Source organism: Chryseobacterium sp. OV279, assembly GCF_900128945.1.
Lineage (GTDB): Bacteria > Bacteroidota > Bacteroidia > Flavobacteriales > Weeksellaceae > Chryseobacterium.
The window spans coordinates 1-230,686 of the sequence record NZ_FQUD01000004.1 but is presented as its reverse complement, the minus strand read 5'-3'; the positions used below and the strand labels follow the sequence as shown (position 1 = coordinate 230,686).

Sequence of the window (230,686 nt, the reverse complement as noted above, 5' to 3'; positions counted from 1 at the left end):
AAAACTATTAAGAAAGGACCTGTCAACGATCCTTGGTGCAGGCATCAATGGTTGTCATATGAGCGGTGAATCTGCGTATTGCTGGACAGACTGTGACTGTTCTTTTGGAAGAGCCTGTGAAATGGATGATGATGGAAATCCGGGAAGATGTATTAATGTAGGAAATCCTGGCGGAGGTGGCGGAGGAGGATGTAATCCACCCTCAAATTGTGAAGAACAGCCTTTTTAACAAATACCATCGGAAGCAACATCTTCCGATTTTTTTTTGCTTTTTCCGCTAAAAACAGATCCTTGTCAAAGCATCCCTGCCGTTCATCAAATAAAGTTTTATCCCGCATTTCATAGCTGTTGCTTTGCATCAAATTATTAAAAGCAATTTATGAAACATCAGTTTTTAGCACTAAGCACATTTTTATTATGCATTATTGGTTTTATAGAGACCAAAGCCCAGCAAACACCGGCTTTTCATATCGGTATCAAAGGCGGAGCAAATTTTACAAAAACCTCTTCGGAGTCCTCCACCTTGGAAGGGAAATACGGATTCGGTTATCAGGGAGGCATCATGACCAGAATGGATATCGGAAGCCTTTATGTACAAGGAGAAGCCTTATTCAACAAAAGAAAAACCTCTTTCGACACTAAAGACGGGGCCTCAGCCAAATTAAGCTGGAACTCTGTTGATATCCCGGTAGTAGTCGGCTATAAATTCATCAATACGAAAGATTTTAATGTAAGAGCATTTGCCGGCGGGGTTTACAGTTATGCTTTTAAAAACAATCTGTCAACGTCCAAAGCATTGCAGGATGGATTTAAAAGCTTTGATAAATCGAATATCGGAATTACCGGAGGTATTGGTGTGGATTATAAAAATTTCACAGCGGATCTGAGATATGAAACCGGGCTTTCGAGCATCAGCAAAGAGTTTAAATCTAAGCCGCACAGCTTTACGCTAGGAATAGGATACTTCCTGTTCTAAAAACTTAAATTATCTTTACGTATTAGAAACTGCGCCCTGCAGTTTCTAATTTTTTATAAATCTACTTGATCCTCTTCCATGACAAAACCTTTTATTTTAAGAGAATATATTTTTGTTACGATGTTCTGGCTTGTCTTTGCGGCAGCTGTGTACATCAACTTTCAGGCTAATTCTGACAAACCATCCGCTGTATTCCAGACTATTGCTCTTGTCATCACTTCATTTTTTTTCACTCATTTTCTCACCACGCGACTTCTTCCCAGTGCTTTGCGGGCAAAAAGGATGAAATTATTTTTGGTTCAGGCTACCGCAGTTATCCTTTTTCTGAGTTTTATTTATTCTCTGATCTTCACGTATATCGAGGTCAACTCCAAGAATGAACTTCCTCCGAATTTCATCGATCATCTTCCCTTTTTATGGAAAGGATTCTATTTGGCTCTGCCTGCTTCTTTTTTGATTAACGGATCTGCATGCGGAATTAAATTTTATCAGGAACACGGAAGAATAGAACGGGATCATATCCTGCTTCAACAGGCTCATCTGGAGAACCAGCTGAAATTATTACAGGATCAGATCAATCCTCACGTGGTTTTCAATATTCTGAATCACATTCATATTCTGATGAAAACGGACACGAAACTTGCAGATTATCTGCTGCTTAAGTTTTCCGACATTTTACGCTATCAGCTTTACCACTGCAGCCAGAATCTGGTTCCCTTAGGTCAGGATATTGAGCATCTTCAAAATCTGGTGGAAGTGGAAAAACTAAGATGGGGTAATGAGCTGGAAGTAAATGCGGACTGGAGTATCGGAAATAAAAAATCATTCATTGCGCCTCTCCTGCTGGTTCCATTCATCGAAAATGCATTTAAATATGTCTGCAGACTTCCCGGACATAAAGGTTATGTAAAGATTTCCTGTATGGAGAAAGACGGTTTTCTTTTATTTTATGTTGAAAACTGCTATTCAGAGTTGGCAACCCATAAAAAGAAGGAGGGTTCCGGCGGAATCGGCCTTCAAAATGTACAAAAACGATTAAAACTACAATATCCGAATACCCACGAGCTTACCATTGTGGCAGCCGATAATATATACAAAGTAACTTTAACCTTACAATTATCTGAAAACAATGACCAGTAATATACCTAAAATGAAATGCCTGATTATCGACGATGAGCCTCTGGCTAGATTTCACCTTAAAGAACTGGCAGATCAGATTGATTTTTTGTCCGTGGAAGGCACCTGCGCCACCGCACTGGAAGCCGATGCCATCGTAAAGGAAAAAGAAATTGATCTTCTATTTCTGGATATCAATATGCCTTATTTAACAGGCCTGGAATTTCTGGAGCAGCTGGAAAACCCACCTCTATCTATTCTCACAACCGCTTATTCAGAATATGCGTTGGAAGGCTATCGCCTGCAGGTGGTGGATTATCTTCTGAAACCCATTGCATTCAACCGTTTTTATCAGGCTGTGAACAAAGCACAGCAGCAATTTATTGTCTCTGAAAAGATGAAGAAAAACTCTCCTTTTGATGATCCTTTTCTGTATGTAAGGCAATCCGACAGCTTTATCAAGGTATCCTGGGTGGATATTCTGTATATCGAAAGTATGCAGAATTATACCAAACTGCATTTTAAAGACAAATCGCTGGTGATCCACCAAACGATGAAGGCTATTGAAGAATCACTGCCTTCTGAGCATTTTTTCAGAATCCATAAATCATTCCTGATTAACATTACCCATATTGATATGATCTCCGGCGGACGTCTGTTCATCAACAAAACAGAGCTTCCTATTTCTCGTACAAGGAAAGAGGAGCTGCTGAATCAGGTGGTGTATAAGAAGCTTATTAGTAAGTAATTTAGAAGGGAAGATGGAGGCTGCGAGATGGAAGTTATTGTCGTTAAAGATTAAATGATTGTCTTTTTGTTTGAACTTATCCAATAAGGATGGAAGATGGGAGCGGGAAGAGGGAGGTTATTGAAGTTGCTAATAATAACTTTATGCCTTTTTTATTTAAATCTATGATATTTATAATCAATGGTCTACAAGCTAATAATTGTCGACTAGTAACTTCCATCTCCCCGCTTCCATCTTCCATCTTTGCCTTATGGCAAATTCCACCTCAGCGATACCGCTACATACAGTGAGCTGGCAAACTTCGGATCCATCATTTTTTTGTCTTTGAAAATATTTTTGATCTTTCTGTCGTTTTCACTGAAACTTCTCAGCAGAGCTGTTCCTCCTGTCAACCGAAGACTAAGATGGTCATTCAGCTTCAGTTCCGGTCTTATTCCTGCTGTAATTTGTTGGTAGCCCAGTAACATCGATTTTCCGTCTTTATTTCTTTCTACGGTCATTCCGCTGAGGTTAACAACCGCTTTTAAAGCAAATTTGTCTGAAAAAAGATAACCCGCTTCCATTCCTTCAGGGAAATTGATGTTGAATTTAATTTTTCCGTTAGTTTTCCAGTCGAAATAAATCCACGGTAAGATCATCGGAACCCCAAAAGCCGTAGTCAGTACAGGTCCTGCTCCAAGCGCAAGATTAGGATTGAAATGTCTGATAAACAGAATACCACCCTGTCCTAGAATGTCATCGGAACTCACCTGCTCAAGATCTGTATACACTCCTACGGCAGCTGTCATCATCATACTCCATTTCTTTCCTAAAGGTCTCATGTGCTGGATTCCGACCTGTGCATTCAGCATCTGATCAGGAAACAGCTGCTTTTCGTAGTCTTTATGCTTCATTTTGGCGTAAGATCCACTCAACAGAAGTGACCAAGCTTTTACTCTTCCACTGCTGTCTTTTTTCATGGACAATGGAATGCTCAGGTTAAGGTCTGCTCTTTTAAAATCACTTTTGGAATTGGTTTTCGCACTGTCTTCAGGACGAATGTAGTTGGAAAAAGGGATATATTCCGTTTTAAGTTCACCGGAAATTCCGGACTGAGCACTGGCCCAATAGCCCAACAGACAGCTAGCAGCGGCCAAAAGATTTCTCTTCATAATTTAAATTTTATGCAAAGAGATACTTTTGGAGGTCGGTTTCAAAAATTACTTGATTAAGTGCCCGAATGGTATGACCAAAAGGAAAAATGACGGGATGATGTAAAGATGGATGACATAAAAGAACGGTGACATAAAAATAGGACTTCATCCTATTTTTTGGCTAAATCGCCCCTTTGGGGCTCTCCAATTCCAGAGGAACTTTCTTGCTCTTAAATGAGCGGTAGGCAAACCAAACGGCGATTAATGCGATCGAGGCACGCATGAAAACCATCGGCATGATGGAATCTGCTTCTAGAAACCCGGCCAGTCCTGAGAGTAAAAAAGTAACCATCAGCTGCATAAATCCCATCACGGCGGCGGCTGTACCACGACCTTCTTTAAAGGGAGATAATGCATGAGCAGAAGTAATAGGAAAAAGAACGCCTATCGCCAGCAATGACAGATACAGCATCATAATTTCAAGGGCTACTGAAAGGTTTCCCGCTGCAATAAGGATATGAAGGCTGCAGACAATCAGCAGTAAAAGCGTTGCTGCCAATAAAAGTTTTGTATCGCTTATTCTCTTAATCAATTTAGGAGTAAGGTACGCCGCTGTTATTAAGGCTAATGAATTAAAACCAAATATAAAGCTGAAAACACCACTGGAGAATCCGTGAAGCTCCATAAATAAAAACGGGGCATTGGAAATATAAATGATCAAAGAGGCAAAAGCAATGCTTCCGATCATTGTACTGCTGATAAATTCTTTGTTCGAAAGTATGGTTTTCAGGTGATCTTTTAATCCTTTTTCGTCTTCTGCATTTTCAGGAAGTGTCATTTTCGAATTGGTTTCAGGAACGTATTTGTATACCATGAACAGGGTTATCAAACCAAGAATCGTTAAAAAAGCAAACGAACTGTTCCAACCCCAGAATTTAAGAAATACACTTCCCAGTAATGGAGCTACAATCGGAGCAATTCCGCTGATCTGGGATTGCTGTGAAAAGATGGATACAGATTTCTGCCTGTCATAAAGATCAATGACTATGGCACGTCCAATGACGATTCCGGCACTTCCTCCGAAAGCCTGTAAGAAACGCATCGCCCACAATACATAAATATTTTCTGTGAAAAATATCGCAGTGGCTCCTATAATAAAGAGCAAAAGTCCGCAATACAGCATCGGTTTACGACCTGTTTTGTCAGATAGAGGTCCCCAAAGCAGCTGTCCGAAGGCAAATCCTGCAAAAAACACAGAAATAGAAATCTGAATATGCCCGATATCAGTCTCGAAAATCTGAGCCATGCTTGGGAAAGCCGGCAGATAAAGGTCTATACTCAGTGATTCAAGGGTGTTGAGGAGTGCCAGAATAAACACTACGATACTTAAATTTCTCATAAAGGGTCAGTCAGTCATTAAAAGTTCCGCAAAAGGCGGTTTTTTCGTCCTGCAAAATTCCTCTAAAAAACAAAGCTTTACCATACAGGAACTGAAGGAAGACCAGCACAAACTGAGGATGCGGGGGACGAGTTTGAGAGTGGGAGGGTTTTAGGGTTTGAGAGTTTTGGAAAGTTATAAGTTATTAATTATGAGTGATGAGTTTTGGGATGCGGGGTTTGGGTTGTCTGAAATCTGATGTCTTGTGTCTGATATCTCCCCCACAAATTCACCATTCACTTGCGAAGCAAAATTGACCATTGACCATTCTCAGCCTCAACCTAGACATCTGATATCTTGTCTAATATCTACCTACTCTTTTCCGGCCTTAAATCCATCAGGATTCTGACCTGTATGCTTTTTGAAAAAGCGGGAGAAGTAAGAAGCGTCGCTGAACCCCAGTTTAAAAGCAATTTCTTTAACGGTTAAAGCCCCAAAACTGAGTTCTCTTTTGGCTTCGAGCACCAATCGCTGGGCGATCATCTTTTTCACTGTCGTTCCTCTTGAAAGGCGGACAATATCATTCAGATGATGGGCACTTACCTTGATCTGATCTGCATAAAATCCCGTGTCCTTCTCAACCGTATAATGTTCCTCGATCAGACTTACCAGCTTTTGGATTCGTTGTCTGTCGTTAATTGAGGGATCCTGCAGATTTATCTGTTCGGTGATAATGATACAGAATGCTCTCAGGTAGGTTTTTAATAAATCTATCCTTGATATTCCATTATATTCCTCTTCCATAAGCGAGATAATAGTACTGCAAGTTTCTGCACTTTGAGGATCCAAAGAAAAGGGGCACGTTCCACCTGTGAGGATTGTTTCTATGTCGCAGACTTCTTTAAATATCTCCCGACTTATGGCCAGCACATAGCCTTTTTCACCTTTCAGCTTCATATTGAAAACCTGTCCCGGTGCGATGATACAGATCTGGTTATTTTTGAGGGAATGATGTTCAAAATCCAAGTCTAAGCTGCTGTTTTCCTTCACCTGTCTGAACCAGATGATTTCAAAGAAATTATGCCGGTGAACATCATTAAAGTTCTCCGGATGTCCGCTATCCAGAGTCATCAGCTGAAACTGTTCGGAGGTCAGGTGATGCACGGGGATATTTTTTTCTGATGGATTCATCTATGCGCTTCTTTAATGTTATTTGGCTAAACAAAAACCACAGCAAAAAAAGTGCTGCGGTTTTCTACAATATTCAAAATTAAATATAATTTTATCCATTCTGCTGGTTACCCAGAAAAGCGTCCCAGCCTTGTGCCGTAAGCGGAACAAGCTGATTGGAGCCTCTTGCAACCATATGGTTACCTTCTTCATTCTCTACTGCATGACCAATGATTGTAAAATCAGGATGGTTTTTAATTTTATCAAAATCATTCGGAGAAATGGTGAACAGTAATTCATAATCTTCACCACCGCTTAATGCCGTCATGACAGGATTAAGGTTCATTTCATCCGCCGTAGAGATCGTCAGGCTGTCCATCGGGATCTTCTCTTCGTATAGTCTGAATCCTGTTTTGGACTGATCAGAAAGATGAAGGATTTCAGAAGCCAGACCGTCAGAAATATCAATCATTGAAGTCGGTTTGATATCCAGTTCTTCCAGGATGGTTTTCACATCGGTTCTCGCTTCAGGTTTAAGCTGTCTTTCCAGGATATAATCATATCCTTCCATTTCTGGCTGCATATTCGGGTCTGCAAGGAAAACGGCGTGTTCTCTTTCAAGAATCTGAAGTCCCATATAGGCACCGCCAAGATCTCCGCTTACCACCAGAAGGTCATTCGGTTTTGCACCGCTTCTTTTTACGATATTCTCATCATCCTCAATTCCTACAGCCGTGATGCTCATCACCAATCCGGAATTGGAGCTTGTCGTATCTCCACCGATAAGGTCTACTTTATATCTTGCACAAGCTGCCTGGATTCCGGAATAAATCTCTTCCAAAGCCTCCACCGGAAAACGGTTGGAAACGGCAAGAGAAACCAAAATTTGTGTAGGAACCGCATTCATGGCTGCAATATCACTAAGGTTCACGACAACCGCTTTGTATCCTAAATGCTTTAAAGGAACATAGCCTAAGTTAAAGTGAACGCCTTCTGCAAGCACATCCGTTGTCAAAACAACTTTTTTATTTCCCGGATTGATAACTGCCGCGTCATCTCCTACTCCAAGTTCCGAAGACTCGTTGGACAGTGGAAAATGTTCTGTCAAGTGCTTTATAAGACCGAATTCTCCTAATTTGGAAATGGGGGTCAGTTCCTCTGATTTATCTTCAAACATAATTTTTTCTTTTTTGTAAAATGTCCAATGTAAAATGTATTCATGACTTTGAACATTAACCTTGAGTATTATTTCGTGAATTCTGCCGGATCCACATTATCCGGACGGAAAGGAAGTTTTTTGAAATCGTCTCTGGTCATCACGATGGTTTCAGGGCTTTTGTATTTGTTCATGGCTTCTACCACATCATCCGGTGGCGTTGTCATTTTTCTCAGCATCATATCGATCCATACTCCTGTAGCTTCCGCAGTAGCACAGTGTACTCCGTCTGGTGTATAGAATTTATGAACAAATCTGTAGATTGATGAATCTTCTGAGCATCCATCTATCTCCAGGCTTACAATAACCGTCTGGTCTGCATAGATTTCTTTGAAGAAAGAATATCTTTCATGCATGATCACCGGCCCGATTCCCCATCGGCTTAACTGGGTAACTCCCATTTTTTCTTTGGTCATAAAGGCCATTCTGGACTGCGCACAGTACTGTACATATGATGAATTGGCTAAGTGCTTGTTGGCATCAAGATCACTCCAGCGTACTTCGAATTTATGGTAAAAAATCATGTAAAAGTTGTTTTTAGTATGATTAAATTATATTCTTCAAAATTACTCAAATAAGATGGTTTATAAAAATTGTACTTTTGAAAAATATAATCTTCAGCATAAGATTACACCTATACATGAAACAGATCATCATTATCGGAGGCGGTGCAGCAGGCTTTTTCTGTGCATCGAATCTTGACGAAAAAAAATATAGCATTACCATCCTGGAACAGAACTCGGATGTACTTCAGAAGGTAAAAATCTCAGGCGGCGGGCGTTGTAACGTCACCCATGCCTGTTTTGATCCCCGGGAACTGGTTCAGTTTTATCCACGGGGTAATAAAGAATTGTTAAGTGTTTTCACTAAATTTCAGCCAGGGGACACAATGGATTGGTTTGACCAGCGCCACGTTCCTTTGAAAATAGAAAATGACAACCGCGTGTTTCCGGAAAGCAATTCTTCGCAGACCATTATCAATACTTTTCTGACTGAAATTCAGAATAAAAAGGTTGAGGTTAAAACAAAATGTTCCGTTAAAGAAATTGAAAAACAGGGCGAAAAATATCTTGTCAAAACCAGTTTGGGAGATTTTCAGGCGGATTATGTCGTTTATACAACCGGAAGTTCTCCGAAATCATTGAAAATCATTGAAAATCTGGGTCATAAGATTGTGGATCTTGTTCCCTCCCTTTTTACATTTAATATTAAAGATGAATTGCTACAGGATATTCCCGGGACCAGCTTTGAAAATGCCGAGATTTCGATTCCTGCATTAAAAACAGAAGAAAGCGGACCATTATTGATTACCCATTGGGGCCTTTCCGGACCTGCTGTTCTGAAAATTTCAGCTTGGGAAGCCATAAGTCTTGCGAAAGCAAAGTATCATTTTGAAATTGAAGTGAATTTTATTTCAAAATCTATGGACGAAGCGGAAGAAAGTTTCCTGAATTTTAAGCAGTCCAATCCGAAAAAGACCATTGGGCAGGCGAAGATCTTTGAAGTCACCAACAGGTTCTGGCAAAAAGTACTGGATGTTTCAAAAGTTGATCTTAATAAACAGGTCTCCAATATCTCAGCAAAAGAAATGCAGCAGATCCTTGAAAACCTTTGCAGAAAAAAACTTAAGGTTACAGGAAAATCTACGTTTAAAGATGAATTCGTGACCGCCGGAGGAGTTGATTTAAAGGAAATTAACTTCAAAAACATGACTTCAAAAATTCTTCCCAATTTTCATATTGCCGGTGAAGTTCTGAACATTGATGCGGTGACGGGAGGTTTTAATTTCCAGGCGTGCTGGAGTGAAGGATGGCTTATTTCACAACATTTAAATCATTTAGAGATATGAAAAAAATAACAGTATTAGCTCTGATTTTCTTATCAGTGACTGCATTTTCACAGACACAGGAAACCGTGAAACCCTCTCAGACAGAACAGACAGGTAAACCTGCAGAATACCCTGGAGGGTTCGGAGAATTTAGAAAAACAGTTGGTCAAAAAATAAGAATAGACCGTATAAAAGGGGCAAAGGGAAGAATAGAGTCTAAAGCAGCATTTTCAATCAACCTTAAGGGTGAAATAGAAAACCTTATCGTAAACGGAGAAAACGAAGATTTTAACAAAGAAGTGGAAAGAGCCATACAATCTATAAAACCAAAATGGAAACCTTCAACACAGCAAGGAACTCCTGTGGTGGCAAAGTATACTATTCCCTTTGCTGTTACTTTTGAATAATAAAAATGCTTAGAATCCGAAATCTTTAGGAATGAAAAAAATAGTATTGTTTATCTTATTTTTAAGTTCAATAACAGCCTATACGCAAACACTGGACACTTTAAAAACTCCTCCTTTACAAGATGTTTCAGAGAAATCTAAAGGTGCTGAATATCCTGGAGGGATGATGGAACTTCGAAAAGATATCGCCAAGAAACTAAAAATAAACAAAATAAAAGGAATAGAAGGAAAAAAGGGAATCTTATTTTCTCAAGCAAAATTTATAATTAATATCAAGGGAAGAATAGAAGGCATTGTGGTAATCGGAGACGATGTCGATTTTAATGCAGAAGTAGAGAGAGCTATAAAATCTTTGAGAACCAGATGGAAACCGGCAGAACATAAAGGGGTTCTGGTCCGTTCTTATTATAGGGTTCCTTTCACCTTAACTATGAATAATTAAAATGTTTACGGCCAGAAAATATATCCCTTCTATCTTAAAAACCCTTTTGATTTTAGGGTTTGGATATTTCTTTTGGCTGATGCTAAAAATTACCCTTGAATATATTCCCTTCAATCCGAATGTGAGCTTTCTGATGATCAAACAGACAGAAGTTCAGGACAGACCGGAATATCTTTCATTTTTCTATACCCACGTGTATACCAGTATTTTTGTGCTGTTTTCCGGATTTCTGGCTATTCTCAGAAAGGATTTCGGGATCAAAAACTTTCACAGGAATATTGGAAAAGTCTACATTTTTTTAATTCTGATTCTGGCTGCTCCTTCTGGAATCTACATGGGATTTTTTGCCAACGGAGGCTACCTTTCCAAAATCTCTTTCGTTATTTTAGGGAGCCTTTGGTGGTTTTCTACGTACAAAGCCTATCAGTCTGCAAGACAAAAAAAATTTAGAGAACACAAGCAGTGGATGTGGCGAAGTTATGCCCTCAGTTTATCTGCTCTTACGTTACGGATCTGGAAAGTAATTATTGTATATTTATTCCACCCAAATCCGATGGATGTCTACCAGATTATCGCATGGCTGGGCTGGATCCCCAATATCCTTTTAATTGAATACCTAATAACAAAAAAACATATATGAAAATCTTAAATTACACCCTTGTTTCTTTGCTGGCAGTTTCCCTGCTGAGCTGTAAGAAAGACGGAAAAATAACCGAAACAGGAAAAGATTCTGTGATCGCTAAAAAGGATTCCGCTGTGGTTCCTGAAATTTATAAAGAATACTACGGAATTTATACCGGAGATTTTGCCGGAAAAGAAATGATTTCTTCTGAAGACGGCGAACAGTATGAGGATTTTGTGAATAAGAAAATTTCTCTGAAGATCAACAGGATCACTAAAGACAGTGTGTACGGACAAAGTATTGTCAATGGAAACCAACGTCCTTTCAGAGGTATTTTTAATGAAAGTATGAAATCTTTTGTCCTGGATGAACCCGGTAACGATAAAACCGATGGCAGATTTGAAATAAAATTGAGCGGCGACAGCATCACCGGAAAATGGAATGCTTTCAATAAAACGGCTGTAAAATCGCCTTTAAAAACCATTAAACTTTCCAAAAAAGAATTTGTCTACAATCCGAACTTTATGCTGGATCAGGATTCTGATCTGGTAGACTGGTCCAATCCTAAGGATTTTGTAGAAAAATATACCGATGAAGAAACCGGAAAAACAGAAAGTTATAAGACTTCCAAAAACAGAATGGCTTCTGAGGCTATTTTTAAACTGAATGCTTCCAAACAGAAACTGACGGAGAAGGAACTTAAAAACTTAAGAAAACTCGATCTTGAGATCATTAAAAACTCTGTTTTTGCGAGACACGGCTATTCTTTCAAAAAGGAGACCTACAGATATTTCTTTGAACAGACAGATTGGTATATTCCTGTGTCCAATAATGTAGATAAAGAACTTTCCCCAATGGAAAAGGACAACGTAGCGTTACTTAACCGTTTCATCAAGTATGCGGAAGATAAGTACGACAGTTTTGGAAGATAGGAAACGTGAATGGTGAATTTTTGAGAGAGATATCAGATATAAGACATCAGATTTCAGACAACTCAATAGCTTCCAACGAACATGAATCGATAAGAAATGAGTTTATTAAAGCACTTAAGATGATGAGAAATGGATCCCTGCTGAAGAAAACGGCACAAAAGTAAGGGCCAGAATGCAACAGTCTTTAATTTTCCTTCTTGAGTAGCGAGAAAAACAGTGTTTACAGGCTCAGTTCTTCTTCCTTTTTTAGATTTAATTTTACAAAAAGATACAGCAAAATACATCCAGCACCATAACACAGGATATCAATCCACGAGAAAGAATTTCCAATAACGGTATACATAAGGTCTCCAGGACGGAAGCCCAGTTTTTCTGCGACCGTAAAATATTGGGCAAACTCCACAAGGCATGAAAAAACAAAAATTCCAAGAATAAGTTTCTCACTGTTTATTTTCACAAAACTCTTTACGAAAGTGTAGAGAAGCATCACAACAATAACGTCTCCGAGGTAAGCTCTTACAAAGAAGATATCTGCCAGTTTTGTAGCGATCAGGACTTCTATCAGGAAAATGAAGATGGTGAGCAGAAGATATTTCAGACTGAATTTAAATTCCATGTGGTGTTTTAAGTTTTGGCTAAAGCCTTTATATGATTAATTTTTGTTTAGCGGGCTAAAAATTGAACAGCAAAATTACGTTTTTAAGCCATAAAAAATCGGTATTCAAAAGAACACCGATCTTATATTAAACTGCTAAAGCAAATATATTATTTCTTTACTTTGATTGTACATCCAATGGCCACTGTTTTATCCATTTTTACAGGCTCTCCCTTGATCAGGGCATTGACAGCATCCTGAACATAATATTCCGATACATCATTCGGGTTTTCGTAATTGTTATCGATTGCGCCAATATATTTTACGATATTCTTTCCGTTTTCTTTCTTCAGGACGAAAACGTGGGGTGTTTTTGTAGCTCCGTACAACGGATACACCTTCTGGCCTTCATCCACTAAATAAGGGAACGTAAAGCCTTTCTCTTTGGCTCTGTCGATCATCTGTTTGTAGCCGTCTTCAGGCTGTACATTCGGATCGTTGGGATTAACGGCTATAACCGGATACCCTTGATTTTTGAATTTTTTATCCAGCTCTACAATTCTGTCCTCATATTTTTTAGCATAAGGACAGTGGTTGCAGGTGAAAACAACTATAAATCCTTTTGCACTTTTAAAATCGCTTAAAGAAACCATTTTCCCGTCGATGTTTTTCAACTTAAAATCGGCCGCTGCATCTCCTACTTCATACCCTTTTGCAGATACAGAAGCATTTACTTTTTGAGCGCCTTCTTTTTCATGATCTGCAGCTGTAAAGCTTAGCAATCCAAGCCCGGCAATGAAGGCCGCCATTAAAATTTTCAGGTTTTTCATATTTATTTTATTGTAAGTTATCGTTAATTGTTTTTTCGAGGTCTTCTTTGCTCATTTCACCATCGTTGAAGTGTACTTTTTGACCGTTTTTATAAAAAATGGTTACGGGAATATTTCCGTCCCAGTTCTTTTCAAACCTTGGAATCCAGGTATTCATTCTTTTGATATCGTCCAGCAGGATCACTTCGGCGGTAAGGTTTTTATTTTTGATAAACTTAATCACTCTTTCCTTATCCACCAATCTGTCCAGGGAAACCAGGATCATTTTAAACTTCGGATTATCCTTTAGCTTATGGTTGATTTCCATAAAATCAGGCAGTTCTTTCACGCAGGGAGCGCAGGTCGTAGCCCAGAAATTGACCACCAAAAGCTTATCATTCTCCTTCTGAATGCGTTTTTCAAGGTCTTCATATTTCATGGAAGGGACTTCTGTCTGCTGGGCATTAAAAGCCGTAACACACAGAAATACAGTCAATAGGGTCAATAAATTCTTCATATTCAAAAATAGTCATTAATTATCATTTAAATCCAGGATGATCTTTATCTGCTTTGTGGTTGGATAAAAAGCTGGAGAAATAGTTAAATCCTTTTTTACATATTATCTGCAATTAAAATTCAGTATTTAAATAAAGCTGAGAATACTGTAAAGACCCCATTTATTGATTTTCCAATGATAATTTTAACAGAATTTTTTAATCACAACCTATTGAATTAAAAGAAATTAAATGTAAATTAGCGTACAATCAAAACAAAATTATTATGAAAAAATCAAATTTTCAGCCTAAAAAGCTGACCAAAAAAGAGCTTAAGAAAATTAGTGGTGGAGCAAGACCGATCTGTCCACTGGTGGTGAGCTGCTTTGATCCTGCAACGGGTGAAGAACAATACGGAGTTTATGGAATCCAGGATGGACCATGCTGCTAAATAGTGATCATCATTAATCCAAAATGTATGAAAAGTTCAAACATTCAAAGTAGAAAGCTCACGAAAAAAGAGCTAAAGGAAATCAACGGAGGCGCGGCATGTGCTGAAGGCCTTTGTAAACTCAGAGGAGTACCCAGCCATTTCATGATTATCGGGCCGAAAGGTAAAGACGGATACTGCTGTTAATCATCAAATTGGATCAATAAAAAATGATTGGATTACCCTCCAATCATTTTTTTTATCGAATTCAGCTTCATTAAAGCTTCAATAGGTGTTAATGTATTGATATCTATTTTCGTCAATTCTTCGCGGATATTTTCCAGAACAGGGTCATCCAGCTGGAAAAAAGAAAGCTGCATATTTTCTTCTGTAACTCTTTTGATGCTTTCAGAAGTACTGGTGGTTTGCGTACGGCTTGCTTCAAGGGTTTTCAGGATCTCATTGGCTCTGTTGACCACCTTTGCCGGCATTCCCGCCAGTTTAGCCACATGAATACCGAAACTGTGCTCACTGCCTCCCGGAACCAGCTTTCTTAGGAAGATGATATTTCCTTTGTTTTCCTGGATGGAAACGTGGAAGTTTTTCACCCTTTCAAAATTCACCGTCATTTCATTAAGTTCATGATAATGCGTTGCAAACAGTGTTTTTGCCTGCGTAGGATGCTGGTGAAGGTATTCTGCAATAGCCCATGCAATGGAAACCCCGTCATAGGTAGAAGTTCCACGTCCGATCTCATCTAAAAGAATCAGACTTCGCTCTGAAATATTGTTCAGAATATTCGCAGCTTCGTTCATTTCTACCATGAAAGTAGATTCGCCGGCTGAAATATTATCGGTAGCGCCTACCCTTGTAAAGATTTTATCTAAAACGCCAATTTCAGCATGTTTTGCAGGAACAAAACTTCCGATCTGGGCCAAAAGACACACAATCGCAGTCTGGCGCAGAATCGCGGATTTACCGGCCATGTTCGGACCTGTCACCATAATGATCTGCTGGGAATCTTTATCTAAAAAGATGTCATTCGGAATATATTTTTCCCCTAAAGGAAGTGCGTTTTCAATAATCGGATGCCTTGCTTCCTTTAAATCTATAGCATAGCCCTGATTAAGGACCGGTTTCGTATAACTTTCAGAAACAGCCAGTTCCGATAATCCTGCAGAAACATCAAGCTGCGCAATAATATGTGAATTCCCCTGAATCTGATCCATATAGACCATGGTTTCTGCACATACGTTTCTGTACAGCTCATTTTCCAGAACGCCTATTTTTTCTTCGGCGCCAAGGATCTGGCTTTCATATTCTTTGAGTTCTTCGGTGATGTAACGTTCTGCATTCACAAGCGTCTGCTTTCTTAACCATTCCGTAGGAACTTTATCTTTATGCGCATTTCTTACTTCTATATAATATCCGAAAACATTATTAAAATCAATTTTAAGACTTGAAATTCCTGTTCTTTCTATTTCTCTCTGGCACATTTCATCCAGGAAACCACGGCCTTTATTCTGAAGGTTTCGCAACCTGTCCAATTCTTCAGATACATTTCCTTTGATGACATTTCCTTTTGAAATATTCACTGGAAGCTCTTCATTCAGATGATTTTGTAAAAACTTGATCAGCTCTTCCATATCAAACAGCGGTTCCAGCCAGGCCAGAACATCTGCATGCGGATGAAGCAAAGCTTTTATCTGATGAATATTGATTAAGCTTTGACGCAGATAACCCAGTTCTTTTGGGGAAATTTTTTCTGCAGCCAGTTTTCCCATCAGTCGGTCAAGATCCGAAATGGATTTCAACAGCTGACAGATTTCGTATTTCAGATGATCTTTTTCGTTCAGGAAATCAATCAGAGAAAGCCTTCTCATGATCTCATCTACGGATTTTAGCGGAAGAATAATCCTTCTTCTCAGCAATCGCCCTCCCATGGGAGTAGATGTTTTATCGATAATATCCAGCAGTGATTTCCCCTGTGGATTACTCGGATATACTATTTCAAGGTTTCTTAACGTAAAATTGTCCATCATCAGATAATCTTCCTGCGGAATGACCTGAAGTTTTGTGATATGGGCAAGCAGATTGTGATGGGTATCTTCCACCAGGTAGGCGAAAATGGCTCCTGCAGCCGTGATGGCCAGCTGAAGATTTTCAATACCAAAACCTTTTAAGGACTTCGTTTTAAAGTGGGAAGTCAGTTTTTCGTAGGCAAAATTATACTGGAAAGCCCAGTCTTCGAGTTTAAAGGCACTTTTATTTTTAAGCTGTTCCGGCAATTGAACACTTCTCTGATAAACAATCTCGCTCGGATCAAAAGTGTTGATGATATGAAGAATCTTTTCTAAATTTCCTTCACTTACCAAAAATTCACCGGTAGAAACGTCTACCATGGCAATTCCGTACTTTTCTTTTTCTTTGTGAAGGGAAAGAAGGAAGTTGTTCTTTTTTGAATTTAAAACCTGATCATTGAACGTCACTCCGGGTGTCACAAGCTCTGTAACGCCTCTTTTAACAATGCCTTTGACGGTTTTCGGATCTTCCAGCTGATCGCAGATAGCGACTCTCATTCCGGCTCTTACCAGCTTCGGAAGATAGGAATCCACCGAGTGATGTGGAAATCCTGCCAGCTCTATATGACCGTCTCCATTCGCTCTTTTGGTAAGTACAATTCCGAGGATCTGAGAGGTTCTCACAGCATCCTGCCCGAAAGTTTCATAAAAGTCTCCTACTCTGAACAGCAGCAGTGCATCAGGGTATTTTGCCTTAATGGTATTGTACTGCGTCATGAGCGGAGTTTCCTTCTTCGTTTTTGCCATAATAAAAAATGAGCCCCAAATTTAATTAAAATTACCTGAGTTCGGGTTAAGAAAATTGAGATTGAGGGGTTCGAGATTATGGGATGCGGGTTTTTGGGTTTCGGGATGCAGGTTTTGGGTTGTCTGAAATCTGATGTCTTGTGTCTGATATCTCCTCCAAAAATTTACCTTTCACTTGCAAAGCAAAATTCACCATTCACACTTCTCAACTTTAGCTCAGATAACTTATGTATTTCAGAACAAAATATTTGTCGTATTTTTCAAATAAAATAAGTGATATGATCTATCCGGTTTTAGAAACTGAAAGACTCCTTTTAAGACAGCTCGCTCCCCATGATGCGGAAGACCTCTTCGAGTATTTTTCCCTGGATGAAGTGATGGAATATTATGATCTGGCCCCCTTCAAAACTCTTGAGGATGCTCAAAACATCATCACCTATTTTAATAATGAATTCGAGAAAGGGAAAGGTTTCCGATGGGCTCTGGAATTGAAGTCAGAAAAGAAAGTGATTGGAACATGCGGCTATCACAACTGGTATCCTGAACATTTCCGTGCTGAGATCGGCTACGAGCTGAATCCTAAATTCTGGAAAAAATCTTATATGAAAGAGGCCATTCTTCCTATCCTTATCTATGGATTCGAAAGCATGAGACTTCACCGTATCGATGCCTTTACAGATCCTGCGAATATTGCTTCGGAGAAACTTTTACATTCTTTAAACTTTAAAGATGAAGGAATTCTGCGTGATTACTTTTTTGAAAAAGGGAAATTTGTGGATGCTAAGATTTTCGGACTTATTAATGAATAAGATGGAAGATGGGAGTTCAGTCCTGAAAACGGAAACCGTTGAAATTCAATCGAACTATCCTTGTCAAGGTTTAAAACCTTGACAAGGATCCCAACATTAGCTATTTCCTTTTCTTTTCAAACGCCTCCGTCCCTTTCTCATACGCCCACTTCTGCTTGTAATTCACCCACTTAGCCTTAAATAGCTTGCGCAAAAGCTTGTCTGTATACCTCATGATAAAAACATGGTACATCATATTAGCGAAAACACCCGGTTTATTCGGAAGCGCTCTGAGTGACATTGAAAACCCTGGCTCCAGATACCGGTTGAAGTGCCAGAATGCACCTGGAATAAAGAGGGCATCACCGTGCTCCATGAAAATCTCGTAACCTTTGGCATATTGCAAAGCCGGAAACCTCTCATAATCAGGGTTTTCATAATCAATATCATACACGGTATGAACGGATAGTGGCACTTTATATAAGAAAGCAGATTGTTTCTGGTCGAATAACAGGATTCTCTTTTTTCCTTCGAAATGAATATGCAGGAAATCCCCTAGATCCACATCGTAATGCATTAAAACATGCGCTTCACTTCCACCGAAGAAAAGAGTGGGCAACCGCTTAAAAAACTTGATTCCCAAATCAGGGTAAGTAAAGTTTTTCAACAGTTCCGGAAGCCGGTCTGTGATGATATAGAAAAAGATCCGCAGATCTGAAGGTCCGCTTTTAATTTTGTCGATATAATCTTTCATCTTCATATTCGTCACCGGCGCATCTGAGCTTTTGGACGCATCAGCCGGTTTATTATCATAGAGCGGAACATCCTGGTCACCTGCTTTTTCACGGATGTACGCAAGATTCCATTGGTCAAAGGCATCCCATCTGGCCGCAAAATTTTTGATCAAAAGAGGCTTATGCTTTTTGAAATAATTCTTCTGAAAATCTTCTTTACTGATATCGTGGACTACATCTACGTTTTCGAGGATCATCTTATTTTGTTATTTAATGCGAAATAAAAATAGTGTTTTTTTGAAATCTGTGAAAATTAAAAAATAGTATTGGGGCTTCGGGAGCCTGCTCATATTTGTATTGAGGATTTTTATAAACATTAAGAAGTTTAGAATTTTATGAAGCCGGACGCTTAAAAATATCGTAAGATATTTCTTAACCCTTCTTTAAACTTAACAATCTAAATGTCTTAATGTTAAAAACATAACAGATTCAAACATATGATCACCCTTCCCGGAAACTTTAATTGAAAACACGATGGGGGCTGAAACTCCCGAAGTAATCTCTTTCCCACTCATTTTTAAACTTATTTTAAGGCTCCCGATAAAGCAGAGCTGAAATGAAAAAATTATATTTGTAAGACTAAGTGAATTTATGAGAGCCTACAACACCAAGCATTTCCTGAAAATCCTTTTCAGCATGCATAAAAGCGATACCATGAAGATCCTTTTTCCGACGATGATCCTTGTGGGACTGTATTCGTGGGGCATTCAGTATCTGGAAGTGGAATATCTGCACCTGACCACAAAATCCGGGGTGAGCAATGTAGGAATGATTCATTCTTTATTGGGCTTTGTGCTCTCTTTGTTATTGGTTTTCAGAACAAATACCGCTTACGACCGATGGTGGGAAGGCAGAAAGCTTTGGGGAAAACTGGTGAACGATACAAGAAATTTTGCAGTGAAGATCAATGCTATTTTAGAGAATGACCGTCAGGATGCAGAGCAGATCTCAAGATATTTAAAATATTTCCCGCATTTCCTCGCCAAACATTTGTCTAAGGAGTCTACAAGACTGGCTTTGGATGAAGATTATTCCGAAATTGAAAAATCTCTGAAGCATCACGGTCCCAGTGAAATTATCATTCTTTTGACCCATAAACTGAACCAGCTGAAAAAAGAAGGGAAAATCTCGGATATTGAAATGCTGTATCTCGACACCCAGCTTTCCGGTTTTCTGGATGTATGCGGTGGTTGTGAAAGAATTAAAAACACCCCTATTCCCTACTCTTATTCTTCGTTTGTCAAGAAATTTATCATCTTATATGTACTGGCTCTGCCGGTTGCCTATGTCATTACAATTGGCCTTCTGATGATTCCGCTGACGGTTTTTGTGTATTATGTACTGATGAGTCTTGAACTGATCGCAGAAGAAATTGAGGATCCTTTCAATAATGATGAAAATGATATTCCGATGGAAGCATTAGCCCAGAATATCGAGAAGAGCGTTCACCAGATCATGGGGCTGAAAAAGTAAAAAATCAACCTTAAAGGTTGATTTCTTTGAGTTCTCCGTCTTCTTTTATTTCTACAAATTTGCTTTCTCTGTTGGCTGCAGAATAGCCGTAGAAGAATGTTTGGTATATCGGTGAAGAATACAGATATCCTCCATATGCATTGTAAGCATCCGATCTTCCGGTCTGCTGCTGATAGCTCCCTGTTGCGGTAAAGTTGACGATGGTTTCCAGATAGTATTTTCCGGGTTTTAATTTTTCAAACTTAAATCTTCCGTAATCATCTGTCAGAGCTTCCAGTTTATATTTAAAAGCATCTTCGGACATATATACGGTGGTCTTTTTGTTTTCATACTTTCTTCTCATGCTGTAAAACTCATCAAAATAAGGCGTTACAGGAAAAAGCATTACCACAGTTCCTTTGGGTGCATAATGTTTTCCACCAAGAAGAGGTTTGATTCCCCAGTTATTTTTCTGTTTTGTGGAAGCCACTCCTTCAATGGTTGAATTTCCGAAGCTTAGCATCTCCCTGGCCATCTTTTTATCGAAAAAAGCCTGCGGATAATAGGTATTCTGTGCCTGTACCGATAGAAAAGCGAATACCAACAGCAGTAAAGCGGATATTTTTTTCATGTTAATATTTTAAATCAAATATAAGTATTTTGCTATTTTTGAAATAAAAAAATCTATGAAATACTTTTTTCTGCTATTAATGACTGCAACATCGTGGGCAATAGCACAAAAGCCATGCGGATTTAAAGACGGACTTCAGGAAGGATCCTGCAAAGATTTCTACGAAAACGGACAGGTAAAACAGGTCGTGGAATGGAAAAAGGGAAAAATAGAAGGAGAAGCGGTCTATTATTATGATAATGGAAAGGTACAGGCCAAAGGGGAAAATAAAAAAGGCCATAAAGCAAAAGAATGGTCTTATTATGACAAAAATGGAGTTCTTACCTCCAAAGAAACCTTCAGAAATGGAGAGAAAAATGTATATGACGACAGTTCACTGGCTACTTTTTACTCTCCTGCAGGAAAAATAACCGAAATTTCCAATTACAGAATGGGTAAGCTGCATGGGGAAACCAAACTGTTTCATGAAGACGGAAAATCTGTAAAACAGATCGGGCAATATGACAACGGACAGGCTGTCGGAAAATGGAAAGCACTGTATCCATCAGGAAAAGTGCAGCGCGAAACAGAATTCGCCAACGATAAATGGAATGGCAACAGGGTTCACTACCGTGAAGACGGAAGCGTTGAAAAGACGGAGGTCTACAGAGACGGAAAATTAATCTCAACAAAATAAAACAATTGGTACAGAAACTAAAACTGGAAGAACTGAACAGAATAGATGTAGAAACATTTAAGAAGGTCGAGAAGATTCCATTGGTCATTATTTTAGACAATCTCAGAAGCATGCACAATGTAGGGGCATCATTCAGAACGGCAGATGCTTTTCTGATCGAAAAAATTATTCTTTGCGGCATTACGCCACAACCGCCTCACCGTGAGATCCATAAGGCTGCACTGGGAGCTACAGAAAGTGTGGACTGGGGTCATGAAAGTGATATTAATACAGCCATCAGTGATTATAAAAGCCGTGGCTATGAGATCATTGGAATCGAGCAAACTACAGATAGCGTGATGATTACGGATTTCACCATAGACAAATCAAAGAAATATGCATTGATCTTAGGAAATGAAGTGGAAGGAATAAGCGATGAAGCGCTCCCGAATATTGACACATTCCTGGAAATTCCTCAGCTGGGAACCAAGCACTCTCTGAATGTAAGTGTATGCGGTGGAATTGTGATGTGGGAATTTGCAAAAGCCCTAAAATAAAAAAACTGCATATGTCCTTAAAAGACAGTGCAGTTTGAAATAAATCTAATAAAAAGTAAAAATGAAAGGCGACAAAGGTACCTTTTTTTTCTTTACAAACAAATTTTGACATCACTTTTTTCTTTTTTCCTGAAAAAAAGTGGTATTTTGAGAAAAAGTTTCATTTAATTTTTTATAAATTAGCACAATGTTTATCAAGGATTATATCTCAAAAGACTTTCCGTGTTTTAGCCTAACTGACTCAATAGAATCAGCGAGGAACACATTAGAGGATTTCGGATATTCCCACATTTTCATCAAAAAATCTCATCACTTCTACGGAGCTATCGCAGAAGACTTTCTTTATGAAGGTGAAGGAACCCTGAAAGATCTTGAACACCAGATTGAGCGTTTTGCCATTCTGGAGGACAATAATATTATGGACAGCATCCGTCTGTTCTATACTTTCAGTGCCAACGTGATCCCGGTGATTAATAAGAATGAAAAGTATCTCGGGTACATCACCTGTGAAGATATTTTTCAGAATCTTTCCCGCTATCCCCTGTTTTCAGAGACCGGAGCTATCCTTACGATAGAAACGCCGGCCAGAAAATATTCGATGACGGAGATCGCCAATATTATAGAAAGCAATAACTCGAAGTTTTACGGTGGATTTATCACTTTTATGTCCGATGAAGTGATTCATGTGACGATAAAGATCAGCAATGAAAATCTCTCCTCGATAGACGCTACTTTTGACAGGTACGATTACAGAATTGTTGAAAAATACTATTCTGACGAAAAATCTGATCTGTTTAAAGACCGGTTCGGATTTTTCCAAAAATTCATAGAAATATAACATGAAGGCAGCCATATATTCTCAGAAAAAAGACCTCGATACTTTTTTATATTTAAGCAAGTTTATTTCAGAACTTGAAACCAGAGGCGTAAAATCTGTTCTGTACGATGAAATGGCTGAAGCACTTCAGTTCTCAAAGATATTTGAAACATTCAACAACAAACAGGACCTTCTGGATAAGGAGGTAGACCTTTTCTTTACTTTCGGAGGAGACGGAACCATCGTGAATTCCCTGACTTTTATTGAAGACCTGGAGATCCCGATCGTGGGTGTCAATACCGGAAGACTAGGATTTCTGGCGAGTTTTACCAAAGAAGAAGCATTCAAAGAATTGGATGCCATCTTAAAAGGTGATGTGAAAACCAGCCGCCGCGCTGTGATTGAAGTAGTTTCTCCGAGATCTGACGATTTTTTTCCGTATGCATTAAATGATGTTACCGTTTCAAGAAAGGAAACGACTTCTATGATTACGGTAGATTCTTATATCAACGATGAATTTTTGAATGTTTTCTGGGGTGACGGGGTTATCGTTTCAACGCCCACAGGATCTACAGCTTATTCATTAAGCTGTGGCGGACCGATCATTTCTCCGAACAACGAAAATTTTGTCATTACTCCCATCGCTCCCCACAATCTGAATGTAAGACCTTTGGTGGTGAATGACAGGGTGGAAATCAAGTTTAGAGTGGAAAGCAGAGTGCCGCAGTATTCTCTGTCGCTGGACTCAAGGCTGGTACATATAGAAACCGATAAAGAAATTATCATCAAAAAGGCAGATTTCCAGATCCTTCTGGTGCAACCCAACCATTTGAGTTTCTACGAAACAATCCGTCAGAAGCTGCTTTGGGGCAGGGACAAAAGAAATTAGTAATTCCTCAAAAATGATTACCTTTACAGGAATTTTAAAAACGCCTAATAATTTAAAATAAAAAGTAAAACATGAGCAGAATTTTTCCGGCAGGAGTTGCCACAGGTCAATTAGTTACTGATATTTTTCAGTACGCTAAAGAAAACAAATTTGCACTGCCTGCAGTAAACGTAATTGGTTCAAGCAATGTAAACGCTGTTATGGAAACCGCAGCGAAATTAAACTCTCCTGTAATTATCCAGTTTTCAAACGGTGGAGCAGCTTTCAACGCAGGAAAAGGGCTCAACAACGATGGTCAGAAAGCAGCTATTTTAGGATCTATCGCCGGAGCAAAACATATTCATACTCTAGCAGAAGCTTACGGAGCAACTGTGATTTTACATACAGACCACTGTGCTAAGAAATTATTACCTTGGATCGACGGATTATTAGATGCAAGTGAAGAGTATTACAAGCAGACCGGAAAATCTCTTTATTCTTCTCACATGCTGGATCTTTCTGAAGAATCTCTGGAAGAAAATCTTGAAATTTCAGCTCAGTATTTCGAAAGAATGGCTAAAATGCAGATGACTTTAGAAGTTGAGATCGGTGTTACAGGTGGAGAAGAAGACGGTGTAGACAATTCTGATGTAGACAACTCTAAACTATATACTCAACCGGAAGATATCGCGTATACTTACGAAAAATTAAAAGCGATTTCTGACAACTTTACCATTGCTGCTGCTTTCGGTAACGTACACGGAGTTTATAAACCAGGAAACGTGGTTCTTACCCCAAAAATCCTTGACAACTCTCAGAAATATGTTCAGGAGAAATTCGGAACAGCTGACAAGCCGATTAACTTTGTATTCCACGGAGGTTCAGGATCTACTTTAGAAGAGATCAGAGAAGCTATCGACTATGGAGTAATCAAAATGAATATTGACACTGACCTTCAGTTCGCTTACACGGAAGGGGTTAGAGATTATATGGTTAACAATATTGATTATTTAAGAGCTCAGATCGGAAACCCTGAAGGAGAAGAAAAACCTAACAAGAAATTCTACGACCCAAGAGTTTGGGTAAGAAAAGGTGAGGAAACTTTCTCTACAAGACTGGTTCAGGCGTTTGAAGACTTAAACAACGTAAATACTTTAAAATAAGAACTGTACATTTGTATTAATGTAAAAAGTATTCATAACGGATACAGTTTACATTAATACATTTTACATTTATACCCTAATACAATCAAAATGGCATTCGACTGGTTTAAAAGAAAAGCAAAAAACATTACCACCTCTACTGATGAAAAAAAGGATGTTCCCAAAGGCCTTTGGCATCAGACTCCATCAGGAAAAATAGTGGAGCATGATGAATTGAGAAGAAACAGCTACGTTTCTCCTGAAGACGGATTTCACGTAAGAATAGGAAGTGCAGAATTTTTTGAGATCCTTTTTGACGAAGGTAAGTTCACTGAACTGGATGCCAATGTTGAAAGTATTGATATCTTAAACTTCAAGGATACAAAACCTTACAAAGACCGTCTGAAAGAAGTAAGAGCAAAAACAAAACTTACAGACTCCATCAGAAATGCAGTAGGAACCGTAAAAGGAACCGAAATGGTAGTTTCATGTATGGATTTCGCCTTTATCGGTGGATCTTTGGGTTCTGTAATGGGTGAAAAAATCAGAAGAGCGGTAGATTACTGTATCGCCAACAAACTTCCGTACATGATCATCTGTCAGTCCGGAGGAGCGAGAATGCAGGAAGCCACTTACTCTCTGATGCAGCTTGCTAAAGTACAGGCTAAGCTTGCTCAGCTTTCTGAAGCAGGACTTTTATACATCGCTTACCTTTGTGACCCTACTTTTGGAGGTATCACGGCTTCTTTCGCTATGACAGCAGATATTATCATGGCTGAGCCGGGAGCGCTGATCGGGTTTGCAGGTCCGAGAGTAATCCGTGAGACAATCGGAAGAGACCTTCCGGAAGGTTTCCAGACCTCTGAATTCCTACAGGAAAAAGGATTTGTAGATTTCATCGTAAAAAGAACTGAAATTAAAGATACGGTAGCTAAAACAGTTAATTTATTAGCTGCAAAAGCATAAGATCTGTAACAAACACTATACAATCTCTCTCTAATTAGGGAGAGATTTTTATTTATGAGGACTTTTAAGATTTTTTTTAATACCATCCGAAGCATGAGCCTGAAAAAGATCATGCGTCTTTTATCGCTTCTTCTTCCCCATCCTCTTTTTGCATTATTAAGTTTTCATGCAACGGTACAGGCTTTCGCCATTGCCCAGAAAAAGTTTCCGAAAACGGCATCTAACAACGGAATTGGAAATGCTTTCAGACACGCGCTTTGGTGCTGTTTCATCATGATGTACTGCTGCAAGGTATCTTCACCGGAAAAAGCACTGAGTTTCTGCAAAAGAATAACCGATATGCATGAAGAACTCTTTCCCAATCAGCCTTTGGAAACGAAAATGGATCTTCACAACAACAAAATCGGCATGGATTATTTCATGGAACTGCTTCCGGGAATTCACCGCCAGTTTTTTGAGAAGAATTTTTTCATCGACAGTCTTGCTAAGAAAATGGATGATGCCAAGGTTTTGAAAAGCTTAGATGATGACTTTGAGGGATATCTGGTTTATCTTGATGAGAAATAATAAATAAATTTTTCAAGGTTTACTAAAGAGAATTTCTGCCTTTATAATGTTTATATCAAAAAAACATTTACATTTAGCACTAGTTCACAACTCCATGAAAAATACGCTACTATTAATCATTCTATTTTGTGTTTCATTTTGTAAATCTCAAAATATAAGACATGACAAAGAAGTAAATGTTCTTTTTATTGGAAATAGTTTAACCTATTTTCATGACATGCCGAAAATGCTTCAGTCGATGTTGAACGAAAACGATCAAAATTTTAAAATCTATCAAAGTACTTTTCCTGGTATGTCTTTGTCTGATCATCTTGATGAAATCATTGTCGCCCAGACTGAAAACATGGTAAATACCCGAAAAAAGACCGACTCCGAAACTACGGAGACAGAGAAAATGATTGCCGAAAGAAATTGGGATGTAATCATTATGCAGACCGGAACAGTGAGTGTTTTAATTCCTGAATACAGAGATCAGGATATTGATCATTCTATAAAGACCATAAAGAAATTGGTTTCTAATCCGGACTGTAAATTCATATTATTCACTACATGGGCAGGAAAGGAGAATTACCCACAAAAATACTGCTATCCCTCTAAAATAATCTTTGACCCAAAAATCTGTTCTCCAGTGATTAAGGATCTTGTGCAACATCAAGAATTAATTTCTGAAGGCCATAGTTTATTGGCATCCAAAAATGATTTAATTCAATCTAAAAACAGTGAAAAGTTTTATGAAGTCATGACAAAACACCCAGATATTGAACTGTTAGAAGATGAAATTCATCCCAATAAAACGGGTTCATTTTTCAATGCATGCATTTTCTATAGTCTTCTCACCAATAAAGATGCATCACAGCTAAAATATTTAGGAGAAATTAAATCGGAAACAGCCAATACATTAAAGAGAATGGCAAAGTAAAATGTATCGCTATAGGATGGCAAAATTGGTGAGGAAATCTTAATTAAAAATCTTGCCTTTTCGGCAATACTGCTTTTTCAATTTCTCTTTTTAGTAATTTTCACTACATTTAAAATCCAAAATAAAATTAAATGGTCCTCAGCAGAATTTGGTCGGCTTTCATTATCATTGCCATTGGCATTGCCAGTATTAAATACATCTCGTCTGGCCACTACAAAACCATCTTCAATGATATGGTGGTGGGAAAAGGCGGTGATACAGTTCAGATCGCTTCACAGCCGATGAATGCGCTTACCCCGGTTGTCAGAGACAGCCTGATGAAAAAGAATGATTTTGCGGACAGCAGGATCCATTATAAAACAGATTCTCTTAAACAGAATGTAAAGGTTTACAGAGTTCAGGAAGCAGACGGCGTGATCGGAACCTCCGAAACGGCAGTTAAGATCTGTATTGGCCTGATCGGAATCATGACCCTGTTCATGGGATTCATGAGTATTGCTGAAAAAGCAGGAGGAATTAATCTGTTGAGCCGTCTCATTCAGCCTTTTTTCTCAAAATTATTCCCTGACATTCCTAAAAACCATCCGGCTTTCGGACATATGCTGATGAATTTCAGCGCGAATCTTCTGGGGCTGGACAATGCCGCTACTCCATTTGGTTTAAAAGCGATGGAAAGTCTGCAGACGTTAAATCCCAATAAAGACACTGCCAGCAATTCTCAGATTATGTTTCTGTGTCTTCATGCAGGCGGAATGACCTTGATTCCAGTCTCTATTATTGCCATCCGGGCTTCGATGGGTTCAAAAACACCAACCGATATATTTCTTCCCTGTATGATCGCAACATTTGCAGCCACTTTAGCCGCCATGATTGTTGTTTCATTATACCAAAAAATAAATCTTTTAAAACCTGTAGTTCTGGCTTACGTAGGAGGAATTTCAGCCCTTATTGCCTTATTGGTTTTATATCTGGTTCAATTGAGTAAAGATGAATTGGATGATTTCAGTAAAGTTTTAAGTAACGGATTGATTCTTTTCATCTTTTTAGCTATTGTTCTGGGTGCGGTCTATAAGAAAATCAATGTCTTTGATGCTTTTATTGAAGGCGCAAAAGAAGGTTTTACGACCTGTGTGAAGATTATTCCCTATTTAGTTGGAATGTTGATTGCTATTTCCCTGCTAAGAACTTCCGGCGTTTTTGACGTTATTATTGACGGGATGAAGTGGGTGGCTTATAACGCCCATCTGGATGCAAGATTTGTAGACGGACTTCCAACCGCTTTAATCAAGCCGTTATCTGGTTCAGGAGCTCGTGGAATGATGGTGGATACGATGGCGACTTTCGGAGCAGACAGTTTCCAGGGGAAATTAGCCGCTGTTCTTCAGGGAAGCTCAGATACGACGTTTTACGTGATTGCGGTTTACTTTGGAGCCGTAGCCGTAAAGAACACGAGATACACGGTAATTGCTATGCTTCTGGCGGACCTGGTGGGGATTATTACTTCGATTGTGCTAGCGTATTTGTTTTTTGCTTAATTTGTTGTCAGTTGCTGGTTGCTGGTTTTCTAGTTGCCAACTAACTGCATCTATGAATTATTAAAAAAACACTTATGAGCTATCTAAAACTTGATATTTATACTATTGCTTTTGACCTGTTTATTGAGACTCATCAGCTTTCATTAAAATTACCAAAATACGAATTATATGAGTTGGGAAGCCAACTAAGGAGATCTGCAGATTCTGTAGTGACCAATATCGCTGAAGGTTATGGTAGGAAAAGTTATAAAGGAGATTTTATCAGATTTCTTATTTATTCACAGGCAAGTTGTGACGAAACAGTAAGCCATTTATCCAAAATAATAAGACTTTATCCAGACCTGATCCCAGATTTAAAGGTTAAAACAGAACAATATCAACTCCTAGGAGGAAAAATAAATAATTTTATAAAATACGTCCAGTTAAGCTGGCGAACATAAACCACACAACTAGCAACTAGCAACTAGCAACTAGCAACTAGCAACTAGCAAAGCAACTAAATAAACTCAATTATGATCACAGATAAAGAATTCACATTAAGATTAATACGTCAGTTAACGCAAGCACTGGAAAAACTGATTTTAGACAAGCCTGAAGAAAGTTTAATGCAGAAAGAATTGGACTTTGAGTCTTTGATGAGAGATATTTTCAAATTTGATTTTACGACCCTTGCCTCAAAAACAAAAGAAGAAATTATAGAAATCGTCAACGAAAGACAGGAAAGAGACCACAAAGATTATTATGAAATGCTGGGCAACCTGTTCTACTTTACAGGCAGAGGAGAAAAAAACAATGAGTTTCTAGACAAGGCAAAAACGTTCTATGAATTGTATCTTCAGACCAGCGGCATTTTTGCACTACCGGTGATCAACAGGATTAATGAAATAAAAAAAGCACTTGAATAAAGTGCTTTTGTATTTTTAGAATGTGATTTTATAAGATCCGGTTGAGGATGTACTCGCTTTTTCGGCTTTAACATACTTCTTAACCCAGGATACTCCCGTAGAAGATATACAGGGATCTGATGTTCCTCCCGATCTTCTTGCAGAAACTACATTTCCGGCTTTATCTACTGTATAGGCAATGGTAATAGTTCCACTTGCTGTACAGCTGTTACTAGGCTGTGCGCCTCCTCTTCCCATCGTTCCGGGAATATAGCCGATCAATTTTCGGTCAATTCCTACTTTGCTGTCTCCGTTTCCGTCTCCTCCTAAAGGATCTCCTGCGTTACCGATACCTTCACCAGTTCCCTGGCTCCCAGCTTTTGTCCCTCTTCCTCTGATCAGGTTTCCGATGGCTGCCGTCCCTTTTCCGTCACCGTTTCCGGTTTTGGAATTGGCGGTTGTAGCTCCGGATTTCTTTGTATTTTTTGAAGCACTTGCGCTGGTGGCGGTCTTCTTATCTTCTTTTTTGGATTCTTCTTTCTTCGGAACGCTTACCTTCGAATTATTTCCTGTAATCACTTTTTCCTTCACTTCCGTTTTCTTGGGTTCCGGCGCAGGTTCAGGTTTTATTACTGTTTTCGTTTCAGGTACTGCCGTTTCAACAGGTTCCGGAGTTACTTCTTCAGTGGCTGCGGCAAGGCTTCCCGGCTGATCTGCAGGTTCTTCAATCCCTTTTCCATTTCTGTTGTCACCGAAATTAACGAGCATTGTTGTAACCACTTCATCAGACTGTTTATCAAGCTCCGGCTTCAGTTTATAAAGAAAAACAAAAAGCAGGATCCCAGACCAGATCAGGATAGAAAGTACTGCACTTTTTATCCGGTCTCTGTTTTGCTCGTTTTTGTTTACTGTGTAACTTTTCATTTTAAATGATTCTTTCCGAATGTTCCGGAGTCATTATTTATCTTTAACGGTTGCAATTGCAATGTTAAATTTATTCTTTTCAGCGATTTCCATGACGAAGACAACATCTTTATGCATGGTATTTTCATCTGCACGGATGGTGAAAGATTTATTCGCCTGGCCTGTCAATTTACTGACAATGACAGCTTCCAGCTGGTCTCTTGTCACAGGATTATCATCTACAAAATACGTTCCGTCCGGTTTAATACTTACCGTCAAAGGATTAGGAATATTATCTTCAACAGCTCCCGCTTTTGGCAACTTTACATCAATCGCACTTTGATTGGCGGCTGATGAAGTGATCATAAAGAATATCAGCATCAGCAAGATAACATCGGTCATCGCTGCCAAACTGAATTCGGGATTCGCTTTATTTCTTCTCTGAATTTTCATCTGTTTACTTTTACTTTTTTAATGGTCAGATGGAATCGCTATTATTTGAAAACATGATGGCTAGCGATTTCATAAGAAAGATTTATAAAGGTTTGTTGATAAGGTCTAAAAATTCTCCGGACATATTCTGAGCTTTCAATACAAATCTGTCAATTCTCGTTAAAAGAATATTGTAGAAAAAGTTAGCAGGAATAGCTACAGCCAAACCTACCGCCGTTTGCCCCAATGCCGTATAAATACCTTCAGACAATGTTTTTGGTGAGAAAGATCCCGTTGCATGAGAAAGGTTGAAGAATGCGATAATCATCCCGATAACCGTTCCCAAAAGTCCTAACATCGGCGCGATACTTGGTACCACAGCCAGAAGGTTCAGATTCTTTTCCATATTCGCTACTTCTATCTGCGCCTGGGATTCCATGGCACTTACAATGTCAGAAACAGGACGTCCCAGTCTTGAAATTCCTTTTTCCAGTATTCTTCCTTCGGGAGAGTTCTGTTTTTTTGCATAATCTGCAGCCGATTCTATCTTTCCTTCCTTGATAAAATCTTCAATATTCTCCATGAAATTGGCATCTGTTTTTGAAGTCAGCCTTTTAATAAAGAAGAAACGTTCAAAAAACAGGTATAGCGAAAACACACCTAAAGCCAGAACGACAAACATCACTATCTTAGCGAAAGCCCCTCCGTGGAACATGATCTTCCAAAATGAAAATTCTAAATCGTCTGTTGCAACTGCAGGAGCAGTAATCTGTGCAAATAAAATCTGAGTAAGTTCCGTTAACAGCATTAATGTGAATTTTTATAAAATTTTAACGACAAATGTAGTGGAATATTATGAATTGCTCTCTTAAAAATTGCTTAAAAACAACTTAAAATTTGTTATGATTTGGATACAGCAAATTCCTTTCCAAAAGAAACTTTGAAAAGAAATTTGATATAAAAAGGATGAAAAAGCGGCTATTCTTCGCCTACATCAATGTCATCCTGCGTAAATTCGCATTTTAATCGGAATGGGATCGGCGTATCTGATCCCGTATAGAAATCGTCGATAGTACCCTTCCATATGACCTGAAGTTCACCTTCTTCATTTTTCTCAAACTGGAGCTCATTATCGTAGATAAAGGCATCGTCGTCGTCGAATAAATCAACTTCGGTATAGGTTTCTTCTTCAGAATCATTAATCCTGATCACTTTTCCTTCAATTTCCTTCGATTCGATAGGAAAATCGAAAATTTCAAGTGAAAGCTGCGGAAAGTTGTACTGTAATGAATCATCATCTACATGATCCAAACTGTCATCCGTTATAATTTCAACCTCTAATAAATGTTGTTGGTTGCTGTAGACCGCCTTACAATAAGTGTTTCTAATATTGTATTTTAGGGTCTCCTCCGGATGGTAAATTTTTAAAATCCCTTTCATTATTTCTTAAAAAAGAGCTGTAATAATATGATTGTTAAACGTTTTAGACAAAGATAAAAAATTGATTCAAAGTTGAAAATATTTTGAAAATTATTTTTTTAAATCATTATGATTGATTATTCCGTATAGGCCAATAATACTTACTTTTGCTGCATAAAGATTCTGAAAATGAAAAACATTTTATCAAAAGGTATTTTAGGGCTCGGACTGGTGATCAGCCTTGCTTCCTGCAAAAAATCTGATTCTCCGCTGACGAAGGTGACCCCTACGAACATGGATTCTATTGCATCCAGTTATTATGAGCAGTATCTGAAATTATATCCTTTAGAAGCTACTTCCCAGGGAGATACGAGATACAATGACCAGCTTCCGATCAATATTGACAAAGACTTTATCTCCGGAGAGGTTGCTTTTTATAATTCCGTACAGAAGCAGCTGGAAAGCGTTGATTACAAAGGTCTTTCCGATGAAGAAAAGGTAGTTTATGATGTCCTGGATTATACTTTAAAAGATAAAATCGAGGCCTATGCCTATCACCCGGAATATATTCCTTTTACACAGTTCGGAGGACTTCCCCTGAACTTTCCGCTGTATGGAAGCGGCGAAGGAAGCCAGCCTTTTAAAACAGAAAAAGACTACAGCGACTGGCTGAAAAGAATGGAGAAATTCCCGGAATGGATGAATGCCGCCACCGACAATTTCCGTGAAGGCATCACCAATAAAGTGGTTCTTCCTAAAAAACTGGTCGTTAAAATGATCCCTCAGATGAGAGCAGAAGAGATCACAACGGCTGATATGGATAAAAACATTTTCTACGGCCCCATAAAAAACTTCCCGAAAAGCTTTACGCAGGCTCAGAAAGATAAATTTTCCGCTCTTTATGCAGAAGCGATAACGAAAAAAATCATTCCGGCTTATGCCAAAATGGGTACATTCCTGGAGAAAGAATATCTGCCGAAAGCAAGAGATACGGATGGCTACAATAGCCTTCCGAACGGAAACGAGATTTACAGATATTACGCTAAAAGCTGGACAACAACGAAGAAATCACCTGAGGAAATCAATAAAATCGGAATTCAGCAGGTCGCTATGCTTCGTGCTGAAATGGAAAAGGTGAAACAGCAGGTTGGTTTTTCAGGAACACTGGAAGAGTTTATCAATTTTGTAAAAACAGATCCTAAAGCAATGCCGTATAAGACGTCTAAAGAGGTTTTAAATGGATTTAACGGTATTCTGGCGAAGATCACTCCTAAACTGAAAACAATGTTCAGCGTAACGCCAAAAACGAAGTTTGAGATCAGACAGACGGAAAAATTCAGAGAAGCAAGTGCCAGCGCAGAGTATATCCAGGGAACTCCGGATGGAAAAAGACCGGGAATATTTTATATGCCGATTCCTGATCCTACCAAATTCAACGTGACTTCCGGGATGGAATCTCTTTTCCTTCATGAAGCAATACCGGGACATCACTATCAGGTTTCTCTTCAGCAGGAAAATACCAAGCTTCCTAAATTCATGAGATTCGGATGGTTTGGAGCGTATGGAGAAGGCTGGGCGCACTATTGTGAGACTCTGGGACCTGAGTTTGGTCTTTATACAGATCCTTACCAGAAAATGGGTTACCTGAGCGATCAGATGCTGAGAGCGGTAAGACTGGTTGTAGATACCGGACTTCATACCGGAACCATGACAAGAGAGGAAGCCATTAAATATTTCCTGAGCAATATTTCTTATGATGAAGCCAGCGCTACGGCAGAGGTGGAAAGATATATGGCAATGCCGGGACAGGCTTTAGGCTACAAAATAGGATCGTTGAGAATCCGTGAGCTTAGAGAAAAGTATCAGAAAGAGCTTGGCAAGAAGTTTAATTTAGCCAGCTTCCATGATGAGATTTTAAGCCAGGGATGTCTTCCATTGGATGTTTTAAACAGGAAGATGGATCTTTGGGCTAAAAAGCAACAATAGATTTATATAAAAAAATAAAAATAATAGAGATGGGATGATTAATTTTAATGTCCCATCTTTTTTTATCTAATTTAATCCAATTAATATGATCATAGAAAGCCTGAGATCTCTCTACAGCAGAGATTTGAACAAACTAAAAACCGAAATCGAAGCATACCGGAATGAAGATGCGATCTGGAAAACAGATCAAAACATCGCCAATTCTGCAGGAAATCTATGTCTGCATTTGGTTGGAAACCTTAACCTCTTCATTGGTGCAGAACTGGGAAAAACCGGCTATATCAGAAACAGGGAGCTGGAGTTTTCACTGAAAGATATTCCTCAGACAGAACTTTTAGCCATGGCAGAAGCCACCACAGCCATGGTTGATCAAGTCCTCAGTCAGTTGACTCCGCAAGACCTTGAAAAAGAATATCCTCTTGTTGTTTTTGAAGATAAAATGACCACAGGATACTTTCTGATTCATTTGATCACGCATCTGGACTATCATCTGGGTCAGATCAATTATCACAGAAGGCTTCTTGATCTATAAAATATGAAAAAGGAATTTACCCCTGTCATTAATACCTCCAGCTTTGAAGAATTGATTTTAAAAAGCAAGGAAACGAAGGAAACAGCACCCTGGTTATCAATACTATTGATGAGAAAATTACGAATACTGATATTTATTCCGGTTTCACTAATCTTTGCCGGGAATTCAATATTGAAGTTCAAAATTTTATGCAGGACGATTTCTGCCATGTTGTTATTTCAATAAACGGCTCCGGATCTCTTTCTATGGTGTATGAAGACCCGCTTGGATCTGGCTTCTATACTCTACAGAGAACTCTCCATACAAATCAGAAACCGGGATTTTATACAAAAAAGCTTATAGAAGCAATCCTTTTCTACTTTTCAAACATCATTTTCGTAAGAAAGTCCTTCTCCCCTTTTCCTCTGGCGGGTGAATACTCTCTTCCGTAGAAAATAATCTGCAGGTGAAGCTTGTTCCACGTTTCTTCCGGAAATATGGCTTTGGCGTCTTTCTCCGTTTCTACAACGTTTTTTCCTGAAGTAAGCTTCCATAGCGTCATCAGCCTGTGAATGTGTGTGTCCACCGGAAAGGCAGGAAATCCGAAGGCCTGGCTCATCACCACAGAAGCGGTTTTATGCCCAACTCCTGGAAGTGCTTCCAGTTCTTCGTAGGTCTGGGGAACGATACCATCATGTCTTTCCAGTAAAAGTTCAGCCATTCTTTTCAGATTCTTTGCTTTTGTATTGGACAGTCCTATTTCTTTGATCAGTTCTTTAATTTCAAATTCTTCCAGTCTGGCCATCCTTTGCGGCGTTCCGGCCACCTCGAAAAGATGGGGAGTCACCTGATTCACTTTTTTGTCGGTGGTCTGTGCAGAAAGTGCTACAGCAACCATTAAGGTGTAAGGATCGGTGTGATCTAAAGGAACAGGTGTGGTAGGATATAATTTCTCCAGTTCGTTCTGAACGAGCTGAGCTCTTTGCTTTTTTGTCATTTAACCATTAAATTTGAACAAAATTAATTCATTATGCTGAAAGTTGGAGATAAATTACCTGAATTTGAAGGAACAAATCAGGATGGTGAAACCATCACCTCATCAAAACTCATCGGAAAGAAATTAGTCGTTTTCTTTTATCCTCAGGCCAGCACGCCAACGTGTACCGTGGAAGCCTGCAACCTGAGCGACAATTACTCAAAGCTTAAAAAAGCCGGATTTCAACTGTTGGGAATAAGCGGAGACAGTGTAAAGAAGCAGAAAAACTTCCACAGTAAGTTTGCTTTTCCATATGATCTTCTTGCCGACGAGAATCACGATGCTATTGAAAAATTCGGGGTTTGGCAGGAGAAGAAAACATTCGGAAAAACGTATATGGGGATCGTACGAACCACTTTTATCTTTGATGAAAACGGAATCTGTACAAGAGTGATAGAGAAGGTAACCTCTAAAACTGCGGCTGACCAGATTCTGGAAGGATAGTTTAATGGGGCTGGAAACTGGAACCGGGAATTGCTAATTTAACCATGTCAAGGTTTTGAACCTTGACATGGTTAACCGGATCGTCAGAATTTAAGCAGCATCGTGCTTCCTGACATTAAAACTTAATTGGTTTCGAAGTACATCAACTCTTCATCGTCATTGGGAAGGGTCACATAGTTTTTGAATTCAAGTCCCAGTTTTTTGATGAGGCTTTGTGATGAAAAATTATCTTTTGAGGTGATGGCGGAGATTTTCAGTAAGCCATAGATATCCATCCCGATAGATTTTACCTTCTCAGCCGCTTCGTAGGCATATCCTTTCCCTTCAAATTCTTCCAACAGGGAAAAACCTATATCCACGACATCAAGGCCTTCTCTTTCGAAAATTCCTACTGCGCCTATTTTTTCGCCTTTATCTTTTGTTACCACCACATAATTTCCGAAACCGGATTTTTCAAACTGGGGAAGAAACCTGTTTATAATATAGTTTTCAGCATCAGCAATACTGTTTACCCCACGATTTCCGATGTATTTAATAAACTTCGGTCTGTTGTAAAGTTCAAAAATAAATTCTCTGTCATCCACCGATACAGGCTGGATGATCAGTCTTTCTGTTTCGTAAACGCTATTTTCGTCTAGTAGATTTCTTTGGGTCATCTTTGGGTTCTTCTTTTTTCTGAATTTTTAAAAGCCTTGGATTATTCGCGCACTTTTTATTGTAAAGTTCAATGTAGGTTCCGTTGTCTTTCACTTTGGAAACAGCTCCTGAGGACTTACTGACAGTCAGTGTATAATGCGTTTTCTGATAAGGACATTCCTTTGAGGTAAGTTTTCCGAGATCCAGATAATAATTGGCAGCATCTTCATAATAATTGCCGGCAACATCTTTAAATTCCTCGTCTACCATATATCCTTCAGCCGTCAGAACGATAGCGGCTTCTTCTGCATTGTCAATTTTCCCGACGAACTTTCTCAAACCTTCAAGATCTGTGATGTAATTCATCTTTCCGCCTGCAGCATAAGCGATATAATAAAAGCTGTCTTCTGTGGGGAATAAATTAAAGCCGGAAAATTGTGGCGTGTAGTCTTTCTTTCCGCCTGAAGTCCTGATCTCCTGATTTTTACCGTAGCTGTTGTACACTAAAGCCCAGGAATCGACTCTGTCATTGGGAATAATTTGCTGTAAAATATTCGGGATACTGGAAAAATTTTTCTTGTTCTGAGAAAATCCCAGAAATCCAAAAAGCAGAAACAAAAAAATGGTTGATCGTGTTGCGGTTTTTATCATAATTCAAAAATCAGCAGAAAGTTAGCCATTATTTTTACATGAACTTGTCTCCTTTCTTGAAACTTTTCAGGTCAAGAACATAGTCTTTAATCAGTTGATCATTGTCTCTCGGGCAGATCAGCAAGGCTTTATCTGTATCTACGACAATAAAATCCTCAAGGCCGTCGATGATGACAGCTTTGTTATTGTTCTTTAGTCTGATGATATTCCCCTTGGAATTATAATTGAGAAAATGCTTCAGTTTTACAGCGTTTCCGTCTCTATCTTTTTCAGTATTTTCGTATACGGAAGTCCAGGTTCCAAGGTCACTCCAACCCAGATCCGATGGAATTACGTATACATTTTTGGCCTTTTCCAGAATTCCGTTATCGATCGAAATTTTCTGTACTTTCGGGTAAATGGTTTCAATGCAACTGTCTTCCTTTTCAGAATTGTATTCGCAGGCCATAAAGTGCTGCATCATTTCAGGAAGATAGAGTTCAAATGCATGGTGAATGCTTTTCACATTCCAGATAAATATCCCTGCATTCCATAGAAAGTCTCCGCTTTCAAGGAAGCTTTGAGCAATTTCAAGAATAGGTTTTTCCGTAAACGTTTTTACTTTGAAATAATCTGAACTTTTCTTTTCTACAAACTGAATATATCCGTATCCGGTATCCGGTCTGGTAGGCGTAATACCCAACGTTACCAGATAGTCATGCTTGGCAGCAAGGTCAAAAGCAAGTTCTACTTTCTCCAGGAATACTTCTTCTTTTAAGATCAAATGATCCGCCGGAAGTACAATCATCGTGGCATCCGGATTAATTTCAGCAATCTTGTTCGCCATGTACAGATTACATGCCGCTGTATTTTTCATCAGAGGTTCGCCCACAATATTTTCTTCAGGAATTTCCGGAAGCTGCTGATGGGAAAGCGCAACGTATTCTTTATTCGTGATCACGAATATCTGTTCTTTAGGAATGATCCGGCTGATTCTGTCATACGTCTGCTGAATCATAGTACGCCCGATTCCTAAAATATCCTGAAACTGTTTTGGAAATTTCTGTGTACTCATAGGCCAGAACCGGCTGCCGATTCCTCCCGCCATGATGACACAGTATCTATCTGATTTTAACATTCTTGCCTACATTTTTCAACCCTTGCCAGAGGCTTGAAAGAATACTTCCTTCCCGTAGCCAGGTTCTTACAAAGATAGTTTTTTTTAATCAGACCTTCTAATAAATACTTCTCGTTCCGGTAGATAAAAAATTCTCCTTTTTCAAGCTCTTCTATAAAGTGCAGCCTATCATCCTGTTTTTCAGTATGAAAATATCTTACAAGATCCGGGCTGGCCATAAAATTAGCCTTCGGAGATTTTGAAAATCTAATAATGATCGGCTTCAGATCTTCATCATAGACTTCAAGGCTTTCAAGAAGCATATTTCGGAAGGTCTCTTTCCATTCAATGCCGTGTGGCGAAATTCTGCGCCCATATTTCTCAAAAGCGATGAGATGGGCCAGTTCATGGGTAAGCACAAAGAAAAAAAGCGGTGGAGTCAATGTTGAATTCACCGTTATTTCATGGGAGTTATCAGGAAGTTTTCTGTAATCTCCCAGTTTGGAATTCCGGCTGCGGGTAACTTTTATGTGAATAAAGTAATCTGCAAACCAAACCCTTAAGTATTTTAGTGTATTTTGAGGTAAATATTTTTCTAATGACTGGATAGACATTTTACAAAGTTAATGGAATTCCTGCATAGAAATTCAGCAATTTAAGACTGAAAAGGTAATTGTATTTCGCCTGAGCCACAGATCCCTGTGCGTTTGCATAGTTGTTTCTGGCTACATTCACATCGTAAATCGTTGTTCTTCCTGCGGTATAACTTTTATCCGCAAATTCCAGAGCAAGTTTTGTGCTTTTCTCTGTTTCCACTGCCGAAAGGAAGGTTTCATAGTTCGCATCTACATCAAACTGTGCCTTCTGTACATTCTGTCTTACCGTCTGCTTCTGCTGTTCAAGAGTAATCTTAGCAACGCTTTCGTTTATCTTAGACTGCTCTACCTGCAGCTTGGTAATTCCTTTATTAAAAATAGGAACATTCAATGAAATACTGGCATTCTGTCCAAAGTTATCTTTATACTGACCGAATAAATTTCTTTCCATTACAAGATTCCCTGTCGCATCAACACCCGTGGTATTAGTGGTTAAAAGGTTGTTGTAAAAACTTCCTATTCCCACACTTCCTGTAAGCGTTGGCCAGAAAGCCGTTTTACTTACTTCTGTTTGCGCTACGGCAGAATTGATTCTGCTTTGTGCCGCTTTTACCTGCGGTTGATTTTCAAAAGCCGTCGTAAGAACTTCATCCACTGATTTTAAGGGTTGCTCCAGCTGGTCAGGAACTGCTACATATTCAACGTCAAAATCTTTATAATCCGGAAGTTGTAACAGCTGTGCCATAGCAAAAAGACTTCTGCCGACATTAATTTCAGCCGTCTTACGGTTTTGCTTTTCTCTTGCCAATGCTGCTTCTGCTTCCGCCAGAATAGTTTGAGCGGTAGTTCCAACCTGTGTTGTTATTTTGGCTCTGTCGTATTGCTTTTGAGCATTTTCAACAGCGCTCTCCGAGATTTTTACGATTTCTTTATTGAGAAGGGTTGTCAGATATTGTTGGGCAATCTGAAGGGAAATATCATTTTTAATCGTTTCCACATCATATTGGCTGGCTTCTACATCAAACTGGGTTTTTCTGATTGCTTTCTCCAGTCTCCCATTGTTATACAGTAAAATATCCGCTCCCAGATTAGCACTGTTGCTGAACCTGTCATTCCTCAAACTTCCTGTTCCAAATGAAGTCTGCCCGAAACTCACGTTATTAGACATACTTCCGGATACTGATGGCAAATATTGATTTTTTGCTATTTTAAGGTTAGAATCCTGGATTTGTTTAGAATATTGATTTTGGATAACCTGAAGATTATGCTCTACGGCATAGTCTACGCATTCTCTTAAGGACCATTTCTTCTGAGCACTCAGTCCCAGACAGCTTAATCCAAAAACGATAATCCAAACTTTTTTCATATTAATAATTTTCAATATTAGACGAGCCAAATATAAAAAAGTTACAGTTTTAATAATTAATATTTTATTTTAAAAAAACTTTTGTGAATTTTGCATCATGACAAACGGACAATATCAGGAAGCTGTAGACTGGCTTTTCGTACAGGCTCCCAACTATCAGATCGACGGGCTGAAGGCCTATAAACCTGGGTTAGACAATATTACAAAGTTGTGTGATTTCTTTGGCAATCCTCAGGAAAAGATAAAATGCATCCACATCGGAGGGACCAACGGTAAGGGATCTTCGAGCAATATGCTGGCTTCTGTGCTGCAGGATGCCGGTTATAAAGTAGGTTTATACAATTCTCCTCACCTTATCGACTTCACGGAACGCATCAAGGTCAACGGAAAAAACTGTGATAAAGAATTTGTCTTTGGATTTATTCAAAAGCTGAAAACGCTTCCCGAGGATATCCTTCCCTCTTTTTTTGAATTTACCACCATCATGGCTTTTGAATATTTTTATCAGCAGGGTGTAGATTTTGCCATTATTGAAGTCGGGCTTGGCGGAAGACTGGATTCTACGAATATTATTCAACCTCTTGTCGCTGCTATTACCAATGTACAATTGGATCATCAGAATATTTTAGGAGACACTATTGAGGAGATTGCAGTAGAAAAAGCAGGAATTATCAAGCCTCATATCCCCATTATTTCAGGAGACGAAACAGATACGGTAAAAAATGTCATCAGACAGAAGGCTGAACTTGAAAATGCTCCGTTTATTGACGCTACAACGATTCATACAGAACTTGTTTCTGATCTTAAAGGAAATTACCAGAAGAAAAACATCCGCGTTGTTCTTGCATTGGTTGAGGAATTAAAAAAGCTGACTATCAGTATTTCTGATGAAAATATAGAGAACGGATTGCTTCATGTGCATCAAAACACAGGGTTTATCGGTCGCTGGTTTGAGTTTTCTCAGGACCCGCTTACCATTTGTGATACGGGACACAATCAGGCCGGGCTGGAGTATGTTTTTTCTCAGCTTAACTCTATAGATCGTCACAAGCACGTCATTTTGGGCTTTGTCAATGACAAAAATATAGATGAAGTGATGGCTCTCCTTCCTGAGAATTCTGAGTTTTATTTTGCAAAACCATCCATCAACAGGGGAAGACACGCCGAAGACTATGAAAATCTTCTGCAGGAGGCAAAAATTTTTTATAAAATTTTCGATTCTGTACAGGAAGCGTATCTTTCTGCAAAAGAGCGATGTACAAAAGAAGAAATGATTTTCATCGGCGGAAGTAACTTTGTAGTTGGAGAATTTTTAGAAAAAAATTTGGAGATTTCCGAATAAGTCGTATATTTGCACCACTCTAAACGAGGAAACAAGTATAGGGGCTCTTAGCTCAGTTGGTTCAGAGCATCTGGTTTACACCCAGAGGGTCGGGGGTTCGAATCCCTCAGGGCCCACACAAAGGTAACTGAAGCCTTTCAAAAAAAGTTCAGGGCTCTTAGCTCAGTTGGTTCAGAGCATCTGGTTTACACCCAGAGGGTCGGGGGTTCGAATCCCTCAGGGCCCACAAAATCTCTCAGTTTTCTGGGAGATTTTTTTTGTTTATCACCATTCATAGATATTATATTCTTTACCTTTGCGGTCTTAGTCACAAGTACACTGTTTTTGAAGGAACTTCATCTTATATCGTTCAATTACCCCTATCCTCCCTCTTACGGAGGCATTATCGATGTTTACTATAAGATCAAAGCATTGTCGGACACAGGCATTAAGATCCATCTGCACTGTTTTGTAGATAAGATTCCGGAGACCATTGACCAAGAGATTAAAAGCATTACAAAAAACGTTTTCTTTTACAGGAAAAAGAAAAACCCGCTTCAGTATTTTTCTGCAGTTCCTTTTGCAGCTTCTATAAGAACTTCTGATGCTCTATTTCAAAATCTGATGAGCATAAAAGCTCCCATATTGTTTGAAGGACTTCAGACGACCCGCATTATGCGTCAATTAAAGGACAAAAACTACAGCCTTTATCTTCGGTTTCACAATAATGAAACGGAGTATTATAAAGGCCTCTCTTCTTCAGAAAAAAATGTTTTCAAGAAGCTTATTTATAAGATCGAATCTTTAAAGTATGCAGACTACCAGAAAAGAACTTTAAAGGAATTTAAAGGGGTTTTCTGCCTTTCTGAGAAGGAATTCAATGAAGTGGATGTATATTCGAAAAATGCACACCTCATCCATATCTTTCATGGCAACGGATCTGTAAAACATCTGGACAAAAAAGGAGATTATTTTCTTTTTCATGGTGACCTCAGCATATCGGATAACAGAAAAGCATTAGAGGAAACCATCGGTATGTTTAAAAATCTTCCTCAACATCAGCTTGTTGTTGCCTCTGACCGTGCCGGTGAGGATTTAAAAAAGAAAATCAGCGACATCGGAAACATCAGTCTTGTTCCCATTGAAACGACTGAAAATTTATACCGCCTTTTTGAAAATGCACATGCCAATATTCTCCTCTCCTACCAGAATTCCGGCACAAAAGTAAAACTGTTTAACGCATTGTATAACAGCAGATTTGTTATTATTAATGAAAATATAACAGATGACAGCACCTTAATGGATTTATGCCATTTCGGCTCCGGCTCGAACGAAATTCGGCAGCACATTATTGAAATAGCCGCAAAAGACTATAATGAAAATGACACGAGAAGAAAAGCTCTGGAAAAGAACTATTCTGACGATGCTAAAGCCGAAGAAATGGTTAAAATTATTTTTAAAGACTGACCGCCTTTACTATTTTCTGGACACTCAGCTCTTCAAGACAGGCCCAATCTCCACGATAACATTCTTTATCCCCAAAAACAGAGCAAGGTCTGCAGGTAAGATCAGTCACCTGAACTACATCATTTTCACTCTGTCCAAAGCCTAAAAACCCCGCATATGGATGCGTAGAGCCCCATATAGAAACACATCTGGTTCCCATAAGACTGGCAAGGTGCATATTGGCCGAATCCATGGAGATCATCAGCTCAAGTTCTGATATTTTCTGAAGTTCTTGCGAGAGATTTAATTTTCCGGAAAGACTTTTTGTATTAGGGATTTCGTTTTCCCATTTCTCAAGGGTTTCCGTTTCTTTTTTACCACCACCAAAGAAATAGATGGTGTGTTTTTGAGCCAGAATCTTCACCAGCTCATATGATTTTTCTAAAGGAAGCATCTTTCCCCTGTGCTGTGCAAAGGGTGCAAAACCTATCCCCGATTTTTGTCCCGGTGCAGGTCTCAGCTGATGAGAAAGTTCCACTTTAAAACCAATCGCACGGAAAACATCTGCATAGCGCTCAACCGTCTTTTTTAACTGTACTTTATTCAGGTTCCAGACATCGGTGAGTTCTTCCTTTTCTTCTTTTCCCTTATTGATTTTAAAGACTTTAAGTCCTTTTCTTCTGTAGATCTTATCCAGAATTTTGGTTCGGATCACATCATGAAGATTCGCTATAAAATCAGGATTAAATTCTTTGATCAGTTCATTGGCAAGTCTCCTCAGTCCAAAGAATCCTTTATACTCATCAAGGTTAATTCCTTTGAATATAACGTTCGGAATATCAGCAAATAAGCTTTCAAAATTTTTTCTGGAAACCATGATAATTTCCACATCCGGATTCTGCTCCAGAAACTCCCTGAAGACAGGTGCTGTCATAGCGACATCACCGAAAGCGGAAAAACGATATGCTAGAATTCTGGTCAAGTCTAAGATTTTAACTGATAAGCAACTGCGTAAAATTTAATCTGCTTGGTCATCGCCATTAATCCGTTGGCTCTGGAAGGCGAAAGAAACTCCTGAAGTCCGATCTCTGCAATGAATGCAAAGTCAGAATCTAAGATTTCCTGGGTAGAATGACCGCTGTAAATACTTACCAAAAGAGAAACAATTCCCTTCGGAAGAATACCGTCTGAATCAGCATCGAAAAAAAGCTTACCATCTTTGAATTCAGCATCGATCCACACCTTACTCTGACAGCCTTTGATGAGATTATCATCTGTTTTTCTGTCTTCAGGCAGACCTTTTAATTCTTTTCCAAGGTCAATAATATACTCGTATTTCTGTTCCCAGTCATCAAGAAACGCGAATTCGTCAATTATTTCCTGCTGTTTTTCTTTAATGGTCATGTTTTAACAATTATCTTTTGCAAAGATAACCAATTTTATAAAGATAATTTAACAGATGCTTTTTCGAAAAGCTGTAAAATTTTCATTTCTTCATTTTCCCAGCAAAAAACGTCCGCAGCTTTATCAAGTTCGTTTGCGTAATCCTTCCTTCCTCTCTTCAACACCCTGTTAATTGCTTTCTCGATCGTTTCAGGCTGATGATCAGTAACAATTTCTCCTATGTCAAACTGGTTTTTAATCCGTAGCATTTCAGGAAAGTTGATCATAACCAGCGGCACCCTGGACTGAATATAGTCACAGACTTTATTGGGAAGAGAGTAAAAATAACTTACTCCATTATTTTCTTCAAGACTGAATCCTACATCTGCTGTTTTGGTGACTTCTCTAAGGTTTTCCGGCTTCAGTTTACCCAGAAAAAAAACTTTATCCTGCAGTTTTTCCTGAATGACAAGATCCTCATACGTTTTCTTTAAAGGACCGTCTCCTGCGATTTTTAAAACAGCATCCTGAATGGAATGCATTGCCAGAATCACTTTATCAATTCCTCTGGATTGGTTTACGGCACCCTGATACAGTATTATCTTAGGATCATTATTTGGAATTTCGGGTATAGAAAGGATTTTTCTTGGAATATTTCTTACCACCACAGCATCTACTTTATACTTTTCATGGAACCATTCGGCATAACTCTGACTTTCCGTCATCATGAACTGTATTTTAGGAACGATATTTCCTTCCAGCAGTCTCCAGAATTTCTGTGAAAACCTGTTTTGTACCGCCGGCATTTCCGTGAAAATCTCGTGACTGTCGAAAACCAGAGGAATATTAAGTTTTTTTGCAATCAGGTAATTGGGAAGAAGGGCATCAATATCGTTGGCGAGAAGGATGGTATTCTGATCTGCTTTTTTCTTTAGCTGCTTATATAATTTCCAGTTGAATTCAAAATAAGCTGTTTTTAAACTTGTGGATTTTAATTCTATTCTTGAAAAAGGATAAGGACGTTCCATCTTTTCATTCCCACCCCAGTCATTTCCGATAAGCTCTACAGGATATCCGTTGTCAAAAAGGGTTTTACAGACTTTCTCAATTCTCTGATCCGTATAGAGGCTGCTAAAGGCAGAAACCAATATTTTCTTCTTCATTATTTTTTTCCTCCAAATATTAAATAATAGATCTGAATAAGGCAAATCAGCCCGTTCGGGATGATAACCGGCCAAAGTAAACCATTAAAAATACCATAAATGACAAAACAGATACAGCCTATCATATTGACAATTCTAATTTTTCTTACATCTTTCAGTATGAAACTCAATACAATGAAAACTGATGCAGAATATCCGATATAAGTAGTAATTTCGGGATTCATGAGGAAATTTTAAAGGAGAACAAACTTAATCATTTTCAATAAGATAATAAAATTTTTTCTGCCATAAAGTCATTAATTGATTTTTGGTAAAATATTTGTAATTTAGATAATGAATAATTGGCACTGTTGCTATTATTCTAATGAGATATATTATGGATTATAAGTTTTCACAAGGTTTGAGCCAGGTGTTCAAACAAAGCAAAAGCGAAGCTAAACGGCTGAAAAGTGAATTTCTTAATACAGAACATCTACTTTTAGGTATTATAAAAACGGAAAACTCTGCAAAAGAAATCCTTCAAAACCTTAATGCGGATTTAACACAAATCAGAAGAAAAATTGAAACTTTAAATACAGCAAGTCTTAATCCTATTTCTGAGGAGGTTACTAATATTTCTTTCACCAAGATGGCAGATCATGCGATCAAACGTGCAGAGTTAGAATGCAGACAGTATAAGAGCAATGAAATTAATACCGTTCATCTGCTTTTAGGCATTCTTTACAAATATGAGGACCCTACTTCAAACATTTTAGGAGCTTATGACATCGACTATGAAGGAGTTTCAAAAGAATACCAGACGATGCTTAAAAATTCCGGACAGGCACCACAGATGAGTGCGTATGACGATGATGATGACCGCGAGGAATTTGAGCAGATGAGGAAGCCTTCAGGAAATTTAGGTTCTGCAAAAAGTAAAACCCCTACACTGGATAACTTTGGTAGAGACCTTACTTCTTTGGCAAGAGACGGAAAATTGGACCCTGTAATTGGTCGTGAAAAAGAAATTGAGCGTGTTTCTCAGATCTTATCGAGAAGAAAGAAGAACAACCCTCTTCTTATTGGTGAACCGGGAGTTGGTAAATCTGCCATCGCAGAAGGACTGGCTTTAAGAATTCAGCAGAAGAAAGTATCGAGAGTTCTTTACGGAAAACGCGTTATTACTTTGGATCTGGCGAGTTTAGTAGCCGGAACCAAATACCGTGGTCAGTTTGAAGAAAGAATGAAAGCGATCATGACTGAGCTGGAAAAGAACAGAGACGTCATCCTGTTTATCGATGAGCTTCACACTATTGTAGGTGCAGGAAGTTCTACGGGAAGTCTGGATGCATCCAATATGTTCAAACCGGCTTTGGCAAGGGGCGAAATTCAATGCATCGGGGCAACCACGCTGGATGAGTACCGTCAGTATATTGAGAAAGATGGTGCTTTGGAGAGAAGATTCCAGAAAGTAATGGTGGAACCTACCAACATTGAGGAAACCATTCAGATTCTGAATCAGATTAAAGACAAGTACGAAGAACATCATAATGTAGTGTATACTCCTGAAGCCATTCTGGCGTGTGTCAATTTGACAGCGAGATATATTACAGACCGTTTCTTACCGGATAAGGCTATTGATGCACTGGATGAAGCTGGTTCACGTGTTTATATTAAAAACATGAAAGTTCCGACTGAAATCATTGATTTTGAAAAGAAAATCGAGGATATCAAAGAAATGAAGCAAAAAGCGGTTAAAGCTCAGGATTATCTTGAAGCAAGAAAGCTTAAAGATGAGGAGGAACGTCTGCAGATGGAACTGAATTCAGCTCAGGATAAGTGGGACAAAGATGTAAAAGAGAAAAAAGAAACCGTAACAGAAGAAAATGTAGCGGAAGTGGTTTCTATGATGAGTGGAGTTCCGGTAACGAAAGTCGGTAAAAATGAGCTTGACAAGTTAGCTCAGATGGATGACAAACTGAACGGAAAAGTGATTGGTCAGGAAGAAGCTGTGAAAAAAGTTGTTAAGGCCATTCAAAGAAACAGAGCTGGTCTTAAAGATCCGAACCGACCTATCGGTACGTTTATCTTCCTTGGAACAACAGGTGTTGGTAAAACCGAGCTTGCTAAAGTAATGGCAAGAGAACTTTTCGAATCTGATGAATCTCTGATCCGAATTGACATGAGTGAATACATGGAAAAATTTGCGGTTTCAAGATTAGTTGGTGCGCCTCCAGGATACGTAGGATACGAAGAAGGTGGACAATTGACTGAAGCGGTAAGAAGAAAACCTTATGCTGTGATTCTTCTGGATGAGATTGAAAAAGCTCACCCTGATGTATTCAACATTCTTCTGCAAATTTTAGATGAAGGTCACGTTACGGACAGTTTGGGTAGAAAAATTGATTTTAGAAATACAATCATTATCCTTACTTCAAACATTGGAACAAGAGATCTTAAAGATTTCGGAGACGGTGTAGGATTCGGAACTTCAGCTAAAAAAACAGGTTCAGATACAAGAGCGAGAAGCACGATTGAAAATGCTCTTAAAAAAGCATTTGCTCCAGAATTCTTAAACAGAATTGATGACATTGTGATCTTCAACTCTCTGGTACAGGACGATATCAAGAAAATTATAGATATCGAACTGAACAAACTATATGGCAGACTTGAAAAATTAGGCTATAAAGTAGAGTTAACGGAAGATGCGAAAAACTTTATTTCTGAAAAAGGATGGGATAAAGATTTCGGAGCAAGACCGTTGAAACGGGCTATCCAGAAATATATTGAAGACTTATTGGCAGAAATGCTGGTGAACAAGCAATTAAACGAGGGAGAAACTGTAGTTCTTGACGTGAATGAAGCTAAAGACGGTCTGACCGGAAAAACTTCAAAACCGAAAAAGACGACTGAAAAGTCTTCTCAACCGTAAACAAATAATATCATCATAATGAAAAGCACCGGAATGTTCCGGTGCTTTTTTGTTTTCTTAGGTTTTGGCCAAAACCCGTTCCCATGTTTATTTTTTTTATTTTAACCACGGATTTCACAGATTAACACAGATGATTATGGCTAACGAGCTATATTTCTCATAGAGATTTTTAATGTAAAATAATTAAAACAAATGTTCACATCAATAACACGCAAACATCTGTCCCTATCTGTAAAATCCGTGGTTAGAAAAATTCAAGATGTTTATGTTTTAATTTCTATCAAAAAGAAAAAATATGCGCAATTATCTGTACGAATCCGTGAGATCAGTGGGAAATAAAAAATTAAAGTCCTACCACAAAGCCTATATTCGGGACAAGGCCGCTTGAGAATATACTTGAATTTTCTTTCCAAAGTACATTATACATTAATCCCAACTGCATAAAAGAGTTCCCTCCTATCCTCTGCATATAGCCGCCTCCGAGATATAGAGCCGTTTCCTGTTCATTGGATTTATAATCATACAGTTTGTCTTTATAATTGATAAAATACTGCTGAAGGTTCGCGCCTACGTAAAAGGATCTTGCGAAATAGTAATTGGCAAAAGGCCCAACTCCAAACATCGTGGATTTATAAGAATTGGAAGTCTGCCAGGAAACACTTCCTATCACTCCCGCCTCAAGATCATCGGTCAGCCTGTATCCCACTCTGGGAGAAGCCTGCAGGTAAAATGCACTGTTGCTTCCAAACCCTAACCCGATTCCTCCTCCGAAGGTCCATTTATTATTGTCCTGTGAATCCGTGCCTACCGAAACCTGCGAAAACACTGATCCGGAAATTATTATAAATAAAGGAATAATGAGTTTTTTCATATTAATATTGTTTTTATCGATGTTTAAAATTATGGTTTTTTTGCGAATCTTTTTAATTGTATTTTTGCCGGGTCAAACTAAGAACTCCCGTTAAGAGTTTCGTAAAATTGAAATACAATGAAAGTAGTAGTAGGATTATCTGGAGGAGTAGATTCCAGTGTCACCGCGTATTTATTACAACAGCAAGGTCATGAAGTCGTGGCTTTGTTTATGAGAAACTGGAATGATGCTTCCGTTACGCTGGAGGATGAATGTCCATGGATTGAAGACAGTAATGATGCCCTGATGGTGGCTCAGAAATTAGGAATCCCTTTTCAGGTGATTGATATGAGTGAGCTTTACAAAGAGCGTATCGTAGATTATATGTTCGATGAATACCAGAAAGGAAGAACTCCGAATCCGGATGTTTTGTGTAACAGAGAAGTAAAATTTGATGTTTTTATGAAGACGGCGATGTCTTTAGGCGCTGATAAAGTGGCTACAGGACATTATGCTCAGGTGAATTCCACTTTTGATGAAAACGGAAAGGAAATCTTCCATCTTTTAGCCGGAAAGGATAACAATAAAGATCAGTCTTATTTTCTGTGTCAGCTGAGCCAGGATCAGTTATCAAAAGCATTGTTCCCAATCGGAGAACTGACGAAACCGGAAGTAAGAGAAATCGCTAAAGAAATTGGGCTTGTTACTGCTGATAAAAAAGATTCTCAGGGACTGTGTTTTATCGGAAAAGTAAGTCTTCCTCAGTTTTTACAGCAGCAGCTGGTTCCTAAAGAAGGAGAAATTGTGGAAATATTCAAAGATTCACCATTATTCTCGGTAGAAAAACCTGAATTTTCTTCAAAAGAAGAAGAGCTGGCGTTTTTAGCGCAGAAAATCAATTATAAAAAAGCTGACGGTAAAGTAATCGGAAAGCACCAGGGTGCTCAGTTTTTCACGATCGGACAAAGTAAAGGGCTTGGTATCGGCGGCCATAAAGAAAGCTGTTTTATCATCTCCAGAGACATGGAAAACAACATTATTTTTGTGGGCGAAGGTCACAGTTCTCCGGGACTGCACAAAAAAGCATTGAAAATTGATAATTCAGAGCTGCATTGGGTTCGTGAGGATATGAAGCTGGAGAATGGAGCCTCAATGGAAGTCATGGCAAGGTTCAGATACAGACAGGCATTGCAGAAAGCGGTACTTTATCAGTTTGAAAATGCATTGTATGTTGAATTTGAAGAGCCACAGTCAGCAATTGCGGAAGGACAATTTGCAGCGTGGTATATTGATGAAGAGCTTATTGGAAGCGGTGTTATTGCCTAAAGAAAAAGTTTTTGAAAATTTTCTGTAACGAATTTTGAGTTGTTAGACTTACTCAGTAAATAACAATAAAAAATATCACTATGAAAACGACTTCAAAAAACCAGTATTCTTTTGTCAACCTTTTTTTAATTCCCGTTGTAAGTGCCGTTTTTGGGTATAATCTTTATCAGATGATTGTACACACGGAAGCTTCAAATATAGCTTCCACCCTTATTCTGGCAGTGATCACTTCTGTTATGGTTCGCAAATACGGTTATAAACCGACCAAGGAAAAACAAGACTATTAAATTATCTTAATAATACTTATAAACCCCGAAGCATTTTTGTTTTGGGGTTGTTTTTTATCTTTCCGGACTTGAAAAGCCAAATACAACTCTATCTAAAGCAGATAATCTTCAACAAAATAATAGGTTATTTTACTTTTCACATCGTTCATTATAAAATTGATTTCTTTTTCAAAAGGATCTCCGTAGAAATTGATAAAAAGAGGTTCTTTTGTTTTTAAACTGGAGATTACCTTATATTTTGTTTTGAAAAAAACATCGTAAGAATAGATAAGCTGGCTGGAATCCAGTTTCATATCGGTAGAAAAATTATTTAATCTTAGATATATCATTCCTGAAAAAGGTTTCGTTTCAAGGATACGCTGGATTTTCATAAACGGAATATTGATGTTTTCAGAATCTTTAACTCTGTATTTTTCAATTGCTTTGAGAAAATCACCTTTTAAAGAAGATTCTACAGCTATTTTCAGATCGATTTTTATTTCTGTTTTCCCGCCTCCGGTATTGAAAATCCGGATGATAAAATCTTCGGATCCTTTTCCCTGAATAATCTTAGTGTCTGCCACATCAAATGATTTTTCTACTGCATATTTCCCATACTTCGGATACAAAATCATATTTTTCACGAGCGTAAATAAAACGGCAACGCCTATGAAAGACCCTGCACCGATAGGAATAAACGCGGCCATAAAATAAAGAAAAGAGCCCAAAGTCTCTTTTTCATCATCAAAAAACGGGTTAAAATCAAACAGAATTGTCTTAATTCCAAACATAAACAGGAGTACGGTCAGGATAATAAACAAAACCGGTTCCCAGCCCAAGGCATTACCCTGCTTCTGCAAAGGCATATTTTTGTATAGAATGTTTTTCTCAACTTCCGTGAATTTCCTGGTCATGATATTGGTCTTAAATAGGTTTGTGTTTTGGATTGGATTGTACACCTGGCTGACACAGGATGATCACTCCTTCAATAATCAATATCATAACAAGATATCCGACTGGTTTTCCTATGATTAAACCTTTTATTAGTTTTACAATGCCCAACAAAAGAATTAGGGTCATAAAGTAAAACATTGTTTTTGAGCTGTTTCCTTTAAAAGATTTCAGAATCATCACTGAAGCATAAAAACCAAGCACAAGAATCAAATAAAATTTCAGAAATTCAGGGCCTTTTAAGGAGATCGGGTTACAGGTCTGCTGTGTAAGAATAAGCCAGATCATGCTTATCAATACCGGGACTGAGTAGAACAGTATTTTTTTCATAGCTATTATTTTTTTAACTGCCGCATCCACCACAACCTCCTCCGCATCCACCGCCACAGCTGCCTCCACCTCCACAACTGGAGCCGCTGCTGCAGCCTGAACTTCCATCTGAATTGCTGCTGACATTTTTATCCTGTTCCTTATTGATATTTCCTCCGAAAATCCATGAAATAAACCCCATGAACATGAAGAAGCCAATGATGCATGAAATAGTGATGATCACGCCTCCAAAAACACCTCCGGAGCAGGAATACACCAGAAATAAGAGGCTGCCCAACGCAAGGAATTTAAGTCCCTTTTTCCAGAAAGTCTGCTGATCTTTTTTCTTTATCCGATCTGTCCAGATATCTTCCGGGGCCTCCTGCTGAAAGATTTCCTTATAATGATGCAAAGTGTCATGATGCCAGTCCTGATGTTTCTTTTTCTCAGAAACGCCTCCTTTTGAAGGGTGATGGTGGAGCTTTCTTTTTAAGATATTCGGGCAGAATTCCTCCCAGTAGTTCTGTGTGTAAATCAGGTGCATATGCCACACTTTATCTACCGTTTCGCTTGGAGAGGCTCCATTGGGAAGGATGCAGCACAGATAGACAAATTTTTTATACTCCTGAATGGCTTTTTGAGCAAAATCTAAGGTCCAGTGCTCTTCATTGGCCAGCTTTTTCGAAAAAGGAAAATCAGCATCCGAAGCATCGAGTGAAAAACTCTGTATCCTGCTCCAAAGGGTTTCGTCTTTTAATAAGATTGTAGTTTCCATTGTGTTACCATTTATTTTTCTACTCAAATATCAATGGATTAAACAATATAAAAGTCTTTCTAAAATCTTATTCGGATGTATAAAAATCTTATATTAGTCTTATAAAATTGAAAACAGATGAAAAAGGAAGACATTCAACATCTTGAGAAGTTAATGAATTTTCTGAGTCAGCATTTTCTGAAGAAAAACAGGTGGGAAGATGTCACCAAGACAGAATGGTCCTACATCAGCGCAGAACTGAACGAACTGATTACAAATGATCACTCAGAAAAAGAAATTAAGAAAGAGCCTGATCTTCTGGGCTCCAATTATCTTTATGAACATCTCATCATCAACAAATTAAAGAAATACCAACAGAATGAAAATGCTGTTTTAAGCAGACCTAATCTTGCTAAATTAAGCCAGATCGTCAAAGTTCTGGGCTATTCAAATTATATTGATTTTGTTAATTCAAATACAGAAGCATTTAATTTCAGTGATCTCAGGATCGATATGAATAATGTGAAGCAGAATACAGCCCTTTTAGACCGTTTGGTGGGCTGCTGGTATTCGTATAACAGAAATCTTCCCGAGAACCCTTTACAGGCAAGAGATGAGCGTATATGGCGTTCTGCCATGGAGATCTACAAATCCGAAACCACCGGTGAATATTTCATCGAGCGGAGCGGTGGCGATCATCATAAATATTTCGGAAAAGTGACGGCCTATTCCGATTACGTATTCATCATCATGAACAGCAATACGTTTATCCGTCAGCGACATTTTATCTCAAGGATAAAAGATATCAAGGAAAAGCTTAAAAATCCAGAATACAAGCTCCATGAGGTTCATTTTATAAGTACATGTATCAGTTTTAATCAGGAGCCTATCGCCCTGTTTGAAATATTTCAGAAAGCAGACCGGAAAACCTTTATTTCCGATTCTATCAGCTTCCCAATAGACAGTGATGAAATTCCTGCTTCTATTCTAAAACAGCTTGAAGACACTGAGTCTAACAGGATAGATTACAGGTAGGGCTTTGAGTTTGAGGGTTTGAGGGTTTTAGTGTGAGAGGGTTTGGGTTGCCTGATATCTGATGTCTCCTCCAAAAATTCACGATTCACTTGCGAAGCAAAATTCACCATTGACGTCTTCCTCTACCCCACCAGCCATTCCTTAAAATCCTTCACCCTGTCACGGCTTACGGTGATTTCTTCCTGTGGCTGAAATTCCATATCCACTTTGTAGTACGGGGAAGTGTGGATGTTTTTTATATAATCTGAATTGATGATAAACTGTCTGTTGACGCGGAAAAATTTCTTTTCTTCCAGAATATCTTCCAGTTCATCAAGGGTAAAATCCGAAGGATAAACACGCTCTTCCGTTTGGAGATAGACAATCTTATTTTCACTGAAAAAGCAGCTTATTTCCTGAGTCTGAACAATTTTCAGATTGTATCCGATCTTCACCAAAACCCTGGACAGTGTAGACTTTTCCTTTCGGATCAGCTGTTTGATGTCCTCAGAACCTGTTGTATTATTGGCCGGAATAAATGATTTGAACTTTTCCACCGCTCCGGAAAGATCTTCTTCCAGGATAGGTTTTAAAAGATAATCAATGCTGTTCAGCTTAAATGCTTTCAATGTATATTGGTCAAAAGCTGTCGTATAAATGATAAACCCTTTCGTGGGTACTTTTTCAAAAATATCGAAAGACAGGCCGTCTCCAAGAACAATATCCGAAAAGATCAGCTGCGGGTGTTCGTTTTCAGAGAACCAGGCAACTCCTTCCTCTACTGATTCTATTTTGCCAACTATTTCTATTTCAGGAAAATTACTCAGCATTCTTTCCAATTTCCTTGAAGCAGGTTTTTCGTCTTCGATAATGACAGTCTTGATCATTGAGTTACAGTTTTTAGTTTAAATCGGGAATAAAATTAGATAAAAAATAAACAGTTTAAAAATCTATGCTCTTTTTGTTTTTCTTCATCTCTTTTTCTATAATTCCTTTTTCCCATTCTGAATCCAGAAGAAATAATTTTACAGCTTTTATGATCAGGAAAATCCCCCAGATGACCAGAATAACAGATCCATCAAATAAAGAAAAATCAAAGGTTCCGTTTTCAAAAATATCATCAAAGAAGATAATTCCGGCTACTATTCCAAACCAAAGAAGGCTTTTGTAAAATTTTTTCAGTTGAGTCACTCTTTCGTATGCGCTATCGTAATCCATGATCGTAAAAGTTTTTATGGTTAATTATAATGTTTTTATGTTTCTTGTATCCTGATCCATCAGTTCCTTGATCTTTTTTTCCTCCCATTCTTTTCCGATTCCGAAAACGCTTACAGCATGTGCTACAATTCCGATTCCCCAACCAAGCATTGGCCAGTAAAACCATAAATGACCGGGAGAGGTAAGAAGATTCAGAGCCAGTAAAAAAGGAATAACAAGACAGTATGAAGTCAGGTTTCCGTAGAATCCTTTCAGTTCTTTTACTCTTCTTGCTGCTTTTTTGTAAGCCTGCGTTTCTTTTGTGTATCCTAATGTTTCCATAATTTTTATTTTAAAAAGGTGAGTTTGCTTTTTTTGTTGAATCAAAGGTAGGTCAGAAATGGCGCTTCAATCAACTTTATATGACTGAGTGGTAGATAATGCTTTCTGAATCGTAAAAAGATGGATGGGGGTTGGATAACACGAGGGCGAAAGGTTTCTATTTTATGACAATCAGGGACTCTGAACCTATGAAAATTCTGATTATCATTACTACTAACCATGTCAAGGTTTTGAACCTTGACATGGTTAAATCGCTCAGTTTTTTATCTCTGCCAGATCTTACCAATTGCGCAGAGGATTTTGTTTGAAAGATTGGTTTTTAAGAATGATGAATCAGTAAATAAAAGGAATCAGTTTTTTGGTCTTCTTACGATATTGTATATATTCTTCTCCGAACTGTTCTACAAGAGCCTGTTCTTCGATTTTGATCCGGTAAGCGAACGCGATAAATGGTGGCAGAAAAGCCAGAACTAGTGAAAGCCAGTTATTCAGATACAATCCTAATCCTAAGGAAGTTAACAGTGAAAATGCATACGAAGGATGTCTCAGGTATTTATAAAACCCTTCTTTTTTGATCTGATGATCTTCTCTTATCGTTACATCTACCGTAAAGTATTTCCCTAAAGATCTGATAATGACAAATCTGAATATAATTCCGATCAGAATTAATGCTTCTCCCAAATACAAAATCCAGACTCCTTCCGTGATTGGAAACCTTGTCATATACGAAGCAGCTACTGAAGTCGCTATGGAAAACGGAATGGCCATCCATAAGATGTTCAGTGTAGATTTATCTTTGTCTTTCTTGTCCTCTTTCCCTGATTTCAGCATGTTTTTATAGAGGAACTCCGTGATAAACCAGGCAGCCATTGAAACGGAAAATAAGATTTGTAGAGGATGCATATCTGTATTGTTAAGGTTAAGATTTAGATTAAGGCATATGTTTTAAAGTGAATTCAGGATGTTTAAGGCATCAATCTTAGCAACTTATAACATTCCGTGATACGGGTTTCCATGATTTTTTACATGCATATATTTAGACCAATTTCAAAACCTGTGGAGATCTGACAAGATTTTTTTTGACGCAAAGAAATTGATTATTCTATTCATAAAGGGTAGCAAAGGCAGAATCAATTTCATTGATTCGATGAAGCGGTTATATACAGATCGCTTCATCATCGACGCAGTCGAACTCTTTGCCTTCCTCAAAATCATGCGCCTCCTAAATAAATCTTTGCGTTGAAAAGCTTTATCTCTTCTCCAGTTCCACATCTCTTACCCTGAAACTCATAACTTAAAACTCATAACCCGACCTCAAGCTAAGGTTAAAATTCAGTTTGATTTTAGCTCAATCATTCGTCATGATTTACTTTTTCTTTTTCTCCATCAGTTTCCTGATCTGCTTTTCCTCCCAGTCTCTTATAAAGCCAATATTGGGCAGGTAAACCGCTATAGCATGAGCTGCCAGCCCTATTCCCCAGAAGGTCGCCGTAAAGAAGTTTTTGAACTGAAAATAACTCTCTCCCGGCTCTAAATGCTTAATATTATACACGACAATCATGGCATTCACCGCGATATAGGCGAATAAGTGCCCGTAAAATCCTCTTAATCGCTCGACCTGCCTTCTGGCCTGCTCGTAGCGGATGTTTTCTTCATCATAAGTTTCCATTATTTCTATTTTTTTGTTTATTCATGATTTCGCGGATTTTCTTTTCTTTCCATGATTCTCCGACTCCAAAAACCTGGAACGCATGAGAAACTACCCCCACTCCCCATCCTAACATGGGAAAGTAAAACCAAAGACTATTAGGAGAAGTGATAAGGTTGATGATCATCAGAAAAGGGATGATGGTACAGTAAGAAATAAGGTTTCCGTAGAAGCCTTTTAATTCCTTTACCCGCTTCTTTGCTTTCTCGTAAGATCCGTTATCATCTTCAGGTTTTACGCTGATGGTGTTGGGCTTATTGGAAAGTATCGGAACTTTCACTTTAAAATAATCCGTCGATTTTTCAATAAAAACATTCTTCTTCGTAAGCAGTGCATAACGCTGAACAATATTAGCAAGTCCTATTCCCGCGCTTTCCTTCATTTGTTCTCTTGCCTGTAGGTTGTTTTCAATGCAGAGCGTATCATTTTCCGAGAATATTTTAATGACTAAAGGCTTCGAAGACGTTGCAAAATTATGTTTGATACAGTTTTCCAGTAAAAGCTGAAGGGAAAGCGGCACTACATATCTCCGGTATTCCTCTTTTTTAACATCGAAAATAAAATCCACGCTGTCTTCAAACCTGGTTTTTAAAAGTTCACAGTAGGTTTTAGCAAATTCAATCTCATCTTCCACCGTCACCAGTTCTTTATCTTTCTGTTCAAGTACATACCGGTAAATCTTTGACATTGAAGCGGTAAACTTCTGCGCCTGATTTGGGTTTTCGTCAATCAGAGCGCTCAATACATTTAAAGAATTAAAGAGAAAATGCGGATCCAGCTGGTTTTTCAGACTTTCAAACTGTGCGTTGGCCGACTTGGCGATCAGCTTCTGTTCCACCACTTCTTTTCTGGAGGTCTTCTTCATTTCTTCCATAAAACTTTTGGCATGGAGAAAAGCTGAGATCAGAAGGGCGATGTTAATCATGAACCAGTTGGTCGTTGCATATTCTTTAGAGAAAAAGGCTTCTGTGGTGGCTACTTTCTGGATCTGTACGTAGTTGACATAATTACAGAAATACACCAGAATAAAATTCCCTATGATGATGGAGACCACACTTAATACGGTTCTTATCCCGGTAGTTTCAGACCATGGAAACTTCTTATTGAGAAAGTCGTTGATAAAAGCATTTCCAAACCCAAGAATAAAGGAATACATGGTAGAGATCAACAGGGTGATCAAAAAATTGTGAATGTTCTTCTCTTTCGTAAAAAACAAGAAGAAAAATAGCGCTGTTCCCAGCGAGACCCAAAATAATATGATAATTCCTTTACGTTTCATGAGCAGTTTTCCTGGTTCAAAATTAGTCTTTAATAAAGGTATCAAAAATTATTATTTACCGAAGGGCAGATTTTCCTATCCGAATGGAATAAAAAAACCTTCCGTGTCAGGAAGGTTTGAATTTCGTTGTTATTTTGCCGGCATACTCAGAAAATATTCCGCTTCTGTTTTGCCCCAGTTCGGATCTAAGCTTGTTTTCGGCTTGTAGGCATTAAATTTTGCCAGTGCCTCTTTGAACATTTCCAGACCTTTGGTTTTGCTTCCCCCATACTGCTCAGGCGTAAAATACACGTCTTCTGCTTTGATAAGTGCAACTCTCGGGTTTGAAGGATCAAGTTTTTCTGCAATCCCCATCTCTTCAGTGGCTTTCGCTCCGTCCGTCATATAACGCTGCGCAGGATTAACCATCATTCTTAAAGATGCGGCCATTTTTCTCAGTAAATGGATCTCAGCATTGTCTGCCCCTGCAAGGTTTTGTGCCATCGCCAGATATTTATCGGCCTCACCTGCTGTTTCATCCAGACTCTGCATATTTCCGTTTCTCATCATCAGTCTTCCCTTTTGAATCTGGGAAAATGCTGCATAATAAGGAGGAAGCCATTTTGAGCTTTCTTTGCTCCCGATTCTCTGGAAATCATTAGCCAATGTCTGAAACTCTTCCGGCGTTTTGCAGGTCTCTGTTTTCGCGATCTTTTCAGTCATTATTTTTTCGTAATCTGCCTGTGCAAAAGCTGTTAAACTCATAAAAGCTAAAGCAAAGCTTAATAGGTATTTTTTCATTTTATCAATTTTTTTAAGTGAGTTAATTGTCTATCCGAAGTTATGTATTTTGCAACGATTGTGATATCTGTCGCGGTTATTTTTTATAAATTATTGTTAATGGCATCCTGAGTTCTGTCTACTCCAAAACTGATGAAAGCACCTATAAATACAAAGGTATTGACCGGTGGAACGACTGATGAGCTTCTGGATCCGTCAAGGGAGAAATTATATCCATAGACGTTTTTAGATCCTAAAACATTCGAAACACTCAATACAAATACAGTAAATGCTTTGGCATCTTTCTTCCCTAAATTCGGAAGATAATTGAAGCTGATATTTAACGCGTTGTAGTCTTTCAGTTTTCCTTCGTTTCTGATGTAATTAACTACATTGCTGTTTTCTGTTTTCGTTGCAATATCATAATAAGGTCGCCCTTTCGCATAGGTATAGGATAAATTCACGCCTAGTTTCCATTCCGGGATAAATCTTTTGGCTACCGCAGAAAGCGTATGTGCAGAGGCAAAATTTGGCTTTAAACTCATCGGATAATTGATGAAATCTCTCTGAGAATCGAGGAAAGAGTAGCTCAGCCAGTAATCGATGTTCTTGAAAGTCTTTTTGTCTCTCCAAAAAAGCTCCAGTCCTTTTGCATAGCCGTATCCATTATTATTCAAAGCAGTCTGTACCTGTTGATTCTGCTCATTATTTGGGGTAATATTGAATGTTTTGATCAATTGGTCATACTTCTTATAAAACGCTTCAAAACGCAGGCTTCTCCCCTCTGATGCTCGCTGAACCTGGAAAATATAATGCTGTGATTGCTGAAAATCCAGATCTGAAGGTCCGTTGATGTATCTGCTTTCAGGATTCTGATAAAACAATCCGTAAGCAAAGGAAGTCGTCCAGTCTTTGGCCAGACGGTAAGCCAGTGCAAAACGGGGTGCAAAATTGGTTTTTCCCAAGAAGGAAGAATTTTCTGCCCTTACTCCTATTTTCGCTGATAATGCATTGCTGAACCCAAGATCCGTTTCCGCAAAAACGGCAGAGATCAGGTCTGTATAATGTTTCTGCACATAACCAAAATTAAGTTTTTCATCCGTATTATTTAATTCAAAACCGGCTCTTACCGCACTGATTTTATTTATTTTTCTTTCAACAACCGCTTTAAAATTAAGGTAGTTTCCATTGGTTAAAAGCTTTGATGGATCAGATTCCAAATTACTGGTTTCCGTAGAAAAATTAAGATCAGATCTGTTGTAGGAATAAGAAGTGGCAGCATTCAGGAGGTATTTTCCGAATTTCTGTTTAAAAGATAGATTGTGATAGGTATTATTTCCCTTCAGTCTTACGAGGGCAAAATCATATCCCGGTTCTAAACTCTCTGTTTTCACTCCCATTTTATTGGAATCATACATTCCGTAATACTTCAGAAAACCACCAGATTTTGTTTTGATTCTGAAATTAAAATCACCGTTTAATCCCTGCGGAGCATCAATAAAATCTGTATTAAAATTAAAAACATTCTGCATAAGACTCAGGAGTGAGTATCCCAAAGTTGCTCCAAAAGAATGGGTTTTATTTTCCCCAAGTTTCTGAAATCCTGCACTCAAAAATATGGGTGAAATTCCAAAATCCAACGAACTCTGGTCCGGAAGATCCACACTTTCCAGCATCAGTGCCCCGGAAAGTGCCTGTCCGTATAAGGCAGAATAACCACCGCTTGAAAAGATATTCCCTTTAAACAAAGAAGTATTAAAACGGTCTCTTCCTGCAATTCCCGGAACTGAGTTTGAGAAATAATTGTTGATCAAACTTCCATCCATAAAGATCTTGGATTCTGTTCCCGTTCCTCCTCTGATAAAAAGACCTTCCGACTCACCCACTTTCTGAACACCGGGAAGGTAGTTTAAAGCCGAAGAAATCTGTCCGTCTGCACCAGCTGTGGTATAGATGTCAATAGGTGTCAAAAGTGCCGTTGCTCTCTTTTTATCACTGGCCTCGATAGAACCTGCAGAAACCACCACCGCATCGATCTCACTGATCTCTTCCTTAAGCTCTGCATTGACAGAAATATCCTGATTCTCAATGACAACCGGTTTTTCTATATTCTGATACTTCGGATGGGTAAATGTCAGGATATGATTTCCTTTTTCTGAGGTTTCAAAGGAGAAATTACCTTGTGCATCTGTGGTCGCACCATCATAGGTGTCCTTTAAGGTGACATTGATTTCATTGACTCCTTTATTTTTATAAGTCACTTTTCCTGAGATCCTGACCTGTGCATATCCTGCGACAAAGGACAGAAAGGCGATCAGTAATAAAAGTTTTGTTCCCTGTGTTTTCATGGTTTTTATTTTCGGATCAAAAATAATACGGAATATGCCTTCCTTTAAAATAAATTTTACTGAAAGGCATACTTTGACTGCTGAATGGGAAATTAGTGAATCGGGATACAGAAATCCACAATCATTTTACCCTCCGGATGTTCTTTAAAGTTCGAATGATAGATCTCGAAAGGAAACGCTTTTCTCATGGAATAATGATGTTCATTCATCCACAAAAACAGTGATACCCAGCACTGTTCAAAGTCCTGAAGGGTCACTTCCCCGCTTCCTACGATAAATTTGCCCGCATCAATCGTTTCTGAAAAAACTAGTCCATTTTGTCCATCCCGCTTTTCATCCAGAAGCATACATGTATGAATTCGGACTTTATCCGGCGAAGTCACTTTGAAACTGTCATGATAAACGGAAATCATTTTAACATTTTCGCGGGGGAACAACTGCTTCTTTTTTGCCCATTCAATGAGGACATTATAGGAAGGTTCCACATTGGCAATTCCTAAGCTCATTACTGCAGCCAGATTCATTTCCGGCAGTTCTTTTACTTCAATTTTTAAATTCATTTTTGTCCATTTTAACAGGTTTTCTACATGGCAAATGTACTGGCTGAAAACGGCATCGGTTTGTCCGTTCTTGCTCTGTATTTGTAAAATCCTGTGAAAAGTTTCCGGAGCAGAATTTCTGAATATTGAAGGTGCTATTCCGTAATGTTTCTTAAATGTTTTGCTGAAAACGGAATGATTGGAGAATCCCAGATCAAGGTAAATCTCTTTGATCTCCATTTCTTTCTTTACAGCCAGGTAAAAGGCACTTTTTTCAATTTTCTTCCTGATGATATAGTTCTGGAGGGTTTCACCGGTAATGAGCTTAAATATCCTGTGAAAATGGAAGGGAGAATACATCGCTATTTCTGCAATATTTTCCAGAGAAAGATCTGCATCCAGATGATTATCAATATATCTGATGGCTTTTATGATTCTTTTTTTATGTTCTTCCATGGTTAATAAATGTGGATCGGTAAAGGTATCAAGATACGCTGTATTTCACTTGTCATATATTGCTGTTTTCGAAAAAAGGATTGAAATCATAAAGTCTTTCGGAAAATGTTTTATAAATTTAACGGTATAATCACTTTAAATCATTTAAAAATGAAAGTACAAACAATAGCATTACTGGCAGGGTGTGCATTTTTAGCAGCTTCATGCTGCACGACAAAAACGTACGCCGTTAACGCTAAGAGCGGAACACAGACTGGCGGAACGGCAAAGTTCACCCAGAAAGGAGGCGAGGTCGTTATGAAGCTTGAAGTAACGAATCTTACTCCCGGTATCCACGCAGTACATATTCACGAAAAAGGAGACTGTTCTGCAGCCGATGGAACTTCTACCGGCGGACACTGGAACCCGGCTAAAGACGATCACGGAAAATGGGGCGCCGAACATTTCCACATGGGAGATATCGGAAATCTAACCGCTGACCAAACCGGAAAAGCCGTTCTGACTTTCAAAACGACTAAATGGTGTCTGAGTTGTACAGATGAATCTAAAAACATCATGGGAAAAGGGCTTATCGTACATGCCGCTGCGGATGATTTCCATACTCAGCCTACAGGAAATGCAGGCGGAAGAGTGGGATGTGTAGAAATTAAGTAATTCTCTATTGCAATAAAAAAGGCGCTGATCTTCGATCAGCGCCATTTTTATTTGGGTCTTTATTAAATTAATTCTGCTTCTAAGTTCTTGCCTTCCAGCCTTACATTAAATTTCACATCAGCATCCAGGGCATCAAATACCTTTAATACAGTGGCTATTGTGGCATTTGTGATATTGTTCTCAATTTTAGAGATCTGGGCTTTTTGTACACCTACTAATTTCCCCAGCTCCAACTGTGTTAGATTTCTCTGTTTACGGGCAGCCTTAATAAGATGTCCCAATACATCCATTCTAAGCTCATACTCATATTGATGTCTTTCTTCACTTCCTTCTTTACCGATGTAACGATCTTTAACATCCGCAAGACTATACTTTTTTATTTCTTTCTTTGCCATAACTATTTGAAATAATTTTCTCTGATTTTTTCTGCTCTTTCTATTTCCTGTCTGGGAACTTTCTTATCTTTTTTGATAAATCCGTGGCCTGCAATTACGAGCGTATTGTCTTTGTCCCTTTTATCCCAAAATGCTAACAACCGATACTGTTTACCTGAATATCTTACTCTGAACTCCCATATCTCTCCGCTTAACTTCTTTAAGAGTCTTGGATCATTAGTCTGTTCAGCGAGGTCGATATTATAAATTATTTTCGCGGCTGATTTCTTATCCAGACTGGACAAAAAATCCACGGCTTCTTCTAAAAATACCGTTTCGAAATATCTCATTGTGTTTTTACTCAAAAATACAAATAAGTTTCCATATTTGGAAACTTATTTTAAATATATAATTATCTAAAAAGTTAAAAAAAGGCGCTGATCTTCGATCAGCGCCTTTTTTTGTTTTATGATTTAGTTCCCATATCGGAAACGATATTCATGGCTTCCTGCAGATATGGATCTTTCTTAAGATTTTTGATCCACATTTCAGATTTCTTTTTGAAAGCTTCGTCTTTTTTCTCTCTTTCAATTTCGTTTGGATACATCATGAACTTAAGACCGTTCTCAAACTTGCTTAAAGCTTTAAATTTCTCGATCTGAGTTTTTCTCTGCTTCATCAGTTCATTGAACTTATTGATATTAAGGGTGATGTTTTCTTCTTTATCCAGTTTTTCTCTCCACTGAGCGGATTCAAGCAATAGCTGATAGTTGTTGTTTTTAGCCATTCTGTCTGCACTTGCTTTTTCAAGAGCCTGAATGTTGAAATAATTCAGTTTCTGGAATTTCGTTCCAGGAATCTTATCCCAAGCCAAAGCATAATCATCATAACGCTCTCCTACTTCTGCATAGGTAAAGAAGTCTTTCATCTGAATATCAGAAACGATTCCTTTTCTCTGCGTAGATTCTCCTGTAATTCTGTAGAACTTCTGAATCGTCAGTTTTAAAGATCCGAAATCATCTTCCGTATTTAAGAATCTGTTCAGGTCTACAAAAGTCTGTACCGTTCCTTTTCCGAAAGACTGTGGAGAACCGATGATCATCGCTCTTCCGTAATCCTGCATTACACCGGCAAGGATCTCTGAGGCTGAAGCTGAAAGCTCATTCTGCATGATCACTAGTGGTCCGGTCCAAATCGGAGTTTCGTTTTTATTTTTTAAGGTCTGGATCTTTCCGTTTCCGTCTTTCACCTGAACATATGGTCCTGCTTCCATGAAAAGTCCCATGATATCTCCTACTTCAGTTAATGATCCTCCACCATTATTTCTAAGGTCAAGAACAATTCCTTCAATGTTCTGTTCTTTAAGCTTGATGATTTCATTTTTGATGTCATCAGAAGCGTTTCTTCCTTTAGCATTCTCAAAATCAGCATTAAAGCTTGGAAGGTTGATAAATCCGTATTTCTTTCCGTTTGGAGAATTCACTACGATACTTCTTGCAAAAGTATCTTCAATAGCTACTTCCTCACGGATCATCGTAACATCTTTAATGGTTCCGTCTTTTTTCTGAACCGTCAATGTTACCGGTGTTCCTTTTTCTCCTCTGATCAGTCTTACAGCTTCATCAGAAAGCATTCCTACCACATTTACGGCATCTTCTTTCGGCTTAGATTTCACTTTTAAGATCTTATCTCCTTCTGAAAGCTGTTTAGACTTCCACGCCGGCGCACCAATCGTTAAAGCTCCTAAGAACAGATTTCCTTTTTTCTCCTGGATAAGCGCTCCGATACCAATCACTTTTCCGGTGAACTGAGTATCAAAATCTTCCTTATCTTTTGGAGAATAATAGTTGGTATGCGGATCGAATACTTCGGTATATGCATTCATATACACGGTAAACCAATCCATTTTCTTCCTCTTCTTGAATCTTGTAAATGTATCTTTTACCAGGTCTTTCACTTCATCCGTTGCTTTTTTGATCTTCTGATCCTGGTTTAACGGCTGATATTTGATCGTATCTTTCAACTTATACTTCTGAACAGAATCTTTCTTCTCTTTCTGAGCTTCCTCTTTGCTGTTCATAGACTCAATCTCCTGAAGAATATTGTATTTAATATACTTTCTCCACTCATTATACTGTTCCTGCTTGTTAGCTGGTACTTTTTTAAGCTTCGGCTCCAGCGTCAGTGATTCATCTTCCTGAAGATTAATCGGCTTGCTGAAAATATCCTGAGTAATCTTATCGATTTCGTCTACTCTCTGGTACAATCTGTCGATCGTAAGTTTATAGAATATCAGATCACCCTGACTGATATAGTCATCAAGCTTTGTTTCATGCTTGTTGAATTCATCCATGTCAGACTGCAGGAAATATCTTTTTGCAGGATCTACCAGTTCGAAATAATGTTTATAAACGTCCTTGGAATAGGCATCATTGATGGGTTTCGGGCTGTAATGTAAATAAGAAAGTGTATTCTTTACGCTCACCATGATCGTCTGCATCTTTTCGTCGTCGTTCTTTGGCGAGTTGAAACAAAACATTAGACTTGTCAATGGAATTAGGAGTAAAAATTTATTCAGTTTGAAATTTTTCCACATAAACTGTCTTTATTTATTGATTTTTTTAAAAATATATACTACAATTAGTAGCAGCAATTAATTCGCTGTTACAAACTATCAAATTTAATACCTTATTTACAATTATCGGATAGTTTTAAATGTTTTTTACTAAAAGCATTATAGCCTATTTCTTACCTATTCTCTTATATTAAATTAAATCATTAATAATCAGAATATTAAAATGAATTTTTAAGATATTTATTCTATGCAGATCAAATTGTTTTTATCTGATATTTTTCCACCACTGTTTAAAGACCTGTTTGTTGTCGTTCAGGTTTACTAATTCACCAATCATTGGTGTCGCCAGTCTGTAATTCTTATTTTGAGAATATTTTGTGATCTCATTCAACGGCTCATTCCAGGGATGTTTTGCCAGTGTGAATTTCGAATGATGCACCGGAATCATGTTTTTCGCATTCAATTCAGAAGTTGCCTGTGCGACTTCCTGTGGCAGCTCATGAACCGACTGCCAGGCTTTATTATACTGACCACATTCCATAACAGCCCAATCAATCTGAGGATGTTTTTTAGCAATATCTTTAAAACGACTGCTGTACCCGCCATCACCACTGTAATAAATATTCATAGCAGGCGACTCTATAAAAAACGAAAGCCACAATGCCTGAGAACTTTTAAACCCTCTGCCGCCATCGTGATGGGTATTCTCGGCAAAAATGGCAAATCCGGGCTTCACATCTACACGGTCTCCCCAGTCTTTTTCTACAATCTGCTGTGCTGTGTAGCCCCATCTTTCATAATGTGCACCAGCTCCTAAACCACAGATTACATGCTTTACTTTTGGCTGCAATGTTTTGACCGTTTCATAATCCAGATGGTCATAATGGTCGTGAGAAAGCAACATATAATCGATCTCAGGCATATCGTTGGCGGAATAAATATCGCTTCCTTTATAAGCATCAGGTTTTCCGGGAAGTGGTGTCATTTTTCCACTGAAAACAGGATCCACCAGAATTTTAACGCCATCTACCTGCAGATAGAAAGATGAATGTCCAAACCAAACGATGACATTGCGGTCTGCGGGAATTGTTTTAAGATTTGTTTTTACAGAAGGTAATACATCGATGGGTTCAGTATGGGGATACTTTTTAGTGAGTGCTTTCCAGATTTCCCCGGTAAAGCTATATCCTTGCGACAGAGTGGGTTTTTCTACAAGATTTCTGAACTTACCGTCTTTATAATGGGGAGATTTTTTTATCATTTCCAGCCTTTTTCCTTCCGGCAGAGCTCCGAATTGTGGCTGCTTCATATAAAAATAGGTTGCAATGCCCAATACAACAATCAAACACAAAAGAAAGATCAGTGTACGTCTAAGTATTCTTAAAAATCTCTTCATTGGGTTAAAGTTTCACTGTTTTTTATGTCTAAAATTTTCATGTTCTAAAATTTGATTAAGCAAATTTCGGTGATGTAATATAATCATACTTTGCTGAAAAGTTCGATTTTGTTTGCTCAAAGGCTCAATATTGAGAATAATTGTGTTCAATTTTCAAGACCCTTTCCTGCCAAAGCTTTAATACCCTATTAAATTCCGTGGGAAACGACACAATCATCCGAATCATAGCGTTTTAATAGTTTAATTCTGTCTCCTGAGCCTAAACTTATATTTTTTGAATTGCATTTATCTTCAAAAGTTTTTAGCTAAATTTGAAGAGTGAGAACTTTTTTCTGATGTCTGAAATGACAAAAGAGGAGTTTTCAAACAGGCAATTAATGCCTTATACCTTCTTAAATTAAACTGATTTTATGGAAAGACCGCTTATTCTGGTTACTAATGATGATGGAATCACCGCACCTGGTATCAGAAACCTTATACAATTTATGAACGAAATCGGAGATGTTATTGTGGTAGCACCCAACTCTCCCCAAAGTGGAAAAGGCCACGCCATTACCATTAATTCTACCTTAAGCTTCGAAGAAGTAACACTTGACGGACCGCAGACTGATTTTTCATGCAGCGGAACACCCGTAGACTGCGTAAAAATGGCTCTTGACAAAATTCTGACAAGAAGACCGGATATCGTCGTTTCAGGGATTAATCATGGAGCCAATTCTTCAATCAATGTGATCTATTCCGGAACGATGTCTGCGGCTGTAGAAGCAGGTGTGGAAGGAATTCCTGCTATCGGATTTTCACTGATGGATTTCAGCTGGGAAGCTGATTTTACACAAGCCAAAGAATATATCCAGAATATCGTAAAAAGAACACTGGAAAACCCAATGCCTAAAGGAATTGTACTGAACGTCAATATTCCGAAACTGACCGCCGGAGAAATCAAAGGAGTAAAAGTTTGTAAGCAGGCTAATGCTAAATGGGAAGAAAGCTTTGACGAAAGGGTGAATCCTCACGGAAAGAAATATTACTGGCTAACCGGCTATTTCAACAATATGGACGAGTCTGAAGATGCTGATGAAACGGCATTGGCCAACGGATATATTTCAATCGTTCCTGTCAAGTTCGATCTTACAGCTTATGAATATATGAAGACGCTGGAGGAAGTAATGAATTTTGACTGATGTACGGAAAGCTAGACAATCCTGTTTACCATTCACTTAATGAATTCCATGAAAAGTTCTGCTTTAATTTTGGGGATACTAAATTTTATAATCCCGAAGTAGCCTCTTTTGGCGGTGCAGCAGAGCTCTCAAGAGAAAAAGACATCACAGAATACGCAAAGATCTGTGATGATTTTCTGATTTTCGGAACTAAACCTGATCTGGGGAATTTTAAAATAGAGCTGTCACGACTTGTCTGTGATCAGTATGTTCTGGAAAACCCTATTCAGCTTGATCTGACTGAGGAAATTATTGAGCTTAAAGAAGAAAATTATGAGGAGCTTCTTGCATTTGTGATCAAGTTCTATCCTTATTATTTTAAAACAAGGACGCCTGAACTCGGGCGCTATTTTGGTATTTTTAAGGATCATAAACTCGTTGCCCTTACAGGTGAAAGAATGCAGATGAACGATATGACAGAGGTAAGCGCAGTGATCACAGATACGGATTATCTGGGAAAAGGTTTGGCTAAACAATTAGTGACTTTTGTATCCGGGAAAATATTTGAAGACGGGAAAACACCTTTCCTGCATGTCGCGGAAAGCAATACAGGCGCGAAAAGGCTGTATGAAAAGCTCGGTTTTATGCATAGGGGAACTATAAATTTATGGGGCGTGAAAAGATGATTTTCCGCCCTTTTTTATTTTACTTTTGTTAAACCACTGATTGCATGGATTTTCACGGATGGTTGTGTTATTTGTGGAAAAGATTTGTGGTGTTTGTGTTTAAATATAAGGTTTGGCTAAAGCCGGATGAATACCGATTCTTATGTAAGCGGGCTAAAGCCCGCCCCTATTGATGCAGAAATCGTTTTATAAATTGCCGCAGATTTTCGCGGAGGTGTCTGGATTTTTTTTCTTTTGAACGTCTTCTAGTTTTTCATCTCCGATTTCATCTTATTAACCACAGATTACACGGATTTGCACAGATGACTGCGTTGATAATTTTAATTTATTTTCACGCAAAGTTCTGTGAAAAATGCTTTTGAGCTGGAAAAGGCAAAGAGTTCGACTCCGTCGCTGATGAAGCCAACGGATGTAGCGCCTGCTTCATCGAATCAATTTCATTGATTCTTTCTTAGTTTTCCTTTTACTGGGTAGTATTAAAATCAAACCTTTGCGTAAAAAAAGAAGCATGACCCTTTTCACAGGTAACCATAACGCACAAACTCAAAAACACTCTGACTCTCAAACTCGTTTCACAGGTTAAAAAATCTATAAAACCTTCTCTTTTCAATTTTCCCTTAAAAGTTTTCGCTACATTTATTCTTATTAATTTTTTCCAGATTATGAGAATAGAATATGATATAAAGCTTGGATTCAAGGATGTAATGTTCCGTCCCAAACGTTCTACATTAAAATCCCGTTCAGAAGTGAATCTTGAAAGAGAATTTACATTCAAGCATACTAAAAAGAAATGGAGAGGTGTTCCTCTGATCGCAGCCAATATGGATACGGTAGGAACTTTTGAAATGGCGGTAGAACTGGCCAAAGACAAGATTATTACAGCCGTTCATAAGCATTATACTCCCGAAGAATGGAGCCAGTTTCTGGACAGCCAGCCGGAAAGCATTCATCAATATATTGCCTTAAGCACCGGAACCGGAAAAGCAGATGAGGAAAAGCTCAGACTGATTCTCGAAAAGCACCCAAAAATCGAGTTTCTGTGCATTGATGTAGCGAATGGTTATTCTGAGCATTTCGTTGGATTTGTGAAGAAGGCAAGGGCTAATTTTCCTGATAAGATCATCATCGCAGGAAATGTAGTGACCGGAGAAATGGTGGAGGAACTTCTTCTTGTAGGAGCAGATATCATCAAAGTAGGTATCGGGCCTGGTTCGGTGTGCACAACGAGAGTGAAGACTGGTGTAGGTTATCCTCAGCTTTCTGCCATTATTGAATGCTCTGATGCAGCTCACGGCCTTGGAGGACATATTATTGCCGACGGAGGCTGTAAGGTTCCGGGAGATGTGGCTAAAGCTTTTGGTGGAGGCGCAGATTTCGTGATGCTGGGTGGCATGTTTGCCGGTCATGATGAGAGCGGCGGTGAAATCATTGAAGAGAACGGGAAAAAATACCGCCTGTTCTATGGGATGAGTTCCAAAACGGCTATGGATAAACATTCAGGAGGCGTTGCAGAATACCGTGCTTCGGAAGGAAAAACAGTAAAGGCTGTTTATAAAGGACCTGTTTCGGAGACTGTAAAAGATATTTTGGGTGGTGTACGTTCTACCTGTACCTACGTAGGAGCTTCCAAACTTAAAGAATTGTCTAAGAGAACAACCTTTATAAGGGTTCAGGAGCAGGAGAATCAGGTTTTTAAGGATTAAAAAATCTCACGCATTTAGCAGATCCGGCAGATTTTTAATCCAATTACATAATAAAACAGGCTGTACAAATAATGTACAGCCTGTTATTTTTTTATGATTAAGTCAGCATTCCGCCGTCTACGTTCAGGGTTTGTCCTGTGATATAAGAAGACATTTCGCTTCCTAAGAAGATACAGGCATTGGCAACGTCTTTTGTTTGCCCTGCTCTCTTCATCGGAATTCTGTCTCTCCATGCCTGAAGGGTTTTCTCATCCAGATCTGCAGTCATTTCTGTTTCAGTAAATCCTGGAGCCACTGCGTTACATCTGATACTTCTTGATCCTAATTCCAGTGCAATAGATTTGGTAAATCCTATTACTCCGGCTTTAGAAGCTGCATAGTTGGACTGTCCCGGATTTCCGCTGATCCCAACTACAGAAGTCATATTGATAATAGATCCTGATTTAGCCTTCATCATCGGCTTGATTACCGCTTTTGTAAGGTTAAATACTGAATCCAAATTGATTCTCATTACCTGATCCCAGTCGTCTTTAGACATTCTCAACAGCAGGTTATCTCTTGTGATTCCGGCATTGTTGATTAGAATATCGATCTTTCCGAACTCTTCCATTACATCATCGATTAACTTTTGAGCTGCATCATAATCTGATGCGTCAGACTGATATCCTTTGATCTTCGTTACAGAACTTAAAGCCGCCTCTAATGCTTGAGCTTTATCTACAGAGCCGGCATAGGTAAATGCTACCTGTGCGCCCTGTTCAGCATACATTTCAGCAATTTTCTTTCCGATTCCTCTTGTAGCTCCGGTGATTAGTGCTACTTTTCCTTCTAATAGTTTCATCATATCTCTTGATAATTATATTCTTAGTAAATACTTCCGTTTTTGATAAAACGGCAATATAGTATATTTAATTTTATACAAATTAAACAGTCCGCAAAGATATTATAAATTGTTATTCAATGCATTCCAAATCATCAAATTACTGAAAATTTTTCGCTGTTTTTTATCATATTCTAAAGACGGCTACCACTGTTTTTAAACCTTGTAAAATAAAGAATATCCGTTTTCTTATCTTTATCCAGCTTCAAAACTTCCTTCTGCCAATAATATTTATCATAAATAATATCCTTCAATGGCTCGTTCTGAAAGTTCACAACGCCGTATTTATCCTGCTTCTTCACGACAATTTCATTCTCAGAATTTTCAAATGCAATAATGTCATCGTAGATAAAAGGAATGATCTCCTTCCCCTTTCCATCAATGATTCCGTATAAATTGCTGCTGTTTCTGCAAACTACCGGTTTCGAATACAAATTAAAAATATTGAAAAAATCCGGTTCCTGTTCTTTGATGGCAACAATGTCCTTCAGCACAGAAGTTGATCTGTTAAGGACAGAAAATTGATAGTAACCATCTTGTTTTTTAATGATCAGCTGGTCGGGATAGAAAGCAATGACTTGAGTATTTTCATCCAGAATATTTTTCAGATCCTGATTCAGAAACTGTTCTTCCTGACCTTTTTTAAGGTAAATAAAATCTTTTCCGGAAATGCTGAAGCTTTGTATAAAATCATATTCCTGAGGAACAACGATCTCTCCATTAAGGTTCACCACTCCCGTTTTCTTTGATTTATCACTGTAAACACTGAACAGATCATTGAACAGTGGCGTTAAATACTTAAAGTTATTTGGATAAAGTTTCTTGTCTTTTTTATTGAAAACGGTTGCTTTTCCTTTTTTTCTGAGATAAACATACTCTTTCGCTCCAAAATATTCCGGTGAAGCATCATCATAGATTTCTTCAGCAAGGAGGTTTTCTTCCGCATCCACCAAACCATACTTCCCTGTCGTTCTGTTCTTTGTGATCAGATACGGATAAGAAGCCAAACTGTAAATCTGCGCCGAGAACTTATGAAGAGTCTGCCCGTTTTTTCCAATGATTTCGCTTTGATTATCTTCATTAATGATCAGTGCTTTACCATTTTCAAAATGATAATCCTCTTTGAATTCACGGGGACTGACCTGTTTTCCTTCCAAATCATATAAAAACCATACTTTATCTTTTTTCACGAAAAAACGGTCTTCCGCCACAAACAGGATTCTCTCAGAATAAGAAATAATTTCTTTTCCCTGATAGTCATAAACCGCTTCTTTTCCCTCTTTTGAAGAGATGATACGCTTTTTACTCAGCCAGGGTGTATTGAAGCTCTGATCGTCTAAAGGAAGCAATTCGTTTCCTTTTTCATCTATGATGGCAGATTTGGTTTTATAACCGGATTCTCCTGATGTAAGAATGAAACGGTTTTTAAAAATATGTGAAATACTGTGAGCAGATTCAAACGTAACATTTCCCAATGAATCTACAATGCTCTCTCTTTTATTTTTCGAATCGTAAACCGTTCCGTAGCCTTCTGAGTAGGAATGAACCTCCATCCCTATCTTTTTGGACAAAAGGATCTTGGTATACTGATTGGTCTGGGCCATACACACTGACGAGCACAGTGCGAAAACTAAGTTTTTCAATGAATTTAAATAGAATTGTTGACAATAAGAACGATCTCTCCTTTTAAAGTTTTGCTTTTGGAAAATTCAATTAATTCATTGATTGTTCCACGTTTGGTTTCTTCAAATTTTTTGGAAATTTCCCTGCTCAGACTGGCTTTTGTTTCTTCACCAAAGAATTCTTTGATCTGTTCCAGAGTGGTATTGATTTTATGCGGGCTTTCGTATAAAACAATTGTCTTTTTCTCTTCTGCCAGCTGCTTCAGTTTGGTTTGTCTCCCTTTTTTCTGAGGCAGAAACCCTGCAAACAGAAATTCGTTATTCGGAAGTCCGGACACCACAAGTGCCGGAATCAGAGCTGTTGCTCCGGGAAGACAAATCATTTCGATATTGTTATCTGCTCCTGCTTTTGCCAATAAATAGCCAGGGTCCGATATTCCGGGGGTTCCGGCATCGGTAATGATCGCGATATTCTGACCGCTTTTAAGATCGGCAACTACTTTTTCAGTAGCCTGATGCTCGTTGTGAAGGTGATAGGATTTTAAAGGTTTGGAGATTTCGTAATGCTTTAAAAGTATTCCTGATGTCCTTGTGTCTTCACATAAAATATAGTCAACTTCCTTGAGGACTTTTACAGCCCTGAAGGTCATATCTTCAAGGTTCCCGACGGGTGTGGGAACAAAATATAGGATTCCGCTCAAAATTATAAGAATTTATTTTCTACCAATATCCAGAGTCTCTGGGCATATTCATCTACTTTACTCCACTTTCTGTCGTAATAAAGGTCGCTGAGATATTCTTTTGCTTCTTCCAGGTTTCTGAAACTGTTTAACCGGGCTACCGTTTCGTTCAGATCCGTCTGGCTTCCGCCGAACAGCGTTTTTGAAAAGGCAATTCTGTCATTCAGATCCAGTCTGAATTCAGGTTTTACCTTATCAGCCTCCATAAATTGGGTAGGAATGTTGGTTTTCAGAATGCTTCCCTGCTCTTCTTTTACTTCAGGGGCAGGCTTTTCGTGCGGCACTTCCCTTTCCAGAGGATCGTCGTCAAAAAGTGTCTGTACAGCTTTCAGTCCTTTGATATTGGCCAGTTTTATTTTTTTCTCCTGCTGATAGGCATCGAGGTCTTCGAAGCTCTCATCAGAGGCGAGTTTTTGGTTTTCTGTTTCCGGGAACGGTTTATCTATATCGACAATTTTTCTTCTGTCATAGACTTCCGCCAGGATGGTTTCTTCCTTTTCTTCTAAAGGAAAATCATTTTTTATTTCGCTTAAGATACCTTCCACATTAGAAGTTTCCGTAAGCATTTCTCCCTGCTCGATGGTTACATTGGATGCAATGAACTGTTCTTCGTTTTCCTCGATCAGGATTTCGTCTTCCAGCATTTCAGTATCGAAAATACTTGGAATTCTTTCAGTCTGTTCTTTGGTTTTTTCAGGAGTATTCAGCTCTGGTTCTTCTGTTTCAGGGTTGTTTGAAGCATTTGTTTCATGTGAAACGTTGTCTTCATCTTCGTCCAGTTCATTCAGCTGATGATTGAAAACTACCTCCTCTTCCGTAGTTTCAGTGATGAATAAATCTTCATTGAGATCTTCATCATTATCCGGTTTCGCATCGGCAAGGATTCTTTCTTCATCCACAAAGCTTAAAACTTTTTCATTGGGATTGAAAGATTCATTTTCATCAATTTCGTTCAACTGATTATTGAAAACGGCTTCCTCTTCCGTAAGATCATGCTGAGAAACTTTTTCCTGAGCCTCTTCAGCAGGAGCCTGTCCGTAGTTTTCCTCTGCAAAACTGACGATATTCTCATGGAATTCATTTTCTACGATCTCATCGAGCTGATGATTAAATTTTTCCTCTTCATCCACTGATGCAGCTGAATAATTTTCACCTTCGTTTTCATCGATTTCATTGAACTCATTATTGAAGATCGCCTCCTCTTCCGTCACTTCATGATTAGACTCATGTCCGTCATCAGAAAGGGATGAAATGTACTGGTTCTCTGTGTTCTGCTGAGAATGATCGGTAATAAAGTACTCGATATTTTTTTCCAGCAACCTTAAAAAAGAGATCCTGTTCGCAAGCTCATCTACAAGATCCTGCTTGGAAAGTAATTCGTCTACGTTGTTTATTTTCTCCAAAATATCGATGATATTTTTGGATTCAAAAAAAATTTTTTCCTTTAAATCTTGGATGTTCTGCATAATAAGAATCTTATTAAAATTGCTTACTTTTGATCTTAAAAATATACGGCTAATTTAACAAATGTTTTTAGAAAATACAATTAATCATTCCAAACAAAGTGGTTGGATGGAAGTTATTTGTGGCTCTATGTTTTCGGGAAAAACCGAGGAGCTGATCCGAAGATTGCGAAGAGCAGAAATGGCGGGTCAGAACGTGGAAATTTTTAAACCGAGACTGGATACACGATATTCTGAAGAGGACGTTGTTTCTCACAATCAGAATAAAATCCGCAGTACAGCAGTAGATAATCCCAACGAAATTCTTCTGCTGGCCTCAGACTGCGATGTGGTGGGAATAGATGAAGCACAGTTTTTTGATGAAAGCATTGTAGATATTGCCAATCAGCTGGCCAACAGCGGCGTAAGAGTGGTTGTGGCAGGACTTGATATGGATTTCCTGGGCCGACCGTTCGGACCGATGCCTAATTTAATGGCGACCGCAGAATACGTCACAAAAGTGCATGCTATTTGCAAGAGAACAGGGAATCTGGCCAACTACTCTATGAGAATTTCCCAGGGAAATGATCTGGTGGAACTTGGCGAAACGGAAAGCTATGAAGCAGTAAGCCGACGCGTTTTTATTGACGAAATGCTTTTAAGAAATAAAAAATAATACCGCACAGCGGATGGAAAATCTCGAAGGCGCAAAGTTATTTCTGCATGTACAAAAGTATCTGTATTAATTATTTTGCGCCTTTGCAGTGGTCCAGAAAAAATAAATTAACTTGTAAAGGTAAATGGGCAAAGTTTCAGCTTCCCCCAAATTTACCGTCAGTGAGCTCAAAATAAAGCAGAAGGGGTACCAATGAACTATACAGTAAAACAAATTGCAGACATCACCAATGCACAGATCATTGGAGATCAGGATTTAGTGATCAGAAATATAGCGTTTGACAGCAGAATTATTTATTCAACGAAAAATACGGCATTTGTAGCGATCAATACGCATAAAAATTCCGGAGAAAAATTTATTGAATCTGCCATAGACCGCGGCATTGCTGTGATCATTTCTGAACATCAGTATCCGCAGTTTGACGATATTACATGGATCATTGTTGAAAATTCAGTGGATTTTCTTCAGCAACTGGCGAAGTACCATTTCGAAAATTCTCACCTTAAATCTATCGGAATTACAGGAAGCAACGGAAAAACTATTTTAAAAGAATGGCTTTACCAATGCCTCTGGAATGAATTTCCAACGGTAAAAAGTCCGAAAAGTTTTAATTCTCAGATCGGTCTTCCGCTTTCTCTTCTTCAAATCAACAGTTCGTACGAACTTGGAATTTTTGAGGTAGGAATTTCAAAGCCGCATGAGATGGAAAAGCTGGAACATATATTCCATCCGCAGATCGGGCTGCTTACGCATATCGGAAATGCCCACGCGGCCAATTTTCAATCAGAAGAACAACTCATTGATGAAAAGATCATGCTTTTTAGAGGTTCTGAAGTCATTATTTACAATGGTGACAATGCATTGGTTGACCAAAAAATAAAGGAATTATATTCTGATAAAAAATTAATTTCTTACGGATTTAAAAAGAACAACCAGGTTTTCATCAGAGAAGGTATTTCCAAGGATGAAAAAATTACGGTTGTTTATTTTGACGGAGAAATCTCCTTCCCTGTTCATCAGAGAGATGAAGCTACTTTGACGAATGCTCTGGCCTTGATCACCGTTTTAAAAGAACTGAATATTGATAATCAAAAGATCATCGAAAAGATCAATTCTTTAAAGGCTGTGGAAATGCGTCTGGAAGCCATTGAAGGCATTAAAAACAATATCGTCATCAACGATTCTTTTAATCTGGATCTGGATTCTCTAAAGACTGCACTTCAGTTTCTGAATGAATATAAGAAATCTAAAAAATCTTTGGTTTTAACGGACATTGTAGGGGTTAATTCCAATTCACAGGAACTTTATGAAGAAGTTTCCGAACTGGTGAATGATCAGAATTTCGATTCTGTATTCTTAATCGGGGATGAAATATCAAAGTTCAGTGAATTATTTAAAGCTAAAACTTCTACTTTCGTCAATACCAAAGAATTAATTGACAGTAAGCGTCTTACAGAGATTGAAAACCAGATCATTCTGCTGAAAGGTGCCAGAAAATTTGAAATCGAGAAGCTTAAAGATATTCTTGAACTCAGAAAGCATGACACCGTTCTGGAGATCAATCTGAATGCAATTCTTCATAATATTAACTATCACAAATCCCTCCTGAAGCCTGAAACGAAAATGATGGCCATGGTAAAAGCAAATGCTTACGGATTGGGCAGTTATGAAATTTCTGAATTCCTACAGCATCATCACATTGATTATCTGGGTGTTGCCTATGCTGACGAAGGTGTGGAACTGCGTAAAAAAGGAATCACCACTCCTATCGTGGTTATGAATCCTGAGCAGCACAGCTACGAAGCGATCATTGAATATAATTTAGAGCCCGAAATTTACAGTTTCAGAGTTTTGGAATTATTCTATGAAGCGGTTCAGAAATCCGGTTATGACAAAAAATATCCGATTCACATCAAGCTGGAGACCGGTATGCACCGTCTTGGTTTTAAAGATTTTGAATTGGATCAGCTCATCCAAACTTTAAGCAGTAAAAATGTAAAAGTGCAGAGCTTATTCAGTCATTTGTCTTCATCCGATATGCCTGAAGAAAAAGAATTTACATTCAGACAGTTTGAAGTTTTTGAAAAAAATTCCAGCTATCTGATTGAAAAACTGGGCTACGCTCCTATCCGACATATCTTAAATTCCTCAGGAATAACAAGTTATACAGAACAGCAGTATGACATGGTAAGAATAGGAATAGGAATGATCGGTGAATCACCATGTAGTGAAATACAGAAGCAGCTTCAGTCCGTGGTAAGCTTTAAAACCGTAATTTCGCAGATATCAACGGTAGATACCGGAGAATCTGTAGGTTACAGCAGAAAATACAAACCTGATCATGCGGCAAAGATCGCTACGATTCCTGTAGGCTATGCAGACGGAATTCCGAGACTGATCGGAAACCAGGTAGGCAATGTAGGCGTTAATAAGATTCTGGCCCCGATTGTCGGAAATATCTGTATGGATATGATGATGATCAACGTAGACAAGATCCCCAATGTTAAAGAAGGTGATACGGTCACCGTTTTTAATGCAAAACCAAGTTTAAAAGAATTCGCAGGCTACTGCAAAACAATCACTTATGAAGTGTTAACATCCATTTCGCCCCGGGTGAAACGGATATATATAAAAGACTAGTTATGAGAAAACTCCTGATCCTTCTCTTCGTATTCCAACTCCTGATGATCCATTCACAAGTGAAAAAGGATCTGGTCATACCCAAAAATCCCAGAATAGGACTTTCCCTTGCCGGTGGCGGTGCCAAAGGTTTTTCACATGTAGGAGTACTGAAAGTGTTAGACTCATTGGGAGTAAAAGTAGACTATATTTCCGGAACCAGCATGGGTGCCATTGTAGGTGGTCTCTACGCTTCGGGATATTCCGGAAAAGAAATAGAAAAGATCGTGATGGATACCGATTTCTATTCGCTCATCATGGATCCGAAATCCAGACAGGAATCTTCTTTCTTTAATAAATCTGTCGATAAATATCTTTTATCCATTCCTTTAAAAAACGGGAAAATATCACTTCCCTCCTCTATAAGTTCAGGACAGAGAAATGTATATCTGCTTAAAGAACTTTTCAAAAACGTTTCCAATATTGACGATTTCTCCAAACTTCCTATTCCTTTTATGTGCGTCGCCACCAATCTTGAAAGTGGCAATATGCAGATTTTTGAAAAGGGGGATCTGGTACAATCTATTATGGCCAGCTCGGCCTTCCCTTCTCTTATGGATCCGGTAAAAATCGGGGACAGTATTTATATTGATGGGGCGATGACGGTTAATTATCCTTCAAAGCCATTAAAGGACAAAGGAATCGATATCGTCATCGGTGTGGACCTTAATCAGGATTTATCGTCAAGAGAGGATTTAAGCAATATTATATCCATCCTTAATCAGGTTATTGATTTTGGAATTAAAAGAGATACCAGAAAACAGTACAAATACACGGATATCAATATCAAGCCGAATCTGAAAGGAATGACGGCTACCAGCTACGATGATAAGAAGAAAATTCTCGACAGTGGGTACGCAGAAGGCATGAAATATACCGCTGTGTTGGATCAGCTTCCAAAACGTTCGTTTGACCGCCTCAGGGAGCGCGTCAATCCAATATATTCCAATGTATATAAGATAGACAGCATTTCTTTGGATGGAGGCCGTATTTACGGTAAAAACTACGTTCTGGGGAAAATGGGACTGCGTCTCCCCTCTTTGCAGACTTATGGCAGTATCAATAAGAAAATTGATAAGCTTGTAGCCACCAATAACTACCGTTTTATCAATTATGATATCATTCCGGAAAATGATGCGAATTATCTTAAACTCTATGTTACGGAAGATGATGCCCGCCATTTTTTAAAAGTAGGACTGCATTATGACGAAGTTTTCAAAACAGGACTTCTTTTAAATTATTCAGGAAAACGTCTTTTATTTAAGAATTCAAATCTTTCACTGGATGTAGTGGTGGGAGATAAACCACGATATTATCTGAACTATTTTATTGATAATGGATACATTCCAGGTTTCGGTATCTACTCTTCCGGAATGAGCTTCGATCTTAAAAATGTAGACAATAATATTGTAGACAAATGGGAATGGTTCAGAAATGAGGCTTATATACAGTCCGTATGGAGGGATAAATTCGCTATTGGAGGTGGAATAAGCCATGACTACTTTGGTGCCGAAATAAACGGTGTACACGAGAGATACATGCGTTTCTTAAATCCGTATGTATTCTTAAAAAGTGATACCCAGGACGACAAAGACTTCCCTTCCAGAGGGATTTATATCAATGCTGAAGGTAAAGTAATCGATCTTCTGAAATCTGAAGTTGATAAAAGGATTATTCAGGTTAAAGCTGATATCAGACTTAATGTTCCTCTTTCCAAGCAATTCACCTATCGTCTGAATCTTTACGGAGGAATTACCATCGGAGACAATCTTCCGGAGTTTTACCAATACAGACTGGGTGGAATTTTTGAACAGAACCTTATTAACTTCAAGAGTTTTGGAGGCTTTTATTTTGCTCAGTTGAACACTAATAACGTTATATTGATCTCCAATGACCTTCAGTTTAAATTTAATAAAAGCTATTTTATCAGTGGAAACTTCAGCTTTGCCAATCTTTCAGATGACATCAAATTTGAAGATGCTGTTAAAGTAAATTATAGCTCAGTGGGACTTACGGCTGGATACAAATCTCCTTTCGGGCAGATTAAAGTCAACTTTAGCCATTCACTTAAGAACAATCAAAAAGGCATATTCAGTGTTATTTTAGGACACTGGTTTTAATACAATGATACAATTTTTTTACGAAAACTTACAGGAATCTGTCAGTACAGATTATCAAAAATGGCTGGAAGATATCATTCTTTCAGAAGGAAAAAAAACAGGCGAAATCAATTATATTTTCTGCGATGACGAATATCTGCTTAAGATCAATCAGGATTATCTGCAGCATGATTATTATACCGATATCATCACTTTCGATTATGTAAAAGGCAAAACAATAAGCGGAGAGATTTTCGTATCTTTGCAGCGAATTTCAGACAACGCTTCTACTCTATCCAGAGATTACGAAGAAGAATTAAAAAGGGTACTCGCCCATGGCATTCTTCACCTCGCAGGATACAAGGATAAGACAGAAGAAGAGGAGAAAGAGATGCGCAGAATGGAAGATTTTTATCTGGCTAAGTTCAGAGATTTAAATCCTGAATAAATTGAAGAATCACTTAAGAAGCAATTCGTAAAGTGCTTAAAGCTAGATAGAATTACAACTCACCTGGAGTGCATTCTCTAAAAATGTTTCACGTGAAACATTTATGGAAAATATTAAAATTAAAGGCTTTAAATAAGCAATATAAAAATGATTTCAGATACATATGACGTAATCGTAGTAGGTGCCGGACACGCAGGTTGTGAAGCTGCAGCAGCTGCCGCGAACCTGGGTTCAAAGACCCTACTTGTTACCATGAATATGCAGACCATCGGACAGATGAGCTGCAACCCGGCAATGGGAGGAATCGCAAAAGGACAGATCGTAAGAGAGATTGATGCTATGGGAGGATACTCCGGAATTATAGCAGATAAATCCGCGATTCAGTTCAAAATGCTGAACCTTTCCAAAGGCCCTGCGATGTGGTCTCCAAGAACTCAAAATGACAGAATGCTTTTTGCAGAAGAGTGGAGATTGGCATTAGAAAATACACCCAATCTTGATTTTTTTCAGGACATGGTGAAACAGCTTATTGTAGAAAATAATAAGGTGACCGGAGTTGTTACTTCTTTAGGAATTGAGATAAAAAGTAAATCAGTTGTTCTTACCAACGGAACATTTCTTAACGGATTGATTCACGTTGGAGATAAACAATTGGGTGGAGGAAGAATGGGCGAACCAAGAGCATTCGGAATTACCGAACAATTGGTAAGTTTAGGTTTCGAAGCCGGAAGAATGAAAACAGGAACTCCTCCCCGAGTAGACGGAAGAAGTCTTGATTATTCTAAAATGGAAGAACAGAAAGGAGATGAAAAACCTCAGAAGTTCAGCTACACGGATACTCCGAAATTAACAAAACAGTTAAGCTGTCATATCGTTTATACCAATGAAACTGTACATGATATTCTTCGCGAAGGTTTCGACAGAAGCCCAATGTTTAATGGTACGATTCAAAGTTTAGGTCCTAGATACTGTCCAAGTATTGAAGATAAAATCAACCGTTTTGCAGAAAGAACAAGACATCAGCTTTTCGTAGAACCGGAAGGATGGAGAACTGTAGAAATCTACGTCAACGGATTCAGCTCTTCTCTTCCTGAAGATGTACAGATCAAAGCTATGAAACATATCCCAGGTTTTGAAAATGTAAAAGTGTTCCGTCCGGGTTATGCTATTGAATATGACTACTTCCCTCCTACCCAGCTAAAACATACTTTAGAAACCAAACTGATCGACAATTTATATTTTGCCGGACAGATCAATGGAACTACAGGCTATGAAGAAGCTGCAGGACAGGGATTAATTGCCGGAATCAATGCCCATAATAAAGTACACGATAAAGAAGATTTCATCCTGAACAGAGATGAAGCCTATATCGGCGTACTGATTGATGATTTGATTACAAAAGGAACTGAAGAGCCCTATAGAATGTTCACTTCCCGTGCAGAATACAGACTTTTACTAAGACAGGATAACGCTGATATCAGACTGACTGAAAAAGCTTATCATCTAGGTCTTGCAAAAGAAGACAGATTAAGAAAAGTTGAAACGAAAGTAGCTAAGAGTCAGGAACTTGAGTCATTTTTAAGAGAAACTTCTTTAAAGCCAGGTGTCATCAATCCTATTCTGGAAACTATCGATAGTAACCCTGTAGATCAGGCTTACAGAGCAGCACAATTCCTTACCAGACCTAATATTACGCTGGATAAACTTGATGCCATCGATACTATTAAGGAGTTTTCTTCTCAATACGACGAGGAGATCAGAGAGCAGGCAGAGATCAATATCAAATACAAAGGGTATATTGAAAAAGAAAAGGAGAATGTAGCCAAGCTTAACCGTCTGGAAAATATAAAAATTCCGGAAGATTTTGATTATAAAAGCCTTTCAAGCCTTTCTTCAGAAGCAAAACAGAAAATGTCTAATGTAAGACCTAAGACCATTGCACAGGCAGGAAGAATCAGTGGCGTTTCTCCGGCCGATATAAACGTTTTACTGGTCTATTTAGGACGTTAAATCAAAAATGTTTCACGTGAAACATTTGTAAATTAAAAGCAAAAATTAAGGTATTTATATGCGTTAAATCGGATCTCTAAATACCTTAATTTTAAAATATCAAGATATCAATTCAATGAGAATAAAGGATCATTTTCTTTCACAGGAAATATTTGAAATAAAAGAAACAGAAACAAAAGGAGTTTTCAAGACCACCCCTATTCCATCCAATATTTCCAAATATTATGAAAGCGAAGATTATATTTCCCACCACCAGGATTCAGGAAGCTTTAAAGAAAAACTATACAAATTTCTGCAGTCCTTTAATCTGCAATACAAGAAAAATATTCTTGCCGACAGAATAAAAAAAGGAGCAAAAGTTTTGGATTATGGTTGCGGAGCCGGAGAATTTGTAAAGTATATAGAAGAAGATTTTGAAACTTTTGGTTTCGAACCTGACGCTGATGCAAGAAAAGCTGCTCTCAACAAAATAGCTAAAGCAAAGGTTATTGATAATATTCAAAAAATTCCTGATCATAGCTTAGATGCCATCACTTTATGGCATGTTTTTGAACATGTAGAGAATCAGGATGAAATGCTGAAAATATTTCACGGGAAATTAAAAGACAAAGGACTTTTAATAATTGCTGTTCCCAACCCCACTTCTTATGATGCCAAACATTACAAAGAATATTGGGCAGCGTACGATGTACCGCGACATATTTATCATTTCTCCAAAAATGGTATGGAAAATTTAATTTCTAAGAAACCGGACTGGAAAATGAGAAAAATCAAACCTTTGGTGTTGGACTCCTTTTACATCTCTATGTTGAGCGAAAAATACAAGAAATCACCACTTTTTTGGCTAAAAGCAGTCATCTACGGAACAATTTCTAACGTAAAGGCGCTTTTTTCGAACGAATTTTCAAGTTTGATATACATTATCGAAAAAAGATAGAAAATCGATTTTTGAGCCATTTCTGAAGGCCAATTTTCACCTATTTTGCCATAAAAAACAAAAACCCGGAGATTCTTCCGGGTTTTATTTTTGAGATTTAAGCCTAGATTAAAAAATTGAAGAAAGAAAAATAAAACTAAATATGAGACTTCTCTAATTTATAGACTTTTAAATATTTTCAGAGAGTTTAAATTTTTAAAATAAATTGGAAAAACTGTTAATTCACAAAAATGATAGAAATTTACAAAAGTTGGGCTACTCACCTTACTTTTTTAAAATTAAGGATACATTCAAAAAAAACTGTCACGTGGAAAAATGGAGACACAAAAAAAATTTTATATTTTCTTTTTTTGAACGAATTTTAACGATTTACAAAAAATAGCCGATATCCACATCTTCCTAACAAATTCGGAAATTGGATACTGATTTTCCGAAATCAATTATTTTAATCATAAAATTTAAAATTCCAAGAAAAAAGATCACTTTAAAAAATTTGTCAGAGATAAAATAAAAAGACCGTCAGCAATGACGGTCTCCTATATAATAAAAATTAAAATCTATTTGTTAATGGCAGCAACTCCGGGAAGTTCCAAACCTTCCAGACTTTCCAACATCGCTCCTCCACCGGTAGAAACATAACTCACTTTTTCTCCGTAACCGAACTGCTTCACAAAAGCAACACTGTCACCTCCCCCTACTAGAGAGAACGCACCCAATTTTGTAGCTTCAGCAATACTCTCTCCAAGAGCAATGGTTCCTCCTGCAAAGTTGGACATTTCAAAAACTCCGATCGGACCGTTCCAAAGAATGGTTCTGGAATTTAGAAGAACATCATTGAACTGATCTCTTGATTTGTGACCGGCGTCAAGTCCCATCCATCCTTCAGGAATTGCATAGATATCTGCTTCTTTTCTTTCCGCATCATTATTGAAACCTTCAGCAATGATAGCATCCGAAGGAAGATATACTTTTACCTGGTGCTCTTTTGCTTTTCCTAAGATCTCAAGAGCCAAAGGAAGTTTATCCTCTTCTACCAATGAGTTTCCAATTTTTCCGCCTAAAGCTTTAATAAAAGTAAACGCCATACCTCCTCCAATGATCAGATTATCTATGGCAGGAAGGATATTTTCTATAATGGTAATTTTAGTTGAAACTTTAGAACCTCCAAGTATCGCAGTTACAGGTCTTTCTCCTTTTCTTAAAACTTTATCAATAGCCTGAAGCTCTTTAGCCATCAGTAAACCGAAAAACTTAGTTGATTCGAAATATTGAGCAATCACAGCTGTGGAAGCATGCGCTCTGTGTGCAGTACCGAAAGCATCGTTTACAAAAGCATCACCCAACTTAGAAAGCTCCTCAGCAAATCCTTCATCCCCTTTCTCTTCCTCATTGTGGAAACGCAGGTTCTCCAGCAGCAGGATCTCTCCCGGCTGAAGCTCAGAAGCAGCCTTTTCAGCCCTTTCTCCGATACATTCATCCACAAACTTCACTTCCTTTCCAAGAACGCTGGAAACTTCATCTACGATATGCTTAAGAGAAAACTCATCCTTCACTTCACCTTTTGGTCTTCCCAGGTGTGTCATCAGGATCACAGAACCTCCATCATTAAGAATTTTTTCAACCGTCGGTTTTACAGCCGTGATTCTTGTATTGTCTGTCACTTTCAGCTGATCATCCTGCGGAACATTAAAGTCCACTCTTACCAGAGCCTTCTTGTCTTTAAAATTGAAATCATTGATTGTTTTCATAAGTATCGTTGAATTTTCGTTTCACAAATGTAAGCTTTTAAACTTTTTCAACAGATCTCCAAAAACAAAACTTTTGGAAAACTTTCCCCCAACCCAATCACCCACTAATCAACAATTTTTTTCTCTTTAAAGAAAAGAATAATGTAGTTGTTGTTGAGTGTTGTTAGTTTAGGGGATAAGTTTTACTAAAATAATTGGTAACAAATAATTTTTATTCAATTCATATTTAATTCACATTGTAATATCTTGTAAATGTGATTTTTCACACACTTATTAACAGATGTGAATAACTTTCCCACAAATCCATTATTAGTTATTTAATTATGGAAAAACTCGGGAGTAACTGAAGAAAAGAATTTGAAAGTTGTGGTTAAAATTTTGAAATAGATTTCCCATTACGAAATAAATTCATCTTTAAAAATAGAAAGTTGAGAAAAGTTTTCCACAGTTATTCACAGACCTTTTAACAAATTACCCCCGATTAACTAACAGACTTTGTTATTATTCTTACCTTTGTCTTGAAATAAAATCTAAAAAGACTTAATACAGGTATTATGAAAAGAAAAATAGCTATTGCTGCAGACCATGCAGGCTATGAATACAAGGAGATTGTTAAGAACTTTCTTTCAGAACGATTTGAAGTACAGGATTTTGGAACGTTCTCCACAGACAGTGTGGATTATCCGGACTTCGTACACCCTGCTGCAACCTCTGTGGAAAACGGAGAGAATGAACTGGGAATTTTGATCTGCGGAAGCGGAAACGGAGTACAGATTACAGCCAACAAACATCAGAAGATAAGATGCGCGCTTTGCTGGATGCCGGAGATCGCAGTGCTTGCCAGACAGCATAATGATGCGAATATGATCTCAATGCCTGCGAGATTTATCTCTAAGGAAGTGGCCATAGAAATTGCAGAGAAGTTTCTATCCACAGACTTTGAAGGTGGAAGACACCAAAACAGAGTTGACAAAATTGCTGTTTGCTAAAAATATAAAGGCCTGTAAATCAAATTACAGGCCTTATTTATTTTTTATTTTGTACATTTGCATCAGCTGATAGAAATTACCCCTCTATTATTTCCATACCGAACCTTATATATTTAAAAGATATTAATCAAAGGTTTTTCTCCCCTCTTCTCCATATTTGTAGTAATTTTATACAAACTAAAGTTTCCATTGAAAAAAATTGGAAAGAAAATTGATGCTGTAGGACTAATAAAGAAATTTCAAACTGAATGAAGATCAAAGCATCTGCTGTACTATTTTTTGTTATAAGTTGTTTCCATGCCCAGGAAATAACGGATAAAGATGCCTTTGAAAAATGCAGAAAGGAAAACAGCCGGAGAACCTGCCTGTCTGATAAAGATAACGATGGCGTTATGTTTTATCTTGATCAATGTCCCAACGTGCAGGGATTGGCAGAATTTAAAGGATGTCCGGATTCAGACGGTGATGGTATTCCTGATACAGATGATCATTGTTTTGAAGTGGCGGGACCTTTGGAAAATAAAGGTTGTCCGTGGCCGGATGCAGATGGTGACGGTACTATAGATAAAGATGATGTATGCCCCACAGTAAACGGACCCGTAGAAAATAATGGCTGCCCATGGACGGATATGGATGGTGATGGTATTTGGGACAAAGATGATGCATGCCCAACGGTAGCGGGAAAAGTTGAATTGAATGGATGCCTTCCATTAATAAGACATCTTTACTCAGCGGAAGAATTAAAAAAAGTAGAAGAAGATTTTTTAGCGCGAACGAAGAATTATAATTATCATGCGCTGGCAGATCAGATTTTTAAAAAGATAGAAAAGAAATATTATAAGCATAAAATACTGTACATCTCCGTTTTGAATGTTTTCTCAGCGGGGTGTGGAATGGATAGAACTGACTATTCAGCTGACAATTTAGTAAGCAGGTTAAAGTACAAAGCATTTTGGGATGACAGAAATTTCAAAAAGTTGGCGAATATTTTCCCGGAGAAAACTATTATTCCAGTACCGCGCAGTCCAGATTTTGCGTACAAGTATTTATCGGAACATATCAATTTTAAAGGTGTTCCAAAATCTAAACTAGATGACAGAACAGTTTTTAACGCTAAAGGTAATTTTGTAAAAACAGTAAAAAGCAAAGAAGTAGTGATCCTTGAAAGTGATTTAATTCAGATATCTCTTAATATGGAGGAAAAAAATAATAAAGCAGAAGTCCTGATGGGCGATCTCATCTATTATTTTGAATTCAAAAATGCTGAAGTGAAAGAAATTTCAAAATCGGATTATTACAATTAACAACAATTAAATAACATTAAAAATGCCAAAAAAAGGTAAATATATAAGCCATAAAAACGAACAGAAACTCATAGAGATCGGAAGACTGATCCTGCGTTTCATGAATACCAATTCCACGAAGATCTACAATTATAAGCAGATCGCAGAAGGAATAGATTATAAAAATCCACGTCAGAGAGAGCTGGTAATCCAGGCCCTTCACAAACTTCAGGGTTCTGAGAAGGTAAAAGAAGTGGAAAAAGGAAAGTATATCGTTAATCTGAAGATTGCGGGAACTTTGAGCGGAACGATCGATTTCAACCAGTCCGGAAACGCCTATGTGAGCGTAGAAGGAATGGAAGATGACGTCTTTATCCATTCTAAAAACGTAAAAGATGCGTTGCAGGGCGATAAAGTTCTGATTGTAACGTATCATTTTAAAGGTAAAAAACTGGAAGGTTCCGTACTGGAAGTTCTGGAAAGAACAAGAACTGAGTTTGTAGGAACATTCCAGGTGGTCGCTCACAAAGACTTCGGTTTTGTAGTGTGTGATAAAAAAACGATCAATACCGATATTTTTATTCCAAGAGCAAAATTCGGAGGCGCGGAAAACGGTGATAAAGTAGTAGTAAAAATGACAGAATGGAGACCGGGCGACAAAAATCCTCAGGGAGAAATCACTCAGGTATTGGGTGCTCCGGGCGAGCATGAAACCGAGATCCACTCTATCCTTGCAGAATACGGTCTTCCGTATGAATTCCCACAGGAAGTTGAGCTGGATGCTGATAAAATCGACAGAAGAATCACCGATGAAGAAGCTGCGAAGCGTTGGGATATGCGTGATATCTGTACCTTCACCATTGACCCTAAGGATGCAAAAGATTTTGATGATGCCCTTTCCATAAGAAAATTAGAAAACGGAAACTGGGAGATCGGGGTGCACATTGCAGACGTTTCCCATTATGTAGTTCCGGGTACAATGCTGGATGATGAAGCTTACAAGAGAGCGACTTCGGTATACCTTGTAGACCGTGTGGTTCCGATGCTTCCGGAAGTTTTGAGTAACGATGTGTGCTCACTTCGTCCGAATGAAGATAAATATACATTCTCTGCGGTTTTCCAGTTGAATGATAAAGCAGAAATCCAGAAACAATGGTTTGGAAGAACGGTGATTCATTCAGACAGAAGGTTTACCTATGAAGAAGCTCAGGAACGTATAGAAACGGGCCAGGGAGATCTTGCAGAAGAAATCAATACACTGGACAGACTTGCGAAAATCATGCGTGATGAACGTGTAAGAAACGGAGCGATTACATTTGACAGAAGTGAAGTACGATTCAATCTGGATGAAAATAATTCGCCTATCGGAGTATACTTTAAAATAAGCAAGGATTCGAATCACCTGATCGAAGAATTCATGCTTTTAGCCAATAAAAAAGTGTCCGAATTTGTATCACTGAACACTAAAGGAGGCGTAACCAATAATACCTTTATCTACAGAGTCCATGATGATCCGAATCCGGCAAAACTGGAAGCATTGAGAGATTTTGTCTCTACTTTCGGATATAAAATGAACCTAGACAATACCAAAAAGGTAGCAGAATCACTGAATAAACTTCTTTTCGATGTGAAAGGAAAAGGAGAAGAAAATATGATCGAAACGCTGGCCATGAGAAGTATGAGCAAAGCGGTCTATTCTACAGAACCTATCGGACACTACGGTTTAGGTTTTGAGTATTACAGCCACTTTACCTCTCCTATCCGTCGTTATCCAGACCTTTTGGCCCACCGTCTTTTACAGCATTATCTTGACGGAGGTAAATCGCCAAGCAAGCAGGAGCTGGAGGACAAAGCGAAACATTGCAGTTCTATGGAAAGACTGGCTGCCGATGCGGAAAGAGATTCTATCAAGTTCATGCAGGTGAAGTTTATGGAGAAACATCTTGGAGAAACATTTACAGGCGTTATTTCCGGTGTAGCGGAATTCGGTTTCTGGGTCGAAATCCCTGAAAACGGTGCGGAAGGGTTAATCAAATTGAGAGACCTTGTAGATGATTCCTATTCTTACGATGCGAAAACCCATGCTGTTTATGGAAACAGAACCGGTAAAAAACATCAGTTGGGAGACCAGGTTCAGATCAAAGTAGTAAAAGCAAACCTTATTCAAAAGCAGTTAGACTTTAAGATTGTTGATTAATTAAATCATAAAGTATAACTTTGTATTTAATGGGATGAAATTTTTTTTTCATTTAAAATACTATTGAATGTTTGAACTCGTACTTTCTGCCGTTGTCTTAGGATTTATGCTGAGCCTGGTTTTTATAGGACCTATTTTTTTCCTTTTAATTGAAACCAGCTTCTCCAGAGGACCGAGACACGCTCTGGCACTCGATCTCGGAGTTATTACGGCAGATATATTATGCATCGTTGCTGCTTATTATGCAAGTGCGGATATCGTCACATTAATAGATAAACATCCCGGTTTTTACAGGATTACTTCTATACTTATTTTTGTATACGGCATCGTGATGATGGTCACCAAGACCAAAATGCACATGCCCGGTGAAGAAAAAATCATTGGCCAAAACTATTTTAAAACGTTTTTCAATGGTTTTTTCTTTAATCTTTTAAATGTAGGAGTGATTCTCTTCTGGCTGGTTACGGTCATTTCCGTAAGAAATCAGTACCCTGATACCAGCAGTTTTATTCTCTACGTTGGTATCGTCATTGCCACTTATCTGTGCATTGACCTGGCCAAAATATTCTTAGCAAAACAATTTCACGATAAACTTACCCAGAAACTCGCCAACCAGATCAGAAGGATCGTGGGCGGGATTCTTATTGTTTTCAGTTTCTTTATCTTTCTGCAGAGCTTTAAGAAATTCAATCAGTTCGACAGACGTTTAGAAGAAGCTGAGAAAAAAGAAATCAAATACCAAAAAACAGGACAAAAGACAGAATGAAAAAAATAATCTTTCCAAAAGCCCTTAAAAAAGGGGCTAAAATAGCCGTGATCTCCCCTGCCGGAGCTGTAGATATTTCCCAACTTGAAAAGGGAATAGAAATGATAAAAAGCAGAGGTTTTGAACCTGTATTGGGTGAACATCTTTACACTAAATTTTCAAACGGATACAATTACGCAGGAACGGAAAAGGAAAGGTTAACAGATATCAACTGGGCTTTAAACGATAAAGAAATTTCAGCAATCTGGGCTTCAAGAGGCGGTTATGGATGTCAGCATCTTGTTCAGCAGTTAAAGCTTAAAAACTTTACAGACAACCCGAAGTGGTATATTGGCTATTCAGATAATACTGTTATTCAAAGCTATTTATTAAAGAAAGGTTTTGCTTCCATTCACGGACAGACCATTAAAACATCCAGTTTTGGAGTGACAGATGAAGGCTATGATCTGATCTTTGATATTTTAAAAGGGAAAAGCCCTAAATATGCTTTAAAAGCACATCAATTTAATAAACCTGGGAATATTGAAGGTGAATTGGTTGGAGGCAATTTAGCCCTGATTTACGCCCTTCTGGGAACCCCTTATTCTTTTGATTTCAAAGATAAAATTTTATTCATTGAAGATATTGGCGAAAACTTTTATGCCCTTGACCGAATGATCATGAGCCTGGAATTAGCCGGTGTTTTCAAAAAGATTAAGGGATTGATCATTGGAGGAATGACCAATATGGGCGATGAAAAAGAGAATAAAAGCTATGAAGAAAGCTTCGATGAATTTGCCTATCAACTGATTTCAGACAGAATTTCAAAGTATAAATTCCCTACCGCTTTCGGATTCCCGAATGGACATATTAAGGACAACAGACCTTTGATTATTGGTGGAAAAGTTACGATGAAGATTGGAGATAAGGTTAAGATTAAGTTTTAAGAAATACCAGTATCAATAACGCTTCTACCCTCAAACCCTCAAACTTGAAAGATGGCAACTCATAATGATTTCGGTAAAATAGCAGAAGATCTTGCAGCTGAATATCTGCAGAAGAACGGCTATAAAGTTCTTACGAGGAATTTCAGGTTTCAGAAAGCTGAGATCGATATCATTGCTGAGAAAGAGGATCTCATTATTATCATAGAAGTAAAAGCACGTTCTACAGATGCTTTTATGCTGCCTCAGGAAGCCGTTACCAAAACAAAAATTAAATCTATTGTTACTGCAGCCAATCATTATCTTGAAGAGTTTAAGAGAAACAATGAAGTGAGGTTTGATATTATTTCTGTCCTTCCGGACGAAAAAAAGAAACTTACAATTGAACATATAACCGATGCTTTTGAAGCATTTGATGCCAACTGAAATAATGTACCAATTTGATAATGTACCAGTGTAACAATATTGAAATACACGATCTGTTATTGTTACATTGGTAGACTGTTACATTGTTACATTAATAAAAAGATACATTGTTACATTAAATAAGAAATTATGAAAACAATACTCATCACCGGAGCTACTTCCGGAATAGGAAAATCTACTGCGGAGCTTCTTGCCAGACAGGGAAACAGAATCATTATCTGTGGAAGAAGACAGGAGGTCTTAGAATCTTTAAAAGCTGAACTTTCTCAATATACCGAAATATTTAGTTTAATATTTGATGTGAGAAATCTGGAAGAAGTTGAAAAAGCAATGAATTCTCTTCCCGACGAATGGAAAGATATTGACGTTTTAATCAATAACGCAGGGAATGCGCACGGTTTGGATCCTCTTTCTGCCGGAAAGACAGATGATTGGGATTCTATGATCGATGGGAATGTAAAGGGCCTTTTATACGTTTCCAAAACCATCATCCCTTCTATGAAAGACCGTAATTCAGGGCATATTGTAAACATTAGTTCAGTGGCGGCAAGACAAACTTATGCTAACGGAACCGTGTATTGTGCAACTAAAAAAGCAGTTGACGTAATTTCTGATGGAATGCGTCTGGAACTGACCGAATTTGGAATCAAGGTGACCAATATTCAGCCGGGTGCTGTGGAAACAGATTTCTCTCTGATAAGGTTCAAAGGAGACAGTGAAAAGGCGGCAACTGTATATGCAGGTTATGAAGCCTTGAAAGCGGAAGATATTGCTGATGCTATCGCTTATTGTGTCAATGCTCCTAAGCACGTTATGGTTTCTGATATGACCATTTATCCGAGTGCTCAAAGTGAGCCGAGAACGATTTACAGAAAATAAGGTGAAAAGTAGATTCTTTGTTATCCTGCTTTTTTCATTTGCTCTTTGGAGTGGTCAACATACAGGCACTTCTCAAAGAGATGAAAAGCTATTTGAAAGTATTAGACTTCTTGATAGCTATTTACAGAATAATGATGAGAAGATCGTTGATGTTTTGATGCCGGATGTATCTTTTGGTCATTCCAACGGCTGGATACAGAACTTTGAAGATTTCAAAAAAGATTTTTCATCAAAAAAAGTGATGTACAAAGAGATTCGGCAGACAGAACTTTCCGAGATCAAAAAGTATAAAAATACAGCAAGCATCAGAAGAAAAATTAGAGTTTCAGGAACCTATAAAAGCCAGAATTTTGAAATGAAACTGGCTCTGCTGGAGATCTGGATAAAAAAGAATGCTGCATGGAAACTATGGAGCCGGCAGAGTGTCGAAATAAAGCCATAAATTTGCACGAATTTGAAGCAATTTCGCTTTTTTTGTGATTTTGCTACCTAGCTTAAAATTAAAGAGATGAAAATTCTATATCTGGAAACCTCTTCCAAAAACTGTTCTGTAGCTATTTCAGACGATGAAAAACTCTTATGTCTGTGCGAAGAAGTTTCCGACAACTATAAACAGTCTGAAAGCCTTCACACGTATGTAGAATGGGCACTGGAAGGCGCAGGCCTCACCATAAAGGATATTGAGGCAGTATCATTGGGTAAAGGACCGGGTTCCTATACCGGATTAAGGATTGGGGCATCGTCTGCAAAAGGATTCTGCTATGGACTGAAAATACCACTTACCGCGGTGAATTCTTTAGAAAGCATGATAGAGCCTTTTTTAGGCGGGAACTATGATTATGTAGTGCCATTGATCGATGCAAGGAGAATGGAGGTTTATACAGCCGTTTATGACGGTGAAACGGGAAAAGAACTGTCTGCAACCGAAGCGAAGATTTTAGATGAAACTTCTTTTGAAGAATTTAAAGATAAAAAAGTCATTTTTGTAGGTGACGGTGCAGCGAAAGCCAAAGATATTCTGAATCTTCCCGATGCGGAATTCAGGGACGATATCTACCCTTCTGCACAATACCTGATAAAAAAGACCCTGGAGAAAATAGAGACCAAGGAATTTGAAGATATAGCCTACTTTGAACCTTTCTATCTCAAAGATTTCCACGGGGTAAAGAAAAAGAAAAGCGAAGATTAGATCTTCGCTTTTTTTATTGTAATAGTTTTTTTAGATGTCAGATTTTTAGGCTTAGGCTAAGATTGAGAATGGTCAATGGTCAATTTTGCTTCGCAAGTCAATGGTGAAAAGTTTTCAACTTCAAGATCCACATTACAGAACTCATAACTCATCATTTATAACTCATCACACCCCAAAACTCTCCGACCCTCAAACTTTCCGCCCTATTTAGGCATTGCCGGAATGTCATTCGGTACTTTTTCTTTCTGCTCCTTCTGATCTTTTTGTTTCTTCGGTTTCGTCTTTCCGGATTTCTCAGATTCAAGACCTTGTATAGACGGCTGCATCATTAAGGTGTTATCAGGATTCTGAGGAATATTCTGATTCTGGACTGGCTGTTGTGATGTACCCGGCTGCTGAGGAAGTGCATTTCCTTTGTTATCGGTGGCCTGGAATGACAGTTCACTTTTCAGATAGTTCAGCATTTCCTTGGCTTTTATCCCTTCCGGAGTTTTAGCATAATTGAGTGCAATCTGTTCCAACTGCAGAATCATGACCTCTTTTCCACTTGTTTTTCCTGAATTGAAAGCATTCAGAAGATGAAACTTTGGAATAAGGGCATCTTTTGGAAATTTCTGTATTGTCTGTTCTATGACATCTTTACTTTCTCCAAATTTCTCGGATTCATAAAGTGCATAGGCCTTTTTGTATTCATTTTCAACCTCTTCCGAAGATTTTACGAATGAAACATTTTTAGGGTTTCTGGCAAATTCTGCGTAAGATGTATAAGGATAATCATTCAAGAGAATCTGTTTTGCTCTTTCAGAAGCCTGCGGGTTCTTCAGATAATTCATAGAGAAGATCTCGTAAAGGGCCTGAAGCATTACTTTTTCTTCAGGTTTTACATCCACAAGATCATATAAAGTCTTTGTGGCTAAAGGCGTGTTGGTGAAATAATTCTGGTACATCACACCCAGGCCTAGAGAAGCAGTATCTCTGTCCTTCTTTAATTGACCCAATTTTTCCTGATCTGTAGGGATTTGCTCAATATAATAGGTGGTTTCAAAACGTCTCGGATTAGGTGCCGATGTTACCCCAAGCGCATCATTTTTCATGTCTTCAATAGAGGCCATTTTCTTAGAATAACGCCAGTTATCAGCCAGTGCTCTCTCTCCCCAAACCTGCTTAAATGAAGAGGTTCCTTTGCTTATTGTCCCGGTATTACTGAAATAAAATCCTTTAGTAGTTACTCCGAAATCCTCAAAAGAATTGGCATTGTTGGCAAATATCGAGTTGGCACTGTAGTCTCCGCCGTCAAAGCCTTTGCTTCTTTCAGCACGTCTTCTCTCCTGCTCTTCTTTTTCCTCTTTAGCTTTAAGTTTAGCAATATATTTGGTAAAAAAATCTGATTTTTGGGCATCGCTCATCTTTGCTAAAGAAAGAATACTGTCATTCTTCTTGATCAGATAATAGTTTTTGGAGATCTTCTTGATGTATTCGGATTGATCTTTTAAAAGGATTCGGGAAGGCTCATAAGTCATCACCGTAAGAGCTGAATCATAGTACGTTCCGGCTCCGATATAGTCATTCTTTTCAAGGTAACTTTTCCCTATTTCATAGTATGTAAGACCTCTTACCTGTGGATCGGAAACCTTTTCAAATAAAGATTTTTTGAAGAACTGCTGCGCTTCATCTTTTTTGCCCGCCTTGTTGGCCATTAAGCCTAAAGCATAGTAAAATTCATTCTTTCTGGAACCGTAAGTCCCTTTTTTGCTGATGCCTTCAAGATAGTTTTTAGCGCCGTTATAATCGCCTTTTCCATTGAAAGTCTTGGCGATAGCAATCTGGGATTTTACTTCAAATTCAAAATCGTTGGCATATTTATAAGCCTGAGTGAAGCTTTCACGTGCTTTGTCATTCTGCCCTAAATTTTCAGAAACCTGTCCTCTCAGATAGGCTATTCTGCTTTTTAATTTTCTGCTTGAGTTCAGTTCAAAAGCCCTGTCTAATTCAACAGCGGCTTCCTCTGTTTTTCCTGCATCCAGAAGAGCTTCAGAATAATAGATGCTCATCAGTTTGGCATAAGTTTTATTGATATCCTCCCCTTTCAGTTTGGCAAAAGTCTCGTTCGCTCTGTGATAATCTTTGATTTTTGCATACGCTACACCCTGGTAAATTCTCGCCAAAGGAAGCCTTTTATCATCCTTCATATGCGTGAAGACATAGTTTAGGGCATCCAGGGCCTGTACGGCTTTATTCTGGTAAATTCTTGATTGTACAAGAATCATATAAGCGTCAAAGATTTTTTTATTCTTTTCTTCCCCGCTTCTGATCACGGAGTATTTGTTGATGGCTTTTTGGGCCTTTGCTTCAGCAATTTCTAAAGTGGTAGCTCCCTTATTCTGAAGGTCATCGGGCTTACCGGGCGTGGTTGTCTGGGCTCCCGGCATTCCTGGTGGCATTCCCGGAAGTCCTCTGTCAGAAGAAGGTCTGTTCACTTCTGCCATTTTCATGGAGTTTTCAGCAAAGGCGGCAGACTGCCCCAAATCACTTCCCAAAGGTTGGTCTTCAAAGGTCAGGATGGGAATATAAGGCGCATAGAAATTGTCCTTGTGCCCCTTGTCTCTGCTCGTAAATTCGCTGTTCAATGCGTCTTTAGCATTAAAAAGGGTATTATAATATGTGTTAAATCCTTTCATGAATTTTGAACGCTGCTCCGGCTTTTTGGTCTTGGTAGCACAGGAAGCAACGATACACATGATCAAAAGGAATAAAATATTCTTTTTCATTATTCAATATAACTCTCTTATCTGCTTTTTATTATAAGCAGCTGGTGATTTTGTAAAAATAATAAAATTTTATAATGAATAATATTTATATTTCATTCAAAATTTTGTAAACCAAATGGGTAGGAAGTCCCATAATGGTATAAAAGCTTCCGTTCAGCCTCGTTATTTTTGCCATTCCCAGCCATTCCTGGATGCCATAACTGCCTGCTTTATCGAAAGGTTTATAATTCTGAACGTAATAATTGATCTCCTCATCTGTCATTTCATCAAGTTCTACATCAGCCACATCGGTTTCTGTAAATGTTTTGTCTACAGATTTTATGGTAATTCCCGTGTACACCTGGTGTGTTTTTCCGGAAAGCATACGAAGCATCTGTCTGGCATCATCTTCATCTTTCGGTTTTCCGAGAATCTGTCCTTCCGCGGCAACGACGGTATCAGCGGTCAGTAAAACTTCATCACCGGTTAAACTCCGGAATGCTTTTGCTTTTAATTCAGACAGATAGGCTGCTGCCTCTCCTATTTCAATATAGTCAGGAAGAATTTCTTCACAGTCTATTTTCACCACTTCGAAATCAAATCCAAGGCTTGAAAGCAGTTCTTTTCTTCTCGGTGACTGGGATGCTAAAAGTAATTTCATAGTGCGGGTTTAAACAGATTGGGTGTTATCGTCATGCCAGTTTCCCTGAACCTTCATTACCTGCTCTATTACGTCTCGTACAGCGCCACTTCCCCCCTTTTTCGTGGAAATATAGTCAGATATTCCTTTGACTTCGGGAACCGCATTTTCAGGACATGCAGCAATCGCAGAATTTTCCATGATGTGGATATCAGGAAGATCGTCTCCCATCGTAAGGATCTCTTCGTTTTTAAGATTGTATTTCTTTTTAAAATCTTCAAAATCAGCCATCTTGTTGTGCGATTTTGGATAGTAGTCGTCTATTCCGAGATAATTGATTCTGTGTTTTACCATATCATCATTTCCTCCTGTAATTACACCTATTAAATAATTGTTTTTTAATGCCTTAACGACTGCGTATCCGTCCAGAACATTCATTACCCTGCACATATTTCCACCAGGCATCAGATAGACGCTTCCGTCGGTAAAAACTCCGTCTACATCAAATACAAACGCCTTAATATCTTTTAATTTTTCTTTATAACTCATACATTTTCTGAATAGAATGATTCATTGTCTTATAAATTTCAAGACTCTCGCCTTTTAGTAACTGCTCATGTAATTCCAGTACTCTTACATCGTTTCGTACAGCGGGTCCGGTCTGGGCTGCTTTGGGATCAATTTCATGGATCTTTTTAACCGTCTCATCGATAAGCGGAAGAAAATAGTCAAAAGGAATATCCTGCGAATCCGAAACCTCTTTTGCTCTTGCGAAAAGATGATTCACAAAATTACAGGCTAAAACAGCGGTAAGATGAATGTATTTCCTCTTTTCATGACTGCTTTCCATTACATTTTCTGAAATCTGAGAAGCAAGGTCAAAAAGAATCTGCTTATCCTCTTCGTTTTCTGTTTCAATGAAAAAGGGAATCTTTTCATATTCCAGTTCTTTGGATTTTGAAAAAGTCTGCAAAGGATAAAAGCTTGATTTTCTGTACTCCCCTGCCAGTATTTCTTTAGGGAGAGATCCTGAAGTATGGGCGACCAAAGCGTCTTTTTTAGTGATGATCTTAGAAACATTCTCCACGGAATTGTCGCTCACGCAGATGATGTACAGATCTGCATTCTCCAGATGTTCCGTAGAATATGGGACATCCAGTTCTTCAGAGATTTTCTTCAGTTCTTCCCCATTCCTGCCAAAAATCTGCAGCAATGGAATTTTTTTCAGACTGAAAGCTTTTGCCATGTGGTAGGCCACATTTCCGGAACCTATGATTACAATTTGCATCTAACAAAGATAAGATTTTAAAGGAAGATGAATGCAGGGCATGGTAAGTTTATCATCAATCTCCTTATTCCCCGTTGCCTAATGCTCAGAACGTAACGATCTGATATTATTTTAAATATTTGGACTGAAAATTGAATAAGTAATTTAACTTTCGGCTATTTTTGTAATCCAAAACAGTGAAAGCATCTTATGAAGATTAAGGACGCGGAAATTATTTCGTTGATGCAGAATCCACGGACCCAGGAAAAAGGTGTCCGTGCCTTGATGGATGCTTATCAAAGCAGATTGTACTGGCATATCAGAAGGATTATTGTGGATGGTGACCTGGCTCAGGATACGCTGCAGGAGACTTTTATTAAAGCCTATCAGAATTTTCACCAGTTCAAAAATGACAGCCAGCTGTATACCTGGTTGTACAGGATTGCCACCAACGAGGCATTACAGCAGGTCAATAAAATGAAGAAAATGCAGAAAACGGATGAAGATCCGGAGTACTATATGCAGAATCTGGTGGCCGACAATACGGAAGGAGATGCCGAAGAAATACAGCTGCTCCTCCAGAACGCTATACAAAGCCTGCCCGAAAAGCAGAAGCTGGTATTTATGATGCGGTATTATGATGATTTGCCCTATGAAGAAATATCTAAAATTGTAGATATGTCTGTAGGGACGTTAAAAACGAATTATCATTATGCTAAACAGAAAATAGAAGAATTTATTAAAGAAAATTACGAGAGATAATTTTTTGACCCAAACCAAGATGAAAGAGTTCGACATAGAAAAACTAGAACGCAAGAATATTTACAAAGTTCCGGATGATTTGTTTCAAAATATCCAGAACAGTGTAATGAACGAAGTGAAAGCGAATAAGAAAGCACCGGTTTTTAAACTAAACTGGATGTATGCCGCAGCGGCATCACTGGCTTTGATATTCGGGGCAACGTATGTTTTTAATTCTGACAACGATCCGGCGAAAGATGTGTTGAAATCAAATGCATATGCAGTAAACAAACAGGCGCCTAAAACAGAAGGCGAGCGTGCTTATGAAACGCTGGAGGCAGATTTAACTTCTGTTGAAAATAATAATCAAACAGTTAGCAATCAGGGAACTCAAACGGTGTCTTATACAGCAAAAGAAGGAGCTGACAATGTAAGGACGGCTCAGCCTGTAAAAGCTACCGCTAAAAAAGAAGAAACTAAAATGAATGAATACCTGGATTCGTTTTCCAATTCTGAAATTTCAGAACTGGCAAGCAATTCTACACAGGACGTTTATTTAGATCTATATAATTAAGAAAGATGAAAAAGATATTATTTACACTTTTTATTATGTATGGTTTTGGTCTGAATGCACAAAATGCACAGACTACAGATTATGACTGGAAAAAGATGGATCCTAAGCAAAGAAAGGAGGTAATAAACAATCTTTCTCCGGAAGAAAGAAAAGAGCTGCTCAAGAGGTTTAGAAATAATATGGTGCTGGAAAATCTGGAGATTGATGCCAGCGATAAAACAGAATTTACTCAGCTGTATAATGAGTATCTTGAGAATCAGAAACAGATAAAAGGACAGTTTAATCCTAATTTCAATCCCGAAACTTTATCGGATGATGAAGCCAAAGCAAAACTTCAGCAGAGTTTTGAAGTGGGGCAGAAGTTACTGGATAACAGAAAAAGATATGCTGATAAAATGCAGCAGGTGATTCCTTGCCAAAAAGTATTGAAACTATTCCAGACTGAAGGGATGATGAGAGATAAAATGAATGAAAGAAAACCTCACAGCGGGCACGACAATACGGCAAGGCCCAAACAGAACCCATAATAGTTTATTTTTTTAATGTTGGACGGCTCTTACAGACAATTGTTTGTGAGAGCCGTTTAGTTTTAAAAGGAATTCTTAGTTTTGTGGCAAATTCAATTATGAAGAAAATACTATTGTTTTTAATGTTTTCAGTTGTGTTATCAGCTCAAAAAACTGAAATGATTAAGCTTGATAAAAATATCAAAGACAAAAACTCACGCACAAAATCTCTCAGCTTAATTGATACCAGAGCAGATAAAGATTTGGGAACCCTTGTCTATAAAGGAGAACAGGTTCAAATGAAATTCAGTAATGAAGATTTAAAAAATCATGTGGAAACCTGGTTTGCCGGTGATAATAAAGTAAAAGGAAATAATGATATCACCATGCTTTTAGAAGAAGTGAAGATCAGTAGCTTTCAAAATACCGGACTGGCAAAAGTAAAAATTAAAATCAGCAGTTTCATCAATAGAAGCGGTAAATATTTCTTTATCAACAGGTATGACAATACATTAAGTTTTAATTCGAAACTTACACCCAATATCCCCAGAGAAATTTCTTCATCTATTTCAGATATCCTGTCTTCTTTCATTAATGAATCCTATTCCCATACTGTTTTAAGTACACCTGTTCTGGAAGCTGAACTCAAGGATTATGAAACTATACTGGAGAAAAACATGAAATTTATTACGTCTCCTGAACTTGTGAATGGAGTGTATAAAGATTTCAAATCTTTTTCTGAGCAAAAACCCCAAAAAGAATATTACATAGGAAAGAATAAAAAAGGGAAAGTAATCGGGGTGAAAGATCAGAATGATCTTCTTGTTTTAACTGAAGAAATGTACGGATATGTTGAAGATGGGAAAGCATACCGGTCCACACCTGTTGGCTTTTTAGAAATAAATAAAGATGATAAGGGATATTATATTGTTTCTTCCAGACTTGAACTGTATCCGAAAAACAGCAATACAGGGGCTATGATTGGAGCTATGACAGGAGGAATCGTAGGCGGGCTAATTGGAGCAGCAATTGATTCCGGATCAAAAACGGATAGAAATGCGAACACGACTTTATCCCATGTTTATATAGACTCTTTAACAGGCGCTTACGTCTTTGAAAAATAAATTGTACCCTGAAAATTAAAGAGAGGAAATGTCTCTCTTTTTTTTATCTTTGCAAATTACAACGTTCTTAAATGAAAAACATACGAAATTTTTGCATAATCGCTCATATTGACCACGGTAAAAGTACTTTGGCAGACCGTCTTTTGGAGTATACCAATACAGTTACTCAGAGAGAACTGCAGTCTCAGACCCTGGATGATATGGATTTGGAGAAAGAACGTGGGATCACCATCAAGTCTCACGCGATCCAGATGGATTATGAGTATAAAGGAGAAAAATATATCTTAAACCTTATTGATACCCCGGGACACGTAGACTTTTCTTATGAAGTTTCCCGTTCTATCGCTGCCTGTGAAGGTGCATTGCTTATTGTAGATGCAGCACAGAGTATCCAGGCGCAGACCATCAGTAACCTTTATCTGGCATTAGAAAACGATTTGGAAATTATTCCGATTCTGAATAAAATAGATCTTCCATCTGCAAACCCTGAAGAAGTTACCGACGAAATTATGGGACTTTTAGGATGTAAATATGAAGATGTTCTTAGAGTTTCAGGAAAAACAGGTGAGGGAGTTCACGATTTGCTTGAGCAGATTGTCAACAGAATTCCTGCGCCGGTTGGAGACCCGAAAGCTCCGCTACAGGCATTGATCTTTGACTCTGTTTATAACCCTTTCAGAGGGATTGAAGCGTATTTCAAAGTCGTAAACGGTAGCATTTCTAAAAACGAGAAAATTAAATTTTTCGCTACAGGAAAAGAATATGGTGCCGATGAAGTAGGAACTTTGAAACTAAAGCAAGTACCGAAGAAAACTATTGAATGTGGTGATGTAGGCTATATTATTTCTGGGATTAAAGATGCAAGAGAAGTAAAAGTAGGAGATACCATTACCTCTTTTGTGAATCCTGCCGATGCTGCCATCGATGGGTTTGAAGAAGTAAAACCAATGGTTTTTGCCGGAATTTATCCTATTGAATCCGAAGATTTTGAAGAACTGAGATTCTCACTGGAAAAATTAAGACTGAATGACGCTTCTCTGGTTTTCGAACCGGAAAGTTCTGCAGCACTTGGTTTTGGTTTCCGTTGCGGATTCTTGGGAATGCTTCACATGGAAATCGTACAGGAACGTCTTGAAAGAGAATTTGATATGAACGTAATTACTACGGTTCCCAACGTTTCATACCATGGATACTCTAAAAAAGAACCTGAAGTTGCAATTTTGATCAACAACCCGTCAGAAATGATTGATCCCAATCTTTTGGATAGGGTTGAAGAACCTTATATAAAAGCTTCCATCATTACTAAATCTGACTTCGTAGGTGCTGTAATGACCCTTTGTATTGAAAAAAGAGGAGAGATTGTTAACCAGAGCTATTTAACGGCAGACAGAGTAGAATTGACATTCAATATGCCTTTGGCAGAAGTTGTTTTCGACTTTTATGACCGTCTGAAATCTATTTCTAAAGGATATGCGTCATTCGATTATTCTCCGATAGGAATGCGTTCTTCTAAATTGGTTAAAATGGATATCCTGATCAACGGAGATATGGTAGATGCCCTTTCTTCACTGATTCACGACAGTAATGCTTACTATATCGGTAAAAAGATGTGTGAGAAACTTCGTGAACTGATCCCGAGACAGCAGTTTGATATTGCAGTTCAGGCAGCGTTGGGAGCGAAAGTGATCGCCAGAGAAACCATCAAAGCCTTAAGAAAAGACGTTACCGCAAAATGTTACGGTGGAGATATCTCCAGAAAACGTAAACTTCTTGAAAAGCAGAAAGAAGGTAAAAAGAAAATGAAGCAGATTGGTAGAGTAGAAGTACCGCAATCAGCGTTCATGGCTGTATTAAAACTAAATGATTAATATAAAAAAGACCGGTAATTTTTACCGGTCTTTTATTTTTTAAAAAGTTCGTTGTTTCTCCGTGAGATTGGCTTGTATCACCAATGCACCGAGGCCAAGAATCACTTCGGCAATGCCTAATGTTCTGATAAGATTGATCCCGCATACGAGACATTCAGGTTCCGGGAAAGGCTTTTTCCCCACAACGATGATCAAAACTCCTCCTATGATAATAATGACCACGATAAAGGCTCTTAATAATGTTTTCATGATGGTATAAATTTTTATTTTCTATACCAAAGTTGAGCATATCTGCCTTAAAATTTACAAGGAAAATCACTGTTTCATAGAAGAGGTTTCTCCGGTTTTTATTTCTTTCTGGTGAATTTTATTTCCATGCTTTTGTGTTCTTTTCCTGTTTTAGAGTCAGGACCGTACATTTCCATGGTGTGGTTATTATCGTCAGTAAATATATATACTTCTCTGAAATCACATTCTTTTCCGGGTCTGGCAGGATCAGCCATTTTTCCTTTGAATTCAAGGGATTTTTTAGCAGCATCCCATTCACCCTCAGCATGCATAATTCCCGTTCCCATATTATCTATCCAGGTGCTTACAAACTTTTTCTTTGCATTGTCATAGCCCATCAGGCTCATTCCTTCAAATGGCATTCCCATAAAGCTTCCTTTGTAATTGCTTTGCTGATAACGTCCTCCAAAAATCATTTTGTTGGTACATTCAGCCTGGCTGGTAATGGGTTTTCCACCCGCTTCCATCCACATGGTTGATGCTCCTGTCCAGTTTCCGTCATATTTGGCCAGCATTTTGTGAAGTTCTCCTGGAGTGGCGTAGTCCATCCATGCTTTCATAGCGGTTACAGAATCTACAGGTTTCCATTCGGCAGAATCCGTTTTAGACGAACTTTTATCTGTCACGGGTTTCCCTTTCTCACAGGCGGTCAGAAGAAAAACGATTGAAAATAAGAACAATAGATTTTTCATAATTAGTTAATTTTAAATGGGTTAATGTTAAATAAAGTTAGCTAATTTTATTATGCAGTCAATTGTTTTTTTGATGTCATTTATAAATTGTACCTTTGTGTATTCATAACGCAAATTAACTATGCAGGCAATAAAAGTTGCGGTAGACGCCGTCATTTTCGGGTACTTTGATAAGCAGGATCTTCAGCTCCTTTTAATCAAAAGAAAGATAGAGCCCTTCAAAGGAGGCTGGGCGCTTCCCGGCGGTCTCGTTCTGGATGATGAAAACCTGGATGAGGCGGTTAAAAGAGAATTACACGAAGAAGCAGGCATAAAGCCCGATTTTTTGGAGCAACTCTATACTTTTGGCAACGTAGGCCGTGATCCAAGGAATAGGGTGGTTTCTGTGGCTTATTTGGGCCTTGTGAATCCTTCTTATCATGAGCTCTTTGCCGATTCTGATGCCGAAGATGCGCAGTGGTTCAGTGTAAATAAACTTCCCAAACTGGCTTTTGATCATCAAAGTATTATTGATATTGCGTTAAAAAGACTTCGTACCAAAATACAATACCAGCCGATCGGCTTTAATCTTCTCAATGAAGAATTTCCTTTTTCAGACCTTGAAAATTTGTACAGAACCATCGTCGGACGTGAAATAGACCGCAGAAATTTCCGTAAAAAAATCATGAGCTACGGCTTGCTTAATGAGACCAACAACGTTAAAAAAGAAGGCAGCGGCAGACCCGGAAAACTGTTCACATTCAATCAGGAGAAATATGAAGAACTGGAAAAAGAAGGCTTCTATTTCGAAATCAAATAATCTTTACTCCAGCCGAATCAAGTTTAGATTTACATCAAAAAACTCCCATTTTATCATTCAAAACAAATAAACTAAAACTTTAGTTTATTGTGTGTTCGTGCTATTTGTGAAAACATTAGTGTCATTAGTGTTTAAAAAAACAATCAAAACAATTAAATTTTAATATTGATAATCAATGTTTTAACTATTTAGTGTTAAAATAACGCAAATATATTTTGGCTGTAATATGATATTGTTTTACATTTGCGTAAGAATAACACAATCATGAAATACACCTTACCACATATTATTGAAAAATTTCAGAGAAAAGAGAGACTTGAATTTCTATTCTTCTGGGGACACACGGTAAAAAATGAGATCACCAAATCATGCTTCAGTCAATGGTTTCCCATTCAGTTTGAAGAAAACGGAACTTTTTATAAAACTGCCGAACATTATATGATGGCCGGAAAAGCAAAACTGTTTAATGATCAGGAAATCTTACAGAAAGTTTTAAAATCCGAAACGCCTAATGAAGCTAAAAGCTTAGGAAGGAAAGTGAAGAATTTTGACCCAAAACTCTGGGACGAACATAAATATGAAATCGTAAAGAGGGCCAATCTTTTGAAATTCTCACAAAATCTAAAATTTCAGAATTTTCTGTTGGCAACTGATGATAAGATTTTAGTAGAAGCCAGTCCTTATGACAAAATCTGGGGAATCGGAATGTTGGAAACAGATGCCAGAGCTAATGATCCAAAACTTTGGGATGGTGAAAATCTGCTTGGATTTGCTTTGATGGAAGTAAGAGACGAATTAAGAAGGTAAAAACACAGTCACTAAACACAAAATAGTATTATGGAAAAGATAGAACTACACCCACAGATATTTCTGATCGAAGATTTCCTGACTTCCGCTGCCTGTGATGACTATATTGCAATGGCTCAGGAAAAGGTATTTGAAGAAGCAAAGATTAATATGAATGGCCGCCAGATGATGAGCAAAGGGATTCGGAACAATGATCGACTGATGGTTTTTGATAACGAGTTAGCAGAAGATCTTTTCAAAAAAGCAGCAGAATTTCTTCCTCAGGAACATGAGAACTATAAGCTTCAGAATTTTAATGAAATGTTGAGGGTTTATAAATATTCTCCGGGACAGCGGTTCAAAATGCACAGGGACGGAAGCTATATCCGGAATGAAAATGAAAAAAGTTTCTATACATTCATGATCTATCTGAATGACGATTTTGAAGGCGGAGAAACTGAATTTCAAAACCTATTCACCGTAGCTCCGAAAAAAGGATCAGCATTGGTTTTTTATCATCCGGTAAGACATGAAGGGAAAACCCTGATAAGCGGAAATAAATACGTTTTGAGAACGGATGTGATGTATTCCAATAAGTAGTAATCTGTAAAAGGATAAGCATTACTATGTCTTTTTTAATTAGCGTAAAAACAACACAAAACAATAAAAAGATGGAAGACGAACTAAAACCGAGATTCATCGAGTCATTACAGAGAAACAATGACCAGATCAGAGAAGACCGTGCACGTACCATCGGAGCAGATTCCGAATTGATTTACAGGCGCAGGGTGGAAGACATTGAACTGAAAATAAAGCGGCTGGAGCGCGAGCAGGAAGGGCTCATCGATATCAGTCCTTTAGACAGGAACAGCTTGACATTTGCTGATTTTCAGCCGGAAGCATTTGTTCAGAAAGATTTAGAATATTCATTAACCATCAGAAATTTAAATATTCAATTAGAAGTCGCTGTTAAGAGATTTGAATATTTATTCGGTAAAACATTTTAATTATGGGAAGTACAAGATACGATATGGATGCTCGTTTTGACAGAGCAAGAAAGGCAGGTTACGGATCTAAATCCGCAGGTGAAATTTTCACTCAGAATGCAGAAAGAAGAGCTCATGAATCTATGAACCCTAAAGGAATTTCTTTCAGAGAGGCGAGAGATTCTTCCGTACACCCGAATTCAGTTCCTATCATTTTAGGATTGGATGTGACGGGAAGTATGGGACATATTCCGCACGAACTTATTAAAGAAGGACTTCCTAAATTAATGGGGGGAATTATCCAGGGAGGGGTTCCGGATCCGGCACTTTTATTTTTAGGAATCGGAGACCATGAATGTGACGCCTTTCCTTTGCAGGTCGGGCAGTTTGAATCAGGCGATGAGGAGCTGGATATGTGGCTGACGCGTACTTATATTGAATCCGGCGGTGGCGGAAATGCAGGAGAAAGTTATCTGTTGGCATGGTACTTTGCCGCTTTCCATACGAGAACCGATGCGTTTGAAAAGAGAAACCAGAAAGGGATTTTGTTTACGGTAGGAGACGAACCCTGTTTAAAAACACTTCCAGCGTCCGCGATCAGGGAAATTATGGGAGCGGGGCAGCATACTTACACACATTTTGAGTTACTGGAAGAAGCGAAAAAGCGATACGAAGTGTATCACATCAATGTTCTGCATTCTGATCAGGCGATGAGAGCAGATAGTGGCTGGAAGGAAATATTAGGACAAAACTGTTTATCAATAGCTGATCACAGAGACATTCCCAATGTTATAAAAGGAGTCATCTGCGACCGGTTTAAAAATGAAACGTTCAGACCAACAGAAGGAGAAGGGTTGGATCATATTCAAATGTTTTAAGTCATGAAAAAGGCACAAATAGTAATAGGCTTGGGTTTTGGTGATGAAGGAAAGGGAATCACTACAGATTTTCTCGCGCAACAAAACCCGGAGTCTGTTGTCATCAGGTTTTCAGGAGGGCAGCAGGCAGCGCATACGGTAATGATTGATGGTAAAAAGCACATTCATTCCAGTTTTGCGAGTGGAGCCCTGCGTGGGTTGCCGTCTTATTTTACGGAACACTGCACCATTCATCCTGTATTTTTATTCAATGAAAGAAAGGAATTAATGGAGAAAAACGGAAATACGGAACTGCATATTCATCCGTTAGCAAAAGTCACCACTCCGTTTGATGTCTGGCAAAACAGAACCAATGCGAAAAATCTGGAGCACGGAACCTGTGGAAAAGGAATAGGAGCGACGATGAAAAGACACGAAAGCCCGTATAAACTATTTGCTGCTGATTTAATTGCTCCAAGATCAATGCTGATCGAGAAATTGAAAGGAATAGCCTATTACTATGGTTTTATGGATGGAGATCAGCTGGAAGAAGCGATGCGTGACTTTTTGAATGCGGTAGATCAGATCGATTGGAAAATAGATGATTATACCTTTCTGAATTCATTTGAAAACCTCATTTTTGAAGGCAGTCAGGGAATTCTTCTGGATATGGATCACGGCGTATTTCCGAATGTGACCTACGCGAATACCACTTCAAAAAATGCTTTTGAGATCTGCAGGCTTTTGAAAATAGAGGCTATTGAAATGTATTATGTGACCAGAAATTACTCAACCCGTCACGGAAGTGGCTGGATGAGCAGTGAAAAGGAATTACTCCTGAAGAATAATGAAGAGGAAAGCTGTGTCTTTAATGATTATCAGAAAGAACTTCGTTTTGGAGAACTGGATTATGATCTGCTGAATTATGCCCTTCTTTTGGATGGCGCTTACGGTTCAGCCACACAAAAAAATCTGGTTGTTACGTGTCTTGATCAGACCGAAGAGCAATTTAAAATAGAAAGTTTAAAAACAAAATTTAATAAAGTCTACGGATCCTATTCTCCGTTTTCAAAAGACTTTAAACCAATTTTTTAAACCAAATAATGGTTTTATATTTAATGGCAGAAAGGAGCCGAATACCAATACGATGATGAAAGAATTTGAAATAAGAGCAGATTACAGCAGAGATACGATTGTGATATACCAGTCATACAATGAGCAGATTGCAAAATCTGCCGTGATGAATCAGAAGTTTTCTGCTCCTTTTTCATTCAACAGGATGACGTGGATCAAGCCTTCTTTTCTCTGGATGATGGAAAGGAGTAATTACGGACAAAAATCCGGACAGGAATGTACGCTGGCCATCCATATCAAACGAGAAGCATGGGAAAAAGCGCTCAGCAAAGCCATTTTAACTTCTCCCGAAAAAAGGGTGTATCCCGATCCCGGAACCTGGGAAAAAGACTTTGAAAAGGCTGAGGTGTATGTACAGTGGGATCCGGAAAGGAATATTAAAGGGAATAAACTGGAATACCGTTCCATTCAGGTAGGCATCAGCCGGTATCTGATTGAAGAATTTAATAATGAATGGATCGTTAAAATTGAAGATTATACGCCTTTGGTCAAAAAGATCTTAAATTTTACCAAATCAGGAGAATATGATAAAGCAAAAAAACTGTTACCCATTGAAAAATTGTATCCATTGCAGGCTGAACTGGCTCACAAAATAGGAGCGATTATTTAAAAAAACAAAAACTATGAAAACAATCCCTCTTGACTTAAAGCTACAGAACGAATGAAAGAGATACACTATTTAAAAGGAGATGCGACCAATCCTCAATCCGAAGGAAATAAGATCATCATTCATATCTGTAATAATATAGGAGGTTGGGGAAAAGGTTTTGTTATGGCGATTTCTAAAAGATGGAAGCAACCTGAGAAAGATTATCGGGAATGGTTTAAAAGTGGGGAGAGGTTTAATCTTGGAGAAATCCAGATGGTACAGGTTGAAAAGGATATTTGGGTTTGCAATATGATTGGGCAGCATAAAATTATAACCAACTCCAACGGAATCCCACCGATTAGATACGAAGCTGTAGAAAAATGTTTGGAAAAACTAGCTCTTGAAGCTTTAAAACTTAATGCAGAAGTACATATGCCGAGAATTGGCTGTGGCTTAGCAGGAGGAAAATGGGATGTGATGGAGCTCATTATTGAAAAAACATTAGTCAGAAATAGTATCCCGGTATATGTTTATGACTTTGAATAATATAAAAAAAATTTAAAAGAGTTGTGTTTGCCGTTTTTGCTAAAAATGAAAATTTGTTAAAATTACGTACAGAGATAAAATGAAAATTACAAGAGAAGAGATCACTATAGAAATTCTAGAATTATTATTACTGTTCCGATATGTTTTTACTGATGATCCTACAAAAATGTTACCGTCAACTCAACTCAAATTTAAGAGGATCTGTGCAGTTTTTGCCTCTATTGGAATTGAAATTAGAGGTAAAAAATGTTTCTGTGATCTTGAATTTATTAATGAATATAAAGACTATCAGTTTTCGGAAGGTATAATAGAAGCGGTACAATCTAGTATTGACGGTTTTTATACTGTAGAAGATATCAAAAATAGAGATCTTAGAGAGATTATTTCAAGGATTATTTATTTTAGAACAAGGTATATTGAATTGCTTGAGGATTTTTTTGGAGGAGTTTGGATGATGGGAAAAGTGCCCGTCGATGAAAGAGTTTCAAAAAGATTAGTTATTGATAGTATTAAGGATATAGATGTACTTGTGGAAAGATTAAATAAAGTGATTACCCAATTATTTTTCCCTCAGATGACTGATTTTGACTTAGAAATATTGATCAATAATTATGATTTTCCACGGGAGGATCATAAAGCAATTGAAAAACAGGAAAGAGATGATTTTTATGAAGAAAATGGATTCTAAAATTAAAAAATACTAGAAATGTGACTTGGGTAAAGCTTGGGTAAAATATATTTTATGGAGATTAAATTAACAAAAGGAGACATCACAAAAATACCCGCAGACGCTATCGTCAACGCTGCCAATTCATCACTGCTAGGCGGTGGTGGAGTAGATGGAGCTATTCATCGTGCTGGTGGAAAGCAGATCCTTGAAGAATGTATCCAGATCAGAAACAGACAAGGGAAATGTAAGACCGGAGAAGCTGTGGTTACATCAGCGGGAAATCTTTCTGCAAAATATGTGATTCACACCGTAGGACCTGTTTGGAACGGAGAAGAAGATAAAAGCTCAAAGCTTTTGGAAGACTGTTATAGAAATTCCTTACAACTGGCGGAAAGTTTGGGTGTTAAAACCATTGCTTTCCCGAATATCAGTACGGGAATTTATAAGTTTCCAAAAGAACTGGCTGGTAAAATAGCTGTAGAAACAGTACAGAATTTTCAGTCAGATAGCATTGAGAAAGTTATTTTTGTCTGCTTTGATGATGACAATGAAAAGATTTACAAAAAATTATTAGATTAAAACAATGAAAAAACTAACCATATTAAGCGGTGCAGGAATCAGCGCCGAAAGTGGAATAAAAACATTCAGAGACGGAGATGGTCTCTGGGAAAATCATAATATAACTGATGTAGCCAGTCCGGAAGGATGGAGAAAAGACAGGGAGCTTGTGCTGGAATTTTACAACCAGAGAAGAAGACAGCTTCATGAAGTTGAACCGAATGAAGCTCATCGATTGGTCGCGGAACTTGAAAAACATTTTGATGTTCAGATCATTACGCAAAATATAGATGACCTGCATGAAAGAGCGGGATCTACCAATATCCTTCATATTCACGGAGAGCTGTTCAAGTCTTGCTCGTGCAACAATAAAAACCTGATCTATGAGGAAAAAGGAGACATCAAGATCGGTGACAAAGCGGAAGATGGCGCTCAGTTAAGACCGTTTATCGTGTGGCTTGGAGAAGATGTTCCTTTATACAAAACGGCGCAGGAAAAGGTGAAAGAAGCGGACATTCTTGTGGTGATCGGAACTTCTCTGCAGGTATATCCCGCGGCAGGGCTGATCCATGAGATCAAAGACGACTGTCTGCTGGTAGTCATCAATCCCAACGAAACCGGATTCGGATACGGACAAAGAGCCGTAGTGATGAAAGAATCCGCAACCAAAGGAATGAAATTGCTGTTTGATAAACTTGTCAATTTAGCATAATGGAAAACGCAGTCAAAGCCGGAATTTTTGGAGTGTGTATCGGTGATGCGCTTGGAGTTCCTGTAGAATTTAAGAGAAGAGAAGATTTAAAGAGGTTTCCCGTTACCGGTTATCTGGCATATATGTCCTGGAACCAGCCGAAAGGAACATGGAGTGATGACAGTTCATTAACGCTTTGTATTGCTGATGTACTCACAAAAGGCTATGATCTGGAGAAGATCGGACAGAGTTTTGTAAAATGGAATAAATATGGACACTGGACGGCTCACGGAAAACTTTTTGACATCGGAGGAACAACAAGACATTCCATTGCGCGATTGATCAAAGGAGAAAGCGCAAGGTTTTCAGGAAATATTTTTGAAGAAGATAATGGGAATGGCTCTTTGATGAGAACTCTTCCCTTGGCTTTTTATCTTAAAGATGAAGAGGATATTGAGAAACTGTATCAAACGGTTAAGGAAGTTTCTGCCATAACCCACGGACATTTCCGTTCTGTTTTTGCATGCTTCATGTATGTGGTTTTCGCCATAGAACTTATTAAAGGGAAAAGTAAAAAAGAATCTTACACGCATATGCAGAAAGAAGCTTTGGAATACGCTGGTATTAAAGAATTTAACCCTAAAGAGATTGAACTTTTTCATCGCGTTTTAAAGAATGATATTTCAACCTATCCGGAAGAAGAGATTAAAAGTGGCGGCTACGTCCTCCACAGCTTAGAAGCTTCCATTTGGTGTTTTCTCAACTCTGAAACCTATGCTGAAGCAGTATTAAAGGCAGTGAATTTAGGAGAAGATACAGATACCACCGGAGCCATCACAGGAGGGCTTGCAGGGATCTATTATGGATTTGAAAACATTCCAGAAGAATGGGTTTCCGAACTGGTAAGAAAAGATGATATTGAAGTTTTATGTGAAAAGCTTCAGAAAAAATTAATGAATTAAAGACAAAAAAACATGAACGAAATAGAAAACAAAAGAATAAGCAAATTTCTAAGCCTTATTCTGAGACATCAACCGGAGACCATTCAGCTGACACTGGATGAAAACGGTTGGGCAGAGGTGAATGAACTGATTACAAAATCTGCAAAAGGCAGAATGAATTTCAGCTTCGAAGAGCTGGAAGAAGTGGTGGAAACCAATAATAAAAAACGCTTTGCTTTTAATGAAGACAAAACGAGGATCAGAGCCAGCCAGGGACATTCCATTGATATAGATCTGGCCCTGAAAGCTGCACAGCCACCTGATTTCCTGTATCACGGAACCGCAGAATCGAATATTTCTTCTATTTTGGGCGGCGGAATCGAAAAAAGAGCAAGACAGCATGTTCATCTGAGTGCAGACAAAGAAATAGCAACCAAAGTAGGAATTCGTCACGGAAAACCGGTTATTCTGACCATCAGAACCAAAGAAATGCACGAAGACGGAATTCTTTTCTATCTTTCGGCCAACAAAGTCTGGCTGACAGATTTTGTGGATGCAAAATACATTTCAAAATAAGATGGGGAGAACATTAGTAATCGGGGATATTCACGGAGGTTTTAAGGCCTTGCAGCAGGTTTTTGAACGAGCAGAAGTTACAGCAAAAGATCAGTTTATTTTTCTCGGAGATTATGTAGACGGCTGGAGCGAATCTTCAGAAGTCATACAATTTTTAATAGAACTTTCCGAAAAGCATGAATGTATTTTCATCAAAGGGAACCATGATACCTGGTGCGAAGACTGGCTGTCACTGGGAGAAGGTCCTGATGTATGGCTGTTCAATGGAGGAAAAAGCACGGTAGACAGTTACAATGACTATTCACTGGAAGATCTGGATCTGCATCTTGAATTTTTCCAACGGATGAAAAGCTACCACGTAGATGATGAAAACCGCCTGTTTATCCATGCCGGATATTCCTCTATGCATGGGCCTGAAAAAGAAGTCTATTCCAGCAATTACCGTTGGGACAGAACCCTTTGGGAAACCGCCGTTGCGATGGATACAAAATTGGAAAGAAACTCACAGCTCTATCCGAAAAGACTGCTTTTATACAACGAGATATTTATCGGGCATACGCCCACAATAGACATCGGAATTAAACATCCTGCCCATAAAGCCAACATCTGGAATATGGATACCGGAGCTGCTTTCACAGGTGCTTTATCTATGATGGATATCAATACCAAAGAATTCTGGCAGAGCGACCCGCTTCCGTCCCTGTATCCCGATGAAAAGGGCAGAAATAATGATATTATAGGAAATAAAACCTTATGAAAATAGATCTGAAATCATCAACATACCCCAACCTTATAGGTTTCCAAAACCTATAAGGTTTTAATCCATAAAAAACCCAACATAAATAGCTGTCCCCCATAGAATAAACACAATTCCCAAACAGCATATGATCCAATGAAAATTTTCGGTTTTCTAGTGCCTTAAAACATAATCAGGATCAAAAACCTTGCGCCCTTGCGATAATCCAACCTCACGAGACAGAGCCTAATAAATCCATAATTTCCCTTTCCCACCCAAATCATATTAAGTAATTTTGGAGTTCAAAAACTGCTTTAATGAAACTGAAATACCTCTTAATATTCCTAAGCACCTCCTTATTTTTAGCCCAAAACTCATTTCAGACCCCTTTTGAAAAAGGAAACGGAAACCAAACGGTGACCTACGATGAAATGAATGCCTATTATCAGGATTTGGCTCAGCATTTCAATACCATTCAATACCTTAAAAAAGGAGAAGATGATAATGGAAAACCCATTTACGTCGTGATGTACAATCCTTTCTCTGAAAAAGATCTCGATAAACTGAGAAAAGATAAAGCTGTTTTATTCGTAAATAACGGAATTCACCCGGGTGAGCCGGACGGAATAGATGCTACGATGATGCTCATGCGCGATCTGGCTACAGGAAAAATAAAAACGCCGCAAAACTTTATTGTGGCCGCTATTTCTGCCTATAATGTGAGTGGAATGCTGAACAGAGGTTCTTTCTCCAGAGCCAATCAAAACGGGCCGGAACAGTATGGTTTCAGAGGAAATGCCAGAAACTATGACCTGAACAGGGATTTCATTAAAGCAGATTCAAAGAATGCCAGAAGTTTTCAATCCATTTATCAGTGGCTGCAGCCAGATGTTTTTATAGACAATCATGTGAGCAACGGAGCTGATTATCAATATACTTTCACCTATATTTCTACCTTTAAAGAACGTCTTGGAAATACGTTGGGCACTTACTTTTACAATGATTATCAGGCCAAGAACCTTGAAGCAATGAAGAAGCTGGGCTACGAAAGCACACCTTATGTAAATATTCACGGTGATGTTCCTGATGAAGGGTTCGCGGCTTTTGAAGATTCTCCCAGATATTCTACAGGATATACCTCTCTGTTTAATTCTTTGGGAACGGTTCCTGAAACCCATATGCTGAAACCTTATGACAAAAGAGTGAATGCTACGTACAAATACATGCTGGTCAACCTTCAGAATTTAGACAGAGATTATAAAAAAGTAAAGCAGCTTCGTCTGGATAATTTAAAGCAGTACAAAGCCGGATTGCAGTACGGAATCCGTTGGAAAATAGATTCAACAAAGTTTTCTACCATGGATTTCAAAGGGTATGAAGGAAGTTATAAACCAAGTGATATTTCCGGAAAACCAAGACTGTATTACGACAGAAACAAACCTTTTACCAGGAAGATCAAACTCTTTATGACAGCCGTTCCTACAGGATACATCACGATTCCTAAATACTATGTGGTTCCACAGTCTCAGTATCGTATTATTGAAGAACTGAAAAGGAATAAAATCGGGATGACTGCTCTAAAAAAAGACAGCACAGCAATGGTTGAGTCTTATAAGATTAAAGATTTTAAAACCGTCAAAAACCCTTACGAAGGACATTATCTTCATTACGATACAAGTGTGGAAACAGCCAAAAAGAGCCAGACTTTCCTGACTGGAGATTATGTAATTCCAACGGATCAGCCAGGTGTAAAATATCTTGTTGAAACACTTGAACCTGAAGCATTAGACTCATTTTTTAACTGGAATTTCTTTGATGGAATTTTGGCTCAGAAAGAATATTATTCAGCCTATATTTTTGAAGATACCGCTGCAGAATTATTGAAGACTGATAAAAAATTAAAAGCCGCTTTTGACGCAAAAAAATCATCAGATAAAAAATTTGCTGAAGACGGAACAGCCCAGCTGGACTGGATCTACAGAAACTCTCCCTATTTCGAAGAAAAAACATTCAGACAGTATCCGGTTTACAGAATATTGTAAAATTTTTATGATGAAATTTGTTTAATTCAGCTTCATACTCCAAATGTCATATCATATTCTTTTGTCTTGAAATCGCAGATTCGACGTAGTCAAACAAAAGAATCAAAAATTCAAGACTTGGAAACTTCCACTAAAAATAAATGCTGTTCTCTAAAAATTCTAAAACTTGCGCGGAATTACTATTTCTGCTTCGTTTCAGGGACAGTCCCGCGCTTCGGACAGTAGAATTTTCTTAACGTTCACAGCATTTATTTTCTTAACGCTCCACTTTCCTATGTCAGATTATGACGGTTGTAAAACCAATTCTCCCAAAACTTTGTAATATATCAGCAGCTTTAAATTTTATCGCAGATAAAATCCTCGCGCCTTAACAACATATTGCATGAAAAATAATAGCGTCTTTGCGATTTTACAATAAAAAAAGATGATTTAAAATATTGATAATCAGCAGTTAATTTCCGGGTTTTTCACCTACGCAATAAAGGTGTTTTTCCTTATGACTTTAACATTGACTCTGCCGAAATTTGCTTTATAAAACCAATAAAAACTATAGTTATGGCCACTAAAAAGCAATTTTTCGTTTCACTGGAAGGCGTAGACCTTACCGATGAGCAGTTGAAAAACATCGACAGAGGAATTCAGAGCGTTGTTCTTTCCGAACTTTCAAAGATTGATAATACCCAGGCTTTCGGAGCTCACAGAGACTTCAAAGGACTGGTGAGACCCTTGAAAATTAAAGACTGGTTTCCTTGGGGAATCATTATTTTCAAACCGGGAATTGATATTCAGAGCCAGTTGAAAGACATTCAGGGTCAAATAAAAAGCTATGGAGGCTAATTCCAATACTTCAAAAAAGAGGTGTCCCAGTTATGTAGGAAAAGTTGGGGCACAGCTTTTTGGGGTGGTCAACAAAGATGGGAAGGTACAGTTCATAACACCGCTCACCGTCACAGAAGATTTCCTGGATCAGAATCAGGATAAAACCAGTCTTGAACAGAGATTCCGGTTTACAGGAAAATGCGTTGAAAAAGGCTGCGTGCAATGGAATGCAGAAGAATCCAAATGTTCTTTGTCTCAAAAGGTTCAGAATCTGGATATACACAAAGAAAAAGAGCTGTTCTTTTGCCCGATCCGGTCTCAGTGCAGATGGTTTTCCCAGGATGGAAAAGAAGCCTGTTTTTCGTGCAATGAGGTCACAAGAAATATGGAGGAACTTCTTCTTACTATTCAACAATAAAAAAGACGCTTCAAATTGAAACGTCTTTTGTTTTATTTTGGTAAGCCTCTTTTTAAGGCCAGTTCTGCGGTTTTAACAGCTGCTTTCTCTTTCCAGTCCATATAGGTGGTTTTAAAATTGGACTTCATAATGTCATCAAACTTACGCTGCACAGTCAGATTCCATATGGAGTGAGCTTTTACAGCCCACGATTTGTCCCAGGCTCTCAGAGAGATAGAGAAACTTCCGTCCAGATACTTCATCCAGTGCCACCATCCGGTAGGCATGAAAAGCGTATCACCGTGTTCCAGGAAACATTCAATTCCTTCTACACCATCTAAGGCTGGATATTTCTCAAAGTCAGGATTGTCAATATCATAATCTTCCAGTGCATAGGTTGCGTATGGAAGTCTGTACAGTCTTTCTTTCCATTTATGTTCAAACAGCTTCACGTGCTTTCTTCCATTAAAGTGCGTATGGAATATATGCGCCATATCAATATCAAAATGAAGGAAAGTCACAGAGCTTTTTCCACCAAAAAACATAGATGGATATTTATCAAGGAAACCGCCCATAAGTTCTTTAGGAGCAATAAAATCGTCCATTAATTTATTAGCGTGTTTTATCGGGTCAAAAAAGAAAATTCTAAGATCAGTAGGCTCTCTTTGGATAAGATCTATATAATCTGCGAACTTCATTTTTGTAGTAGGCGTATTAATGGGAGCAGCAGGATCGGCTTTTTTAGAATCGTAAAGAGGAACTTCTACATCACCTACCACTTCCTTTACATAATCCATGGTCCACTTCTGGTAAGCAGGCCATTTTCTTGCCATGTTTTTAATGACAACGGGCCTTCTGGGCTTTAGATATTTTTCCATAAACTCTTCCTGAGTAATATCATCTACAACATCTATAGGCTTTAAAATAATTCCCATTCTATAAATTTTATGTTACAAAATTATTAAATAAATATATATGAATCAGTGTTTAAGTTTTTTTTAATCTATGATTCAAATCACTTTTAACTATTTAGACTAAATAAAAATATAAAAAATTATTCTTTTATCGAAACTCTTTGCGTATTCCCTATCATAAGACAATATTTTCCCGAAAATAGTTACACCGAAGTAAAATAAAATGAATTGATTCGATATAAATTTAACGATAAGATTTTAAAGAATTGATATACCAAACGAATTTTAATAATAAAATTGACAGACTGCTATTCAAATCTCAATAATCTTGATTTTTAAGGTGATAACCTGCTCTTAAGGCGTAATTTTTTAAAACTTTTCATCAAAAGTTTAGATATATCAAAAATATAACTATGTTTGTAGTGATAAAGCATTTAACCTTTGTCCATAAAATACATCTTTATAAAAAGTGTAACAAAAAACACAAGCTACGAACTAATTAGGCAAATAATAAATTATGAAAAGAAAGATATCTCTATTTCTGATGCTTTTTTTTACGGTGCTCACCTTTGCACAGAAAACGGTATCAGGGAAAATTACCGATGAAGACGGATCACCTGTCCCAAGTGCCAGCGTTACCATAGAAGAGCCGGGTAAAGATGCTATTTTAGCGTACGGGATCACCAATTCTAAAGGAGAATACAAAGTTACATTTACTTCTCCGGAAGCTAATGTAGACCTGAAAGTAAAAGCTTTCAACCAAAAACCCCTGACTAAACAGATCAGCAACAGCGATCAGACACTTACCTTCAAAATGCAGTCTGAGGCTACAGAAATAAAAGAAGTACAGCTGAAAACAAAGATGATCACTGCCAGAGGCGACACCATTGCCTACGACTTGAAAGCCTTTGACAGCAAAAGTGACAGAACGCTTGCCGATGTAATGAGAAAAATTCCAGGTATAGAAGTCAATAAAGACGGAACGATTCTTTACCAGGGAAATGCCATCAACAAATTCTATGTGAATGGGAAAGACCTTATGGAAGGCGGCTACGGAACGATTAACAACTCGCTTCCCAAAGATGCCGTACAGAAAGTGGAGGTTCTTGAAAACCATCAGCCGGTGAAAATTTTGCAGGATAAAGTGCCTTCCGATCAGGCAGCCATCAACATCAAACTGAAAAACTCCGTTACCATGACCGGAAGAGGAGAAGTGGGAACCGGTTTTGGAGATCCATGGTTATGGAATGTTAAGCTGACCCCGATGTTTTTCGGACAGAAAAGCCAGTGGGTCGTGAATTACAAGACCAATAATATGGGAGAGCAGGTGGAAAATGAAGGGAATATCTTAGCATTTGGAAACAGATTCGAAGGAAGGAGAATTAACGCTTCTCAAAATGACTGGCTGAATGTAGAAAATGCAAGTACACCCAATCTTCCGGTAAAAAGATATTTAATGAACAACGTACATTATTTATCTGCCAACTATCTGACCAACATCGACAAAAAGAAAGAATGGGAACTTAAAGCTAATGCCAACTATACGAATAATGCAGTGGAAAGAGAGTCTTACAGCCAGACAGATTATTTCGGAGGAAGCTCTAACTACACCAATATTCTTAATAATTTTTACACAGATAAAGCAAAAGGAGAATTGATATTTACAAAGAATGCCAAGAAGGGATTCTTTAAAAATACAACAAGTTTCTCTCAATACTGGAATGCAGACCGGGGGATTGTTGACAGAACAGATGCGAAAGATGGCTCATACAGACATGCAGATGAGGCAGTAGAATCTCCTACCACATCATTTCAAAACTCATTGAGTACTATCGTTCCATGGAAAGAAAAGATGGTTAATGTATTATCTTTTGTGAGCTATCAGACAGACAAACAAAATCTGGAAGTTTCCCCATCATCATATTTAGGGATTCCGGGATTTACACCTTCAGCAAGTAGTGATTTTGTTCGTCAGAACCTAAGACTTAAAACTTTTGAAGCCAACCATTCTGCCAATATTAGTTTTTCATCAAAAGGATGGACATTTACTCCGGAAGTTGGATTTAATTTTAAAACAACAGATCTGGTTTCAGACCTGTCAAATATTACCACCACGGGAGTACTTCCATCACAATATAGTAATGATCTGAAATATACAACAGCAACACCTTACGGAAGCTTAGGGGTGAACTATAAAAGTGAATCATGGATGTTGTATGCCAATGTTCCTGTAAATTCCAATAACATTAAGGCGGAAGATCCGTTACGAAATGTTTCAAAAACAGTAAATAAAGTAACCTTTGAACCTAATGTCTTTGCACAGTACTCTTTTGCTTCTTTTTGGAAAGCTTCAGTGAGTGCTAATATCAATAATAATTTTGGAGAAATAAACACGGCCTATTCAGGATTCCTGATGACTTCACCAAGCGGGATTAACGCGATGGACATCAATAACCCAATACCTCAGAACAACAATAAATCTGCAGGAACAAGAATAGAGTACAGAAACCCATTGAATAATTTATTCTTTAATGTGAGTTACAGATTTTCTGATGCCAAAAGAAACCTGATCTCAAACCCAACGATCAATGGGCCGGGATACAGCATCATGAAATACATTGAGCAGGATAACCATATTTTAAATAATGGATACAGCGCAGAAGTAGGAAAATATTTCCCGAAATTTAAGACCAATGCTTCCCTTAGCTACAGCAACAATACGGCGAAGTCTGATGCTTTTTTAAATGATGAATCTTATACGAACAATAACAACGGCCAGTCTTACGGGATTAAATTCAACAACACCTATTTCAGCTGGATGAGTGTGGATTATAATGCAAGCATTTCCAGAACAAAACAGACCAGTACAGGAAAGATCAACTCAAGCGCTATCAGAACCGGATTTACACACAATCTTGGTGTGTTTTTCTATCCTGTTGAAAATCATACGGTTGGATTTAACTGGGATCAGGTAAATACCAATGCCGCTGATCAAAAATACCGTAATGGATTCTACGATGTTTCCTATCAGTTTACCTGGGCTAAAAAGAAAATTGATTTTGAGCTTAAATGGATGAATATTGCAAACAAAAAAGTATTCGAAACCTATGATATAAATACTACAAATATTACGTTTACAAGATATCAGCTACGTCCAAGCCAGGTGATGTTTACTGTAAAATTCAACTTTAAGTAACAATACAAGACGATAAATGAAAAAACCAATCTCAACTCGAGATTGGTTTTTTTGTTTGAGATATATTATGTTTTTCTAAAAGCTTTGCTGGTCCGCTGTAGGTCCGTAGCTTCCGGGAAGAGCAATGTCATTCAGTCGGTAGTAGACTCCTAATTGCGCACGATGGTGAGTAATTTGGTTCAAAGAATGACGGATAGAGCCGTATTTAGTCCATTTGGCGACTTCATGACCGTTATTTTTTAAAGCCCAGTATTCGTTGAGGTCTTCTTCTTTAGCGTTTTTCAGGGATTCCTGCGCAGAATTGAAGTTGTCATCAAGCGTTTGCAAAAGATCTTCTTTGGTCGAAAGATCTTTAGGCTGAAAATCTCCATTGGCAAAATCAACCTCCGAAGTTTTCAGTATCGTGTTCGGCCATCCGAAAATCTCAGAAATATGAGTGGCCAGAGGCATCAATTTCATGCTTTTCTCATGAGGAGCATAGTCGTTTTTTCCTTCAGGATAAGACTCTAAGAACTTTCTGGTCGTTTGATACTCGGTTTCAAACTCGTCTTTAAATTGTGATAAAGTGTCCATACTATTTTGTTTTTTAAGTACTTAAAGATAAGTCTTTTATGAAGGAAAATGTTTTAACGGAATCATAATTTTATTCTAAAGCAGTTCGTACGATGAAAATGATTCGGAGAATATTGAAAAAGAAACGGAATAATTAAAAGTCAATAGTATTTTGGTATTCAGTTGTTTACAGGATTGTAAATAATTTTTTGAAAAAAAACTGTAACATATTTCAACAATCAGTAACTAATTAATAAACATTATCAAAATGAAAAATCTATTTTCTGTATTCTTTATTGCTCTTTTTGCCCTCGCATCAGCACAGGATTCTAAAGAATCAAAAGAAACAGCGAACCGTTTCTTTTATGAACTTACTTTTAAGCCGAAGAAAGATTCTGCAAAGATGGACAATGTAGTGATGGCCCTTGATATTGTTAAGGGTAGATCTATTTACAGAGACTTTACCGCTGTTGGACAGGATTCAATTCTAAAAGTTCAAATTGAAGCAATGCAGAAGGCGGGTGTGTTTAAAGATATGTCAAAATCTTTCAAGATGCCGAAGTTTTCAGAAAAAATTGTGAAAACTTATCCAAGTATGGAAATTCAATATATTGAAAGAATTGCAAGCGGATTTACTCCAATGAGTATTGGATATAATGAAACGGCAAAATTCGATTGGAAAATTTCTGATGAAAAAACAAAAATAGGAACTTACAACGCCCAAAAAGCAACAACAGAATTTGGAGGAAAGAAGTGGACTGCATGGTTCAGTTCTGAACTTCCTTTCCAGGATGGGCCCTATAAATTTTCAGGACTTCCAGGCTTGATCGTAAAGATTGAAGATGAAGGCAAGAATTATTCCTGGGTTCTTAAAGGAAACAAAAAAGTTCCAAATTGGGATGAAGTAACTTACATGGAAAAAATTTCAAATGTTGGTTTAAAAGTAACAGAAATGCCAAGAGATAAGTTTGAGAAAACATTTAATGATTTTAAAAAAGATCCTTTTGCAACAGTAAGACCAATGATGACCCAGGAAATGATGTCCAAATCAATTCCGGGAATGGACGGAACCATCGGAGACATGATGAAAAAACAGGAAAAAGGCTACAAAGATTTCTTTAGTGCTAATGATAATCCAATAGAAACTTCATCACAAACTCCAGAGAAAAAGAAAAAATAGAACATTCATATCAACTAAATTATATTTTTGAATCAACCCAGATACAGCCATGTATTTGGGTTGATTTCTTTCATACCCATCGTTATTTAGATTAAATTTAAATAGCGTATATTTGCCCTTACTAAAAAGCAGGTTTTGAAAGAGAAGGACTTACATAAATTAAGCACATTCCCTAAAAACAAAATGGGGAAGATTTTGGGCTATGATAACGATCACCTGAAGATGCCTAACAAGATTATAGAAATGGGATTGCTGCCGGAAACAATTTTCAGAATATTGTATCAGGCACCATTCAATGGTCCTATGTATGTAGAATTTGGAGAGGAAAAAAGCCGAATCGCTCTACGTGAAGAAGAGGGAAATTATATCATTGTTGAAGAATTGAATTAATGCAGGAAAATAAGAAAAAACAGGTCCTTTTAGTCGGGAATCCCAATGTAGGAAAGTCTACGGTTTTCAATGCTCTGTGCAACAAAAAGCAGAAAACCGGAAATTATGCAGGAGTTACCGTAGCGAGCCATTCAGGAAAATACACCTATAAAAACGAGGAAGTTGAGGTGATCGACCTGCCGGGTTCGTACAGTGTCTATCCAAGCTCAGAAGATGAAGCTATTTTTTCCAAATTTCTTATTGACGAGCAAAAAAATTACGCCGGCGTTATCTATATTCTTGAAGCATTAAGTCTGAAAAGAGGATTGCTTCTGTTTCAGCAGATACAGGACCTTGGAATTCCGATGATTCTGGTAGTGAATCAGATCGACCAGGCGGAAAGAAGAGGAATCAGCATTGATATCCAGAAATTTTCTGATGCTTTGGGCATCAAAATCATTCAAACCAATGCTAAAGAGCAGCTGGGAATCGATGAGATCAGAGAAGCTGTCCTGAATAAAGGTTTTGTAAAAGCAGAAAAAAACTCTTTTGAAACACCAAACGAACACAAAGATTTTATTCAAAAATTAGCAGCCCACAAAGGCATCGACAACGAATATAAAGCGTGGATGAGCCTTTCATTAGGCACTGATCTTGGAAAGATTGGATCCATCAAAGACCAGATGAATGAACCTGATTCTAAAAGTCTGGTTCCCAAAAGACTTCAGGTACAGGAAACCGTAAGAAGATATCAGAATGTTGACAGAATTTTGTCAGATGTGATCTCTAAAAAAGCGCAGTTCAAAGAACTTCTGACTGAAAAACTGGACAAAGTACTGGTTCACAAATTCTGGGGCTATGTCGTGTTCCTGATGATCCTGCTGATTATTTTCCAAAGTGTATTCTTCCTGGCCGAGTATCCAATGAACTGGATCGAAAGTTTCTTTTCATGGCTGGCTGCCTTTACAGGTGAACATCTGCCGGAAGGACCTATTAACTCATTGATTTCAAACGGAATTGTTCCCGGAATCGGAGGCATTGTAGTCTTTGCCCCTCAGATCGGGATTTTATTATACTTCCTTTATTTGCTGGAAGACTCAGGATATATGGCGAGAGTGGTATTCCTGATGGACAGGCTTTTACGTCCGTTCGGATTGAATGGAAAAAGTATTGTTCCACTAGTGTCCGGGACGGCCTGTGCTATTCCTGCCGTGATCTCCACAAGAAATATTGAAAATGTAAGAGAAAGGCTGTTGACCATATTGGTGACCCCTTTCATGACCTGTTCCGCAAGGCTTCCGGTCTACAGTATCATTATCGGGCTGATCATTTCAGAAGGATCTTTCCTTGGAATCAAATATAAAGCGCTTGTGCTGATGGGCATGTACCTTTTAGGTTTCGTTGTGGCTTTACTTTCAGCAGCTATTCTTAAAGGATTTATCAAAAATGAAGGGAAGACCTATCTTGTCATGGATCTTCCAACCTATAAAAAACCTCTTTTCGGATACGATTTTAAAATGGTTTTGGGAAAAGTCTGGGAATTCATTACAGGAGCAGGAAAAATCATATTTATTGTAAGTATCATCATCTGGTTCCTGAGTTATTTCGGACCCAAACAGAAACCTGAACAGTTTGTAGCGACAAACGTTGAACTGGATCATTCTTATCTGGCGAAAATGGGAAAAGGAATTGAGCCTCTTATCGAACCCCTTGGCTACGACTGGAAAATGGGCGTAGGGATTCTGACAAGTTTTGTAGCGAGAGAAGTTTTCGTGGGAACCATGTCTACTTTATACAGCCTTGAAGATGATGCTCCCGAAGTAAAAGTGATTGATAAAATGAGAAGAGATGTAAATCCGGATGGCTCAAAAGTCTTCAGTTTTGCAACCGGAATTTCCGTACTTTTATTCTACGCATTTGCAATGCAGTGTGTTTCTACACTGGCAGTAGTCTACAGAGAAACCAAAAGCTGGAAATGGACCGGCTTTCAGGTAGCGATGATGACAGGTTTGGCATATTTTGTGTCGTTGATAGCATATCAGATTTTAAAATAATGGATACTTCATTACTATTCCAGTACGTTATTATCGTATTGATCGTTGCATTTGCCTGCTACTCTTTATTTAAAGTGCTCAGAAAGAATTTTGCACCCAAAAGATTCAGCTCCAAAAGAACCGGCTGCGATAAAGATTGCGGATGCTCATAGTCCTGTTCTAAGCTTATAATTGAAAAAATTGTAGTAATTTCATTTTCTGAAACTAAAACCTTTTCGATTTGAGCCCGAAATCAGCAGCAGTCCTTCTATTTTTCCTTGTAACGGTTATGGCAAAAGCCCAGATCGATACGGCCAAAATCAAATCTTATGCAGATCAGGTGATGGTCCGGATCAACCTTGATACCAATATTGAAAAATATGTTTACACGGAAGGTCCTGAAGATAAGGCTATAGAAACCAGTTATACCATCAACAACAAAACAAGGGCTTCTGTTTCTATTGATTACAGGATTATCAGTGCCACCGTATCATTTACCCCGAATTTTCTTCCGGGTAACAATGATGACGAACTTAAAGGAAGCAGTTCCTATGCGGACTTCAGATTCCGCTTTTTCCCGAAAAAATTTATCCAGACCGTTTACTACAAAAATGTAAAAGGGTTTTATATGGAGAATATGAAAGACTTCTTTCCGGAATGGAGAGAAGGAGTAGATCCATATCTTCAGTTTCCCGATCTGAGAATTCAGAGTTTTGGAGGATCTACAGCCTACGTCATGAAGAATGATTTTTCCCTGAAAAGCATTTATACCCAAGGTGAATGGCAGAAGGAGAGCCGCGGAAGCTGGGTTCCTTTTGTAGATTATGACCTTTCCATTTTTAGAGACATTTTAAACGGCCAGAAAAGTAAGGAGACTCAGTACAGTTTTGGAGCCAATATGGGCTACTTTTATAACTGGGTGCTTGGCGCTAAGAAAAGAGTCAATATCTCACCTAATGTCTCACTGGGGCTGGGCGGAATGTTTTCCAGCAGCTGGGACATCCGTGGTGACGGGGCAAAATTCAACAAAGAAAACACGCAGTACCTGACCATCAGGTTTGCTACAGGGCTTCATATAGGGTACAATACAGACAGAATTCTTTTCGGAGGAAAGTTCAATGTCAATGCCTCTGCCTACAATGAAAAAGGGGACCAGAGCGTGCAGAACAACAACCTGTATGGATTGCTGTACATCGGTTACCGTTTCCCACCTCCGAAAGTCGTGGAAAGAAATTATGATAAGATTCAGAAAAAGATTCCTGTTTTATAACGTAAGCGTCTTTTAAGTATCTTTGTCCGGAATAAAAAACAACTTAAAAAAATAAAAACAGAATGTCGTTAATAAAATCTATTTCAGGGATCCGGGGCACCATCGGCGGAAAAGTAAATGATAACCTGACTCCTCTGGACGTGGTGAAATTTGCCTCTGCATTCGGAACCTGGCTTCAGAATACACAGAATAAAAAGAATTTAACCCTTGTTATAGGAAGAGACGCCAGAATTTCCGGCGAAATGGTTTCTTCACTGGTAACCGCTACCCTTCAGGGATTAGGGATCAATGTAGTAGATTTAGGACTTTCCACAACACCAACCGTGGAAATTATGGTACCTGAACTGAATGCAGACGGAGGAATCATCCTTACTGCTTCTCACAATCCAAAACAGTGGAATGCTCTTAAGCTCTTAAATGGCAAAGGAGAATTCATCAGCGGAGACGATGGTGCCAAAGTACTTGCACTCGCTGAAAATGAAGATTTCAACTACGCTGAAGTAGACGATCTTGGGAAATATGAAACGAGAGAGGATGCTTTTGACATTCATATTCAGCAGATTTTAGATCTTCCGATGGTAGATGTTGAGGCTATTAAAGCGAAGAAATTCAAAATCGTTCTTGATGCGGTCAACTCTACGGGAGGAATCGCTATTCCAATGCTGTTGGATAAATTAGGCTGCGAGACCATAAAACTATACTGCGAACCGAACGGACAGTTTCCGCACAATCCTGAGCCTTTAAAAGAGCATTTGGGAGACATCTGCGAGCTGGTAAAGAAAGAAAAAGCAGATCTGGGAATCGTTGTAGATCCGGATGTAGACAGACTGGCATTAATTGATGAAAATGGAGAAATGTTCGGGGAAGAATATACTCTGGTTGCCGTAGCAGATTATTTATTGAAACATAAAAAAGGCGCTGCTATTTCAAACCTGTCTTCAAGCCGTGCTTTGAGAGATGTTGCCAGAAGCCACGATTCAGAATACTTTGCCAGTGCTGTAGGAGAGGTGAATGTAGTGAACTTAATGAAGGAGAAAAATGCAGTGATCGGAGGAGAAGGAAACGGTGGAATTATCTATCCAGATCTTCATTACGGAAGAGACTCTTTAGTAGGAGCTGCATTGTTTTTAACTCATTTGGCTAAAGAAGGAAAAACAGTTTCCGAATTAAGAGCAGGATATCCAAGCTACTTTATGGGGAAAAAGAAAATAGAACTGACTCCTGAGATCAACGTAGATGATATTTTAGCCAAAATGGAAAAGGAATATCAGAATGAAGAGGTTTCTACGGTAGACGGTGTGAAAATTGACTTTGAAAACAATTGGGTACACCTTAGAAAATCCAATACAGAACCGATTATCAGAATCTATACTGAAGCTTACACTCAGGAAGAAGCCGATAAACTTGGAGATGATATCATCGCTAAAATTAAAAGTTTAATCTAAAATAAATAAGGAACGGAACAGAAATGCTCCGTTCTTTTTTCTTGTTAAATGTTTGAGCATATACAAAACAGGTTTCTTTTCCCGAAAGGAAAATGGCGGAAATTTCTAAGCTGCTTTGAGCGCATGGAAATTCCTGCTAAAACTCTGCTTTTAAAAGAAAATGAGGTTTCAGACAGTGCTTATTATATTGAAAAAGGAGTTGTAAGGGCCTGGTACAACAATGACGGGAAAGACGTGACCTTCCAGTTCTTTATGGAAAACACCATGTTCTCGTCCCTTGAAAGTTTCAGAAAAGGTCTGCCAAGCATGGTCTCCTTCGAAACCATAGAGCCCTGCACTCTATGGAAGATCCGTAAAGCTGATGCAGATGCTGTTTTGGCCGAAGTGTATGAAGATCCCGAACTGAGAACCCAATTCATGGATTCTCTTTTTGAAAGGATCTTCGACTATATGAAACATTTTTTCTCATTTATAAAAGATACCCCGAAACAGCGTTATCTCAGCCTTACCAGAGAACGCCCCGAAATCATCAGAAGAATTCCACAGCATTATATTGCGTCCTACCTGGGCATTACCACGGTGCATCTGAGCCGTATCAAAAGTGCTATCTTAAAAGAGGATGCTTTAAAAAAATAGTCAAGAGGATAACTGATAACAAATGTTATTGCACGGCACACTGCTCTCCTCCTAATTTTGTATAAAAATATAATACAATGAAAGTAGCAGTCGTATTTGAAAAAGGAAGCATTCCTCAATATGCAGATTTTCCGGATCCGGAAACCCCTAAAGAAAATGAAACGCAGGTATCAGTCAAAGCAGCATCCATCAAAAATCTTGACAGGGCTATCGCGGGTGGAAGTCATTATTCCGTCAGCAGCGAAGCACATCAGCCAAGAATTATAGGAACAGATGGTGCCGGATATCTTGATAATGGTCAGAAAGTATATTTTTTCAGTAAAAAAGGAACCACAGCTGAGAAAGTCAATGCTGAAAAAGGATTTATTATTCCTGTACCGGAAGAACTGGATTTCGCTACTGCGGCTGCACTGCCTAATGCTGTAATGGGATCTGCGATGGGACTGAAGTTTAAAGCAGGGATGAAGCCCGGCGATACCGTTCTGATCAATGGAGCAACCGGCGTTACAGGGAAAATTGCAGTTCAGGTGGCTAAATTGTACGGAGCTAAAAAAATCATTGCCACAGGCAGAAATGAAGACTCTTTACAATCACTTCTGAGACTTGGAGCAGATGAGGTGGTCTCTTTAAAACAGCCGGACGAAGATTTTAAAACAAAAATTAAAGAAATTCACAATAAAACACCCATTGATATTATCTTAGATTATCTCTGGGGTCATTCTATAGAGATGATGCTGTACGCTCTTAAAGGAAACGGAACATTTTCTCACAAGACCAGATTGGTTTCTGTTGGAGGAATGAGCGGCGATACCATTCAGCTGTCATCACAAATTCTGAGGGGAACAGATATTCAGATTTCTGGTTCCGGATTGGGAAGCTGGACCAAAGAAGAGACTCATCTCCTGTTTACGGAAATTATTCCCGAAATGTTTCAGGCAGCCGTAGAGGGTAATATTAAAATAGATACAGAAAAAGCAGACATCAGGGATGTAGAAACGGTCTGGAACGCCGAAATTCCCGCCGGAAAAAGACTTGTTCTGACTATTTAACCACAATTTGCGTTTTTTATCCACAATCCTTTTATCTGTTTTCTTTTTTTACTATCTTTAAAATAGAAATTTATGAAAAATTAATTCAAAAAAAAGTTGCAACTTTGCATAAACATTTGAATTTCAGATTCAGAAGTTATTATTAATTAATAAAGTTTGCCGAGGTTTGTAAGCATATTCAGACATCGGGCTGACAAAGACGACACTATTGGAAGAGTATTTTGGAAATGAACTTGTAAAAAAGTTCGAGGAAATGATGGAAAATAATGATGAATTCTACTTCGATACCGAAGAGTTGGAAGATATCATTGTTTATTATTTGGAGCTGGGAGATTTTAACTACGCAGACAATGCTGTTAACTATGGCCTTAAGCTTCACCCGAATTCATTAGATATCAAGATCAAAAGACTTGAAATTCTCTTGGAATGGGAAGATTATAATACCGCAAAAGAACTCATCGACGAACTGAAAGGGGCATCGATGGAAAACACAGATTTTATGGTCTGCTATGCGAAGTATTATTCGAACCTGGGAAACCCTAGAAAAGCCATTGACATCTGCAAAAAAGCCTTAGAACTGCAGGAAGAAGAGAACTTTCTGCACAACTTTATTGCGGACGAATATGTAAACCTGGGAGATCCCTTTAACGCTCTTAAACACTACAGAAAAGCTCTGAAAGAAGATCCTACGGACGAGTATTCGCTTGAAAACTGTATGATCTGCTTCAGCGACCTGAATAAGAGCGAGGAGGCTATTGCCTTTCTTAATGAATACTTAGATGAATTTGCTTATTCCGAAACCGCATGGTTTGAATACGGACAGTTTTATTTCAACAGAAAGAATTTTGAAGAAGCTATTAAAGGGTATGACTACCTGTTGGCCATCAATTCAAGTTCTGTGGGAGTATATGCGAACAAAGCAGCCTGTTATGAAGCTTTAGGACAATATCAGAAAGCGGTGGCAGTATATGAGGAAATGCTTGAGCTTGAATATACCAAAGCATTTACTTTTTATAAAATAGGATTATGCTATAAAGCGCAGAAACAGTCGATTATGGCTCTTAATGCGTTCCAGAAATCACTGAGAGAAGACCCGCAGTTTTATCTTGCGATGATGGAGCAGTCTTATTTATATGAAGAAATGGGCGGTATGAAAGAAGCGCTGCATTTTGCACTCGAAGCCACTCACTTGAATGATACCAATCTTGACTATCAGAAAAGACTGGCGTTTCTGTTGATTGATTCCGGAAAATTTGAAGAAAGCCTTACCTGCCTGAAAAAGCTCGTAGATGCTGAACCTTCAAGATTTTATAACTGGTATGCGTATTCAGAAGTTTTAATGCTTCTTGGAGAATATGAAGAAGCGGTGACTATTCTGGACAGGGCGATTAAGGTACACGACAGGGCAGAGCTGTATTATCAGCTAAGCAACTGTTATTTCAACCTGAAAAGGCCTGAAAGTGGAACAGAAATCCTTCAGAAAGCATTAAGCAAAGATTCATCACTTGCTACGGATATGCAGAAAAAATATCCTTTCATTAAAGATGAGGTGAAGAAGGTCAAAGCAAAAGTGAAAAAGAAGAATTCTTAGGAACTTGGACGAGGGGAGTGATCTGTCTCATCCATACGTAAGATTCTTAAAGATTTTAAAACAATCCAAATAAATAAATCCTGCAGCAATGCGGGATTTTTGTTTTTAATTCTTTAAACAAGTTAGAGCACTTTAGTTTCAAAGCTTTATATTTTTTTATCTCTCGCAGATTTCTCAGATGATGCAGATTTTAATGCATGTTCTTTATAAAAATCTTTGATTTTTTCTAAACTTATGTGCTCTTTGTATCCGCAATACATTTTACTTAAAATAGCTAAAGTGTTTAAAACTTTTGTGACTTTTGTGGTTGATATTTTTTTGAAACATTAAGATCAATGAAGGCGGTAAGATGAGTTAAGAAAAAATCAAATGATTTTTTAATTTGTACGTCTTAAAGCGAAGCTAAAGCTTAACAGGATCTTAATGGTTTGAGTTTTTCCTCCCAGATTAGGAAAATAACGCAGATGATATTTTAATTGAGATCAATTTTAAAATCATTAAAAAGTATACTCAAACATCTGTGCCATCTGCATAATCTGCGAGAGATTTTTAAATCATTGCATATCCATTCCCTTCATCACAATCACATTTTACTGATTTACCCAGGCGGGCGTTTCATCGGTCAGCTTCATCATCGACGCAGTCGAAGTCTTTGCCTTCCTCAAAATCATGCGCTTCCTAAATAAATCTTTGCGTCAAAATGCATTAAAAGCAAGAATATTTTACAGTTCCGCATCACATAGAAAACGAACCTACTTTTTGACAACGCCGGATTTAGACCTTAAAAAGATCAGTCCGCCAATAATGACTCCTGCTCCTACAAACTGTAAGATACTCAGTTTTTCGCCATCCAAAAAGCCCCAGATAATAGCCACGATCGGCATCAGCAGCGTTACTGTTGAAGCAAAAAGGGGAGTGGAGACTTTCAGTAACCGGTAATTCAATGTCATGGCCAGTCCTGTTCCGAAGACGGATAAAAGACCTACAAACATCAGTCCCAGCATATTATCTTCACTAAAACTGAATGTCGAAAAGAATCCCGTGAATGTCAAAGCAATAAGAGAAGGGAAAAATAAGACAAAAGAAAAAACAAAAGCAGATAAAATCGTGGAAGAAACATCCATAAGTTTAGACTTCACGGTCGTTGTACTTAGAGCGTAGCATAATGTAGCCAGTAATAAAAGCAATATCGGGATCAGTTTAAACTTTCCGCCTTCACCATCACCACCAAACGCCAGTAAGCACACGCCTGCAAAACTGATCAGCGTTCCCACCATCTGTCTTTTAGTGGTTTCAAACTTCCAGACCAGCGCACCTACAATGATTACAAAGATCGGCATCATGGAATTGATGATTCCGGCAATACTGCTGCTCACTTCCGTTTCAGCGATCGGAAATAAGAACATTGGAATGAAATTTCCTGTAAATGCAGCCAGAATAAGCCATTTTAAATGCTTTTTCGGAAACAGTTTATATTTTGAAATGGCAACAGGCATCAGAATAATTCCAGCGATCAATACTCTCAGAGCGCCTACCTGATAAGGACTGAAATGCTCAAGAGATTTTTTGATCAAAATAAATGACGATCCCCAGATAACCGTTAATACAATCAGGAGGATCCATTTTTCTTTATCTGCGTTCATTGTTTTTGTGTAAGGTTTTTAAAAAATCTTTTTTAGGAATCATTTTTGCACCTAAGCTCTCGAGGTGGTCGGTATGAGACTGGCAGTCAATAAGATCAAGGCTGTCTTTGTTGCTTTCTACAAAATGGATAAAACCGGCTTTAGAGGCGTTGCTTACCTTGGCAAACATACTTTCGCCACAGAAGACACTTCCGATCTGAAGGCCGTAAAATCCACCCACCAGTTCTTCATCCTGCCATACTTCAATACTTTTGGCAAGACCATAATCGTGAAGTTTGATGAAAGACTCCATCAGTTCATCGGAGAGCCACGTTCCCGTCTGTTCTTTTCTGTTGGTTTGCTGGCAGTTTCTGATCACTTCCCTGAAATTTTTATTCTCAGAAAAGGTAAAAACATCCCTGTCCAGGATTTTCCGCATCGATTTGGATACTTTCAGCTCATCAGGATACAGCACGAACCTCGGATCCGGGCTCCACCACAATATTTCCTCTCCGGGATTGTACCACGGAAAGATTCCCAGCTGGTAAGCAAACCAAATACGTTCTATGGACAGATCGCCGCCAAAAGCAATCAGGCCTTCATGCCCGTCATAAAGTTCAGGATCGGGGAATGAAATCTCATTTTCGTCTAGTCGGACCATATTTTGGAAAAAAAATCCCACTTGAGCAAGCAGGATTTATATTTGATCTTTTTCTTTTAATTAAAAAGGTAAATCGTCGTCATCGTCGCCAGCGAAAGGGTTTTCGTTGGAAACCGGAGAGGCAGACTGAGAAGGGGATGCCTGAGTAGGCTCAGATCCGTTGTCCATCACTTTTTCAATTTTCCATCCTGTGATAGAATTGAAATATTTAGTTTCGCCCTGAGGAGAAACCCATTCTCTTCCTCTGATGTTGATTCCCACCTTTACAGTTTCACCTTCCTTAAGGTTATCTAATAAACTGATCTTATCAGACAAAAATTCTATGTTTATCGGCTGTGGATACTGTTCCTGAGTTAAAATAACCATTTCTCTCTTTTGAAAACCACTTGCAAATGTCTGAGCATCAAAAAGTTTCTTTACCGTTCCTTGTAATTCCATATTGTAATTATTAACGTTGTAAAAGTAAGAAAATGAAATGTAATAATAGGTGAGGCAGAAAAAAAATGTGTGAATTTTAATTTTTTTTTCTGAAAAGTTTGGAGGTAAAGGAAAATGTCCTATATTTGCACTCACAAAAACGAAGCAAGCTCTTTAAAATAAACAAACCAGCGGATGTGGTGTAATTGGTAGCCATGCCAGACTTAGGATCTGGTGCCGTGAGGCGTGGGGGTTCGAGTCCCTTCATCCGCACTATGCGAAAATAGCTCAGCTGGTAGAGCACAACCTTGCCAAGGTTGGGGTCGCGGGTTCGAATCCCGTTTTTCGCTCCACACCTGCCCTGGTGGTGGAACTGGTAGACACGCAGGACTTAAAATCCTGTGTTCGTAAGAACGTGCGGGTTCAAGTCCCGCCCGGGGTACTAAAACTCTCTGTAGATTTTTTCGACAGAGAGTTTTTTAGTTTTAAGAAGGGTTTGTAATAACTGTATATATTCACTTTTTGTGCATATTTATGTTTTTTTAGTTCTTATTTTAAGACAAAATGTTTTATATTTGTAGTCTCAATAGCGAGACAGGTTCTTTAAACAAAGAAAAATCAGCGGATGTGGTGTAATTGGTAGCCACGCCAGACTTAGGATCTGGTGCCGTGAGGCGTGGGGGTTCGAGTCCCTTCATCCGCACCACGAAAAAAACTCTCTGTATTATGTACAGAGAGTTTTTTGTTTTTAGTACAACCTATATATCCATGCACGGATCAGGTTGGCATCTTAAAAAATTCAGACAGGAAGAACTTTCGTTGATAAAAGAATGAGGCTTATGAAAAATGAAGTGAAAACCTTCCTGCTGAATAGACCTGATAATGCAGTATTCCTTTAGAATATCTTACGTATGTGTTTTGCTGCTTTAAGGGATTTCCGGTTTTTATGCAGCCCTGCTTTTGTTGATGATTTCCCTGAGGGCTGTTTCCAGATCTGATTTTTGTTTTTTCGTAAAAAACTTTAATGAAAATCCTGCATTTTCCACCTTCGCGTCAAATTCAGTATGGAAAACAAGGGCATTCTTCTTTTCATTGATACCAAACTCAGCAATATCTACTAATGCAATGGGCGTAAAGCTTAAGGCAGTGCCGTTTCCGAACATCAGATAGTCTTTGACCGCGATATATTCATTATACGTTGTGATTTCTGAATATCTGGAAAAAGCCAGCCGGATGAAACTTATAACCGTTAATAAAAAAGCACAGATCAATAGGATGATGCTGTAATAAAAATACAGGACTGCTGCTGTTGCCAGCAATAAGAGAATGATCCATAGAAAAGAATGGAAAAGAATGGCGTTTTTGTTACTGATACTAATCATCATATGGAATTTTAATGTTTTTATTTGGGGATATTTAAGAGAAAAAATTTTTAAAAAAACTTCAGCCGAGAGGAAAAAAAAGAGGATAGAGAATTCTCAGCTGAAGAACTTATAATAGAATCACTTTCAAAGTTTTTGCTTTTTCTCAATTGTATTTTTGCTGTGACCGCATTTTTTTAAGCAGATAAAATCAGACAGGAGGGAGTAGAGGAATAAACGAATGAATTATTAAAAAGCACGACATAAAACCCTCCTGCTGATAGGATATTACGGATCATTAATCTGTGATCATGCAATGTTTTTTATTAAAAAGCAGCTGGTCCTTACTGGAATGTATAACATCAGTTTTTGATAATGCTGCCATAGGTTTTTCTTATTTTCATATGCGTAGCCGTATTATTTTCAAAATAGATGACGAGGTAGGTTTTTCTTCCGAAAAAATTGCGGTGAAGCAGGTAGATCCAGATATTGTCCGGATAAAAATTGAATTCGTCTCCCAATAGTTCTATTACTTCTTTTTTCGTCTTTCCCGGAAGATCATTGTACTGAATTTTCATAGCATCATCTGTTGTTTTGGTGTACTCTTTTTTAATTTCTTTTTTGTGATATTCTTTTTAAGTTGGGTATGGATATTTTAAAAATCTTCAGCTGTGTTTTATCCTGAACGCTCATTAAGGAGGCACAGCTGAAGGAAAACTATTATTTGTGTTCCAGAACCTTTAACAAAAGCATTGGATTGATGGTCTAAAATTATGGTTTAGGCTTGATCTGAGCTTTTAGTTCATCGATTTGTTTCTGTTGGCTTTTAACCAGTTCCTGAAGTTCCTGTACCGCTTTCGTAAGCACTACCGTCATCTCGGGATAACTTACGGACAGTGTTTTCATTTCATCATTGGCGGTAGAGACCAGTTCAGGCATGGCAGCTTTAATTTCCTGCGCAATAAAACCTATCTTTTTGTCGGTGCCTCTCTGCTCGTCCTTAAATCTGTAGTTAATGGTACGAAGTTTTGAAATCTCACTTAAACCATACGTATTATCTACAATATCTTTTTTCAGACGGATGTCAGAATTCTGGGTAAGAGAACCTGCTAAAGTGGCATTTCCGTTACCATTGATGCGAAATATTTCCGTGGCACCCGCGAAAAAGACATGATTAGCCTGTGATTGATAACGAAGTGTAAAATCATTAACACCAAAGCCGTAAAAGTCTGTCTCAGTATTGGCGACTTCATAAAGTATTATTTTACGGTTGGCTGTTCCCCCTCCAATATGCAGTGGAGCATGGGGAGTAGTAATTCCTATACCTAAGCGTGTTCCAATAATGGTGTTTCCTGTGGCCAGTGTTTGTAGTAGAATATTTCCAGTGCCTCCGGCATCTATATTAAAATCAGAGTTAACTATAGATCCTACTTTTCGGATTCCAGCCCATCCAATTCCTACGCCCTGAGTGGAATTGGCAGGAAGAAAAGAAGCAATGCCGAAGTATTGGTTGGCATTTGTCCCGTCTACTACACTCAGCTTCTGCGCCGGGTTAGCCACTCCTAATCCCACATTTCCTGTTCCGGTGAAGGCCAATGCATTGGCTGCCTGCGTTACGGTTCTGTTTCCATTAAGGGCTCCGTCATTCGTGTAGATGTTTGTATTAATGTCAGTCACATTCGTCCAGGTGGGGGCTGCTCCTGCTCCGCCTGAAGTAAGAAGCTGGCCAGCTGTACCGGCACTTCCTGCAGCGGTTGCGCTTCCACCCACATTCAGTTCGCCCGTAAGCTGCGTAGAGCCAGTTACATGCAGTGTTCTTTGTGGTGTAGCGGTACCAATACCAATATTCCCATTTCCTTTAATGCGCATCAATTCATTGGAAGCTGTGCTGCTGGCGGCTGCATAAAATACATGATCTGCAGTTGTGGCATCTGTTTGATAACGCAGTACGCTTGCATTTAAACCAAAACCGAAATATTCGTGATCGTTATTATGATTATTATCATAAAAAACAATTTTACGGCTTGCCGCTGCGTTGCTAAACTGTAAAGGAACAGTGGGATTAGCAATACCGATACCTACATTTCCAGCTTGATTAACCCTCACTCTTTCCGTATTATTGGTACGGATCACAAAGCCTGTGTTATCGGTGGTACCAATAAAATTATTGGTTGGGTTGGTGCCGGTATTACCAAGGGTTAGCCAATTGGTATTGGCTGCTACTGCTACTGCTCCACCGTTGGAGGCACGCCAGTCATTGTTGCTATATACAAACTCCAAAGCCTGCCCACTCGGTACCAGAGTACTATTGAGCACAGCAGGGAAACCACCAGTAGTATTGTTATATATGATAAGACGCTGGCCTGCATTAGGTGCTGTAGGAGCTGTCACCGTTATATTGGCAGTGGCAGCTCCGGTAAGTTGTACCTGAGATGTATTGGCGACTACTGTAGCAGCATTGCCCGTTACGGCTACGGTAGTTTCACGGTTGGTAATGGCACCGTTTACATCGAGGGCAGTGCCAGCTGTATTGGTACCAACGCCTACCGTGCCGCTGGCACTAAAGTTGCCGCCAACAGCTAATTTTTGTGTGGCGTTAGGATTAGCACCCATCCCAAAGTTGCCATTAGCCAAATCCATCCCAAAGTCTACCGCCCCGCCATTTCGGCCAAGGTAAAAAAGGCCATTATTACCTGTATAGTTAGGATTTATGCCCAGTACAGTTCCCTTGGTACTGCCAGTAGCATCTTTAGCTAGCAGGTTCTGAATAACAGACTGCCCGTTGCCGGTGTTTTCCAGGCGCAAGGCCGTATTGGCGGTGTTTGCAGTGAATACGCCAGTTCCCCCTGTACCGGTAGTCACTATGTGTAGATTGGTAGAAGGGGAAGTGGTGCCGATGCCAAGCCTATGGTTGGCAGCATCTACCGAAAGTGTTCCTCCGTCTACAGAGAATGCATTAACAGCTGTTCCTGTGAAGGCTAATGTATTAGCTCCCTGTGTTACAATTCTATTTCCAGCCAGTGTTCCGTCGTTAGTATAAATGTTATTGGCGGGCGTTGCGTTTCCTGCCAATTTTGTCCAGGCTGTTCCGTTGAAATAGTAGTAGCCTTCAGCATCGATATTGGCGGCTGTTCCCGTCTGGGCACCGGTAGCTGTGCTGTTGATGTAGATCATGGTAGAGACGGGGACACCCGTCATGCTTTGTGCCTTTTGCCGGTCTACTCTGGGAATAAGGAGTCCTTCTACCACTGCGGAGGTACCTGTGGTTTCTTTGGCCCGTACATCCAGTGTGGAGGCCGGGGTTTGGGTATTCACACCCACCTGCGCATTCACGTGTACAGAAAGAGAGGTTACCGCAATGACCAGAGGTAAAATAATTTTTCTCATAGATTGTTTTTTCGAAATAATTTTGGCCTAAAAGTAAAAGCCGTTGATTCTTTTTTCTTTTAAAATATGTTAAATACTTGTTAACCAAAGGAAGAATTCTGCCGTTTATTTGTTAACTTTTTAATGGGTAAAGAGTTGATAGGGAATGGGTTTCAGTTGTATTTTCTGTTAACTGGATAATCCTTGTTTTCCCGAAGCGTAATGAATGAAAAATATTTTTTGGTCTTTGCGTATAAAAACCTTCATATTAATTTGAAGTAGAGGTTGAATGTGTTGGTTTTTTTACACCAAGACTGTTTTAATTAAAAAAATACAGATTTTATTTCCTGGCGGTCGTTTTAAAGCAAGAGTCTGAATAGATGAAATAGTACTCAATAAGCCTGCTTTTAATGGGCTTCTACAGCTTTATGAAGCGGAGAATAATGATCAATGTTGTAAAAAAGGAAACCGTCTGTGGTTCCGGCAGCTAAATTACTACGTTCCGCAAAACCGCAAAATGAGGACACCCATGGAAGAGAGGCATCAGACAGGAAGAGTTTTCTGAAAAAAAGGATGAATAATAAACATAAAAAAAATACTGGGAAAACTCTTCCGCTGACACTCACACATACAAAATCTAACTTAACTTTAAAATATATAAGCCTGAATTCAGGCATCATGGCGGTATAGGTTATACCAGAAACAGCTTTTTCCATTTCGCAACAGTATTTCTGCTGAGCCGGAAATGAATAGCCAGCTGGGTGTTATTGAGGCTGTTCTTCTTCTGGTAGTTGAGCATTTCCAGAATAGATGACCGGTCATAAGAGCGGTGCTGCTGGTTTTTGGCTTTCTTCTGAGGGAATATAAGGGCATTGATGTGAATGACATCCTGTACGGAAAGCTCTTTTTTAGCCAGATAAGACTGGCAGCGTGACAGCTTGTCAGGAAATTTCAGATGCAGAAGATCAGCATAAATTCTTTTATAATCGGGTTTGTTTAATGTTTCCATAGGCTTTTTTAATTTCTGTTTTTACGATGATGTTTTGGTCAAAACGGACGATAAGGAATGTTTTTCTCCCCAGGAAATTTTTGTCCAGAAGATAGATCCAGACAGCATCGGGATAGAAATTAAAATCATCCCCCATGGTGTTCAGCAGTTCATTCTTGGTCATGCCGATCAGTTCAGAATAGGAAATTTTCATACATGTGTTTTTTAAATGATATCGTGTTTTTACATCCGCGCCAGGCTTATAGTGCTCCTTCATCCATCGCTCACTTTCAGTCCACTCCAAAACCCTCAAACTCTCAGACTCTCAAACCCCCTCAGTCCTGTTCCTCCTTCCTGTATTTAATGATCCACTTATAAAGCGTGGTCTTGGGAATCCGGTATTCTTTGATCACTTCCTGCCTTGTTTTGGTTCCGGATTTTATCTGTTCCAGTATAAATTCTATGATCTCTATGGTGTAGATGTTTTTTCTGAATTCAGGGAGAGCCGGTGTTTTTTTCGCTCTTTCAGTCGTGGAAAGGCTGGATGTAGGGGGAGCATATAAGATGAGATGGTGGGAGTAGATTCTGAAAAAATCATATTCCAGAAGTTTGCTCCAGCGCAGCAGCAGGGCACTGTCCAGGCTTTTGGAACGGTAGGTGTTTTCAATATCTTCCTCTGTGCATTTTAGAAAAGCACACATACGCACCGGATCTGTAGCCATCTCTTTAGCCCTCTGCTCAATCAGCTGTCCAATATGTATGTCTTTAAAATTATGCATAGAAAAAAGTTTTTTTTAATAAAAGACCCGCCGGGCTTTGGAACAGGGAAATTTCAATGCGCCCGGCTGAAGTCTGATTTTTCATTTGTGTTTTTAAAATCTTATCTGCGGTAGATGAATTACTTCAGTCTTTTCAGAGACATTTGGGTAAAAGGAGCAGAAATATTGTCAGGCGTTGTATACGCCGTACTATGACTTTTCACGGTAATGGTTCCTGTTGGAGTGGCCTGTCTGAATGAGTAGGTATGAGTGGTTACCAATGGAAAGGCTACGATCAGGGTGTACGTCTGCAGTTTGGGAACACCAGGACTACCGGTAGATTTGTATTGGTCATTAACACGGGCAATCCATTGGTTTGTGGTATCATCAAATATCCCTATAACAGGATTAAGGTCCGTACCGACATCGGTAAGGGATGCGTTCATGGTGAGCTGGTAAGTTCCGTTTGCACCTACTGTAAATGAGTTGCCTGAGGCGGTTCCGTTAAACCTGTTTTCGTTATCTATAATTTCGTTCGTCAGGTTTCCGATAGCGGCGGGACCTGATCCGGTAGAGGTGAAATCACCGGTCATCTGCACAGATATTTCCTGAGCAATGATAAACTTACCGTCTACTACCAGTACACTTCCTGTAGAGGTAGGCGTTACATCAGCAATAGTTCCCCATTTCGGAGCGGCTCCTGCACCGTTAGATATTAGGACCTGCCCTGTGGTTCCTGCGTTTCCGGATGCACCTACTTTAATCTCATTATTAAACTGGGCGGTTCCGTTCACATGAAGTTTAGCAGCAGGAGCTGTAGTTCCGATCCCTACATTTCCTGTGGCTTGCGTTTGAAGGGCAATGTTTCCGGTTCCTTTAGCATCAACAGTCAAATCTGCATTAGCCATAGAACCGATCTTTTGAATTCCTGACCATCCTATCCCGACTCCCTGGGTAGTGTTTGAAGGAAGAAATGAAGCAATACCACTATAGGGAGTAGCGTCGTTTCCGCCCACCACGCTTAGTTTTTGTACGGGATTTGTGACCCCTACTCCTACATTTCCGGTTCCTGCAAAAGCAAGGGTATTGGCTCCCTGTGTTACGGTTCTGTTTCCGTTAAGGGTACCGTCTGTATTATAGATATTGGTGCTGGTTGCCACTGCCGGAGTGGTCCATGTGGGCGCGGCTCCTACTCCCGCAGAAGTAAGTACCTGCCCGGCAGTACCTGGACTTCCCACAGTCGTTGCAGTTCCCCCCACATTGATCTCATTAGTGAACTGAGCGGTTCCGTTGACATGGAATTTTTTTTGTGGAGTAGAGGTGCCTACCGCAACGTTTCCGTCTCCATTCACACGAAACAGTTCAGTGGAAGATGTTGGTCCGGTACCTGCATAGAATACATGATTAGCGCCGGACTGATAACGCAGGGTATAGTCGTTAATCCCGAATCCATAAAATTCATTATCGTTATTAGCTCCTTCGTGCAGTACTATTTTACGATTGCCTAGTCCATTGGCTAACTGTAAGGGGGCATTCGGCTTGTCGGTTCCTATACCTACTCTGTTATTCGCAGCATCTACTGAAAGTGTAGTTCCATCTACAGAGAAAGCATTGACAGCGGTACCATTAAAGGCCAAAGTATTAGCCCCTTGCGTTACAATTCTGTTTCCGGTCAGGGTACCGTCTGCATTATAGATATTGGTGCTGGTTACCACTGCCGGAGTGGTCCATGTAGGCGCAGCACCTGCTCCTGCAGAGGTAAGGATTTGTCCTGCTGTACCCGGGCTTCCTATAGTAGTTGCAGTTCCGCCCACATTAATCTCATTCCCGAACTGTGAAGCTCCGGTCACATGAAACATTTTTTGAGGGGTAGAAGTTCCGATCCCTACATTTCCGTCTCCTTTGATCCTCATAAGCTCTTTAGAAGAATCTTTATCAATTCCGGAGAAAAAGCCATGGTCCGCTGCTGCACCACCGGTCTGGTAGCGTAATAAGAAACTATTGACTCCAAAACCATAAAATTGATTGTCATTGTCAAGGTTGTCGAACAACGCTATCTTCCTGTTTGCGGTTGTATTACTTAGCTGCAATTGAGCAGTCGGGGTGTTTGTTCCTATACCGACTCTGTTATTGGCAGCATCTACTGAAAGTGTAGTTCCATCTACAGAGAATGCATTGACAGCGGTGCCATTAAAAGCTAAAGTATTAGCCCCTTGCGTTACGGTTCTGTTTCCGGTAAGGGTCCCGTCTGCATTATAGATATTGGTGCTGGTTACGGCTGCCGGAGTGGTCCATGTAGGGGCTGCTCCTGCTCCGGCAGAGGTAAGGATTTGTCCTGCTGTACCGGCGCTTCCTGCCACATTTCCGCTTCCTCCCACATTTAGTTCTTTGGTAATCTGGAGATCTCCGTCTACGTGAAGTTTTTTCTGTGGAGTACTGGTTCCTATCCCTACGTTGGTTGTCCCAAGGGTCATGAGCTTATTATTGGCGGTATAAAGATCCAACGCATTGTTTCCCAGACCGAATCCCCAGAAATTGGATCCGCTGTCATTATAAAGAGAGATCTTTTTACCTTCCTGATTCCCTAAATCCAATAAGAACTGAGGTGCCGTTTTTCCTATACCTACCCTGTCATTAGCCGCGTCCACAGAAAGTGTACCTCCGTCTACAGAAAAAGCATTAACAGCGGTACCATTGAAGGCAATGGTATTAGCGCCCTGCGCTACGGTTCTGTTTCCGGTAAGGGTCCCGTCTGCATTATAGATATTGGTGCTGGTTGCCACTGCCGGAGTGGTCCATGTAGGCGCGGCTCCTACTCCCGCAGAAGTAAGTACCTGCCCAGCAGTACCTGGACTTCCCACAGTCGTTGCAGTTCCTCCCACATTGATTTCATTAGTGAACTGAGCGGTGCCGTTTACGTGGAATTTTTTTTGCGGGGTAGAGGTACCTACCGCCACGTTTCCGTCTCCATTCACACGAAACAATTCAGTGGAAGATGTTGGTCCGGTACCTGCATAGAATACATGATTGGCACCGGACTGATAACGCAGGGTATAGTCGTTAATCCCGAATCCATAAAATTCATTATCGTTATTAGCTCCTTCATGCAGTATTATTTTACGATTGCCTAGTCCATTGACTAACTGTAAAGGTGCATTGGGTGTAGTGGTTCCTATCCCGACTCTGTTATTCGCAGCATCTACAGAAAGTGTAGTTCCATCTACAGAGAAAGCATTCACGGCAGACCCATTGAAGGCAATGGTATTGGTTCCCTGGGTAACAATTCTGTTTCCGGTAAGCGTTCCATCGGTATTGTAGATGTTGTTGGATCCTGTAGAGGTAAGTTTCGTCCAGGCGGTGCCGTTGTAATAGTAGTAGCCTGCCGCATCAATGTTAATGGCTGTTCCGGTCTGGGATCCTGTAGCCGCACTGTTGATGTAGATCAAAGTAGAGGTGGGTACCGAAGACATATTCTGTGCTCTCTCCCGGTCTACTCTTGGAATAAGAAGACCGTCTACATTCTTGGTGGTCCCTGTAGCATTCTTTGCGGTGATATCAAAAGTAGAGGTAGGCTTGTCGGTATTTACACCTACCTGTGCATGGACGTGCAGTGCCATAGAGGACACAGCAGCGACAATGGGTAAAATAATCTTTTTCATTTGTTTAGTATTTTTTTGAATAATTTTTTGACAAATGTAGAGCAGGCGATATCAGCTCATCCCATATTTTGGTTAACTACTTGTTAATGGGTGTCGGTTTTTTGCGTTAATTTTGTTATATTTGAGAATGGCAATGTGTTGATTTTCAGTTTTTTGAATTTTTAAAGCTGTTAACTTTAAGAATTTCAAAAAAAGGCGGTTAAATTTTAAGTAAAAAACAATTTACGGGGTGTTTTTTAACATTTTAAATAAATGAAATGAAAAAATAAAGTAATTTTTATGGACCTATTTTGTGCTTTTTAAACATAAAATGAAATGAAATAGCGAATACTTTGTCAGGATGTGGTATGATAATTGGTAATTGTTGAGTATTATGCTTTTTTAGCTTATATTTTTTAATTCACAATATTTTGAAAAATTTTTATTAACCTGATATTGATGCTCCCTCATGAAAAATAATATACTTCGGGGCCTTGTTCCCATGATGACTTTAGTGTTTTTTCTGACTTTTGTGCTGTCATGCAGCACTTCCAGAGAAGATGATTATGATTATTTTCAAAAGTTAGCGGAGTGGGGAGGTGCCAGATTGGATAAGCCCGGAGAGATCAGAGCCCGCGTTGCAGAAGAGCTTAAAAAATATAATGAAACCGGAGATAAAAAATTTCTGATCAGCAGCAGATATACAGAATCATTTGTAGATTTAAAAAATACCGGCAAATCATCAGACGTTCTGGGACTGTACCAGCTCCCCATTGTTTATGACCTGCTGAAGCTTAGTAACGGACAATACCGTTTTGTAACGGCATCATGCAATTTTAATCTTGCCGTTAAATTTGAAAAGAATTCTCCAAAGCTTGCGATGCAGTTTCTGGATAAAGCCATAGCCGCAGAAGAACAATCGGGGGGAAGGTATTTTCTGCCCCATCTCTATCATTTTAAAGGAAGGCTGTATTATAATGCAAAGGACTATAAAAATGCCATCATTTACTTTGGTAAAGCATTGAAAATACATGATGCGAAAAAGGATCAGCTGTATATAGCTTCTATGCATAATAATTTTGCGATGTGCTATGATAAAATGAACCAGATGGACAAGGCTGTACAGGAATTGGAGACAGCCGTTAAAATTCTGGAAAACATTCCAAAACCGAAACTTGAGGTGGTCTATTTCCTTGCTAAGGTAAAAGTAGATAAAGGATATTATCAGTATAAGCTTAAAGAATATGCGGAAGCTGAACAAACGTTGCTGACCCAGCTTGAATTTTACAGGAACCATCCTGAACAGCAGTATGAAACCATTGTCTGTCTCCGGTATCTGTTCAATATTTATAAAGACAGAAACCAACTCGATAAAATTCAGGGCGTTTTAGATATTATCAATACCATAGAGCCTAAATTAAAGGATATTGCCAATCAGATTGAGGTGGATGAGATTATACAGTCCTATTACGCCTATGTGGGAAATGATACGAAGGTAAAGGAACTGTCTTTTAGACTCATGAGCCTGCATGAAAAGCAGGATGAAGCCTCTGAAAAAAACTTTTCCCGGGTCTCCAATGCGCTTAATGATTATATCATTAAAAATATAAACCAAAGGTATGAGCATACGCTGGAAGATCAGAAATTAAGAAACACGTTCATGTTTGTTTTGATACTCTTACTGGTGATTGTATTCTTCTTTATTTTTGTGACCATCAGAAACAAATACAGAAAAGATAAAGAACTGGCCGTCAAAGAAAAAGTAATTCTGCAAAAGACCAAAACCATTCTGGAGAACAACATTAAACTTCAGGAAGATAAGATCAGCAGCCTCCACCTGAATCTGAATCTGAAAATAGAAACGGAGAAGGAATTTCTGGAGCATATCAAAAAAGTAAAAAGATCCAAAAATGCAGATGCGGAAAAGACCATCAGTGATCTTTTTTTTAAGATCAACAATCTGATTCAGATCGACAAGAAAAATTATGACCTGATCAATGAAAGCTCTTTAGAAAACAGGCAGTTTGTCGATAAGCTTTCTGCGAGATTTCCCATGCTTACCCAGCAGGACCTGAAATACTGCGTCTATTTTAAACTGGATCTGTCTTCCAAAGAAATTTCCCTGCTCGAAAATATCACCGAAGGAAGCGCCCGGGTCTACAAAACCAAGATAAAGACTAAAATGGACTTAGGAAAAGAAACGGATTTGAACTCGTTCCTGAAAACCATTTGATAGGGTAGAAGACCAACCACAAAAAGTGAAAAAATTCTATAAATAATTAGGATAAATTAATTTCATTCTGCTTTTTTTAAGGATATACCCCATTTCAGTGAATTTTGTAAAATTCCTTCCCTTCAGCTGGTTTTAGAGCTTCAGATAATTTATTTTTATGGAACCAATTCAAACGATTATTTTATGAGTTCCAACAATCAAATCAGCGTAGAGATTCCTCAAAACGTACTGACAGAAGTTTCCCAGAAGCTTCAGGAATCCAGAGCCCTGTTAGCGCCCTATCTTCAGGCCCTGACCGCCGACCAGAGAAAATCTCTTTTTAAAATGGGCGATAAAACGGTAGCTACCGTACAGAAAGTAAAAGCCTACCTTGAAACCAATCCCGAATTTGTCCCTGCCTATATGGACAAACCGGAATTCCTCAAAGATGAAGCCGTGGTTACAGGCCTTAATCCGCTCGGAAACCTGGCCTTCCAGCTGGCTTCTGATATAGAAGATACCGTGATGCTGGCCGGCAGTGAATCCCTCGTAGCATCGATGCTCTATTACGGAACGGCAAGAGAAGCCGCCGAGAAAGGGGTAGCCGCTGCAAAACCCGTCTACGAAGATCTGAAACAGCGTTTCAGTAAAAAGGGAAACACCAGCCTTCCTCCCGCAAAATAAACCATCAGAAAACTCATTTTGACTCTTTTTGTATCTCCGGAGATATAAAAAGAGTCTTTTTTTATACCCGGAGCATCACCGGAGACTCATTGTACATCCCGGAAGACTGAAACTAAATGCGCCGTCATATCCGGAAAGTCATGGAAAAACAAAAAAGAAACCCGGAAGACTCATTGTACAGCATCTTCAAAGAAAAAAGAATCTTCCGGGACTGAAAATAAAACCAGAAAAAGCGATCCGGAATTTGACAAGAAAATCAACCACAAAAGAGACAAAAGTTTTTAAACACGTTAGTTTTTTTTAAGTGTAAAGTATTGAGAATAAGAAGTACACCTAAGTTTAAAAAAAATCAGAGATTTTTATGGATAAAACTTGAACCATTAAGTGGAATTAAGTTTTTAAGATCATTAAGTGCGCTTAGCTTTAAGGATTACAACTAAAAAAATCTTTAGATTTTCCCTTAACTATTCTTACCTCCTTCACTGATCTTAATGTTTCAAAAACGATCCGCAATCATCTGTGAAAATCTGCGCAATCTGTGGTTTAAAAAATACACAACCATAAAACGCACAAAAGTTTTTAAACACTTTAGTTTTTGTGAATCCTTGTCAAGGTTTTAAACCTTGACAAGGATAGCGTAGCACCAATAAATTTTCTCTTCCTTTTTCCTTCTTACCTCTTTTATAATCTGTACCCAGAATAATAGTAACTTCTGTATCTGTGTCTAAACTTAAATACGCCATAATTTTGTTGAAGTAAAGCAGAATAGTATGGAAACCTTAAAACCAACCCACGATCAGCCTGTTTATGCTGAAGTTTATATTTCAGATATGCCGGCCCTGAAAAATCTTTTTCTACAGACCCAGACCCTCAGACAACTGAATCAGAATTTCGGTGTTCCTTTTCTTTTGGTTAAGAAGAAGAGTGAAGTGGTGGCGTTTGCCAGTCTGGTGATCAGTGAAAAAGGAGAGATTGCTTTTAAGATCTATGAAGACCGTCTTTCCGATGCTGAGAAAAGAAATTTTAACCAACACGCAGAAAGTTATTTCAGAAAAAATAATACTGCCAATTTCCGAAATCCCGAACAGCTGAAAAGCAGCATCAGCAGAATGGTAGGCTGGCTGAACATTGGATAACCCCGGAGGAAATTTGTACATTTACTATAAAACCCAGATTACATGTCCAAAGACGTTCTCTACCTAAAAATAGCAAAATCTGTCACGGAGCAGATCAAAAGTGATACCCTGCAGTTCGGCGACAGACTGCCCTCGCTCAGAAGTGCTCAAAAACTGTATAATGTCAGCCTGAATACCGTAAAACAGGCTTATATGGAACTGGAAAGCCGTTCGCTGGTAGAATCACGTCCTAAATACGGCTATTTTGTGAGCCAGAGTTCCCAACGAAAACTGGCGTTGCCGTCTGTGGCCCCTATGAAAGTAGCGGAAAGAGAAAATACCGCTGAGGTTCTTATTGATAAAGTGTTCGGAACCATTGATGGATCCGATGATGTTACCCAGTTCGCTTTGGGTATTCCGGGAAAAAGCTTTCTTCCTTTGGCCAAGCTGAAGAAATCGATGATCAATGTCATTAACAGAAAGACTGACAGCGGAACAGATTACGAACCGGTGCAGGGAAATGAATATCTGCGCAGAGAATCGGCCAAGTGGGCTTTGGTACTGGAAGGGAAGATCTCGGAAGATGACCTGGTGATCACCTCCGGAGCGATGAATGCGGTGTACACCTGCCTGATGGCGGTAACGAAGCCGGGAGATTCCGTAGCTGTGGAAAGTCCGGTGTATTTCGGGGTTCTTCAGGCGATTCAGCAGTTGGGACTGAAGGTGGTGGAAATTCCTACCCATCCTATTTACGGAGTGGATCTGGAGGCGCTGAAAAAAGTGATTCCTACGCTTTCGGCATGCTGTTTTGTGACTAATTTTAATAATCCGTTAGGCTTTCAGATGCCTGATGACAATAAAAAAGAGCTGGTAAAGCTGATCACGAAATATAATGTTCCGCTGATTGAAGACGATATTTACGGGAACCTGTATTTTGGAGCAGAAAGACCGAAACCCTGTAAATTCTATGATGAAGCCGGATTGGTGATGTGGATAGGATCGGTTTCCAAGACGCTTGCGCCGGGTTATCGCGTGGGATGGGTAGCTCCTGGGAAATTTAAAGAACAGGTGATCCGGCAGAAGCTGGTGCAGACGGTTTGCAGCCCGTCCATCTATCCGGATGTGATTGCAGATTTTCTCGAGCACGGAAGGTATGATCATCATTTGAGAACATTCAGAAAAAAATTATACGCGAATTATCTTCAGATCCAGAAGTCGGTGACAGAATATTTTCCCGATAACACCAAAATATCAGAACCTAAAGGAGGCTTTATGCTGTGGCTGGAACTGGATAAAAAGATCTGTACGGAAGATTTATTTGATGAAGCCATGAGTCAGAAAATCAATTTTGCGCCGGGAAGGATGTTTTCGCAGTACAACCAGTACCAGAACTGTATGCGTCTGAATTACGCTCTGGAATGGACAGATAGAGTGGAGAGCGATCTGGAGAAATTAGCCAAAATGGTGAAGAAAAGAATTTAATTTCCGGTTATCCGATCATGATCAACCACAAAAGTCACAAAAGTTTTTAAACACTTTAGTTGTTTTTAAGTTCAATGCATTGAGGATAAAAAGAACACATAAGATTTAAAAAAATAAGAGATTTTTATTGTTGAACCATTAAGTGGAATTAAGGTTTTAAGATCATTAAGATAGCTTCGCTTTAAGGATTGCAGCTTAAAAAATCTTTAGATTTTCTCTTAACTCTTCTTACTTCCTTCACTGATCTTAATGTTTCAAAAAAATATACGTTATCATCTGTGAAATCCGTGGTTGAAAAATTATTAACCACAAAAGTCACAAAAGCTTTTAAATACTTTAGTTGTTTTAAGTTTAATGCATTGAGGATAAAAGAGCACTAAAGTTTAGAAAAAAATCAAAGATTTTTATTTAAAAATATACATTATGATCTGTGCAAATCTGTGAAATCAGTGGTTAAAAAAAATATCAACCACAAAAGTCACAAAAGTTTTAAAATCTGTGTCATCTGAGAAATCTGAAAATATAAATAATACGATCAATTAAACCCTATAGCGATGAATGAAATGAATAATGAAGTAACCATTATCAACTACGAACCCCAATACAAAGAAGCTTTTAAAACATTAAATGAAGAGTGGATCAAAACATTCTTTACCATGGAAGCCGGCGACTATAAACTGCTGGACAATCCCGAAGAACAGATTATAGATAAAGGAGGGCATATTGTCTTTGCAATTTTGGATCATGAAGCGGTAGGAACCTGTGCACTGGTTAAAATGTCTGATGAGCCGCTTAGATTTGAACTGTCAAAGATGGCAGTAAGCCCTAAAGCACAGGGGAAGAAAATAGGCTATCTGGTAGGACAGGCTTTAGTGGATAAAGCAAGAGAACTGAAAGCAGAAAGTATTTTCCTGGAAACGAATTCCGTGCTGGTTCCTGCGATAAAACTCTACGAAAAGCTGGGCTTCAAACATATGCCCATTTCAGATTCAGCCTATGACCGTTGTGACACCCAAATGCTATTGACATTCAATGATTAAGCAAAAAAAAGATATTAGAACCCGGACATGAAAATCCTTGTTCTAATATCAAAAAAATTAAATCTAATGCGTTGGTAGAGTTAGGAAGCTAGAAGAGGGAGGATGGAAGTTGCTGTTAGGCATTCATCTCAACAGTTTCCATAAAAAGTGATTAAAACCCACTGCAATTTTGGCTTTAGGCTAAGATAACTTCCATCTTCGAGCTTCAAGCTTCCCAACTTCTCTTATTTCTTAATGAAAGTCTTCGTCAGTGACTTTTTACTTCCGTTCATTTTCATAAAATACATTCCTGCGGGAAGACCCTGAATGCTTATTTTTTCGTTATAAGATCCGTTGGATGATTTTAGAGAGGTCGTTGAAATAAGTGCTCCCTTAGCATCAATAATTTCTGCTTTAATTTCCTTATCATCAGACTGATACTGGATGCTGATGCTTTCTGAAGCAGGATTCGGATAAAGTCTGAAATCATCCGTTTTTGTTTTGGTATCCTTTACGGCCAAAGCTCCGTTGGAGCATACCGGAATACGGTTCACCCCATCGATTCCCCATGATGACTGTACCGGAATACACATCCAGTTCAGAACCGTAGGGAAATGATCAGTTTCTCTCGTTGTTGAGGTATAATCATAGATTTTAAATACGTTGGTAGTCCCTGCAGCATACGCCGGAGATCCTGTTACGGCAAGATTGTTGGCATTCGGGCTTGAATCGGTCAGTGTGTTTCCTGATGTTCCGTTGCATTTCCAGTCTGCCAGTAACTGCGCATAATAAGGATGCGAAGAAGTAATATCCTGGTTCGCCCAGTTAACGATCACATCATTCGGAAGAGCAGATTTCCAGACTCTGATATCTTTATAAGAAGCAGCAAGATTTTCACCGTAGACATTCGTTCCGTCCTGATTGATCGTAAATGGCAGCCCGGAATCTATATTTCCAATCGTATTCATTTTAGCAAAAGTCACCGAAACACCGTCTTCGTACAATGTTACAAGACCGTCTCTGTCGAAACTTACGGCAATATGTTTCCATTTCCCGGTTTCTACTTTTCCACCGGTCAGGTCAATTCTGTTCGTTCCGTCACCGATATTCATTTTGAAATTTTGTCCCGAGCTTCCGGAGATCACAAAGCCTTTATTTCTTCCGTTCGCCCAGTTTTTATTACTTATCATCACCGGATCGCTTGAATAGGCTGCATTCGGTTTTACCCAAAACTCAACGGTAAAATCCTGACTGGCCCCGAAATTAAGCGGAGTCTGATTAGAAGGCTTTGCATACGTGCCTGCCGGAAAGCTAAGCTGATTAAACGTTTTATTGGATTCCAGAATGGTTTTACTGATCTGCTGAGGCGTAAATCCCGGATTGGAATAGATAGTAAAGATATTACGCTCAGAAAGGTTTCCGCCACCGTGAGAACTTTGGATGGCCCCGTGATCGGTTGTTAAAACCACCAGCCAGTCTTCATTGTTATAAGTTGGTCTGCTCTTCATCGCACTCACAATCTCTCCGATATAGGCATCCGTAGTCTGAATTGAAGACACATACTGAGGAACCGTACCTGCAAATCCGTAAGAATGTCCGGCGTGATCCACATCGTCAAAATCTACAAAAAGAATATCCGGATTGTCATTTTGCATGGCACTGACTGCGGCATTTTTCACAGCAAGGTCAGATCCAAGATTGCTTTTTACATCAGCGGTCTTTACAATCTTGTCATTAAGTGGTGCCCAGTTAACCAGCGACATCGTTCTTAAGTTGGGATTAAAAGTTTCTGCTCTTGTTAAAAAGTCAGGGTAGTTCACGTAGTTCGGGCTCGTGAAATTGTTGTCCTGAACATTGTGTTTCGTGTGCCATACACCGGTAAGCATGGTGCTCCAACCGTTTCCGCTCCATGTCGTGGCGGCGCACAGACCGTCAAGGGAGTAAATGGATTGATTGACAAGGTTTTGGATGTTCGGAATGTTGCTGGACATCATCACATCTGCACGACATCCGTCGATACCGATAAATAGAACTTTCTTGGTCTGAGCTTCAAAGAAACAGCTCATAAGGACGGCCATTGAGAATAGTTTTGTTTTCATGGGGATAAAGGGTTTTGAAAAAGAAATGTTTACAAATAGTAATTTTATTTTTAACTATTGTAAAATTAATTTACTATTTGTAAACATGTGTAAACTTAAAGTTAAGAAATTGATAACTAAATGTTTAAGGTTTTTTAAACACAAACAGCACAAATACCTTCACGAATTTCCACGAATCATAAAGTGGTGTTATTTGTGAAAAATATTAGTGCCATTAGTGTTTAAATCTAAAAAATTGAGGCTGAAAAAAGTAAGTATAATTTGAAAGAAGAGTTAAAGTATATCTTCAGCCTCAGAAATTGTATTAAAAATATAATCAGGATGTGCCTTTTCCAGCTCTGTCCTGCTTTGTGCTCCCGAAAGAACGGCAATCGTCAGTCCGCAGCCTGCATTCTTCCCTTCTTCAATATCGATCACAGAGTCACCTGCTTTTAAAACCTTTTCCGGCTCAGTGATATTGAATTTTTTCATCGCAAGATTGATCATATCGGGGCTCGGTCGGCTTTCTGAAACATCGTCAGCGGTGATCAACGCATCGAAATGGATATTTTCCTTCCATTGTAATTTATCTAAAAGCTGGTGGGCAATCTCGGAAGTATAACCGGTGTTGAGAACCACTTTTTTATGCTGAGCTTTCATCTTTAAAAGAAAGTTTTCGGTGCCGTTAATGGGCTTTACTTCCAGTTTTTGGTAAGCTTCTTTTAACTGTTCCGAAAAGTTTTGGAAAATAACGAAAGCATCTTCTTCATTGCCCCCGATTTCCTTCAGCAAACTGGTGATGGCTTCCAGCTTTTCCATTCCGGCACAGCTTGAAAGCACCTTTTCTAAAGTCACGTGATAGCCATGATTATTCACAGACTGCGTTAAAGTTTTGTACACTACATTGTCTTCGTCAATCGTTGTTCCGGCCATATCCAGAACCAGTAATTCTATATTCTTCATTGAAATTTATGCGTAAATTTTATCTATATTAAATTTGGAAAAGCCTCCGCTTCCCGTCATTCCTTTGCCTCCGATCCCAGTTACGATGTAGATATTCGGGGAAGGATTGTGTTCAAAAATATCTTTTGTCTTGCACTGGGAATAGATCCCGAACCATCTCCTCTGAATTTCATAGGTAGGAAGGTCTATAATTTTTTTGGCTTCGTGAATCATGAATTCATCGATTTCCATATTCAGATCGTAGCCAAGATCATCGGCATTTTTAGCATCTGCATATTCGTGGGAGTCGCCCAGAATAATAGATCCGTCAAGTGCCTGCTTGAATAAAATATGAACCCCGTACTTTTTTTCAAAAGATTTGGGATCTTCTGATGCCTTGATTTTCTCAAAAGACGCACATTCACTGAACGATTCATATCTTCTGATGGAAAGCCCGGTCAGAATATTTCCCGGAAGCGAATAAATGCCCTGTGGTTTTGTCTGAAGCATCTGTAGCTTACTCACTTCTAAATCACTTTCATCGAATACTTTAGGGTATAATGTTTTAAACTCATGACCTCCGCAGATCATGATTTTCGATGCTGTAAATTCTGTTCCGTCTGCACTTATGGCGACGCAGTTCTTCCCGTTTTCACCCGTTTCAATAACTGTGGTATTGTAGAAGATCTGAAGTCCCAGTTTTTCCTGCAACAGTTTGTGAAGCTTGACGATCATATCAGCAGAGTCTACCGAAAGTTCCTGCGGGAAAAAAAGTCCTCCTTTGCAGTAATCCGAACGGAGACCGTCAAATTTCTTGATACAGTCGTTTTTAGATAACAGAACGGATTCGTAATCATTATTTCTGTTGATTTCATGCAGCTCTTCAATCAGCTGAATTTCCTCATCATTTGAAGCGATATAAACGGAACCGTTTTTTCTTATGGTAAGATCTGCCTGAGCGTGAAGTTCGTTATAGATGGCCAGACTTTCTCTTCCGTAGTTCTGCCATGTAAGATCCATTCCGGAGGGAACTACCTGTCCGAAATTTCTCACCGTTGCGCCCTGAGGAACGGAATTCCTTTCCAGTATAGCGACCTTAAGACCTCTTTTTAGAGCATGATAGGCGTGGAATGTTCCCAGAATTCCTCCTCCCACAACGATTAAATCAAATTTTGCTGTCATTGTTATTTTAATTTATAAAACTTCGACGGATCGAAATTGATGAATTGATTAGAATTTGAATTCGGTTTTGCCTTTTTTTTGAAAGCTAAAAAAGCAGTAACCGAAAGAACTAGAACGGCGGCTGTAATGATATAATTCAGATGAATATAAAAATTAAGCCACGAAGTCTGCGCAGAACCGAAGTTCTTGTACAGCAGGATCAGGACACTTCCGAGGTAACCGAAAGAGTCCACGGTATAAATCAGAAATCCTACATTTCCTTTGATGTCAAAAGCGGCGATCATCCGGTCAAAATAAATTCCGTTGAAAGGAATATAGCAGATATACATACCAAAACCTGAGATCACCATCCACAGAAAAGGAGATAATGCAGCATTCTGAAACAGATACGTTGATAATCCTACGGTAAGAATGCCTCCAAAAAGGATGTAATGATAGTAGGCAAAAGCTTTTTTATTGTTTTTCACCTTGACCATAAAGCTTAAGATGAGAAGCACCATGATCGCAATCGGAATTTCCGTGAGGGTGAAAATGGAGCTGTCAAAGCTAAAATGCAGACCATCCCAGATCTCGCGGTTGAAATTATCCCTGAAATCCCTTAAAACCGTTAAACAGACATACAGAAAAATAATGCACACAATCGGAATGAAAAACCTGCGGATCAATGCCTTTCTTTCTGCACGGTCCAAAGGCTGTCTTTTGTTTTTAAGCAAAACATCTTCTTCCGTAGGTTTTGGAATTCTCTCTAAAAGAAGAGCGAAAATAATCAGGGGAATGATGAAAACTAATCCGGTGCAGAACGGCATCCAGAATTCTGAAACAGGGAAAGTATCCATGATAGACTTCCCGACCGATTTTGTAAATCCTGAAGAAACCACAAAGCTTGTGCAGAGGAAAAGTCCGATTATTTCTGTCGTTTTCCGGCCTTCAATATAAGAGAATACAATTCCCCAGATCATTCCCAACGGAATCCCATTGATAAACATGAAGACGATATTGTAAGGAGCGGGAACAGCTGCAAACCCCAGTAAGGCAAGCTCGGCCACTCCAATGAACGCCAGCAAATAGACGATCCTTTTTTCAGGTTTCAGCTCTGAAATAAATTTGATCCCGATGAATTTAGAAATGAAATACCCCACCGCCTGAGCAATGATGATCAGGATTTTATAATCAACCCCGAAATAGGCGAGTCCTTCAAAAGAAGCTACCGTAAAAGGTTTCCTGAAACCGTACATGCAGAAGTAAACACCGAAAGCAGCCAGGGCAGCCTTCAGTGTTACTAATGTTTTTTTATTGATACTTTGTGCCATTGATGATGGTTTAGAAGTTCAGTTTTATTCCAAGGTTACATCGTACGCCGTAATATTCTACCTGTTCAGGACGGTCTTCATTCTTTCCGAAATGATAGATCAAAGGTTTGTTCAGGATGTTGTTCACATCGGCATACAACATCAGGTGTTTTGTAAACTGGTAGGATCCTCCGAAATCTAAGCTGCTGTATTTCCCGTAATAAGAATCATTGATATCGTCTTCCGCATATTCTACGGCATATTTTCCTTTGTAATTATAAGCCAGTCTTGCATTGAATCCTTTTTTCTCAAAGAAAACCTGAACATTATACAACTGCTTGGCCTGATAAGGAAGCGCTACTTTTCTTCCGCTTGGTTTTTCCATCTCCGAAGTCATGAACGTCGCATTCAGCTGTGTTCCGAAATACTGAAGAAACCCCGGTAAAAAGTCGAATCTTCTGTTGATTCCAAGTTCAACACCTCCTAGCCATGCTGCATTTCCGTTATTCGGTGCGGTAAACTGTACACCCGTCATTCCATTGTAGTTTCCGATGAAAGAATCCTGGAAAATTGGGTCCGTGATCGATTTATAGAAAACACCTCCGCTTACGATCCCGACATTGGAGAAATAATATTCTCCCATCAGGTCAAAATTCAGTGAATACGTTGGGTTAAGGTTTGGGTTTCCACCTTTGAATTCATTATCAGCTTCACTGTATGTTCCGCCAGGTGTAATATCTCCGAAGTTCGGTCTTGAAAAGGTTCTGGTTGCTGCAAAGCGAAGGTTGGTCTTATCATTCAAAGCATATTTGATGTGGAGCATCGGAAGAACGGCCAGGTATTTTTTGGTGTGCTCAACCGGTGTCAGAACATCCTCAACGACATTGTATCCTTTTACTCTTGTATTGGTATTGGATAATCTGATTCCTCCTAAAATCGTGATCTTGTCACTCAGTTTATACGTTCCCATTCCGTAAGCATCAGCATGTTTCTCAAAAACATCGAAGTTTCTTCCCAATGCTTTGTTGTATTCTAAAGCTTCAGAATCGGTAGGGTTGATCTTCAGATTTCCCTGGTTCTGGATCCAGAACTGATCCATACCTGTGGTAGAAAGCACCGGCCCGAAAGTGTTCCCGATATGGGTATTCATTTCACTTAAATATTTTGGTCCGTTCGCCTGTGTAGTGATGTAGGGAGCGTAATCAGACAGAAGAGGAGCTGTTCCGCCGTTCCAGTTATAGAAAATATCGGAGAATCTGGCATTTCTTTCTTTGTCTCTGTATTTGAATCCGTATTTTAAAGTCAGCTTATCTGATGCATTGATCTCATGATTGAACGCAGCGACGATTTTATCTTTTTCCTCAACAAAGACTTTGTAGAATTCAAGGTCTGTAAATTTCATCTGCGAGGCATCCATTTTAAAGCCCGGATCACTGTAAAACCCAAATAAGGCATCAGGGTTTTTATAATCTAATTTTCCGCCATCTGCTTTCCAGTAAGCTCTCGGTCCGCTTCCGTGGTTGGAAATATAATCAGGATTAATACCTACTCCGGATTGAGTGTATTTAATCACATAATAGGAATTGTTCTGTTTGTCAGGAATGTTCCCGTACTTAAAACGGTTGTCATAATACGATAGATCCCAGTCGATTTTTCCTTTATTTAAAGTATGAACTCCGCCTAAAGATATAGAAGTAAGTTCGGTGATCAGTAAGTTGTGAATGTTCTGAAGTTCCACTCTTGCCGTATTGTTCGCAGAGCTGAATTTATCAAATCTGATTCTGTGCTTGTAGTGCGTCTCATCATCTGAAAGGGTTCCGTACATTCCTTTTACATAGAATGTGTTTTTTGGAGAAAGAACATATTCAAAAGCTGCATTCACACCCGTTGTTTTTCTGACCCCATTGTAATCGCGGAGCTCCATTCTGAAAACACCTTCATCACCACTTCTTCTCGCCTCAAAATTATCTGTTGACCAGTTTCTGATAAAGTGCGCCACATTGAAAAGGTATCCGAATTTTTTATCTTTCGTTCTGCCTCCGTAAAGAAGCCCAAGATTGTAAACGCCTTTGTCAGCTTTTGCATTGTAGCCGCTTCCAATGGTCGCTTTGAACTCTGTTTTCATGGGTGGGGTTTTCGTGATAAAGTTGACTCCACCTCCGATTCCGTCAGCTTCCATATCAGGGGTAAACGACTTGTTCACATGAACATAGGAGATCAGTTCGGTAGGGAAGAAGTCAAATGCGGTTGCTCTGGAAGTGGTTTCTTCCTCTGCAGTAGGCAATCTGTTACCATTAATGGTTGTTGAGGCCCAAAATGGCGGAAGTCCTCTTAAGGAAACAAATCTTCCTTCGCCCTGGTCTCTCTCGATGGAAACGCCCTGAACACGCTGAACGGTTTCGGCTGCATTTCTGTCCGGAAGCTTTCCGATTCCGTCTGATGCGATGACATTGGTAATATTCACCGCGTTTTTCTGAAGGTTTAAAGCTCTAGCTTCTGTATTTTTTAAAGTTCCGGTTACCACAACTTCGTCAATGTTCTTTCTCTGTTGGGATAATTTGACAGCACCTAAGTCTACGGTTTCTCCGGGTTTCACATCTATAGTAAGGTCTGCTGTTTCATAACCGATGTAGCTTATCTGTAAATTATACTGCCCTTCTTTGATATCATTCACTGTGAATTTTCCATCAATATCTGTAGCGGTATTTTTTGATAAACCTTTTATTTTGACCGACGCGCCGGGAAGGGGTTGGCTGTCGTCAAAAACAGTTCCTATAATTAACTGCTTCTGCGCTGACACAAAAAAGATCAAACAGACAAAAGCAAGGGTAAGTAATTTCTCTAATTGGGTCCTCATTTTTACATATATTAAATTTTCACTGCAAATCAAGCTAATAATTTTAATATATATAAATATTTTGTATTAAGTATTGTTTAACAAATCAGGCCAATTTGTTACTTATATTTTACTGTATTTACCTTTTGTAAAATAGAGGATGAAGTGATAATTAATCTCTAAATCCCTTTATTATAGAAGGTTTGGTATTAATTGTTGAAATGTTTCCTCAATAAGAGTTTTAGACAGGGATAGTCCCGTGGGTTAACATAACGTTAATTTTAGAGGTAAACAGAAAACCGGAAAGTTTACTATTTGTAAACTTTTTGTCCGAATAAATAAGACAGCTTACCGAAAATGTGAACATAAAAACGAAACATTTCTACGTGCTAACCGTGTCAAGGTTCAAAACCTTGACACGGTTAATAAGGTTTAAAAATAATGAATTTTAGGCAGTATAAAAATAAAGAACAAGCATAATACAGCTTTCATCGCTGATGCTTACCGGAACGTGCGGGAATTTTCCGTTAAAATAAAGAGAATCGCCTTCTTTTAAGATAATTTCTTCATTATCAATGATATATTTTACTTCACCTTTCAGGATATATTTAAATTCCCAGGCATCAGTGATCACTTTTTCCCTTTTGGAATTGGGTTCAATTGTCAGTAATACGGCTTCAAAACCTAAAGAATGCAGGCTTTTGCTGAAGATATGCATATACTTGAATCCTTCCGCTTCCACTTCTTTTTCGATAACCTGCTGGCTGTCTTTGGGAAGATAAATAAATTTGGCGCTGGATTTTTTTTCCACGCCTTCAAAGAAATAGCTGGCATCGATCTCCAGAGACTGGATCATATCCAACAGGACAGGAAGTGAAGGAATGGTTCTTCCGTTTTCGATCCTGGACACAAGGCCGTTGCTTACATTGGCTTTGGAAGCCAGTTCGTTGATGGTTAAATTATTCTTTTTTCTGATATCCTTCAATCTTTTACCGATACCTATTAAAAAATCATTCATAGTGTTTGCAATTTAACCTAAATTATGTTCCTTCATGAGAGAGTTGAAGAGCAAAGTTAATATTATTCTATATAGCTTTGGTCAACTCCCGGATCAATTCACTGAAAATTGTTATTGAAATTTTTCTCCCGCAAGTGAAGCTGATTCCTCATATTCACTCTTTTTCCCTATTTTTGTGAAATTCCTTATTTCAATGAAAAAGATTATCCTCATCGAAGACGAAACCAGCGTTGTCTCTTTTATAAAGAAAGGACTTCAGGAAAGCGGCTATGAAATTTCCGTGGCTTTTGACGGTCGTACCGGTGTACAGCTGGTACAGGCCAACGATTTCGATCTGGTGGTTCTGGATATTATGCTGCCGGAAATGAATGGTCTGGATGTCTGCAAAGAGATCAGGAAAACCAATCAGCATGTTCCGATTTTGTTTTTGACCGCACTGGGCACTTCTGAGAATATTGTTCTTGGACTGGAAAGCGGAGGGGATGATTATCTGGTCAAGCCTTTTAAATTTATTGAACTCGTGGCGAGGGTAAAATCTCTGCTAAGAAGAAGCAACGGAGTAAGTCCACAGGAAATTGCTGAGCCGGAGCCGGACAATGAGCACGTATTTCAGTTTTCAGATCTGATCGTTAATGATTATACGAAGAAAGTGACGCGCGCCGGAGATGAGATTTCACTGACATCTACAGAATATAAACTTCTGCTGTATTTCCTGAATAATCCTGAAAAAGTAATTTCCAGAGCTGAGATTCTGGATGCGGTTTGGGGCGTTAATTATGAGCTGGGAACCAATGTGGTAGATGTTTACGTGAATTATTTAAGAAAAAAACTGGACAGTCACGATGATAATAAATTGATTCATACCGTGATAGGAATGGGATATGTACTGAAAAAATCTTAATGGATGTTTAATAAAGTTGTTACAAATCAGACCAAAACGATGGTGCTTCTAATGCTGGTATTTACGGCCATCATTCTGCTTTTCAGTGGGTTGGTTTATTTTTCGATTGTCAACTTTTCCCATCAGAGGTTTTATGAACTGCTTAAGATCCGTACAACGACGATTGTTCAGATTGAGAAAAGCAAAGACCACCTTGATCTTCCCGAAAACTATATCCTCAACAGTCTGAATGATGAGGAACTTCCGATGGAAAGGGATTATGTTTTCGCGGTTCCCACAGATTCCAATTTCAAAAAGATTTCACAGGAAGTTCATATTCCGGATTATTTTTTCAAAAGTATTGTCAGAAAAGGGGAGTCCAATTATAATGATAAAGAATTCTACTATATCGGGCAGACCTTTAAATATGATGATAAAGATTATATCGCCATCGCTTCTGCCAAAAACCATTACGTAATCTATTATCTTGGGTTTTTAAAAAGAACACTGATCACCTGTATTGTACTTTCTCTGTTCTTCAGTATGATCTTTTCTTTTTATCTGTCTAAAACTTTATTCAGACCGATTCTTAAAATTACCGGTAAGGTAAAAGAGATCAGTTCCGAGAACCTTCACCTTAGATTGGAAGCTCAGCCTGACAATAAAGAACTGAATGAGCTGGTAGATACGTTCAACGGAATGCTGAACCGTATCGAAACTTCATTTGAAACCCAGAATCACCTGATCGGAAACGTATCTCATGAGCTGAGAACACCTCTGACATCGATTATGGGTGAAGCGGATGTGGCTCTTTCGATCAACAGGACGGCAGATGAATATAAGGATACCTTAGAAATCATTCTCGACGAAGCTGAAAAGCTGGATAAAAAGATCAAAGCCTTACTGATGATCGCTCAAACAGGTTTCGACGGGAAGATCCAGAAAATGGACAAGGTAAGAATCGATCAGCTGCTTTGGGATGTGATCGAAACACTCAGAAAGATCGATTCCAGAAATAATATCTACCTGGATATCAGTATGCTTCCGGATAATCCTAAAAAACTAAAAGTTCAGGGTAATGAGCAACTGCTGCATCTTGCGGTAGCCAATATCATTAACAACGGCTGTAAATATTCTAATTTCCAGCAGGTGAAAGTTTCACTGGGCGCCTCAGATACCGATGTTTATATCATTGTAAAAGATTTCGGGATCGGAATTCCGGAGGTGGAGATGAACAAAATTTACGATCCATTTTTCAGAGCTTCCAATACCAAAAACTACGAAGGCTACGGAATCGGGCTTCCACTGGCAAGAAACATTGTACGGATGCACCAGGGTGAACTGATCGTAAGTTCTCACGAAAACCAGGGAACCACAGTACAGATGCGTTTTCCTAATTTCTACAGTACAAGACCGGAGAGTTAAGGTGCTGGTTAGAGAGTTTGAGAGTCGGAGCGTTTTAGGGTTTGAGGGTGTTGCTTGTTGCTTGTTGCTGGTTATTGAGTTCATATCTATCTGACGTCTGGCATCTTGATTCTTGGTTCTTACAACTAACTTCACCATTCACTTACGAAGCAAAATTCACTATTCACCTTCTTAATCTCAGTCTTACGCTTAAAGTCTCATGTCTGAAATCTGACATCTGATGTCTTTCCCTTTCCCTAATGTTAACGGCCATTAACAATATTCTAATCTCATTTTAATCTCTTTAATCACATTTTAATTCCATTCCAAAGGGCTTCTAATCTTGCCGCTTTAGTTTTGTATCATCAAAATATGACAACAAACCTAAATCTAAAAGATATGACCAAAACAATTTTAATCGCCACGGATTTCTCTCTTGAGTCACTGAATATATTAAAAAAAGTACTGAAAGAGAAAGAAGCTTCGGAAGACCAGAATCAGTATAACATTCTTTTGGTTTCAGGATATGAAGCCGGAGATTCTATCAGAGATCTTCTTTTCAATACGAAAAATACCATTTTCAATAAGATCCGATCTCAGGAGTTCTGTGATGCTTACGGAATCATCAGAAACAAATATCCTCACCTGGTTAATAAGATCATCTGCGATATTTTCACAGGAAGCTTTCAGAGAACTTTCAACAATTACGTGAAAGCAGAGCATATAGAAGAAGCTTACTATTCGCCATCCATTAAAAGTAAGGGCAAAGGAAAATTTGATATTGCCCCTTACATCAAAAAATGCAAAGATCTGAAGGTTCAGGAAATCAAAGTGGAAATGCCTGAGCGACTTCCGGAAAGAGGAAGACTGGCTGAGATCTTTGTAGAAGCCTAACAGAATACATCAACATCATAAAAGAATAAAAAAATGTTAAGAAATTATAGTAACAGCCGAACGTTGGGAGACAATATCAGATTGGGGACGCTGACTGCATTTACTGCAGGTACTATAAATATTGCCTCTCTGTTAATTTTCCTCTCTTTTACGTCCAACGTAACAGGACACTACGCCATATTGGCGGCAGAAATCAGTAAAGGAAACTGGTCACAGGTGGCCGTCGTAGGAGCATGGATCTTCCTGTTCTTCTTCGGAAGCTTTGTGTCAAACTTCATCGTGATCAACTTCAATAAAAAGAGTAAATATTTTGCACACTCTATGCCGATTGTGCTGGAAATCATATGTTTATTGTTTGTCGGGATATACGGACAGTTTTATTATCAGAAAACACTGGAAGAAACAGAATATCTGGTAGCACTGATGCTATTTGCAACGGGGCTTCAGAACGGGCTTACCGCGAGTATCTCCAACTTCTCGGTGAAAACAACCCACCTTACAGGTACTACCACCGACCTTGGAATTTTGCTTTCCATGTTTACGAAAAAGAAATATAGAAAGAGCGGCGAGTTGATGGCAAGAGCAAAACTACTGACGAGTATTATGGCGGCCTATGTTTTAGGAGCAGTATTCTCGGGATTGACGTACTATTATCTTGAATTCAGGGTATTTTATGTGATCAGTTTGTGTCTTTTGATTGTGATCGGGTATGATGCTTATAAAATTCATATCAGACACTTTAATACCAGATACCGTTATAGCAGGATTTATAAAAAACCGAATATGTTGGCTTCTCTGTATGATAAAATACACGGAATTCCAAAAAGAAAAGAAAAAAGAACGCTTGTTTTTGACGAATGAGCCCTAAAGAAATAAAGTAAATATCAGTATTATTTTTGTGTAAACTAGCTGTGAAGCACCCCTTTTCGATGGTAGAGAAGGGGTGTTCTTCTTCGGTTAACGTGCGTTTTTTTAAAGCCTGTTTATTTGACGCAAAGTTCGATTCTAATACCGTACAGTATTAAGGAGAGCAAAGAAGGGAATCAATTTCATTGATTCGATTAAGCGGTGGTATCCGGCAGCTTCATCATCGACGTAGTTGAACTCTTTGCTTTGCTCAAAATTAAGCGCTATCTAAATGAATCTTTGCGTTAAAAAAAAGAACATCCTCCTTTCAATATTTTTTTCCTCCATCAGGGATAAAAATGGAACCGGACAGCAAATTGTGATTAAAATGTTGATAATTAAATTTTAATTCACGGTTTTATTGTTTTAATTCCCGTTTCCATTGACTATTTTTGTAAGTTGATTAAACGTTTTATGTCAGATATTATTCAGCTTTTACCGGATCATGTAGCTAACCAAATTGCGGCAGGAGAAGTGGTGCAGAGACCTGCATCCATTGTGAAAGAACTTTTGGAGAATGCTATTGATGCGGAAGCGTCCAAGATAGAATTGATTATCAGGGATGCGGGAAAAAACCTGATCCAGGTGGTGGACGACGGCAAAGGAATGTCTGAGACCGATGCCCGGATGGCGTTTGAAAGACATGCTACGTCAAAAATCAAAGGAACGGAAGACATCTTTAAGATTTCTACCAAAGGATTCAGAGGTGAGGCACTGGCTTCTATCGCTGCGGTTTCCCAGGTTGAACTGAGAACGAAGCAGAATGATGCGAAGATTGGAACCAATATCTACATTGAAGGTGGGGTGTTCCAGTTTCAGGACCCGATACAAACTGCAGACGGATCTAATTTTCTGGTGAAAAACCTGTTTTACAACGTTCCGGCCAGAAGAAAATTCCTTAAAAATAATAATGTTGAATTCAGACATGTCATCGATGAATTCCAGCGTGTTGCTTTAGCTCATGAAAATCTGGAGTTTTCCCTTTTTCATGATGATGAGGCCGTTTTCAGACTGAGAAAAGGAAGTCAGATGCAGCGTATTGTAGATGTTTTCGGACGTAAACTGCAGCCACAGCTGATTCCTATCAAAGAAGATATTATCTGGTGTAAACTTCACGGGTTTGTGGCCAAACCTGAAGGTGCTAAAAAATCGAGAGGGGAACAGTTTCTTTTCGTTAACGGAAGGTATTTCAGAAGTCCGTATTTTAATAAGGCGGTTCAGGAAGCTTTTGAAGGATTGCTTCTACCTGGATATGTTCCTACATTTTTCCTGTATCTGGAAATGGACCCGGAAAAGATCGATGTAAATATTCATCCACAGAAGACAGAGGTGAAATTTGAAGACGAACACCTTATTTTTGCCCTTCTTCGTTCTACCATCAAAAGATCGCTGGGAATTTATAACGTTTCTCCAAGCCTGGATTTTGATAAAGATCCGGAAATGGACGCGATGATGAATAAGCCTTTTCCAAGCAAAGGAAACAGTGGTGGCGGCGTGATCAAGATGCCGGAAATTATTGTAGACAAAGACTACAACCCCTTTATTGAAGAGAGAAATGTACGTCCAGAAGAAATCCAGAACCTTACGGAAATGTACCATCAGAATATGACAGCAGAACCTTCGAAGATCAATTTATTTGAAGACGAAGATTTCGATGAAGACCTGATGAGGTTGCCGAACGGATACTGGCTGTTCAACAAAGGGGATGTTACCCTGATGCTGGATCTTGGAAGAATGCACAGACTGGTTGTTTCCGAAAACAATAAATCATCAAGGAAAAACAATATCAATGTGAACCCCAACAGCCATGCTTTGCTGTTTTCTCTGGAGTATCATATGAACGAAATTGAGAAGAGTAAATACAATTCTTTCAAAAAATTTCTTCCGGAACTCGGGTTTGACATGAAAATTGCACATGAAAGCGTGCTGAGAATAGATGCACTTCCCGAAGGACTGAAAGAAACCCAGGCTATGAAGTTCCTGGAGAACCTTTTTGAGATCCTGGAATATAAGACTGAGGAGGAATTTATGCAGTTTTATCTCAACCAGTGGAACAAAATGCATTCAAAATCAAGGTTCGATTTTATTTATAAGAAAGATGCGGAACAGGTTATCAAAGATTTTACAGCTTTAGGCTTCCCGGAATTTTTACCGGATGGCAAAAGATGTTTTTATGAAGTTCCATTTAATGATTTTAAAAACAAATTTTAAAAAATGTTTAACAATATACCGCCCATCACAAGGAATATTATCATTATCAATGTGATCGTATTTATTGGGACTTATTTTCTCGGAAATCAGGTCATCGGTTATCTTGCCGGCTTCTATCCTTTTTCTCCGTTTTTCCATTCATGGCAGATCATCACGCATATGTTTATGCATGGAAGTATTATGCATATTTTGTTTAATATGCTGACACTGTATAGTTTCGGACCCATTCTGGAACAGGCGTTGGGGGAAAAGAAATACTTAATCCTCTATTTCTTAAGTGGACTGGGTGCATTTTTCCTTTTTAACTTATGGAATTTTGTTGAAGCTCAGCAGCTGACGAGTGAATTGCAACAGCTTGGATTCAATGTGAATGCTTATCTGTCCGGGGCAAGTGTAGGATTTAGTGGGGATGTAGCATCAGTGCTTAAGCAAAAAGAATTGCTGGAAAGTTTTAAGGCGATTGTGGCCACACCAATGGTCGGTGCTTCAGGAGCAATCTTCGGAGTGGTAGCAGCATTTGCTACTCTTTATCCCGATTCCAAGATCATGATGATGTTTATTCCGATCCCGATAAAGGTTAAATATCTGATGCCTATCGTTATTGTAGTCTCTATATACCTTGGTGTTTCCGGAAACGGAGGCGGTATTGCTCACCTGGCACACGTGGGAGGCGCACTGGTTGGCTGGATTCTGGCAAGGATATGGAAAAAACATCTGTATAGATTCAATTAGAAAAATTCTGTGAAAGTTTTCCGTCTTATCATACTGATCCTGCATCTGGGTATTTTATTCCTGCTGCTGGGTACTTTAATGAACGCGTATGTTCCGCCTAAGATATTTCCGTGGTTCAATCTGCTTTCTTTAGGGTTTCCTGTGCTGGTTATACTTTATGTAATATTCACTATTTTCTGGCTTTTCAGCTGGAAAAAGAGAACTTTTGTCTTTATGCTGGCTGGATTGATCTTTATGGTTCCGGTACAGAGATGGATCAATTTCACTTCCGACAAAAAAGAAAAAGCAGATCTGAAAGTGCTTTCCTTTAATGTTAAAGCCGGTTTGTTGGGTGCTGATGCCGTTAAGGAATATCTGAACAGGTCAGATGCCGACGTAATTATGCTGCAGGAATCAGGAGACAAAATTTCAGTCAAAGGAATGGAGGAAAGCGGTCAGAAAGGAATGCTTGCTACTTTTTCGAAACACAAAATTGTGAGTTCAAAAGAACTGATCAAAGGTGACTATGAAAGTAATAATGTATATGCTGATCAGACAGATATTGAAATTAAAGGAAAAATATACCGGTTTATCAATGTGTATCTGGAGCCTTTTAAATTTGAAAAGGGGATGATCAAAATGGATGGTCTCAAAGAAGAGGATGAAAGGAAGATGAAGAATATCGTTAAAAGACTGATCCCTGTTTTTAAAAAGCACCAGGATCAGGTAAGGATTATCAAAGAAAGCATTGAACAATCACCATATCCTGTTATTCTTGCCGGAGACTTTAATTCTGTTCCCAATTCTTACGAATATTATCACTTGTCTGACGGCCTTGAAGATGCCTTTGTGAAAGCCGGAAAAGGGAGCGCAACCAGCTTCCATGATTACAAATTTCCCATAAGAATTGATTATATTTTTACCTCAAAAACAATACTGCCTGTAAGCTATACTGTGGACCGAACTGTAAAGCTTTCAGACCATTATCCTGTCATAGGAAAATTTTCACTAAATCATTAATAATCATAAAATTAGTTAAAGCTTTCGTGCTTGGTAGGGTTTTTGATGAAGAGAATCGTACCCTAGTCCGTTATTTCATGAAGCCGAGCCAGTTATTACTATTTATTCACATTGTTGTTGCCGTGTTGCTCTTATGCACACTGGGTAACGCATGGATTCCGCCTAACTTTTTAGGCTCTCTAAACCTTCTTTCGCTTGGTTTCCCTTATCTGATTATCGTATATGTTCTGCTTACATTGGTTTGGATTGTTAAACGCAAGAAAATAGCCATAGCATTTTTATTAGGAACATTTCTTTTTTATAACCCTGTAAGACGATGGGTTAATTTCTCCCCAAAAACAGAAAGTTTTAAGTCTATCAGAGATATTAAAGTCATTACATTTAATGTAAAATATGGTGATTTCGGTTGGGATAAAGTGAAAAAATACATCGCTGATCAGGATGCAGATATTATTCTGGTTCAGGAAAAAGACACCAACAGGGCTATCAGAAAGGATATGGTAAAGTATCCTTCAGTGATTCTGAAGACCAAACACAAAATTGTAAGACAGGAGAAGCTGATTGAAGAAAGTGCAAGAGGAAACTCTTTCTATGCTGATGTAGATATCAACGGAAAAATCATAAGAGTGGTGAATGTATATCTGGAGCCTTTCAGACTGCACAAATCCATGCTTAAATTTGATGGTTTTGCCAAAGAAGGCGGGAAGATAGCAAACCTTATTTCTCATATGACACCTACTTTTAAGGCCCATGAAGATCAGATCAGAAAAATCCGTAAAGTAATCGATTTTTCACCTTATCCGGTGATTCTGGCTGGAGATTTCAACTCGGTTCCCAATTCTTATGAATATTATAACTTGGGTAAAGACCTTCAGGATGCATTTCTTACGGTAGGAAACGGGGCGTCAACCAGTTTTCATGATTATAAAGTGCCTCTTAGAATTGACTATATCTTTACTTCAAAGTCTATTGTTCCTCTAAGCTATAAGGTGGACCACTCTGTAAAATTATCGGATCACTATCCTGTAATTGCAGAATTTCTGCTAAATTAGTTCCATGAAAAATTTACTCTCTGCGGTTTTTGTGATACTGCTTTTGCTGTCGGCCTGTTCAAAGAAAGAAACACCGGGTTTTGCAGCAGATGAGCAGGTAAAAATTCATTATGATACCGCTGCTGTCGATTCATTTTCAGCAGGCGCGACATCGGTAGATATTGTTCGCCAGATCAGAATGTCATCACAGAAATACCAGGATTCTATAAAACAGGCTGAAAAACTTCAGAAAGAAGAACAGAAGCTGAAAGAAGAGCTCGAAAAAGAGAACAAAAAGAAACTGGAAGAAGAAAAGAAGAAGACGGATGCAGAGAAAAAACAGAAAACATCAGACACTCCGCCAACCAATGGAGCGAAGACAGAATAAAATTCACCAAATATTAAAAACCTTTTAAAAAAATATACAATATGAAAAAACAAATCTTAGCAGCAGCTGCCATCGCACTATTTGCTGTATCATGCACAAAATCTACAACAAAAACAGAACAGGTTGAAGGAACTGACGGATCGGTAACGACCACTACAACTACCGTTTCTGAAACATCTCCTCACGTAGATACCGCTAAAGTAGACAAGGCGAAGGAAGATGTAAAAGCCAAAGTAGATGCAGCCGGAAACAAAATAGACGAAGCTGCTCAGAAAACGAAAGAAGACCTTAATAAAGCAGGAAAAGACATCAAGGCCGGAGCGAAAGAAGTTGGCCAGGATGTAAAAGATGCTGCTGCAAAAGGCGCTGCAAAAGTGGAAGAGGGAGCGAAGAAACTGAAGGAAGATCTAAAGAAATAATCAAATACTAAAATACAGAAAACGCAGTCAAATTTTGGCTGCGTTTTTTTTATGTGTTGTTTTTAGGGGTTAGGGATGAGGAATTAGGGATTAGGGAAGTGCCCTAATATTTATGTGTGGGCTTCTGTAACTTCCATCTTCCCTCATCAAGCTTCCTTTCTCCTTACATTATCTGTTAAGTTCCAGTAAAGGATCTATATATTCTCTGTCGTTGCTCAGTCTAGGAACTTTATTCTGGCCGCCTAGTTTCCCTTTGGATTCCAGCCATTGATAGAAAAGATCGGGTTTTGCGATGTGGACAATGGGTCTTTTCAGCGTCAGATTGTTGTATCTTTTAGCCTCATAATCCGAATTGATCGTTTTTAAATGATGATCGAAAGCATCGGTAAAACGGTCCAGATCATCCGGATGATGACTGAATTCGAAGATCCATTCGTGGGCACCGCCTTCATTTTCTTTCATGAAAACAGGAGCACCGGTAAAGTCGGTAATGCTTGCTCCGGTCACTTCACAAGCCTTTGAAAGGGCAGATTCCACATTCGTGATCATAAGCTCTTCCCCGAACGCATTGATATAATGTTTGGTTCTTCCCGTAATTTTTATTCTGAAAGGATTGGTAGAGGTAAATACCACGGTGTCACCGATCAGATATCTCCACAGTCCGCCGTTTGTAGTAATCACCATTGCATAGTTTTTTCCTACTTCAACATCTTCCAGACTCACCACTTTCGGATTGGAAAAATGAAACTGATCCATCGGAATAAACTCGTAAAAAATACCATAATCCAGCATCAGCAGCATTTCGTCGCTGTCCGATCTGTCCTGGATCCCGAAGAAGCCTTCAGAAGCATTGTAAATTTCGTAGTAATTGATCTTTTTACCGATGATCTGCCTGTATTGGTCCTTGTATGGCTTGAAACTGATTCCACCGTGAAAAAAGACCTCTAAATTAGGCCAGAGTTCAGAAATACTTCCGCTGTCGGTTTCTTTCAACACCCTTTGAAGAAGAACCATCATCCAGCTCGGTACCCCGAGGATACTTCCTACATCTTCATTTTTCACTTCTGAGGTGATGGCTTTAAGCTTGCTTTCCCACTCAGACATCAGGGAGACCTTTTTGCTTGGCGTTGTGGTAATTTCTACCCAAAAAGGAAGATTATCAATTAATATAGCGGAGAGATCCCCGAATTTGGTGTTAAAATCTGCATGGAGCTCAGAGCTGCCTCCCAAACGCAGGTTTTTATTGGTAAAAAGCTGATTTTCAGGATGGTTGTTGGCGTAGATAGACACCATATCTTTTCCGGCCTTCATGTGGCAGTATTCCAGACTCTCGGTGGAAATGGGGATGAATTTACTTTTTGCATTGGTTGTTCCCGAGGATTTTGCAAAATGTTTAATGTATCCGGGCCAGCTCACATCCTTGTGCCCTTGTCTTGCTCTTTCAATAAAAGGCTCGAAATCTTCATAGGTAACGATCGGAACCTTGTTTTTAAAGTCCTGATAGCTGGAAATTGAATTAAAGCCATATGCTTTGCCGTATTCGGTGTCTTCAGCATGAAACAGTTGAGAAAAGAGTATACCTTTCTGAGTTTCAATGGGATGATCCATGAAATTCTGAATCTGATCTATCCTCTGACGGATAAACCAGTTGACGACAGTATTGAAAAGTGCCTTTGTTGCCATTCCAACAAATATAATAATATTTGGATTTTTAGAGAATTTTTATCACGTTAAATAAAATAACCCTGAAAATTAACAAAGACCTCCTTGAGATCTTAGCCATGTTTACAGGAAAGACTCGGCTGCTTTCAGTGTTTTTTGGGACATCTGTTTCAAGAGAATTAAAAGAATATTTTTCAGTTTTTTGAATTATTTTCTGTAAAATTTATTTAAAAAAATTAGCATTTACTTATAAGTGAAATGTTTTGTATTTTATTGTTTGTCAGTAATTTATTCTTTTGTATTTCAACCTTATCGCCCCTTTTATCACGTAGGTATTAAGTGAAATAAAATGGAGATTTTACATTTTTTTATTTTTTTCACGTTTGTGTGATATTTTTGTTTAATATTGCTGCAGTCAAAATTTTTAAAATTTCTTCAGGGAAATATTTAATTTGTTATTTACAAATTATAGGAAAATTTTAAAGGAATATTAGAGGTCTCTCAAAATATTAAAAAACTAATACAATGGCAACCAACCAGAATGGAAATTCGTCTTTAATAACTGCTTTAGCTTCTATATTGGGCTGGGGAATGGTGGGTGTTTTTATAAGACTTTCTTCCCTGAAGTCTCCATTGCTTATTATTTCCCTAAGATTTATTATTACTTGTTTGGCTTTGTTCCTGGTCTTATTCTTTCAAAGAAAAACCAAACAGGTTTTCAAAGATTTATTTTCGAATAAAATAATTGTTATTCTGAGCTTGGTTTTATTTCTGACTTATTTTTTTGGAACAATGGCTTTTATGCTAGCTCCTATTGGAGAAGTAACGCTATTGATAAGTATCTCTCCCTTTTTTGTGATTTTATTCAGGATATTGAAGGGCAATGCGATTTCAAAAAATGAATATATAGGAACCATAGTTGCCGTTTTGGGAGTGGCTGTTATCATGTATCCACATCTTGGTGCTCCGCTGAATGTTTCTTCTTCGTCAGTATTGGGACATATATTCGCCATAACAGGGGCGTTATTATTTGCTGTTTTTGTGATGATTTCTAACAGGCAAAATCTTTTAAACAAACAAATAAATACTTTAAGTGTAACCCTTGGAACCTGTTTTTTTGGAGGTTTGGTATTTCTTTATATTTTGTTATTTGATAAGGTAGGGATTCATTTAGAGAGTTTGAGTAGTTCTAATATACTAAGCATTATTGCTCTGGGGATCTTCTCAACAGCAATTCCCACTTTTGGATTTGCGTATGCCTCTAAAAAATTACCTCCTTTACTATTATCTAATCTTCTATTGCTGGAGCCTGTTTTTGCGATTGTTTTTGCGTATTTATTCCTGTCTGAGGCGCCCAGTATGTATATATATCCAGGTATTCTATTAATTTTTATAGGTCTTTCAAAAGTATCTAAAAAGTGATACGCTAAGAAATTAAGAAGTTATGAAAACAGATTTTTCAATTTTGGATGTTTCGGGTGAAACATGTCCAATCCCGGTATTAAGATTAAAAAAGGTCTTAAAAACAACGTTAGCCGGTGATAAGATTAAGCTTATAGCCACTGATCCTAATACAAAGACGGATGTTCAGAGGTTTTGTCAAAACGGTAAAAGCAACCTGCTGGAATACACTGAACTTGCAGGCGTTTACTCTTTTTTAATTTTAAAGGTATAATATATATATAGTTGCTATGAACTCAACCAAAAGTGCTTTTAGTGTTATTGAAAAGGAATTAAGAGATATCAAAGGGAAAAATCAATCAATTATTGCAGGGCATTACTGTATTGCAGATGGATTGGAAGATCTTTCTAATGAAGGAGAGTCGGAAGTACATTCTTTCGAACTGGGTCTTGAATCTTTTAAGTATTTAAAAAGCAAAGGAAATAAAGTTTCATTTAACTTATGGATTAATGATATAGGGGTGGATATTTCTTTTAGAAAAGAGTTTAAGGAACTTTATAAAATCCCGGAAAACTATTTGATGATTCTGGATCAGTATGATGTAAAAAGTTCAGAGTTAGATATTTACTTTGAAAGCTCGGTAAGAAATAGAGCGATGCTGGAATTTCGCAAAAGATATAAGGTGTCGCCGGAGAAATATACCCTGTTTAATAGTAATGAGCAATCACTTGTGAGGTGTATTAATAATGACCAGTGCGAAATAAGTGAGTCTAAAACAGCGTACACTATTATGGGCCCGGATGGAAATCCGATCGTAATGAGAGAAGGAGCCAGTGTAAAATGTAATCTGATTTTAGCCACGCTATTGCATTTGGTTTATAATAAACATCAGTCAGAAGATATTATTCATATATCAAATGACATATATGTTGATCGTGTTCGATTGGGAGAATATGTAGCCTCAGAAGTCTATAATCTGAAAAGCTATTGTCATAGTTTTTTTTGTGATGAAGAAAATTCATACAAGAAAGATTGGTCGTAATGCTGTAAAAGAAGTAGGACAATAATAAAATGTCTGCCATCAAATATTTACATCTAAAAACTTCATTAAATTTTTCACAAAACTTCTTTTATGAATTATAAAGAGCTATTTATAGGAACAGATCTGTACATTAACACTTCTGATCAGAAAAAAACTGAACGCATCTATTTAGATTCGGCAGCAAGTAATCTGGCTTTGAGGTCTTCACAGGAAATCTCTCAGGAATATTTAAACTATTATGCTAACGCACACACGAAAGTACATGCAGCGGCTAAATTTACTACCGAGCTTATTGTATGGGCAGAAAATACAATCAAAAATTTCTTAGGAGCAGATGACACATATGGTGTTGTGTTTCTTGGAAACGGGGTTACTTTTCCGTTAAATAGACTCGCGCTGGGGTTAAGTAAACTGAGGCCAGAAAAAGATACCGTTATGATATCTTCTATGGAGCACCATTCTAATGATCTTCCCCATCGTGTTAATCATGAAAAAGTAATGTATATTTCAGGGTTTGATGAAAAAGGGGCCTATATAGGTTTTGATTTGGCTGAAATAGAACAGCAGCTCGCAAGCTCTAACAGAAAAGTAAACTATATAGCCATTACCGGTGCAAGTAATGTTTCCGGTGAAATCTCTCCTTACCATGAAATTGCCAAACTGGCGCATCAATATGATGCTTACATTATCGTGGATGGGGCACAGCTGGTAGCGCACGCACCTGTTTCATTAGTCAATAAGGAAGATCCTCTTTCTTCTGTCGATTTCTTTGTTTTTTCGGGACACAAAATATACACTCCGGGATCTCCGGGAGTATTAATTGGAAAGAAAGAAATCCTGGCTCAAATGGAACCCATATTTTATGGAGGAGGAATGGTAAGCTCGGTTACATTAAAAGATTTTACAGTAGCCGAACATCTATCGGATAAAGAGCATGCGGGAACATTAAATATTCCGGGAATCATATCACTTGGCTGCACAATCAATTTTATGCAACATGTAGAAATGGAGAAAGTTTATGCTAAAGAACAGCATCTGATCAATTATTTATATGCTGAGCTAAGCCAGATTCCGGAAGTAATTCTTTATCCTAATGGAAATGTTGCCAACAAAGTTGGTGTCATCTGTCTGAACTTACAGAACATCCCTCACGAACTGACTTCTTTGATTTTAAATGATTATTTCGGAATTGCTGTGAGGAATGAATGTTTTTGTTCCCATCCTTTTGTAAAAGATTGTTTAGTAGAGGAATTGTGGGATATTGACGATGAATCATCCGTTAACCTCTATAGAGGAATGGTTAGAGTGAGTTTAGGTCTTTACACAACGGAAAAAGATTTGGAATTCTTCGTACAATCCATCGAGAAAATCATCTGGAATATTGATTTTTACCGCATGCAGTATGAGCTGATTGATAAAACTAATTATAAGCATAAAGATTTCGATAATGATCTCAAAGATTACTTTGATATAGAGAAAAAAATAAAAAATTACTATGAAAAATCATATTCTTCATAACTAAATCTTTTAAAGAGAGATGGCTGAGTGGCTTAAGGCGTATTGTCTTCGTGACAATATATGCGTTCTTCGCATCAAAGGTTCGAATCCTTTTCTCTCTTCATTTGTTGGATGTTTGCTGTCGTATTAACTGCAAAATTCTGATCATTTATTTTATACAAAGAGAGATGGCTGAGTGGCTTAAGGCGTATTGTCTTCGTGACAATATATGCGTTCTTCGCATCAAAGGTTCGAATCCTTTTCTCTCTTCATTTATTGGGTATAGTATTTACTGTTAGAATTTGTTTTTATACAAATAGGCCAAACTCATCATAAAAAACCCGCTACAGATCATGTAGCGGGTTCATATTTGTTTGATTGTTTCTCTTAGCAGTACTCGTCAAAAGCAGCCTGAAGATTTGCTGCAATAGCGCCTGCAGGGTTTCCTTCGATGTGGTGTCTTTCCAGCATGTGAACCAATTCACCATCCTTGAAAAGTGCTACACATGGAGAGCTTGGAGGGAATGGAGCAAGATGCTTTCTAGCTTCTGCTACAGCTTCCGTATCAAATCCTGCAAAAACAGTTGTTAAATGATCAGGTTTTTTATCACCCGTCAAAGAATATACAACTCCCGGTCTTGCCGCACCCGCTGCACATCCACAAACTGAATTGATCACCAATAGGGTAGTTCCTGACTGCTTTAAAGCCTCTTCTACCTGCGTTGGAGATGTTAAATCCTGGAAACCTTTATCTGTAAGTTCTGCCTTCATAGGCATTACTAAATCTGTTGGATACATATATTTTGTTTTTTATCGATACAAAGTTAATGATTTCTTAGCTTTTCTTCAATATATAAAAACTATCAATCGTTTAGTCAGATAAAATTAATATAATATTAATATATCAATAATATTCAAAAAAATGTGAAATAAAATTATGAATAATAAGAAATATTTACTAAATTTGAAATGATTCTGAAAAACAAACGACCATGAAAAAAACATTTACTGCTTTCCCTCGAGCATTCAAATTATTCAATTCGGCATGAATCAGCCGTTAAGTAACACCGATTCAGTTTTTTTAAACATGATCAACTGAATTAATAATTATGAATATCCAAAAAAATGAATCCCGGAACGCTAGCGTTCCGGGATTCTTTAATCAAATCGATATGCAAAGGTTGGATATCCTGTTTTTTGGGCTCGTGCTTGTATTTCGGTAAATCCCGAATCTCGCACCACGTATCCCGGTTTTACGAAAGCAGCTTCTTCGCCATTTCGGAAATACTTTTTCCGTCTGACTTTCCTGCTAACGCTTTTGAAGCAGCTCCCATTACCTTTCCTAAGTCTTTGGCAGACTCAGCGCCGGTTTCTGAGATAATTTTTTTGATCTCTGCTTCCAATTCTTCCGGACTCAGCTGCTTAGGCAAAAACTGCTCAATCACTTTCATCTGGGCTTCTTCCACTTCCGCAAGGTCATTTCTTCCCTGTGCAGAAAACTGCTCGAACGAATCTTTACGCTGCTTGATCATTCTCTGAAGGATCGCAATTTCCTGCTCCGGAGAAACTTCAACTCCTCTCGCTTCAGTGTGTAAATTTAAAATTTGAGCTTTTACAGCTCTCAAAGAGTCCAGAGCTACTCTGTCTTTCGCTCTCATAGCTGTTTTAATAGCTTCGCTTATGATATTTTCTAAACTCATGGTATTTAATTTATCAATGTAAAAGTGTATCAATGTACCAATTTTGAACAAGCAATTGTTACACTGTTAAATTGATACATTGTTACATTATTTAGTCAACGTCTTTATTTAAAAATCTGTTCTCTCTCACCTGCATAGATCCATTGTTGTCAGACAGATACGTGTTGATGTTCTGGTCTGAAGCATTGGTTCCGTCTATAGCGATGTTCTTTCTTTTGAAAGCCGGTACAGATTCGAATTCGCTTGTGCTGTCAAAACTTTGATAGCGTGAATTGAATTCTTTTAACTTATTTCTTCTCTCCACAATTCTGTCCTGGTCAACCGCTTTATTCACGAACGTAAATTCTGATTCCGCAGGTTTTGGAGTTTCAATTTCTATTTTTTCTTCAAAAGCCGGTTTTGTTTCTGCTTTCGGCTCTTCATATCTTGTCTGGAAGATCGCTTCAACCGCCTGAACCGGAATTTCAGTTACTGCACTTGCAGGTGCTGTAAACTCTGCTTTTGGCTGACCGTAGTCAGTCTTAGGCTCATTGGATGAAGGCTGATTGTTTACAAAGAAACTGAATTCAACAGGTTTTTCATCTGAAAAAACACTCGTAGCTGGTGTAGACGGAGTTTCATCTTTTCTGGCATCAAAATCAAATTTAAAAGACTCAATTTCCAGATCATTTGGATCTTCTCCTTCTTCATCATAAGAGAATAAGCTGTAAGACTCTTCTTCTGCTTCTTCCTCATTTCTCCAGTCACGGGAAGCGCTGTTCTGCGTATCTTCCTCTTTATCAAAGAATTTTATTTCTGTTTTAATGTCTTCTTGCTCAACGATCATTTTTTTTTCAGAAGAGGTCATCCCGAACTGTGGGGCATCATTGTCCTCGTCATCCAGTCTGAACGTGTGTTTTCCACCGAAATCACGCGTTGTCTCAGACGTTGTTTCTCTTTCTTCTCTTGTTTTGAAAGGAGAGGATTTTGGTGTTTCAAGACTGTCATTAAGACTGATTCTGATCTTCTCTGTAGGACCCGCGAATCTTTTGCTGTCATTTGAAAAACCTGTAGCGATAACAAGAACGCTTACAGAATCTCCCAGTTCTTCATCAGCACCCACCCCGAAAATAATATCAGCGGTGTTTCCTGCTTCTTTCTGAATGTGGTCCATGATTACTCCGATCTCATCCATGGTTACTTCTTCCGCACCACTTCTGATCAATAGAAGGACGTTTTTAGCACCGGTAATCTTGTTGTCGTTCAACAACGGAGAATCTAATGCTTTTTTAACGGCTTCTTCTGCTTTGTTTTCTCCTGAAGCAATTCCGGTAGACATCAGAGCCGTACCAGAGTTCTGAAGTACAGATTTAGCATCTCTAAAGTCAATGTTTACATCGAAGTAACCGGTAATAACTTCTGCCATTCCTTTCGCGGCATTGGTTAAAACTTCATCGGCCTTTGAGAATCCCTGTTTGAATCCAAGGTTTCCGAACTGCTGTCTTAATTTATCATTATTGATCACAATAAGTGAATCAACATTATTTCTTAGCTTTTCAAGACCAATTTCGGCCTGTTCAAGTCTTCTTTTCCCTTCAAAACTGAAAGGAACGGTAACGATACCCACGGTAAGAATTCCCATGTCTTTGGCTACCTTAGCAATCACAGGAGCAGCTCCGGTACCTGTACCACCGCCCATTCCGGCAGTAATGAACACCATTTTGGTATTCTGGCCCATAGATGCTTTGATCTCTTCGATGCTTTCAATAGCAGATTTTTCCCCCACTTCAGGATCAGCACCGGCACCAAGACCTTCTGTGATGGTGGTACCAAGCTGTACTTTATTGGCAACGGGGTTATTATCTAACGTTTGGGCATCCGTATTACAGACTACGAAGTCTACTCCGTAAATCCCTTTCTCGTACATGTGTTTCAGCGCGTTGTTTCCACCGCCTCCTACACCGATTACTTTTATGATGGATGAATTTCCTTTTGGCAAATCAAATGAAAATCCTTGTGTACCTATATTTTCCATAACTATGCTTTTTATAATTGATGAGTGATGAATGATAACTGATGAGTGATAAATGGCGTTGGGCAAAAAGCTTTTTATTTATCAATTATCAATGATCTTCTATCATTTATATTACTCTACTTCTTCAAAGAATTTTTTTACTTTTTCCATAAGCGACTGCCCGAAGGTCAGTTTCGCTCTTCTGTTTTCCTGCTGCTCATTAACAACGGGTTGTTCCTGAACCATCGCTGCAGGCTGAACCGCCTGAACTGTTTCTGACTGTGCCACAGCAGCTTCTGCATTGGCCATTTCCTCTTCCACGAGTTCTTCTGTTTCAGCGCCCTGCTTTTTGTCGCGAATCTTCAAACTCTCCATCAGCAAGCCGATTGAAGTAGCAAATTCCGGGCCTTTCAGGTACTGATTCTTGTCGTTTGCGATATATTCATTAGCAAATCCGATTCTGCTGTCAAAACCTGTTGTATAATTGGCAAGCTGGCGAAGGTGCTTCAAGTTGGATCCACCTCCCGTAAGGACAATGCCTGCGATCAGTTTTTTCTTTTGCTCGAATGCTCCGTAAGCTTTTAATTCTGTATTTACCATTTCAAGGATTTCTTCTACTCTCGCGTTGATGATCTGCGCCAGCGTTTTAAGGGAAATCTCTTTATCCGGTCTTCCGTGAAGTCCGGGAATGGTTACAAATGTGCTGTCTTTTTCCAGTTCCGGAACTGCAGAACCGAATTTTACTTTCAATTGTTCTGCATGTTTCTCGATAATGGAGCATCCTTCTTTGATATCTTCCGTAATGATACCGCCTCCGTAAGGAATGACGCAGGTATGACGGATGATATTATCTTTGAAGATCGCAATATCTGTAGTACCGCCGCCTATATCTACGATAGCAACGCCGGCTTCTTTTTCTTCTTTCGTTAGTACAGCTTCTGAAGATGCCAGAGGTTCCAGGGTAAGGGCTTCCATTTCAAGGCCTGCTTCTCTTACACATCTTGCGATGTTTCTGATGCTGCCCATCTGTCCTACTACCACATGGAAGTTGGCTTCTAAACGCTTTCCATGCATTCCTACAGGCTCCTGAATTTCACCTTCGGAATCCACTTTATATTCCTGGGGAAGAACATGGATGATTTCTTCTCCGGGAAGCATCACCAGCTTTTTTACCTGATCTTTCAGGGCTTCGATGTCATCGTCTGTAATAAATTTGTCCGGATGCTCACGCATGATATAGTCGGAATGCTGAAGAGAACGGATATGTTTTCCTGCAATACCTACTGTGACCTTACGGATAGGAACTCCTGCGCTGGATTGTGCTTCAGAAACGGCCGCCTTGATTGAATTAATGGTTTGTGAGATATTATTCACAATACCTTTATGAACTCCAAGACTTTTGGCCTTCCCAACGCCGAGAACTTCTATCTTCCCGTGTGCATTCCTCCGTCCGACAATCGCGACAATCTTCGTTGTCCCGATGTCCAGACCTACTGAATACTCTTGATTTTCCATTTTATGTCGATTTGATTTTTTTCTGCTTTTTCATGTCTGGGACGTGTCCCGTTTTTTTAATCAATTGGATTTTATCCAATTCTATGTTAAATCGTCCCTTTGGGACTCTTTATTCTATTTTTACCTTTGCTTTGGGCTTTGCTGCCGTGGGCTTTTTCTCTGTTTTTTTAGTTTCCTTTGGTTTGGCGGTCGTTTTTGGCTTTGCTTTTTCCTTAGGCTTAGCTGCAGGTGTTTTTGCTTTCTTCGTTTCAGTTTTAGGCATTACGTCCGGTTTTTTAGCTGCAGCCAGTGCCGGGGCTTTGGCCAGTTCCAGATTTCCTGCTTTCAGAATACTGTCGTTTTCTTTGAAATAGGGATTTAAAGTGGTTACAATCTGGTTTTGGTATTTCACAGAAACCATGCTGTACTTTTGGGGATCCTGAAATACCAGGTATTTTTCCACGAAAGTTTTTAACCCTTTAACTTTAAATTCAATATTATCAAGATCTCCTATTTCTACTTTATAATTTCCGTCACTGGTGAGAAGATTATAGTCGCCTTTGCTTTTTGAAATTCCGATAAAGAATTTTTTACTGAAATCATCTTTATCAATCTTTTCCACTAATTCTGCCAGTTTTTCATACTCATCCGGATTGATATTTCCTGTTACCAGCATACAAGGATGCGAGTAGGTTTTGGAAATTGGGAATTCAACTCCTTTTTCATCTACATAGAAGTCTCTTCCGTCTTTATTCAGTCTGAACACAGGAACTCTCTGCTTAATATCCAAGTAAAGCTTCCCGTTTAAATTCAAATAGACATTGGCACTGTCTACGGCCGGAAGTGAATTGATCTTCTTTTCCAATACCGGAATATTCAGGTCTCCTACTTTTCCGGAAGGGTTTTCTTTTTTTACAATTTCCCGGATATCTTTTTCATCAATGAAGTATACCGGAGTTTTTTCATTCATTTTTACAGAAATCTTATTGTCCGTGATCTTCTGGCCGCTGAATCTATTCAATGAGAAACTCAGCAGTAATCCAAGGATGATCACTGTGACAGCAATTTTTAATATTCTGTATTTATTTTTCATAATTCTAAGATGTCAGATTCCAGATGTCAGATATCAGAAACTGATTCATTGTTCATTATTAATTTTTCACTGTTATTTTTTTGCAATCCATTCTGCGATAGGATCATACAGGGTATCAATGTTTCCTGCGCCTACCGTGAGAAGGATGTCAAAATCTTTTTCTTTTATTTTATCAAAAGCATCGGACAAATCCGATCTTTCTTTTTTATCTAAATTCACTTTTTCCAATAACCAGCCGGATGTAATTCCTTCGAAATTTTCCTGAAGTTCTCTTGCCGGGTAAATATCAAGAAGGATCAGTTCATCTGCTTTGCTTAAACTTTCTGCAAATCCGTCAGCGAAATCTCTCGTTCTGCTGAAAAGATGCGGCTGGAAAACCACCAACAGTTTTTTCTCCGGATAAAATGTTCTGATTGAGCTCACTACCGCATTGATCTCTGTCGGATGGTGGGCATAATCATCGATATAAATTTTACCGTTTGGATAAATATGCTTGGTATATCTTCTTTTAATTCCTTTAAAATTGGCAATAGCCTTTTTCAGCGTTTCAAAATCTACGCCTAAATTGTGAAGGATAGCCAGTGCTGCTGTCGCATTCTCCACATTATGGATGCCCGGGATTTCCCAAACAAAATCTTTTACCGTTTCAGACGGAGTATGGAAATCAAAATAGATCTTATCATGATCCATGCGCAGGTTGTCTGAATAGTAATCTGCTTTTTCATTGACGGCGTAAGTCTGATGGTCCCGGCCGATGTCCAGTCCTTTTCTTACAAATAACTGTCTGTCATTCGGAACGAGTGCTGCAAACTGTTTGAAACCTTCTTCAATATGGCTTTTGTCGCCGTAAATATCCAGGTGGTCAGCATCAGTGGAAGTTACCACGGCCCAGTCAGGAGAAAGGGTCAGGAAGCTTCTGTCATATTCATCTGCTTCTACAACCGAATATTGTGTGCCGTTATACAGGAAGTTTGATTTGAAATTTTCAGAAATACCGCCTAAAAAGCATGAAAACGGCAGGTCAGCTTCTTTGCACAGGTGTGAAACCAATGTGGAAGTTGTTGTTTTTCCGTGAGTTCCGGCTACAGCGATACAGTCCGTATTTTCTGTGATCAACCCTAAAACTTTGGCACGTTTTAAAACTTCAAACTGATTCTGGTTGAAATAATCTAAGATCCCCAATGTTTTGATGGCAGGAGTATAGATAACCAGCGTATTTTCTTTTTGAAGTCCGGTTACTTTTTCGTCAATATGATCTTCGAAAACAATATCAATTCCTTCTTTCATCAGTTGGGTCGTAAGTTTGGTATTGGTCTTGTCATAGCCCAGCACTTTTTTGCCCGAAGCATTGAAATAACGCGCCAAAGCACTCATTCCAATTCCTCCGATTCCTACGAAGTAATAATTTTGATATGTTTCAAGAATTTTCATACTTATTAAAAAATTTAAAGATTAAATGATTGAAGAATTAACCTATTATCAAATTATCTCATTAACATGCTAAATATCTCATCTACAATCTCTTTTGCGGCATTGGGCTTGGCAAAATATTCCAGATTCTGAGACATTTCATTTCTTAAACTTTCACTGCTGCAAATCTCTTCCAGGGTATCCCAGAATTTTTCCTGCATTTCAGAGTCTTTTACCATTCTGGCTGCATTTTTTTCAACCAGATTCATGGCGTTTTTGGTCTGGTGGTCTTCCGCCGCAAATGGGAAAGGGACCAGAAGAACCGGCTTTTTAGCAACTGCCAACTCTGAAATGGCAATAGCTCCGGCTCTTGAAACAATGATGTCTGCTGCAGAATAAGCTGTTTCCATGTCTTTGATGAATTCATTGATGTGGATATTTCTGCTTTCGGTATCTTTTGTTTCTTCTAAAATATCTTTATAATCAAGCTTTCCTGTTTGCCAGATGAGCTGATAGTCTTTATTGACAAGTTCATTTAAATGAGATCTCCAAGCATTGTTTAATGTTCTGGAGCCCAAAGAACCACCTACTGAAAGAATGGTAAGTTTATCTTTACTCAGTCCCATTTTTTCTTTTGCAAGATCTGTTGCCATCATTCCTGTGATGATATTCTCACGAATAGGATTTCCCAGAAACTTTATTTTTTCAGCCGGAAAACCTTCCACTTTTGGATAAGCCGTGAAAACAGCTTTGGCTTTCTTACTTAATATTTTATTGGTTACGCCTGCATGGGCGTTCTGCTCCTGAATAAAGATGGGAATTCCCAATTTACTGGCTTCATACAAAGCCGGACCGCTTGCAAAACCTCCGGTTCCAACTGCAAAATCGGGAGCAAAATTTCTAATGATCTTCTTTGATCTGGATAAGCTTTTCAAAATTTTGAAAGGCAACCCTAAATTCGACAGCATATTTCCTCTGTCGATTCCGGCAATATCAATTCCTTCAATTTTATAACCTGCCTGCGGAACTTTTTCCATTTCCATTTTTCCGTTGGCTCCGATGAACAAAAATTCAGTATCAGGAAATCTTTTTCTGATTTCGTCTGCGATAGCGATAGCCGGGAAGATGTGTCCTCCTGTTCCGCCGCCTGATAGTAATACTTTTAGTTTCTTGTTCATTTTCTTTTTATGTTGATGGGCTGCTTATACTATGATAGGACTGCGTCCTATCTTTTGTTAAATCGTCCCGTTGGGACTCTTTATGCTATATCATTAATTTCTGCTACGCTTTGTTTTTTGCCCATTCCTTCTTCATCGTATATCTGGATTCTTGAGCTTATATTTAAAATAATTCCAAGCTGGAGGTAGGTGACCAGCATAGAGGTTCCTCCGTAACTTATCAGTGGCAGCGGCTGTCCTGTTACCGGGATCAGATTAACTGCTACAGCAATATTCACTGCTAGCTGAATGAAGATCATCACCCCGAGACTGAGCACGAGCAGGGACCCGAAAAAGGCGGGCATTTTGCTGGCGATCATCACGATTCTGATCATCATAATAAGATACAGACATATCAGAAAAGCGGCACCAATCAGTCCGTATTCTTCTACAATCACGGCAAATATAAAATCGGAGGCAGACTGTGGAAGCATCTGTTTCAATGCACTTTTTCCAGGTCCCATTCCGGTAATTCCACCATGCACGATGGCGGCTTTGGCCTGCATTACCTGATAGTTTTTAGCTTTTACGCTTTCATCATCTACATCAGCGGTTTTTGCTTTGCTGGAGGTAAATGTTTCAATACGACTCATCCATGTATGCACACGGTTTCCGCCGATCAGGTTGGTGTTTAATGCGATAATCAGGAAGAGAACAATGGCTACAAATGAGGAAGAGATGAACCCGGCAATGTATTTCCAGTGTAGCTGTCCTATAATCAGAACAATCACGGAAACCAGTAAGATCATCAATGCCGTAGAACCGTTGTCCTTTGCTACCAGTACAAATACCAACAGGATAGGACCGAAGATGTACATAATGTTCTCTATCGGAAGTCTTTCCCGGGTTATTTTCTTGGTCAGATATCTGCAGAGATAAATGATCAGCATTAAAAACGCAAATGACGAAGGCTGGAATGAGATCGGGGTTCCGGGGATTTTCAACCATCTTGAAGCACTGGCTCCATCAATGGTCTGACCCGTAAACATGGTAACTACAAGAAGGACAATCATTAAACCTAGCAGAATACTGCTGAGCTTTCCTATGTACTCGTATTTCACCATTCCCACCACTCTCATGATCACAAGACCTAAGACCACAAAGAACATATGTTTGATAACGTGACCTGTTGTGGTCCCGTTATTAACGATATATTCCAGATTTGAACTTGCAGAGTATACAGGGAAAATAGAGAAAATGGAGATCACAAGGATGACCATCCAAAGTACTTTATCGCCCTTTAGAAATTCAATTCTGTTTTCTGTGTTCTGTTCGTCCATATTTTTGTATTCATGTATGATGTACAAAGTAAAATGTACTTTTTACACCCGACATTTTACTTTTTACTTACTTTAATACCTGCTCTTTAAACTGTTTTCCTCTGTCCTCATAGCTTTTGAACAGGTCAAAACTTGCGCAGCATGGGGAAAGTAAAACGGTATCTCCGCTTTTGGCCAGTGATTTTGATATTTTCACGGCTTCTTCCATGCTTGATGTATCATAGATGAATTCTTTTTTTTCTTTAAAGAAGTCTATGATCTTTGTATTGTCTATTCCAAGACATACAATGGCTTTTACTTTTCTTTTAACAAGCTCCTCAATTTCTGAGTAGTCGTTTCCTTTATCTAATCCTCCCACGATCCAAACTGTTGGAGTTTTCATGCTTTCTAAAGCGTAGTAGGTCGCATTTACATTCGTTGCCTTGCTATCGTTGATATATTTTATACCATTGGTCTCCGTTACGAATTCAAGTCTGTGCTCTACCGCCTGGAAAGTCATCAGTGAATTTCTGATGCTTTCATTGTTGATTTCCAATATTTTACCGGCTATTGAAGCGGCTAAGCTATTGGCGACATTGTGATTTCCAAGAAGGGAAAGCTTGTCCATCTTCATGGAAAACTCATCCTTCATTTTGACTACGATCTCATCGCCATCAATGAAACCACCTTCAGACAATTTTTCTTTTGTCGAGAAGGGAATCATTTTCGCTTTTATTTCCAGCTTCTCAAGAATGGTCTTGCTCATTTCATCATCTTTGTTGTAGATGAAGAAATTGTCGTTTTCCTGGTTTTCAGCAATTCTGAATTTAGCTAAAGCATATTCTTCATAATTGTAGTTGTACTGATCCAGGTGATCCTGAGATAGATTCAGCAGCAGAGAGATATAAGGTCTGAAGTTCTGAATATCATCCAGTTGGAAAGAACTTACCTCCAACACATAATATTCATGGTTTTCATCAGCTACCTGTTTTGCAAAGCTGTATCCTATATTTCCTCCCAATCCTACATTTAATCCTTCATTTTTCAGGATGTAGTAGATCAGGGAAGTTGTCGTTGTTTTTCCGTTGCTTCCTGTGATGGCAATGATTTTGGCATCCGTAAATTCTGAAGCGAACTCAATTTCAGAGGAAAGTCTGATTCCTTTCTCGTGAATTTTGTGAACGATCTCTGCCTTTTTGGGAATTCCCGGGCTTTTTACGATCCAGTCTGCATTTAAAATTCTTTCTTCGTTGTGGTTTCCTTCTTCAAATTCAATTTCATTTTCGGCTAAAAACTGCTTGTAGTTATCCTTAATAGCTCCTTTGTCTGAAAGAAAAACCTCCAGACCCTGTTTTTTCGCTAAATAAGCAGCTCCGCATCCGCTCTCTCCACCTCCTAAAACAACTATTTTCATATCTATTCTTTTGTAAAATGTATAATGTAAAAACGTATTAATGTAATTTGGTTTTGTATTAATACTTCATACTTTACACAAGGTTTTATCTCATTTTTAATGTGATCAGGCATACTATAGCCAGCATTACTCCGATGATGATCATTCTGTTGACGATCTTGCTCTCATGGAAACCTCCTTTCTGATAATGGTGGTGTAATGGTGACATTCTAAAAAATCTATTATTCTGAGCGTAATCCAGCCCATATTTTCTTTTTCTGTATTTGAAAACAACGACCTGTAGCATTACCGATACGTTTTCAATCAGGAAGATTCCGCATAATACCGGAATCAGAAGTTCTTTTCTCAGGATGATCGCTAAAACGGCAATCACTCCTCCCAGCATCAGACTTCCTGTATCGCCCATAAAAACCTGGGCAGGATAGGTATTGTACCAGAAGAATCCGATTACGGCACCTACCATGGCTACTGCGAAAATCGTGGTTTCACCCATATTCGGGAGGAACATAATATTGAGATAGTCCGCAAAAATAATGTTCCCAGAAAGGTAGGCGAACAGGGCGAGGGTGAGCAGTATTATGGCACTGGTTCCTGCCGCGAGCCCGTCGATTCCATCCGTAATATTGGCTCCGTTTGAAACGGCTGTTACAATGAAAATAACGATCGGGATAAAGACAATCCATGCCCACTCATGGGCATCTTTATCATTCATCCAGAAAAGTATTCCGCTGTAATCAAACTCATTGTTCTTGGCAAACGGTACGGTAGAAACAGTGATCTTTTCTGTTGGCATAAAGTTCTGTTCTACATTGTTTCGGTTCACCACTTTTGCATCCGCGTACTTTCTTTTAACGGTGATGTCCGGGTGAAAATACATTGTAACTCCGACGATTAGCCCTAAACCAACCTGGCCTACAATTTTGAATTTCCCACTCAGACCGTCTTTATTTTTCTTTACTTTCTTTAAATAATCATCTACGAAACCTATAGCACCCATCCACAACATGGAAACCAGTAGCAGAACGATATACACATTAGTGATTCTCGTAAAGAGCAGCACCGGGATGATCGTTGCAATAATAATGATAAGTCCTCCCATGGTAGGAGTCCCTTCTTTCTGCTTCTGTCCGTCTAATCCAAGGTCACGTACCAATTCGCCCATCTGTTTTGCTCTCAGATAATTGATGATCCTTTTTCCATAGACCAAAGCAATGACCAAAGAAAACAGCACAGCTATTCCGGCACGGAAAGAAATGTATTTCAGCATTCCCAATCCCGGTATGTGGATTCCCTGACTGGTTAGGTATTCGTATAGATAGTATAGCATGTTCTTTTTTTTAATTTAAAAATTTAATTTATTTAAAGATTTAAAGATGGGGTTTCTCCATATTTTCACTTAAATACTTAATAAAGTTTGAAATATTAGAAGAAACTTCCCGTGAAAGATTAATGATTTCCTCAGCTTTATTTTCGTCTCCTAATTTTAATCTTTTACTTACAATCATCATACTTCTAACTTCGGCACAACTGCCTTTTGCAATTTTTAAATATTTAATAAACTGTCTGTTGTTATTATATTCTGAACCTTCTGCAATATTGTTGGATATTGAAAATCCGGCTCTTTTTATTTGATTATTAAATTCAAATTCTCGTTCTAAATTCTCACTTCTGAGAAATTGATATACTTTTTCAATTAAATCTAAGCTCTTGATGTAAACAGGGAAATTTTCAAAATTTTTGGTCATCATCAAATTTTTAAATCTTTAAATGAATTGAATCTTTTAATCTTCTTTATTTACTCATTAACTTCCAAAGTTCGTTGATCGTTTCTTTGTCGTCAAAATGATGTTTAACACCATTAATGTCCTGATAGGTTTCGTGGCCCTTTCCGGCTACTAAAACAATATCTTTAGGCTCTGCAAACTTGATCGCCATTTTGATGGCTTCTTTTCTGTCCGGAATTGAAGTGTATTTGCTGAAGTTTTGAGATTCAACACCTGCTTCAATTTCTTTGATGATCTGGGCAGGATCTTCTGTTCTCGGATTGTCTGAAGTGATGATTGCCAGTGTTGATTTTCTGGTGGCAATATTTCCCATTTCAGGTCTTTTGGAGTGATCTCTGTCGCCTCCGCATCCGAAAACGGTGATCAGTCTCTCATTTTTGGTTCTGATGTCATTAATGCTGTCCAGAATATTTTCCAAAGCATCCGGTGTATGAGCATAATCTACGATGAAGAAAATTCCACCGTCTGACTTGAATGTTTCAAACCTTCCCGAAACTCTTTTCAGTTTACTGATCGCCTGCAAAATTTCATCCTGCTCAAAACCAAGTTCTGTTGCGATTCCGAAAACCAGCAGTAAATTGTATACATTGAATCGTCCTGTCAATGTCGTCCAGAATTCTTTTCCGTTGAAATTCAGCAGCATTCCGTTGAAGTCAATTTCTAAAGATTTTCCGTGGTAATCTGCCATGGTCTTCAGAGCGTAAGACTTTTTCTTAGCTTTTGTATTCTGAAGCATCACCATTCCGTTTTTGTCATCTACATTGGTGATGGCTACGGCAGTATCTTCAAGTCCATCGAAAAACCTTTTCTTGGTTTTAAGATATTCGTCGAATGTTTTATGATAATCCAGGTGGTCGTGGGTAAGGTTGGTGAATCCTGCCATTTTGAAATGCAGACCTTCAATCCTGTTCTGTGCAATTCCATGGGAGCTTACCTCCATAAAAGCGAATTCACAGCCTTTTTCAACCGCCTCGGCTAATATTCTATTGATGGTAATCACATCCGGAGTTGTATGTGTTGCAGGAATTATTTCATCCGCAATTCTGATCTCCACCGTGGAAAGCAGTGCAGAATCATATCCTAGATTTTTGAATACATCAAACAGAAGGGTAGACACTGATGTTTTTCCATTGGTTCCGGTAACTCCGATTAATTTAAGTTTCTGGGATGGATTTCCATAAAAGTTGGATGCCAGATGTCCCAAAGTCTGAGATGAATCTTTCACCTTAATGTAGGTTACATCTTCATTCAATATTTCAGGAAATTCTTCGCACACGACTGCTTTTGCACCTTTTTCAACAGATGATGCAATATATGAATGTCCGTCTGCAACGGTTCCTCTCACTGCTACGTACAATGAGTTTTCCGTAATCTTTCTGCTGTCGAAAACCAATTCTGAGATGTCACGGGCGTCATCGCCGTGAATTTCTAAAACTGGGATTCTTTTTAATAATTCTGTTATTATCATTTTTTATCAATAGGATTTCATCCTATTCTTTGTTAAATCGTCCCTTTGGGACTGGGTTTTCTATTTTAATTCTGCAGAGACAAATAAATTCTCTGGTTTTTGCTGATTATGGTGCCTTCCAGAGGAAACTGTTCTTTAATTCTTCCTACCCCTTTATAATCAATGCGGTAACCTAGATTTTCCAATTGTGGAATTACATTTTTACCAATGAGTCCGACTACATTCGGCATCTGTTTATTGTTGACCGCTACTTTGACATTCGGTTCTACCATTTTGCTTAGGTTCACCTTTCTATCTACCAGCATTTCTTTTTCTATATTCTGAGGCGTTTTCAGGAATGTTTTTCCTGCAATTTCCTTAAACACCGGTGCTGACACGGGACCTCCGTAAAACCCGATTGCGGTATTAGGCTCACTGATCATCACATAACACGTGTATTTGGGATGATCTGCCGGGTAGAATCCTGCGAATGATGCTCGGTATTTCATGGGACCCGGGAGCCAGTATTCAAATCTTGCGGTTCCTGTTTTTCCTGCCATTTTAAGGTTGGGGGTGAAGATGCTTCGTCCGGTTCCTTTTTCTACGGCTTTCGTCAGTGCGCTGGTCATCATCTTAATGGCTTTTTCTGAGGCCATTTTGTTGACCATAACTTCCGGTTTTGCGCTGTACATGACTTTACCGTCTTTCATGATCTTATCAATGAATAATGGCTTCAGCATTTTACCACCGTTAGCAACCCCGTTATAGAAGGTTGTTAACTGTAACAGGTTGATGTTGGATGAATATCCGTAAGAAATAGAAGCGAGCGTTGCGGCATTCCATCTTTTATGTTGTGGAGTAAGAATCTTCGGTTTTGTGATTCCCGGAAGTTCAATATCCATTTTATCGAATAATTTCCATCTTTTCAGGTGGTCAAGGAAAATCTGTGGCTTATCTGCGTAATATTTTGTGATCAGTTTTGAAGTTCCTACGTTGCTTGATTTCGCTAAAACGTCACTGATATCATAAATTCCTCCACCATGGCCGTCAGAAATTCTCTGTTTTGCGTACGTCCAAACTCCGTTTCCTACATCTACTGTTGTATTTTCATCAATAAATCCATCATCCATTGCTGCCAAAAGAGAGATGGTTTTAAAAGTAGAACCCGGTTCGATATTATCTTTTAAGGCATAGTTGTAAGAATCTTCGTATTCTCCGGACTCTGTTCTTCTCAGATTAACCAGGGCACGTACTTTTCCGGTTTCTGTTTCCATGACGATCACTGTTCCGTGTTTGGCTTCATAAGTGATCAGCTGCTTCTCTAAAGCAGAGTGTGCAATGTCCTGAATTCTAAGGTCTAAAGTGGTATATACATCTTCACCGTCTATCGGTTCTTTTACTTTCCAGTAATCGATAGGTTTCCATTGTGATGAATTGATTCTTTGTTCCAGTCTTCTTCCGTCTGTTCCGGTAAGATATTTTGAGAAAGCGCCTTCCAGGCCTGCTTTTACTTCACCATTATCGATACCGATGGTTCCGGCACCAATTTCTGAAGTAGCAAGCTCTCTCTTATAATTTCGGTCTACGATAAAACCGCCTTTGTTTTTCCCTTTTTTGAAGATAGGGAAGTTCCTGATTCTGTCGTACTGGTCGAAATCAAGGCCTTTCACTAAAGTATAGTACTGGTTTTTCTTTTTCTTTTGCTCGTCAAATTTCTGTCTGAATTCTCCTCTGGATTTTCCGAACATTTTGCTTAATGAATCTGTCAGCGCCCCGATGTTGTTGCTGTAGATCGTATCTTTCATTGTTTTAAAATCAAGATAGATGTCATAGCGCATTACGGTTGTGGCAAGAATAGATCCGTCTGAAGCAAAGAGGTTTCCACGGGCAGCCTTCAAGGTGGCTTCTCGGTAGTTTTTATTAATGTAATCGTCTTTAATTTCCTGAACGTTAGTGTTTTGCAGGATTACAATTCTCGCAAGAAACATCACAAATACGCACAGAACTCCCACTGCGAACAGGTAGCCCCATCTTAACGTCTTTTTACGTTTGTTATCGTATTCATTTTGTTTTTGCATCTGTACTGTCTAGTTTTATTAGCAGTTTATGAGGATGGTTTTCCAAAGTCATCAGTGAGTCCTTTGCTACTTCCTTCCCCAGTTGCGATTCCATTTTTACTTTGATCAGCTTACTCTGGGCGTAAGCGTTTCTCGATTTGTATTCTTCAGTTTCTTCTTTTAAAGCATTGACAATTTTGATCTTTTTGTTGACCAGGTGATTGCTGTAAATCATGGCCATCATCAGAATGAACAACAGTAAAAAATACTTGTAATGAGTTTTGATCTCATCACGGTTCAGAAAGTTTCCTTTTATAATGTCTATAAAAGTGAGTCTTTTCTGAGGGCGATTTGTTGTTCGTTTTGCCAAAGTTTTTTTATGTCAATTTGTTTACAGTGAATTCGCTTTGCTTGTCACCATTCACTTTTACACTTTAATTCCTGTTCTCATTTTTGCACTTCGTGCTCTTGAGTTTTCCTCAATCTCTTTATCATCCGGGATGATCGCTTTACTCTTAAGCAATTCAAAGACCTTTTTATAATTCCCGTAGATATCTCTCTGCTGCTCGCCTTCAAACATTCCGTTTTTCAGGAACCTTTTTACCAGACGGTCTTCCAGTGAATGGTAAGAGATGACAACAAGTCTTCCTTCCGGCCTTAAGACATTCAGTGCCTGAACAAGCATTTCTTTTAATGCTTCCAACTCCTGGTTGACTTCTATTCTTATCGCCTGGAAAAGCTGAGCATAGAATTTATTCACCTTATGAGGCGGAAGGTAGCTGAAAAGCTTTTTCAAATCCTCAGTGGTGGTGATGGTCTTTGTTTTTCTGTGATGAACGATGTCTCTTGCCAGTTTTCTTGCTTCTCTCAGTTCTCCGTAGTGGTAAAAGATATCGGCAAGTTCGGTTTCTTCATATTCATTGATCACTCTCTTGGCATCAAGACTCTGCATGACGTTCATTCTCATATCCAGAGGTGCATTGTTTCTGGTAGAGAAACCTCTTTCTGCCTCATCAAACTGATGGGATGAAACACCAAGATCGGCCAATACGCCGTCTACGTTAGAAATCCCATACATCAGCATAGAATTTTCCAGAAACCTGAAATTCTGATTCACCAGCGTAAATCTGGGATCATCGATCGTATTTTTTAGGGCATCCAGATCCTGGTCGAAACTAAAAAGTTTCCCCTTCTCTGAAAGTCTGCTCAGAATTTCTCTTGAGTGGCCTCCTCCTCCAAAAGTGCAGTCCACGTATATTCCGTCAGGATTCGTCACCAAATCATCAACGCTCTGCTTCAATAAAACGGGGTTGTGGTACATACTTAATTGTGTTTTTTACCTTGCCTTTTACAGCAAGCGCGGTTTATTCTTCATCGAAAGCGCCCATCACATCTTCGGCCAGGCTCGCAAAATCAGCTTCGTTGGTAGAGATCACCTTTTCATAGGCTTCTTTATCCCAAATTTCAAAAAGCTCTCCTGCGCTGGTAATCACCGTGTCTTTCTGAAGATTTGCAAAAGTCACCAGATCTTTTGAGATCTGAAGTCTTCCTGCATTGTCCAGCTCTACTGTTTTTACCCCTGCCGTAAACATTCGAATGAAATCAGCATTCTTTTTAATGAATCTGTTTAGCTTATTAATTTTGCCCATCAGTTGGTCCCACGCATTCATGGGATAAACTTCCAGGCAAGGTTGGAACACAGATCTCTTGACTACAAACGCCTTATCGTCGAAGTTTTCCATCTGTTTGATCAGGGAGGAGGGAACTTTTAACCGGCCTTTGTCGTCAATTTTACACTCATATGTTCCAATGAAACTTTTCATTTGGGACAAATTTATATAATAATTTCCAAAATTTCCCACTTTTTCCCACTTTTTGACTTAATGTTAATAAGTTTTATTAAAGATTCAATTTCATAGGGGTAAGTCTTTGATATTTTGGGTGTTGTAAAAACTATTATTCAGGCCATAGTAAAGGGGTTTTGAAAAAAGTCAATAAAAAGGGGGATATTATATTATTTTTACTTTAAATTAGGGTAATCAAAATTTTTTTGAGGTTTAATTTGTATTTTTGCAGAGCTTTATTAAGGCATTTTATGATATTTAGTACAAAAAAAGAAAAGAAATATACTTTTATAGAGGCGGGAGAAGGACATCCATTGGTGCTGTTGCACGGTTTAATGGGTGGTTTGAGTAATTTCGATAAGATGGTAGATTTTTTTTCGGATAAGGGGTTCAAGGTATATGTTCCTCAGTTGCCTATCTACGATCTGCCGGTACTCAATACGAATCTTACGACCCTTGCAAAATATATTATCAAGTTTATAGAGAGCCATATCTCCGAACCTGTCACCATTGTAGGAAACTCTATGGGTGGTCATGTGGGGCTTATTATGACTTTGGCAAGACCGGATCTGGTAAATAATCTTGTTTTAACAGGGAGTTCGGGATTGTATGAAAGAACTTTCGGGGACAGTTTCCCGAGAAAAAATGACCGTTCCTATATAAGGAAGAAGACGGAAGAGGTTTTTTATGACCCGGCTATCGCTACAGAAGATCTTGTAGACGAGGTTTTCTCTGTGGTGAACGACAGAATGAAAGGGATAAAGACGGTAATGCTGGCCAGAAGCGCCATCAAACACAATATGCTGAATGACCTTCCGAAGATTGTGACACCCACATGTTTGATCTGGGGAAGACAGGATAATGTAACTCCTCCTGAAGTGGCTGAAGATATGCATAAGTTTATCCCGAATTCAGATCTCTTCTGGATCGAGAAATGCGGACATGCTGCGATGATGGAAAAACCGGACGAGTTCAATGAAATTCTCTACAACTGGTTAAAAGATAAAGTTTAAAACAAATAATAATAAACCATTAAGAGCTTTTCTTAATGGTTTGTTTTTCTAAAAAATATTCAAAAATGGTTATAAAAACGGCAGAATTTGTAAAAAGTAGCGGGAAATGGCAGGAATGTCCTGAACCTACGATGCCTGAGTATGCTTTTATCGGAAGGTCTAATGTTGGGAAATCCTCATTGATCAATGCAATGATGAATCATAAGGACTTGGCAAAGACTTCCGGAACTCCGGGGAAAACTCAGCTGATCAATCATTTTTTAGTGAATGGAAACTGGTATCTGACAGATTTACCGGGTTATGGATATGCAAAGGTTTCAAAATCGATCAGAAAGGATTTTGAAAAATTGATCACCAACTACATCCTGAACAGAAGAAATCTGGTGAATCTTTTTGTGTTGGTAGATTCCCGACATACGCCACAAAAGATCGATCTTGAATTTATCCAGTGGTGCGGGGAAAGTGGAATTCCTTTTTCCATTGTTTTCACAAAAGCAGATAAACTGAAGCCGAATGTTACGATTCAAAATGTAGAAAATTATAAAAATGAGCTGCATAAAACATGGGATGATCTTCCTGAATTGTATGTGACTTCTGCAGAAAAGAAAACAGGCGGCGATGAAATTCTGAACTTCATTCAGACTACGAATGAATTCCTGAAAAATAATAGTGTAAATTTTGAGGATGAGTAATATAATCTGGAAAATTAAAAGCTTCGATGAGTTTACGGTTCCTGAGCTGTATGCCATCTTAAAAGCACGTATTGATGTTTTTGTGATCGAACAGAACTGTCCATACCCTGATCTGGATAATAACGATCAGAAAGGAATTCACATCTGGGCGGAAGAAGACGGGCAGATCCTTGCGTACTGCCGTGTTTTTGACAAAGGAATCAAGTATGATGAAACTTCTTTTGGAAGGGTTCTTACTACAGAGCAGGCGAGGGGTAAAAACCTGGGAAGACAATTAATCAGATATGCTGTAGAAACGATAGAAAACCGTTTCCATACGTCTGAGATTAAGATTTCAGCACAGGATTATTTATTAAGATTTTATTCCGAATTCGGATTTGTAGATACCGGGAAGAAATACCTGGAAGACGATATTCCGCATACGGAAATGATAAGAAAATAGAAAAGCGAAGAGAAATCTTCGCTTTTTTTGTGGATGTATGGGGAGTGTGTTTTTACTATTTGCCTGTAATGGTTTTTAAAATAATAGGCTCTAAGTTGGAAGGTAAATCCGCGGATTTTATCTGATATTTTTTAATTTTCATTTCTTTAAACCAATTTTCCCAGTATTCTTTGATGACGGCTTCTTCAAATGGGTTTCCTTTTTCCGGATTGATCCCGAGTACGATAATTTCCAAATTGCTTAAATTATCGTTGGCTTTTACAAAACCAAAATTATTTTTCTCAATGTTTGTTTTGAAATCAGATGTGGTTAAGTGGTTTGCTTTAATAAGCTTTGAGGTTAAATAAGAGGTCTTTGTCTTTTCTGAAAACTTAGAATTTTCGTGATACATATATCCGTCTGTCAAAATAAACAGGATATTTCTGTGGTCTTCTTTTACACAATAATCATTGACCTTATTTTTAAAAAACTCCCAGATATCAGAGCCTACAAATTTTCCGTCTTTAATGGCAGATTGGTAGATGTTTGCGGGTAATTCAGCATATTTTCTTTCAACGTTGCTGATATAGGCTTTGTTCGTATTTTGATTAAAAGAAACTTTAAGCTCCTTAGTAAAGTCATTGATTTTAGGATCAGAAGGTTCCGGATTGAAGAAAACCTGCATCTGATCATTGAATGTAATGATTTTCTTTGTTTTGATGTGATTCAGAAATCCTTTTTCGATCGCTTTGATGTATTCTGTATCCCGTTGGTAATACTCCATTGTGGCATTGGGATTTGTTTTGGGATCAATTCTGTCGGATAGATCGATCAGAATGCTGACATTGATATTGTTTAGATCAACGGAATCCTTTGGAGGAAGAGTGGGATGACCTATTTTGTTACAGGAAGCTAAAGATATAATGAGTAGGAGGAACAGTATTTTTTTCATAGCAAGTAATTTTATAATGCGGATAAATAAACTAAATTTTGATTGTCAGAGTTGGCCCCTACATCTTCCAGATTGGTGCTGTAGGTGTCAATACAGCTGTCAATCATTGTTTGTTTTTCCGTTTTTGAAACGGCTATTTTCTCACCGATGTAGGTAACCCAGCCCTGAACATATTCTGAGGCATAAAGCTTGTAATCTTTGGTCGGAATGATCACTCCGTCAATGATATTCTGAAGTTCTTCAATTCTACCGCGTGTTTTTATGACAAGCTCTTTGGTGCTTCCTATATTGCTGAGGATATCTTCAATGTCTTTTTTAAGAACATTAATTTTATCCTGTAGGAACAGCACATTTTTCTGTCTGATTTCCTGCTCGTTTTTAATTTTATCTTTTTCCCGGTGCTCCTTCATGACAAAGTCGAAAACCAATCCCCAGATAATGTACACAATGAATCCGGCGAAAATAATTCCCCAAAACTGGTTTTTCATAAAAGCGATTTTAAGATCGAATGGGGGAGAGTCGAAGGTTTTGTTCAGTTCATATAATTTAGACTCGATTTCGTAGGCTAAAATAGCATCGAAGATGAAAGTGACGATGAATAGCAGTCCCAGTTTGATATAGTTGAGCGTGGTTTTATTTTCACTGAACATATGGATCAAAAAGCCAAGTCCCAAGAAGACAAATGGAATCAGGGTGACGAAGGCGCCTTCTATCAGGCCTTCATTCCAGGCTTTGCTGAGAGCCTGTGCGTCTAAAACACTTTGAATAACCGTACTTCTTGCATCAAAACTTTTAAAAAATGCCGAATAGGAAGTAGAGATATAAAATGTAAGCAGATATAAACTGATGGGAATCAGAAGAATCGCTCCGATCCAGAATTTTGTGGAAGCGCCTTTCGTAGCCTTTACATTGTATTTTTCCGGATTTCTGGGTAAATCGTTGATCTCCGCTTTTAAGGTTTCAATTTTATCCTGATGATCTTCAATTTCGGTATTTTTATTTTTCAGCTGCTCTTCTTTGGTTTCCAAAGAGACCGTTAATGCTTTGATCTCTGTCTCTCTGTTTTTTTGTTCATTGACATACGCTTCTTTAAGCTTTTGTTGCTTTTCCACCATTTCTTTTTCCTCATTCTGGAACTTGGAGTACACGGCATCGAGACAAATGAAGAGCGTTGTGTGATTTCCATTATTCCTGGCGCTGTCTCTGTAGCCGGATTCATGGTATGTGCGTTTTCTGTTTTCCTCCTGGGATTCTGCATGGGGATCAGGTTCCGGTTCTGGAGATTTCTCTTCCGGAGTTTCAATAGGAATTGATTTTAATTTGAATAAGTTTTTAATATTGGTCGTCATGATCAGTTAATTTTTTAATTCATATAAAATATCTGTTTTATTTTTTCCGGTTTTTACAGCGGTTATCAAATAATCGACAATCGCTTTTACGTTTTCTTCCAGAAATCCAAACATCAGAACATACTTTTCCATTGCAGAATATTCGTTCGGAGAAACCACCCCATCTGCCCAGATCATTACTGTAAGATCGTACAGATAATCTACTTTTTCCTCAATGGTCTTGGGAACCAATGATTTAAAATTAATAGGATTTAAAAGGATCTCGTCCAGATTTTTAGGAGAAATGCCTCTTTCTTCCGCGCATTTATAAAGCATTTTCAGTTCCAGGGCACTGAAATCATCGTCACAGATTGCCATTTGGTAAAGCCTTAAAAAATGAGCCTTAAGATTTTCAGTAATTTGAATATTTTCCATTATTGGATTCATTTTCTTTTGGTTTTTTTGGATTAATAATAATATCCCTGGAATGGAATCTCGGTTGAGTAGGTTGCGCCGCCGTTTCTTCTGTATTTTCTATAACATCTTCCTTTTTCTGCTCCGGTTTTTCAACAAATGCAATCAACAGAAATAGAATTCCCGTGATGATATCAAGCGGAATCCATATACTTTTTCTATAAAGATAAATAGGGAAAACAGGGTTGAAAAGAATGAGAATAAAAAAGAATATTAAACTGAACAAATATTGTTTAAAACGTAGCGCATTATATAAAACGAGCAGAGCTCCGATGGAGATGAGAATTCTCAAAATAGTATAATATTCTATAGGAAGCCTGAAAACAGCGATGAAACAGCAGATCGCACATAAGGTAAGAAAAGGTTTCATGGGATAAGGTTTTAAAATCCGGTCTTGAGATTATATTTGTAATTAAAATGATCTTCAGACATAAAAATTAAAATGAAAAAATCAATCAGTGCAATGAATGCAGGAATAAATGTCCAACAGAATAATAAATAAAATAATCCCAATTTATTCTGACCTAAATAAAATCTGTGAATGCCGAGTCCGCCTAAAAAGAAGGCAAGTATTGCGGAGGTAAATTTTGATTTCATATTTTTAAACTCTTGATAATATTTCGTTCTTTTTACTTTCAAATTCTTCCATAGAAATAATTCCATTATCCACTAATCCTTTCAGTTTCTGTAAGACGGCAAAAGGGTCTTCGGCCTCTATAAGATTTGTGGAGGGCTGTGTGGTTTGAAAAGGTTGTGCTATGATCGGAGTGGCATTATTTACAGTGACGCCACCTGCTGACGCTCTTCGGACCTCCAGATCTTTTTCTCTTCTTACGCCTCTCATTCTCTCCTCAATTTCCTGGGCAAACTGGTAAAGTTTTCTGGCTTGGGCTTTTGGAAGATAATCCATCATATTGCTGTAATTGCTTACGGTCTTCATTGTAAAAGTAGCCCCTAAAATTCCTTCTTTAATATGGCAGTCTGCAACATCTACCCAATTGTAATCCTGGAAATCCATAGATAGTCCAAAGTTTTTAGGCCGGCAGAAAATAATTCTTCTGTTGGTAAGTGCTATACAATCTGGAGAAAAATTCATAGCAGGTTTCTTTTGTACTGCAATATATTCTACAAACTCCTGTGATGTTATTAGATCATTAATCCTCTCCAAAAGCTTTTCAACCGCTTTTGGATCTTGTTCTTCGTTTAAAAATTTCTTTAAATTCATGATGTTTTGTTTTTAAGTTATTTTACATCTTTATCATACACATATCCCACTTTTCCGCTTTTTTTCACTTGTACTTTATACCAGGAATTTTGTTTGGACAGCTTTTTTAATTCTGTGTTTTTTGGAACGACCTCTATAACTTTAGACTTTAGAAAAGGTTTTTCATAGATATTGGTAACTGCAACGCCAGCAAAATACCGGTTATTGGTATTGATGTTAACTTCATCAATGCGGATTTTTGGGGAACCATACGATTTACTTTTTTTAGTGTAATATGGATCCGAAGATGCTTTGGATTTCTTTTTCTTTGAGGATGATTTCTTCCCGTAAGAACCACCACTGCATACGCCGCAGCTTCCGCCGGAAGAACAATGGGCGCATCCCGAACAATTGGAGCAGGCGCTGCAGGAGGCAGAACCGGTACATCTCCCGCCATGAGATGAGCTTTCAGAACCGGAAAGACCGAAAGACCCGGCTGTAAAAGTACCGATACATAGGATGAGTATAGAAATGAACGTTTTCATGGTATTTTAAATTAAATTATATATTGGGTTTCAATAGAGATCGTTACAAAAATCAAAAAGAGCTTTCATGGGTATTAGTTTTGTTAGTTATAGTTTTCTAAGGTTTTATGAAGTTCCTGCTTGAAATTGTATATTTCATCCAGATTATTGATTAGTATTTTTTCTCCTGCTTCTTTACCGTTATGAAAGGTTTCCAGATATTTGTTAGCCGTATTAAAATGTAATCTGCAGATGGGTTTTCTGTTGTTATCATCCAGTAAAATCCCGAAATAGGATAATGTATCTCTGTAGGCAATTCTTGCAGAAGGTATTTTTTCTCTTAAAATCGCTTTTACGATCTGAAATCCTTCCAGTTCTTCCTCAGTGGTGACAATCTTCGAATCACTGTTTTCATCGATGGATGTAGGAATTTTCATTCCTTCCTCCTGTTTTTCAATCTGCTCATTGATGCTTAATGCAGATTTAAGCCTAAAACTGATGGATTCATTGATGGAAGTGGTCAATGCCTTTTTGGTATATTCCTTAAAAGAAACCATTCTGTTGGCGGTCATTGGCTTTTCAAAGAATCGGCCGACTAATAATTTAACGAGTTCATCAGATGGGGTTTCAATCTCTTTTTCAAACTCCTTTCTGATTGCTTTGATGTATTTTAAGGCTTCGGCAGAGTCTAAAATACTTTCAAGGTTGTAATCTTTTTTGGTAAAACTTTCAAGAATTTTGATTGAACTGTCTTTTAAATCTTCAATATTAATGGTGAAAAAAGGTTTTTCGTCCATAATATTGGGTTTTTCCAGATCAGTATAGAAATTATAGACGATTCCATTGGTAAGCACACCAAACCGTGTTTTTGAAACATGATAATACCGGTGAAGCTGAGAATTATGTGCGTCTGCATTTTCTTTCCAATGCTTACATTCTATAATAAAAATAGGCTGGTCATTGTGTTTGATGACATAATCTACTTTCTCACCCTTTTTTGTTCCGATGTCGCAGATGTGTTCCGGGATCACTTCAGTCGGATTGAATATATCGTATCCTAAAATCTGTATAAAAGGCATTACAAAAGCATTTTTTGTAGCTTCTTCCGTACTGATCTGTTCTTTTAGGCCGACTACTTTCTGGTGTAACTGTTCAAGTTTAATTTTGAGATCCATAGTTTTGTTTTTAAAGCGTTTCGTCAACTATATCAGCCGTAGGAGCATTTTTTTTCACAGAAGAAATTCCAACTTCCATTGAGGATTTGGAGCTGTAATACTGGCTTTTACCAATGATTTCCCCATTTCTTGCTTTGAGTACAAAATAATCTTTCTCATTCTTAGCAATTCTTCTGTCGTATCTTGAGTCCTCCTGAGAATTGATCCTCACAGAGTCAATGCCTTTTAGACAGGATGCTTTCTGAACGTAGCCTTCGCTGGTTAAAATAATTTCGCCGTTTTCGGCTTTCAGATTGAACTGAAACTCATTGTTGACTCTTTTTGTGATGACAAATTTTTCCATAATCATTATTTAGCTAGTGTGACATTCGTTTGAACATGTTTTACACCCATTTGATTGAGTGTCTGTTTTCTTGGATTCTTTTACTGCATCCTTACACGAAGAATATTCGCCCAGGTATTTCCTGTTGGCAGGATCCGGGAGGTATCTGCAGTCTTCATGATGAACTTCATGATCTCCGTTGCTTTGCGCTCTTTTGTTTACGTAATACTTTTTCATATTATTTATTTTAAATGTTTTTAACACTTCAAAAGTAGAACGATTAAAAAACCAATCCTTACGGGAATCCGTAAAACAAAAAACCTTTCAAAATTTTTGAAAGGTTGATAGAGTTATGGGTTTTAAGTGATAAGTTATTGGATGTAGGTAGTTCATAGTTCAAACTGTGAAACCCGTATCCCGAATATTATGTACTTCCTCAAAACATGATTAAATAATTCCGAGGTCTTTGCAGAAAGCAACAAGGTGCTCATTACTGGAAACCTCAAGATCTTCCTTCAGGCTGTTCAGCTTTTTTTCTACACTGCTTAAGCTGTAAGGTTTAATATCTTTTTCTTGGAGATGCAGAGGAATATTTTTCTGCAAAATTCCTTTTGACAGGAGAGATACCAAAGCGATATCATAAGCAGAAAACTCGTAACTGTTCAGTTTTTTGACTTCCTGTTTCAAATCAAAGGATAAATAATTTTCATCAATGAAAACAGAGGCAATGGATTTTTTCAATTCTTTGGAATCGTTTCTGGCCTTACGGACATAGCCGTTGATTTTGAACTCATTAAACAGTGAATCAATAATTCCGGTTTTATGTTCTGCAGAAAAAACAATTACTTTTAAGGATGGCTGCAATTCTTTTACCTTCTGTATCAGATCTCTTCCGTCTTTAAGTTTTTGTTCACGATGATCTTCTTCATAGTAAAGATCTGTGATCAGAAGGTCATAAGGGGCATCCTCACGGATGGCTTTTTGAACTTTGGCTAATGCATCATCACAATAGTATACATAATCAACTTTTGGAATGTTGAGCTCTTCCAATGTTTTCTGGATAGAAATACTGATGCTTTCGTGGTCTTCGGCTATTAAAATTTTTTTGAACATTCGTTTAGGTCTTTTTTAGGAAACAGGAAATGAGATATTAATTTTCAGCCCCTGTTCAGATTTATTGTCAAAAATAATCGCTCCATTTATTTCCGCAATACGGGAATCCGTACTAGTGAGGCCATTTTTATAAATCATTTCTCCCGGAACCCCGATACCATTGTCTGTATACTGTATTTTGACTGTCTTATCAATTCTTTCAAATTTAAAGACAACACGTGAAGCCTGACTGTGTTTTTTCATATTCACCAGCAGTTCCCGTAGGACTTGATAGACCTCATCGAAAGAAGATTGGGAAATACCAGCCCAGATTTCAGTATCATTCCCTACCGTATAGGTTTGTGTATTTTCGTTTTTAAAAGAGGCAATGAGGCTTGATATTTTCTCATGAAAATCTTTGCTGTCGTTTTCATGATCAGGTTTTTCGTAGGAAATATCTCTCGATTTCTCGTAAACAAATTCCAGTTCATCAAGGGCATTTTCCTTATCAAAGTCTTCCTGGTTTTCTATTTTGGTCATTACTTGGTAAATACCGTTGGCTACGACGTCGTGGACTTTTTTAGAGATTTTGAGTTGGTTTTCTTTAATCTTAAGCTCATTTTCTTGTTTGAGTCTTTTTTTTCTTCTCTTGTATAGAAAGAAGCCTCCTATTAGAAGAACTGATAAAGTGCCTAAACCTATATTTCTTTTTAAAAGGTCCACTTTATTTTCTGCGTTTTTTGCCTTTATTTTTTCAACATCAAACCTTATAATGGCGAATTGGTTTTTCGCTTTACTTCTTGCAGTTTGTATACTGTCATTAATAGCATTAAATCTTTTGAAGTTTTTTAAATAATTTTTAGGATCTAAATGAATTATCCTTTTCAGTGCTTGGGCTTGGTCGTCAGGGCTTTTAATTTTCTCAGCCGTTGTTAATAAATAATTTGCAAAAAGTAATGATTTTTCTCGATTTTTATCTGCAAAATAATCTGATATAGTTGCAAAACTGGAGTTTTGTTCTATAGTTTCTTTTAATTTGGATCTTATTTCTAATGCCTTATATAGCTCAGGTAAGGGATTATAATTTTTATCTTCTAAAAATTTGGCTTTTGCTAAATTGTTTAATGCTCTTGAATAATTAATGCTATCTTTTGCTAAGATTGCAGTATTTAGATATTTTTGAGCCAGTTTATTGTTTCCTTGGAGGATTAATACATCACCAATGTTATTATAATAAATAAATTTATTTTCACCAATATTTGCATACTTCAACGCTTGAATATAAAATTTTGCTGATTCATCATAGTTTTGCAGAAATGAAGACGAAATAGCCATGTTATTAAAATTTGATGCAAGAGTGCTTCTGACGGTACTATCTCTCTCATTTTTTAATAGGTTATTGGCCTCCAATGATGTTTCAATACCACCATAAAAATCACCTTTTTTAGTTTGTAATATTGCCATATTAACAAGTGATTTTGCGGCTCCTATTGAATCGTGGTCCTTTAAATATTCACTTTTCGCTAAATTATAATAATAGAATGCTGAATCTGTAACATTTGTATTTCTAAAATTTCTTGCTTCTATATAAAATGAATTATCTCCACTTATTTTTTTTTCCTTACATGAAAATAATAATAGCAAGATGAATATACGAGGAAATATCTTTTGCATGGAATTGGTTTTATCCTGCAAAGTAATAAAAAGAGCAGATTTATGCAATCTGCTCTTTTTTTAATTATGGATGACTGACAGGTGGTGGTGTTTGCCCTGTATTGCCACTAATTGGTCCTCCTCCGTTTCCATTTCCGTCTCCCGGATTTAAACCTTCTCCATCAGAACTCGTCTGCATTGTGACCGGATTAGGCTGGTTCGTTGTACAAGCTGCCGTATTGGCGTTATTATTTGAAAATGCTAAACCTAATAGCATTAATATGAACTGAATCATTTCCTTAAAATTTTGAAGTTTTTAGACTGTTTTTCTTCCTCTCGTGGTTTTTGACCACGAGCAGTACACGTTTAAAATTTCGAAGCGCTTCTAATTTTTTTGGGAAGTGAACCTTCAAAAACGGAGGAGAAACATCTGCTTCCCAACCCGGAGTTTTCCTCCGTTTTATCTGGTGAGTTTTGAAATCAGTTTCGTATTTTTGTTTTTTGTAATGTTTTGTTTCTCACTGATTTCTATGGCAAAGTAACGGCGAAAGGGAAAGTAGGGGTTAGAAAGTTTTTGGAAAGTTTTTGGAAAGTTTTGTACGGAAAACCGTAATGTTTTTAGTGTCAGACAGAGTATTTTCGACCTAATTTATTTAGTATGTCAAAATTTTTACCCCAAAAAAGAAAATTGTTGGAAGATGTCTATGAGAAGGCGTCTAACGCCACACCCGAAACATCATTCAGCGGAATATTAAAATCTTTGGAAAAAGATTTGTTAGATGATTTTAAAATATTTCTCAGTTATAAAACTTTTGAAACATATTATAAAACGATTGTGGAAAAAGATGAGGATTATAATATCAAACTGACGATTCTAAATGACTTAAGTTGTTATGTTGGATATGACAGCTTCAGAGACTATTGTTTAGATTGGAAGACTATAGAGTATACGGTAAGCCAGACACTTTCTAAAATAGTGATAAACATTACCAATAAACCGATCTTTACGATGCCTGAGTTTATGAAACAAAATGGTTTGGGAGTATTTGGATTTATTTTTATTGCATTGCTAATAACAGGAGGGATTGTTTTTTCGGGAGATAAAAGAAAAGTACGTGAAAACTCGATGCTTTCTCTTCTTATGAGCCCAGAAACCCCAAGAGAATGTATGTATTGGGATAAGACTGAATATAAACCTATAGAGTGTACAGACAAAAACCCACATCGAAACCTTGTTCCTGTGGATAGTGTCAGATTAAAGCATTTCAAAAAAATTACTAGAAAAGATACATTGACTGTGGGTAATGGTATGGGAGTAACATGGTATTCCAAATTTAATGGAGAAGTAGAGTTTTTTACAATGGATGGAAAAGACCCGGACACCGGAAGAGAATTGAAATCATCAACACCCCATATTCTTGACAAATACGCTGGCAAGCCAAACTAATTCAATAAAGAACAAATCTGATTTTTTACAGAAAAAAAGCGAATACCTATTTGATATTCGCTTTGTTATTTAGTCTTCGTTCAGCATTCCCAACTCTCCATAATGTTTTTTAAACTTCTGGATCTTTGGGCCTACAACTGCGCTGCAGTAAGGTTGGTTTGGATTGACGTTATAATATCCCTGATGATACTGTTCTGCCGGCCAGAACTTCTCAAACGCGGTAACTTCTGTGACGTAGGTTCCAGGCCATTTTCCTGATGCTTCAGATTTTTTTAGGGCCTCTTCAGCTTTAGCCTTTTCAGCTTCGTCTTTGTAATAAATGACAGAACGGTATTGGGTTCCGATGTCATTGCCCTGTCGGTTCAGTTGGGTAGGATCGTGAAGGAAGAAGAATACATCCATCAGCTGTGCATAAGAAATGATATTGGGATCAAACGTAATCTGTACCACTTCCGCATGTCCGGTTTCGCCTGTACATACTTCTTCATAAGTAGGATTGTCTTTGTGGCCACCCGAATATCCCGAGATGGCAGAATGAACGCCTTTAAGCATATTGAAACAGCTTTCCACACACCAGAAGCATCCGCCTCCGAAAGTGATCTGTTCTAAATTATTGTTATTCATTGTCTGTTGATTATTTTATTTGTGGTTTTTCCTTTTCAGCGATGGCATAAAATCAGTAAAAAACCAATCAAAAGTATGAAAAAGTTTTTCATTTTGGGTGAGAAATGCGATGATTTAAAACAGAATTGATACGCAGTTTTTTAATTGCTGAGAAATATTTAACCGGATAAGTTGGATCAACGCAATGACGCAATGCTGAATGTTAAGAGCGTTTTTAAGACGCAGGAAAGTCGAAAGTTTTCAGTAAAATGATGATGAGATTGCTTCGTCGCTGCGCTCCTCGCAATGACAGCGGGATACAATTTTATAGGAGATAAAATCCTTGCGCCTTAAAGCATTCGAATCAGGAAAATACTTTGCGCCTTTGCGAGAACCAACAATAAAATCCGTGGATTAGGTACTTGATTAGAAAATAACAACTTACTCCAAACAAAAAAAGCACCCCAAAGGATGCTTTCATTATTATTTTAATGTCGTTTTTCAGTTATTTTTCCCAAACCAAAGCACTTGCTCCAAGAATGGCAGCATCGGCTTCATCCAGTTCACTGAAAACCAATTTTACTTTATTTCTAAAGATTGGAAGAAGGTTTCTCTCCATGTGAAGTTTGGCGGGCTTTAAAATAAAATCTCCGGCCTTTATTACGCCTCCAAATAAAAGAATAGCCTCAGGGGAAGAGAACATCACGAAATTAGCTAATGCCTCACCCAGCTTCTGTCCTGTATATCTGAATACCTCAATAGCGATAAGATCGCCTTTCAATGCACACTCATGTACCGTTTTTGAGTTGATGGTTTCTTCAGGATACTGGTTCAGCATAGATTCAGGAAACTCTGCTCTCATCTTTTTAGCGGTGATGGCAATTCCTGTTGCGGATGCATACGCTTCCAGACTTCCTTCAGATCCTGTACTCCAGTGCTTTCTTCCACCCGGTTTTACAATGGTGTGACCCAATTCTCCGGCAAAACCGTCATGTCCGTAAATCAGACTTCCGTTGGAAATAATTCCACTGCCTACACCGGTTCCCAAAGTGATCATGATGAAGTCTTTCATTCCGCGTGCTGCTCCGAAAAGCATTTCTCCAAGGGCTGCCGCATTGGCATCATTGGTGATGGTACACGGAAGATCGAATTTGGCCTTCATCAGGTCGCTGAAAGGAACGAGTCCCTTCCAGGGTAAATTGGGTGCCTGTTCTATGGTTCCTTTATAATAGTTGGCATTCGGAGCACCTACCCCGATACCGTCAAAGTTTTTTTCTGTACCGTATTTATCGATCAGGGGTTTTACCTGTTCGTATAAAGCATCGATAAAGTCTTCTACCTGCTCGTATTCATCAGTTCTCAGATTTCCTTTTTCCAGAACTTCACCGCGGTGGTTCACCACTCCGAATTTTGTATTGGTTCCGCCGATATCAATTCCGAGAGCAACCTGTTTTGATAAATCTATTAATGACATTTCTATTTATAAATTCTAAAGGGTTAAAATTATAAAAAAGATTGTATTAATGGATTATTAACAAAACTTTTATTTAAAAAACTTTTACGCTGTTTTTACCGGTTTCTTTTTTCTTCTTCCCCACCAAATCATGAATCCTGTCACAGGCAGTGATGCACAGATCAGACTGACAACAAATGCGATGATCTTTGTAGGGAGTCCTAAAATGGCTCCAACGTGGATGTCGTAGTTGGCGTTTACTGCTTTCTCCCCGAAATTTTTGTCCTTTGGATCATGCGTGTGAAGAAGCTCTCCTGAGTTTTCATCAAAGATCAGACTGCTGCTTTTATGGTAAGAATAAGACAGATGCTTTACATAGACTTCAAAGTTTGGGTGCTCGTGGTCATCCATATGCTCATGGCCAAGATCAATCGCAAAGCCGAATGCATTCGGGTATTTCAGAATAACGGTATTGATAACTTTATCCAGTGTTCCTTCTGTTCTTAATTCTATCGGAGCTTTGGTTTTAATGTGGGAGAAATCCGGATATTTCGTTTCTCCACCAGAGAAGATCACGTAAATCATCGCCTGCACCACGAAGTAAGCATAAAACAATCCTGTGATGGTGAAGACTAAAGCAAAGATGGATGAATAAAAGCCTAAGATATTGTGAAGGTCATAATTCTTTCGTTTCCAGCTTTTGATATTTTTCCATTTGAATGAGAAACGCTGTTTTCTTGCTGCCTTGTTTTTAGGCCACCAAAGTACAATTCCTGTAATAAGCATAATTAGGAAGATGATCACCGGGATCCCTACTACATAAGGTCCCCAGTCCTGCTTCAACAGGAAGCTCCAATGGATCATTTTTACGATATTGAAAAAACCGTTCTTTTCATCATAAACTCTAAGTACTTTTCCGTTATAAGGGTTTACATAAGCCGCCTTATAGACAGGAAGTTCTTCAAAATAATTCCAGGCTTTCGTATTATGCTCGTACCAGTAAAATACATAGGATCTCTTTTTGTCGATAGGAATATTAACCCAATGGACCGGATATTTTTCTTTTACCTGCTCCACAACGGCCTTTTCCATCAGTCGGATGGGAAGAACCTTTTTCTGATCTATATTCTGTTCATTGTGAAAGATCACATCCTTTCTGGTCAGGTTTTCTATTTCGTCTTTAAAAACGTACAGCGCTCCTGTAATAGAAATGATAAAGATCAGAAACCCAATCCCCAGACCAAACCACAAATGCAGTTTGGCAGACCATTTTTTAAAGAAACCCGGCTTATTTTTATGATGATGTTTTTTCTTCATATCTCAATTCAAAGTAGCACAAAGATAAGTTTTACTTTTTATTTAGTTTAATTAAAATTTATACTCAATCATTGCGGTACCTCTCGCTCCCAATGAATTCACGAACTCGCTGTCACGGGCAGACCACCATGCAATCGCCGGCTGGTACATTTTGTTGAATACGTTTTCTAGCCCTAAAGAGACTTTCCAGTTTCTATTGACTTCGTAGCTTGCTTTAAAGTTGAAAACAGTATAATCAGGAACATAACCTTCTCCGTATACATACAGTCCTGTTTTTGCATTAGGCTGGAATCTGTCCTGTTCAAAGGCATGCAGCATATCAAGACCAAGAGATAATGTCGGAATAGGTCTGAACTGAACATAGGCCAGAACTTTAGGCGCAGAAATTCTGCTGTTGTTGATCTTAGCTGAATAATCTCCATCATCTTTTACAGAAGTAATTCCTTCCATCCAGCTGTAGCTTCCTCCAAAATTAACCCATCTGGTCGGTGTGAAATGAAGAAATCCTTCAACCCCGTAAACAATTTCCGGTGATCTCTGAATGGTTAATGCTCTGTCCGGGCTCTGTACAAATGAAGCACCCAGTTTTGAAGTACTTACATAAGAGGTGATCTCGTAGTTGACCCATTTAGAAATCTGTCCCGTAGCACCAAATTCATAGTTATTCACGATGATTGGTTTTGTTTCAAGATTTTGAATGGTTCCCTGAGTAGATGTTCTCAGAATTCTTCCAAGCTCGTTGATCGAGTAGGACTGTGAAAAACTTCCGAACAGGTTTAGGAAAGGTTCAACGTTGTAGCGTACCCCTAAATTGGCTACCAATGCATTGTATTTTAGCTTTCCTCCGTTTACGAAAATACTTGTGGTAAAGGTTCCGTCACTTTTAATAGAAGAAAGGGTATTAAAGTCACCTGCCTTCACGCTCATGTTTTCGTAGCGAAGACCTCCTTTGATGGTCAGTTTCTTTAATAAATCAACTTTAACCAATAAGAAAGGAGCGAGGTTGGTCATGTTCATGTCCGGTGTCCAGTAGCGGCCGTCTTCCAGCTTCTGGACCGTCTGGTCATTCAGGATATCCATTCCGTACATGATTTCGGCCTGTGAATTCTGAGCGGTCCAAAGTTTGGTGTCAAAGTTAATTCTGGCTCCGTATTTTTTAGAGATCACATTGGACTGTCCACCTCCGAAGAATGTGTCACTGTATCCATACACTGTTTTAAAATCCTGCATATAGGCATTGAAATTCAGTGAAGTGGTTCCCCAAAATAGATTTTGGTTATCGTAATTGATCCTGAAATTATGGTTTTTAGGAGTTCCCTGAGGAGTCGTTTCAAGATTTTTTCCTACGCCTTCCCCAATGGTTGGTTTAATGCCATATTTCCCGGTTACCAGTCCTAAGCTGAGGTCAGATCTGGAGGAATATCCGATGTAGGAAGCTTCAATCCTTTGATCTTTGTTGATATCATATCCGATTTTAAGCATTCCGTTGTAGTTGTTCATCTTTGCGGTGCTGTAGGTCGGGGAAAGGCTTACTCCGTCTGCATCCTTCATGTAGCCTGTTTTTTCATAGGCAAGAGAGAAAACATAGTCGAATTTATTCACCTTTCCGGATAATAGCTGGCTCGCTCTTACTCCTAAAGTTCCGCCATAAGCCTGTCCTGTAAAGCCTATCTGGCTCAATCCTGAAATGTTTTTATCGGACTTGCTTCTTCTGGTGATATAGTTGATAATTCCACCATCGGCACCGTTTCCGTAGATGGATGAAGCTCCTTTGATGACTTCGATTCTTTCAATCACTGAAGGATCAATAGACCTGATGTCTCTTGCTCCGTTTCTGAGTGGCGTGGACTGGGGAATTCCGTCGATAAGGACAAGAACCTGGCGACCTCTTAAAGTCTGTCCTGTGTTGGAAGTCTGCCCGGAGTTGGTTCCTAAACTGGGAACGGTATACTGAAGAATACTGGTGATGTCTGAATTAACGGTCAGCTGAGACTGGATCTGCTTTTCGGCAACGATGGTTACTGAGCTAGGTATTTCTTTGATACTTTCTTTTTTTCTGGAAGCAGTCATCACGACTTCATCCACGCTGTTGGTCTGGACACTGTCTTTAACCTGTGCAAAAACAGTTGCCGAGCCTAAGCATGCGGCTGATAAGAGCGCTTTTTTCATTATATTTTCTTTCCTTGTTTTTTTTGTTTTCCCCACCATACCAGAAACCCTGTGACAGGAAGTGAAGTACAGATGAGCCCTGTAATGAACCATAAGATTTTTCCAAACAGCCCAAAATAGGATCCTGTGTGGATGTCGTAATTGGCATTGGCATATTTCTCCGCGTTGTTCAGTTTCTGATGAGGTTTTTCCGCCAGCAGTTTTCCTGAATATTTGTCAAACACCAATGAATTTCTTTCGCTGAAACGTCCCTCTTCTCCGTATATGGTCACCGGGATGTTTTTCAATTCCTTTCCTTTCTTATTTTTTCCGTTCAGTGGAATTCTGAAACTGGAAGAATGGGCATAGCGTTTTCTCGTTTCCTGAGCCGTAAGATCATAGACCGAAGGGTTTTTAGCCATCAGAGAATCAGGAGATTTAATTTCTTTTTCTTTCGGCTGTTCCAATGATCCTGACAGGGCAAGATTGAACGTGTTTTTCACATACGGATACGCAAAATAGATTCCTGTAATGCTCATCAGTAATGCGAAAAATGAAGCATAGAAACCCAATACATTATGGAGATCGTAGTTTTTACGTTTCCAGGTTTTTACATTTTCCCAGCTGAACCAGAAACGGCCTTTTCTTGCTTTTTTATTTTTGGGCCACCATAATACAATTCCGGTGATAAGCATGAAGATAAACAGCACGGTAGGAATTCCTACGACGTATTTTCCCCATTCGGAATTCAGAAGAAGGCTCCAGTGGATGTATTTCAGAATGTTGAAAAAGTTGTATTTTTCATCGTAAACAGCCAGTATTTTTCCGGTGTACTGATCTACATAGACCAGCTTATTGATTTTAACTTCCTCAAAATAATTCCAGCCTTTTTTATTTTTTTCATAGTAAGAAAAACGGTAAGATTTATTTTTGTCCAAAGAAATTTCCACGGCATTCACCGGAAACTTTTCATTGAGTTCCAGACTGACTTTTTCCTTCAGGATGGCTATAGAAATGGGAGACACTGTGGTTTCCTTCACATACATGTCTTCTTTTCGCAGGCTGTTCTGTATCTCGTCTTTAAAAACATACAGCGTTCCGGTAAGCGAAACAATGAAAACAATGATACCAACGGACAAACCAAACCACAAATGCAGTTTGGCAGACCATTTTTTTGTAAAAGAAACTTTCTTTTTATGGGGGTGCTTTTTCTTCATAGCAAAAAGTTAACCTCCGAAGAGGCTAACTTTTGATTATTTAAAATTTATATCCTATTGATAGTCTCCAGTTACGCGGAGCATTGTAGATCCATGCGTACGAACCGTCATCTGACCTGTAGCCACTGTAAAGCTTTCTGTTCAGAACATTATTCAGCAATAGATTAACATCGAATTTTTTAGCAGTATAAGAAATACCGAAGTTGGTGTCAAAGTAATCTTCCAGGCTCTGGTCGTATTTTGCGGTGGTTCCAAACCAAGATTGTCTTCCTCCCTGATACTTATATCCTGCAGAAATACCGAATCCTTTTAGATTGCCATGTTCAAATCTGTAGCTTAACCACGTATTCTGTACGTTTTTAGCATTTCCGGGAGACTGCTGACCTATTTTTGAAGCATCACTGTCTTTGATTGTTTTAGCATCTGTATAAGCATAGTTGATCACTACATTTAATCCTTTTACAATTTCTCCTTTAATATCAGCTTCGAAACCTCTGGCTCTCTGTTCACCAGTAGCTACTGAAAGACCACTACCAGGACGAGCGGGATCAGATGTAAATATATTTTGTCTTCTTATATCATATACTGCAAATGTTGAATTCCATTTCCCGCCAAACCAGTCTTTTTTAATTCCGACTTCAAGGTTCTGGCCTCTGAAAGGTGTGGTAAGAGGAACACCTTTAGGATTGGTTTCAGAGTACTGCACAGCTGACTGCGGTACAAATGTTTTATCAAAGACTCCATATGCGGAGAAATCATCACTGAAAGAGTAGCTTGCTCCAACTCTTGGGGTAAATTCACCTGCTTTATCTTTAGGAACAATATTTCCTTCGGAGTAAAATGGATATCCTGCGAAAGTGGTCCCGCTTGTATATCTTCCTGCTAAAGTAAGACGCAGCTTATTATTGAACATTTCTATCTGATCCTGTGCATAATAAGAAGTGTATTTTACGCCTTGATCGTTATAGAAAGGAGCAGCAGAGTTTAAAGTGTAAAAACTGTCAGGAGGCAAGGTAGATGGATTTACTCCATATTGCACATTCTGAATATTGATCGGATAAACTCCAGGACCATATCCAGAGAAGTCTGCATTGTATTTTCTATCTCCGTAGTCAAATCCTGCGATAATTTTATGCACGATGTTTCCTGTATTCAGACTACCTCTTAAATACGTCTGGAAAATATGATTTTTCCCAACAGCCTGCCAGTTGCTTACTGTTCTGTTGAAGATATTTTTATCGTTCGGGTCAAAAGTTCCCCACCATGAGCCCCCGTCATAGTTCATATCCATGTAAGCATATTGTGTACTCCACACCCAGTCTTTGAATAATTTCTGATCCAGGGTTAAGAATAAGCTTTGATCCTTCACTTCTGTTTTTTTGAAGTTTGGGTCATTAAAGTTAGTATGAACATTTAATGAAGCATAACCGTCTTGAGACATTAAATAAGCTCCCGGCTGATTGAATTTTAAAAACTGATAGTTGTACTGTGCCGTGAATGTCGTTGTTTTTGTTGGTCTGAAAGTAATAGACGGAGCCACAATTATTTTGCTGGTCTTATCATTTTCTGACCATGATTTGTTGGAACTACTCATTAAGTTTAAACGGTAATCCAATACACCATCTTTCACGATAACGCCGTCAAGATCTGCTTCTCCTCTGAAAAGATTGTAGCTTCCCGTTGTGAATCTTACACTATTGGCAAATTTTCCTGTTGGTTTTTTTGTTACCACATTGTAAAATCCTGCCGGATCACCCATAGATCCCATGAATCCTGCCGGTCCTTTTACGAATTCTATCCTGTCAATGATAGATGCATCCGGGTTGATAGGTCCCCAAGTAGAGGAAACATTCATTCCGTTCATGTAGGTTGCGATACTTGCTCCTCTCATGAAAACGTTGGAATACACATTGTCCCAGTGTTCTACTTTTCTGGCACCACTTACGTTACGGACAATTCCTTCAGACATATTTAAAGTGATCTGGTCATTCAAAACCTGACCGCTGATGGACTGTACGTTTTGTGGAAGTTCAATAATCGGGGTTTGCAGTCTTAATGATCCCGAAACCTCGTTAAGTTTATATTTCTGATAGTATCTTCCGTTGACAACAACTTCTTCGATGTCATTTGATTTAATCGTATCTTTTTGCTGAGCTAAGGTTAACATGGATGTTAATAATGCTGCTCCTATCGTTATTCTTTTCATTGTTTAAATAGTGTCTGAATTATGGTAATGGATTAAAATTTGTAAGTAACAGTTCCCACTGCATTAATCAGTTTCTGTGGATTAGCTGTTGTATATCCTATCCAGTAACGTTCGTTTGTGAAATTGTCTACTTTTACTCCTATCCTGAATTTTTTAGCATCGTAGTAGGCGCTGGCATTCAATACGACATATGACGGTAGTGAGAAAACACCATCGGCAGAGTTGTATATTTTATTTTCGCTGGCGTAGTTTCCACCAACTCCGAATCCTAAGCCTTTAAGTTTTCCATCAAGAAACTGGTAGCTTGCGTATAAATTAGCCAGATAAGGAGAACCTGACGTATTCGGTCTTCTGTCTAAAACAGACGGATCTGCTTTTGTATATTTCGAATCATTATAAGTAAAACCGGCAATGGCAGTAAAACCTTTTACCAGATAAGCATTCACTTCAAGCTCAACACCTCTGCTTACAATAGTTCCGTCCTGTATCTGTGCATTGGGAGCATCTACGGTAGGTACATTTCTTAAAACATCCTTTACTTTAATGTTGTAGTAACTGAAAGTAGAAGATACTTTTCCGTTGAAAAGGCTTGTTTTAATTCCTCCTTCCATTTGGTTAGCCTGTTCAGGAAGCGGAGTATTTGTTGCTCCTGCTCCGTCTACATAATAACTGAGGTTTTTAAAACTGTTCTGATAATTCCCGAAAAGAGAAACCTTGTCTTTGATTACTTCATACACAACCCCAAGTTTTGGAGAAAAGAACGTCTGATTCATTTTCTTTCCGTCCGCAACATCTGCTCCCGGTTTATTGTTGAAATTGTCAACACGTAAAGCCATCAGCACATTCAGATTGTTCGTTATGTTCAGGACATTGGATAAGTATACGGCGTAGTTTTCCTGTGTTCCGGATATTAAGTAGGGTTTTTCATTTCCAGCCATTCCATTGTACATAGATTGAAGTGCCGTTCCGTTGAAGTTGGTATAGTTGAAGCCCGGCTGATGTAATGGGACTGGTACAGACTCACCGGCGGCATTTTTGTCGAATCCGTTTACATCGTAGAAATTCTGACTGTTGTTTATCCTTAAATAATCAAATCCTAGAACTACACGGTTTCTTAAGTTTCCGATTTTAAAATCTCCGTTAAAGTTCTGCTGGAAATTGATTGATTTTTTTCTGCTGTCTCGGGTAGACTGATCACTTCTGTACATGCTGGTAGCATCATCACCCATAAAATACAGATAAGGCATAAACCCGTCTGAATAGCTGGAAGAACTGCTGAAATTGGTAGAAGAAGTGATGGAATTTGAAATTTTATACTGAACCTGTCCGAAGAAATTGATGCTTCGTCCCGTATTGGTAAGGTCATTTCCTAAATATGAATTTTTGTAATCCAGATTTAGGTCCCTGATGTTATTCACCTTCTGCAAATATTTTCCTGAATAAAAGAAGAACGTCTGATCGCTCATACTCTTCATTTGGAATAATTCCATATCCAGGTTAATGCTTAATCGGTCTGTTGGTTTATAGCTTAAGCTTGGCGCAATCGCTAAATTTCTTCTGAAACCTTCTGTCTGAAATGTACCTTCGTTGGTATAAGCAGAATTTAAGCGGAATAGAAGTTTCTTATCATTCGTTAGGGGAGTGTTGATGTCTACGGCGGCTCTGTACGTGTCATAACTTCCTCCTGCCAGACTTACATTTCCTCCGAAAGTCTCAAATGGTTTTTTCGTTACACGGTTGATAACACCTCCATAACTGGTCAGCAAGCTTCCGAATAATGTTCCGGATGGACCTTTTAAAACTTCCAGCTTTTCAAGGTTCACAGCATCTATAGTACTCGTTACTGCTCCAAGAACTCCGTTTCTCAATGAATTGGATGAAACAAATCCTCTTAAACTTACATAAGCACCACCATCACCTGCTCTTCCGTTGGATGTCCACATGGTTTGCAGACCCGTAATGTTTTTGAAAGCATCATCAACTGTAAAAATTCCCTGATTTTCTAAAATTACTTTATCTACGCTCGAATATACCTGTGGGTTTTCAATAGCTTTTAAAGGCATCTTATTGGAATAATCACTGTCTTTTTTGACATAGGTGTTGATGATCACTTCATCAATGCTTTTTAAGGCTGTTGAATCCTTTTCCTGGGCAAAGACCAGTAGAGAACCCAGCAATGAGGCACAGATCAGTACTTGTTTCATGAAAGTCAAATTTTTTGCAAATATATTGTTTTTAATTGTTCTAAATAAATAACAGGATTGATATTTATCATGAATTCATTAGGCACTAAATAACAAAACCCCGCTTCAGTCTGTGCTGAAGCGAGGTTTTTATGAGATTTTATTATTAATTCCTTAAGCAGGGATTTCTCCTTTGTATAAGAAAGAGATAATTTCTTTGTTCATTTTGTCTACCATTTCACTGAATAAGTGGAATGATTCCTGTTTGTAAATCACCAATGGATCTTTCTGCTCGTAAACGGCACCTTGAGAAGATCTTCTCAGGTCATCCATTTCACGAAGGTGAAGTTTCCAGTTTTCATCGATGATGGATAAAGTGATGTTCTTTTCAAAATCATTGATCAAACTTTCACACTGAGTATCGTAAGCTTCTTTCAGATCAGCCACAATCGTCATTGTTTTGTGTCCGTCTGAGAAAGGAACCTGGATCATTTTAAACATGGAACCCTGATTCTGATATACATTCTCAATGATAGGGAATGATTTTTCTTTCAGTAAGTTCAGTTTCATTTTATAGTCTTCCTGAGCGGCCTTGAAAACAAGATCTGTCAATTCAGGAATCTGCTTGCTCTTGAAATCATTTTCAGAAACCGGAGATTCCATCGTGAAGAACTTAATGATATCGAATTCGAAATCTTTATAGTTTCCTGTAGCTTTTCCTTTGGTAACAATTGAATTTGAAACATCGAAGATCATATTCGTAATGTCATACTTAAGGTGATCTCCAAAAAGAGCATTCTTTCTTCTTTTATAGATCACGTCACGCTGTTTGTTCATTACGTCATCGTACTCAAGAAGTCTCTTTCTGATCCCGAAGTTGTTTTCCTCCACTTTCTTCTGCGCTCTTTCAATAGATTTGCTGATCATAGAATGCTGAATCACTTCACCATCTTTATGACCCATTCTGTCCATCATTTTCGCGATTCTCTCAGAACCGAAAAGACGCATTAAGTTATCTTCAAGAGATACATAGAACTGAGAACTTCCTGGATCTCCCTGACGTCCCGCTCTACCTCTAAGCTGTCTGTCTACACGTCTTGAATCGTGTCTTTCAGTACCGATAATAGCCAAACCTCCTGCTTCTTTTACTTCCTTAGAAAGCTTGATATCCGTGCCACGACCTGCCATGTTCGTTGCAATCGTTACAACGCCCGGCTGTCCTGCTCCGGCAACGATCTCTGCTTCTTTCTTGTGAAGCTTCGCGTTCAATACCTGGTGTGGGATTTTTCTTAACTGAAGAGCCTTAGAAAGTAACTGAGAAATTTCAACAGAAGTAGTACCTACCAATACAGGTCTTTTTGCTGCTGTTAATTTTTCAATCTCTTCAATTACGGCGTTATATTTTTCACGGTTAGTTTTGAAAACTAAATCCTGTCTGTCATGTCTTAAAATAGGACGGTTGGTAGGAATCACCACAACATCTAATTTGTAGATCTCCCAAAGCTCTCCCGCTTCTGTCTCAGCTGTACCGGTCATCCCCGCAAGCTTGTTGTACATACGGAAATAGTTCTGAAGTGTTACCGTTGCAAAAGTCTGCGTAGCGGCTTCAATTTTTACATTTTCCTTAGCTTCGATCGCCTGGTGAAGACCGTCAGAATAACGTCTTCCTTCCATGATACGACCTGTCTGCTCGTCAACGATTTTTACTTCCCCGTCGATCACTACATACTCATCATCTTTTTCAAATAATGTGTAAGCTTTTAACAGCTGGCTCATCGTGTGTACACGCTCAGATTTTTCAGCGAATTCAGAGAAAAGTTTTTCTTTAGCCTCGAATTCTTCTTCTTTCGTAAGGTTTTTTGCCTCCACTTCAGCGATTTCTGTTCCGATATCCGGAAGAACGAAGAAGTTATTGTCAGAATTCCCCTGAGACATATATTCTACTCCCTTATCGGTAAGATCAACCTGATTGTTTTTCTCTTCGATAACGAAATAAAGATCTTTATCTACAATCGGCATATCACGGTTGTTGTCCTGCATGTATTGCGCTTCCACTTTCTGAAGCAATGCTCTGTTTCCGCTTTCCGATAAGAATTTGATTAACTGTCTGTTTTTAGGAAGACCTCTGTAAGACTGAAGTAATTTGAATCCTCCTTCTTTTGTGTTTCCTGCAGCGATTAATTTTTTCGCTTCATTAAAGAGTGCAGAAACCGTTTTTTTCTGAACTTCAACGATTCTGTCGATAGAAGGCTTAAGAACATCAAATTCCTGTCTGTCTCCCTGAGGAACCGGACCTGAAATGATCAATGGTGTTCTCGCATCATCTACCAATACAGAGTCAACTTCATCCACGATCGCAAAGTTCAATTCTCTTTGCACCAGTTCTGAAGGTGAAGTTACCATGTTATCTCTCAGATAATCGAAACCGAATTCGTTATTCGTTCCGTAAGTAATATCTGAGTTGTATGCTTTTCTTCTTCCATCTGAGTTCGGCTGGTGGTTATCGATACAGTCGATAGACATTCCGTGGAACTGATAAAGAGGGCCCATCCATGCGGAGTCTCTTTTAGCAAGATAGTCATTCACCGTTACTACGTGAACACCTCTTTCAGAAAGTGCATTTAAGTAAATAGGTAATGTTCCTACCAAAGTTTTACCTTCACCAGTTGCCATTTCGGTAATTTTACCACTGTGAAGAATAACCCCTCCGATAAACTGAACATCATAATGGACCATGTCCCAAACTACAGGAGTTCCGGCAGCGTCCCAGGAGTTTTTCCAGATGGCAGTATCTCCCTGAATCTCTACGAAATCTTTACCCGCTCCGGCCAATTGTCTGTCCCAGTCTGTTGCTTTGGTACGGATCTCTCCGTTCTGAGCCCATCTTCTTGCTGTTTCTTTTACCAATGCAAAAGCTTCAGGAAGGATCTGACCAAGAACTTTTTCTTCAATGTCGTATGATTCTTTTTTAAGAGCCTCAATTTTTGTGAAAAGAGCTTCCTTTTCATCTACATTAGGTGAATTTTTCACCTGCTCCTTTATCTGTTCTATCTGCGCTGTAATTTTGCTGGTTGCAGATTTAATATTGTCTTTAAATTCAGCAGTTTTTTCTCTCAGTCCATCATCAGTCAACTGTTGAATGGCTGGTTCTACAGCTTTGATTTTTGTTACAACTTTTTTTACTTCTTTTAGGTCCTGCGCTTTTTTGTCTCCCAAAAACCCTTTAAGAACTTTGTTTAAAAAACTCATAAATTTTTTGCTTTATGCTTAAAGCAATATGCTTTAAGCGTTTTACTGACACGCTTATCGTGTGAATTTTATATATAAAAAAGGGCAAAAAAGCTCTAAGCGCATTGCTTAAAGCTTATTGCTTTAATTAATATTCGTCTTCGTTCCAAAGGAAATCCTCGTCGGTAGGATAATCACTCCATACCTCTTCGATAGATTCGTAGATCTCTCCTTCGTCTTCAATAGCCTGAAGGTTTTCTACAACTTCCATGGGTGCACCAGTTCTGATTGCATAGTCAATAAGTTCTGCTTTTGTCATCGGCCAAGGCGCGTCACTTAAATAGGAGGCTAGTTCTAATGTCCAGTACATAATTTTCTAATTTTTTTGCAAAAGTATAAAATTAGCTTATATTATACGCTTTTTTATACTTGATTTTCAATTCTTTTTGATTAATTTTTGTTCATTGTCCGTCATAGACCGCATTACAGCTGTTCCGGCAACTTACATGATGTCATTTTCTCAAAAACCATTCCACAAATTTTTTTATGCCATTTTGGAAGTCTGTGTCTGGTTTGTAGTCTATTAATGTCTTAGCTTTTGTGATATCTGCATTGGTTTTCTGGACATCTCCCGGCTGCATTGGCAGAATTTTCCGGGTGGCAGAAATTCCAAGGGTATTTTCTATGGCAGCCAGCATTTCGGATAAAGTGACGACCTCGCTTTCCCCGAGATTAATAATTTCATAAACCCCGGAATGATTTTCCAGATAAACAATGGATTTCGTGATTCCATCAATGATATCATCAATATAAGTATAGTCTCTGGCTGTATTTCCATCGCCGTAGAACGGGATTTCATGGCCTTCTGAGATCAGTTTTGTAAATTTATGGATAGCAAGATCCGGCCTTTGTCTCGGCCCGTAAACGGTGAAAAAACGGAGCTGGATCATGTCAATATGATACAGATTATGGTAAACATGTCCTAAAACTTCGCCACTTTTCTTGGTTGCAGCATAAGGTGAAATGGGATTGTCCACATTATCGGTTTCTGCAAAGGGTGTTTTTTCGTTATTTCCGTAAACACTTGATGAAGAAGCGCAGATGAATTTGTTGATATTGAATTCTTTACAAAGCTCCCATAGATTCATGGTACCTCGGACATTTACTTCCTCGTATTCCAAAGGTCTTTCAATGGAAGGACGTACGCCTGCCAGTGCTGCCAGATGAATAATTAGGTCTATTTTATGGTTTTTGAAAATGGTTTCAAGTCCGTTTTTATCCCGAATGTCCTGATAATAGAGTTGGTAGCAGTCTGATTGGGAAATAGTCATTAAATGTCTAATGTCTGTCTCTTTGTCCGAAAAATCAAAATCATAATTTTTATCGATAGATGCTAAAGTATTTTTAATTTTTATCTGATAATTGTAGAAATCATCAAAATTGTCAACGTTTATGACAGAATGTCCATTTCGTAATAATTTTTCTATTAAATGGGAACCTATAAATCCGCTTCCTCCAGTTACAAGATAAGTCATTTGTGATTTTTTAATGTCGCAAAAATATAAATTTACTTTTTGAAAATATAATCATTAAATTTACTTAAAAAAGTAATATAAACAGTATGCAGTTTCAAGGGCAAATTTTAAAAATGACGAGTTTCGACGCACAGCCGATCCAATATTATCTAAATCTTTCAGGGGATCTTATCCATATGAATGAGCTTTTCGGAAAGGAACTGCGTATAAAACATACCGGATTTCAGTGTGTCAACTGCGGAGAAAATAAGCCCATTTACAGAATGGGATTCTGCAAGAGCTGTTTCTTTGAAAGCCCTTATGCCAGTGATACCATCATTCGTCCTGAACTTTCCACAGCCCATTTAGGCGTTGCAGAACGTGACCTGGAAGTGGAAAAACAAATCCAATTGCAGCCTCACACCGTATATTTAGCATACACCGGAGATGTAAAAGTAGGAGTAACAAGAAATACCCAGATTCCAACAAGATGGATCGATCAGGGTGCCACTTTTGCACTGCCGATTGCCAGAACAGAAAACCGTTACGAAGCGGGAATGATAGAAGTTGCATTAAAAGAACATCTTCCTGACAAGACCAACTGGAGAAAAATGCTTCAGGATGATTTCGAAGGAGAAATTGATCTCGCCGATTTCCAGCAAAAAATCAGACAGTACTTTCCTGATGACTTCCAAAAGTTCTACAGTGAAGGGGAAGATTTGTGGAGATTTGATTACCCTTTTGAAAAACCGGCGAAAGTAACTTCATTCACATTAGATAAAAAACCTGAATTCACAGGAAAGCTTACCGGAATAAAAGGACAGTATCTGAGTTTCGATAGTGCCGATTTTATGAATGTAAGAGGTCATGAAGGCTATGTCATCGAGCTGGAGATAAAAAATTAATCTTATATTTAAGATGACAAACACCAAATTACAATATGAAAAAATGGGTCAAAAAGTTATTAATAAGCCTTGGAGTTCTGCTGCTCATTATTTTAGCCGCGAATTTCGGACTGAATATATGGCTTAAAACCCAACTTCCTGATTATATAAAGAAGAATACAGATTATAAGGTATCCTATAAAACACTGGATGTAGATCTGGGCTCAGGAAATATTTTCGCTGCGGGAATTACCGTAAACAGCAAAGACCCACAAAACACTAACGTTATTGGTCTTCAGGGAACGATTGATACGTTAAAAATCAGTCGTTTTGGGATTTATGATGCTATTTTTAATAAAAGAATCAGCTCATCTGATCTGTTGCTGGCCAAGCCTAATTTAAATATCAGTCTTGCAAAGCCTGTAGACCGTAAAACCGGAAAAAAAAGAAATCCAGTCCTGTTTGAAAATATCAGGATCAATAAAGGAACAATTAATATTTTCAAGCATACAAAGCAGAAATTTTTGTCCGTTCAGCAACTGGATTTATTTGTAGAGAACCTGCAGATGACAGAAGAATCAGTAGAGGATAAACTTCCGGTAGTTTTTGACCGTTATTCTATTAAAGGAAAAGATTTTTTCTTCCGCCCGGATAATGTATACGCAATTACAATAGGTAATATTACGACGTCGGATGGTCAAATGTCAATCGGAAATTTCAGATTGATTCCGTTGTTGTCTTTTAATCAGTTTAAAAGATTCTATCCTCAAAAACCTAAACTCTTTGAATTCTCCATTCCAAAAATGGATTTTAAAGATGTGGTTTTGGCTAAAAACAAGATTTCACTGGCCAATGCAGATTTTCAAAATCCTGTCCTTACTGTTTACAACACGGGAGTAAAACCTAAAAAGGCTGAAAAAAAACTGAATTTTGAAGTTAATCTAGAAGATATAAAATTCAGTAACGCTGCTGTACTAATTAATAAACCAGATGGAAACAGATTACTTTCTGCAAAGGCATTGAATGTAAAAGTCAATCAGTTGAAATTTGATAAAGTCACCGCAGAAGAGGTAATTCCTGTCGGATATAAAGATTTTCATTTTTCAGGAAGAGATATTCAGTATTCAAATCACCAGAACTTCACGGTTGAAAGCATTGCACTAAACCCCAAAAGCGGGGAAATCAGAAATCTGATATTGTCTCCCGGAGTTCCGGAGACGGGAAAGGGTTCAATGGATCTGAAAACCGGACATATTGCCTTTAACATCAACAAATTTGAATTTGTTGAAAAGAAACTGAATCTGGATCTTAAAGATGTCTTGGTTGAAAATATAAGTGGAACCATTAAAGCAGGCGTGGATAAACCAAAGAAAAATCCAAAACCAGGAATCATTAATTCAATCATCGTCCGGAAAATGTCCCTCAAAAATTCTGATATCGTTTATGATAAAGGAATGCAGCCACTTGCTTTTCATGATTTGAACGCAACAGTTAATGCCATTGAAGTAGCGGCTAAACCAAATAACCAGGGACTTTCCTTTAAAGTGAAAGACTATTTCCTGACCACAAGGAATTTTGCCTACAGAACAAAGTTTTATAATTTAAGCGCGGGACTTTTAAAATTGAATAAAAATAAAATTCAGGTTAATAGTTTTATCATGAAACCGCTCGTTTCGAGAGCACAGTTTATCAAAATGATACCTGTAGAGCGCGATCTGTATGATATCAAAGTTTCTCAGATAGCAGCAGACGGACATTGGGATTTGTTTTCTGATAATAAATCGATCAATGCTTCCAATGTAACGGTTCTTGGTGCAGATGCCAATATTTTCAGAAGTAAGATTCCAAATGATGATCCGAAAGTGAAGCCGTTGTATTCCAAACTGCTTCGTTCGATAAAAATTCCGATGACAGTCAATAATCTTGATCTGAAAAATTCCGTTTTGGTGTACGAAGAAGATACACCCGAAAGTGCAGGCCCGGGAAAACTGACATTTGCAAATTTTAATATGAACGTTAAAAATCTGAATTCTGCCAAAACAAAAGGAAAGCCTACAAAAGTAGATATTAAGATCAACTGCTCATTCATGAATCTTGCACCTCTCTCCGTAAACTGGAATTTTGATGTAGCCGATCATAATGACGGTTTTGCTATTTCAGGAAAAACATCCAATCTTCCGGCAAGCGGAATCAATCCGTTTATCAGACCCTATCTTCATGTGACGGCCACTGCCGGAACGATTCAGGAAATGCTGTTCAGTTTCAAAGGAAATCCTGCAGGACTGCACGGAACGTTCAATCTGAAACATAAAGAACTTAAAATTGCCGTCTTAAATAAAAACAATCAGGAAAAGAAAGGAGTACTGACAGCTGTGGCGAATCTCTTTATCAGATCTGATTCCGGAAATTACCCCGAAGCTGTAGCCGTGGAAAATGTTGAAAGGGACCCAACGAAGTCATTTTTCAATCTTTTCTGGAAAGGAATTGAACAGGGATTAAAGAAAACATTGATTGGAAAGAATATTGATAAAACTGAGAAAACGGTAAAAAGTGCCGTTTCTTCTGTAAAGGAAGTCAAAAAAACGGTAAAAGAACTGAAGCAGGAGATCAAAGCAAAAAAGGAAGAACATAAACCAGAGGAAGAGAAAAAGGAAAAGAAAGGCTTTTTAAAAAACATCTTCAAGAAAAAAGAAACCCCCAAAACTGAATAGTTCGGGGGATATATTTAGATCTTCTGGTTGAAGGAAGTATTAAAAATTAAATTCTTCACTTTCCTGAACAGGAATATCTCTCAGGAACTCATCAAACTTTTCACCAGGATAATTACTGTCTGCTCCATAAGAATCGATGATCATTCCACGGTTTCCGGCATTATCTTTTAAAACATACAAAACCGCATTATCATCAGGATTGCTGTCGCCTTCAAAACGATAAGTCTTTAAAATGATAAGCTCAGAAGGTTGGTATACTTTATCTGAATTTTCAAATTTCATCTCACATTTGTCATTCATTCTGAATTCTCGATGTATTCCTCTCTCTGAAAGGGTTTTCATAACCTGGCTTAAGGTGGTCATTCTGTCGGTATATTCTGAATTATCCATAATATTATTTTTATAGGGTAGTACAATAATTAAACCATTGATTTGCTAAATTTAATAAAAAAGGCAATTACATTTTTCAACGAAATAAAGTTTAATGTTAACAAAATTTATAATTTGAATCAGAAAATTAGGTACGCTTTTTGCAATAGCTATCGTATTAAATCGGACGAAATATGAAAAAAGAAGTTGGCGTTTTACTGGCAGGAGGTGTTGGTCTTTTGGCTGTATTAGGTTTTATTGGATTAAAAAAGATATTGACTAAAAAAGATAAAAAATATAGTGATACCTATTCGGATTATCACAGACATTTTGATGACAAAAACCACGAAGATGAATATCACGGAGTGGAATTTTATGCACTGAAGTAGTAAAAGAATATATTTAATTATGTGAAATCCGGCTCCTTTTTAAGGGTCGGATTTTTCTGTGGATAACTTTAATGTTAAAACTCATTATTTAATTAGAAATCCAATCTAATTTTACAACATAATGCAAAACGAGAATTTCAAAAAAGGACAGGGCGCACAGTCGAACGTTATCAATCGTTTCGACAGGTACACCTATGAGCCTGATGATGAAGATTTCGAAGCAGTAAAAACCTCTTACACCGAAGTTTTTCCAAAAAGCATTGTGAATCAGGTGAAAAGTGAAGACCTCCCGATGGAGTATTCCATGAATCCTTATCAGGGCTGTGAACACGGATGTTCCTATTGTTTTGCAAGACCTACCCATGAATACTGGGGCTACAGTGCCGGAATTGATTTTGAAAGAAAAATCATGGTGAAGAAGAATGCTCCTGAGCTTTTGGAGAAGTTTTTTCAGAAAAGAGGTTACAAGCCCGCACCAATTTTGCTTTCCGGAAACACCGATTGCTATCAGCCGGCAGAAAGGCAATTTGAGATTACACGAAAACTGCTTCAGGTTTGTCTGGATTACAGACATCCTGTCAATATTCTGACAAAAAATGCACTTGTTCTGAGAGATCTGGATATTTTAAAACCCATGGCAGAACAGAATTTGGTTTCTGTCTCACTCAGTATTCCGACTATTAATGAAGAACTGAGACGAAAAATGGAGCCACGTACCAGTTCCGCTCCGAATAAATTAAAGGCTATAGAAGTTCTTACAGAGAATAAAATTCCTGTGCATGTCATGGTGGCACCTATCATTCCCGGTCTGAACAGTGATGAACCGTTGAATATTTTGAAATCGATCTCAGATGCAGGTGCGCTGAGCTTCGGATATACATTAGTGAGATTGAATGATACCGTAGAGCCTGTTTTCGTCAACTGGATTGAATCTCATTTTCCGGACCGGGCACAAAAGGTTTTAAATCTTATCCGTTCTATGCGCGGCGGAAAGCTGGGAGACAAGAGATATTTTGAAAGACAAAGGGGAGAAGGGAATATCGCGGAAATGATCCATACTACATTTAAGATCGGAAGAAAGAAGTTTTTCGATGGCAAAGAATTCCCTAAACTTTCCTCAGCGAATTTTACCGGAGCAAAAGATCAACAGCTAAGACTGTTTGATTGATAGATCTTATTTCTTATACCTTATATATATGACGGCAGATGTATGACAAGTATATAATATATATGTAGTATCAGATTCAATAGGAGCGGGCTTCAGCCCGCTTATAAGATATGTACATTGAATAAGGCTTCAGCCAAAACTGTTTGATTGAGAGATCTTATTTCTTATACCTTATATATATGATGCAGATGTATGATAAGGTATATAATATATATGTAGTATCGGATTCAATAGGAACGGGCTTCAGCCGGCTTATAAGATACGCACATTAAATAAGGCTTCAGCCAAAATTGTTTGATTGATAGATCTTATTTCTTACACCTTATATATGATGGTGGATTTATGATAACAAGTATATAGTATCAGATTCAATAGGGGCGGGCTTTAGCCCGCTTGCAATATGTATGCACACAAAAAGGCTTTAGCCAAAGCTTACGTACAAATGACAATCTTTATTTCCAGGCTTCTTCCGCAAAAATAAAATCCGACACCTCCGGAACCGGCGGTTTAAATCTAAAATCCGGCGATATCATAGGCTTAGAAAAGTCTTACGCTGAGTTTTTGAGCCTGATCTATGAACGTTTAAAAAGGTAAAATAACTATTCTAGAAAAGGCAAGCCTGAAAATCAAACATTAGTTTAAAATTTTTCTATCTGCTTCCCAGTGTCTTATGGATTTATAAGGCCTGTTCATGAATTTTATGTTAAATAAACTTGTTTTGCGTATTAATAAGTTGTTATCTTTGCCCCACTGAAAAACGAGAGT

The 230,686-nt window shown here is 38.4% G+C and carries 223 protein-coding genes, 8 tRNA genes and 1 pseudogene (1 of these 232 cut by a window edge); 119 read left to right on the top strand and 113 right to left on the bottom strand.

What is annotated here, in order from left to right; translation table 11 throughout:
- From BUA72_RS18215 to BUA72_RS18200, 4 genes are all read left to right on the top strand, one after another.
- Nucleotides 1-229: the 3' portion of a hypothetical protein gene (locus tag BUA72_RS18215; RefSeq protein ID WP_139259645.1), read on the top strand. It extends 5 nt beyond the left edge of the window; the window shows 229 of its 234 coding nt (coding positions 6-234); its start codon lies off the left edge, out of view; it ends in the stop codon at nt 227-229.
- Nucleotides 230-379: 150 nt separating this feature from the next.
- Nucleotides 380-976, top strand: a complete 597-nt coding sequence (locus BUA72_RS18210; protein WP_072924429.1) for a porin family protein — start codon at nt 380-382, stop codon at nt 974-976.
- A 78-nt stretch (nt 977-1,054) separates the two neighbouring features.
- A complete protein-coding gene (locus BUA72_RS18205) occupies nt 1,055-2,116 on the top strand; it encodes a sensor histidine kinase (RefSeq protein ID WP_072924427.1) in 1,062 nt (353 codons plus the stop codon).
- A complete protein-coding gene (locus BUA72_RS18200; protein ID WP_072924426.1) occupies nt 2,106-2,840 on the top strand; it encodes a LytR/AlgR family response regulator transcription factor in 735 nt (244 codons plus the stop codon). Before BUA72_RS18205 ends, BUA72_RS18200 begins: the two co-directional genes overlap by 11 nt.
- 248 nt (nt 2,841-3,088) lie before the next feature.
- On the opposite strand, the gene BUA72_RS18195 is transcribed toward BUA72_RS18200, so the two are convergent.
- From BUA72_RS18195 to BUA72_RS18175, 5 genes are all read right to left on the bottom strand, one after another.
- Nucleotides 3,089-3,991 carry a DUF6268 family outer membrane beta-barrel protein gene (locus tag BUA72_RS18195; protein WP_034724342.1) on the bottom strand — a complete coding sequence of 301 codons (903 nt, stop codon included), beginning with the start codon at nt 3,989-3,991 and terminating at the stop codon, nt 3,089-3,091.
- A 163-nt stretch (nt 3,992-4,154) separates the two neighbouring features.
- Complete coding sequence (locus tag BUA72_RS18190) at nt 4,155-5,372, bottom strand: multidrug effflux MFS transporter (protein ID WP_072924424.1); 1,218 nt, start codon at nt 5,370-5,372, stop codon at nt 4,155-4,157.
- A gap of 351 nt (nt 5,373-5,723) precedes the next feature.
- A complete protein-coding gene (locus BUA72_RS18185; protein WP_052202349.1) occupies nt 5,724-6,542 on the bottom strand; it encodes a helix-turn-helix domain-containing protein in 819 nt (272 codons plus the stop codon).
- A 91-nt stretch (nt 6,543-6,633) separates the two neighbouring features.
- On the bottom strand, nt 6,634-7,698 hold the full coding sequence (thiL, locus tag BUA72_RS18180) for a thiamine-phosphate kinase (RefSeq protein ID WP_047451169.1): 1,065 nt from the start codon (nt 7,696-7,698) through the stop codon (nt 6,634-6,636).
- Nucleotides 7,699-7,766: 68 nt separating this feature from the next.
- Nucleotides 7,767-8,261, bottom strand: coding sequence for an acyl-CoA thioesterase (locus BUA72_RS18175; RefSeq protein WP_072924423.1), 495 nt, complete (start codon nt 8,259-8,261; stop codon nt 7,767-7,769).
- 116 nt (nt 8,262-8,377) lie between these two features.
- On the opposite strand from BUA72_RS18175, the gene BUA72_RS18170 reads away from it, so the two are divergent.
- The 5 genes from BUA72_RS18170 to BUA72_RS18150 are packed head-to-tail and all read left to right on the top strand — an operon-like array spanning nt 8,378 to nt 11,968.
- Nucleotides 8,378-9,586 carry a BaiN/RdsA family NAD(P)/FAD-dependent oxidoreductase gene (locus BUA72_RS18170; protein ID WP_072924421.1) on the top strand — a complete coding sequence of 403 codons (1,209 nt, stop codon included), beginning with the start codon at nt 8,378-8,380 and terminating at the stop codon, nt 9,584-9,586.
- On the top strand, nt 9,583-9,972 hold the full coding sequence (locus BUA72_RS18165) for an energy transducer TonB (RefSeq protein WP_175548916.1): 390 nt from the start codon (nt 9,583-9,585) through the stop codon (nt 9,970-9,972). Before BUA72_RS18170 ends, BUA72_RS18165 begins: the two co-directional genes overlap by 4 nt.
- A 31-nt stretch (nt 9,973-10,003) precedes the next feature.
- Entirely contained in the window at nt 10,004-10,414 is a 411-nt protein-coding gene (locus tag BUA72_RS18160; RefSeq protein ID WP_072924418.1) for an energy transducer TonB, read from the top strand.
- A gap of 1 nt (nt 10,415) precedes the next feature.
- A complete protein-coding gene (locus BUA72_RS18155) occupies nt 10,416-11,054 on the top strand; it encodes a DUF2306 domain-containing protein (protein ID WP_072924417.1) in 639 nt (212 codons plus the stop codon).
- A complete protein-coding gene (locus BUA72_RS18150) occupies nt 11,051-11,968 on the top strand; it encodes a YARHG domain-containing protein (protein WP_047451177.1) in 918 nt (305 codons plus the stop codon). The genes BUA72_RS18155 and BUA72_RS18150 overlap by 4 nt, the downstream gene beginning before the upstream one ends.
- Nucleotides 11,969-12,188: 220 nt before the next feature.
- On the opposite strand, the gene BUA72_RS18145 is transcribed toward BUA72_RS18150, so the two are convergent.
- From BUA72_RS18145 to BUA72_RS18135, 3 genes are all read right to left on the bottom strand, one after another.
- Nucleotides 12,189-12,584 (bottom strand): ribosomal maturation YjgA family protein, encoded by a 396-nt coding sequence (locus tag BUA72_RS18145; RefSeq protein ID WP_072924415.1) that lies wholly within the window; start codon nt 12,582-12,584, stop codon nt 12,189-12,191.
- A 149-nt stretch (nt 12,585-12,733) separates the two neighbouring features.
- Nucleotides 12,734-13,393 (bottom strand): thioredoxin family protein, encoded by a 660-nt coding sequence (locus BUA72_RS18140; protein WP_072924414.1) that lies wholly within the window; start codon nt 13,391-13,393, stop codon nt 12,734-12,736.
- A 7-nt stretch (nt 13,394-13,400) separates the two neighbouring features.
- Nucleotides 13,401-13,889 (bottom strand): TlpA family protein disulfide reductase, encoded by a 489-nt coding sequence (locus tag BUA72_RS18135; RefSeq protein ID WP_072924412.1) that lies wholly within the window; start codon nt 13,887-13,889, stop codon nt 13,401-13,403.
- A 263-nt stretch (nt 13,890-14,152) separates the two neighbouring features.
- Here BUA72_RS18135 and BUA72_RS24255 point away from each other — a divergent pair, with 263 nt between their 5' ends.
- Complete coding sequence (locus tag BUA72_RS24255; RefSeq protein ID WP_139222072.1) at nt 14,153-14,317, top strand: bacteriocin; 165 nt, start codon at nt 14,153-14,155, stop codon at nt 14,315-14,317.
- A gap of 27 nt (nt 14,318-14,344) precedes the next feature.
- Nucleotides 14,345-14,503 carry a bacteriocin gene (locus BUA72_RS24250; protein WP_139259644.1) on the top strand — a complete coding sequence of 53 codons (159 nt, stop codon included), beginning with the start codon at nt 14,345-14,347 and terminating at the stop codon, nt 14,501-14,503.
- 32 nt (nt 14,504-14,535) lie between these two features.
- Here the strand turns inward: BUA72_RS24250 and mutS are convergent, their stop codons facing one another.
- Complete coding sequence (gene mutS, locus BUA72_RS18130) at nt 14,536-17,124, bottom strand: DNA mismatch repair protein MutS (protein ID WP_072924411.1); 2,589 nt, start codon at nt 17,122-17,124, stop codon at nt 14,536-14,538.
- Nucleotides 17,125-17,402: 278 nt separating this feature from the next.
- Here mutS and BUA72_RS18125 point away from each other — a divergent pair, with 278 nt between their 5' ends.
- The gene (locus tag BUA72_RS18125) at nt 17,403-17,933 is read left to right on the top strand and encodes a GNAT family N-acetyltransferase (RefSeq protein ID WP_072924409.1); all 531 of its coding nucleotides are present in this window, start codon (nt 17,403-17,405) and stop codon (nt 17,931-17,933) included.
- Between the two features lie 100 nt (nt 17,934-18,033).
- On the opposite strand, the gene BUA72_RS18120 is transcribed toward BUA72_RS18125, so the two are convergent.
- A complete protein-coding gene (locus tag BUA72_RS18120) occupies nt 18,034-18,903 on the bottom strand; it encodes a cupin-like domain-containing protein (RefSeq protein WP_072924407.1) in 870 nt (289 codons plus the stop codon).
- Nucleotides 18,904-19,297: 394 nt separating this feature from the next.
- Here BUA72_RS18120 and BUA72_RS18115 point away from each other — a divergent pair, with 394 nt between their 5' ends.
- Nucleotides 19,298-20,179, top strand: a complete 882-nt coding sequence (locus BUA72_RS18115; protein WP_047451190.1) for a bestrophin family protein — start codon at nt 19,298-19,300, stop codon at nt 20,177-20,179.
- Between the two features lie 10 nt (nt 20,180-20,189).
- On the opposite strand, the gene BUA72_RS18110 is transcribed toward BUA72_RS18115, so the two are convergent.
- Nucleotides 20,190-20,789 carry a hypothetical protein gene (locus tag BUA72_RS18110; RefSeq protein WP_047451191.1) on the bottom strand — a complete coding sequence of 200 codons (600 nt, stop codon included), beginning with the start codon at nt 20,787-20,789 and terminating at the stop codon, nt 20,190-20,192.
- A gap of 55 nt (nt 20,790-20,844) precedes the next feature.
- Between BUA72_RS18110 and BUA72_RS18105 the strand changes: the two genes are divergently transcribed.
- The 11 genes from BUA72_RS18105 to BUA72_RS18055 all read left to right on the top strand — a co-directional run bounded on the left by BUA72_RS18105 (nt 20,845) and on the right by BUA72_RS18055 (nt 29,720).
- A complete protein-coding gene (locus BUA72_RS18105) occupies nt 20,845-21,465 on the top strand; it encodes a toxin-antitoxin system YwqK family antitoxin (protein ID WP_072924406.1) in 621 nt (206 codons plus the stop codon).
- A gap of 5 nt (nt 21,466-21,470) precedes the next feature.
- Nucleotides 21,471-22,001 (top strand): RNA methyltransferase, encoded by a 531-nt coding sequence (locus BUA72_RS18100; RefSeq protein ID WP_072924404.1) that lies wholly within the window; start codon nt 21,471-21,473, stop codon nt 21,999-22,001.
- 187 nt (nt 22,002-22,188) lie between these two features.
- On the top strand, nt 22,189-22,839 hold the full coding sequence (locus tag BUA72_RS18095) for a CBS domain-containing protein (protein ID WP_047451195.1): 651 nt from the start codon (nt 22,189-22,191) through the stop codon (nt 22,837-22,839).
- 1 nt (nt 22,840) lies between these two features.
- Entirely contained in the window at nt 22,841-23,707 is an 867-nt protein-coding gene (locus tag BUA72_RS18090) for an NAD kinase (RefSeq protein WP_072924403.1), read from the top strand.
- Nucleotides 23,708-23,778: 71 nt separating this feature from the next.
- Nucleotides 23,779-24,849, top strand: coding sequence for a class II fructose-bisphosphate aldolase (gene fbaA / locus BUA72_RS18085; RefSeq protein ID WP_047451199.1), 1,071 nt, complete (start codon nt 23,779-23,781; stop codon nt 24,847-24,849).
- A gap of 90 nt (nt 24,850-24,939) precedes the next feature.
- Complete coding sequence (gene accD, locus BUA72_RS18080) at nt 24,940-25,794, top strand: acetyl-CoA carboxylase, carboxyltransferase subunit beta (RefSeq protein WP_034724377.1); 855 nt, start codon at nt 24,940-24,942, stop codon at nt 25,792-25,794.
- Between the two features lie 54 nt (nt 25,795-25,848).
- Complete coding sequence (locus BUA72_RS18075) at nt 25,849-26,361, top strand: DUF6973 domain-containing protein (protein WP_047451203.1); 513 nt, start codon at nt 25,849-25,851, stop codon at nt 26,359-26,361.
- Nucleotides 26,362-26,407: 46 nt separating this feature from the next.
- Entirely contained in the window at nt 26,408-27,280 is an 873-nt protein-coding gene (locus tag BUA72_RS18070) for an SGNH/GDSL hydrolase family protein (RefSeq protein ID WP_317043249.1), read from the top strand.
- A 131-nt stretch (nt 27,281-27,411) separates the two neighbouring features.
- A complete protein-coding gene (locus BUA72_RS18065) occupies nt 27,412-28,815 on the top strand; it encodes a nucleoside recognition domain-containing protein (protein WP_072924399.1) in 1,404 nt (467 codons plus the stop codon).
- A gap of 74 nt (nt 28,816-28,889) precedes the next feature.
- Entirely contained in the window at nt 28,890-29,255 is a 366-nt protein-coding gene (locus BUA72_RS18060; protein ID WP_072924398.1) for a four helix bundle protein, read from the top strand.
- 72 nt (nt 29,256-29,327) lie between these two features.
- Nucleotides 29,328-29,720: a hypothetical protein gene (locus BUA72_RS18055; protein ID WP_072924397.1), complete on the top strand. Its 393-nt coding sequence runs from the start codon at nt 29,328-29,330 to the stop codon at nt 29,718-29,720.
- A 15-nt stretch (nt 29,721-29,735) separates the two neighbouring features.
- Here BUA72_RS18055 and BUA72_RS18050 read toward each other — a convergent pair whose 3' ends face one another.
- The 4 genes from BUA72_RS18050 to BUA72_RS18035 all read right to left on the bottom strand — a co-directional run bounded on the left by BUA72_RS18050 (nt 29,736) and on the right by BUA72_RS18035 (nt 32,474).
- Entirely contained in the window at nt 29,736-30,623 is an 888-nt protein-coding gene (locus BUA72_RS18050; RefSeq protein ID WP_034724386.1) for an energy transducer TonB, read from the bottom strand.
- Nucleotides 30,624-30,656: 33 nt separating this feature from the next.
- Complete coding sequence (locus BUA72_RS18045; protein WP_034724387.1) at nt 30,657-31,055, bottom strand: ExbD/TolR family protein; 399 nt, start codon at nt 31,053-31,055, stop codon at nt 30,657-30,659.
- Between the two features lie 82 nt (nt 31,056-31,137).
- A complete protein-coding gene (locus BUA72_RS18040; protein WP_034724388.1) occupies nt 31,138-31,842 on the bottom strand; it encodes a MotA/TolQ/ExbB proton channel family protein in 705 nt (234 codons plus the stop codon).
- Between the two features lie 170 nt (nt 31,843-32,012).
- A complete protein-coding gene (locus tag BUA72_RS18035) occupies nt 32,013-32,474 on the bottom strand; it encodes a hypothetical protein (RefSeq protein ID WP_034724389.1) in 462 nt (153 codons plus the stop codon).
- 168 nt (nt 32,475-32,642) lie between these two features.
- Here BUA72_RS18035 and BUA72_RS18030 point away from each other — a divergent pair, with 168 nt between their 5' ends.
- Together BUA72_RS18030 and BUA72_RS18025 are read left to right on the top strand one after the other, a co-directional pair.
- On the top strand, nt 32,643-34,439 hold the full coding sequence (locus BUA72_RS18030) for a DUF885 domain-containing protein (RefSeq protein ID WP_072924395.1): 1,797 nt from the start codon (nt 32,643-32,645) through the stop codon (nt 34,437-34,439).
- Nucleotides 34,440-34,524: 85 nt separating this feature from the next.
- A complete protein-coding gene (locus tag BUA72_RS18025) occupies nt 34,525-34,971 on the top strand; it encodes a DinB family protein (protein ID WP_072924393.1) in 447 nt (148 codons plus the stop codon).
- Nucleotides 34,972-35,326: 355 nt separating this feature from the next.
- Here the strand turns inward: BUA72_RS18025 and nth are convergent, their stop codons facing one another.
- The gene (nth, locus tag BUA72_RS18015) at nt 35,327-35,947 is read right to left on the bottom strand and encodes an endonuclease III (protein ID WP_047451220.1); all 621 of its coding nucleotides are present in this window, start codon (nt 35,945-35,947) and stop codon (nt 35,327-35,329) included.
- A gap of 33 nt (nt 35,948-35,980) precedes the next feature.
- Here nth and bcp point away from each other — a divergent pair, with 33 nt between their 5' ends.
- The gene (bcp, locus tag BUA72_RS18010) at nt 35,981-36,430 is read left to right on the top strand and encodes a thioredoxin-dependent thiol peroxidase (protein WP_072924390.1); all 450 of its coding nucleotides are present in this window, start codon (nt 35,981-35,983) and stop codon (nt 36,428-36,430) included.
- A gap of 122 nt (nt 36,431-36,552) precedes the next feature.
- On the opposite strand, the gene BUA72_RS18005 is transcribed toward bcp, so the two are convergent.
- Genes BUA72_RS18005 through BUA72_RS17985 form a run of 5 tightly spaced genes read right to left on the bottom strand, consistent with a single transcriptional unit; the run spans nt 36,553 to nt 40,775 of the window.
- Entirely contained in the window at nt 36,553-37,086 is a 534-nt protein-coding gene (locus BUA72_RS18005) for a GNAT family N-acetyltransferase (protein WP_072924388.1), read from the bottom strand.
- Nucleotides 37,055-37,717, bottom strand: a complete 663-nt coding sequence (locus tag BUA72_RS18000; RefSeq protein ID WP_072924387.1) for a hypothetical protein — start codon at nt 37,715-37,717, stop codon at nt 37,055-37,057. The genes BUA72_RS18005 and BUA72_RS18000 overlap by 32 nt, the downstream gene beginning before the upstream one ends.
- A gap of 34 nt (nt 37,718-37,751) precedes the next feature.
- Entirely contained in the window at nt 37,752-38,834 is a 1,083-nt protein-coding gene (locus BUA72_RS17995) for a mannose-1-phosphate guanylyltransferase (protein ID WP_228407917.1), read from the bottom strand.
- Nucleotides 38,828-39,427 (bottom strand): SprT-like domain-containing protein, encoded by a 600-nt coding sequence (locus BUA72_RS17990; protein WP_072924385.1) that lies wholly within the window; start codon nt 39,425-39,427, stop codon nt 38,828-38,830. Before BUA72_RS17990 ends, BUA72_RS17995 begins: the two co-directional genes overlap by 7 nt.
- 1 nt (nt 39,428) lies before the next feature.
- Nucleotides 39,429-40,775, bottom strand: a complete 1,347-nt coding sequence (locus BUA72_RS17985; RefSeq protein ID WP_047451234.1) for a TolC family protein — start codon at nt 40,773-40,775, stop codon at nt 39,429-39,431.
- A gap of 97 nt (nt 40,776-40,872) precedes the next feature.
- Between BUA72_RS17985 and BUA72_RS17980 the strand changes: the two genes are divergently transcribed.
- The 4 genes from BUA72_RS17980 (at nt 40,873) to BUA72_RS17965 (ending at nt 43,563) form a co-directional block, all read left to right on the top strand.
- Nucleotides 40,873-42,117 (top strand): bifunctional folylpolyglutamate synthase/dihydrofolate synthase, encoded by a 1,245-nt coding sequence (locus tag BUA72_RS17980; protein ID WP_072924384.1) that lies wholly within the window; start codon nt 40,873-40,875, stop codon nt 42,115-42,117.
- Nucleotides 42,118-42,158: 41 nt separating this feature from the next.
- Nucleotides 42,159-42,233: transfer RNA gene (locus BUA72_RS17975), tRNA-Val, on the top strand.
- A gap of 35 nt (nt 42,234-42,268) precedes the next feature.
- Nucleotides 42,269-42,343, top strand: a tRNA-Val gene (locus BUA72_RS17970).
- 98 nt (nt 42,344-42,441) lie between these two features.
- On the top strand, nt 42,442-43,563 hold the full coding sequence (locus BUA72_RS17965; protein ID WP_072924382.1) for a hypothetical protein: 1,122 nt from the start codon (nt 42,442-42,444) through the stop codon (nt 43,561-43,563).
- Here BUA72_RS17965 and BUA72_RS17960 read toward each other — a convergent pair.
- From BUA72_RS17960 to BUA72_RS17945, 4 genes are read right to left on the bottom strand one after another with little or no spacing between them, the layout of a single operon-like run.
- Nucleotides 43,553-44,524: a glycosyltransferase family 9 protein gene (locus BUA72_RS17960; protein WP_228407916.1), complete on the bottom strand. Its 972-nt coding sequence runs from the start codon at nt 44,522-44,524 to the stop codon at nt 43,553-43,555. The two genes, BUA72_RS17965 and BUA72_RS17960, sit on opposite strands and share 11 nt — an antisense overlap.
- Before the next feature lie 2 nt (nt 44,525-44,526).
- Nucleotides 44,527-44,946 carry a SufE family protein gene (locus tag BUA72_RS17955; protein WP_072924379.1) on the bottom strand — a complete coding sequence of 140 codons (420 nt, stop codon included), beginning with the start codon at nt 44,944-44,946 and terminating at the stop codon, nt 44,527-44,529.
- A 35-nt stretch (nt 44,947-44,981) separates the two neighbouring features.
- On the bottom strand, nt 44,982-46,088 hold the full coding sequence (locus tag BUA72_RS17950; protein ID WP_072924377.1) for a glycosyltransferase: 1,107 nt from the start codon (nt 46,086-46,088) through the stop codon (nt 44,982-44,984).
- A complete protein-coding gene (locus BUA72_RS17945) occupies nt 46,088-46,312 on the bottom strand; it encodes a hypothetical protein (RefSeq protein WP_034724413.1) in 225 nt (74 codons plus the stop codon). Before BUA72_RS17945 ends, BUA72_RS17950 begins: the two co-directional genes overlap by 1 nt.
- 152 nt (nt 46,313-46,464) lie before the next feature.
- Here BUA72_RS17945 and BUA72_RS17940 point away from each other — a divergent pair, with 152 nt between their 5' ends.
- Nucleotides 46,465-48,999, top strand: a complete 2,535-nt coding sequence (locus tag BUA72_RS17940; protein WP_034724414.1) for an ATP-dependent Clp protease ATP-binding subunit — start codon at nt 46,465-46,467, stop codon at nt 48,997-48,999.
- Nucleotides 49,000-49,342: 343 nt separating this feature from the next.
- Here the strand turns inward: BUA72_RS17940 and BUA72_RS17935 are convergent, their stop codons facing one another.
- Nucleotides 49,343-49,870, bottom strand: a complete 528-nt coding sequence (locus BUA72_RS17935) for a hypothetical protein (protein WP_072924376.1) — start codon at nt 49,868-49,870, stop codon at nt 49,343-49,345.
- 117 nt (nt 49,871-49,987) lie between these two features.
- On the opposite strand from BUA72_RS17935, the gene mnmA reads away from it, so the two are divergent.
- Nucleotides 49,988-51,175, top strand: coding sequence for a tRNA 2-thiouridine(34) synthase MnmA (mnmA, locus tag BUA72_RS17930; protein WP_047455839.1), 1,188 nt, complete (start codon nt 49,988-49,990; stop codon nt 51,173-51,175).
- An 80-nt stretch (nt 51,176-51,255) separates the two neighbouring features.
- Complete coding sequence (locus BUA72_RS17925; RefSeq protein ID WP_047455841.1) at nt 51,256-51,462, top strand: hypothetical protein; 207 nt, start codon at nt 51,256-51,258, stop codon at nt 51,460-51,462.
- A 92-nt stretch (nt 51,463-51,554) separates the two neighbouring features.
- Here the strand turns inward: BUA72_RS17925 and BUA72_RS17920 are convergent, their stop codons facing one another.
- From BUA72_RS17920 to BUA72_RS17910, 3 genes are read right to left on the bottom strand one after another with little or no spacing between them, the layout of a single operon-like run.
- The gene (locus BUA72_RS17920) at nt 51,555-52,355 is read right to left on the bottom strand and encodes a hypothetical protein (RefSeq protein ID WP_072924374.1); all 801 of its coding nucleotides are present in this window, start codon (nt 52,353-52,355) and stop codon (nt 51,555-51,557) included.
- A 10-nt stretch (nt 52,356-52,365) separates the two neighbouring features.
- Nucleotides 52,366-52,722, bottom strand: a complete 357-nt coding sequence (locus BUA72_RS17915; RefSeq protein ID WP_072924373.1) for a hypothetical protein — start codon at nt 52,720-52,722, stop codon at nt 52,366-52,368.
- A gap of 13 nt (nt 52,723-52,735) precedes the next feature.
- The gene (locus tag BUA72_RS17910) at nt 52,736-53,476 is read right to left on the bottom strand and encodes a glycine-rich domain-containing protein (protein WP_072924371.1); all 741 of its coding nucleotides are present in this window, start codon (nt 53,474-53,476) and stop codon (nt 52,736-52,738) included.
- Nucleotides 53,477-53,593: 117 nt separating this feature from the next.
- Here BUA72_RS17910 and BUA72_RS17905 point away from each other — a divergent pair, with 117 nt between their 5' ends.
- Entirely contained in the window at nt 53,594-54,490 is an 897-nt protein-coding gene (locus tag BUA72_RS17905; RefSeq protein WP_072924370.1) for a hypothetical protein, read from the top strand.
- 122 nt (nt 54,491-54,612) lie between these two features.
- Here BUA72_RS17905 and BUA72_RS17900 read toward each other — a convergent pair whose 3' ends face one another.
- From BUA72_RS17900 to BUA72_RS17860, 9 genes are all read right to left on the bottom strand, one after another.
- Nucleotides 54,613-55,356 (bottom strand): LytR/AlgR family response regulator transcription factor, encoded by a 744-nt coding sequence (locus BUA72_RS17900; protein WP_083544247.1) that lies wholly within the window; start codon nt 55,354-55,356, stop codon nt 54,613-54,615.
- Between the two features lie 55 nt (nt 55,357-55,411).
- Nucleotides 55,412-55,687 carry a 2TM domain-containing protein gene (locus BUA72_RS17895; protein WP_072924368.1) on the bottom strand — a complete coding sequence of 92 codons (276 nt, stop codon included), beginning with the start codon at nt 55,685-55,687 and terminating at the stop codon, nt 55,412-55,414.
- A 24-nt stretch (nt 55,688-55,711) separates the two neighbouring features.
- Nucleotides 55,712-56,008, bottom strand: a complete 297-nt coding sequence (locus BUA72_RS17890; RefSeq protein WP_072924366.1) for a 2TM domain-containing protein — start codon at nt 56,006-56,008, stop codon at nt 55,712-55,714.
- 333 nt (nt 56,009-56,341) lie between these two features.
- A complete protein-coding gene (locus tag BUA72_RS17885) occupies nt 56,342-56,911 on the bottom strand; it encodes a methyltransferase family protein (protein ID WP_072924365.1) in 570 nt (189 codons plus the stop codon).
- A gap of 463 nt (nt 56,912-57,374) precedes the next feature.
- Complete coding sequence (locus tag BUA72_RS17880; RefSeq protein WP_072924363.1) at nt 57,375-57,677, bottom strand: 2TM domain-containing protein; 303 nt, start codon at nt 57,675-57,677, stop codon at nt 57,375-57,377.
- Nucleotides 57,664-58,995 carry a 2TM domain-containing protein gene (locus BUA72_RS17875; protein WP_072924362.1) on the bottom strand — a complete coding sequence of 444 codons (1,332 nt, stop codon included), beginning with the start codon at nt 58,993-58,995 and terminating at the stop codon, nt 57,664-57,666. Before BUA72_RS17875 ends, BUA72_RS17880 begins: the two co-directional genes overlap by 14 nt.
- A gap of 129 nt (nt 58,996-59,124) precedes the next feature.
- On the bottom strand, nt 59,125-59,775 hold the full coding sequence (locus BUA72_RS17870; protein ID WP_034724431.1) for a hypothetical protein: 651 nt from the start codon (nt 59,773-59,775) through the stop codon (nt 59,125-59,127).
- Nucleotides 59,776-59,858: 83 nt separating this feature from the next.
- Nucleotides 59,859-62,102, bottom strand: coding sequence for a TonB-dependent receptor (locus tag BUA72_RS17865; RefSeq protein WP_083544246.1), 2,244 nt, complete (start codon nt 62,100-62,102; stop codon nt 59,859-59,861).
- Nucleotides 62,103-62,194: 92 nt separating this feature from the next.
- On the bottom strand, nt 62,195-63,097 hold the full coding sequence (locus BUA72_RS17860) for an AraC family transcriptional regulator (protein ID WP_072924360.1): 903 nt from the start codon (nt 63,095-63,097) through the stop codon (nt 62,195-62,197).
- Between the two features lie 150 nt (nt 63,098-63,247).
- Here BUA72_RS17860 and BUA72_RS17855 point away from each other — a divergent pair, with 150 nt between their 5' ends.
- On the top strand, nt 63,248-63,751 hold the full coding sequence (locus tag BUA72_RS17855; protein ID WP_072925032.1) for a superoxide dismutase family protein: 504 nt from the start codon (nt 63,248-63,250) through the stop codon (nt 63,749-63,751).
- 62 nt (nt 63,752-63,813) lie between these two features.
- Here the strand turns inward: BUA72_RS17855 and BUA72_RS17850 are convergent, their stop codons facing one another.
- From BUA72_RS17850 to BUA72_RS17835, 4 genes are all read right to left on the bottom strand, one after another.
- On the bottom strand, nt 63,814-64,146 hold the full coding sequence (locus BUA72_RS17850) for a helix-turn-helix domain-containing protein (RefSeq protein ID WP_083544245.1): 333 nt from the start codon (nt 64,144-64,146) through the stop codon (nt 63,814-63,816).
- A 2-nt stretch (nt 64,147-64,148) separates the two neighbouring features.
- Nucleotides 64,149-64,475: a type II toxin-antitoxin system RelE/ParE family toxin gene (locus BUA72_RS17845; protein WP_072924358.1), complete on the bottom strand. Its 327-nt coding sequence runs from the start codon at nt 64,473-64,475 to the stop codon at nt 64,149-64,151.
- Nucleotides 64,476-64,591: 116 nt separating this feature from the next.
- Nucleotides 64,592-66,721 (bottom strand): carboxy terminal-processing peptidase, encoded by a 2,130-nt coding sequence (locus BUA72_RS17840; protein ID WP_072924356.1) that lies wholly within the window; start codon nt 66,719-66,721, stop codon nt 64,592-64,594.
- A 244-nt stretch (nt 66,722-66,965) separates the two neighbouring features.
- Entirely contained in the window at nt 66,966-68,096 is a 1,131-nt protein-coding gene (locus tag BUA72_RS17835) for an MBL fold metallo-hydrolase (protein WP_072924355.1), read from the bottom strand.
- Nucleotides 68,097-68,506: 410 nt separating this feature from the next.
- Between BUA72_RS17835 and surE the strand changes: the two genes are divergently transcribed.
- From surE to BUA72_RS17820, 3 genes are all read left to right on the top strand, one after another.
- Nucleotides 68,507-69,277 (top strand): 5'/3'-nucleotidase SurE, encoded by a 771-nt coding sequence (gene surE / locus BUA72_RS17830; RefSeq protein ID WP_034724441.1) that lies wholly within the window; start codon nt 68,507-68,509, stop codon nt 69,275-69,277.
- Entirely contained in the window at nt 69,277-69,942 is a 666-nt protein-coding gene (locus BUA72_RS17825; RefSeq protein ID WP_072924353.1) for a GNAT family N-acetyltransferase, read from the top strand. Before surE ends, BUA72_RS17825 begins: the two co-directional genes overlap by 1 nt.
- A 662-nt stretch (nt 69,943-70,604) precedes the next feature.
- The gene (locus BUA72_RS17820) at nt 70,605-71,645 is read left to right on the top strand and encodes a GMP reductase (RefSeq protein WP_047455877.1); all 1,041 of its coding nucleotides are present in this window, start codon (nt 70,605-70,607) and stop codon (nt 71,643-71,645) included.
- Nucleotides 71,646-71,742: 97 nt separating this feature from the next.
- On the opposite strand, the gene fabG is transcribed toward BUA72_RS17820, so the two are convergent.
- The 4 genes from fabG to BUA72_RS17800 all read right to left on the bottom strand — a co-directional run bounded on the left by fabG (nt 71,743) and on the right by BUA72_RS17800 (nt 76,353).
- Entirely contained in the window at nt 71,743-72,486 is a 744-nt protein-coding gene (fabG, locus tag BUA72_RS17815) for a 3-oxoacyl-[acyl-carrier-protein] reductase (protein ID WP_034724743.1), read from the bottom strand.
- 173 nt (nt 72,487-72,659) lie between these two features.
- Entirely contained in the window at nt 72,660-74,168 is a 1,509-nt protein-coding gene (locus tag BUA72_RS17810; RefSeq protein ID WP_139259643.1) for a WG repeat-containing protein, read from the bottom strand.
- 5 nt (nt 74,169-74,173) lie between these two features.
- Nucleotides 74,174-74,848, bottom strand: coding sequence for a 16S rRNA (cytidine(1402)-2'-O)-methyltransferase (gene rsmI, locus BUA72_RS17805; RefSeq protein WP_034724446.1), 675 nt, complete (start codon nt 74,846-74,848; stop codon nt 74,174-74,176).
- Nucleotides 74,849-74,850: 2 nt separating this feature from the next.
- The gene (locus tag BUA72_RS17800; RefSeq protein WP_072924350.1) at nt 74,851-76,353 is read right to left on the bottom strand and encodes a ring-infected erythrocyte surface antigen domain-containing protein; all 1,503 of its coding nucleotides are present in this window, start codon (nt 76,351-76,353) and stop codon (nt 74,851-74,853) included.
- Nucleotides 76,354-76,414: 61 nt separating this feature from the next.
- Here BUA72_RS17800 and BUA72_RS17795 point away from each other — a divergent pair, with 61 nt between their 5' ends.
- The 6 genes from BUA72_RS17795 to BUA72_RS17770 all read left to right on the top strand — a co-directional run bounded on the left by BUA72_RS17795 (nt 76,415) and on the right by BUA72_RS17770 (nt 85,178).
- Nucleotides 76,415-77,005: a thymidine kinase gene (locus tag BUA72_RS17795; RefSeq protein ID WP_072924349.1), complete on the top strand. Its 591-nt coding sequence runs from the start codon at nt 76,415-76,417 to the stop codon at nt 77,003-77,005.
- Nucleotides 77,006-77,197: 192 nt separating this feature from the next.
- On the top strand, nt 77,198-79,645 hold the full coding sequence (locus BUA72_RS17790) for a bifunctional UDP-N-acetylmuramoyl-tripeptide:D-alanyl-D-alanine ligase/alanine racemase (RefSeq protein ID WP_072924347.1): 2,448 nt from the start codon (nt 77,198-77,200) through the stop codon (nt 79,643-79,645).
- A 2-nt stretch (nt 79,646-79,647) separates the two neighbouring features.
- A complete protein-coding gene (locus BUA72_RS17785; protein ID WP_047455882.1) occupies nt 79,648-81,804 on the top strand; it encodes a patatin-like phospholipase family protein in 2,157 nt (718 codons plus the stop codon).
- A 4-nt stretch (nt 81,805-81,808) separates the two neighbouring features.
- Entirely contained in the window at nt 81,809-82,231 is a 423-nt protein-coding gene (ybeY, locus tag BUA72_RS17780; RefSeq protein WP_072924346.1) for an rRNA maturation RNase YbeY, read from the top strand.
- A 147-nt stretch (nt 82,232-82,378) separates the two neighbouring features.
- Entirely contained in the window at nt 82,379-84,241 is a 1,863-nt protein-coding gene (mnmG, locus tag BUA72_RS17775; protein ID WP_072924344.1) for a tRNA uridine-5-carboxymethylaminomethyl(34) synthesis enzyme MnmG, read from the top strand.
- A gap of 115 nt (nt 84,242-84,356) precedes the next feature.
- Entirely contained in the window at nt 84,357-85,178 is an 822-nt protein-coding gene (locus tag BUA72_RS17770) for a class I SAM-dependent methyltransferase (RefSeq protein WP_072924342.1), read from the top strand.
- Nucleotides 85,179-85,735: 557 nt separating this feature from the next.
- Here the strand turns inward: BUA72_RS17770 and BUA72_RS17765 are convergent.
- Nucleotides 85,736-86,926, bottom strand: coding sequence for a phosphoglycerate kinase (locus tag BUA72_RS17765; RefSeq protein ID WP_072924340.1), 1,191 nt, complete (start codon nt 86,924-86,926; stop codon nt 85,736-85,738).
- Nucleotides 86,927-87,480: 554 nt separating this feature from the next.
- On the opposite strand from BUA72_RS17765, the gene rpiB reads away from it, so the two are divergent.
- The 9 genes and pseudogenes from rpiB (at nt 87,481) to tsaB (ending at nt 95,578) form a co-directional block, all read left to right on the top strand.
- Nucleotides 87,481-87,915 (top strand): ribose 5-phosphate isomerase B, encoded by a 435-nt coding sequence (gene rpiB, locus BUA72_RS17760; RefSeq protein WP_034724458.1) that lies wholly within the window; start codon nt 87,481-87,483, stop codon nt 87,913-87,915.
- 248 nt (nt 87,916-88,163) lie between these two features.
- Nucleotides 88,164-88,619, top strand: a pseudogene (locus BUA72_RS24680) (thrombospondin type 3 repeat-containing protein); the annotation flags it as partial.
- Between the two features lie 622 nt (nt 88,620-89,241).
- The gene (rnr, locus tag BUA72_RS17750; protein ID WP_072924339.1) at nt 89,242-91,395 is read left to right on the top strand and encodes a ribonuclease R; all 2,154 of its coding nucleotides are present in this window, start codon (nt 89,242-89,244) and stop codon (nt 91,393-91,395) included.
- A gap of 67 nt (nt 91,396-91,462) precedes the next feature.
- Nucleotides 91,463-92,161, top strand: coding sequence for a LysE family translocator (locus BUA72_RS17745; RefSeq protein ID WP_034724462.1), 699 nt, complete (start codon nt 91,463-91,465; stop codon nt 92,159-92,161).
- Nucleotides 92,158-93,087, top strand: coding sequence for a S66 peptidase family protein (locus BUA72_RS17740; protein WP_072924337.1), 930 nt, complete (start codon nt 92,158-92,160; stop codon nt 93,085-93,087). The genes BUA72_RS17745 and BUA72_RS17740 overlap by 4 nt, the downstream gene beginning before the upstream one ends.
- Before the next feature lie 51 nt (nt 93,088-93,138).
- Nucleotides 93,139-93,510, top strand: a complete 372-nt coding sequence (locus BUA72_RS17735) for a YraN family protein (RefSeq protein ID WP_072924336.1) — start codon at nt 93,139-93,141, stop codon at nt 93,508-93,510.
- A 129-nt stretch (nt 93,511-93,639) separates the two neighbouring features.
- Nucleotides 93,640-94,389: an SDR family NAD(P)-dependent oxidoreductase gene (locus BUA72_RS17730; RefSeq protein WP_072924334.1), complete on the top strand. Its 750-nt coding sequence runs from the start codon at nt 93,640-93,642 to the stop codon at nt 94,387-94,389.
- A 1-nt stretch (nt 94,390) separates the two neighbouring features.
- Nucleotides 94,391-94,831: a nuclear transport factor 2 family protein gene (locus tag BUA72_RS17725; RefSeq protein WP_072924333.1), complete on the top strand. Its 441-nt coding sequence runs from the start codon at nt 94,391-94,393 to the stop codon at nt 94,829-94,831.
- Nucleotides 94,832-94,897: 66 nt separating this feature from the next.
- On the top strand, nt 94,898-95,578 hold the full coding sequence (gene tsaB / locus BUA72_RS17720) for a tRNA (adenosine(37)-N6)-threonylcarbamoyltransferase complex dimerization subunit type 1 TsaB (RefSeq protein ID WP_072924331.1): 681 nt from the start codon (nt 94,898-94,900) through the stop codon (nt 95,576-95,578).
- 203 nt (nt 95,579-95,781) lie between these two features.
- On the opposite strand, the gene BUA72_RS17715 is transcribed toward tsaB, so the two are convergent.
- The 4 genes from BUA72_RS17715 to BUA72_RS17700 form a co-directional block, all read right to left on the bottom strand.
- Entirely contained in the window at nt 95,782-98,346 is a 2,565-nt protein-coding gene (locus BUA72_RS17715) for a type IX secretion system periplasmic lipoprotein PorW/SprE (protein WP_139259642.1), read from the bottom strand.
- A gap of 85 nt (nt 98,347-98,431) precedes the next feature.
- On the bottom strand, nt 98,432-98,986 hold the full coding sequence (locus BUA72_RS17710; protein ID WP_047455893.1) for a Maf family protein: 555 nt from the start codon (nt 98,984-98,986) through the stop codon (nt 98,432-98,434).
- Nucleotides 98,987-98,995: 9 nt separating this feature from the next.
- Nucleotides 98,996-99,514, bottom strand: a complete 519-nt coding sequence (locus BUA72_RS17705; RefSeq protein WP_072924330.1) for a KdsC family phosphatase — start codon at nt 99,512-99,514, stop codon at nt 98,996-98,998.
- Entirely contained in the window at nt 99,504-100,253 is a 750-nt protein-coding gene (locus tag BUA72_RS17700; RefSeq protein WP_072924328.1) for a Rossmann-like and DUF2520 domain-containing protein, read from the bottom strand. The genes BUA72_RS17705 and BUA72_RS17700 overlap by 11 nt, the downstream gene beginning before the upstream one ends.
- A 189-nt stretch (nt 100,254-100,442) precedes the next feature.
- On the opposite strand from BUA72_RS17700, the gene BUA72_RS17695 reads away from it, so the two are divergent.
- The 5 genes from BUA72_RS17695 (at nt 100,443) to lepA (ending at nt 105,045) form a co-directional block, all read left to right on the top strand.
- Complete coding sequence (locus tag BUA72_RS17695) at nt 100,443-100,994, top strand: RNA polymerase sigma factor (protein WP_034724476.1); 552 nt, start codon at nt 100,443-100,445, stop codon at nt 100,992-100,994.
- A gap of 19 nt (nt 100,995-101,013) precedes the next feature.
- Nucleotides 101,014-101,547 (top strand): hypothetical protein, encoded by a 534-nt coding sequence (locus tag BUA72_RS17690; protein WP_072924327.1) that lies wholly within the window; start codon nt 101,014-101,016, stop codon nt 101,545-101,547.
- Nucleotides 101,548-101,552: 5 nt separating this feature from the next.
- Nucleotides 101,553-102,074, top strand: a complete 522-nt coding sequence (locus BUA72_RS17685; RefSeq protein ID WP_034724478.1) for a hypothetical protein — start codon at nt 101,553-101,555, stop codon at nt 102,072-102,074.
- A gap of 158 nt (nt 102,075-102,232) precedes the next feature.
- Nucleotides 102,233-103,177, top strand: a complete 945-nt coding sequence (locus BUA72_RS17680) for a hypothetical protein (protein WP_175548915.1) — start codon at nt 102,233-102,235, stop codon at nt 103,175-103,177.
- 71 nt (nt 103,178-103,248) lie between these two features.
- Nucleotides 103,249-105,045: a translation elongation factor 4 gene (gene lepA, locus BUA72_RS17675; protein ID WP_047455899.1), complete on the top strand. Its 1,797-nt coding sequence runs from the start codon at nt 103,249-103,251 to the stop codon at nt 105,043-105,045.
- A 39-nt stretch (nt 105,046-105,084) separates the two neighbouring features.
- On the opposite strand, the gene BUA72_RS17670 is transcribed toward lepA, so the two are convergent.
- Both BUA72_RS17670 and BUA72_RS17665 read right to left on the bottom strand, forming a co-directional pair.
- Nucleotides 105,085-105,294 carry a hypothetical protein gene (locus tag BUA72_RS17670; RefSeq protein ID WP_034724485.1) on the bottom strand — a complete coding sequence of 70 codons (210 nt, stop codon included), beginning with the start codon at nt 105,292-105,294 and terminating at the stop codon, nt 105,085-105,087.
- 98 nt (nt 105,295-105,392) lie between these two features.
- Entirely contained in the window at nt 105,393-106,025 is a 633-nt protein-coding gene (locus tag BUA72_RS17665; RefSeq protein ID WP_072924323.1) for a DUF1579 domain-containing protein, read from the bottom strand.
- Nucleotides 106,026-106,146: 121 nt separating this feature from the next.
- Between BUA72_RS17665 and BUA72_RS17660 the strand changes: the two genes are divergently transcribed.
- The 17 genes from BUA72_RS17660 (at nt 106,147) to BUA72_RS17580 (ending at nt 119,173) form a co-directional block, all read left to right on the top strand.
- Nucleotides 106,147-106,824 (top strand): NUDIX hydrolase, encoded by a 678-nt coding sequence (locus BUA72_RS17660; RefSeq protein ID WP_072924321.1) that lies wholly within the window; start codon nt 106,147-106,149, stop codon nt 106,822-106,824.
- A gap of 264 nt (nt 106,825-107,088) precedes the next feature.
- Complete coding sequence (locus tag BUA72_RS17655) at nt 107,089-107,631, top strand: NADAR family protein (protein WP_072924320.1); 543 nt, start codon at nt 107,089-107,091, stop codon at nt 107,629-107,631.
- 30 nt (nt 107,632-107,661) lie between these two features.
- Nucleotides 107,662-108,210 (top strand): prolyl hydroxylase family protein, encoded by a 549-nt coding sequence (locus BUA72_RS17650; protein ID WP_072924319.1) that lies wholly within the window; start codon nt 107,662-107,664, stop codon nt 108,208-108,210.
- Between the two features lie 71 nt (nt 108,211-108,281).
- Nucleotides 108,282-108,617, top strand: coding sequence for a hypothetical protein (locus BUA72_RS17645; RefSeq protein WP_072925029.1), 336 nt, complete (start codon nt 108,282-108,284; stop codon nt 108,615-108,617).
- A 2-nt stretch (nt 108,618-108,619) separates the two neighbouring features.
- Nucleotides 108,620-109,474 carry a hypothetical protein gene (locus BUA72_RS17640; RefSeq protein WP_072924317.1) on the top strand — a complete coding sequence of 285 codons (855 nt, stop codon included), beginning with the start codon at nt 108,620-108,622 and terminating at the stop codon, nt 109,472-109,474.
- Nucleotides 109,475-109,477: 3 nt separating this feature from the next.
- The gene (locus tag BUA72_RS17635) at nt 109,478-110,548 is read left to right on the top strand and encodes an adenylosuccinate synthetase (RefSeq protein WP_072924316.1); all 1,071 of its coding nucleotides are present in this window, start codon (nt 109,478-109,480) and stop codon (nt 110,546-110,548) included.
- Nucleotides 110,549-110,600: 52 nt separating this feature from the next.
- Nucleotides 110,601-111,197, top strand: coding sequence for a DUF4291 domain-containing protein (locus BUA72_RS17630; RefSeq protein ID WP_072924314.1), 597 nt, complete (start codon nt 110,601-110,603; stop codon nt 111,195-111,197).
- A gap of 51 nt (nt 111,198-111,248) precedes the next feature.
- A complete protein-coding gene (locus BUA72_RS17625; RefSeq protein ID WP_072924312.1) occupies nt 111,249-111,722 on the top strand; it encodes a macro domain-containing protein in 474 nt (157 codons plus the stop codon).
- A gap of 79 nt (nt 111,723-111,801) precedes the next feature.
- Nucleotides 111,802-112,410: a hypothetical protein gene (locus tag BUA72_RS17620; protein WP_072924311.1), complete on the top strand. Its 609-nt coding sequence runs from the start codon at nt 111,802-111,804 to the stop codon at nt 112,408-112,410.
- Between the two features lie 54 nt (nt 112,411-112,464).
- Nucleotides 112,465-112,971 carry an O-acetyl-ADP-ribose deacetylase gene (locus tag BUA72_RS17615; RefSeq protein ID WP_072924309.1) on the top strand — a complete coding sequence of 169 codons (507 nt, stop codon included), beginning with the start codon at nt 112,465-112,467 and terminating at the stop codon, nt 112,969-112,971.
- A 4-nt stretch (nt 112,972-112,975) separates the two neighbouring features.
- A complete protein-coding gene (locus BUA72_RS17610) occupies nt 112,976-113,662 on the top strand; it encodes an SIR2 family NAD-dependent protein deacylase (protein ID WP_072924307.1) in 687 nt (228 codons plus the stop codon).
- Nucleotides 113,662-114,603 carry an ADP-ribosylglycohydrolase family protein gene (locus tag BUA72_RS17605; protein WP_072924306.1) on the top strand — a complete coding sequence of 314 codons (942 nt, stop codon included), beginning with the start codon at nt 113,662-113,664 and terminating at the stop codon, nt 114,601-114,603. Before BUA72_RS17610 ends, BUA72_RS17605 begins: the two co-directional genes overlap by 1 nt.
- A gap of 12 nt (nt 114,604-114,615) precedes the next feature.
- Entirely contained in the window at nt 114,616-115,158 is a 543-nt protein-coding gene (locus tag BUA72_RS17600; protein WP_072924304.1) for an RNA 2'-phosphotransferase, read from the top strand.
- A 1-nt stretch (nt 115,159) separates the two neighbouring features.
- Nucleotides 115,160-115,915 carry a metallophosphoesterase family protein gene (locus BUA72_RS17595; protein ID WP_072925028.1) on the top strand — a complete coding sequence of 252 codons (756 nt, stop codon included), beginning with the start codon at nt 115,160-115,162 and terminating at the stop codon, nt 115,913-115,915.
- 296 nt (nt 115,916-116,211) lie between these two features.
- Nucleotides 116,212-117,936 carry a M14 family metallopeptidase gene (locus tag BUA72_RS17590; protein ID WP_072924303.1) on the top strand — a complete coding sequence of 575 codons (1,725 nt, stop codon included), beginning with the start codon at nt 116,212-116,214 and terminating at the stop codon, nt 117,934-117,936.
- Nucleotides 117,937-118,491: 555 nt separating this feature from the next.
- Nucleotides 118,492-118,773 carry a hypothetical protein gene (locus BUA72_RS17585; protein ID WP_034724524.1) on the top strand — a complete coding sequence of 94 codons (282 nt, stop codon included), beginning with the start codon at nt 118,492-118,494 and terminating at the stop codon, nt 118,771-118,773.
- Nucleotides 118,763-119,173, top strand: a complete 411-nt coding sequence (locus BUA72_RS17580) for a hypothetical protein (RefSeq protein WP_072924301.1) — start codon at nt 118,763-118,765, stop codon at nt 119,171-119,173. The genes BUA72_RS17585 and BUA72_RS17580 overlap by 11 nt, the downstream gene beginning before the upstream one ends.
- Nucleotides 119,174-119,205: 32 nt before the next feature.
- Here the strand turns inward: BUA72_RS17580 and BUA72_RS17575 are convergent, their stop codons facing one another.
- Nucleotides 119,206-120,087, bottom strand: a complete 882-nt coding sequence (locus BUA72_RS17575; protein WP_047455915.1) for a cupin-like domain-containing protein — start codon at nt 120,085-120,087, stop codon at nt 119,206-119,208.
- Between the two features lie 496 nt (nt 120,088-120,583).
- Between BUA72_RS17575 and BUA72_RS17570 the strand changes: the two genes are divergently transcribed.
- Nucleotides 120,584-123,262, top strand: a complete 2,679-nt coding sequence (locus tag BUA72_RS17570) for a carboxypeptidase-like regulatory domain-containing protein (protein WP_072924300.1) — start codon at nt 120,584-120,586, stop codon at nt 123,260-123,262.
- Nucleotides 123,263-123,337: 75 nt separating this feature from the next.
- On the opposite strand, the gene BUA72_RS17565 is transcribed toward BUA72_RS17570, so the two are convergent.
- On the bottom strand, nt 123,338-123,835 hold the full coding sequence (locus BUA72_RS17565; protein ID WP_072924298.1) for a DinB family protein: 498 nt from the start codon (nt 123,833-123,835) through the stop codon (nt 123,338-123,340).
- Nucleotides 123,836-124,082: 247 nt separating this feature from the next.
- Between BUA72_RS17565 and BUA72_RS17560 the strand changes: the two genes are divergently transcribed.
- The 9 genes from BUA72_RS17560 to BUA72_RS17525 all read left to right on the top strand — a co-directional run bounded on the left by BUA72_RS17560 (nt 124,083) and on the right by BUA72_RS17525 (nt 133,387).
- A complete protein-coding gene (locus BUA72_RS17560) occupies nt 124,083-124,994 on the top strand; it encodes a GLPGLI family protein (protein WP_047455918.1) in 912 nt (303 codons plus the stop codon).
- Between the two features lie 135 nt (nt 124,995-125,129).
- Nucleotides 125,130-125,384, top strand: coding sequence for a FeoA family protein (locus tag BUA72_RS17555; protein WP_034724538.1), 255 nt, complete (start codon nt 125,130-125,132; stop codon nt 125,382-125,384).
- Complete coding sequence (gene feoB, locus BUA72_RS17550) at nt 125,384-127,417, top strand: ferrous iron transport protein B (RefSeq protein WP_072924297.1); 2,034 nt, start codon at nt 125,384-125,386, stop codon at nt 127,415-127,417. The genes BUA72_RS17555 and feoB overlap by 1 nt, the downstream gene beginning before the upstream one ends.
- Complete coding sequence (locus BUA72_RS24525) at nt 127,417-127,569, top strand: hypothetical protein (RefSeq protein WP_165571864.1); 153 nt, start codon at nt 127,417-127,419, stop codon at nt 127,567-127,569. Before feoB ends, BUA72_RS24525 begins: the two co-directional genes overlap by 1 nt.
- A gap of 68 nt (nt 127,570-127,637) precedes the next feature.
- Complete coding sequence (locus BUA72_RS17545) at nt 127,638-128,666, top strand: DUF4421 family protein (protein ID WP_139259640.1); 1,029 nt, start codon at nt 127,638-127,640, stop codon at nt 128,664-128,666.
- A gap of 62 nt (nt 128,667-128,728) precedes the next feature.
- The gene (gene glmM, locus BUA72_RS17540; protein WP_072924294.1) at nt 128,729-130,111 is read left to right on the top strand and encodes a phosphoglucosamine mutase; all 1,383 of its coding nucleotides are present in this window, start codon (nt 128,729-128,731) and stop codon (nt 130,109-130,111) included.
- 48 nt (nt 130,112-130,159) lie between these two features.
- Nucleotides 130,160-130,747 (top strand): Crp/Fnr family transcriptional regulator, encoded by a 588-nt coding sequence (locus tag BUA72_RS17535; protein ID WP_072924292.1) that lies wholly within the window; start codon nt 130,160-130,162, stop codon nt 130,745-130,747.
- 77 nt (nt 130,748-130,824) lie between these two features.
- On the top strand, nt 130,825-131,796 hold the full coding sequence (locus BUA72_RS17530; RefSeq protein WP_072924291.1) for a quinone oxidoreductase family protein: 972 nt from the start codon (nt 130,825-130,827) through the stop codon (nt 131,794-131,796).
- 208 nt (nt 131,797-132,004) lie between these two features.
- Entirely contained in the window at nt 132,005-133,387 is a 1,383-nt protein-coding gene (locus tag BUA72_RS17525; RefSeq protein ID WP_034724546.1) for a tetratricopeptide repeat protein, read from the top strand.
- A 752-nt stretch (nt 133,388-134,139) separates the two neighbouring features.
- Here BUA72_RS17525 and BUA72_RS17520 read toward each other — a convergent pair.
- From BUA72_RS17520 to BUA72_RS17510, 3 genes are read right to left on the bottom strand one after another with little or no spacing between them, the layout of a single operon-like run.
- Complete coding sequence (locus BUA72_RS17520) at nt 134,140-135,030, bottom strand: DMT family transporter (protein WP_072924289.1); 891 nt, start codon at nt 135,028-135,030, stop codon at nt 134,140-134,142.
- Complete coding sequence (aat, locus tag BUA72_RS17515; protein ID WP_072924288.1) at nt 135,017-135,670, bottom strand: leucyl/phenylalanyl-tRNA--protein transferase; 654 nt, start codon at nt 135,668-135,670, stop codon at nt 135,017-135,019. The genes BUA72_RS17520 and aat overlap by 14 nt, the downstream gene beginning before the upstream one ends.
- A gap of 60 nt (nt 135,671-135,730) precedes the next feature.
- Nucleotides 135,731-136,108 (bottom strand): DUF3127 domain-containing protein, encoded by a 378-nt coding sequence (locus BUA72_RS17510; RefSeq protein ID WP_034724756.1) that lies wholly within the window; start codon nt 136,106-136,108, stop codon nt 135,731-135,733.
- A 170-nt stretch (nt 136,109-136,278) separates the two neighbouring features.
- Here BUA72_RS17510 and BUA72_RS17505 point away from each other — a divergent pair.
- The 4 genes from BUA72_RS17505 to BUA72_RS17490 all read left to right on the top strand — a co-directional run bounded on the left by BUA72_RS17505 (nt 136,279) and on the right by BUA72_RS17490 (nt 136,793).
- Nucleotides 136,279-136,360, top strand: a tRNA-Leu gene (locus tag BUA72_RS17505).
- Nucleotides 136,361-136,364: 4 nt separating this feature from the next.
- Nucleotides 136,365-136,440: transfer RNA gene (locus tag BUA72_RS17500), tRNA-Gly, on the top strand.
- Nucleotides 136,441-136,445: 5 nt separating this feature from the next.
- Nucleotides 136,446-136,529 (top strand) — tRNA-Leu (locus tag BUA72_RS17495).
- A 179-nt stretch (nt 136,530-136,708) separates the two neighbouring features.
- Nucleotides 136,709-136,793 (top strand) — tRNA-Leu (locus BUA72_RS17490).
- Between the two features lie 238 nt (nt 136,794-137,031).
- Here BUA72_RS17490 and BUA72_RS17485 read toward each other — a convergent pair.
- The 8 genes from BUA72_RS17485 to BUA72_RS17450 form a co-directional block, all read right to left on the bottom strand.
- Nucleotides 137,032-137,472 (bottom strand): hypothetical protein, encoded by a 441-nt coding sequence (locus BUA72_RS17485; RefSeq protein ID WP_072924286.1) that lies wholly within the window; start codon nt 137,470-137,472, stop codon nt 137,032-137,034.
- Nucleotides 137,473-137,810: 338 nt separating this feature from the next.
- Nucleotides 137,811-138,026 (bottom strand): hypothetical protein, encoded by a 216-nt coding sequence (locus BUA72_RS17480; RefSeq protein ID WP_072924285.1) that lies wholly within the window; start codon nt 138,024-138,026, stop codon nt 137,811-137,813.
- 193 nt (nt 138,027-138,219) lie between these two features.
- The gene (locus BUA72_RS17475) at nt 138,220-140,835 is read right to left on the bottom strand and encodes a tail fiber domain-containing protein (protein WP_072924283.1); all 2,616 of its coding nucleotides are present in this window, start codon (nt 140,833-140,835) and stop codon (nt 138,220-138,222) included.
- 386 nt (nt 140,836-141,221) lie between these two features.
- Nucleotides 141,222-141,530, bottom strand: coding sequence for a hypothetical protein (locus BUA72_RS17470; RefSeq protein ID WP_072924282.1), 309 nt, complete (start codon nt 141,528-141,530; stop codon nt 141,222-141,224).
- On the bottom strand, nt 141,506-141,823 hold the full coding sequence (locus tag BUA72_RS17465) for a transposase (RefSeq protein ID WP_072924280.1): 318 nt from the start codon (nt 141,821-141,823) through the stop codon (nt 141,506-141,508). The genes BUA72_RS17470 and BUA72_RS17465 overlap by 25 nt, the downstream gene beginning before the upstream one ends.
- Nucleotides 141,795-142,016 (bottom strand): hypothetical protein, encoded by a 222-nt coding sequence (locus BUA72_RS17460; RefSeq protein WP_047455959.1) that lies wholly within the window; start codon nt 142,014-142,016, stop codon nt 141,795-141,797. The genes BUA72_RS17465 and BUA72_RS17460 overlap by 29 nt, the downstream gene beginning before the upstream one ends.
- 121 nt (nt 142,017-142,137) lie before the next feature.
- On the bottom strand, nt 142,138-142,581 hold the full coding sequence (locus BUA72_RS17455) for a transposase (protein WP_072924278.1): 444 nt from the start codon (nt 142,579-142,581) through the stop codon (nt 142,138-142,140).
- Nucleotides 142,582-142,700: 119 nt separating this feature from the next.
- Nucleotides 142,701-146,219, bottom strand: a complete 3,519-nt coding sequence (locus tag BUA72_RS17450) for a beta strand repeat-containing protein (RefSeq protein ID WP_072924277.1) — start codon at nt 146,217-146,219, stop codon at nt 142,701-142,703.
- 448 nt (nt 146,220-146,667) lie between these two features.
- Between BUA72_RS17450 and BUA72_RS17445 the strand changes: the two genes are divergently transcribed.
- From BUA72_RS17445 to BUA72_RS17420, 5 genes are all read left to right on the top strand, one after another.
- On the top strand, nt 146,668-148,431 hold the full coding sequence (locus tag BUA72_RS17445; RefSeq protein WP_072924275.1) for a tetratricopeptide repeat protein: 1,764 nt from the start codon (nt 146,668-146,670) through the stop codon (nt 148,429-148,431).
- Nucleotides 148,432-148,614: 183 nt separating this feature from the next.
- Entirely contained in the window at nt 148,615-149,094 is a 480-nt protein-coding gene (locus BUA72_RS17440) for a hypothetical protein (protein WP_072924274.1), read from the top strand.
- A 770-nt stretch (nt 149,095-149,864) separates the two neighbouring features.
- Nucleotides 149,865-150,230, top strand: coding sequence for a hypothetical protein (locus tag BUA72_RS17430; protein WP_072924271.1), 366 nt, complete (start codon nt 149,865-149,867; stop codon nt 150,228-150,230).
- Nucleotides 150,231-150,272: 42 nt separating this feature from the next.
- The gene (locus BUA72_RS17425) at nt 150,273-151,691 is read left to right on the top strand and encodes an aminotransferase-like domain-containing protein (protein ID WP_072924269.1); all 1,419 of its coding nucleotides are present in this window, start codon (nt 150,273-150,275) and stop codon (nt 151,689-151,691) included.
- A 554-nt stretch (nt 151,692-152,245) separates the two neighbouring features.
- Nucleotides 152,246-152,731, top strand: a complete 486-nt coding sequence (locus BUA72_RS17420) for a GNAT family N-acetyltransferase (RefSeq protein ID WP_047455936.1) — start codon at nt 152,246-152,248, stop codon at nt 152,729-152,731.
- 224 nt (nt 152,732-152,955) lie between these two features.
- Here the strand turns inward: BUA72_RS17420 and BUA72_RS17415 are convergent, their stop codons facing one another.
- From BUA72_RS17415 to BUA72_RS17385, 6 genes are all read right to left on the bottom strand, one after another.
- Complete coding sequence (locus BUA72_RS17415; RefSeq protein ID WP_072924268.1) at nt 152,956-154,809, bottom strand: LamG-like jellyroll fold domain-containing protein; 1,854 nt, start codon at nt 154,807-154,809, stop codon at nt 152,956-152,958.
- Between the two features lie 273 nt (nt 154,810-155,082).
- Entirely contained in the window at nt 155,083-155,751 is a 669-nt protein-coding gene (locus BUA72_RS17405; RefSeq protein WP_072924265.1) for an HAD-IA family hydrolase, read from the bottom strand.
- Between the two features lie 6 nt (nt 155,752-155,757).
- Nucleotides 155,758-156,912: a TIGR03364 family FAD-dependent oxidoreductase gene (locus tag BUA72_RS17400; RefSeq protein ID WP_072924263.1), complete on the bottom strand. Its 1,155-nt coding sequence runs from the start codon at nt 156,910-156,912 to the stop codon at nt 155,758-155,760.
- A gap of 2 nt (nt 156,913-156,914) precedes the next feature.
- Nucleotides 156,915-158,222, bottom strand: a complete 1,308-nt coding sequence (locus tag BUA72_RS17395; protein ID WP_072924262.1) for a DUF5690 family protein — start codon at nt 158,220-158,222, stop codon at nt 156,915-156,917.
- Between the two features lie 10 nt (nt 158,223-158,232).
- Nucleotides 158,233-161,058: a TonB-dependent receptor gene (locus tag BUA72_RS17390; RefSeq protein WP_072924260.1), complete on the bottom strand. Its 2,826-nt coding sequence runs from the start codon at nt 161,056-161,058 to the stop codon at nt 158,233-158,235.
- A 427-nt stretch (nt 161,059-161,485) separates the two neighbouring features.
- Nucleotides 161,486-162,055, bottom strand: a complete 570-nt coding sequence (locus tag BUA72_RS17385) for a helix-turn-helix domain-containing protein (protein WP_034724567.1) — start codon at nt 162,053-162,055, stop codon at nt 161,486-161,488.
- Nucleotides 162,056-162,248: 193 nt separating this feature from the next.
- On the opposite strand from BUA72_RS17385, the gene BUA72_RS17380 reads away from it, so the two are divergent.
- The 10 genes from BUA72_RS17380 (at nt 162,249) to BUA72_RS17335 (ending at nt 171,919) form a co-directional block, all read left to right on the top strand.
- On the top strand, nt 162,249-162,956 hold the full coding sequence (locus tag BUA72_RS17380) for a response regulator transcription factor (protein WP_072924259.1): 708 nt from the start codon (nt 162,249-162,251) through the stop codon (nt 162,954-162,956).
- 3 nt (nt 162,957-162,959) lie between these two features.
- On the top strand, nt 162,960-164,360 hold the full coding sequence (locus BUA72_RS17375) for a sensor histidine kinase (RefSeq protein WP_072924257.1): 1,401 nt from the start codon (nt 162,960-162,962) through the stop codon (nt 164,358-164,360).
- A 378-nt stretch (nt 164,361-164,738) separates the two neighbouring features.
- Nucleotides 164,739-165,233: a hypothetical protein gene (locus BUA72_RS17370; RefSeq protein ID WP_047455962.1), complete on the top strand. Its 495-nt coding sequence runs from the start codon at nt 164,739-164,741 to the stop codon at nt 165,231-165,233.
- A 33-nt stretch (nt 165,234-165,266) separates the two neighbouring features.
- The gene (locus tag BUA72_RS17365; RefSeq protein ID WP_034724574.1) at nt 165,267-166,094 is read left to right on the top strand and encodes a YoaK family protein; all 828 of its coding nucleotides are present in this window, start codon (nt 165,267-165,269) and stop codon (nt 166,092-166,094) included.
- Nucleotides 166,095-166,553: 459 nt separating this feature from the next.
- Nucleotides 166,554-168,350 (top strand): DNA mismatch repair endonuclease MutL, encoded by a 1,797-nt coding sequence (gene mutL / locus BUA72_RS17360; protein WP_047455943.1) that lies wholly within the window; start codon nt 166,554-166,556, stop codon nt 168,348-168,350.
- Between the two features lie 3 nt (nt 168,351-168,353).
- Nucleotides 168,354-169,082 carry a rhomboid family intramembrane serine protease gene (locus BUA72_RS17355; protein WP_072924255.1) on the top strand — a complete coding sequence of 243 codons (729 nt, stop codon included), beginning with the start codon at nt 168,354-168,356 and terminating at the stop codon, nt 169,080-169,082.
- A 9-nt stretch (nt 169,083-169,091) separates the two neighbouring features.
- Complete coding sequence (locus BUA72_RS17350) at nt 169,092-170,081, top strand: endonuclease/exonuclease/phosphatase family protein (protein ID WP_072924254.1); 990 nt, start codon at nt 169,092-169,094, stop codon at nt 170,079-170,081.
- A 26-nt stretch (nt 170,082-170,107) separates the two neighbouring features.
- Nucleotides 170,108-171,133: an endonuclease/exonuclease/phosphatase family protein gene (locus BUA72_RS17345; RefSeq protein ID WP_228407915.1), complete on the top strand. Its 1,026-nt coding sequence runs from the start codon at nt 170,108-170,110 to the stop codon at nt 171,131-171,133.
- A gap of 4 nt (nt 171,134-171,137) precedes the next feature.
- Entirely contained in the window at nt 171,138-171,500 is a 363-nt protein-coding gene (locus BUA72_RS17340) for a hypothetical protein (protein WP_072924252.1), read from the top strand.
- A 41-nt stretch (nt 171,501-171,541) separates the two neighbouring features.
- Nucleotides 171,542-171,919, top strand: a complete 378-nt coding sequence (locus tag BUA72_RS17335; RefSeq protein ID WP_047455947.1) for a hypothetical protein — start codon at nt 171,542-171,544, stop codon at nt 171,917-171,919.
- Between the two features lie 168 nt (nt 171,920-172,087).
- On the opposite strand, the gene BUA72_RS17330 is transcribed toward BUA72_RS17335, so the two are convergent.
- Nucleotides 172,088-173,602 (bottom strand): GH3 auxin-responsive promoter family protein, encoded by a 1,515-nt coding sequence (locus tag BUA72_RS17330; protein WP_047455948.1) that lies wholly within the window; start codon nt 173,600-173,602, stop codon nt 172,088-172,090.
- Nucleotides 173,603-174,106: 504 nt separating this feature from the next.
- On the opposite strand from BUA72_RS17330, the gene BUA72_RS17325 reads away from it, so the two are divergent.
- From BUA72_RS17325 to BUA72_RS24515, 6 genes are all read left to right on the top strand, one after another.
- Complete coding sequence (locus BUA72_RS17325; RefSeq protein ID WP_047455949.1) at nt 174,107-175,003, top strand: DMT family transporter; 897 nt, start codon at nt 174,107-174,109, stop codon at nt 175,001-175,003.
- 22 nt (nt 175,004-175,025) lie between these two features.
- Nucleotides 175,026-175,256: a sulfurtransferase TusA family protein gene (locus BUA72_RS17320; protein WP_047455950.1), complete on the top strand. Its 231-nt coding sequence runs from the start codon at nt 175,026-175,028 to the stop codon at nt 175,254-175,256.
- A 16-nt stretch (nt 175,257-175,272) separates the two neighbouring features.
- Nucleotides 175,273-176,025 carry a hypothetical protein gene (locus tag BUA72_RS17315; protein ID WP_072924251.1) on the top strand — a complete coding sequence of 251 codons (753 nt, stop codon included), beginning with the start codon at nt 175,273-175,275 and terminating at the stop codon, nt 176,023-176,025.
- Between the two features lie 90 nt (nt 176,026-176,115).
- Nucleotides 176,116-177,543 (top strand): aminotransferase class V-fold PLP-dependent enzyme, encoded by a 1,428-nt coding sequence (locus BUA72_RS17310; protein ID WP_072924249.1) that lies wholly within the window; start codon nt 176,116-176,118, stop codon nt 177,541-177,543.
- Nucleotides 177,544-177,556: 13 nt separating this feature from the next.
- A tRNA-Arg gene (locus BUA72_RS24520) sits at nt 177,557-177,644 on the top strand.
- A 60-nt stretch (nt 177,645-177,704) separates the two neighbouring features.
- Nucleotides 177,705-177,792 (top strand) — tRNA-Arg (locus BUA72_RS24515).
- Between the two features lie 117 nt (nt 177,793-177,909).
- On the opposite strand, the gene BUA72_RS17305 is transcribed toward BUA72_RS24515, so the two are convergent.
- The 16 genes from BUA72_RS17305 to mraZ all read right to left on the bottom strand — a co-directional run bounded on the left by BUA72_RS17305 (nt 177,910) and on the right by mraZ (nt 196,213).
- A complete protein-coding gene (locus BUA72_RS17305) occupies nt 177,910-178,320 on the bottom strand; it encodes a BrxA/BrxB family bacilliredoxin (protein WP_047456530.1) in 411 nt (136 codons plus the stop codon).
- 455 nt (nt 178,321-178,775) lie between these two features.
- Nucleotides 178,776-179,222 carry a GatB/YqeY domain-containing protein gene (locus BUA72_RS17300; RefSeq protein WP_047456528.1) on the bottom strand — a complete coding sequence of 149 codons (447 nt, stop codon included), beginning with the start codon at nt 179,220-179,222 and terminating at the stop codon, nt 178,776-178,778.
- Between the two features lie 91 nt (nt 179,223-179,313).
- Nucleotides 179,314-181,236 carry a cell division protein FtsZ gene (gene ftsZ, locus BUA72_RS17295; RefSeq protein ID WP_072924247.1) on the bottom strand — a complete coding sequence of 641 codons (1,923 nt, stop codon included), beginning with the start codon at nt 181,234-181,236 and terminating at the stop codon, nt 179,314-179,316.
- 111 nt (nt 181,237-181,347) lie between these two features.
- Nucleotides 181,348-182,730: a cell division protein FtsA gene (gene ftsA, locus BUA72_RS17290; RefSeq protein WP_047456524.1), complete on the bottom strand. Its 1,383-nt coding sequence runs from the start codon at nt 182,728-182,730 to the stop codon at nt 181,348-181,350.
- Nucleotides 182,731-182,839: 109 nt separating this feature from the next.
- Nucleotides 182,840-183,802, bottom strand: a complete 963-nt coding sequence (locus BUA72_RS17285; protein WP_072924246.1) for a cell division protein FtsQ/DivIB — start codon at nt 183,800-183,802, stop codon at nt 182,840-182,842.
- Between the two features lie 72 nt (nt 183,803-183,874).
- Nucleotides 183,875-185,233, bottom strand: coding sequence for a UDP-N-acetylmuramate--L-alanine ligase (murC, locus tag BUA72_RS17280; protein WP_072924244.1), 1,359 nt, complete (start codon nt 185,231-185,233; stop codon nt 183,875-183,877).
- A 53-nt stretch (nt 185,234-185,286) separates the two neighbouring features.
- On the bottom strand, nt 185,287-186,390 hold the full coding sequence (gene murG, locus BUA72_RS17275; protein WP_072924243.1) for an undecaprenyldiphospho-muramoylpentapeptide beta-N-acetylglucosaminyltransferase: 1,104 nt from the start codon (nt 186,388-186,390) through the stop codon (nt 185,287-185,289).
- Between the two features lie 80 nt (nt 186,391-186,470).
- On the bottom strand, nt 186,471-187,709 hold the full coding sequence (locus BUA72_RS17270) for an FtsW/RodA/SpoVE family cell cycle protein (RefSeq protein ID WP_072924241.1): 1,239 nt from the start codon (nt 187,707-187,709) through the stop codon (nt 186,471-186,473).
- Between the two features lie 67 nt (nt 187,710-187,776).
- On the bottom strand, nt 187,777-189,102 hold the full coding sequence (gene murD, locus BUA72_RS17265; protein WP_072924239.1) for a UDP-N-acetylmuramoyl-L-alanine--D-glutamate ligase: 1,326 nt from the start codon (nt 189,100-189,102) through the stop codon (nt 187,777-187,779).
- An 85-nt stretch (nt 189,103-189,187) separates the two neighbouring features.
- Entirely contained in the window at nt 189,188-190,429 is a 1,242-nt protein-coding gene (gene mraY / locus BUA72_RS17260; RefSeq protein ID WP_034724610.1) for a phospho-N-acetylmuramoyl-pentapeptide-transferase, read from the bottom strand.
- A 40-nt stretch (nt 190,430-190,469) separates the two neighbouring features.
- On the bottom strand, nt 190,470-190,850 hold the full coding sequence (locus BUA72_RS17255; RefSeq protein WP_228407914.1) for a four helix bundle protein: 381 nt from the start codon (nt 190,848-190,850) through the stop codon (nt 190,470-190,472).
- 43 nt (nt 190,851-190,893) lie between these two features.
- A complete protein-coding gene (locus BUA72_RS17250) occupies nt 190,894-192,354 on the bottom strand; it encodes a UDP-N-acetylmuramoyl-L-alanyl-D-glutamate--2,6-diaminopimelate ligase (RefSeq protein WP_072924236.1) in 1,461 nt (486 codons plus the stop codon).
- Between the two features lie 65 nt (nt 192,355-192,419).
- The gene (locus BUA72_RS17245) at nt 192,420-194,411 is read right to left on the bottom strand and encodes a penicillin-binding transpeptidase domain-containing protein (RefSeq protein ID WP_072924235.1); all 1,992 of its coding nucleotides are present in this window, start codon (nt 194,409-194,411) and stop codon (nt 192,420-192,422) included.
- Nucleotides 194,395-194,760, bottom strand: a complete 366-nt coding sequence (locus BUA72_RS17240; protein ID WP_047456505.1) for an FtsL-like putative cell division protein — start codon at nt 194,758-194,760, stop codon at nt 194,395-194,397. Before BUA72_RS17240 ends, BUA72_RS17245 begins: the two co-directional genes overlap by 17 nt.
- A gap of 57 nt (nt 194,761-194,817) precedes the next feature.
- Nucleotides 194,818-195,711: a 16S rRNA (cytosine(1402)-N(4))-methyltransferase RsmH gene (gene rsmH, locus BUA72_RS17235; protein ID WP_034724616.1), complete on the bottom strand. Its 894-nt coding sequence runs from the start codon at nt 195,709-195,711 to the stop codon at nt 194,818-194,820.
- 43 nt (nt 195,712-195,754) lie between these two features.
- The gene (gene mraZ / locus BUA72_RS17230; protein WP_034724617.1) at nt 195,755-196,213 is read right to left on the bottom strand and encodes a division/cell wall cluster transcriptional repressor MraZ; all 459 of its coding nucleotides are present in this window, start codon (nt 196,211-196,213) and stop codon (nt 195,755-195,757) included.
- A 272-nt stretch (nt 196,214-196,485) separates the two neighbouring features.
- Here mraZ and BUA72_RS17225 point away from each other — a divergent pair, with 272 nt between their 5' ends.
- The 3 genes from BUA72_RS17225 to BUA72_RS17215 all read left to right on the top strand — a co-directional run bounded on the left by BUA72_RS17225 (nt 196,486) and on the right by BUA72_RS17215 (nt 198,381).
- A complete protein-coding gene (locus BUA72_RS17225; RefSeq protein ID WP_047456501.1) occupies nt 196,486-197,247 on the top strand; it encodes an alpha/beta fold hydrolase in 762 nt (253 codons plus the stop codon).
- Between the two features lie 65 nt (nt 197,248-197,312).
- Nucleotides 197,313-197,939, top strand: coding sequence for a ribosome biogenesis GTP-binding protein YihA/YsxC (gene yihA, locus BUA72_RS17220; RefSeq protein WP_072925026.1), 627 nt, complete (start codon nt 197,313-197,315; stop codon nt 197,937-197,939).
- Nucleotides 197,932-198,381, top strand: coding sequence for a GNAT family N-acetyltransferase (locus tag BUA72_RS17215; RefSeq protein WP_047456499.1), 450 nt, complete (start codon nt 197,932-197,934; stop codon nt 198,379-198,381). The genes yihA and BUA72_RS17215 overlap by 8 nt, the downstream gene beginning before the upstream one ends.
- A gap of 55 nt (nt 198,382-198,436) precedes the next feature.
- Here BUA72_RS17215 and BUA72_RS17210 read toward each other — a convergent pair whose 3' ends face one another.
- The 13 genes from BUA72_RS17210 to BUA72_RS17150 form a co-directional block, all read right to left on the bottom strand.
- On the bottom strand, nt 198,437-199,312 hold the full coding sequence (locus BUA72_RS17210; protein WP_072924233.1) for a hypothetical protein: 876 nt from the start codon (nt 199,310-199,312) through the stop codon (nt 198,437-198,439).
- Nucleotides 199,313-199,323: 11 nt separating this feature from the next.
- The gene (locus BUA72_RS17205) at nt 199,324-200,661 is read right to left on the bottom strand and encodes a coiled-coil domain-containing protein (RefSeq protein WP_072924232.1); all 1,338 of its coding nucleotides are present in this window, start codon (nt 200,659-200,661) and stop codon (nt 199,324-199,326) included.
- Between the two features lie 6 nt (nt 200,662-200,667).
- Nucleotides 200,668-201,075, bottom strand: coding sequence for a hypothetical protein (locus BUA72_RS17200; RefSeq protein ID WP_072924230.1), 408 nt, complete (start codon nt 201,073-201,075; stop codon nt 200,668-200,670).
- Nucleotides 201,053-201,484: a DUF6804 family protein gene (locus tag BUA72_RS17195; RefSeq protein ID WP_072924229.1), complete on the bottom strand. Its 432-nt coding sequence runs from the start codon at nt 201,482-201,484 to the stop codon at nt 201,053-201,055. The genes BUA72_RS17200 and BUA72_RS17195 overlap by 23 nt, the downstream gene beginning before the upstream one ends.
- Nucleotides 201,485-201,495: 11 nt before the next feature.
- Nucleotides 201,496-201,711: a TM2 domain-containing protein gene (locus BUA72_RS17190; protein WP_072925025.1), complete on the bottom strand. Its 216-nt coding sequence runs from the start codon at nt 201,709-201,711 to the stop codon at nt 201,496-201,498.
- A 4-nt stretch (nt 201,712-201,715) separates the two neighbouring features.
- The gene (locus BUA72_RS17185) at nt 201,716-202,339 is read right to left on the bottom strand and encodes a PH domain-containing protein (RefSeq protein ID WP_072924227.1); all 624 of its coding nucleotides are present in this window, start codon (nt 202,337-202,339) and stop codon (nt 201,716-201,718) included.
- A 17-nt stretch (nt 202,340-202,356) separates the two neighbouring features.
- Nucleotides 202,357-202,863, bottom strand: a complete 507-nt coding sequence (locus BUA72_RS17180) for an SH3 domain-containing protein (protein ID WP_072924226.1) — start codon at nt 202,861-202,863, stop codon at nt 202,357-202,359.
- A gap of 83 nt (nt 202,864-202,946) precedes the next feature.
- Entirely contained in the window at nt 202,947-204,017 is a 1,071-nt protein-coding gene (locus tag BUA72_RS17175; RefSeq protein ID WP_072924224.1) for a type I restriction endonuclease, read from the bottom strand.
- Between the two features lie 10 nt (nt 204,018-204,027).
- Entirely contained in the window at nt 204,028-204,360 is a 333-nt protein-coding gene (locus BUA72_RS17170) for a YegP family protein (protein ID WP_072925023.1), read from the bottom strand.
- A 9-nt stretch (nt 204,361-204,369) separates the two neighbouring features.
- Nucleotides 204,370-204,576 (bottom strand): hypothetical protein, encoded by a 207-nt coding sequence (locus BUA72_RS17165; RefSeq protein ID WP_072924222.1) that lies wholly within the window; start codon nt 204,574-204,576, stop codon nt 204,370-204,372.
- A 210-nt stretch (nt 204,577-204,786) separates the two neighbouring features.
- A complete protein-coding gene (locus BUA72_RS17160) occupies nt 204,787-205,452 on the bottom strand; it encodes a response regulator (protein ID WP_072924221.1) in 666 nt (221 codons plus the stop codon).
- A gap of 15 nt (nt 205,453-205,467) precedes the next feature.
- Nucleotides 205,468-207,105: a tetratricopeptide repeat-containing sensor histidine kinase gene (locus BUA72_RS17155; RefSeq protein ID WP_083544242.1), complete on the bottom strand. Its 1,638-nt coding sequence runs from the start codon at nt 207,103-207,105 to the stop codon at nt 205,468-205,470.
- Between the two features lie 64 nt (nt 207,106-207,169).
- The gene (locus tag BUA72_RS17150; protein ID WP_139259639.1) at nt 207,170-207,379 is read right to left on the bottom strand and encodes a hypothetical protein; all 210 of its coding nucleotides are present in this window, start codon (nt 207,377-207,379) and stop codon (nt 207,170-207,172) included.
- A gap of 363 nt (nt 207,380-207,742) precedes the next feature.
- Here BUA72_RS17150 and BUA72_RS17145 point away from each other — a divergent pair, with 363 nt between their 5' ends.
- Entirely contained in the window at nt 207,743-208,531 is a 789-nt protein-coding gene (locus BUA72_RS17145; protein WP_072924217.1) for a hypothetical protein, read from the top strand.
- A gap of 69 nt (nt 208,532-208,600) precedes the next feature.
- On the opposite strand, the gene msrA is transcribed toward BUA72_RS17145, so the two are convergent.
- The 10 genes from msrA to BUA72_RS17095 form a co-directional block, all read right to left on the bottom strand.
- Complete coding sequence (gene msrA / locus BUA72_RS17140; protein ID WP_072924216.1) at nt 208,601-209,155, bottom strand: peptide-methionine (S)-S-oxide reductase MsrA; 555 nt, start codon at nt 209,153-209,155, stop codon at nt 208,601-208,603.
- A gap of 484 nt (nt 209,156-209,639) precedes the next feature.
- The gene (locus tag BUA72_RS17135) at nt 209,640-210,608 is read right to left on the bottom strand and encodes an ROK family protein (RefSeq protein ID WP_034724626.1); all 969 of its coding nucleotides are present in this window, start codon (nt 210,606-210,608) and stop codon (nt 209,640-209,642) included.
- An 84-nt stretch (nt 210,609-210,692) separates the two neighbouring features.
- On the bottom strand, nt 210,693-211,904 hold the full coding sequence (locus BUA72_RS17130) for a PepSY-associated TM helix domain-containing protein (protein ID WP_072924214.1): 1,212 nt from the start codon (nt 211,902-211,904) through the stop codon (nt 210,693-210,695).
- 51 nt (nt 211,905-211,955) lie between these two features.
- On the bottom strand, nt 211,956-214,073 hold the full coding sequence (locus BUA72_RS17125) for a TonB-dependent receptor (protein WP_072925020.1): 2,118 nt from the start codon (nt 214,071-214,073) through the stop codon (nt 211,956-211,958).
- The gene (locus BUA72_RS17120) at nt 214,073-215,269 is read right to left on the bottom strand and encodes a PepSY-associated TM helix domain-containing protein (protein WP_072924212.1); all 1,197 of its coding nucleotides are present in this window, start codon (nt 215,267-215,269) and stop codon (nt 214,073-214,075) included. Before BUA72_RS17120 ends, BUA72_RS17125 begins: the two co-directional genes overlap by 1 nt.
- A 40-nt stretch (nt 215,270-215,309) precedes the next feature.
- The gene (locus BUA72_RS17115) at nt 215,310-217,475 is read right to left on the bottom strand and encodes a TonB-dependent siderophore receptor (RefSeq protein ID WP_072924210.1); all 2,166 of its coding nucleotides are present in this window, start codon (nt 217,473-217,475) and stop codon (nt 215,310-215,312) included.
- A 32-nt stretch (nt 217,476-217,507) separates the two neighbouring features.
- A complete protein-coding gene (locus BUA72_RS17110; RefSeq protein ID WP_072924208.1) occupies nt 217,508-219,679 on the bottom strand; it encodes a TonB-dependent siderophore receptor in 2,172 nt (723 codons plus the stop codon).
- Between the two features lie 153 nt (nt 219,680-219,832).
- Nucleotides 219,833-222,907, bottom strand: coding sequence for a preprotein translocase subunit SecA (gene secA / locus BUA72_RS17105; protein WP_072924206.1), 3,075 nt, complete (start codon nt 222,905-222,907; stop codon nt 219,833-219,835).
- A 127-nt stretch (nt 222,908-223,034) separates the two neighbouring features.
- Complete coding sequence (locus BUA72_RS17100) at nt 223,035-223,256, bottom strand: DUF2795 domain-containing protein (protein ID WP_002662059.1); 222 nt, start codon at nt 223,254-223,256, stop codon at nt 223,035-223,037.
- Between the two features lie 142 nt (nt 223,257-223,398).
- The gene (locus tag BUA72_RS17095; RefSeq protein WP_072924204.1) at nt 223,399-224,421 is read right to left on the bottom strand and encodes a GDP-mannose 4,6-dehydratase; all 1,023 of its coding nucleotides are present in this window, start codon (nt 224,419-224,421) and stop codon (nt 223,399-223,401) included.
- Nucleotides 224,422-224,507: 86 nt separating this feature from the next.
- Between BUA72_RS17095 and BUA72_RS17090 the strand changes: the two genes are divergently transcribed.
- Together BUA72_RS17090 and BUA72_RS17085 are read left to right on the top strand one after the other, a co-directional pair.
- Nucleotides 224,508-225,305 carry a DUF2797 domain-containing protein gene (locus BUA72_RS17090; RefSeq protein ID WP_072924202.1) on the top strand — a complete coding sequence of 266 codons (798 nt, stop codon included), beginning with the start codon at nt 224,508-224,510 and terminating at the stop codon, nt 225,303-225,305.
- Nucleotides 225,306-225,340: 35 nt separating this feature from the next.
- Nucleotides 225,341-227,995, top strand: coding sequence for a hypothetical protein (locus tag BUA72_RS17085; RefSeq protein WP_072924201.1), 2,655 nt, complete (start codon nt 225,341-225,343; stop codon nt 227,993-227,995).
- A gap of 39 nt (nt 227,996-228,034) precedes the next feature.
- On the opposite strand, the gene BUA72_RS17080 is transcribed toward BUA72_RS17085, so the two are convergent.
- On the bottom strand, nt 228,035-228,385 hold the full coding sequence (locus tag BUA72_RS17080; protein ID WP_047456460.1) for a hypothetical protein: 351 nt from the start codon (nt 228,383-228,385) through the stop codon (nt 228,035-228,037).
- Between the two features lie 173 nt (nt 228,386-228,558).
- Between BUA72_RS17080 and BUA72_RS17075 the strand changes: the two genes are divergently transcribed.
- Together BUA72_RS17075 and BUA72_RS17070 are read left to right on the top strand one after the other, a co-directional pair.
- Nucleotides 228,559-228,753, top strand: a complete 195-nt coding sequence (locus BUA72_RS17075) for a hypothetical protein (protein ID WP_034724644.1) — start codon at nt 228,559-228,561, stop codon at nt 228,751-228,753.
- Nucleotides 228,754-228,874: 121 nt separating this feature from the next.
- Nucleotides 228,875-229,921 (top strand): PA0069 family radical SAM protein, encoded by a 1,047-nt coding sequence (locus tag BUA72_RS17070; RefSeq protein ID WP_072924199.1) that lies wholly within the window; start codon nt 228,875-228,877, stop codon nt 229,919-229,921.
- Nucleotides 229,922-230,686: the final 765 nt, after the last annotated feature.

What these genes read in the sequence shown, in the direction of transcription:
- BUA72_RS17790 (WP_072924347.1), top strand. Translation starts at nt 77,198, where the DNA reads ATGAACTATACAGTAAAACAAATTGCAGACATCACCAATGCACAGATC.
- BUA72_RS17205 (WP_072924232.1), bottom strand. Translation starts at nt 200,661, where the DNA reads ATGACGACCAATATTAAAAACTTATTCAAATTAAAATCAATTCCTATT.
- BUA72_RS17680 (WP_175548915.1), top strand. Translation starts at nt 102,233, where the DNA reads ATGATTAAGCTTGATAAAAATATCAAAGACAAAAACTCACGCACAAAA.
- rnr (WP_072924339.1), top strand. Translation starts at nt 89,242, where the DNA reads ATGCCAAAAAAAGGTAAATATATAAGCCATAAAAACGAACAGAAACTC.
- BUA72_RS17645 (WP_072925029.1), top strand. Translation starts at nt 108,282, where the DNA reads ATGGAAGACGAACTAAAACCGAGATTCATCGAGTCATTACAGAGAAAC.
- BUA72_RS17130 (WP_072924214.1), bottom strand. Translation starts at nt 211,904, where the DNA reads ATGAAGAAAAAACATCATCATAAAAATAAGCCGGGTTTCTTTAAAAAA.
- secA (WP_072924206.1), bottom strand. Translation starts at nt 222,907, where the DNA reads ATGAGTTTTTTAAACAAAGTTCTTAAAGGGTTTTTGGGAGACAAAAAA.
- BUA72_RS17860 (WP_072924360.1), bottom strand. Translation starts at nt 63,097, where the DNA reads ATGGAAGAACATAAAAAAAGAATCATAAAAGCCATCAGATATATTGAT.
- BUA72_RS17990 (WP_072924385.1), bottom strand. Translation starts at nt 39,427, where the DNA reads ATGTCTATCCAGTCATTAGAAAAATATTTACCTCAAAATACACTAAAA.
- BUA72_RS17440 (WP_072924274.1), top strand. Translation starts at nt 148,615, where the DNA reads ATGAGTTCCAACAATCAAATCAGCGTAGAGATTCCTCAAAACGTACTG.
- BUA72_RS17530 (WP_072924291.1), top strand. Translation starts at nt 130,825, where the DNA reads ATGAAAGTAGCAGTCGTATTTGAAAAAGGAAGCATTCCTCAATATGCA.
- BUA72_RS17305 (WP_047456530.1), bottom strand. Translation starts at nt 178,320, where the DNA reads ATGTATCCAACAGATTTAGTAATGCCTATGAAGGCAGAACTTACAGAT.
- BUA72_RS17985 (WP_047451234.1), bottom strand. Translation starts at nt 40,775, where the DNA reads ATGAAAAAAGTTTGGATTATCGTTTTTGGATTAAGCTGTCTGGGACTG.
- BUA72_RS18005 (WP_072924388.1), bottom strand. Translation starts at nt 37,086, where the DNA reads ATGACCCAAAGAAATCTACTAGACGAAAATAGCGTTTACGAAACAGAA.
- BUA72_RS17385 (WP_034724567.1), bottom strand. Translation starts at nt 162,055, where the DNA reads ATGAATGATTTTTTAATAGGTATCGGTAAAAGATTGAAGGATATCAGA.
- BUA72_RS18025 (WP_072924393.1), top strand. Translation starts at nt 34,525, where the DNA reads ATGATCATAGAAAGCCTGAGATCTCTCTACAGCAGAGATTTGAACAAA.
- BUA72_RS17770 (WP_072924342.1), top strand. Translation starts at nt 84,357, where the DNA reads ATGAGAATAAAGGATCATTTTCTTTCACAGGAAATATTTGAAATAAAA.
- mraZ (WP_034724617.1), bottom strand. Translation starts at nt 196,213, where the DNA reads ATGAAAAGTTTCATTGGAACATATGAGTGTAAAATTGACGACAAAGGC.
- BUA72_RS17400 (WP_072924263.1), bottom strand. Translation starts at nt 156,912, where the DNA reads ATGACAGCAAAATTTGATTTAATCGTTGTGGGAGGAGGAATTCTGGGA.
- BUA72_RS17625 (WP_072924312.1), top strand. Translation starts at nt 111,249, where the DNA reads ATGAAAGAGATACACTATTTAAAAGGAGATGCGACCAATCCTCAATCC.
- BUA72_RS17180 (WP_072924226.1), bottom strand. Translation starts at nt 202,863, where the DNA reads ATGAAAACGTTCATTTCTATACTCATCCTATGTATCGGTACTTTTACA.
- BUA72_RS17920 (WP_072924374.1), bottom strand. Translation starts at nt 52,355, where the DNA reads ATGACCAGGAAATTCACGGAAGTTGAGAAAAACATTCTATACAAAAAT.
- BUA72_RS18190 (WP_072924424.1), bottom strand. Translation starts at nt 5,372, where the DNA reads ATGAGAAATTTAAGTATCGTAGTGTTTATTCTGGCACTCCTCAACACC.
- BUA72_RS18065 (WP_072924399.1), top strand. Translation starts at nt 27,412, where the DNA reads ATGGTCCTCAGCAGAATTTGGTCGGCTTTCATTATCATTGCCATTGGC.
- BUA72_RS17940 (WP_034724414.1), top strand. Translation starts at nt 46,465, where the DNA reads ATGGATTATAAGTTTTCACAAGGTTTGAGCCAGGTGTTCAAACAAAGC.
- surE (WP_034724441.1), top strand. Translation starts at nt 68,507, where the DNA reads ATGGAAAGACCGCTTATTCTGGTTACTAATGATGATGGAATCACCGCA.
- BUA72_RS17820 (WP_047455877.1), top strand. Translation starts at nt 70,605, where the DNA reads ATGAGAATAGAATATGATATAAAGCTTGGATTCAAGGATGTAATGTTC.
- bcp (WP_072924390.1), top strand. Translation starts at nt 35,981, where the DNA reads ATGCTGAAAGTTGGAGATAAATTACCTGAATTTGAAGGAACAAATCAG.
- BUA72_RS17905 (WP_072924370.1), top strand. Translation starts at nt 53,594, where the DNA reads ATGAAAAAGGAAGACATTCAACATCTTGAGAAGTTAATGAATTTTCTG.
- BUA72_RS17375 (WP_072924257.1), top strand. Translation starts at nt 162,960, where the DNA reads ATGTTTAATAAAGTTGTTACAAATCAGACCAAAACGATGGTGCTTCTA.
- BUA72_RS17580 (WP_072924301.1), top strand. Translation starts at nt 118,763, where the DNA reads ATGGAGGCTAATTCCAATACTTCAAAAAAGAGGTGTCCCAGTTATGTA.
- BUA72_RS18155 (WP_072924417.1), top strand. Translation starts at nt 10,416, where the DNA reads ATGTTTACGGCCAGAAAATATATCCCTTCTATCTTAAAAACCCTTTTG.
- BUA72_RS17460 (WP_047455959.1), bottom strand. Translation starts at nt 142,016, where the DNA reads ATGAAAATTTCCTATTCTGAACTGATCGGCATGACCAAGAATGAACTG.
- BUA72_RS17610 (WP_072924307.1), top strand. Translation starts at nt 112,976, where the DNA reads ATGAAAAAACTAACCATATTAAGCGGTGCAGGAATCAGCGCCGAAAGT.
- glmM (WP_072924294.1), top strand. Translation starts at nt 128,729, where the DNA reads ATGTCGTTAATAAAATCTATTTCAGGGATCCGGGGCACCATCGGCGGA.
- BUA72_RS17740 (WP_072924337.1), top strand. Translation starts at nt 92,158, where the DNA reads ATGAAAAAAATAATCTTTCCAAAAGCCCTTAAAAAAGGGGCTAAAATA.
- BUA72_RS17950 (WP_072924377.1), bottom strand. Translation starts at nt 46,088, where the DNA reads ATGAAGAAGAAAATATTGGTTTCTGCCTTTAGCAGCCTCTATACGGAT.
- mnmA (WP_047455839.1), top strand. Translation starts at nt 49,988, where the DNA reads ATGAAAGTAGTAGTAGGATTATCTGGAGGAGTAGATTCCAGTGTCACC.
- BUA72_RS17120 (WP_072924212.1), bottom strand. Translation starts at nt 215,269, where the DNA reads ATGAAGAAAAAGCACCCCCATAAAAAGAAAGTTTCTTTTACAAAAAAA.
- BUA72_RS17630 (WP_072924314.1), top strand. Translation starts at nt 110,601, where the DNA reads ATGATGAAAGAATTTGAAATAAGAGCAGATTACAGCAGAGATACGATT.
- BUA72_RS17745 (WP_034724462.1), top strand. Translation starts at nt 91,463, where the DNA reads ATGTTTGAACTCGTACTTTCTGCCGTTGTCTTAGGATTTATGCTGAGC.
- BUA72_RS17450 (WP_072924277.1), bottom strand. Translation starts at nt 146,219, where the DNA reads ATGAAAAAGATTATTTTACCCATTGTCGCTGCTGTGTCCTCTATGGCA.
- fbaA (WP_047451199.1), top strand. Translation starts at nt 23,779, where the DNA reads ATGAGCAGAATTTTTCCGGCAGGAGTTGCCACAGGTCAATTAGTTACT.
- BUA72_RS17620 (WP_072924311.1), top strand. Translation starts at nt 111,802, where the DNA reads ATGAAAATTACAAGAGAAGAGATCACTATAGAAATTCTAGAATTATTA.
- BUA72_RS17485 (WP_072924286.1), bottom strand. Translation starts at nt 137,472, where the DNA reads ATGATGATTAGTATCAGTAACAAAAACGCCATTCTTTTCCATTCTTTT.
- BUA72_RS18030 (WP_072924395.1), top strand. Translation starts at nt 32,643, where the DNA reads ATGAAAAACATTTTATCAAAAGGTATTTTAGGGCTCGGACTGGTGATC.
- BUA72_RS17870 (WP_034724431.1), bottom strand. Translation starts at nt 59,775, where the DNA reads ATGAAAAAATACCTATTAAGCTTTGCTTTAGCTTTTATGAGTTTAACA.
- BUA72_RS17895 (WP_072924368.1), bottom strand. Translation starts at nt 55,687, where the DNA reads ATGGATTACGATAGCGCATACGAAAGAGTGACTCAACTGAAAAAATTT.
- BUA72_RS17565 (WP_072924298.1), bottom strand. Translation starts at nt 123,835, where the DNA reads ATGGACACTTTATCACAATTTAAAGACGAGTTTGAAACCGAGTATCAA.
- mnmG (WP_072924344.1), top strand. Translation starts at nt 82,379, where the DNA reads ATGATTTCAGATACATATGACGTAATCGTAGTAGGTGCCGGACACGCA.
- BUA72_RS17315 (WP_072924251.1), top strand. Translation starts at nt 175,273, where the DNA reads ATGAACTCAACCAAAAGTGCTTTTAGTGTTATTGAAAAGGAATTAAGA.
- BUA72_RS17730 (WP_072924334.1), top strand. Translation starts at nt 93,640, where the DNA reads ATGAAAACAATACTCATCACCGGAGCTACTTCCGGAATAGGAAAATCT.
- BUA72_RS17070 (WP_072924199.1), top strand. Translation starts at nt 228,875, where the DNA reads ATGCAAAACGAGAATTTCAAAAAAGGACAGGGCGCACAGTCGAACGTT.
- BUA72_RS17910 (WP_072924371.1), bottom strand. Translation starts at nt 53,476, where the DNA reads ATGGAAACTACAATCTTATTAAAAGACGAAACCCTTTGGAGCAGGATA.
- msrA (WP_072924216.1), bottom strand. Translation starts at nt 209,155, where the DNA reads ATGAATAACAATAATTTAGAACAGATCACTTTCGGAGGCGGATGCTTC.
- BUA72_RS17875 (WP_072924362.1), bottom strand. Translation starts at nt 58,995, where the DNA reads ATGAAACGTAAAGGAATTATCATATTATTTTGGGTCTCGCTGGGAACA.
- BUA72_RS17800 (WP_072924350.1), bottom strand. Translation starts at nt 76,353, where the DNA reads ATGCAGAACATCCAAGATTTAAAGGAAAAAATTTTTTTTGAATCCAAA.
- BUA72_RS17225 (WP_047456501.1), top strand. Translation starts at nt 196,486, where the DNA reads ATGATATTTAGTACAAAAAAAGAAAAGAAATATACTTTTATAGAGGCG.
- BUA72_RS17465 (WP_072924280.1), bottom strand. Translation starts at nt 141,823, where the DNA reads ATGGAAACATTAAACAAACCCGATTATAAAAGAATTTATGCTGATCTT.
- BUA72_RS17475 (WP_072924283.1), bottom strand. Translation starts at nt 140,835, where the DNA reads ATGAGAAAAATTATTTTACCTCTGGTCATTGCGGTAACCTCTCTTTCT.
- BUA72_RS17210 (WP_072924233.1), bottom strand. Translation starts at nt 199,312, where the DNA reads ATGAAAAAAATACTGTTCCTCCTACTCATTATATCTTTAGCTTCCTGT.
- BUA72_RS17945 (WP_034724413.1), bottom strand. Translation starts at nt 46,312, where the DNA reads ATGAATCCCGAAATTACTACTTATATCGGATATTCTGCATCAGTTTTC.
- BUA72_RS17735 (WP_072924336.1), top strand. Translation starts at nt 93,139, where the DNA reads ATGGCAACTCATAATGATTTCGGTAAAATAGCAGAAGATCTTGCAGCT.
- BUA72_RS17570 (WP_072924300.1), top strand. Translation starts at nt 120,584, where the DNA reads ATGAAAAGAAAGATATCTCTATTTCTGATGCTTTTTTTTACGGTGCTC.
- mraY (WP_034724610.1), bottom strand. Translation starts at nt 190,429, where the DNA reads ATGCTATACTATCTATACGAATACCTAACCAGTCAGGGAATCCACATA.
- BUA72_RS18185 (WP_052202349.1), bottom strand. Translation starts at nt 6,542, where the DNA reads ATGAATCCATCAGAAAAAAATATCCCCGTGCATCACCTGACCTCCGAA.
- BUA72_RS18160 (WP_072924418.1), top strand. Translation starts at nt 10,004, where the DNA reads ATGAAAAAAATAGTATTGTTTATCTTATTTTTAAGTTCAATAACAGCC.
- BUA72_RS17835 (WP_072924355.1), bottom strand. Translation starts at nt 68,096, where the DNA reads ATGAAGAGATTTTTAAGAATACTTAGACGTACACTGATCTTTCTTTTG.
- BUA72_RS17785 (WP_047455882.1), top strand. Translation starts at nt 79,648, where the DNA reads ATGAGAAAACTCCTGATCCTTCTCTTCGTATTCCAACTCCTGATGATC.
- BUA72_RS18205 (WP_072924427.1), top strand. Translation starts at nt 1,055, where the DNA reads ATGACAAAACCTTTTATTTTAAGAGAATATATTTTTGTTACGATGTTC.
- BUA72_RS18055 (WP_072924397.1), top strand. Translation starts at nt 29,328, where the DNA reads ATGATCACAGATAAAGAATTCACATTAAGATTAATACGTCAGTTAACG.
- BUA72_RS17765 (WP_072924340.1), bottom strand. Translation starts at nt 86,926, where the DNA reads ATGAAAACAATCAATGATTTCAATTTTAAAGACAAGAAGGCTCTGGTA.
- BUA72_RS17425 (WP_072924269.1), top strand. Translation starts at nt 150,273, where the DNA reads ATGTCCAAAGACGTTCTCTACCTAAAAATAGCAAAATCTGTCACGGAG.
- BUA72_RS17340 (WP_072924252.1), top strand. Translation starts at nt 171,138, where the DNA reads ATGAAAAATTTACTCTCTGCGGTTTTTGTGATACTGCTTTTGCTGTCG.
- BUA72_RS17100 (WP_002662059.1), bottom strand. Translation starts at nt 223,256, where the DNA reads ATGTACTGGACATTAGAACTAGCCTCCTATTTAAGTGACGCGCCTTGG.
- BUA72_RS17690 (WP_072924327.1), top strand. Translation starts at nt 101,014, where the DNA reads ATGAAAGAGTTCGACATAGAAAAACTAGAACGCAAGAATATTTACAAA.
- thiL (WP_047451169.1), bottom strand. Translation starts at nt 7,698, where the DNA reads ATGTTTGAAGATAAATCAGAGGAACTGACCCCCATTTCCAAATTAGGA.
- BUA72_RS17955 (WP_072924379.1), bottom strand. Translation starts at nt 44,946, where the DNA reads ATGACCATTAAAGAAAAACAGCAGGAAATAATTGACGAATTCGCGTTT.
- ftsZ (WP_072924247.1), bottom strand. Translation starts at nt 181,236, where the DNA reads ATGGAAAATATAGGTACACAAGGATTTTCATTTGATTTGCCAAAAGGA.
- BUA72_RS17110 (WP_072924208.1), bottom strand. Translation starts at nt 219,679, where the DNA reads ATGAAACAAGTACTGATCTGTGCCTCATTGCTGGGTTCTCTACTGGTC.
- BUA72_RS17430 (WP_072924271.1), top strand. Translation starts at nt 149,865, where the DNA reads ATGGAAACCTTAAAACCAACCCACGATCAGCCTGTTTATGCTGAAGTT.
- BUA72_RS17085 (WP_072924201.1), top strand. Translation starts at nt 225,341, where the DNA reads ATGAAAAAATGGGTCAAAAAGTTATTAATAAGCCTTGGAGTTCTGCTG.
- mutL (WP_047455943.1), top strand. Translation starts at nt 166,554, where the DNA reads ATGTCAGATATTATTCAGCTTTTACCGGATCATGTAGCTAACCAAATT.
- mutS (WP_072924411.1), bottom strand. Translation starts at nt 17,124, where the DNA reads ATGGCAAAAACGAAGAAGGAAACTCCGCTCATGACGCAGTACAATACC.
- BUA72_RS17640 (WP_072924317.1), top strand. Translation starts at nt 108,620, where the DNA reads ATGGGAAGTACAAGATACGATATGGATGCTCGTTTTGACAGAGCAAGA.
- BUA72_RS17310 (WP_072924249.1), top strand. Translation starts at nt 176,116, where the DNA reads ATGAATTATAAAGAGCTATTTATAGGAACAGATCTGTACATTAACACT.
- BUA72_RS17150 (WP_139259639.1), bottom strand. Translation starts at nt 207,379, where the DNA reads ATGATTCAGTTCATATTAATGCTATTAGGTTTAGCATTTTCAAATAAT.
- BUA72_RS17850 (WP_083544245.1), bottom strand. Translation starts at nt 64,146, where the DNA reads ATGGCAAAGAAAGAAATAAAAAAGTATAGTCTTGCGGATGTTAAAGAT.
- BUA72_RS18135 (WP_072924412.1), bottom strand. Translation starts at nt 13,889, where the DNA reads ATGAAGAATTTATTGACCCTATTGACTGTATTTCTGTGTGTTACGGCT.
- BUA72_RS17300 (WP_047456528.1), bottom strand. Translation starts at nt 179,222, where the DNA reads ATGAGTTTAGAAAATATCATAAGCGAAGCTATTAAAACAGCTATGAGA.
- BUA72_RS17585 (WP_034724524.1), top strand. Translation starts at nt 118,492, where the DNA reads ATGGCCACTAAAAAGCAATTTTTCGTTTCACTGGAAGGCGTAGACCTT.
- BUA72_RS17170 (WP_072925023.1), bottom strand. Translation starts at nt 204,360, where the DNA reads ATGGAAAAATTTGTCATCACAAAAAGAGTCAACAATGAGTTTCAGTTC.
- BUA72_RS17865 (WP_083544246.1), bottom strand. Translation starts at nt 62,102, where the DNA reads ATGAAAACACAGGGAACAAAACTTTTATTACTGATCGCCTTTCTGTCC.
- BUA72_RS17470 (WP_072924282.1), bottom strand. Translation starts at nt 141,530, where the DNA reads ATGGAAAAAGCTGTTTCTGGTATAACCTATACCGCCATGATGCCTGAA.
- BUA72_RS18075 (WP_047451203.1), top strand. Translation starts at nt 25,849, where the DNA reads ATGAGGACTTTTAAGATTTTTTTTAATACCATCCGAAGCATGAGCCTG.
- BUA72_RS17155 (WP_083544242.1), bottom strand. Translation starts at nt 207,105, where the DNA reads ATGCAAAAGATATTTCCTCGTATATTCATCTTGCTATTATTATTTTCA.
- BUA72_RS17880 (WP_072924363.1), bottom strand. Translation starts at nt 57,677, where the DNA reads ATGGAAACTTATGATGAAGAAAACATCCGCTACGAGCAGGCCAGAAGG.
- BUA72_RS17455 (WP_072924278.1), bottom strand. Translation starts at nt 142,581, where the DNA reads ATGCATAATTTTAAAGACATACATATTGGACAGCTGATTGAGCAGAGG.
- BUA72_RS17655 (WP_072924320.1), top strand. Translation starts at nt 107,089, where the DNA reads ATGAAATACACCTTACCACATATTATTGAAAAATTTCAGAGAAAAGAG.
- BUA72_RS17125 (WP_072925020.1), bottom strand. Translation starts at nt 214,073, where the DNA reads ATGAAAAAAGCGCTCTTATCAGCCGCATGCTTAGGCTCGGCAACTGTT.
- BUA72_RS17900 (WP_083544247.1), bottom strand. Translation starts at nt 55,356, where the DNA reads ATGATCAAGACTGTCATTATCGAAGACGAAAAACCTGCTTCAAGGAAA.
- ybeY (WP_072924346.1), top strand. Translation starts at nt 81,809, where the DNA reads ATGATACAATTTTTTTACGAAAACTTACAGGAATCTGTCAGTACAGAT.
- BUA72_RS17245 (WP_072924235.1), bottom strand. Translation starts at nt 194,411, where the DNA reads ATGCAAAAACAAAATGAATACGATAACAAACGTAAAAAGACGTTAAGA.
- rsmH (WP_034724616.1), bottom strand. Translation starts at nt 195,711, where the DNA reads ATGTACCACAACCCCGTTTTATTGAAGCAGAGCGTTGATGATTTGGTG.
- BUA72_RS17935 (WP_072924376.1), bottom strand. Translation starts at nt 49,870, where the DNA reads ATGAAAAAACTCATTATTCCTTTATTTATAATAATTTCCGGATCAGTG.
- BUA72_RS18115 (WP_047451190.1), top strand. Translation starts at nt 19,298, where the DNA reads ATGAGAGCCTACAACACCAAGCATTTCCTGAAAATCCTTTTCAGCATG.
- BUA72_RS17080 (WP_047456460.1), bottom strand. Translation starts at nt 228,385, where the DNA reads ATGGATAATTCAGAATATACCGACAGAATGACCACCTTAAGCCAGGTT.
- BUA72_RS17695 (WP_034724476.1), top strand. Translation starts at nt 100,443, where the DNA reads ATGAAGATTAAGGACGCGGAAATTATTTCGTTGATGCAGAATCCACGG.
- BUA72_RS17890 (WP_072924366.1), bottom strand. Translation starts at nt 56,008, where the DNA reads ATGGAAACATTAGGATACACAAAAGAAACGCAGGCTTACAAAAAAGCA.
- BUA72_RS17145 (WP_072924217.1), top strand. Translation starts at nt 207,743, where the DNA reads ATGTCAAAATTTTTACCCCAAAAAAGAAAATTGTTGGAAGATGTCTAT.
- BUA72_RS17175 (WP_072924224.1), bottom strand. Translation starts at nt 204,017, where the DNA reads ATGGATCTCAAAATTAAACTTGAACAGTTACACCAGAAAGTAGTCGGC.
- rpiB (WP_034724458.1), top strand. Translation starts at nt 87,481, where the DNA reads ATGAAAAGAAAAATAGCTATTGCTGCAGACCATGCAGGCTATGAATAC.
- BUA72_RS17115 (WP_072924210.1), bottom strand. Translation starts at nt 217,475, where the DNA reads ATGAAAAGAATAACGATAGGAGCAGCATTATTAACATCCATGTTAACC.
- BUA72_RS17320 (WP_047455950.1), top strand. Translation starts at nt 175,026, where the DNA reads ATGAAAACAGATTTTTCAATTTTGGATGTTTCGGGTGAAACATGTCCA.
- BUA72_RS17195 (WP_072924229.1), bottom strand. Translation starts at nt 201,484, where the DNA reads ATGAAACCTTTTCTTACCTTATGTGCGATCTGCTGTTTCATCGCTGTT.
- tsaB (WP_072924331.1), top strand. Translation starts at nt 94,898, where the DNA reads ATGAAAATTCTATATCTGGAAACCTCTTCCAAAAACTGTTCTGTAGCT.
- BUA72_RS17715 (WP_139259642.1), bottom strand. Translation starts at nt 98,346, where the DNA reads ATGAAAAAGAATATTTTATTCCTTTTGATCATGTGTATCGTTGCTTCC.
- BUA72_RS17605 (WP_072924306.1), top strand. Translation starts at nt 113,662, where the DNA reads ATGGAAAACGCAGTCAAAGCCGGAATTTTTGGAGTGTGTATCGGTGAT.
- BUA72_RS17285 (WP_072924246.1), bottom strand. Translation starts at nt 183,802, where the DNA reads ATGAAAAATAAATACAGAATATTAAAAATTGCTGTCACAGTGATCATC.
- BUA72_RS18040 (WP_034724388.1), bottom strand. Translation starts at nt 31,842, where the DNA reads ATGCTGTTAACGGAACTTACTCAGATTTTATTTGCACAGATTACTGCT.
- BUA72_RS17370 (WP_047455962.1), top strand. Translation starts at nt 164,739, where the DNA reads ATGACCAAAACAATTTTAATCGCCACGGATTTCTCTCTTGAGTCACTG.
- BUA72_RS17395 (WP_072924262.1), bottom strand. Translation starts at nt 158,222, where the DNA reads ATGGCACAAAGTATCAATAAAAAAACATTAGTAACACTGAAGGCTGCC.
- BUA72_RS17710 (WP_047455893.1), bottom strand. Translation starts at nt 98,986, where the DNA reads ATGAAATTACTTTTAGCATCCCAGTCACCGAGAAGAAAAGAACTGCTT.
- BUA72_RS17560 (WP_047455918.1), top strand. Translation starts at nt 124,083, where the DNA reads ATGAAAAATCTATTTTCTGTATTCTTTATTGCTCTTTTTGCCCTCGCA.
- BUA72_RS17200 (WP_072924230.1), bottom strand. Translation starts at nt 201,075, where the DNA reads ATGGAAAATATTCAAATTACTGAAAATCTTAAGGCTCATTTTTTAAGG.
- BUA72_RS17190 (WP_072925025.1), bottom strand. Translation starts at nt 201,711, where the DNA reads ATGAAATCAAAATTTACCTCCGCAATACTTGCCTTCTTTTTAGGCGGA.
- BUA72_RS18125 (WP_072924409.1), top strand. Translation starts at nt 17,403, where the DNA reads ATGATCTATCCGGTTTTAGAAACTGAAAGACTCCTTTTAAGACAGCTC.
- BUA72_RS17575 (WP_047455915.1), bottom strand. Translation starts at nt 120,087, where the DNA reads ATGGGAATTATTTTAAAGCCTATAGATGTTGTAGATGATATTACTCAG.
- BUA72_RS17250 (WP_072924236.1), bottom strand. Translation starts at nt 192,354, where the DNA reads ATGATAATAACAGAATTATTAAAAAGAATCCCAGTTTTAGAAATTCAC.
- BUA72_RS18035 (WP_034724389.1), bottom strand. Translation starts at nt 32,474, where the DNA reads ATGAAAGGGATTTTAAAAATTTACCATCCGGAGGAGACCCTAAAATAC.
- murC (WP_072924244.1), bottom strand. Translation starts at nt 185,233, where the DNA reads ATGAAAATTCTTGAAACATATCAAAATTATTACTTCGTAGGAATCGGA.
- BUA72_RS17135 (WP_034724626.1), bottom strand. Translation starts at nt 210,608, where the DNA reads ATGTCATTAATAGATTTATCAAAACAGGTTGCTCTCGGAATTGATATC.
- BUA72_RS17885 (WP_072924365.1), bottom strand. Translation starts at nt 56,911, where the DNA reads ATGCATCCTCTACAAATCTTATTTTCCGTTTCAATGGCTGCCTGGTTT.
- BUA72_RS17915 (WP_072924373.1), bottom strand. Translation starts at nt 52,722, where the DNA reads ATGAAAAAAATACTGTTCTACTCAGTCCCGGTATTGATAAGCATGATC.
- BUA72_RS24255 (WP_139222072.1), top strand. Translation starts at nt 14,153, where the DNA reads ATGAAAAAATCAAATTTTCAGCCTAAAAAGCTGACCAAAAAAGAGCTT.
- BUA72_RS17075 (WP_034724644.1), top strand. Translation starts at nt 228,559, where the DNA reads ATGAAAAAAGAAGTTGGCGTTTTACTGGCAGGAGGTGTTGGTCTTTTG.
- BUA72_RS18070 (WP_317043249.1), top strand. Translation starts at nt 26,408, where the DNA reads ATGTTTATATCAAAAAAACATTTACATTTAGCACTAGTTCACAACTCC.
- accD (WP_034724377.1), top strand. Translation starts at nt 24,940, where the DNA reads ATGGCATTCGACTGGTTTAAAAGAAAAGCAAAAAACATTACCACCTCT.
- BUA72_RS17365 (WP_034724574.1), top strand. Translation starts at nt 165,267, where the DNA reads ATGTTAAGAAATTATAGTAACAGCCGAACGTTGGGAGACAATATCAGA.
- lepA (WP_047455899.1), top strand. Translation starts at nt 103,249, where the DNA reads ATGAAAAACATACGAAATTTTTGCATAATCGCTCATATTGACCACGGT.
- BUA72_RS17165 (WP_072924222.1), bottom strand. Translation starts at nt 204,576, where the DNA reads ATGAAAAAGTATTACGTAAACAAAAGAGCGCAAAGCAACGGAGATCAT.
- BUA72_RS18210 (WP_072924429.1), top strand. Translation starts at nt 380, where the DNA reads ATGAAACATCAGTTTTTAGCACTAAGCACATTTTTATTATGCATTATT.
- BUA72_RS17445 (WP_072924275.1), top strand. Translation starts at nt 146,668, where the DNA reads ATGAAAAATAATATACTTCGGGGCCTTGTTCCCATGATGACTTTAGTG.
- BUA72_RS17380 (WP_072924259.1), top strand. Translation starts at nt 162,249, where the DNA reads ATGAAAAAGATTATCCTCATCGAAGACGAAACCAGCGTTGTCTCTTTT.
- BUA72_RS17390 (WP_072924260.1), bottom strand. Translation starts at nt 161,058, where the DNA reads ATGAGGACCCAATTAGAGAAATTACTTACCCTTGCTTTTGTCTGTTTG.
- BUA72_RS18050 (WP_034724386.1), bottom strand. Translation starts at nt 30,623, where the DNA reads ATGAAAAGTTACACAGTAAACAAAAACGAGCAAAACAGAGACCGGATA.
- BUA72_RS17270 (WP_072924241.1), bottom strand. Translation starts at nt 187,709, where the DNA reads ATGGACGAACAGAACACAGAAAACAGAATTGAATTTCTAAAGGGCGAT.
- BUA72_RS17520 (WP_072924289.1), bottom strand. Translation starts at nt 135,030, where the DNA reads ATGAACGCAGATAAAGAAAAATGGATCCTCCTGATTGTATTAACGGTT.
- BUA72_RS17090 (WP_072924202.1), top strand. Translation starts at nt 224,508, where the DNA reads ATGCAGTTTCAAGGGCAAATTTTAAAAATGACGAGTTTCGACGCACAG.
- BUA72_RS17635 (WP_072924316.1), top strand. Translation starts at nt 109,478, where the DNA reads ATGAAAAAGGCACAAATAGTAATAGGCTTGGGTTTTGGTGATGAAGGA.
- BUA72_RS18090 (WP_072924403.1), top strand. Translation starts at nt 22,841, where the DNA reads ATGAAGGCAGCCATATATTCTCAGAAAAAAGACCTCGATACTTTTTTA.
- BUA72_RS17415 (WP_072924268.1), bottom strand. Translation starts at nt 154,809, where the DNA reads ATGAAAACAAAACTATTCTCAATGGCCGTCCTTATGAGCTGTTTCTTT.
- BUA72_RS17650 (WP_072924319.1), top strand. Translation starts at nt 107,662, where the DNA reads ATGGAAAAGATAGAACTACACCCACAGATATTTCTGATCGAAGATTTC.
- nth (WP_047451220.1), bottom strand. Translation starts at nt 35,947, where the DNA reads ATGACAAAAAAGCAAAGAGCTCAGCTCGTTCAGAACGAACTGGAGAAA.
- BUA72_RS17595 (WP_072925028.1), top strand. Translation starts at nt 115,160, where the DNA reads ATGGGGAGAACATTAGTAATCGGGGATATTCACGGAGGTTTTAAGGCC.
- BUA72_RS17995 (WP_228407917.1), bottom strand. Translation starts at nt 38,834, where the DNA reads ATGTTAAAATCAGATAGATACTGTGTCATCATGGCGGGAGGAATCGGC.
- BUA72_RS17685 (WP_034724478.1), top strand. Translation starts at nt 101,553, where the DNA reads ATGAAAAAGATATTATTTACACTTTTTATTATGTATGGTTTTGGTCTG.
- BUA72_RS17590 (WP_072924303.1), top strand. Translation starts at nt 116,212, where the DNA reads ATGAAACTGAAATACCTCTTAATATTCCTAAGCACCTCCTTATTTTTA.
- BUA72_RS18000 (WP_072924387.1), bottom strand. Translation starts at nt 37,717, where the DNA reads ATGATAAAAACCGCAACACGATCAACCATTTTTTTGTTTCTGCTTTTT.
- BUA72_RS17855 (WP_072925032.1), top strand. Translation starts at nt 63,248, where the DNA reads ATGAAAGTACAAACAATAGCATTACTGGCAGGGTGTGCATTTTTAGCA.
- aat (WP_072924288.1), bottom strand. Translation starts at nt 135,670, where the DNA reads ATGGTCCGACTAGACGAAAATGAGATTTCATTCCCCGATCCTGAACTT.
- BUA72_RS17535 (WP_072924292.1), top strand. Translation starts at nt 130,160, where the DNA reads ATGTTTGAGCATATACAAAACAGGTTTCTTTTCCCGAAAGGAAAATGG.
- BUA72_RS17980 (WP_072924384.1), top strand. Translation starts at nt 40,873, where the DNA reads ATGACAAACGGACAATATCAGGAAGCTGTAGACTGGCTTTTCGTACAG.
- BUA72_RS17185 (WP_072924227.1), bottom strand. Translation starts at nt 202,339, where the DNA reads ATGAATTTAAAGAAATTTTTAAACGAAGAACAAGATCCAAAAGCGGTT.
- fabG (WP_034724743.1), bottom strand. Translation starts at nt 72,486, where the DNA reads ATGAAACTATTAGAAGGAAAAGTAGCACTAATCACCGGAGCTACAAGA.
- BUA72_RS17095 (WP_072924204.1), bottom strand. Translation starts at nt 224,421, where the DNA reads ATGACTTATCTTGTAACTGGAGGAAGCGGATTTATAGGTTCCCATTTA.
- BUA72_RS18195 (WP_034724342.1), bottom strand. Translation starts at nt 3,991, where the DNA reads ATGAAGAGAAATCTTTTGGCCGCTGCTAGCTGTCTGTTGGGCTATTGG.
- BUA72_RS17330 (WP_047455948.1), bottom strand. Translation starts at nt 173,602, where the DNA reads ATGGCAACAAAGGCACTTTTCAATACTGTCGTCAACTGGTTTATCCGT.
- BUA72_RS17510 (WP_034724756.1), bottom strand. Translation starts at nt 136,108, where the DNA reads ATGGAATTACAAGGAACGGTAAAGAAACTTTTTGATGCTCAGACATTT.
- BUA72_RS17255 (WP_228407914.1), bottom strand. Translation starts at nt 190,850, where the DNA reads ATGATGACCAAAAATTTTGAAAATTTCCCTGTTTACATCAAGAGCTTA.
- BUA72_RS17840 (WP_072924356.1), bottom strand. Translation starts at nt 66,721, where the DNA reads ATGTGGAAAAATTTCAAACTGAATAAATTTTTACTCCTAATTCCATTG.
- BUA72_RS18200 (WP_072924426.1), top strand. Translation starts at nt 2,106, where the DNA reads ATGACCAGTAATATACCTAAAATGAAATGCCTGATTATCGACGATGAG.
- BUA72_RS17795 (WP_072924349.1), top strand. Translation starts at nt 76,415, where the DNA reads ATGTTTTTAGAAAATACAATTAATCATTCCAAACAAAGTGGTTGGATG.
- BUA72_RS24525 (WP_165571864.1), top strand. Translation starts at nt 127,417, where the DNA reads ATGGATACTTCATTACTATTCCAGTACGTTATTATCGTATTGATCGTT.
- BUA72_RS17670 (WP_034724485.1), bottom strand. Translation starts at nt 105,294, where the DNA reads ATGAAAACATTATTAAGAGCCTTTATCGTGGTCATTATTATCATAGGA.
- BUA72_RS18060 (WP_072924398.1), top strand. Translation starts at nt 28,890, where the DNA reads ATGAGCTATCTAAAACTTGATATTTATACTATTGCTTTTGACCTGTTT.
- BUA72_RS17660 (WP_072924321.1), top strand. Translation starts at nt 106,147, where the DNA reads ATGCAGGCAATAAAAGTTGCGGTAGACGCCGTCATTTTCGGGTACTTT.
- BUA72_RS17700 (WP_072924328.1), bottom strand. Translation starts at nt 100,253, where the DNA reads ATGCAAATTGTAATCATAGGTTCCGGAAATGTGGCCTACCACATGGCA.
- BUA72_RS18140 (WP_072924414.1), bottom strand. Translation starts at nt 13,393, where the DNA reads ATGAAAAACCTGAAAATTTTAATGGCGGCCTTCATTGCCGGGCTTGGA.
- BUA72_RS18105 (WP_072924406.1), top strand. Translation starts at nt 20,845, where the DNA reads ATGAAATACTTTTTTCTGCTATTAATGACTGCAACATCGTGGGCAATA.
- BUA72_RS17600 (WP_072924304.1), top strand. Translation starts at nt 114,616, where the DNA reads ATGAACGAAATAGAAAACAAAAGAATAAGCAAATTTCTAAGCCTTATT.
- BUA72_RS18045 (WP_034724387.1), bottom strand. Translation starts at nt 31,055, where the DNA reads ATGAAAATTCAGAGAAGAAATAAAGCGAATCCCGAATTCAGTTTGGCA.
- BUA72_RS17845 (WP_072924358.1), bottom strand. Translation starts at nt 64,475, where the DNA reads ATGAGATATTTCGAAACGGTATTTTTAGAAGAAGCCGTGGATTTTTTG.
- BUA72_RS17420 (WP_047455936.1), top strand. Translation starts at nt 152,246, where the DNA reads ATGAATGAAATGAATAATGAAGTAACCATTATCAACTACGAACCCCAA.
- BUA72_RS18165 (WP_175548916.1), top strand. Translation starts at nt 9,583, where the DNA reads ATGAAAAAAATAACAGTATTAGCTCTGATTTTCTTATCAGTGACTGCA.
- murG (WP_072924243.1), bottom strand. Translation starts at nt 186,390, where the DNA reads ATGAACAAGAAACTAAAAGTATTACTATCAGGCGGCGGAACAGGAGGA.
- BUA72_RS18110 (WP_047451191.1), bottom strand. Translation starts at nt 20,789, where the DNA reads ATGAAAAAAATATCCGCTTTACTGCTGTTGGTATTCGCTTTTCTATCG.
- BUA72_RS18150 (WP_047451177.1), top strand. Translation starts at nt 11,051, where the DNA reads ATGAAAATCTTAAATTACACCCTTGTTTCTTTGCTGGCAGTTTCCCTG.
- BUA72_RS17405 (WP_072924265.1), bottom strand. Translation starts at nt 155,751, where the DNA reads ATGAAGAATATAGAATTACTGGTTCTGGATATGGCCGGAACAACGATT.
- ftsA (WP_047456524.1), bottom strand. Translation starts at nt 182,730, where the DNA reads ATGGAAAATCAAGAGTATTCAGTAGGTCTGGACATCGGGACAACGAAG.
- feoB (WP_072924297.1), top strand. Translation starts at nt 125,384, where the DNA reads ATGCAGGAAAATAAGAAAAAACAGGTCCTTTTAGTCGGGAATCCCAAT.
- BUA72_RS17825 (WP_072924353.1), top strand. Translation starts at nt 69,277, where the DNA reads ATGTACGGAAAGCTAGACAATCCTGTTTACCATTCACTTAATGAATTC.
- BUA72_RS17925 (WP_047455841.1), top strand. Translation starts at nt 51,256, where the DNA reads ATGAAAACGACTTCAAAAAACCAGTATTCTTTTGTCAACCTTTTTTTA.
- BUA72_RS18095 (WP_047451195.1), top strand. Translation starts at nt 22,189, where the DNA reads ATGTTTATCAAGGATTATATCTCAAAAGACTTTCCGTGTTTTAGCCTA.
- BUA72_RS24250 (WP_139259644.1), top strand. Translation starts at nt 14,345, where the DNA reads ATGAAAAGTTCAAACATTCAAAGTAGAAAGCTCACGAAAAAAGAGCTA.
- BUA72_RS17480 (WP_072924285.1), bottom strand. Translation starts at nt 138,026, where the DNA reads ATGAAAATTCAGTACAATGATCTTCCGGGAAAGACGAAAAAAGAAGTA.
- BUA72_RS17355 (WP_072924255.1), top strand. Translation starts at nt 168,354, where the DNA reads ATGTTTAACAATATACCGCCCATCACAAGGAATATTATCATTATCAAT.
- BUA72_RS17665 (WP_072924323.1), bottom strand. Translation starts at nt 106,025, where the DNA reads ATGAAAAATCTATTGTTCTTATTTTCAATCGTTTTTCTTCTGACCGCC.
- BUA72_RS17615 (WP_072924309.1), top strand. Translation starts at nt 112,465, where the DNA reads ATGGAGATTAAATTAACAAAAGGAGACATCACAAAAATACCCGCAGAC.
- BUA72_RS18120 (WP_072924407.1), bottom strand. Translation starts at nt 18,903, where the DNA reads ATGATCCTCGAAAACGTAGATGTAGTCCACGATATCAGTAAAGAAGAT.
- BUA72_RS18145 (WP_072924415.1), bottom strand. Translation starts at nt 12,584, where the DNA reads ATGGAATTTAAATTCAGTCTGAAATATCTTCTGCTCACCATCTTCATT.
- BUA72_RS17160 (WP_072924221.1), bottom strand. Translation starts at nt 205,452, where the DNA reads ATGTTCAAAAAAATTTTAATAGCCGAAGACCACGAAAGCATCAGTATT.
- BUA72_RS17335 (WP_047455947.1), top strand. Translation starts at nt 171,542, where the DNA reads ATGAAAAAACAAATCTTAGCAGCAGCTGCCATCGCACTATTTGCTGTA.
- murD (WP_072924239.1), bottom strand. Translation starts at nt 189,102, where the DNA reads ATGAAAATAGTTGTTTTAGGAGGTGGAGAGAGCGGATGCGGAGCTGCT.
- BUA72_RS17325 (WP_047455949.1), top strand. Translation starts at nt 174,107, where the DNA reads ATGGCAACCAACCAGAATGGAAATTCGTCTTTAATAACTGCTTTAGCT.
- BUA72_RS18175 (WP_072924423.1), bottom strand. Translation starts at nt 8,261, where the DNA reads ATGATTTTTTACCATAAATTCGAAGTACGCTGGAGTGATCTTGATGCC.
- BUA72_RS17705 (WP_072924330.1), bottom strand. Translation starts at nt 99,514, where the DNA reads ATGAGTTATAAAGAAAAATTAAAAGATATTAAGGCGTTTGTATTTGAT.
- yihA (WP_072925026.1), top strand. Translation starts at nt 197,313, where the DNA reads ATGGTTATAAAAACGGCAGAATTTGTAAAAAGTAGCGGGAAATGGCAG.
- BUA72_RS17215 (WP_047456499.1), top strand. Translation starts at nt 197,932, where the DNA reads ATGAGTAATATAATCTGGAAAATTAAAAGCTTCGATGAGTTTACGGTT.
- BUA72_RS18170 (WP_072924421.1), top strand. Translation starts at nt 8,378, where the DNA reads ATGAAACAGATCATCATTATCGGAGGCGGTGCAGCAGGCTTTTTCTGT.